This is a genomic window from Sinobacterium norvegicum (assembly GCF_923077115.1).
Classification (GTDB): domain Bacteria; phylum Pseudomonadota; class Gammaproteobacteria; order Pseudomonadales; family Sinobacteriaceae; genus Sinobacterium; species Sinobacterium norvegicum.
The window spans coordinates 115,344-346,029 of record NZ_CAKLPX010000002.1; the positions used below are offsets into that span (position 1 = coordinate 115,344).

Below are 230,686 nucleotides of genomic sequence, written 5' to 3' on the forward strand. Positions count from 1 at the left end.
CTACGGTAGCCAGATAACAGCAGGCGGTAAAGCTGCTCAATAAGAATGCCTGTTTAAACCCCAGCAGTCCTGCGCCAAATAATAGGACGGCAAACCAGCCGGCCAGCACCAATACGCGCAGTTCTGGTGCTATGTAAATATACAGGCAAATCAGTAGGCTAGAGCACATGGCGGGAAGAATCAAAAAATGTGGATCGATGCTTCGTGTGTGCTGATCCAGTCCAAAGTGGACGCTGAGCCAGAGACAGAACCAGACGAGAATGGTAATGCCGAAGGCAAAAAGCCAGGTGTTGGTCGTCATGTTAATCGCATGATAAAAGACAAAGGGTATGCTGACGAATAGTATTAATAAAAAGCCGGCGCAGGCGATCAGAATCGAACGCTTTCGTGATTTTTTTTTGGTTGCCTCATCGGTGTTGACCAAGGGCCCGAGTAAATCTTCCATGATTTCTTATTCAGCCTGCAGGGTATTCGCTACCCAAATTTTTTTGCTTTTTTAAGTTGCCGGCAAGATACCGTAAAGCTTCAACTGTAAGTAGTAGTGACAGATAGAATATTTAAAATTTTGTAAAACTGTGAGCCAGTACGCCCGTTGATACGCCTTTCGCCAATAGTTAGGCAAGCCATCTTTTTCTTGTGATCATTATTATTAGCATAATACCAATAGTGTTAGCCAGTAGATCGTATGCTGACATCACTCGGCCGGGGATGAATGATTGGGCGAACTCGATCGTGCCGCCAAATATAAAAACGGCAAAACAGAGCCAGTAAAACTGTTTTACATTGTTGGCTAAGGGGTAGCTCAGAGCAGTAAAAAAGGCATAGAGGATAATGTGGAAAACCTTGTCCCAGGATTCGACGGTATGGCTGTTCACCGGTGTAAGCGATAGCAAGATGATAAATAAGGCGAACAGTAAAGTTGCGCAGGTTGTTATCTTTTTATCCATACCGTGCCGCACCACTATTGCGGAGCCAGTAAATTGTCGCGTAGTTTCTGTCTCACCTCTGGGGTGACGCCCAGGCCTTTAACCAAGTAGTTATCCATGCTGCCGTACTGCTGATTAATGGTGTCGAATGCCGCCTGTAGATATTGCGCCTCGACACCGAGCAGCGGCCTGACCTGATCGGCAGAGGTGCGGAATAAGCTGGCAATACGGATCATCCATATACGACTGTTAATAACATCCTCGGTGTATTGGTTGGTCAGCAGGAAGTCTTTCTTGACGGTGGCCTCAGGAACACCGACGGCAATGAGCGCCATCGCCGCGGCAAAGCCTGTGCGGTCTTTGCCCGCCGTACAGTGGAAGACCATGGGGAGGTTGTCGGCATTGGTCAGGCTGTGAATAAAGCCTTTAAATTCTGGCGTGAATTTATTGACGAAGGCTTTGTTGGCGTCGACCAGCATGGCGGCAAAGTCGTTGTCGCCAAAGGTGCCATCGGTGATTTGTGCCTGCATGGCATGGATGTCGGTGCCCTCGACGGTGATTTTTCGGATTACCAATTTGGTGCCATCGGGGACGCGGTCGGGTTCAGCCTGGCGCTCAATGTCGGAGCGAAAGTCGACAATTTGCTGTAAATGTAGGCGCTGCAGATAGTGCAGATCTTCATCGGTTAACTGCCCCAGTGAATCGGAGCGATACAGTTTACCCCACTGTACCTCGCGCCCGTCTGTTGTTTGGTAGCCGCCGAGATCGCGGAAGTTACTGGCCTCTTGCAGCGGTAGCCTGCGGAAAGCCTCACGTTGACCTGCAGGCAGCTCGCTGGGAATTGCACGTTGGTTTGCCGGCTTGTCAGCCTCGGTGCCGCCACAGCCAGTCAGTATGATCAACATGGCAAGGGTGATTGCGGTGCAGAGGAGGCGTTTAGTGCGCTGGAGTGAACTCATCTTTTTAACCTGCCGTATTTATTCTTACTCACCATTGTTAATAAACGTATGGTGTACGGCAAGTGAAAATTATGTCACTCGCTGGCAGCGCTGTTAATAGATTGAATTCTAAGGATTCTTTTTGACCAACTGCGACACGTCATGTTGTATGGTTGCCAGTGACTGCTCGATATCATCGATATGGTATTGCTGACCAATGGTAATGGTCTTGGTTTGATAATTCATCGTGGCGACAAATACCGGCACATCGGCGGCCTTGGCAATATGCAAAAAGCCGGTTTTCCAGTGGCTGACTTGGCTGCGGGTGCCCTCGGGGGCGACGGCTAATATCAGTTGCTGATGACTGGCAAAGGCCTCAGTCATTTGCTCGACGATACCGTTGGTTTGGCTGCGATCTATCGGTATGCCGCCGAGGCCACGGAACAGCCAACCCCAGTAGGGCTTAAACAGGCTGGCCTTGCCGAGATAACGAATACGCAAACCCAGAGCTAGCACGATGCAGATAGCAATCGGGAAGTCCCAGTTGGAAGTATGAGGTGCGAAGGCAATAACTGCCTTGGGCTGGTCGGGCAACGTGCCTTTAAGACGCCAGCCACAGACTTTGAAAAGGCTGCGGAAGAACCAACGTGACAATCGATTGCCCTGGCTGGGGACAGAGGGGGGGAGTTGATAAGACATGGGTTCAACTTCTTATTATGTGGATAATCGCCGAGCCAGGGCTCGGCGATTATCGGGAGCAATAGCGCGTGGTTTAACGCTGCGCTAGAAAGGTTTTAGCACGGGCGACGGCTGCGCGTACCTGATTGGGTGCTGTGCCGCCTATATGGTCACGGGCGGCGACGGAGCCTTCGAGTGTTAACACATCAAAGACGTCGCTCTGAATAGTATCGGAGAACACCTGAAGCTCTTCGAGTGTCATATCAGACAAGTCTTTGCCGCTCTCGAGGCCATAGGCAACGGATTTACCGACCACTTCATGGGCGTCGCGGAACGGCATACCTTTTACCACCAGGTAATCGGCCAAGTCGGTAGCGGTAGAGAAACCGCGCTTGGCTGCCTCGTACATCGACTCTTTCTTCGAGGTAATGGCGGGGATCATATCGGCAAAAGCGCGCAGGCTGTCGCGAACGGTATCGACGGCGTCAAACAGCGGCTCCTTGTCTTCCTGGTTATCCTTGTTATAGGCCAGTGGCTGCGATTTCATCAGCGTTAGCAGGCAGATTAGATGACCGTTGACGCGGCCGGTTTTACCGCGGACCAGCTCGGGCACATCGGGGTTTTTCTTCTGGGGCATAATCGATGAGCCGGTGCAGAAGCGGTCGGGCAGGTCGATAAAGTTAAACTGAGCACTGGTCCAGAGGACGAGTTCTTCGCTGGCACGTGACAGGTGAGTCATTAACATGCTGGCAAAGGCGCAGAATTCAATGGCGAAGTCTCGGTCTGATACCGAATCCAGTGAGTTCTCGGTCGGCTTATCAAAGCCCAGCAGCTGTGCCGTCAAATCACGCTGAATAGGGTAGGTGGTACCGGCCAAGGCGGCGGCGCCGAGGGGCGATTGATTCATCCGCTTGCGGCAGTCCATCAGGCGGCTGTAGTCGCGCTGGAGCATCTCAAACCAAGCCAATAAGTGATGACCAAAGGTCACTGGTTGAGCGGTTTGTAGATGGGTAAAACCTGGCATGATGGTGTCGGCTTCGCGCTCGGCTATGAATAACAGGCCTTCCTGCAGTCGTGTGAGCTCCTTGGCGATGATATCGATTTCATCGCGCAGAAAAAGTCTGATATCGGTGGCAACCTGGTCGTTGCGTGAACGCCCGGTATGCAGTTTCTTACCGGTGATACCAATTTTGGCGGTCAGTGCCGCCTCGATATTCATGTGGACGTCTTCGAGTTCGATAGACCACTCAAAGGTGCCGGCTTCGATATCGGCTGTTACTTCTGCCAGGCCTTGATGAATGGCGTCGCGCTCTTCAACGGTTAAGACACCGGCCTGTTCAAGCATGGTGGCGTGAGCAATAGAGCCCTGGATATCCTGCTTATACATGCGCTGATCAAAGTTGACAGAGGCGGTATAGCGGGCGACGAAGGCGTCGGTTGGCTCGCTGAAGCGGCCGCCCCATTGCTGGTTGGTTTTTTGGTCAGTCATAACAGTTATTAACCTTGTTGAGTCCAATATCGTTTGGCGGCGATTATAGCAGCCGTCGGCCTCTATCGGCTACCTCGGCTAAGCTTGTCGCATAATGCTAGTCTAAGTGTTTAATAGCGCTGACAAACTTATACAGCAGAGAGTTGCTGCTGAAGATGGATACGGGCACACTTAGCGGATGAATAGTGAAAATCATAACAGCCACAACGACGATAATTTTTTTATTCCTCGTTTTGACCGTAATTCCAGTGTTGCTCTGCTGGTCATTGTCGCCGAATTACTGGCGTTGGTGCTGGCTGTGCTCAACTCAGGGCTGCAACAATTTAGCTGGGAATGGCTGGGTATCATCTCGTTTTATGTGCAGTGGGTGGTGCTGTTAAGTGCCGCTGCACTGCAGCGTTTGAGGGCTTTTTTCTGTCGTATAGCCCTGGCTAAAGCCGCGGCGTTGAGCTATGCACTGGTATTGTTTATTACCGCCTTTGTCAGTGTTGTCGGGCAAACACTGTGGCTGCATGTGGATTTTATGCAAAGTGTCGACAGCCACTGGCGACTGTTTCAGCATCTGCTGGTGGCGGCGGTGCTGTTTGGTATTACCTGGCGCTATTTCTACATCCAATTTCTCTTGCGCCGACAACAACAGGCGCGGCTAATGGCTAAAATTGATGCGCTACAGGCGAGAATACAGCCGCATTTCTTGTTTAATTCGATGAACAGTATTGCCAGTTTAATCAGTATTGACCCTGTCGCTGCGGAGCAGGCGGTGGAAGATTTGTGTGATTTGTTTCGCGCCAGCCTTAATCATTCTTCGGTGCTGGTGGCGCTGGAGGACGAGCTGGCACTGTGCCGGGGCTATTTGCGCATCGAAGGGTTGCGTATGGGCGACCGCCTGAGTGTCGATTGGCAGTTACAGCAACTGCCTATTGATGGTTTGAGAATACCGGCGCTCTGCCTACAGCCATTGATTGAAAACGCTGTTTATCACGGTATTTCGCCCTTGGCAGAGGGGGGCTGCATTACTGTCCGTGGCGAGCAGCAGGGGGATGTTTGTTGTTTTACCATTACCAACCCTATTGCCAGCAGCAGCGAGCCTTGGCAGGAAGGGCATCAGATGGCAGTCGAGAATATTCGCAGCCGCCTGCGGGCTATATACGGTGATCGTGGCCGCTTGGTGCTGCAGCAGCATTCAGATGTTTTTACCGCCGTACTGACGCTGCCAATCGCCGGGGAATCCCTGTCATCTGGAGGTCGAGATGGATAAAAATGTTGTCGTTGTCGATGATGAACCGCTGGCCAGGCTGCGCCTGCAAAAACTGCTGGCGAACTGTGACGGCTTTTACTGCGGTGGTGAGGCTGAAAATGGCGATCAGGCATTGGCATTGGTTGCTCAGCAGAGCCCTGATGTTGTGCTGCTCGATGTTCGAATGCCGGGGGACAGTGGTATTGAGGTTGCCAAACAGTTAGCGCAACTGAACTCGCCACCGGCGGTTATCTTCTGTACCGCCTACGGTGAATATGCGCTAGAGGCGTTCGATTCCAGCGCCGCCGCCTATCTGTTGAAACCGGTGAAGAAAGAAAAGTTAATCGAGGCGTTACATCGGGTTGGTCGATTAACACAGGCCCAGCAAACGGAGCTGCAGTCGCAGCGAGGGCATGGTATCCGCCGCAATATTAGTATTAAACACCAGGGTGATATTGGGCTGGTAGCCATCGAAGATATTCGTTATTTCGTCGCGGATCAGAAATACGTCAGCCTTGGCTACAGCGAAGGCGAGGTACTGATTGACGAGTCGTTAAAAGGGTTGGAGACGGAGTTCCCCGATCATTTTATTCGTGTACATCGCAATGCGTTGGCTGGGAAAAGTCATATTGAGAAGCTGGCACGTGGCGATGATGGTCAATACCAACTTTGTCTGCGGGGCGTTGAGCGGCGGTTGCAGGTGAGCCGCCGCCATGCAGCGGCGGTAAGAGAATTGATTCTGGCGTTATAAGAGGCCGATAAATGTTGCGGTATCAGCGACTTTTGGTCGTAGCTGGCTTATCATAGTCGCAATTTAATCACGGGCTGATGCCGATAATTTCTGGGTGGTGAACACATGATTGCACAAACGTTGCGGATAGCGACACGAAAAAGCCCACTGGCTATGTGGCAGGCCGAATTTATTAAGGCCGAACTCGAGGCGCTGCACCCAAACCTCCGCGTTGAGTTAGTCTCGATGACGACCAAGGGCGATATTCTACTCGACACGCCGTTGTCGAAGGTTGGCGGCAAGGGCTTGTTTGTTAAAGAGCTGGAATTAGCCATGCTGGAGAATCGAGCGGATATAGCCGTTCATTCGATGAAAGATGTGCCAATGGAGTTTCCTGAGGGCCTGGGGCTGGCGATTATTTGCCAGCGAGAAGACCCCACCGATGCTTTTGTATCCAATCACTATGCCAGCCTTGATGAGTTGCCAGAGGGCAGCCGTGTCGGCACCTCCAGCCTGCGTCGTCAGTGTCAGTTGCGCCGTCTACGGCCAGACCTCACCATTATCGATCTGCGCGGCAATGTGAATACCCGTTTGAGAAAACTAGACGACGGTGAATACGATGCGATTATTCTCGCCAGTGCCGGCTTAAAGCGTCTGGAAATGGCCGATCGTATTCGTCAGTCGCTGCCGGCAGAGGTCAGTCTTCCCGCTGGCGGTCAGGGTGCTGTCGGGGTGGAAGCCCGTCTTGCCGATGAGGAAACCATTGCGCTATTGGCGCCGTTGCAACATCGCTATACCGCCGACTGTGTCAGCGCCGAACGGGCGATGAACAAGCATTTGCACGGTGGCTGTCAGGTGCCGATTGCGTGCTATGCGATTACCGACCCGAATGACAGCAGCAAGCTGTGGATGCGGGGTTTGGTGGGCTCGCCGGATGGCAGCGAATATTTATTTGAAGAGAAATCGGGCAGTGATCCAGAGCAGCTCGGCATCGATATTGCCGAGGCATTGCTGGCCCGCGGTGCTGGAGAGATTCTAAAAGCCGTCTATGGCGACGATTAGCAGCGAGCAGCCAGTGGCCAAGGTCTTAATCACCCGGCCCGAAGGTCAGGCCGATGGCTTGGCTGACGCTGTGACGGCGGCGGGTTTTGAGGCCAAGGTCGTGCCGGTGATGGCGATCGATGCGCTCACTGAGCAGCAGCTTCGACCGGCGATCAACGGCGTGCTCGACCTCGATAATTATCAGCATATTATATTTATCAGCACCAACGCCGTCCGCTACGGCATGGGTCTGGTCGACCAGTATTGGCCACAGTGGCCAGAACGTGTGCGATGGCATGCTATTGGCAAGGCAACAGCCGAGGCGCTGCAGCGTTTTGACATCGATGCCGAGTTGAATGGCGAAAGCAATAACAGCGAAGCCTTGCTGGCCAATCCATCGCTACAGCAGCTGAGCGGTCAAAAGGTATTGATTTTCCGAGGTCAGGGCGGCCGTGAGCATCTTGCCGAGGTGTTACGCCAGCGTGGCGCAGCTGTTGATTACGCCGAGGTCTATTGCCGGCGAGCGGCGATAGAGAATCGCGAATCGTTGCAGCAAGCACTGGCTGAGTCCGTCGATGTCATCGTCGCCGCGAGTGCCGACAGTGTTAAAAATTTACTGCAATTAGCTGAAAAACAATCAATATTAGAGATACCGCTGGTTGTGCCCAGCGCCCGTGTTGCTATGATTGCAACAACGGCGGGATTTGTACGCGTTTTAATCGCGGCCAATGCCGGAAGTGCTGCGGTGATTGCACAGTTGCAATTGCATGTTAGCGGTCAAGCTAACGATTAGCAGCACAGCAGCCACCGGCGATTGTTAACATTAGGAGCCCCATGCGTGAGCGATTCCAATAACGATAAGCAAAATAAACCCGAAAACTCTGTCAGCAATGGCGAAGAATTGGTACCCACCTTAAGTGCTGAAGTTATCGAGCAACCGGCAGAAAAAGCGAGCCCAAAGCAGACGGTGCGGCGCGCAGAGAAAAAATCATCCGCTGGCTTGTTGGCTTTCGCAGCCCTGTTTATCGCCTTGGTCGCCGTTGCTGGCACCGCTTACTTTGTCGTTAATAATATGACCGAGCAGCAGTTGCTGGAACAGAAATTATCGTCGATGGATGATCGCCTACAGGCGGCTTTTAATCGCGCTGATGTGCTGACCCGACAGCTAAAACAGCAGGCTGATGATACCACGGCTACCAGTCGTGAAAGTGCACGCCGGCTCGACGGTTTTGATGACCAGCTGCAGAGTCAGGGGCGTCGCTTACGAGACTTGGCAACCACCGACCCCCGCGACTGGAAGTTGGCCGAGGTGGAATATCTGTCCCGGCTGGCCAACCAGCGCCTGCATATGGGGCGCGATACCAAGGGTTCTCTGGCCTTGTTGGAGACTGGGGACAAAATTTTATACGAGTTAAATGATGCGGGCTTATACACAGTACGCCAAGCTTTTAGGCGTGATATTACCAGCCTTAAGGCGGTGGCGCGCTTCGATTTAGAGGGCAGTTTTCAACGCTTGGCGGCTGTCTCTGATCAGATTAATGAACTTAAATTATACGATGACCCCCGCTTTAAATCGGAGGAGCTCGCCCCCGTTGAAAGTGAGGTAGTCGAGGGTTGGTGGGCGAAATTTATCAACAAGTTTGAGCGGGCTGCGGACAAGCTATTCTCACTGGTACAAATCCAATCGCGTGATATTGAAATCGAGCCGCTGCCTTCGACTTCCGATGCCTTTCTATTGCGTCAGCGACTGTTATTGTTTGCCGACATCGCACAGACCTCGCTGTTGCTTGGTCAACAGCAAATTTTCAGCCAAAGTATCGATCGACTGCAGTGGCATATTGAGCGTAATTACCTGACGGATGACCCTAAAACCCAAGTCATCCTCGATGAGCTGAGCCACTTCGATAAACTCGATATCGTGCCCGAGCTGCCCAATATCAGTGGTTCTGAGCGGGCGATCTCAGCCTTTATTGAGGCCGAGCACCAAATGACGCCGAGCCAGGAGCAGCCGCGTTTATCGTTGCCTGTTGATGTTGTGGCGCCGGCGCCAGAGGCTGAAAAGAAATCCGCTGCCGAGGCGATTGATCACGGGGGGAATCGTTAATGCGCGCGATATTAATCACCGTCTTAATTGCTCTGGTCATCGCCTTTGGCATCGCCTGGGGTATCCATAATTATCCCGGTTATGTGCTGGTGGCAGTGGGTAAGACGACTATTGAAATGACGCTGTGGGTGGCGGCTTTTATTTTCCTGCTGGCTGCGATCTCGGGGCTGCTGACTATCTGGTTGATCGCGCGTAGCCTGCGACTGCCTTTTGCCACCCGCAACTGGTTGACGGGCTTCGGTTCGCGCAATGCCAATGCGCTTTACAATCGCGGGTTGATCGCCTTCAGCGAGGGGCACTGGGAGAAGTCTCGCAAGGCGCTGGAGCGCGCAGCCAAGCGCTCTGACCATAATTTGGTTCACTACTTAGTGGCCGCCAGAGCCAGTTACCGTCTTAACGATGAGAAATCGGTCGAGAAATTTCTTCAGCTGGCCTATGTTTCTGCCCCTAATGCCCATGCCACCATTGAAATTACGCAGGCCGAGATGCAATTGGCGGCAAAGCACTATGAACAGTCGTTGGCGACTATTTTACGGCTACGTAAGAAGCTTGGTAAACAGCACCCTTTCGTCCTCGAGTTGCTGGTAAAAACCTACCGGGGCTTAAAGGATTATCGTCACCTGGAGAAGTTACTGGTCGAGGTCGAGCGAAGCTCTGGGTTCACAGCCGAGCAGTATGAGGCGTTGGCGATTGAGGTGTATCAACAGCGTTTGCAAGCCGTCGCCAAGATGCCTGATGCCGTTTCAGGCCTGCAGGAACAGTGGGCCAAACTCAACAAAAAGCAAAAGAATACGGCAGAGCTGCTGTTGAGTTACAGTGCGCTGCTCGGTGAGGTGGGTGCGGCCGAGGTGGCGGTCAACGAGTTGCAACGCTATCTGCGCAAGTACTGGGACGATGAGGCCGTTGAACTCTATGGACGGCTCAAATCGGCCGATCTGCAAAAGCAGCTATTGTTTGCCGAGGGCTGGTTGAAAGAGCGTAATAATAACCCTGTACTGCTGTTATCGCTGGCGCGTATTTGTATGAGACTAGAGCTATGGGGTAAGGCGCGGGAGTACTACGAGACCAGCCTGCGGTTTACTCGTAATAACGAGGCCTATCTAGAGCTTGCTCAACTCAGTGCCGCCCTGGGCGACGAGGATAAGAGCAAGGAGTATTATCGTTTAAGCTTTAACCTCGAGCAACAAGGCTTGGCGCTGCCTATGCCGAGCAAGCCGCTGCGCTAAGGTGACAGGCGATAAAAAAGGCGCCCCGTATTAACGGCAGGCGCCTTTTTTTGTGCCGCTGCACCGTGTTATCAAGCGCTGTTGTTGCTCGGGCGGCGGCCGCGTGAGGAGCGGTTGCCACCGTTGGGCTTGGTGCTATTACCACCACCGCCGCCACGGCGACGGTTGGCTGAGGCCGGCTTGTGGCCACGGCTGTTTTCGCCGGAGCGTTGACCATCTTGATGTTCGCCATGGGGCTGCTTTGGTTTCTTTGGCTTCTTGGGCTTTTGCAGTCGCGACTCGGCCAGAGGATGGGTTGGTTCAAACCCCTCTACGATTTCGCGGGGAATGACCTGACGGATGAGGCGCTCGATATCAGACAGATATTTCGATTCGTCGGCGCAAACCAGTGACACGGCCTGACCCTCAGCGCTGGCGCGTCCGGTACGGCCGATGCGGTGAACATAATCCTCGGGTACGTTGGGCAGGTCGAAGTTGACCACCTGCGGCAACTGGTTGATATCGATACCTCGGGCGGCGATGTCGGTGGCCACCAGGGCGCGAATCTTATTGAACTTAAAGTTAGCTAGGGCCTTGGTGCGTGCCGCCTGGCTCTTGTTGCCGTGGATGGCAGCCGCTAGGATGCCATTGGCCTCTAGGAACTTAGTCAGCTTATTGGCGCCGTGTTTGGTGCGGGAGAATACCAACACCTGCTGCCAGTCGTTGTCGATGATTAGCTTGGCCAACAGAGCAGGTTTTTGTTTCTTGTCGACGGGGTAAACCAGCTGCTCGACTTTCTCGGCGGTGGTATTCGGCGGTGCGACAGAGACTTCGACGGGATTGTTAACAATGGTCTTGGCCAGGGTGCGGATGTCGTCGGAGAAGGTCGCCGAGAATAGTAGATTTTGGCGGCGCTTAGGCAATACGGCCAAGATTTTGCGGATATCGTGAATAAACCCCATGTCTAACATGCGGTCGGCCTCATCGAGGATCAGCACTTCCAATTGGTCAAACTTCACTGCGCCTTGATTGTATAAATCGATCAGGCGACCGGGGGTGGCGACGAGAATATCGACGCCGCCGCGCAGTTTCATCATCTGCGGATTGATCTTAACGCCGCCAAAGACGACGGTAGAGGTGAGCGGGAGATTGACGCTGTATGTCTCAACACTCTGCTGTACCTGGGCTGCCAATTCGCGGGTTGGGGTTAATACCAGCGCTCGTACCTGATTGCCCTGTACTTTTTTACCGCCGCTGAGGCGTTCGAGTAAGGGCAGAGTAAAACCGGCCGTCTTACCGGTGCCGGTCTGCGCCGCCGCCATCACATCCTTACCCTCAATCACCGCAGGAATAGCCTGGGCTTGAATAGGTGAGGGGGTGTCGTAACCTTGTTTGGCTACAGCTTTTACAATGGGGTCGGATAAACCGAGGGCGGCAAAGCTCATAATGACTCACTTGTTGACAGGGATAGGACGGCGGTGAAGCTTACCTGAACCGCCGCCGTTGTGCCATCGACATCCTATTATTAGCCAAGCCTAGAGGGTTTGGAGCAAGAAAAAGCCGGCATTAATGCCGGCTTTTTGGCGTCAGGTGACGACTCAGTTGAAGTCGACTCCGATACCAATCGTCATATAGGCATTGTCGTCGCTGGCGTCTGCCTCGGTGATATAACCGGTGGCAGGAATGGTGGAGAAGTCATTGGTCTTTAACAAATCGTTGAGCAGCGCCCCTAGGTCGAGATCGATACGGGCGCTGTTGGTGAGGTCTTCAACCAATGGCGCAAACTCCTGCAGCATCATCTGTAAGCCAAAGGTGATGAGTGGCGCAGTTTGAGGCCCGCCAAGGTCGGAAATCGTAGACGGGTACAGTGTTGTGATATTCATCGCCAAGATATCGTTGAAATCCAAATCCAGCTTACCGTCGGCGTGGGCACCAATAGAGGTCGCCACGGCGACATCCATTTCGAAATCCAGTGCCGTTTCCATTTCGCCTGCTGCGTTTTCAATAATCATCTTAAAGCGTAGTTCTGGGGCAACCAATTGTAGGCCTAGTGGGTTTACTGCATCGTTAGACAGGGTGATTTCTGGCAGGCCGCCGAAGGCAATCTCGAAGTTCATTGGGGCGTCGATGGCATAACCGAATATACCGAGTGCCTCACCAAAGCTACCAAGGTCTGATACCTTGAGTGGAATGGCAATGCTCTCCTCTAAACCACTTTGGTATAGGGCAGCGACGATTTGGTTGACAAAGCTCACCGCCAGTGAGGCCTGGATATCAGTATTGTTGGCCAGATCGGCGTTGGGTAGCTCGCCTTCGATGACACGGTAGCCGAGAATCTCTCGGCCTTGGGCAGTATTCTCTTCACTGACAGAGATAGCGCCGCCGATGGCGACGATACCGGTGTTATTATTATCGGCAGAGAGCTGGTTGGCATGCATGGCGATATCGAAGACGGCATCGTTATTGCCGTCACCGTCGATGTCCAGAGGCAGGCTGAGAGGGATCTCAGGCAGCGCGACATGATTTAATATCGGGCCAACCACATTGACCAAATGTTTGTTGATGATGGTGGTGATGGAGTTTTTAAACAGTGGAATCATATTGGCTGCTATGGTATTGCTGTCGACATCGAGCTTGCCGATGTGCAGTGCGATATCGCTGGGGTCATCCAGAATCAATTTGATCGATTGATTGTCTGTCGCGGTGACGCCGATTTGGGCAAAAACATCGACATTTTTAGCGGCGATACGGGTGTTGCGATAGCCCCACCAAAACGGGCGCTTAACACGGGTGTGTAATGCAGCCTCAGGGATATGGATGGCTACATTGATCGTCAGCTCATTATTGCTGGCCGGGGTAAAAAATACAGAGACATCCGGGCGACCATTAATGCCGGCCTCGCGGAGATATAAGCCACAGCGTTGCCAGCTGTATTGGCGGTAAATACATTCGTTGCTGTCGATGTCGAGCAGGCTGGTTAGGCTGATGTCTTCCAGCAGTGTTTCAACGACGGGGCCAACCTCTGCCATAAACTGGTCGCTGATGGCCAGTTGTACGGCATTTTCTATCGCCGTATCCGCGCTGGCATAATCTGCGCTACGAGTGCCCTGCAGCATATCGTAGGAGACAATTTGATAATGATCGGCAGCCGGGATGGTGAGGCTGAAAATATGTGCCTCAGGTCCGGTGATTGAAGGGTCTGATTGCGGGATGTAATTAAGTGGTTGATAGCCATTAATTGTTAAGTCGGTAATGGCCTGCCAGGGGCCGGCCTTGCCGTTGATTGTGACCGTGTTGTCGGCATTATTGTCGACGCTGAGTATGCTAATGCCTGTGCTTGGGGTAACCGGTTGCTGAGCAAAACTCGGTGAGCCAACCAGTAACGCTGCGCTTATGCAGCTTGTCATTATGATGTTTTTTATCACTGAATCATCCTTTGCTATTTTTTGTTATTGTCAGGTGGTGAAAAATATAGCACTCAGTGTCGGGCGGAAATTAACCGATGTTTTACATTGTATTGTCACTCATTAGTGTGTGTGAGGAGGGCGGCTAAAAAATAAAATGACTGTAAAAAAAACCGAACAGCATTGCATGAAAAAGACAAAAATGTGGTGCAGAGTAACGAAGTTATTTATGCCGAAGAAACAAAAAAGCAGCGGCCTTTTTAAAGACGGCTGTCTTATTTTTTTGTTGCTATTTAGTTGATTTCAATCAGTCGGCAGACCTGCCAGTTGGCGCCGCCGGCCCCTTGATTGGCTGCATCCTGAACACTGGTATAAGCATCCCCCCAGCTATAAACAACCCCCTTGCAACGATATAGGTAATGCTCTAAGCCATGGTACATCGGCATCGTAGGATTGTTGCTGGTAACACCTAAAATGCCATCCTTATTGCCCGTACCGCCGCCAACGGTGGTGGTTATCGTGGAATCGTATTGCCAAATGCGTTTCAAGTAATCGGCGACCGCCTCAGGAGGCATGGCAATGCCAAACAGGCTGTCGGCCTTGATAGCATTCTCAGACTGATTAACTGCGGCATTGATGCGAGCAATATATGTATCGATGTTGAAGGTATCGAAAGGGGAACCAAAGGATTGCGTAAAGTCCACTATGCTATTCAACAAGGTCTGCTCCCCGTCGGCCTTAAGCATCATTAAATAGCTTTTTATTTCAGCGAGGACTCTGAAGGCAGTATTGGCATTGTTGAGCTGCTGCCTCTTTGAAGGGTTGTGCTCATACATGGCATAAAGACTGCTGGTAAAGCCGCAGACACCCCAATCCGCATTGGCATTACCCATTGATTTTCTTGCACTGGAAGGCATAGGAACTCCGTTTCTATATGACTGATGAGAAAATAAGAAGCATTCGTTGCTTCATTTTCAATGGAGTTAAATCTATAGCGAGGATTTGTTATGGTCAATGAATTACGTGGGATATAAAATAGGGTCAGAGTGGTTTTAATTTCTATGAGTGCAGGAATAATATTTTTTAAAATCGAAGAGGCAGAGCCTGCATTCGCAGGCTAATGACGGCGCCAAAGACAACAGTCGAATGGCGCGGTTTTACTATCGCTGATCGGCTGACTGCCATAATGCATTTTGATATTTAGTCATTCGCTTCGACGCCACAGGCAATAAATACAATTTTGATTTGATCTCGTCGGTGGGGTAAATGTTCGGGTCGGTCAGTATTTCGTCATCGATTAACGGCATGGCTGAAAGGTTGATATTGGGGTACCACAAATAGTTACTGACATCGGCGATAACCTCGGGTTGCATCATGAAATTTATAAAGGTGTGGGCTGCCTCTATATTTTGTGACTGTACCGGTATTGCCAGCATATCAAACCAGTATGATGCACCTTCCTGAGGCAGCGAATATAAAATTTCAACGCCGTTGTCTGCTTCGCTGGCAATGTCTGCCGCATACATCATATTTCCTGACCAGCCAACCACCGCGCAGTATTCACCTGCGGCGAGGTCATAAATATAATCGGTGTTAAATGTGACGTAGGGAGCTATTGCCTCCAGTCGTTCTCGGGCTAGATTCTCATAGACGCTGCGATGCTTGGTGTCAGCCTCGCCGCCAAGGTAATTAATGATCAGAGGCAGTATTTCATTGGGGCTGTCGATAAAGGCAACGCCGCAATCGCTTAGTTTTTTGATGTTCTCAACTTCAAAGATCAAGCTCCAAGAATCGACAGGGGGTTGGCCATTGAAGCGCTGGTTGACCATTGCGGGATTGTAGCCGATACCAATCGTGCCCCACAGATATGGCACACCGTAATAGTTGAAGGGGTCTTTACCGGCGACTTCTGCCAGCATCGCCGGGTCAAGGTTGCTCATGTTGGGCAGCAGTTGCTTTTTTAGTGGCTTAAATAATGCCCGTTGGTTCACCAGCTGCTCAGCCATAAAGTCCAGTGCAATGACAACGATATCGTAGTCGCTGCTTTTTGATAGCAGAACATCATTGGCTTCGGACTCCTCTTCATAGGTGGTGAGATTAACCACAATGCCTGTTTGTTCGGTGAACTTGGCCAGCGTATCTTCGGCGAGATAATCAGACCAGTTATAGAGATTTAGCGATTGTTGTTCTGCGCTGGCTGTCGCTGCTGCGCAGGCTGAGCTTACGATGAACGCAGCAAAAAGATTTTTTAAAGACATTTCTCGACCTTGTTATTGTTTAATATGACGCGGATCATATAAAAAAACACGGCAATAAGCTATTACCTGAACAGGTAGGCCTTATGAAAAGTGTTAGGTTTATCGTGCTGTTAATCAGTATTTTTCAGCGAGGTGGTTGTACACCCCGCTGATATTTTTTTAGTAAGGTACGCTGTAGTCGCGGTGAGTCAGTAGATCGATACCGCAGTCCAATTCGCTGATCCAGTCGAGAAATTGGTTGATCATCTCCTTGCCCACAAAGGGGCTGCCGTGTTGGGGAACCAGCATTTCAACATCCATGTCCCGCACCATGTCGGCCCATAATTTGGCGGCTTTTTTTGAACACATATAACGTTGATGAAACCCCTTCATGGTTGCAATATGCGCCTGAAAATCACTGACGGGATGTTTTGCCATTTCCTCGGACACCATAGAGGCGCCCATATCGCCAGAAAATAAGATTTTACTGACGGGGTCGAAAAACTGGAAGTTACCCACAGAATGGAGAAAATGCGCGGGGATGCAATAGATGAAACTATCACCAAAGGGAATTTTTTCACCGCCATCGGGTAGATGAATCATGCGGCTGGTCAGATCGCGGTCCAATTTTTGAGTGACAAAATTTGAGGCAAGATGCGGCAGGAACCTACTCCAAAGTTTGCTACATACGATGGTAGCATTACTGTGCATAAGCCAGCGGGGCAACGAAGCAATGATGTCAGGATCTTGGTGGGAGGCAAAAACATAGTCAAGATCTTCAATTTTCACTCTTCCGCTTAGGGCTATCGTTAGAGGGGTATAGGTAAGATCTCCTCCTGGGTCGATGAGGGCGGCGTGTTTGTCATTAATAATGAGAAACTGGTTGGCCTGAACACCATCGCCGTGGACAAGGTTGCTGAACACCACACACTGGTGGCCGTCGCGATCGTATAGTACTTGTGCTTTATCGTTATTCATTACTTATTACTCATCCAATTTTATGCGCACAAGTTATCGGATTCCAAAAGTAAGTTGTTGATTTAAATCAATGACGCATAAAGTGTATGGTTAATCCTGTAGCCTGTTTCAATGAAAAAAAAGACAAAAAAAAGACGCCAGATTAAATCTAACGCCTTTTGTGAGCGGTAGCGTGGGTTATTTTTTCTTCATGGCGGCGGTCAGTAGTGCTGCCATGGTGCCGTTGGCTTGTGCCGGTTTCTTGTCGCCAAAGCTGCGCTGATTAGTGCCGCGGCCGCTGTCTTTGTTGGCACGTCGCTCGCCACCGCCACGTTTGTTATCCGCGGCCTCACTGGCGTTGTCACTTAGTCGCATTGAAAGACCTATACGCTTACGCGGGGCATCGACTTCCATCACCTTAACCTTGACTATATCCCCTGCTTTTACCACTTCACGGGGGTCGCTGACATAGCTATTGGACAGCGCAGAGATATGCACAAGGCCGTCTTGGTGTACGCCGATATCGACAAAGGCGCCAAAGTTGGTGACGTTGGTGACGGTTCCTTCAAGAATCATATCAGGTTGCAGGTCAGCAATTTTTTCGACCCCATCTTTGAATTCGGCGGTTTTGAACTCAGGACGAGGGTCGCGGCCAGGCTTGTCGAGTTCGCTGATAATATCGGTGACGGTAGGTAGGCCGACTGTATCAGAGGTGTAGTCTGCTGGCTTTAAGTCTCGCAGAGTGCGGCTGTCCCCTAACAGCGATTCTATTTTCCGCCCGCTTTTATCGACAATGCGTTTTACTACATCATAGGACTCGGGGTGCACTGCCGAGCTGTCAAGGGGGTTGTCACCACCGGCGATGCGGAGAAAACCCGCCGCCTGTTCGAAGGTTTTGGCGCCAAATCGGGTGACCTCTTTGAGTTGTTTGCGGTTGCTAAAAGCGCCGTTGGCATCGCGAAAGGCGACAATATTACTGGCCAGCGTTTTGTTTAAGCCTGATACACGAGTGAGCAGAGCGCTGGATGCCGTATTGACATCAACCCCGACAGCATTAACACAGTCTTCTACCACGGTATCTAGTTGACGGGCCAACGAAGACTGACTGACATCGTGCTGATACTGGCCGACACCAATAGATTTAGGGTCAATTTTGACCAGCTCTGCCAATGGATCCTGTAAGCGGTGCGCAATGGATACGGCACCACGAATGGTGACGTCAAGGTCGGGGTATTCCTGTGAGGCAAACTCTGAGGCGGAATAAATAGAGGCGCCAGCCTCGTTGACAATGACGCTTTTCAAACCCAGTGCCGGTTTGGCTTTAATAATGTCTTTGACAAAACGCTCGGTCTCGCGCGAGGCGGTACCGTTACCGATGGCGATTAGCTCGACATTATATTTTTCGGCGAGGGCAACAACTGTTTTGGCTGAATTAATAATATCGTTGCGGGGAGGCGTTGGATAGATGGCACAGTGATCTAATACCTTGCCTTGCCCGTCGACAACGGCGACTTTAACCCCGGTACGCATACCGGGGTCGAGACCAATAGTGGCTTTTTGTCCGGCTGGCGCGGCGAGTAACAGATCTTTCAGGTTGGAGGCAAAGACGGCAATGGCGCCCTCTTCAGCTTTCTCGCGCAGCTGACCCATAAGGTCTGTTTCTAGGTGGGTAAGCAGCTTGATGCGCCAGGTCCACTTGATGACCTCCCTTAGCCAGCGGTCAGCAGGGCGGCCTTGGTCGACAATGTTAACGTGTTCGCTGAGCATGGCCTCGCATGGGTGGGCGGCGAGTTTGTCATCGGGATCGCCAACAACTAAGGACAAGGCGAGAAAGCCTTCGTTGCGACCGCGAAATAACGCCAGGGCCCGGTGAGACGGCGTCGACTTCAGCGCCTCGTCGTGTTCGAAGTAGTCGCTGAATTTGGCGGCTTCTTGTTCTTTACCTGCGAGTACTCTAGAGCTGATATTAGCCTCTTGCAGGAGAAAGGTGCGCAACTTGGCCAGCAAGTCTGCGTCCTCTGCAAAGCGCTCCATCAGAATGTACTTGGCGCCGTCGAGGGCTGCCTTTAAGTCGGCCACGCCCTTATCTGCATCGATAAAATCGAGCGCCAACATCTCTGGTGATTGGCTCGGGTCTTGGTACAGGCTCTCTGCCAACGGCTCAAGCCCTGCCTCAATGGCAATTTGCCCCTTGGTACGGCGTTTTTGTTTGTAGGGTAAATAGAGGTCTTCGAGGCGATTTTTGGTGTCGGCAATGGTAATTGACTGTAGTAACTCTGGCGACATCTTACCCTGTTCTTCAATGCTGCCGATAATGCTGGCGCGGCGATCTTCAAGCTCGCGCAAATAGCGCAGGCGTTCTTCGAGATTACGCATTTGGCTGTCATCTAAGCCTCCGGTAACCTCCTTACGATAGCGAGCGATAAAGGGGACTGTGGCCCCCTCATCTAACAGGGTAACGGCAGCCTCAACTTGGGCATTGTTGACGTTAAGTTCAGCGGCGATTTTGTGAGCAATATTTATCATAAGTTATCGTTATCTTGTGGTGTTTATACGCTAAAATTGTAGGGGTTGTGACGATAATCGAACCCTGGCGTTGTTGTGGTGCTCAGGCATTATGCAGTAAAGTTTAGGCCTGCGCGAGGATCGAGTGCAAGCCCAGAGAAGGCTGTGTTACTGTATAACTTAACGACCTGTTTTTTGATAATAATTTCAACTCGATAAATAATAATGTGATGGCTGGTTGGCTATTCTAAAATTGGATGTTTAGATCAATGAATAAAAGAATATTACTGCCGCTATTGGTATTGGTGATCGGTGGTTTCGCGGTTTATGGTTTGATGACGGGGCGGCCAGTGCCCGAACCTATAGACTCGCCAGCCGGCCCGGCGACTGCCGTTGACGTATTTATCGCCACGCCTGAGTCAGTGCGTTTGACTGTCAGCAGTCAGGGCACTATTAGACCTCATCGGGCTATCGATATCGTTGCTCAAGTAGGCGGTAAGGTTGACAGCGTCAGTGATGTCTATCTCAACGGTGACTTCTTTACCGAGGGCCAACAGTTATTACGGATAGAGGATGCCGACTTCCGCTTTGCGGTTATCCGAGCCGAATCAATTGTCGCCGAGGCGAAGGAGTTATTGGCGACGATTAAAGGTCAGGCTTTGCAGGCAAAACGAGAGTGGCGTGACCTGGGCAATGAAGATGCCAACGCACTGTTCTTGAAAAAACCACAGCTACGTGCTGCTGAGGCGCGCGTGGCAGCGGCTAAATCAGACCTGTCTCAGGCTAAGTTGTCGCTGCAGCGGACAGTGATTAGGGCGCCTTTTGACGGGCGCATTGAAGAAACACTGGTTAACCTCGGTCAATATGTTGCTCCCGGTGCCGCCATCGCAAAAATTTATGCCACTGATAAGGTCGAAGTTCGACTGCCGCTGACCGATAGACAGATTGCCTTGCTAGATCTGCCGCTGCGCTACCAAAACAGTGAGGCGGCACTAAGCCCGACAAAGGTAGAACTCAGTGCTGACTTTGGTGGTCAGCGCTGGCAGTGGCAGGGGTATATTAAGCGTACCAGCGCCTCGATCGATGTGCAGAACCGCGTGTTATATGCTCTGGCTGAAATAGATCTACCCTTTGCCAAAGACGAGTCAAATCGTCGCCCGCCTTTAACCGTTGGCCAATTTGTCGAAGCCAAGATTGAGGGACGAGAACTCGATAATATTCTGCTGCTGCCCCGCAAGGCGCTCCAGCCGGGTAATTTGTTGTGGCTGGTTGATGCCGATGATAAGTTACAGTCGTTGCCGATAGAGTTAATAAAATCCACGCGCCAGCAGGTGGCCGTTAGAGCTGAAGTGGCTGGTGAGGTGAGAGTGTTGGTCTCTGCGCTAGATTATTATGTGGTTGGTTTGCAGGTGGCGCCTAAGGCGATTAATCAGCCTCAGTCATTAAATTCTGCCACTGTTTTGACGGATACAAACGCCCCGGTATTAGCCGCCGATCCGCAGGCCGAAGAGGTGATTGGTGAGTAAGCTAACCGAGTGGTTTATTAAAAATACCAAGGCGGCAAATTTACTGATGCTGCTGATTATTATTGGCGGGTTGAACGCTTTGCCGGGTATGGATAAGGAGTTTTTCCCCTCGCGTAAAATCAACGATATTAATATATCAATGGTTTATCCAGGGGCCAGCCCGCGAGAGGTTGAGCAGCAAATTAGTAAGCGCATCGAAGAGGCTATTCATGATTTAGACGGAATAGATAAGCTGCGTTCGGTGTCACGGGAGGGTTTGGCAACCGTCATCGTCGAGACAGAGGCGGGCTATGATGGCCAGGTATTGCTCAATGATGTGAAGTCCAAGGTAGATGCAATCTTAACCTTTCCTGTCGAGGCGGAAAGACCGCAGGTGAATTTGATCCAGTGGAAGGTGCGGATGATCAGTCTGTCTCTCGAAGGGGATATTGGCGAGGCAAATTTAAAAGAATTAGGAATCCGTCTGCGTGATGAGTTGTCAGAGCAGCCCCATGTGTCGTTGGTCGAATTACGCAAGCCTCGCGCCTATGAGATGTCTATCGAGGTCCGGGAGCAGGATCTCCGCCGCTATGGTCTGCGCTTTGAGGATATTGCCAATGCGGTCCGCCGTTCTTCCTTGAACCTCCCCGCAGGTAAGCTGAAAACCACTGAGGGTGATATTCAGTTGCAGGCGCGGGGGCAGGCCTACACCATTGCGGACTTTGAAGATATTGTAGTGCGCAGCGACCGCAGCGGAGTGCTGTTGACACTGAACGATGTTGCCAATATTAAAGCGGTGTTTGAGGACAGCGATTCGATTACCCGCTTCGACCAAAAGCCATCGCTCTCACTCGATGTCTATTCGACCAGCAAACCGAATGTATTAAAGACCAGCGAAAGTGTGGAGGCTTTTCTTGCGCGCGTGACGCCGCAATTACCACAGGGGGTCGAGTTGACGATATGGCGAGACATGTCGATATCATATAAGGGGCGAATCAACACCTTAATCACAAATGGCCTAGGTGGCTTGCTGCTGGTGTTTATTGTATTGCTTCTGTTTTTGCGGCCGCTGCTGGCGTTTTGGGTTTCGATCGGAATTGGAGTGGCATTTTTGGGCGCATTCTGGTTGTTGCCGACGACGGGGGCAAGCTTGAACATGATTTCGCTGTTCGCCTTTTTGCTGATACTTGGTATTGTCGTCGATGATGCAATTATTGTTGGTGAGTCGATCTATTCCGCGCAGTCTTCGGGTCAGCCCGGCATGCTGGGAGCCATAGAGGGGACGCGGCGGGTTATTACCCCGGTTTGGTTTGCTGTTATCAGCACCATGATTTTCTTCGCCCCGTTTTTCTTTTTGCCGGGTGATGGCCCAGAGCCAGCGGAAATACCAAAGGTTGTGTTGCTGGCGCTGGCCTTTTCGTTAATTGAATCGATGTTTATTTTGCCCTCGCATCTGGCGCATATGCGGCCAGAAAAACCAGCAAGGTCATCGATTGGTCGTGTAGTCGATAATGTGCGTGGCTACTGTTCCAGCAAGATGGAAATTTTTTCAAAAAACCATTATCAGCGTTTCCTATCGATGTTATTACGTTGGAAGTTGCTAACGATATCAGTGTTTTTTATTGGCTTTATGTTAACCGTCGGTGTGCTGAGCGGCGGCTGGATGAAGGTTGCCTTCTTTCCCCGTGTGCCTGTTGATTTCATGAGTGCCAGCGTCGAATTGGCAGATGGAGTGGCCTTTGCCGATACCGAGTCGGTGATGTTGCAGCTTGAAGACGCGGCATACCGTATGGAGAAAAAATATAACAGTGATGAGAAAAAGTTGATCAGTCATGTCGAATCTGTGGCCTATGGCAGCACTGTGCGCGTGGTCGTTGGCTTTGAAAGTTCAGAAACACGGGACATCGATCTTGAGGATATGGTAACGGAGTGGAAGGCAGAGATTGGTCACATCAATCGAGCCAAGGATTTTAATATCAGCTTTACAATTCTCAATGTTGGCAAGCCAATAGAAATGCAAATAACGGCGCGTACCATTGATTCTTTGAAGGCTGTCAGCGAGGCCTTGCAGCAAGAGCTTGGTCAATACCCCGGCGTTTATAATGTACGGACGACACTGGATGATGCCAAGCCAGAGATTGTCTTGGGCTTGAAGCCCAAGGCGAAAACCCTGGGGCTGACATTAAGTGATGTGGCAGAACAGGTACGGCAGGGTTTTTATGGCGAAGAGGTGCAGCGTATTCCTCTGGCCAACGAAGATGTGAAGGTGATGGTGCGCTACCCCAGAGATATTCGTGATACCGAAGATTACCTGCGTGATATGTGGATTCGGACACCTCAGGGGGTTGAAATTCCCTTTGAGCAGGTGGCATCGGTGGAGTATCAACCGAGCTATACCACCATCGAACGCATTGATCGCAAACGGAGTGCCAGAGTCAGTGCCGAGTTGCAATTTGGCTATGCCAATGCCGGTGAGATTATTGCCGCTATCAAGCAATCGAAGATAGCCGAATGGAAAAGGCAATACCCCGATGTCACCTTCAGCCTTGAGGGTGAACAGGCCAATCAGGCTGATTTTGTTGGTGCCACCTTTGAGCTGATGGCGCTCTCGATGGTGATTATATTTGGACTGATGGCGGTGGTGTTTAAGTCTTACTGGCAACCACTGGTAGTGTTAACCGCCGTCCCCTTCGGCTTTATGGGTTCGATTATCGGCCATCTGATGATGGGGGTGGACATCTCAATGTTCTCGATGATGGGGATTATCGCCTGTGCCGGTGTGGTGGTAAACGATAACCTGGTGTTGATCGACCGTGTTAATACTTTGCATAAGGGTGAGAACATGCCCCTGGAACAGGCCATTGCAACGGCAGGTCCGGATCGATTTAGGGCGATAGTGCTGACTTCTGCGACAACGTTTATTGGACTGTTACCGATTATGACCGAGACGTCGCTGCAGGCGCAGTTCTTGATTCCTATGGTCATATCACTGGCTTTTGGCGTCCTGCTGGCCAGCTTTGTGACGTTGTTATTAGTCCCCTGTTTATTGCTATCAGGCGAGCATATGAATCAGTGGTTGGCGGTGAAAAAACGCCGTTTGGCGGCGCTGGTGAATCACTGAACTATTATCTGGCAGGGCCCATCTTACTGGGCCTTGTTCTTGGTCTTGCCGCAGCGTTTGCAGCGATAACAGGTGACCAGGCCACCCTGCTGGCTATCGAAGGGGGTGTCATTGATCACCTCCCACTTGTGATGGTTGCTACGACACAGGCTGTTGCCTTTGTGCTTCTCTTTTAAGCTTGGGCGTTTGAACGCGATCACATCTCCCATCTCGGCCTCTCCTCGCTGTCTATGTCTGGCAGTATATCGTTTTTGTCACAGAAAAATGATTAAGAATGTCACCTATCAAGGTCAACTTATCACCTAGCTGGAGGATAAGTCGCGCCATATAATAAACTTTTAATGAATGATTATAGACTCGGCTGGTATGTTTAGCTGACTGATAAAAATAGCTGTAAAGAAGAATAACAGGAGTACAGGAATGACCGATTTATCCACCGCTGCGGCACAATTTGAGTATGCCGGCCAAGATATCCCATGGGCGCTGAATCACTGGGCTGAGCATCGCCCAGAACACCCTTTTTTCATCTGGGAGCCACGCGACGGCAAGGATCAGAGTTGGAGTTATAAGCGCTTTAACGACGAGGTCGGCCAAATTGCGGGCGGCCTTGTCGCCAAGGGAGTGGTCAAGGGCGACAAGGTATTAATTCACTGTGGCAACAGCCCTGAAATGGTGCTGGCCTGGTATGCCTGTGCCAAAATTGGTGCCGTCGGTGTGACAACCAATACCCGCTGCGTGGGGGGTGAGATTGCCTACTTTGCCGATCATACGGGCGCTGTCGGCGCTGTGACTCAGCCTCAATATGCGCAGCAGGTGGCTGATAATGCCAAAAACCTGCAGTGGCTTGTGGTCACTGAAGATAATTCGGGTGAGCCAGCCACCGCTGAGCAGGCCCATGACTTTCCGGTCTTTGCCAGCCTCTTTGGCGATGCCAGTATTGTGCCAGAGCGTCCGGCAGAACCGATGTTACCCGCGGGCATTATGTTTACCTCGGGGACAACCAGCCTGCCGAAGGCGGTGGTGCACACCCATGCCAACGCGATGTGGTCGGGTAAGATGGGCGCCTCCTCGATGGACTTTGGTCAGGATGATAAATACCTCGCCTTCCTGCCTTATTTTCATGTTAATGCACAGAGCTGGGCTTTCTGGGGTGCCCTCGGTAATGGTGCCACCGCGGTGTTGCAGCCCAAGTTTTCTGCCAGCCGTTTTTGGGATGTAATTGAAAAACACCAAATTACCCACTGTTCGATGATACCGTTTGTGTTTAAGGCAATTGGCGCCCAGCCAGTGCCAGAAAACCATACTTTGCGTGTTATCCCTATGGGGATTATCTGGAAAGAAATTGGTGGTTGGTTGGGTTGTCAGCCGTTCGCCAGCTGGGGCATGACGGAGACCGTCACCCACGCAACACGCTCTGACTTCACCCACGATTGGCAGCAGCACTCGATTGGTAAGCCAACACCGGGCTATCAACTGGCCATCGTCAATGAGGAGACCGGCCAGCCATGTGGCATCGGTGAGATTGGTGAACTCTGGGTCAAGGGGACCCGCGGTATTCACATCTTTCTCGAATATTACAATAACGAAGAGGCTAATAAGAAAGCCTTTACCGACGACGGCTGGTTTAAGACCGGCGATATGGTGCGCATGGGTGAAGAGGGCGACTTCTTCTTCTGTGACCGTGATAAAGACGCACTAAAAGTTGGCGGTGAAAATGTCTCGGCTCGTCAGGTTGAAGAGGTTTGCATGCAGGTGCCGGGTATTGGTGAGATTGCCATTGTTGCCCGAGCTGACGAGATGCTCGATATGGTGCCAGTCGGCTTTTTGATCAAAGGCTTTGGTGCGCCAGAGAATGATGAGGAATTCTGTCAGCAAATTATCGATCACTGTAAGGCAAACTTAGCCGATTTTAAGGTGCCCCGAGCCATTCATGTGGTAGAGGAGTTCCCCCGAGCGGCACTTGAAAAAGTAGCAAAAAATAAACTGCGCGAGATGGCTGATGAATTAGGTTAAGTGATGGCTTTCTTTATCAGTAAGTAAAAAGCCAGCAGTATTGCTGGCTTTTTATCGATAGCATTAGTTTTAATATTTAGCGGTTAAGTAAAGGGATGCACCCTGATAGGCCCAGGCGAGGTCGCCACGAAAAAAGCTGATGTCTGATTGAATATCTAAATCTAACATCGAAATAGAGGCGCCAAGTCCCCAGTATTGAGTGAAATAATATTCACTACTTAGGCTGACGCTGGTCATATGGCCATAAAAGCTGTCGAGCGATAAATCAAAGTATTGAATATTTCCTTTGAGATACCAACTCGGTAAAACGCGATAACTGACAAAGCCATTGAGCGTCGGTAGAGGGACATCAACATCGCCGCTGTTTTTGTAGTTGGCATTAAAGGCCTTGCCGCCTCGCCCTTGAGACTCAGAGCTAATGAAGCCGCTGGCGCTGATGCTAAGATCGATTTGCATCCAGTAAAGGCCTACGCCCGCTCCCATTTCAAGATCTTCAGATTGGTAGATGCTATAGAGATAGCTGAGATCATAAATCGTTGTGTCGTAATTGGCTTTTGTGTCAGCGCCTGCGGAAATAGTATCGCCGTCAAAATAAATATCGTTGGACAGTTTGGCTGAGCTGGTTCGGTCAGCTGGCAGGTAGTCAAAAAGAATGCGATGGCGAGGCGCGAAGCGCCAGTAGGCAGAAAAATTAGCTAAATTTATTTCTTCATCAAATTTAAGATCATCTTCTATATCGATGGGGCGGTCGACAATGCTGTTGACGGCGTCAAGGTCCAGACTCGAGTCAAAGGTGGTGACAGAGGCGCCCAGGCTCAGCGAAAAACGTTCACTAAACGCTGTCTCGGCATGTGAATTATTGATGCTGGTTATAGTCGTTGCCAGTACCCCCCAAATAAATAAATGCATGCTTTTCATCAATAATCCTATATTGCATCGAGCGGCACAGCGGTGGCGTGCTCAGCTGTTTTAGCCAGTGATATGTCAGCAGCTGTCTAGGCGATAGCTCCACGAGTTTTTATTGTTATATATCGTCTCATCAGAAACTGTAGCGTTAAACGTTGACGCTGACAATGCTGGCAGCAACACACCAGGCGACCACTATCAAAGGCGATAGCTTGTAAACAGTGAACAGGCCAAAAGCGACAATGGCAATGGCTAGGTCAATAGGGTTGATGATTGAGTTGGTGAAAATAGGTTGGTAAAGCGCTGCTGTTAATACCCCCGCGACGGCGGCATTGACGCCGGCAAGGGCTTGACTGGCGCGGGTTTTTTCGCGATTAACTGCCAGAGTGGCAGTGCCGCTGCAATAAGCAATAAACCTGGAAGGAAAATAGCCAGTGGTGCCAGAGCCGCACCAGCGTATCCACCCTGGTCACCCGGCATTAAGCTGCAGAGGTAGGCGGCAAAAGAAAACATCGGGCCAGGCACCGCGTGAGCAACGAAAGCAAGAGCGACAATTTTCAGGCCATGAATCGCAGCCTGGCTTATATCGTTAGCAAGATAGGGCAGCAGTTGCGAGAGAACGACTAACAATACAGCAGAGGGAAGAGTAAAGGGGATAAACGCAGCAATGGCGACGGGCCAGCCTGCTCTAGCCAAACCCAGTCTGAAGCCTAGCTGGCTGCTGCCGGTCCTGGTAGAAACTGACAAATGCCATTAACTGGGCATATTGCTCCTCGCTTACCCATTGTTTCTTTTCGACAAGCGTCAATCTGAAGTAACTGAGGTGGGCTACGGGGCCGCCAAAGGATGTCAGACCAAGCAATAAAAAGTGGCAAAAACTTCAAAAACGTTACCACTGTGTTTGACCGTAATGATGTCGCTCATATTGTTTCTCGAATTTAGTTATCTCCAAATAAAGCGATCGAATCGGGGTGGTAGTGTATGAACAAAATCTGACGATTTGATGAATTATAGAAGAATAATGCGGTGGTTAAGGCTTTGCTATGATATATATTTTAACGGAAATCAATCGTCATCATCACAGTAGATATTAGAATGCGTATTGTTATCTTAATGACTATTTTCTGGCTGCCCTCTGTGTGGGGCGCACCCTCTGCCAGTGTTAAACACTCGCTCAACCGTGCAGAGACAGCGGGCAAGGCAGCGGAGACCTTGGTTTTACCCTATGCCTTTTCCACTGAATCGATGGGTTTGAATATTGGCATTGGAGGGATGGCCAGCGGTTATTATCAAGAGCAGATGACGGCGGGTTTAACAGCTTATGGTGGCGAGGTCAGCAGGGCTGTTGGTGGCGGCATATGGAATTATCGTCTGCCGGGTACAGACCGGCTATATTTTAGCATCTATGGCATGTCGGGCTACTATCCGGATCAGCGCGCCTACAGCGCTACCCGGCAGGACTATGTCCCCGCCGGACAGCCGATGCCTGGAGGTAACGATTCGTCGGTGGACGATTTTATTCAGGCCGATGGAGTCTCCAACTGGTGGTCAATGAAACTTGAGTTCTCGCTGCCGATAGGGGCTACCAGAGAGCAAGGAGTGGTGCACTATGAGACGCGCAATGGACTATTAACCTCTGAGCCCAGTGGTGGCGATCAGTGGAACCCTCTCGCCAGCGGCTCTTCCGTCTTGGTTTTAAAGCAGTTTAATCGCTACCAAAGCTTTGAACAGCAGGGGCGAACCCTCGACGGAGCTGTCCATGCCGTTGAGTTCGGTTTGCTATATGATAATACTGATTTTTCTGTCAATCCATCGAAGGGTAGCCGGCAATATATTGCTGTCACCCATGATGCGGGTTGGCTGGAGTCTGATCAGAAATGGACGGTGGTTGAGTTTGAGGCCAGCAAGTATTTCTCGTTTGGTGAATCTGGCTATGCCCATCAGCGTATTTTGGCGCTCAATTTTTGGACCGCCTATTCGCCCACATGGCAGCTGAATTATAACGAGGACGGGGGGCGAATTGTCGATGGCGGGGCGCCTTATAATGAGGGTGCAACGCTCGGCGGCTTTTATCGCATGCGAGGTTACGATCAAAACCGCTTTCACGACAAGGCATCTATTTATGGTGCTGCAGAATATCGTTACACATTAAAATATAACCCGATCAGGAATATTGAATGGCTGCGTTTTGTAAAGTTGGATTGGTTTCAGCTTGTTGGCTTTGTCGAGGCTGGTCGGGTGGCGCCACAATATACTGTTAACGCGCTGTTGAGTGATGTGAAAACAGATGCGGGTATATCTTTGCGGGCGATGACGGCCGGTATCGTGGTACGTAGCGATGTTGCATATTCTGACGAGGGCGGCAACCTTTGGTTGATGGTCGACCACCCGTTTTAACCGGCTGTCAGTCCAGTCTTTCCATGTCGTCTTCGCTGGGGTTGGCCTGATTGATTTCTTGGTCGGGCATCGCCTGGCGTTCAGATTTTTTCTTCTTTTGTTCGTCTTCTTCGGCACTGGCTGCATCGTTGCTTTCATAAATAGCCGTGGCTGGCTTACTGGGGGGAGCCTGTTCGCTGTGTTTGCCTGAGCAGCCAATAATCAATGCGCCAACCAGCGCAGCAGCAATAATATATCGAATGTTTTTCATCAAAAACCTTATTGTTTGGTGGCAAGTTTGAGTTGATTAATAGCCCAATTAAATACTGGGCTGTCTGCCAGCGCAATAGTATTGAGTGGCTGATAGTGAATATCCTCAAAAAAAGGAGAGGCCTTGATCAGCTGATGATAAAAAAACTCACTCTCATCACAGTCTCTTAAAATGGAGGCGAAGCGCAGTGCGTTACGCGCCACACTCCATTGGTACGGTTCGGCCGCGAGCAGGGCGCGGCTGCTGTTGAAAAAGTCTGCCTGCTGCAAATACGGTGTTAATAACTTTGCATCATCGCGCTGGTTCTTGTCCAAGGCATTTAGATAACAGGCTAAAATGTTTTGCCGAAGTTTAAAGAGGTTGTTGGCACCGAGTTGTTGCTCGGTCGATGGGTGGGTAATCACCATGTCGATGGCTGCTTGGTAGTGTCGAATGGCCTCGCTCTGACATTGCGCAAGCATCTTTTGCCGGCGGCTGTCGCGCAACTCGGCAATTTGATCAAAATAACTGTTGGCTAAAATCCACTGCAGCCGAACACGGTCCAGCGTCTCGGTCCAATCCTCGGCATCAATCAAGCGATGCAACAGCAATTGCATATCCTGCCGCTCAGCACGGCTTTGCTGGCGATTATAAATCCTCAGCAGAGCCTCGCTGTGGCGGCTGAAGGGGGAGGGGAAATAACGCTGATGCAGTGAGTCTATTGCCTGCTCAATCGCTTGAGTACTGGCCCGGTGTGGCTGTTTATAGTGTTTTTTCAGTGTTTTCTCGTCAACACCGGATGGGTAGACTCGATCGAGCTCGGTTAAGAACTGGTCCCATGTCCAAGGCATTGATTTTAAGCGGTTAACCTTGTTGAAAATAGAGGCCATATCACAGATTCCACGATAAAAGAAGACCAATCGATGGTTGAGGTTACCTAATCGTTACATGGCTGGCCCTGTATTGTCTATGGCATTCACTCAATAGATTCTTTCCGCGAGGTATTGCAATGACAGCGAAACAACAACATCACATCCACCCACTGACACTCAAGCTGCTGAGCATTGCTGTGGTCACCGTAGTCATTGGCGGCTGCTCATTGAATAGCGAGCAGGAGCCGCAGGCAACACCGGTTACTCTGCCTGCTATTATCCCAGAGGAGCTGCGACAGCGGCGTGTTATGCAAAAGCGCGAGCAAGCCGACAGCGCCGTAGCAGTTTCGTATCAGGCTCGGCCACAGATCGGCGTCATGCCGCCTAACTATCGGCCACCGACGGCCTCGCAAGATACGTATGCCGATGTTTCGGCGAGTCAGATATACAGTACTCTCCGTCAACCGTTGAGCACTTTTAGTATCGATGTCGACACTGCCAGTTATGCTAATACTCGACGCTATATCATGGCCAACCAACTGCCGCCAGAAGGGGCGGTAAGGGCAGAGGAGATGATCAATTATTTTAATTATCAATTTCAGTTTCAGGCGCAGCCTGATCATGATCAATCGCCTTTTACCTCTCGCTATGAAATTGGGAAGAGTCCGTGGAATAGCGATAGACAGTTACTGACCGTCACTCTTGATACAGAGACCTTACAAACAGCACACAAGCCTAGTAACTTAGTATTTTTGTTAGACGTGTCGGGCTCGATGAGCAGCCCCGATAAGTTGCCTCTGGTTAAGCGTTCGTTGAAGATGCTGAGCGAGCAGCTAAACAAGGAAGACAGCGTTGCTATTGTTGTCTATGCTGGCGCTGCAGGTGTTGTATTAGAGCCTACTGCCGCCGATGATGGTGCAGCCATTAGCCAGGCTTTAGACAAGCTCAACGCCGGCGGTTCGACCAACGGTGGCGAAGGTATAGAACAGGCCTATGCCCTGGCGCAGCAAGCTTATATTGAGGGCGGCAATAACCGGGTAATTCTGGCCACCGATGGTGATTTTAATGTTGGTATCAATGACACCGAACAGCTAAAGGAACTGATTCAGCAATCGGCTAAGAGTGGTATTCAACTGACGACTCTGGGTTTTGGTCGAGGTAATTACAACGATGAAATGATGGAGGAGATCAGTAATTGGGGTGATGGTAATGCCGCATATATTGATACCTTGCTAGAGGCTAGAAAGGTGCTGGTCGAGCAGCTGGGTAGCACGCTGCAAACTGTCGCCTCCGATGTTAAAATTCAAATGGAGTTTAATCCACAGGTAGTCAGTGAGTATCGTCTAATTGGTTATCAAAATAGGAAATTGGCCGATGAAGACTTCACTAACGATAAGGTTGATGCGGGCGAGGTTGGTGCCGGTCATCAGGTGACAGCCGTTTATGAGTTAACCATGGTGGGCAGCAACCAGCCCTGGTTGCCAGAGCTTAAATATGCCCCGGTGCCGCAGCAATTATCATACAATGTCAGTGAGTATGGTCATTTAAAAGTACGTTATAAAAAACCAGGTGAAGATCAATCTCAGCCAGTCAATTTTCCACTGTCTGTTAAGACCGATGAGGGGAATAGTAAGGATTTTATTTTCGCCTCATCAGTTGCCGGTTTTGCAGAGCTGCTGTGCTGCGATAAATACCTGATTGACTATGATTTTGCTAAGAGTGAGGCGGGCGCAAGACAGGGGCGGGGCTTGGATGTTCATGGCTATCGCGCTGACTTCATTCGTCTGGTACAGCAGGCGGGTTTGGTGAACGCAACCAAGTAGCATCGATGTTAATAATAAAAAGGCCTCGATTCAGAGGCCTTTTTTGTTATCCCTTTTTAAAAATATCCATCAAATTCTCAACCACAATACGTTTTAGACTTTCTATTTGCAGTTCTGATAAGTGCGATAGTTTGCTCACATCGATGGTGTGCAAATGCAGTGAGGGGACGCGTTTTTCGTATTCGCGCAAATCACCTTTGATAATGACCGGCAAGAAAAAATCGCCACGGTTATGGAACTGTTTAATAATATCGAGCAGGCCAGCTTTAAACGGTTTTTCTCGGCTGCTGACCAGGCCAAATCGACAGGGGATTTTCATAAACAAGCCGGTTTCACCGGTGCATTCACCAGGGTAAAGGTATATGCCGCTGTCGACGATGGCCTCCTTTGGAATGTTGTGAAAGCTGTCATGGGTGGCTAATTGGTTGGGCAGCACAGAGATTTCATAATCACTGTTGTTTGGAATCAACAGTTGATAATTACTGTATATGGTTTTAACAAAGCTGGAATACACACACAACCTGTTTTCAAAGCGGTATAAGAACTCTATCGCTTCCGTGCGATTGGTGATGGCATGCAAATCCCAAAGTAACTCACCGTCTCTTTCGATAACGTCAAGGTCATAGGCAGCAGTATCCATGGCGGGCTTCCTTTAGCAGTATATGTTGCGATTATTTAGTAATAACTGTGTGCTTTGAGGATCTATTGCAGGATACTTGCCAACTTTAGAAAACGATTTGTTGCAGAGCGGTATCGCCAACCATATCGCCACTTTGTGACATGGTTGGCAAAAAAGGTGACCTAAATTGTCACTTTGTGTGATTTTAAGCCTGATTACTGGTGGTGTATTCTTTGCGCGGGGATTTCTTCGCCTGCTCTAATAGTAGGGCGGTAATACAGAGACCGGTGGTTGTGAGTTCGAAGAAAAGTGCTGCCATATTGTAGTCGTCGACACCGTGTATTATCAGACCAAAAAGTCGGGTAAAGCCGAGACTCCCAAGGGTGATAAGAGTTACCCATAGCCCGTGATAGCGCAGCTCATCGTTGAAGGCGGCGATTAAATAAATAATGCCCAGCCCCATTTCTAGACCGCCATACATGGCGACGATTTCGACTGTGCTGCCACCGATGCCATATTGGTAGCCAATATATTCAGCGGGCAGTTGTGGTGCGACGGCGCAGAGTAAGCCATAGCTGAAAAAAATAAGTCCTGTGAACGTGAGTAAAAATTTTGAAAAAAACATACGACCTCCTGTGTATTATTATTTTTATAAACTGGCCACATAGTAAGCAGTTGGTCTGAGAAGGTAAAGCGTTGTTGGCTATTCTTGTTATGGGGCTAACAAAATGAGCAGCCATAAAAAAAACCGGCCTCGGCCGGTTTTTAAAGCACATTTCTTTTTAAGCGGAGCTTAGAAAGAGTATTGCGCCAGGAAGTTGACGGTAGAGCCCTTGCCATCTTCAAGACGCTCGCCGTTATCTAGGTCGAGTGCGTTTTTCATGTGGCTGTTTTCACCGTACAGGTATTCAGCACCGAACTTCATGTTGGTATCGGCCTGCCAGAACACGCTGGCGCCCATGTAGCTAGAGTCGGTAACAGTTGCATTGCTGTCTGTTAGTTGAGACTGGTTTAAGCCTTCGTTATCGATATCGATATACGAGTAGTAAACACTGCCGCTGATGGTTTCGGTGAGGCTCTGGTTGTAGGCAACAGTCCAACCGCTGGTGGCAATGGTTTCAGCTTTGCCGTCAACAACAGCGTAGCTGTAGCCGTCCATGCCGTTTAGCGCATAGATGTATTCGTTAGAGCCATCAGAGTACGAGTAGCTGGCGGCGATGCTGCCGTTCCAAGGCATGTTGATACTGGTGCCGATCTGCGCGGCGTAGCCGTCGATGCGTGAGCTGCTATCTAGCTCGGCAGTGTTAGTGCGTGCGCTGGTGTAGGCGCCAGACAGGGCAATGTGACCCCAGTCGCCAGACTGCTTGATGGTGGCAACAACATCTGGACGGTCGCTGTTCAGGCTCTCGATATCAGTGACATCGCCACCGAGGTCAGTGCTTGCTTGAACAAGAGAGGCGGTGTAGCTGAAGCCGCTGTCGAAGTCGGCAGAGTAGGCAATCTGAGCGCGACGGTGGCTGTAGATAGACAGTGGACCCTGGAAGTCGACCTGATCAGCAGGCCACGCCGAAGAATCACCGAAGGTGGTGTCAGTCTGACCGAAGGTGAAGCCGTTGACTTCGAAGAAGGCGTGACGTAGGCGGATGGTATCGACCGCATCAACTTCAACAAAGGTGCGAACGGTACCGAAACGACTGTCGGTTAGAATTTCCATGTTAACGCGAGATTCGCTGGCGCTGAATTCGCTCTGATCACCATTGTTGCTGGCGTTAGGGTCCATAACAACAGGGTTGAAGCCGTTGGTGTAAGCCAGGCCGTTATCGCCGCTGGTCTGGTTAGCCGTTAGGCGAACAAAACCACCAAACTTAACCTTGCTGCCGGCGATTTCCATGGTGTTGTTGTCGGAAGACTTAGCGTTAGTGTTAGATTCTGCAACTTCGGCGCGTAGAGCGTCGATCTGTGCCTGCAGGTCATCAACGCTGGCAGAGGTTGTTTCTTGAGCGAAGGCGCTGTTAGCAGCAACAACGGCTAAAGCGATAGGGGCGATTTGTCTTAACATAGTCAAGTTACCTAGTTTTGGTTACACACAATTACAGCCAAATAACAGAATCATTGGCAGGTATAATTATTCATGTCACTGACTCAGCGACATTAAGTGGAACGAACCTTAGCAGAAGTTGTCCGGTGAAAAACCCGAAGTAGATCAAGAAAAAATTGATCCTCACAAAATGTAAGGAACTTTTAATCAAAATACGAAGATACCGCAGTTTTTTTCGCCCTAAATAAGGCAGTTCACGGAGACAAGGGTAGACGATATAGGGGATTATACCTATAAAATAAAAAAGCACGTCGATGCGGTATGCATTGCGGCAGTAGTGTTATCCGCCGGTGGTGTTCATAAAGCGGACAATTTGGACCTCTTGTTCCAAGTCAAAATAATGTCGCTCAGGTTTGATATCAAGAGAGTCTATAATCGCCTGTTTCAGTACCTTAATGTCGCCGGGGTTGGCGCGTATAATATGGCGTAAGTCGACGGAGTGCTCGTTGCCGAGGCAGAGTAGTAAGCGACCTTCAACAGTGACGCGAACGCGGTTGCAGTCGCCACAGAAATTATGGCTATGGGGGGAAATAAAACCAACTCTGATGCTCTCTCCGGCGAGGGAGAAGTAACGACTGGGGCCTGCAGTGGTGGCTGTGATCTCCGTCAGTGGGTACTGTTGAGCAATGATTTCTTGGATATCATCGCTGGAGCAGAAGCTAAGAGCGCGGTCGTGTTCGCTGATGTTGCCCAGCGGCATCTCTTCGATAAACGAGATGTCGACCCCCTTGCTAATGGCAAAATTAACCAGGTCGAGGATTTCGTCGTCGTTGCGTCCCTTGAGTACCACGGCATTGAGTTTGATGCGGCTAAAGCCCGCTGCAATGGCAGCATCGATACCGGCGATGACCGTGTCGAGGTTGCCGGTACGGGTAAGCTCCTTAAACTTGTCGGCCTTGAGGGTATCGAGACTGATGTTAATACGGCTGACACCGGCTTCGACCAGCGGTTTTGCCATATTAGTGAGTTGCGAGCCATTGCTGGTGAGGTTGAGCTCTTGCAGCCCATCGAGGTCGCCCAGTTGCTGGAACAGAGTAATTACGTTTTTTCGAATCAGTGGCTCACCGCCGGTGAGGCGTATTTTTTTGACTCCGAGCTCGGTAAAGGCGCGGGCGATAAAGGCCATTTCCTCAAGGGTTAACACCTGCTCACGGGGTAAAAATGTCATCTCTTCAGCCATGCAGTAGACACAGCGAAAATCACATCGGTCGGTGACCGACATGCGGACATAGTCAACTCGGCGGTTGAATTTGTCGATCAACGATGTGGGCATAGAGCTGGTCATAATCGTGTCGGCCTCGGGCGGTAACGGGCTTGAGAAAAAGTGTGCCAGTGATGATAACGGAAAGTTAATAAAGCCAATATAGCATAGCGCAATATTTTCTGGCTTATTCTTCGGTATCGGCGTCGTCCGTTTTACTTTTTTGTGTTTTGATCATTCTACCGGCCAAAATTCCCACCTCAAAAAGAAACCAGACCGGGATGGCAAGCAGGCTTTGGCTGATGATGTCTGGCGGGGTTAACAGCATGCCAATGACAAAGCATCCGACGACGACATAGGGGCGTTTAGCCGCCAAGTTGTCGCTGGTAGTAACACCAGTCCATATCAGTAAAATAGTGGCAATGGGGATTTCAAAGGCAACACCGAAGGCAAAAAACAGCTTTAATATAAAGTTTAGATAGCTGTTGATATCGGTCATGATGCTGACGCCTTCCGGTGCAATACTGGTAAAGAAGCCAAATATAAGCGGGAAAACAACGTAATAGGCGAAGGCGATACCGGCGTAAAAAAGTAACACACTGGAAACCAGCAATGGAATAGCAATGCGCTTTTCGTGTTTGTACATACCGGGGGCAATAAACGCCCAGGCTTGAAACAGAATAAATGGCACGGCCAGAAACACTGCCAATACCCCGGTTAGCTTGAAGGGGGTAAGAAACGGTGAGGCCACATCGGTGGCAATCATCGTCGCGCCCTCGGGGAGTAGTGCCCGCAGCGGCTCCGATACATAGGTGTAGATATCATTGGCAAAGCTAAACAGGCAGGCAAACAGGATTAATACTGCGAGAATGATATAAAGCAGCCTGTTGCGGAGTTCTAATAGGTGGGCTATCAGCGGTTGTGCTTGGTCGGTGCCGTTATTACTCATGGATTATCTTTTGTTGCCGGTTTTGCGGTGAGGTTATCATCAGCCGTCGCTTGGTTATCGATTCGTTCGGCGGTTGATTTTTTAGTCACGGCTTGTTCGTCCGCCGCCGTATCGCTACTGGCCTCGGTGGAAGAGTGAAGGTCGAACTCCATGCTTTTTAAACTGGCGCGAATATCGTCAAGGCTGGCATCGGCGTCATTTTTGCCTTTATCGAGTTGCTGCATAATCGATTCGTTATGAATTTGCTGGCGAATCTCGTCGGCATCGAGCTCTTTTTCGATCTGATCTTTGACCTGGTTAAACATGCTGCGAATTTTTCCAAGCCAGCGACTGGTCGTCCGCACGGCATGTGGCAGACGCTCTGGCCCGAGGACAACCAGAGCGATCACGCCAATCATCAGCAGTTCGGTAAAGCCAATATCGAACACAGATTATTCGCCTTTTTTGCCATTGTTATCGGCTGCGGCCGCTTCTTCTTCACCGCTGACTTTTTGTTCCGGCGCCTGGGTCTTGCTCTCTTCGTCGATAGCAGCCTTAGCCTCCTCGTCGGTCATGGCCTTTTTAAAGCCTTTGATTGCTCCGCCAAGGTCGCCACCGATGTTCTTCAGTCGCTTGGTGCCGAATAACAACAAAACAATGACCAAAACAATTAATAACTGCCAAATACTGATGCCACCTAAACCCATAATACTGTCCTTTTGCGTTATTTAGTTGTGCTACGAGCTGCTTTTTCATCCAGCCCAGAAAGGTTAAAACGTCGTTGTAATTCTTTCAATACAGCGGTTGAATCGACGCCAAGATGCGATAGTGCCACCAGGGTATGAAACCATAAATCGGCGGTTTCATAGACAACATCACTGTTGTCACCGCTGGTTTCGGCATCTTTGGCGGCAAGAATAGTCTCGGTACACTCTTCGCCGACTTTTTCTAATATTTTATTTAGCCCCTTGCTATGCAGCGAGGCGACATAAGAGCTGTCGGCGTCGGCCTGTTTACGGGCAATTAATACTTGGTCTAATTGTGCTAATACATTATCCATGACTTTTGTCGCCTGTTAACTACTTGTTATAGATGCTATTTGGGTCTTTGACAACAGGGTCGACTGACTGCCACTGACCCTCTTCATAGCGCCGATAAAAACAGCTCCGCCTGCCGGTATGGCAGGCGATGTCGCCAAGTTGTTCCACTTTCAGCAGAATGACATCGGCATCGCAGTCGAGGCGCAGTTCATGGAGTCGTTGAATATGGCCAGACTCTTCACCCTTGCGCCACAGTTTTTGGCGTGATCGTGACCAGTAAATGGCGCGATTTTCATCGACGGTTAATTGCAGCGACTCCCGGTTCATCCAGGCCATCATGAGGATCTCACCGGTCTGGTAGTCCTGGGCAATGGCGGCAATCAGGCCGTCTTCTGTCCACTGTATATCTTCGAGCAAGGTATGGTTCATAATCACTATAATTCTTTAATAAATAACTTCTTTTCAAATATCATAATATACGACAATTATGACGGTAAATAGTCAATATTGTTGTTAGCGCCTCAGCAAACAGATCGCGGCAATAAGTAGCAGGGCGGCACTGGCTGTCGGCAGTTGGCTGAGTTGTTGCATCAGCGCTGGCTGACTGATGATGACGGCCCCGGCAACCGCTAGCAGGGCAATAGCGCCACGTCTGCGGGTACGGGCCTGCTGCTGTTGGAGACGCCTGAGGGTTTGCTGTTGTTCGCGCTGTGAGTCGGCCAGCTGCGCCAACTTCGGAGCCTGTTGTAGTGATTCAATCATCATATCGGGTACTTTAGGAAGCTTTTCCAGCCAGCTGGGTGCCCGCTTCATTGTCTCTTTCAACAGAGTTTTGGGGCTGTAGTTCTGCTTTAACCAGTCTTCCAAATAGGGTTTAGCGGTCTGCCAGAGGTCAAGTTCAGGGTAGAGTTGGCGGCCAAGCCCTTCAATATGCAGCAATGTTTTCTGTAGTAATACGAGTGAGGGCTGTACCTCCATTTCGAAGCGCCGGGCTGTTTGGAATAAATACAACAGTAGCTCGGCAAAGGAAATTTCACCCAGCGGCTTTTCAAAGATTGGCTCACAGGCGGCCCGAATAGCACCTTCAAAGTCTTGTACACGAGTGTGCGCCGGTACCCAGCCGCATTCAACGTGTAGCTCGGCTACCTCGCGATACTGCTGTTGGAATATGGCCAGCAGGTTGCGGGCGAGGTAGTGGCGATCAAAGTCGCTGAGGCTGCCCATAATGGCACAGTCAATGGCAATATAGGACGGGTTGTCGGCTTGGCTGCCGTCGATAAAAATATTGCCGGGATGCATGTCTGCATGGAAAAAATTGTCGCGAAAAACCTGGGTGAAAAAGATCTCTACGCCGCGTTCGGCGAGCAATTTTAGATTGAGTTTTTTCGCCTGCATAGTCGCAATATCGGACAGTGCAATTCCGTATATGCGCTCCATAACCATGACGGTGGGGCGGCAGTGTTGCCAGTACACCACGGGCACATAAAGAGAATCCGAGTCGGCGAAATTACGTCTGAGTTGCGAGGTGTTAGCGGCCTCGCGCTGGAGATCTAACTCGTCGAAAATGGTGTGCTTGTATTCTTCTACCACGTCGACGGGGCGTAGACGTTTACCGTCGGGTAGGTAGCGTGCAATGAGAGCGGCGAGTTTGAACATCAGCGCAATATCGCTGCTGATGACCTGTTCTATCTCGGGCCGGACAACCTTGACCACGACCTCCTGTCCGTCTTTTAACGTGGCGGTATGGACTTGGGCAATCGAGGCGGAGGCGAGCGCTGTTGGCTCAAAGCTGGCAAAGATGTTGTCGACCTTGTCGTCGAGTGCCGATTCAATAATAGCGATGGCTTGGTCGCTGCCAAAGGGGGGGACCTTATCTTGCAGCAGCGCCAACTCATCAACAATATCCTGCGGTAGGATGTCGCCTCGGGTCGATAGCATTTGACCAAATTTGATGAAAATAGGGCCGAGCTCAATCAGTGCTAGACGGATGCGCTCGCCGCGGCTGAGGTCGGGCTGAGGAATCAGTCGCAGGGGGGATAGGGTGAAGATGAGACGAAGCGCCACCGGCAGACGATGCTTGGGAATCAATATGTCTAAGCGGTAGCGGGCGGTTACCCAAATGATAGTCAGTAAACGTAACAGGGTTTTCACCGGTAATTTCCTATTTTTGGTGCTTATTGTTTCGCTAGCTTACTGGCGAGTCGGTCGACTCTTGCCTGCAGTCTCTCGGTGCTATTGGCGAGCTTCCCGACCTGTTGATAAAAGTCTTCGAGTTCTGCCTTGGGTGGGCTTAGTCGTCCTTCTTCGAGAATATAATCGCTGGTTTGACGCTGCAGGTTTTGCTGTAGTTTGCGGCCAAAGTTGAAGCCGCCACGCAAGATAGAGCCAACGGTATTAGCGGCCATGTCAGCGACGCTGCTGCCGCCAAGTGCCTGGCTGATCGCCGCCTCCCAATCGATGTCGAGCTCTTTCAAAATGCCCTGTAGCTGCATCAAAGGGGCGCTGTCGCCGGTGAGGGTGATGTCGCCGTTGATTAATGCAGAGGCTGCGTCGTCGGCGCTGACGAGCTGAACAAACTCACTGGCACTACCGCGCAGGTGGGTATCGACCACGCCGTCGTTAAAACCCCGAAGAGAGAGATAATCGGCTTCGGGACAGAGGAAGAAATCGAGTGAGGGCTGGGTGATTTCAATATGGAAAACCCGCTGATCGAGCTCCGCCAGTGCACCTTGGGTACCGGGGTCGAAGCGCAGGGCAACATTGATTGCCTGTTCTAGTGCGGCCAGACCGGCGGTATGGATGGTGGGGTGGATAATCAAGGTTTCACGCCCTTGTGCAGCGCAACAATACCACCGGTCATATTGTAAAATTCAGTCATTGCAAAGCCGGCGTCATCCATCATTTCTTTCAGCGTTTGCTGGTCGGGGTGCATGCGTATACTCTCGGCCAAATACTGATAGCTGTCGGCATCATCGGTAATCAGCTTGCCCATCTTCGGCAGTAGTTTAAACGAATAGTTATCGTAGGCCTTAGACAGTAATTCATTCTCAGGTTTAGAGAATTCCAGAACTAATAATCGGCCACCAGGCTTTAACACCCGCAACATCGACCGCAGTGCCTTATCTTTGTCGGTAACATTACGCAGGCCGAAGGCAATGGTAATGCAGTCGAAGTGGTTGTCTGGGAACGGCAGATATTGGGCGTCAGCTTGGACGTAATTAATGTTGCTGCAAACACCGCGGTCGATCAGTTTGTCGCGGCCGACCTTGAGCATCGAATCGTTGATGTCAGCCAGTACAACCTCACCCGTAGGGCCAACAAGACGGGAGAACTTAGCGGCTAGATCGCCGGTACCGCCGGCGATGTCGAGCACCCTATGACCGCGTCGAACGCCACTGACTTCGATGGTAAAGCGCTTCCATATCCGGTGCACGCCGCCGCTCATTAAATCGTTCATCAAGTCATACTTGGCGGCAACTGAGTGGAATACGCCGGCGACTAGGCCAGCCTTCTCTTCATTGTTGACGGTTTTATAACCAAAGTGGGTTGTTTTGTTATCGCTCATGGCAGCTACGGGGTCACTGTTGCAAAAATTATGGGGACTATTGTATCGCAATACGCCGCTATTAATAGACGTCGGTGGGCTTTATCGCCGTGGCTGAGTCAATTTTGCCACGGTTGTTGGGCCGGCGTCAGTGAATCGTGCCCTTTAGCCGGCATAATCGGTGGGGTTTAGTTACCTAAACGAATCACCTGGGTGTCAGCGTCACGGCTTTGACCGGCTTCTGCCAAACGTGCCAAATAATCCTGCCACTTCTCCGCTTGCTCGACCGAGAGTTCGTATAGGTAGGCCCAAGAATACAGGCCGGAGTTATGACCGTCGTCGAAGTGTAGCTGTACCGCATAGTTGCCAACAGGCACTATTTGTTGGATCTCGACGTCCCGCTTGCCGAATTGCAAGACCTCAGCACCGACACCGTGTCCCTGCACTTCGGCAGAGGGTGAGTGCACACGAAGATACTCCGCCGGCAGGCTATATTCCATCGGCTGGTTGCCGCCATAGCTGAGCACCAGCAGCTTCGACTTCTTTTTATAATTAATATTGCTGGGGATGTGGCTGGGGTTCATTGTTGCTCCTGTGGGTAGAATGAGACGGCATAAAAAAAGGTTATCGCCGAAGACAATAACCTTTTTTACCCTACCGCAGCACGGTTAGCAAACGCTGTTGCTGAAGGCTGCTGAGCGGATCTCGCTGACGTGTTGCTGTGATGGCTTAAATATCGTCAGCGCTGAGCAGCGGATAGTTAGCCGGGTAGCCGGTCTGCGCAACGCCGGTGTCTATGGCGGCCTGTGCAACCGCGGCGCTGACCAGGCCGAGTAAACGGCTATCCATTGGTTTTGGGATGATGTAGTCGCGCCCGTAGCTCAGGCTGTCAACGTTACAGGCCTCGAGTACCACTTGAGGGACTTCCTGCTTGGCCAAGTCTTTTATCGCGTGTACTGCGGCAATCTTCATTTCTTCGTTGATGGCGGTGGCACGAACATCGAGGGCGCCGCGGAAGATGAAGGGGAAGCCGAGGACGTTGTTTACCTGGTTGGGGAAGTCTGAACGGCCAGTCGCCATGATTAAGTCGTCGCGAGTGCTGCGGGCCAGCGCCGGTGCAATTTCCGGATCTGGGTTTGAGCAGGCAAAGACGACTGGGTTTGGTGCCATTGAAGCCAATAGTTCGGCAGACAATAGGTTTGGGCCCGATAATCCAACAAAGGCATCGGCATCTTTACAGGCGTCTGCAAGCGTGCGGTCGGTGGTGTCGCTGGCAAACTCGGCCTTGTACTGGTTGACACCGTCACGGCCCTTGTAGATAACGCCCTTGCGGTCTAGCATGCGGATGTTGTCGGTTTGCACACCGACACTGACCAGTAAGCGCATGCAGGCAATCGCTGCTGCGCCAGCACCGAGGCAGACAATCTTGGCGTCAGCAACGGTTTTACCTTGGATTTCTAGGGCGTTTAACATGCCGGCTGCGGTTACGATGGCGGTACCGTGTTGGTCGTCATGAAACACCGGGATGTCGCAGGCTTCGATTAACTGCTTTTCGATCTCGAAGCATTCGGGTGCTTTGATGTCTTCGAGGTTGATGCCGCCAAATGTAGAGGCAATGTTCTTAACTGTGCGAATGAACTCATCTTGATCTTCGGTATCCACTTCGATATCGATTGAATCAACGCCGGCAAAGCGCTTAAAGAGTAGGCTCTTGCCCTCCATTACTGGCTTGCTGGCTAAGGCGCCAAGGTTACCGAGGCCGAGAATGGCGGTGCCGTTTGAGATGACGGCAACCAGGTTGCCCTTGGCGGTATATTTGTATGCGTCTTCTGGGTTTTCAGCGATGGCGCGTACGGGCTCAGCAACACCGGGGCTGTAGGCAAGGGCTAGGTCGTCTTGGGTGGCCGACGCGGTGGTTAGCGCCAGGCCAACTTTACCAGGCTTGGGGAAGGCGTGATAATCGAGAGCGGCTTGTTTTTTATCTGACATTATTTGTACCTTAAAAATCTTGGTTTAATGTAACCGCTATAAATTGATAGGCAGTGTTTTGTGCTGCCTTGGGGCTTACGTTGAGCTGTTCTCACTCTGACGCGCCCTGCTATTGCAAATTATAGCGTGCAAATTCTTGGTCATGGCAATGGTTAACAACCAAGGCTTCGCCACGTTTTCTGTGATGGGCGGTAACCGCGATACAGAAACCCCGTAGGCGACAGATTATAAACTGTTGGCCGGTGTTGTTGGCGTTAAAATAGTGCATATCAGCGAGTCTGATATTACTGCTAATTTTAAGCCTGCCTGGTTGTGGCGCCAATGGGAGCCACGGGAATAAGAAAGAAATAGTCAGCGACGGTTCTGGTCTCCCCAGCGCTGAATATGTTGTTATCTTTCTTTGCCTATCAATGGTCGCTGGGCGAGTCACGGATGGCTAAATTTGTGCCTGCTGTCACCGGGGGTTATCGCCCGATCTGATAGCTGGTCTGTATCGTGCACTACGCCGGTGACACGATAAAGGCTCAATGTGCCTGTTCTTGATCAAAAAAGCTAGTGCCGGTTTTGATCATTATTGCACAACGGCGAACTTATTCGTCTATTTGGGGGTAAAGCCCAAAAACATTAAGCCAATTGTAGCGGCCGAACTTGAAAAGTCGTGTCACTGTCGCGGTTTGTGGCGTCAGTGAGTGCTTGCCTGCAATTGAGCCAAAAAAAAGCACTAGCGAGAATATCGGTAGTGCTTTTTTACTATGACATGGCCGTGGCCATGTCACCGTGTTCTGATCGCTATTAAGAGCGAGTAGAACGTGAGCTGAAGCGCTTCTTGAAGCGATCAACACGGCCACCGGTGCTGGCTTCTTTCTGCTTACCGGTATAGAACGGGTGACAGCTAGAGCAAACATCAACGTGTAGCTCTTTGCCTAGTGTTGACTTGGTTTCGATGACGTTGCCACAGCTGCAGGTAGCAGTGATGGCTTGGTAATTTGGGTGAATACCTTCTTTCATGGTCGCAATCCTATTTTTGGAGGAGCCGCCACTCAAGCTTTCTCGAGCACCGCACCAACAGGGCGTGAATAAATTTTAAGTGTGTCAAAAACACAGGAGGCCGGATTCTACCAAAATAATCGGCGGAGGCAAGCGTCAATTGAATTTTGTGCGCTATTAGTTTCTGTGTCGGCAGCGAGATTGTTCGGTATATTTCGCTCGTGACCATCTGTTACCGTGTTAGCATCTATAAATATCAGTGGCTTGTTGGGGAGTAATCGATAGCAATGAGTAGTAGTAACCGTGATCAGGTGCCGGCACCGGCTAATAGCCTGGGGCTCGATGCGCCGATACCCAGGGCTGCTGTCTGGCGGGTCGCGGTGCCGACACCGCTGCGTAAGCTGTATGATTATTTGCCTGCTGCCGGTCTCAGCGCTACCGAAATAGCCCGGGTGCAGCCGGGGTGCCGAGTCAAGGTATCCTTTGGCCGGCAAAACCTGATTGCTGTTGTGGTCGACCCTGACGCGGTGGCCGATATCGCCGTCAGCAAGCTTAAGCCGGTGCAGCAGCTACTGGATGATCAGCCGGTGATTGCAGACGATGTCTTTGAACTGTGCCGGTGGATCAGTCGTTATTATCACTACGGCCTTGGCGAGGTGCTCAGTGGTGCGATGCCGGTGATGTTGCGCAAGGGGCGGTCAACTGCGGTCAGCAAAAAATTGTGGCGTCTGACCACGATGGGCAAGGGTTTGCCTGAGGGCGGATTAAAGAAGGCTAAGAAGCAGGCGCAGCTGTTACAGCTGCTGCAGCGTCACCCGCAGGGGATGGATAATGCGGCGCTCAAGGCTGAGGGTGTGAGCACTGCGGTAAGCCGGGCGATGTCAGCAAAGGCGCTGATTGAGCAGGTTGAGGTCTTTGACGATCAGATGATGGGGGAGAGGCTTGATAGTCGTCTTGCCGAGACGGAGTTAGTGCTGACCGAAGAGCAGCGGCAAGCGGTTAATGGTGTTGACGATAAGGGGTTTGCCGCCACGTTGCTTGAAGGGGTGACGGGCAGCGGTAAGACTGAGGTTTATCTGCAGTTAATACACCGGCAATTGATCGCTGGGCGACAGGCGCTGGTATTGGTACCGGAGATCGGCCTGACGCCACAGACACGTCAACGCTTTGCCGACCGTTTTAGCTGCCCGGTTGCGATGGTGCATTCGGGAATGAGCGACGGTGACCGTCTCGATGTATGGCGTCGCGCCAAGGCTGGCGAGGTCGGCGTGGTCATCGGCACCCGCTCGGCGCTGTTTACCAGTTTTGCTCACCTTGGTGTGATTATTGTTGATGAGGAGCACGACACCTCGTTTAAACAACTGGAAGGGGTGCGCTATAACGCCAGAGACGCTGCCTTGGTGCGGGCCAAGCAATTGGCCATTCCAATTATACTGGGTTCAGCAACTCCCTCGTTAGAGACCTTAAATAACGCCCAGTCAGGTCGTTATAACCACGCCCGCTTGCTACAGCGTGCCGGCGCGGCCAAGCCACCAAAGATGCAGCTGGTCGACGTGCGTAATCAGAATATGCACGAGGGTATGAGTGGCGAGCTGTTAGCGGCGATGCGTGCAGAGCTTGAGCAAAGCCGACAGGTATTAGTCTTTTTGAATCGGCGGGGTTTCTCGCCCTCGCTGATGTGTCATGACTGCGGTTGGAATGCCGGCTGTCTGCAATGTGATGCCAATATGACTGTGCATTTAACACCGCGACACCTGCGCTGCCATCATTGTGATAGCCGCCGTCAGCTACCAGATTATTGCCCCGAGTGCCACAGTGCCAATCTCAGCGGTGAAGGCGTCGGCACGGAGCGGAGTCAGCGCGCTCTGGAACAGTTGTTCCCCGACTACCCGGTGCTGCGTGTCGACCGCGATACCGTGTCGCGCAAGGGCGAACTCGAGCAGTTGCTCGAGCAGGTTAATGGTGGTGCCCCCTGTATTTTAGTGGGCACTCAAATGTTGGCCAAGGGGCATCACTTCCCCAATGTGACGCTGGTGGCGATTGCCGACGCCGATGCCGGATTCTTTAGCAGCGACTTTCGTGGCGCCGAGCGAATCAGCCAGTTGTTGGTACAGGTGGCGGGTCGGGCGGGTCGAGCCGAATTGCCAGGTCGAGTGCTGATACAGACCCATCACCCCGAGCAGCCTCTGCTGCTGGAGTTGTTGCAGCGGGGTTATCACGGCGTCGCCCAGTCGCTGTTGGTCGAACGGCAAGTATTATCATTGCCGCCCAGTGGTTATTTGGTGATGCTGCGTGCCGATGCCCGTTACGAGCAGTTAGCAGAGCAGATGCTGCAACGACTGCGGGATGAGCTGCAACATCTGGCGGCCGATCGTGTCGCCTGGGTGGGGCCAATGCCGGCACTGATGCTGCGTCGCCAGGGGCGGTTCCGGGCGCAATTAATGCTCAAGTCGACCAGTCGTTCTATATTGTCGCAGTTGACTTCGGCCATTGTCGATTGGCTCGAAAAGGACAAGCAGGGGCGGCAAATGCGCTGGTCTGTCGATGTTGACCCGCAGGAAACTATTTAATATCGCCCTGGCGGCTTGGCAAACAGATAAAATAACCGGATAATTGCCGGTTCTTTTTATTATATTTCAGAGTTGTCGACCAATCATGAAAGACGTTATTGCTGAGCTGTTAGCGCAGACCATCGAACAGTTAAAATCTCAACAAATTCTTGCCGCCGAGATGCAGCCAAAAATTAACGTCGACCGAACCCGAGATAAGAGCCACGGTGATTTGGCGACAAACCTGGCGATGATGTTGGCAAAGCCTGTGGGCAAGCCACCGAGAGACGTCGCTCAACTGATTATCGATAATCTACCTGCCTCCGATGCGGTTGAAAAAGTCGAGATCGCCGGCCCAGGGTTTATTAACTTCTACCTCAACAGTGCCGCCGCCACCGCCGTGGTCAGCACGGTACTGGAGCAGGGTTTTGATTACGGCCGCTCTACCGCCGGTGCCGGTAAAAAGGTGCAGGTTGAGTTTGTATCGGCCAACCCAACAGGCCCGCTTCACGTCGGTCATGGCCGTGGTGCCGCTGTTGGTGACAGCATCTGTCGCCTGCTCGATGCCACCGGCTGGGATGTGACCGCCGAGTTTTACTATAACGATGCCGGTCAGCAGATAAACAATTTGGCGCTGTCGACGCAGGCCCGCTGTCTTGGCCTGGGTCCCGATGATGCCAGCTGGCCCGAAAATGGCTACCGTGGTGAATATATCAGCGACTGCGCCCAGTCTTATATGGCCGGCGATACCGTGGTCGCAGAGGATAAAAATGTCACCGGTGCCGGCGATGCGCAAAACCTCGAGGCGATCCGTGATTTTGCCGTTGCTTATCTGCGCCGCGAGCAGGATGCCGACTTAAAAGCCTTCGGTGTTAATTTCGATGTCTACTTCCTCGAGAGTTCGCTGTACAGCGAAGGCAAGGTAGAGGCCGCGGTACAGCGTCTTATCGACAGCGGCAACACCTATGAGAAAGACGATGCGCTGTGGCTAAAGACGACTAATTTCGGCGACGACAAAGACCGTGTGATGCGTAAAACCGACGGTGACTACACTTACTTTGTGCCCGATGTTGCCTACCATATCGATAAGTGGCAGCGTGGCTTTGAGCGCGTGGTCAACGAGCAGGGTGCCGATCACCACTCGACGATTACCCGGGTTCGTGCAGGGCTGCAGGCCGCCGATGCCGGCATTCCAGAGGGGTGGCCAGAGTATGTATTGCATCAAATGGTAATGGTCATGCGCGGCGGTGAAGAGGTTAAGCTCTCTAAGCGTGCCGGCAGCTATATCACTATCAGTGACTTGATTGAGGAGGTGGGTAAGGATGCAACCCGCTATTTCCTCGCCGCTCGCAGCGCGAACTCGCAGCTGACCTTCGATATTGATTTAGCCCGTTCGCAGAGCAATGAAAACCCTGTTTATTATATTCAATACGCCCACGCTCGCGTGTGCAGCATGATGGCCAAGTTGGCCGATCTCGGCTGGAGCTGGTCTGCAGATACCGATGCGCAAGATTTGTCGTTGCTTACCGAGGATGCTGAGAAGGCGGTGATGAAGCGTCTGTCGGCATACCCCGATGTGGTTGCCCGCGCGGCGACTTTAGCCGAGCCGCACTTGGTGGCAAACTATCTCTATGACTTGGCCGGCGATTTCCACAGCTGCTACAACGCCCATAAAACGCTGATCGAGGATGCGCCGCTGCGTAATGCGCGTCTGGCGATGAGCGAGGCGGTGCGACAGGTGCTGAATAATGGTTTGGATTTGTTGGGTGTTTCTAGCCCGGAGAAAATGTAATTCATGGGAAAAGACTTTGCGAAGAAAAAACCGGCCGCGGCGAAGAAGAAGCGACCGGTCAATAAGAAGAAACCAGCAAAGAAATCCTCCAGCGTTCCCGGTTGGGTGTGGCTGTTTACTGGCTTGGTAGCCGGTGGCTTTATCGCCTTTTTGGCATACTTGGCCAGCGGTGCTGGCGGCGGGCCGGCAGAGGCAAAGAAAACGCCGCAGGCAAGTGAGGGCAAGAAGATACCGGTGAGTAATCAATCGCAGCCGGCGGAGAAAAGCAGCCAAACCGATTATGAGTTTTATCGCATACTGCGTGACTCGGAGGTGACTGTCGAGGTCGACCCGCTGCAGCGTGAGAGCATTAAAAAATCGTCGGTGAAATACGATTACTTTATTCAGGCGGGGTCTTTCCGCAGCCAATCGGATGCCGACAGCCATCGTGCCAATCTGATTATTCAGGGTATGCAGGCCACGATTGACGGGCCTGAAAAGGGCAAGAAAGGTTGGTACCGGGTAATTGTTGGGCCGTTCGGCCAAAATGCAGGCAATCTATCGTCAACCCGAGCGAAATTGGTCGACCAGGGCTTCGATACCATGGTGATTAAGCGCAAAAAAGGCTGATCATTGGCGGTGTACGGTGATTGAAAAGACGGGCTTAATGCCCGTTTTTTTGTTTTGGTGTTACTCGCTGTTTTGATTTCGATGGTAATTATTGCAGTCTTTATCCCCCGCCCTTGAAAAACCACAGCCTTGCCCCACATTTAAGGTTTTAAATTAGCGTGAGGAAAAGGCCTTGGAACAGTACAGAGGCACGACGATTCTATCGGTTCGCCGCAACGGTAAAGTAGTTATCGGTGGTGATGGCCAAGTTTCTATGGGTAATACCGTAATGAAGGGCAACGCTCGCAAAGTTCGCCGTTTATACCACAACAAGGTATTGGCAGGTTTTGCCGGTGGTACGGCTGACGCCTTTACCTTGTTTGAGCTGTTTGAGGCTCAGCTCGAAAAATATCAGGGGCAGTTGGTTCGCGCCGCGGTTGAGTTAGCCAAGGCATGGCGGACGGAGCGCTCCATGCGCAATCTCGAAGCGTTATTAATTGTTGCCGATCATGAGACCTCGCTAATTATCACCGGTAATGGCGATGTTATTGAGCCGGAAGATAATCTGGTTGCCATTGGCTCGGGCGGCCCCTTCGCCCAGTCGGCGGCGAAGGCTTTGTTGCATAACACTGAGCTGAGCGCCAAAGATATTGTCACCAAAGGCCTGACCATTGCCGGTGATATCTGCGTCTATACCAATCACAATTTCACCATCGAAGAATTAGACACCGACGCAGCACAATAGCGTCGGCGAGGATAAAGCATATGTCGGAAATGACACCGAGAGAAATCGCCCATGAGCTCGACCGTCACATTGTCGGTCAGGCTGGAGCCAAACGCGCTGTCGCCATCGCCCTGCGTAATCGCTGGCGTCGCATGCAGCTCGACGAGAGCCTGCAGGCGGAAGTGACGCCAAAGAATATTCTAATGATTGGCCCCACCGGCGTCGGTAAGACCGAGGTGGCTCGTCGCTTAGCCAAATTGGCCAAGGCGCCGTTCATCAAGGTTGAGGCCACTAAGTTTACCGAGGTTGGCTATGTCGGTCGCGATGTCGAATCGATTATTCGTGACCTGGTTGAGCACTCGATCAAGCAACTGCGTGAGGCTGAGGTTGGCAAAAACCAAAACAAGGCACAGGATGCCGCCGAAGAGCGTATTCTCGATGTGCTGTTGCCGCCCGCCCGTAGTTTTGAAGAAAACAGCAATGAAACCAGTAAGGATTCGACCACTCGTCAAATCTTCCGCAAGAAATTGCGACAGGGTGAGCTGGACGACAAAGAGATTGAGATTGAGGTCTCTGCCACCGCAGCAAGTGTCGAAATTATGACGCCACCGGGCATGGAAGAGATGACCAGCCAGCTGCAGAACATGTTTTCGAACATGGGGCAGGATAAGAAAAAAACAGCCAAGATGACCGTCAAAGACGCGATGAAGGCGGTGATTAATGAAGAGGCTGCCAAGCTGGTTAACGAGGAGGATATTAAGTCTCGTGCCGTTAAACTGGCTGAGCAGAGTGGTATTGTCTTCATCGACGAGATTGATAAGGTGGCCAAGCGTGGCGAGAGCGGCGGCACCGATGTCTCCCGTGAGGGTGTGCAGCGTGATTTATTGCCGTTGATCGAGGGTTGTACCGTCAGCACCAAATACGGCATGGTTAAGACCGATTACATTCTGTTTATCGCCTCCGGCGCCTTCCATCTTAGCCGTCCCTCGGATTTGATTCCAGAGCTGCAGGGACGACTGCCGATCCGGGTCGAACTCGAGGCGCTGACCAGCGACGATTTCTGCCGTATTTTGACCGAGCCAAAGGCCAGCCTGACCGAGCAATACAAGGCTTTGTTAGCTACTGAGGGCTTGGATATCGACTTTACCGAAGACGGTATTCGCCGTATTGCAGACACCGCTTGGGAGGTGAATGAGCGTACTGAAAATATTGGCGCTCGCCGCCTGCACACGGTATTGGAACGACTGCTTGAAGCGGCGTCATTCGATGCTGGTGATATGGCCGCTCGAGGTGAGAAGCTAATTATCGACGCGGCCTTTGTTGATGAGCAGCTCGGAGAGTTGCGTGTCGACGAAGATTTGAGTCGCTTTATTCTGTAGCGCATCATCGATGTTCAGGCATAAAAAAACCCGCGTAATGCGGGTTTTTTTATGCCTGGTCAGGTGCTGTTAAAACAGCCCTAGCTCAGAGGTGAAGACGATGATAATTAACACCGGTGCAACGAAGCGGGTCAGCAGGCGCCAGATAATATAAGGCGCGCCGCTGAGCTCCAGCTCTTTGGTCGTGGTGTTGTAAGACATCACCCAGCCGGCAAAGATAGCAACGAACAGACCAACCAGCGGCAGCAATAGCTTGCCGGTTAGGTAATCGAGCAGATCGAAAATACCCATGCCGAATAGGCCGTATTTGTCGGTGTCACTCAGCACGTTAAAGGATAGCAGGGCAAGAATGCCGATAACCCAGGCGCTGCCAGCAACCAGCCAGGTTGATTTTGCAATGCTCATACCGGTGTCTTCCATGCGCTCAACTGGTGGTACCAGTAATGAGATCGCTGAGGACCAGGCGGCGAATAAGAGTAGGAAGAAGAAGGCAATTGAGACAATAAAGCCAGCACCCATGCTGCCAAAGGCAACGGGTAGGGTTTGGAAGATAAGACCGGGGCCCGCGCCGGGGTTTTGACCGTTAGAGAAGACGATGGCAAAGATGGCCAGGCCGGCCAATAAGGCGACGACGGTGTCGAGCAGGGCAATGGTAACCGAGGCGCGACCAATAGAGATGTGCTTGGGCAGATGCGAACCGTAGGCAATCATCACCGACATGCCCAAGCTTAAAGTAAAGAAGCTGTGGCCGAGGGCGGTTAGGAATGCGGTGGTGGTAATTTTGCTGAAGTCGAAACTGAATAGGAAGTCGACACTCTGGCCGAAGCCATCGGTGCCGAAGGCGGCGTAAAGCACAAGGCCGGCAATTAACACAAACATGGCCGGCATTAATACGACGATGGCTTTTTCGATACCCTTGCTCAAGCCGCGCATCACGACCACGGCAATCGAGATCATGAAAACAGAGTGCCAGAACAGCATTTCGCCGGGGTTCGCCAGCATTTGGCCGAAGATCGCCTCGATTGATGCGGCATCTTGACCACTGAAGACATTGCTCAGTGACTTCACTAGATAGTTGAGTGTCCAGCCGCCAATCACCGAGTAAAAGGTGAGGATCAGATAGGAGGTTAGTGAGCCTGCACCGCCGACAATACCCCATTTCTTCGATGATTTTTCTTTTTCGGCAATATCTGAAATTGAGCGGCTTGGGCTGTGTTGGCCGCGACGACCAATCATGATTTCGGCCATCAGAATGGGTACACCGATCAGCGCAATACAGAAAAGGTACATCAATACGAAGGCACCACCACCGTATTCGCCGGTGATATAGGGAAACTTCCAAATGTTACCAAGGCCAACGGCGGAGCCGGTGGCAGCCATTATAAAGGCAAAGCGGCCAGACCACTGGCTGCGATTCTGAGTACTGCTCACAATGTTTTCCTCGAGGAGTCTAAAGTAGGGTAAAATATAGCGCGTATTTAGCTGGCCACAATAAACCACGTTACGATTACTATGGCAAATAAGTAGTACTGCCTATGTTGACTTGGCTCAATATTGTGTATAATTCGGCACTTTTTTTTATTGGCTCAACTCCTTGGGCCTCCCAATCCAGGAACAAGTGTAGTGACAGATAAATTAAGAAATATCGCCATCATAGCCCACGTTGACCATGGTAAGACTACCCTTGTAGACAAGTTGCTTGAACAATCAGGCACGCTGGAGCGCAACCAGGGTGGTGAGCGCGTCATGGATAGCAACGATCAAGAAAAAGAGCGTGGCATTACCATCCTAGCGAAAAACACCGCTATCAACTGGAACGGCTATCGTATCAACATTGTTGACACACCGGGCCACGCCGATTTCGGTGGAGAGGTTGAGCGTGTTATGTCGATGGTCGACTCGGTACTGTTGTTGGTCGATGCTGTTGATGGTCCAATGCCCCAGACTCGTTTTGTGACGCAGAAAGCCTTCGAGCAGGGTCTTAACCCAATCGTTGTGGTCAACAAGGTTGACCGTCCAGGCGCACGTCCAGACTACGCGATGGATCAGGTTTTTGACCTCTTCGACAAGCTTGGTGCCACTGACGAACAGTTGGATTTCCCTGTTATCTACGCCTCAGCGTTGAACGGTATTGCCGGCCTGGAAGCCGACGAATTGGCCGACGACATGACGCCGCTGATGCAGATGATTGTTGATAACGTTCCGGCTCCTGAGGTTGATACCGATGGCCCGCTACAAATGCAGATTTCTGCATTGGATTACTCAAGCTATGTTGGTGTTATTGGTGTCGGTCGTGTAACCCGCGGCTCAATCAAACCAAACCAGCAGGTCATGATCGAAAACGCTAACAAGCCCGGCGAGCAGCGCAAGGGTAAAGTATTAGGCGTTATGGGCTATCACGGCCTGGATCGTGTCGAGGTTGAAGAGGCGAGTGCCGGCGATATTATTTGTGTTACTGGTCTGGGTGAGCTGTCTATCTCGGATACTATCTGTGACCCTGAGCATGTCGAAGCATTGCCAGCGTTAAGTGTTGATGAGCCTACGGTAACCATGACCTTCCAGGTTAACGATTCGCCGTTTGCCGGTAAAGAAGGTAAGTTTGTTACTACCCGTAATATCAAAGATCGTCTCGATCAAGAGCTTATTCACAATGTTGCTCTGCGTGTTGCCGAGGGTGATACACCGGATAAGTTTGTTGTCTCCGGCCGTGGTGAGCTTCACCTGTCAGTACTGATCGAATCGATGCGTCGTGAAGGCTTCGAAATGGGCGTTTCTCGTCCAGAAGTTATCCAGAAGACGATCGATGGCGTTCTCAGCGAACCGTTTGAGCACGTAACCATTGACGTGGAAGAGCAGCACCAGGGCTCTATCATGGAAGAAATGGGTAATCGTAAGGGTGAACTGACTAACATGGAACCCGATGGTAAGGGCCGTATTCGTCTTGAATACACTATTCCTGCTCGTGGTCTGATTGGTTTCCGTACGCTCTTTATGACGCTGACCTCGGGGTCTGGCATCATGAACAGTATCTTCGATCACTACGGCCCTGTTAAGGGTGGTGAGGCTGGCGAACGTCAGAACGGTGTTCTTGTCTCGATGGCCAAGGGTAAGGCACTGGCTTACGGTTTGTACTTCCTGCAGGAGCGTGGCCGTCTGTTGATTCCTGCAAACGTCGACGTATACGAAGGTCAAATCATCGGTATTCACACCCGCTCAAACGACTTGGCTGTGAACCCAACCAAGGCCAAGCAGTTGACCAACGTTCGTGCCTCGGGCACTGATGAAGCCTTGACTCTGGTTCCTTATATCAAGCACACGCTTGAGCAGGCGCTGGAATTCATCGAAGACGATGAGCTGGTCGAGGTAACGCCTGAGTCAATTCGTATTCGTAAGAAGCTGTTGACCGAAAACGAGCGTAAGCGTAACAAGAAGAAGTAATTCTTCGGCTGTTAAAAAAAGGCGCCTCGGCGCCTTTTTTTTGTGCCTGCCATTTAATCGAGCAAGACTGAAGCGGGATTGTCCATCATTTTTGATGCGACCACAGTGTTAATCCAAGGGTGGATATTAATAGCTTGTTAACACCGCCGACTTTGGTTGACTTGCGCACTGGCTACTCTAAGATACCGGCCACTTATTTTAGCTTTAATGGGAAGTATTAATGCGATATCTGGCTATTTTCATGTCTCTGTTTTTAGTCTTGGCGCTGCAGTCGCCTGAGGCCTTTGCCAAGAAGAAATTTGGCGGTGGCGGCTCGTTTGGCAAGCAGTTTAAGACGGCGCCTAAACAGCCGACCACGACCAATACCCAGCAACAGAAACAGCAGGGGGCTGCCAATCAACAGCGTAGTTCCAAAAAAGGCATGATGGGCGGCTTGCTCGGTGGCTTATTGGCCGGTGGTTTGTTGGCCGCATTATTTGCCGGCGGCGCCTTTGAAGGGCTGCAGATGGCAGACATATTGATCATTGGAGCCATCGCCTTCGCCATTATTTGGTTTATGCGCCGCCGCCGTCAACCACAGGCGCAGGCTGGGCCATTTAGTCAGCAGCAGGCCAGTGCTGCAGGCGGTGCACCCTTTAATGAGCAGCGTACGTCGCAGCAAGATTTTGAACCGAATCACTCGACTTCTGGTTTCTCTCAGAATACGGCGAGTGCTGCCGATGATATCCCGTTTAATCTGCCCCAGGGTTTTGATGTCGACAACTTTCTTGAGGGCGCACGTGGCCACTACAATGTGCTGCAAAAAGCGTGGAATGAAAACAACCTGTCGATTATGAAGGAATACCTCAGCGATGAGATTTTTCATGCGATGCAGGCCGAACGATTGACGCTGGACAGTGAGCCGCAGACACAGGTGTTGTTTATCAATACCGAGCTGGTACGTGCTGATCAAATGTTTGGCGAGGCCTGTTTAAGCGTTAAGTTTACCGGTCGTTATAAGGATCTAGGCGATAACACCGAAGAGAATATCAGCGAGACTTGGCACTTAGAGCGTAAACTGAATGAAGACAACGCCCCATGGTTAATCGTCGGAATCCATAACGATTAATCCGCAGCGATTTAACCACCGTGAACGTCACGCTGGTTAAATCGTTTCTATACTAGGAATCGGTGTGGATATAGTCGATACTGACAACCATTGGCAGTTGTTTATAATCCTAGATAATTCAGCGATATCGGACTTAATATGCTTGTTCATTACCCCGATTTAAAACCCTATAATCGTCACCGTGTTGAAGTCAGTAGTGTGCATGAACTCTATGTGGAGGAGTGCGGCAGTCCCGATGGCCTGCCGGTTATTGTCGTCCATGGCGGGCCCGGCGTAACCGGCGTCATCAATAGCCGGTCGCTGTTCGATCCGAGCAAATACCGCATTATCTTATTCGATCAGCGTGGTTGCGGTCGCAGCACGCCCTATGCCGAACTGAACGAAAACACCACGGTTGAACTGGTTGAGGATATCGAGCGTATTCGCGAATTTTTGCAGATTGAGCAGTGGGTCGTCGCCGGTGGTTCGTGGGGGGCAACTGTTGCTCTGCTGTATGCTCAACAGCACAAAGAACGCGTCATGGCGCTGCTGTTGCGCAGTGTTTTCCTCTGTCGACAAACTGATCTGGATTGGCTTTACCAAAGTGGTGCCAGTAGAGTGTTTCCAGACTACTGGGAGGATTTTGTTCGACCGATAGCCGCAGAGCAGCGTCAAAATTGTCTACAGGCGTATTATGATTTGATTCATAGCGATAACGATCTTACCCGCATGTCGGCGGCCAAGTCGTGGGCGTTATGGGAGGCGAGATGTGCCACGCTGAGGCCTAACGTAAAAACTGTTGAGCGATACAGTGAGCCGCATCGGGCTGTGGCATTGGCATTATTGCAAACCCATTATTTTGTTAATAATGGGTTTATTGCCGAAAACCAGATTCTTGAGAACGCCAAGCAATTAGCAGGAATACCCGGTGTTATTGTTCATGGTCGATACGATATGGTTTCACCGTTAGAGGCATCAACAAGTTTACATAACCTGTGGCCTGAGTCGCAGCTTAATATAGTGCGTGATGCGGGGCATGCTGCGAGCGAGGCGACTATCGTCGATGCATTGATTAGAGCAACGCGTGACATATCACGCCGTTTCCTCGATGAAGATGATTATTAAGCCGTGATTAAATTTACATTAATCGTAATGAAAAATGCCGCGTTATTAGCGGCTTTTTATTGGGGGGTAGGTCAGTGCGTGCGTTAGTGCAGCGAGTAACAACGGCAAAAGTCGAGATTCAGGGTGAGGTCAGTGGTGAAATTCAGCAGGGCATGCTGGTGCTGCTGGGCGTCGAAAGAAACGACAATAAAGCTGCCGCGGATAAATTACTGAAAAAACTCTTGGCCTACCGCATCTTTGCCGACGACGAGGGGAAGATGAACCTCAGTGTCAGCGATATCGAAGGCGGGGTCTTACTGGTGTCACAGTTTACGCTGGCGGCAGACACCCGCAAAGGTTTACGCCCTGGCTTTTCAACAGCGGCGGCACCGGCTGATGCGCAAGTATTATATGATTACATGGTGGGGCAGTGCCAAGATGCGCATACTGGTCATGTGGCGACGGGGCAATTTGGTGCCGATATGCAGGTGTCGTTAGTGAACGATGGGCCGGTTACCTTCTTGCTGGAGAGCTAAGCTGCGAGGCTGTTACAGACAAAAAAATACCTGCACAGTGCAGGTATTTTTTTGTCTCAAACGCAGGGTTTAGTTGAGCGTTAAGATGTCGCCGTGTAGGCGGGAGATAACTTTCTCTGAGGTGTTGCCACGCCAGCTATTGGCACGCTTAAGCGTACCCACAATGGTGACATCAGCCTGTAATTGCTTGGATATATTGGCAATAACATCTTCCGGCGCACCGTTGATCACATGAATGCGGTCGCTGTCGACACCGGTCTCATTGGCCAATGCTGAGCGGTCAGGGTAGTTTAGCGAGTCTTTATAGGCATTCACAATGTGGAGGTCGGCATCGTATTTCTCTGCCATCCATTGACCGCGATAAATAATATCATCGTTGAGGCGCTTGTATTTATCTTTACGGCCCTGGAAATTAACGGCGGCAAGAATGGTCTTGCGGTGCATTTCGGCGCCGGGCTGAACCATTAAAACAGGCAGTTCAGAGGTGCGCAAAAGCTTCCAAATAGATTCGTTGACCCATAGGCTGTCGCTGGGGCGGTGCATCAACGGCAGCATAATGAGGTTGGAGCCACTCTCTTTCGCCGATTTGATAATAGAGCCGTACCAGTCACCGCTCCAGCAGAACTCAACAGAGAATTCTAAACCGGCTTCTTCAACGGGCTTGGCCAGGTTATAGAACCACGTTGAGCTGCGAAACAGATTGCTGTTCTTGGCGGTGGTGTCAGTATGCTCGGCATCGACAGCAATCAATACATGCAGCGCGGCAGAATCGCGGAATTTGGCGGTAATAATCGCACGCTCTAAGGCAACATGTTTTTCTTGGCTGGGGTCTACTACGACAAAAATCTTGTTCTCGAACTCGGGGTTCATCGGCATCGTCCTTTTCTTCTTTCGATATGCAGACTTACGTTTTTTTAGTCTTTGTCAACATACTACCACAGCTATTTGGACATAACAGGGGGGGCTACATGGAGGGACGATTAAACTGGCAGGTTTTGGATAAATAGTTGATCTATGCTGTCAAATAATAGTGCGAAAAATCAGGCGTGCTCGTACAATAGCCGCGATGATCAAATGTTAATTAAAGGCCATGCTGTGAACTCAGACCCAAAGTACTATGTTCTAACCGCCATTCTTACTGTTATAGCGACTGTAGCTGTACTCGATTTTTACGGTTATATCCGACACTCAAGCGAGGCTGATGCAGCCGTTGTTGCGCAATATAATTCAGTGATTCTGGAGCCGGGTGAGGAGTTTCGCATGTCACCGAAGAAGTCGCAGCACCAGGCTGTCTGCATTCGCGATTACATTGTGATCCAAACAACGACTCCTGATGGTAAACAGTTGCGTAGCATACTGGTTGATGACAAGCAGCGCGGCCTTCCCTGTGGTGGTTGATAAATCATTCATTCGTCACAATATTCTATAATCACTAGATCGCCAAGTAGCGGGCTGCAAGATATTTGACAGTCGGAACTGTGCCATATAAAAGGGGAATATTTTGTCAGCTCAATTTCAGCAACGATTAGCCTTTCTTGCCTCGGCTGAGGTAGAAGCCAGCCTTAAACAGATCGGTAGAGGTATTGAGAAAGAGTGTCTTCGTGTCACCCCTCAAGGGCGATTAGCCAGTACCGAGCATCCTGCAAAGCTGGGTGCAGCGTTGACACACAGTTCAATAACTACCGATTATAGTGAGGCGCTGCTCGAATTTATCACCCCTGTTTATCATGATGTCGATAGCGCTCTGGCCGACCTGGATCAGTTGCATCGCTATACTTACCAAGTCATCGATGAAAACAGCGAGCTGCTATGGTGCGCCAGTATGCCCTGTGTTTTGAAGGGCGATGACAGCATTCCTGTTGGGCGTTACGGCAACAGCAACAACGGTAAAATGAAGACGGTATACCGCGAGGGCCTGGGCCATCGATATGGCAAGGCAATGCAGACGATCGCCGGCATTCACTATAATTTCTCAATGCCGGAAGAGTTTTGGCAATTGCTGCATGCGCGAGAACAAAGTTCGCTGTCACTGCAGGACTTCAAGACGAAAAACTATCTAGGGTTGATTCGCAACTTTCATCGCTATAGCTGGATGTTAGTTTATCTGTTTGGTGCCTCGCCGGCGCTTTGTAAAACCTTTGTTGGTGGCGTTGCCGGCAATCTTGAAGAGTTTGATCCCGGCACTTTTTACGCGCCATACGGCACGTCGTTGAGAATGGGTGACCTCGGCTATCAAAGCAGTGCGCAGGAGGATCTATCGGTTTGTTATAACAGTTTAGAAGGGTATATCCGTCCGCTACTGCAAGCCCTCACGACAGCCCATCGTGATTACAGCGCAATCGGCATCAAAAATGAGGGGGGCGACTATCTGCAGCTCAGTCCTAACCTGCTACAAATCGAGAACGAGTTTTATTCTAGTATTCGACCTAAGCGGGTAACTCAGCCTGGGGAGACGCCGATTAATGCGCTCTATGAGCGTGGTGTGGAATATATCGAAGTACGCTGTTTGGATCTCGACCCCTATGAGCCATTGGGTATGTCGGCTGCGCAATTAAAGTTTGTTGATATTTTCTTGATGGCCTGCCTTATGGCAGAAAGCGAGGACATGTCGAAGCGTGAGTTTCATACCTCAGCGGCCAACCTGAAGTTAGTGGTCAATGAGGGGCGCCGCCCTGGCTTACAGCTTAATTTCTGTGGCGAGTGCAAGGTGCTCAAAGATTGGGGGCTTGAGCTGTTGGAGGAAATGACCGTGATTGCTGAGCACTTCGATAATGTTTTTGGTAGCTCGGATTACAGCGATGCGCTCAAACGGCAGCAGCAGAAATTCCTCGACGCTAGTAAAACGCCATCGGCAAGAATCTTAGCGGATATGACGGCGCAGAAAATACCCTATTTTCGTTTTGCGATGAACCAGTCGGAGTCACTACGTCAGCAATTTTTGGCCGAACCGTTAGCGGCGCAGGAGTATGAGAAATTTTTACGGCAAGCACGGTTCTCGGTCGACAAGATGGTTGAGATAGAGGCGCAGGAACAGCAACCGTTTGATCAATTTCTCAAAGATTATTATCAGCAGTACAACCATTTGGCCGCTATCTAACGGCCGTCTAGCAGTTAATATTTATTACGGAGTCTAATCAATGCTATTCAATACAACGCGTCAGACCAACCTGATGATCTTTTTGGGTTGTTGTGGCCTGATGGCGACGGGTTACTTTATGCAGTTTCAGCTCGGCTTGGAACCCTGTCCGCTGTGTATTACCCAGCGCGTCTTTATTGTTCTAGCTGGGGCATGGGGGCTGTTAGCATTTATCCACAACCCTAAGGCATTAGGTGCACGGATATACGGCTGCTTAGTTGCGGTGTCTGCCTTAATCGGCAGTGGTTTCTCAATGCGTCAACTTTATTTGCAAAGCCTGCCAGCCGATATGGCGCCAGCCTGCGGGCCGCCGTTAGCCTATATGCTTGAAACCTTTCCGTTTATGAAGGCGCTTGAAGTGATGCTGAAGGGTGACGGTAACTGCGCCGAGGTGGTGTGGACGTTTATGGGGGTGAGTATTCCGGGTTGGACGTTGGTGGCTTTTGTAGGGCTGGTAGCCTTTGGTATATGGCAGGTGTTACGCCAGCCAAACAACGCCGCTATTTAGTCGTCGTCGATGCTTAAAGGTCTTTTTGTCATTTTTGGCTGTCTACTTATTGGTGAGGCGCTGAAAGAAACGCTCAATATTCCGGTGCCTGCTGGGGTGCTGGGAATGATTGTATTCTTTATCGGCCTGATTGTGGTTGGCGGCGTGGGCGATGATATTGCCGCTGTCAGCGATGGGTTAATCAAGCACTTAACGCTGATGTTCCTGCCCTCATCAGTGGGAATATTCTTCCTGGATAGCCGTTTTGATGATCAGTGGCCGGCGATTATAGGTGCCTGTGTTTTAGGCACTTTGTTGGCGCAGTTTTTTGTGGCTGGCCTGCTTAAGCTAATGATTAAGCCCAAGGACGATGGCTTGACCAATGATTGATTACTCATACCGTATTATAGATTCGCCGCTGTTTGCACTGGTATTAACCCTGGGTGTCTTTCAATTGAGCCAAGTGTTGTATTTACGCTGTGGCAAACGTTTGCTACTTCACCCCATGTTGATATCGGTGGCGGTTATTGCGACAACAATATGGCTGTTAGAGATAGATTATCAGCGTTATTTTGTGGCGAATGAAATACTTTACTACATGTTGGGGCCGGCCACGGTTGCCTTGGCATTGCCACTGTACTTGCAGTTTAAGCACATACGGGCGCTGTGGAAACAGTTACTGGTTGTTATTGTGCTGGGTGCCAGTGCTGCGGTGGCCTTTGCTGTTGGCATCGCTTGGCTGTTCGGCGGCACTCTAGAGACAATGATCTCGATGGCGCCGAAGTCGGTGACCACGCCGATTGCCATGGGGTTGTCGGAAGAACTGGGTGGCATGGTTCAGTTAGCTGCCGGTGCAGTTATTGTTACAGCTATTGCAGGAATACTATTCTCACCGCTGGTTTTTAAGGTGTTAAGGATTAAGGATGAGCGCATCCAGGGGCTTACCCTGGGCTTGATAGCGCATGGCTTAGGCACGGCCCGAGCGTTTGAATTATCCCAGACCGCGGGTGCATTCAGCAGTCTGGCGCTGGGTTTGACCGGTCTTTTTACTGCAATATTTTTGCCGGTAGCCGTTGCTTGGCTGGGCGGCTAACGATAGAGCCGTGTCAATTCTGCTTGCTATCAATAAGGCATCGGCCTATATTTTATTTGACGGCCTTTGGTTGTTGTTTTAATAACCAAAAGCTATTTGCTATAAAAAGCGACTTCTAATAATAATATTGTTAGCACATGGCCGTTGGAGGGATATCGCAGGAGGCGATACTCACCGTGAAGTAGCGCGAAGTACCATGCAGAACAGGGAACGGAGTACAGTTTTTATGTTAGAGCACTGTGAGAATAAGAAAGAGCGATGGGGTGGCGTTGAAGCCATCATCGGCAATTGGATTAGTGAACGCAGCCAGTTGTTGGTTAAATATTGCGATTTAAGTGCCATTATTAGTGCACTGTCTGAAGATGCCAGCGAAAGTAAAGAGGTGAAGCAGGCCGCGACTGAGTTGGACGCTTTCTGTCAGCTATTGATGGACTATATCTGCGCGGGGCACTTTGAAGTCTTTGATCAGCTGATTAATGAGGCCGAGGACTTCGATGACGGGGGGCTGGAGTACGCCGCTAAAATTTACCCGGGCATCGAAGCGAGTACAGAGCATGCTCTTTCTTTTAATGATCTCTATGACGGTTGCGGTGGGGCACGACTGTTGTCCACTGAGTTGCAAACAGATTTATCCGCGTTAGGGGAGAATCTATCTCAGCGCTTTGATCTTGAGGATCAGCTGCTGGAGAAAATGCATTATCAGCATCAGAAAACGATTGCCTGAGAGAAATTGAAGCAAAAAAAAGCCTCGTATAAACGAGGCTTTTTTTTGCTTGGCGAATATTACTCGGCAGCAGCTTGATCAGTTGCTTCTATCGCAATCAGCTCTACTTCAAAAATAAGCGCTGCATTGGGGCCAATTGGCGGACTGCCAGCTGGGCCATAGGCAAGTTCTGACGGGATGTAAAGCTCCCACTTTGAGCCTACAGGCATAAGCTGTAACGCCTCAGTCCAGCCGCCGATGACAGCATTGACTGGGAATTGAGCCGTTTGGTTGCGCGAGTACGAGCTGTCGAACTCAGTGCCATCAATCAGCGTGCCGCGGTAGTGTACTTCAACCACGGAATCGGCTGCGGGTGTTTCACCTTCGCCAGCGCTGATCACTTTATATTGCAGACCGCTGTCGGTAGTAACAACACCTTCTTTAGTGGCATTTTCAGCCAGGAAAGCGGCTGATGCAGCAAGGTTTGTCTCACCAGCTGCCTGTTGTTCGGCAACCATTTTCTGTTCCATTTCAGCGCTTAGTTGCTGCATGGCGGCAATGATTTGCTCCTGAGTAACCTGCGCCTCAGCGCCCTCAATGCCATCGTTTAGGCCAGCAACAAAGCTGTCGCTATCGAAAGGCATACTGGTTTCATTAACCTGCTGACCAACACGAAGACCCATGCCGTAAGACGCCTGGCTGGTGCTGCTTTCGAAACTCGGAGCGGCAACAACTTCTTTCGGTGCTTCTTCTTTACAACCAGCCAATACGATGCCGGCAACTGCTAGACATAAAAGTCTTTTTTTCATGTTGTAATCCTGTGGTAACAACGGTGAATGAATGCGCTTAATAGTATAATTAAGTAAATTTGGTCATAGTATTATGCATTTATTGCGCGACATGACAAATCAGGGTAATTACTAAGGTGTTATTCAGAGCACATAATCATTAATTAGTTCATTAAATACTCTGGTTCTTGGTCAATTCATTGTTGTAGCCCATGTAATATGAATACATTTCGCTATATAGCTGGGATATAATGGGGCTATATTTATTGCGGTAATAGTTGGGTTATATATGTCGGTAGGTAAACGCAGCTCAGTCGCCAAAACTGATCCGGTGCTGCAGTTAGAAAAAGATTTGGCGAAACTTTATCAGAAGCTTGCCAAAGCCAGGCATAATAAACTGAACCAGACAGAGAAAGCGTTAACCAAAATAAAGACTGAAATAGCCAAATCAGTGACCAAGGAGAGCGCGTTGCGCCGGCGACTGCAATTAGCGCGAGAGAACGCTAAAGCATCCGCCACTCAGGGTGGTGCAAACCGATTGGCCAAGGCCAAGCAGGCCTTGTCAGGCCAGCTGGAACTGAAGCGCCAACTTAAGCTTGACTTGGCAGAGCTGAAACGTTCAATTGCACTACAAAAATTACAGGCGAAAAGAGCGCTTGCCAAGGAAAAATTGATTGCCAGCTTTGACGTTGCGACTAAAGCGACTAAAGCGACTAAAGCGACTAAAGCGACTAAAGCGACTAAAGCGACTAAAGCGACTAAAGCGCAGCTGCGCGTTAGCAAGATGGACGATGTTCAGGTCGACGACGCACCGATTAACATGCAGGCAGAAGGACCCGCTATGACTGAAAAGACTCCCCCCTCGAAGGCTGAGAAACCTGTCGATGCAGCGAAAGTAACAAAGCCAGTTAAGGCGATAGAGAGTCAACCTAAACCAGTCTCACCGGGTGTGGCGACGATGCCGATGGGCAGTCAATCGACGGCAAAGCCCAGGCCCAAGAAGGCGGTGATAAAGAGTATATTTGATCCGGTCAATGATTAGACAAGTTTATCAAGCTGCTCAATCAATGTTAAAAGGTCGCCGCTGGCGGCCTTTGTTGTCTGTGCTTGCCAATAATTAATAATATTGTTGCCAGAGCCTTGGATGTCTGAGGGCTGTGCTGCGGGATTGGTGTTGTTCAGAGCACTAATAAGCAGTTTTTGCTCGACTCGCTCGGCCTGCAGTTCAGCGGCGAGGATAGATCGGCGCAACTCATCCCGCTGTTGGTCGTTACTATTCTTGGCTATGGCCTGGCGGCTGCATCGCAAATTTATTGTAACAGTCTGGTTCCAGTGACAAAAATCGTGATTGCTGGCTGTTTGTCGAAAGGTTTCAACAGTTGCTAAATAGCCCTGGGTCGACAAAAAGCTGCACAGTAGCATTAGATTAACGTTTAACCCTTCGTGGTTTTGCAATCGCAGGCAGAGGTCGGCAATCTCTTGGTTGCGGTAGATGTCGATTGAATGACACCAAAATAATTCGCTATCAAATGATGGCATAGCTGTGACTCGCGTTTTTCTGGTGAAATATTGTGAAAAGCTCTGAATGTTTTTTTGTTCGGGGGTGGTAAGTCGCCGGAGTACTGTTAAAATGCGCCGCCATGATACGACTGATAGATATTAGCTTATTGCGGGGCGGACGCCCACTGCTAAGCGATGCCAATTTAACCATCCATCCTGGACGTAGAGTCGGGCTTATCGGCGCCAATGGCACCGGTAAAACGTCGCTGTTCAAACTGCTGCAGGGTGAATTGGAACTCGACGGCGGCGATTTACAAATCAACCCCCAATGGCGAATAGCGCATATGGCGCAAGAGGTGTCGGCTTCTGACCGCCGAGCGATTGATTATGTGCTCGATGGCGACACCGAACTTCGTCAATTGCAGTGTGATATTGAACTCGCACAAGCCGCTGAAGACCACCTCAAACATGCCTCTCTGTTAGAGCAGCTCGATGCCATCGACGGCTTTAATGCCGAGGTGCGGGGCCGGCGTTTGCTGCACGGGTTGGGCTTTGCCGATGGTGAGGTTGAGCGCCTGGTCACTGACTTCTCAGGTGGTTGGCGGATACGATTAAATCTTGCCCGAGCATTGATGTGTCCCTCTGATCTGCTATTACTCGATGAGCCTACCAACCACTTGGATCTTGACGCCTGTTTTTGGCTTGAGGCTTGGTTGAAACGCTATCAGGGCACCCTGCTGCTTATCTCCCACGACCGCGACTTCCTCGATAGTGTGGTGGATGAAATTGCCTCGTTAGAGCAACAGCAGCTGCAGCTTTATAAAGGGCACTACTCAGCCTATGAGCGACAGCGTGCTGAGCGTATGGCGCTGCAGCAGGCGGCGTTCGAGAAGCAACAGCGCCGAGTGGGCGAAATACAAGATTTTGTCCGCCGGTTTCGCGCCAAGGCAACGAAGGCAAAGCAGGCTCAAAGTCGATTGAAAGAGCTGGAGCGGATGGAGCTGATAGCTCCTGCGCATGCGGATTCACCGTTTAAGTTTCATTTCCTCAACAGCGATAAAAGCTCTGACCCATTGCTGGGGCTAACCGATGCTAAATTAGGTTATGGTGAGCGTGTCGTTGTTGAAACTGAGAGTGTTCGTATTCACCCAGGCTCGCGTATCGGCCTGCTCGGCGCCAATGGTGCGGGTAAGTCGACGCTGCTGAAAAGTTTGGTGAATGACCTCGCTCTTGTTGATGGCGAGCGTATTTGTGGTGAGCATTTACAGATAGGCTATTTTGCTCAGCATCAGTTAGAAGCACTGGATATGTCGGCCAGTCCGCTGCTGCACTTACAGCGACTGACGCCGACGACCAGTGAACAAGAGATTCGTAACTTCCTCGGTGGTTTTAATTTTCACGGCGAGGACGCAACGGGCAGTATTGTTAATTTTTCCGGTGGTGAAAAGGCGCGTTTAGCCTTGGCAATTGTCGCCTGGGGTAAGCCTAATCTATTGATTCTCGATGAGCCGACCAACCATTTAGATCTTGAAATGTGTCATGCGTTAACCGTGGCTATCCAGCAATTTGAAGGCGCTGTGGTTGTGGTTTCTCACGACCGGCACCTCCTAAAGAATAGTGTTGAGCAGTTTTGGTTGCTCAGTGCTGGCACGGTCGAGGAATTTGATGGCTCCCTTGATGACTACCATCATTTACTGCAGCAGCTGAAGCAGCAACAGGCGATACAAAACAGTGCTCAGGCTGCGACTGCTGACAGTAAGGTGCTGGATAAGAAAGCCCAGCGTCAGTATGAGGCTGAGCTGCGTAAACAGTTGGCACCCTTGAAGAAACGTTGCCAAAAACTCGAGCAAGAATTAGAGAAAGTGTCATTGCAGCTGGCGACAGTTGAGCAGGCATTGGCAGATGTCGCGATCTACGAGGATGACAACAAAGCGCGATTGCAGACGCAGCTGCTAAAGCAGGCAGAGTTGACCCAGTCGACGGAAGACATCGAGTCTCAGTGGATGATTGCTCAGGAAGAGTTAGAGCAAAAAGAATTGTTATTAAGGCAGCAATAGACTGATAGATAAACAGAAAAACTATCGCCGTAAAAAGCTGTGGAAATCCCTTATTGTTTGCTAGTGGCGACTCGCTTAACCTAGCTGCATTACCCAATGAATGGTGTGAAAAAATGGCATTTGAATCTTGCCCAGAGTGCAATACAGAAAAACATCAACTCGTGAAGTGTCCACAGTGTGGCTTCCAGAGGAACCCACACAAGGGGCCTATTGTTGTTGATGTCCAGCCTCAGCGCGAGCATGTCAGCCGTCAGCGTGACAACGATAGTCAGCATCGCCAGCGTGATACGGATGGCCAGCCGCGCCAGCGTCGTAGCCAGCATGGTTTGCGTAATGATCATAGACGAGACGATCGTCAACAGCCGCACCCCAATAGCTATGAATACCAAGCACAAGAACCCAAAAGTCAGCAGCCACGTCAGCACAATGGCAATGCGATGAACAATCGTCGGCGCCAGAGCAGCCACTCCAGTGGTATGCAGCAGCCGCGACACAATCAGTTTGGTCAGCCTATTGGTGGCACTATGCAGTCTTCTGGTAGCGACCAGTTAAGAGAGCCGCGCAAACCTGCCAAAGCTGCTGTTATTACTTATAAACGTAAGCCACGAATTATTCGTACCGAAGGCGATTCGCCGCAGCCATAGCGCTGTCTTTGTGGAGCCTGCCTCTGCAGGCAGCCCATTGCTTATTCAGATCTACCGGCAGATTGTTGTTCAATGAACCGGGCAATAATGCCCTCTTTCAGCGCCGCAGAAACGTGTTCTATCGAGGCGATTTCTAGTTCTTCAAACAGCGCGATAATAATGGCCAGCCCCGACAGGTATAAGTGTCGTCGATCCTCTTTTAAGCCCTTATAATTGACATCATCGATATGCTGAAAATTGGCAGTGGCATGTTGGCGAGCCTGTTTTAGCCCGTCGAAGGTAATAATTGTGCCCCAGTGGTTGTTAGCTAGTACATTCTGTACCGCATCGATGACTCCCGAGCAGCCCACGACAGCTTGCTGCCGAGTTGTAAACAGTGGTTTTACACGTTTTATCTTGGTCCTTGCTGCGACAATTGAACGGTCAAATTTACCGACATCAATATCCGGCTGACGATAAAACTCTTGGCAGTGGCTTAGGCAGCCAATGGCAAGGCTGTATGGCTGAGGTGGTCGGCCTTGTTGGCGTTGTATCAGTTCAGTGCTGGCGCCGCCAATATCGATGACCAAGCGGTCGTCGACAGGCATTAAGTGAGTAACACCGCTGTAAATCAACTGTGCCTCATCAATGCCGCTGATAATCTTGATGCTGGAGCCGAGAATTACCTCTGCAGGGCAGATAAAATCCTCGGAATTTTTAGCATTGCGCAGGGCGGCAGTGCCGACCGCCATGACTGTGGTCACGTGGTATTTATCGAGGATGAGACGCAGTTCTTTTAAGCACTTCAAGCCTCGCTCAATTGCGGCAGCGGTAAGTCTTTCGCTGTCCAGGCTGAGGCCTAGCTGGGTGCGCCAGCCATTGCTGTAAACGGGGCGAAAGCTATTGTGCTCAATGTCGGCAATGAGCAGGTGAAAGCTGTTTGAGCCCAAGTCGAGGCTGGCAATAGTTTGCGAAGTCTGCATAAAATAGTTAGGCATTAACGAGTTTCGATAGAAAATACATGCTATCAGGAGAGCTAAATCCCCTCCACTAGTGTTTTAGTTTATTAGCATAGAGTGTGTGTTACACTGTGCTTTTTGTAAACGTGCTCAATAGCACATATTAATGTTGGGAGACATTACCAATGAGTGACAATGTTGTTCACGCTACCGACGCCAGCTTTGAAGCTGAAGTATTAAATGCAGATGTTCCAGTATTGGTCGATTTTTGGGCTGAGTGGTGTGGTCCATGTAAAATGATTGCGCCAGTACTTGATGATTTGGCTGAAGAGTATGCCGGCAAGATTAAGGTTGTTAAGGTCGATGTTGATGCTAACAATGAAACGCCGACCAAATTCGGTGTTCGTGGTATTCCGACGTTGATCATCTTCAAAGGCGGCAATGCCGACGCCACGAAGGTGGGTGCATTATCGAAGACCCAGCTTAGAGAGTTTATCGAAGGCTCGCTATAAAACTAATGGCTCACTCAAGGTGGGCCATAGTTAGCCCCGCTAGACGCAATTAACAATTTGCCTTATACTCAGGTAAATTAAACAATGTAACCCTTCCCAAACGCATCATTCCTCTTCGCTATATCTGCTTTCTTACAACGAGAGCGCTTTTTGCGATTGCTGGTTGTTGTCGTCCCCTCCTGAAAATATCAAGTTGAAATTCCCATTTCTATGAATCTAACAGAACTAAAAACCAAACCAATTCCAGAGCTTATTGAGATTGCCAAAGAGCAAGGCTGTGAGAATATTGGTCGATCTCGCAAGCAAGATATCATCTTCGCTATACTCAAGCGTCACGCCAAAAGCGGCGAAGATATATACGGTGATGGTGTACTTGAAATTCTGCAGGATGGTTTTGGCTTTTTGCGCTCAGCAGACAGCTCATATTTAGCCGGACCAGACGATATTTATGTCTCCCCCAGCCAGATTCGACGGTTCAACCTGCGTACGGGTGACTCGGTTTCAGGTAAGATCAGACCACCAAAAGACGGTGAGCGTTATTTTGCGTTGCTGAAAGTCGCTGAGATCAACTACAGCACACCAGAGCAGTCACGTAACAAGATTTTATTCGAAAACCTAACGCCGTTGTTCCCTAATCAGCGTCTCTGTTTAGAGGCTGGTAATGGTGCAACCGAAGATTTGACCGGTCGTATTATCGATTTAACAGCCCCTATCGGCAAGGGCCAGCGCGGGCTTATTGTCGCGCCGCCAAAGGCTGGTAAGACTTTGATGATGCAGCATATTGCCCAGTCAATTATTCGTAATAACCCTGAGTGTTATGTCATTGTGCTGCTGATTGATGAGCGCCCAGAGGAAGTCACAGAGATGCAGCGCTCGGTTCGAGCCGAAGTTGTAGCCTCCACCTTTGATGAGCCACCGTCACGTCACGTGCAAGTGGCAGAGATGGTAATCGAAAAGGCCAAGCGTCTTGTTGAGCACAAGAAGGACGTCATTATTCTACTCGACTCTATTACTCGTCTTGCGCGAGCTTACAACACCATCGTACCTTCTTCAGGCAAGGTGTTGACTGGTGGTGTTGATGCGCATGCACTTGAGCGACCAAAGCGTTTCTTCGGTGCGGCACGTAATATTGAAGAGGGCGGCAGCTTATCAATTATTGCGACGGCGCTGGTTGATACCGGCTCTAAAATGGATGAAGTTATCTACGAAGAGTTTAAGGGTACCGGTAACCAAGAGCTTCACCTCGATCGTCGTATTGCAGAGAAGCGAGTTTACCCGGCCATTAATATCCGACGTTCGGGCACTCGTCGTGAAGAGTTGCTTACCAGCGAAGAAGAGCTTCAGCGTATGTGGATTTTACGTAAGCTTCTACACTCGATGGAGGATTTGCCAGCACTTGAGTTCATGCTTGATAGAATGAAGACAACCAAGACCAATGAAGAATTCTTCTTGTCGATGAAGGGCGGCTAGTTGTTTGCGTCCAATGTAGTGAAAAAGCCGCTCTTTAGCGGTTTTTTTGTATTTAACGAAATGCTCTACTCATTGCTCCATAACGGTTTAACTTAGCTATGAAATATTCAGACCTACGTGAATTTATCGCTCAGCTGGAAAAAGAGGGCGAGTTGATAAGGATAAAAACCGAGGTTGATGCCAACCTTGAGATTACCGAAATATGTGATCGAACCTTGAAAAAAGGTGGCCCGGCGTTACTTTTTGAAAATGTCAAAGGCCATGATATGCCGATCTTGGCGAACCTGTTTGGTACTGAAAAACGGGTTGCGATGGGTATGGGAGAGCGGGACATCGAAGCCCTGCGCGAAGTCGGTGAGTTGTTGGCGTTTCTGCGCCAACCAGAGCCACCCAAAGGCCTAAAGGATGCATGGTCGCAAGCGCCTATCTATAAACAGGTGCTTAATATGGCGCCGAAGAAAGTGCGTAAGGCAGCCTGCCAAGAAGTGGTGCTGCGTGATGATGAGGTAGATTTAGATAGGTTGCCTATCATGACTTGTTGGCCCGGCGATGTGGGGCCGCTGATTACCTGGCCGTTGGTGATTACTCGCGGCCCCAATAAAGAGCGACAGAATCTCGGTATTTACCGAATGCAAAAGCTGGGTAAAAATAAGTTGATTATGCGCTGGTTATCGCATCGTGGTGGTGCGCTTGATTATCGTGAGTTCCAAAAGCAGTTTCCCGGTGAGCGTTACCCTGTCTCTGTTGCGCTGGGAGCTGACCCCGCTACTATTTTGGGCGCAGTGACTCCGGTGCCAGACAATCTCTCTGAATACGGCTTTGCGGGCTTGCTGAGGGGAAGTAAAACAGAATTAGTCACCAGTGTGACTAACGACCTTGATGTGCCGGCAAGTGCAGAGATTATCCTAGAGGGCTATTTGGAGCCTGGCGAGATGGCCGATGAGGGGCCGTTTGGCGATCATACGGGTTACTATAATGAGGTCGAGAGCTTTCCCGTCTTTACTGTGACAGCGATGACGCATCGTAAAGAGCCGATTTATCACAGTACCTATACTGGGCGCCCACCCGATGAACCGGCGATACTTGGCTTGGCGCTGAACGAGGTTTTTGTCCCCATCTTCCGTAAGCAATTCCCCGAGGTGGTCGACTTTTACCTGCCGCCTGAAGGGTGCTCATACCGTATGGCCGTGGTGACGATCAAGAAAGAGTATCCTGGGCACGCAAAACGGGTGATGTTGGGTGTGTGGTCGTTTTTAAGGCAGTTTATGTATACCAAGTTTGTCATTGTTACCGACGATGATGTCAACGCCCGAGACTGGAATGATGTGATTTGGGCGATGACAACGCGTATGGATCCGGCAAGGGACACTGTGATGATTGAGAATACACCGATAGATTATCTCGATTTCGCCTCGCCGGTATCGGGGCTTGGCTCGAAAGTCGGCTTTGATGCAACGAATAAATGGCCCGGTGAGACGACAAGGGAGTGGGGGGAGCCTATTGCCATGGATGATGCTATTGTTGAGCGTGTCGATGAGCTGTGGCAGCAGTTGGGTATAGATTAACGGCTTCTGTCGATGTTTAAAGGCCGCGCTAACATCTGTTAACGCGGCTTTTTTATTGCTGTTGGTTTTTCAGCCATTGCTTCGACTTCCTCATCATGACTTCAATGCTGGTGATCTCGTTGCTATGGCCAATAATATCGGCGTAGCTGGCGTTGCCGCTGATGAAGTCTGCAATGACTGTGAGTGGGACTGGATTCATTTCGGGGTTGTAATCCCAGTCTAGAATAGAAGTGATATTGCCACTGGCTTTGTTGTCTTCAACTTTTAGCCAGTAGGCGCCGCAGGCGCTGAGTTGATAATCACCTTTGCGACCAAAGCTTCGCTCTGGGTTAAAAGGATCAAAGCTATTACTGGGTATTGCCTCAATTTTCTTGATCGCGAGCAACCACTGGCTATCAGTTGCAAAATAGTCGACAGGGGGCCTGCACTCATAGCCTCTGTCGCCCCAGATACGAATTGTGTCATCTAGGCTTTCTCCTTTGTACAGGGCGATAATCTTGCCGTCCATAGAGTTATCGTTATGGCTAACGATTGTGACATGGGCGACGGCATCCACCTCGTCTATCAGCCAGCTAAAAGGGCCTTGCCACTGGCAGCCACAATTATTGGCGGTATCCATGTCGGCAAAGCTGTCGGCGCTTGTAGTAGTGCATGCAGCGAGCAGAAAAAGGGTGCCGAAGAAGTACAACGCTAATTGCAAAAGGTGTCTCTCTTATTCAAATAGATCGTTTTCTAAGTTTAAGTCTTCTTCAAGGTCTACCGGGTTGGATATGCCTGTATTTGATTCGCGCACAGGTACATTTTCACTTCGGAATGTTTCGAAGATTGCATTGCCCTGGTTGGCGCTGGCTAATTCGCCTGTTTCGGGGTCTATCCTGACAGTAACCAGGCCGTCAGGTTGCTGTCGATTTTTGCTCTCACTGCCCTTCAGTGCCTCGGACATGAAATCTATCCATATAGGGAGTGCGGCACTGCCGCCATACTCGCGTCGTCCCATATTGTCGTAGCGATCGAAACCAACCCAGGTAGTGGTGACAATATCTTGGTTGTAGCCAGAGAACCAAGCGTCTGTTGGGCCGTTAGTGGTACCTGTTTTTCCTGCTAAGTCATGTCGTTTGAGGCTCAAGGCTCTGCGCCCTGTTCCCTTTGTGATGACGTCCATCAGCATGGAGTCAATCAAGTACGCAACTCTGGCATCGATAACTTGTTCGGCGTAGTTAGGGAGCTTGGCCTCGCTATCGGTGGTCAATATTTGCTCAAGACTTTGGGCTTCATCCGATGCTTGATCATTGTTGTTGTCGGTGTCTATGTCGCAGTCGGGTAAGCGGCATACGGTGGCTGGGTTTGCTGAAAATAGGATGTTCTGTTGGTCGTCCTCAATCCTCTCTATCAAATAGGGTTCAACCCCATACCCCCCGTTAGCTAAAATTGCATAGCCTTTAACCAGTTCCATTGGGGTGAGTGCGTAGCTGCCAAGAGCGAGAGACAGATCTCTTGGCATGGCGTCGCTATCAAAGCCGAAGCGGTTCATATAGCGGATTGTCTTGTTGATGCCTGTTTCTCTGAGGATGCGTATAGAGACGAGGTTTCGTGAGCTGTATAGGGCTTTTCTTAGGCGGGTTGGGCCATAAAAGTTACCGCTAGAGTTGACTGGTCTCCAGGTATCTTCGAGTTTCGCGCTATCGAATACAACTGGGGCATCATTGATGATGGTCGCCGGTGTCAGGCCGTGCTCGAGCGCTGCGGCATAGACAAATGGTTTGAAGTTAGAGCCGGGTTGGCGCTTGGCCTGTAGGGCGCGGTTAAAATTGCTTTGCCTGAAGTCAAAGCCGCCAACAAGGGCAATAATGGCGCCGTTGTGCGGTGAGAGAGCGATCATAGCGCCTTCGATATTCGGGCGTTGCGTAATATCGTAGCCTGAGGCGGTTTTTTGTACGCGAATAATGTCACCAACAGCGATGATCTCTTCTAACGATTTTGGTTTGGCGCCGACGCTATTAACAGAAAGGTATGGCGATAGCTTGCTCATGCTGTCGCTCCAGCTCAGAACTGCTTCGCTGTTATCTCTAAAGCGTAAGGTTGCCAAGTTGTCTTCTAGAGCGATAACAGCTGCTGGAATCATATTGGCTATGACGCGGTATGAGGACAGTGCATTACTCGTACTCTCTTCGCTGATGTCTTCTAGCTGTGCTTCCGGTCCGCGATAGCCGTGGCGGTTATCATAGGCTTTTAGACCGGTAATCATTGCCTCTTGTGCTTTGATCTGCAGTTTGCCAGAGACGGTGGTGTAGACTTCATAGCCGTCGGTGTAGGCATTGTTGCCGTATAGCTCAATCATTTCTTGGCGAGCCATTTCGGCAATATAGGGGCTGTCCACGGCGACCTTGGAGCCATGGTAGCTGGCGGTGATGGCTTGGCGAGTGGCCTCTTTATACATATCGTCATCGATGTAATTGAGGTTTTTCATGCGCCCGAGTATCCAGTCTCGGCGACTTTGTGCGCGAGTGGGGTTAGCAAGAGGATTGTATGCAGAAGGGGCTTTTGGCAGTCCGGCGATCATGGCAAGCTGGGCGAGATTCAGTTCGGATATACTCTTGCCATAATAGACTTGGGCGGCGGCAGCAATGCCATAGGCTCTGTTGCCAAGAAAAATTTTGTTAATGTAGAGTTCGAGTATTTCATCCTTGTTTAGCTCTCTTTCAATTTGAATGGCTAGCAGGATTTCGCGGAATTTTCTTGAAAATGTTCGCTTATGGCTAAGAAAATAGTTCTTGGCCACTTGCATGGTGATGGTTGAGCCGCCCGATTGAATATGCCCTGTCATCAATAATTGTGATGCAGCGCGTAGTAAGCCTTTGATATCTACGCCATGATGCGTATAAAAGCCGTCGTCCTCGGCAGCGAGAATTGCTTTGACGAAAAGCGGCGGTATTTGTTGGTGGTTTATTGGGATTCGGCGCTCTTCGCCAAACTCTCCAATTAGCTCGCCTTCTTGGGTGTAGATCCTTAGCGGTGTTTTTAATTCCACCTCTCGCAGCGACTCCGGAGACGGCAGTTGTGGTGAAAGATAGATGAATGCCGCCGACAGTACTAAACCTGTTCCGCTGACAAATAAAACAAATAGCGATAAGAGTAGTTTGAGTGTTGAACGAGGTAAAGGCATAAAAATCTCTTTAAATTAAAAGGCTTGCCAAGTTAAATATGTTGGCTAAGCTGTAAAGACAGGTATTATAGAGTGTTTTAGATGACATATATATTTGCTTGATCACGAAAGCTGTTATTTAATGAAACATATTATAAAAAACGTAAGTTACGGATCGAATAGGGAAAAAATACTTTGACTGGCCTATTTGGAAGGAAAAAGACATCAGCTTTGTTGGGGCTGGATGTCAGCTCAACTTCTGTGAAGTTGTTAGAGATCAGCAATGCTGGTGGAAAGTATAAGGTTGAATCTTATGCTGTGGCCACGCTGCCTCCTGGGGCTGTGGTGGAAAAAAATATCAATGACCTTGACGGTGTTCGTGATTCTGTCATTAAGGCTCAGCAGCTCTCTAAGAGCAAGGTTAAGAATGTTGCCGTTGCTGTAGCAGGCTCTGCTGTCATCTTGAAAAATATCGAGATGGATGCGGGTTTAAATGATTACGATATGGAGCAGCAGATTGTCGCTGAGGCCGATCAATATATTCCTTATGCTCTTGATGAGGTGGCAATAGACTTCGATGTGCTGGGCACAGTAGAGGGCAATGATGATGTTGCCGATGTCTTGTTAGCTGCGTGTCGCAAGGAAAATGTTGATATGCGAGTGGATGCTATCGAGCGTGCGGGGCTGCAGCCAAAGGTTGTTGATATTGAAGCCTATGCAATGGAGCGTAGCTTTAAGTTGTTGCAGAGTAATTTGGCGTTAGATGACGACAAGGTCATTGCGTTAATTGATATCGGCGCAACGATGACAACGCTAAACGTCTTTCATGGTGGTCAGTCTGTTTATACCCGTGAGCAGTTATTTGGTGGCAAACAGCTAACCGAAGATATTCAGCGTCGTTATGGTATGAGTGTCGCCGAAGCCGGCCTGGCAAAAAAGCAGGGTGGCCTTCCTGATGATTATGACAGTGAGGTGTTGAACCCTTTCCGTGATGCGGTTGTTCAGCAGATCACTCGAGCGTTGCAGTTCTTCTTTTCAGCGACCCAATATAACGATATAGATTTTGCTATCTTGGCCGGCGGTGTCGCCTCGTTAGAGGGGTTGGCTGAAAAGGTGCAAGAAGGATTGGGTGTCGGTGTTGAGACCGCGAACCCGTTTGCGGAGATGGCGGTTGCCTCCAAGGTTGATGCCTTGGCCCTGAGTAATGATGCTCCATCGCTTATGATTGCCTGTGGCTTGGCCATGAGGAGCTTCGAATAATGGCTACTATTAATTTACTCCCTTGGCGCGAAGAGCAACGAGAAGAGCAAAAGAAAGAATTTTTAACTATCTGTGGTGTCAGCGTGCTAGCGGCAATATTAGTTGTTGTGGCCTACTACAGTGTTGTTGATAAGGCGGTAACTGACCAGCAATCCAGAAACGATTTTGTGCAGCGGCATATTACCGATTTGGATGATCAGGTCAAAGAGATCAAAGAACTCAAAGCCAAGCGTAAACTGATGCTGGATCGCATGAAGGTCGTACAGGATTTGCAGGGCACTCGTCCCTATATCGTCCATTTGTTCGACGAACTTGTTGGTGCCATCCCCGACGGCCTGTTTTTGACGCAGGTGGAGTCTACCAGCGGAGTTATTTCGTTGACTGGCACCGCCGAGTCGAGTCAGCGAGTCTCATCGCTGATGCGCGCCCTTGAAGCCTCCGATTGGTTTAAGGGGCCAAATCTAACAGAGGTCAACGCCAATCGTGCGTTTGGCGAGCAAGGTAACGATTTCAAAATGACGGTAAAACTTGAGGTCCCAGGGCAAAGCGATCCGGAGGGAGAGTCTTAATGTCATTCAAAGAATCAATGGAGTCGATGCAAGACTTCGATATCAATAGCCTTGAATTTGAAAATGTTGGTATATGGCCGGCTCCCGTTAAGGCTGTTTGCTGGGCGCTGTGTTTTGTCATCGTAGTCGCAATTGGTTATTTCTATGTGGTCAGTGATCTCGAAGACAAATTAGTCAGGGAGCAAAATAAAGAGCAAAAGCTTAAAGAAACCTTTCGCAAGCGGGCTTTTGAGGCTGCAAACCTCGAATCGTATCGAGCGCAGATGGTCGAGATAGAAGAAAACTTTGGTGCGCTATTAGGTCAGCTTCCACGTGATGCGGAAATCCCTGGCTTACTTGAGGATATTACTCGAGTCGGTAATAACAATGGTCTTGAGTTCGAGAAGATAGACCTGCAGAAGGAGGTACCGGTTGAGTTTTATGTACGCCAGCCGATTAACATTTCGGTAACCGGCAGCTATCACGACTTTGGTACCTTTGTTAGTGGTGTGTCGAATTTGCCCCGGATTGTTAAGCTCCAAAACTTTGTTATCGAGCCGCTCAATGATAGCGGTGCCTTAACAATGAATGTCTTAGCAGAAACTTACCGTTACAAGGACTAGTGAGAGAATAATAATGATCGCTAAAAAATTATTAGTCGTCGTCGCTGTCTTGGCCGTTACGGCATGTTCAAACGATGACTTTGGGGACTTAGAAAACTATATGGACGAGGTGAAGTCTCGTCCAGTGGGGACGATACAAGCAATACCTGTTTATCCGCCGCACCAATCATATGCATACTCGTCAGCAGCAAAGAGGTCGCCTTTTGTAAAGCCTATATCGGTACAAGATATTGCCCGGCTCGCGTTGCCCAGACAAAATGTTAAACCTGATTTAAACCGTCAAAAAGATCCGTTGGAGGATTATTCCATCGATGATTTGGCGATGGTTGGTACGCTGACCTTTAGTGGTGTTCTGTGGGCGTTGGTCGATGATGGTAGTGGTGCTGTACATCACGTCAAAAACGGCAGTTATATGGGAAGAAACCATGGCCAAATCATTGATATATCAGCAAATCAGATCGCTGTTATGGAGATTGTGGCCAACGGTAAAAAAGGTTGGGCTGAGCGTCCTCGAACTATTAATCTTAAAGAAGAATAACGGCGGCGAACACCATGCAAAAATTAAATCAAAAAGTTCGAAACGTTAATCAGGGGTTCTCGGTGAGACTGATAAAAAAAGCAGCATTAGGATTGACTGTAACGGCAGCAATGTTGACTAGCCTTTTGGCTAACGCCGTTACCATGGAAAATATCGAATTCAACTCACTTCCCGGTGAGCGTGTTCAGGTGATTATGAGCTTTGATGGTGCTCCACCAGAGCCGAAGGCATATACGATTGAAAAGCCAGCAAGAATATCGTTGGATTTGGCTGATGTTGAGAGTGGTATTGCCAAAAAGAAGCATACGCTAAACATTGGTGTTACCGAGTCTGTGACAGTTTTAGGCACCAGCGATCGCACGCGAGTTGTGTTCAGCCTGAGTCAGCTATCTAACTACACCGCCAAGGTGGAGGGCAATGACCTGGTGGTTGTTATCGGTTCAGAGGCATCGAAGACGTATATTAAGAAGTCTAATGACGATATTATGACGGCAGTCAATAAAGAGAGTGGCAGCTCTAAATCAATTGACAGTCTTGACTTTCAGCGCGGTGAAGATGGGGAGGGCAAGTTGTTGCTGGGGCTTTCTTCAATCGATGTCGATGTCGATATGGTCAAGGAAGGTCGGTATATCAAATTAACATTTGACGATGTTTCAATTGCAAATGAACTGGAGCGCACATTCGACGTATTAGATTTCGCTACACCGGTTAAGACTGTGATAGCGAAAGAGTCAAAGAACGGTCAATCAAGTGTTATTAGTTTAGAGCCTATGGGTGAGTATGATTACCTAGCTTATCAGGTTGAAAACACTTATGTCGTCAGTGTTCGCCCACTGAGCCCAGAGGAGGTACAGGCTAAGCGTTCTGAGTTTGAATACACTGGTGAGCGTTTGTCCTTAAACTTCCAGGATATAGAAGTGCGTGCTGTGCTTCAGTTGATTGCTGATTTTACCGGCTTAAACCTCGTTGCCAGCGACCAGGTTAGCGGTAAAATCACCTTGCGCTTGCAGAATGTACCCTGGGATCAGGCATTGGACTTGGTGTTAAAAACCAAGGCGCTTGGTAAGCGTCAAGTCGGCAATGTGTTGATGATTGCCCCGGCTGAAGAATTGGCCAACCAGGAGCGTCAGCGCATTGAGGCAAACAAGCAGATCGAGGAGTTAGCCCCGTTAAGTACTGAGCTATTTAGGATCCGCTACCACAGTGCAGAATCTATTTTCAATCTATTCAAAGATGACAGCGAAGAGGGTAGCAAGAGTATGCTGTCTCCCCGCGGTCACGCGATTTGGGATGAGCGAACAAACTCGCTGATTATTACTGAGACTGCCAATCGACTAGAAGAATTTAGAACATTATTAGCGGCCATCGATATTCCGGTTAGGCAGGTATTAATCGAGGCTCGTCTTGTCGCTGCAGATACTAACTTTAAAGAAGAGCTTGGCGTTCGCTGGGGTGCGGCTAAGCAGGGGATTGGTGACCATGTAAATGTAGCTGACAGCTTGGAATCCCTATTTTTGCAAGAGATCGGTGCCGATATTTTCCCAGCCCCCATCATGGTAGATATGGGTGCCTCTCCATCACAAACGTCAAGCATTGCAGTTGGCTACACCAATGCGGGTCTTAACCTATCGGCCGAAATCAGTGCGATGGAAAGTAATGGTCGCGGTGAACTGGTTGCTGAGCCAAAGGTTATTACTGGTGATAAGCAAAAAGCCGTGATCAAGGCCGGTCAAGAATTACCGTTCCTAGAGTCATCTTCCAGCGGTGAAACCACGGTTTCATTTAAAGAAGCTGTGTTGAAACTTGAGGTAACGCCGTATATCACACCCGACGATCGTGTCATGATGCAGTTGGAGATTAACCAAGACGAATCCACTGAGTTTATTACCGGTGAGTTTGGCTCGCAGATTCCGATTATCGATACTCGTCAGATTCAGACCCAGGTATTGGTCAAGAACGGTGAGACGGTTGTTCTCGGCGGCGTATTTAAAACAGTCGATATTGTGACCAAGCAGAAGACACCGTTCCTGGGTGATATTCCTTATCTCGGCAGGCTATTTCAAAGTACCTCTGAAGATAGTACCAAGGAAGAGTTGTTGATATTTATCACCCCGCGTATATTATCCGATGATTTGTTGGATTAATGCGGATAGATAATGCAGTTAAAGAAAGTGTTTCTTGTTGGCCCCATGGGGGCCGGCAAGACAACAATAGGGCGATTGTTGGCCCAAGAGTTAAACCTACCTTTTAAAGATTCTGACCGGGAAATCGAAGAACGTACCGGTGCAGATATCCCCTGGATATTCGATGTTGAAGGCGAAGAAGGCTTTCGCAATCGAGAAACCTCAGCGCTAGAGGCTCTTTCGCAGCAGTCTGATATGGTGCTTGCCACCGGTGGCGGCATTGTTATGCGTGCTGAGAACCGAACACTTCTGGCAGCCAGGGGTATTGTTGTATATCTTGCCACATCGGTTGAACAGCAGGTATTGCGAACATCAAAAGACCGCAAGCGCCCGTTGCTGCAAAATGAAGACCCCGCCGCAGTGTTGCAAAAACTACTTGATATCAGAGATCCCCTCTATCGAGATATTGCCGACTATGTGGTCGAGACGGATAACCGTAACCCCAAAGCTGTGGCGATAGACATTGCGGCTTTGCTGGCCAATAAATAGCCGCTATTTAGTTACTAACGATTAAGGCCAAGCTTGAGCTTGGTGGTGTGATATATGACAACATTGAATGTAGATTTGGCCGAGCGTAGCTACCCCATTTATATTGGCTCTAACATTATGTTTGAGCTTGCTAAATACCAGCCCCACATAGTAGCAAAGCAAGTGATGATTGTGACAAACGACACAATTGCACCTATATACTTGCAGGGGTTGATCGATACGTTATCGGCGGATTATCAAGTCGATAGTGTGATCTTGCCAGATGGCGAGAGCTATAAAAATCTAGACACACTCAATCTCATCTATACCGGGCTGCTGGAAGGGAAGCATAACCGAACCACGACGTTGATTGCCTTGGGTGGTGGTGTGGTTGGAGATATGACCGGTTATGCTGCAGCATCGTATCAGCGCGGAGTAGAATTCATTCAGGTGCCAACCACGGTATTATCGCAGGTTGATTCTTCCGTAGGCGGAAAAACGGGAGTTAATCATTCGCTGGGGAAAAATATGATTGGTGCCTTTCACCAGCCCCGCGCAGTGATTATTGATTCAGATTCCCTCGATACTCTGCCTGACAGAGAGTACAGCGCCGGTTTAGCCGAGGTTATTAAATATGGCCTGATTTGTGATAACCCTTTCTACCAGTGGTTGCAGGGTAATATGGCCAGGCTCATGGCACGAGATAAAGAGGCTATCCACTACGCAATTGAGGCATCTTGTCATAATAAGGCGAAGGTCGTCGCGCAGGATGAGCGTGAGGGTGGCATCAGAGCCATTCTTAATTTGGGGCATACTTTTGGCCACGCAATAGAAACCGAGCAGGGCTATGGTGTTTGGTTGCATGGGGAGGCCGTGGCAGCGGGTACGGTCATGGCGGCGACATTATCCGCAGCAATGGGGTTTATCTCCGACGACGATGTTGCGGATGTCAAGTTGATACATCGGCAGGCAAATCTGCCGATACTTGGGCCAAAGGCGATGAAACCGGAACGATACCTGGCACTTATGTCCGTGGATAAAAAGGTGCTTGATGGGCGACTACGTTTAGTGCTTCTGCAGGCAGTGGGTCGGGCATTTGTGACATCGGATGCCGGGCTGGGTGAGATTACCCAGGCAATTATTGATTGTCAGGAACAATAACTACGAGAACAAGATGGTGATCTAGGTGAGCGTTGATAGCCCGTTAGAAGAAAATGAACCGTTGAGCTTCTTTCAGGAGGGCGACCAGGGGCGTTTCTATGCCTCCGGCGGGCGTCAGCAAGTCGTCGATGAACTGCTGTATTTTTGCCGTTACAGTGGCGCCGATGCAGTTATGCTATTGCTGGCCGCGCCGGGTTCCGGCAAGACAACGGTGTTGGTGGAACTGAATCAACAGTTGGCTGACGAGTCTTTTACTCGCGCTTGGTTAACGCATGCTGAAATATCAAGCAATGGAATGCTCGATGCATTATTAGGTCATTTAGACCCAGAGGCAGCGCTGTTTGAAGATACCGATGCGGCATTAAAGCGAGAGTCGATCGTCGACTGCTGTGATGAGGCGGCGATGGCTGGTAAGCCCTTAATTGTTATTGTCGATGATGTGGAGCAATTAACAATAGAGCAGCTTGATGAACTATTGCAGTTGTCGGACTTGGCAGGATTACAGCTGATACTATCGACTATTGATGACAGCGATGAAATTGAGGTCATTTCAGCGGCACTGGGTGCATCTGTTGAGCTTAAGCTTGAGAGGCTTCCTATTTTTGATGCTCAAGCCAGTCACGGCTACCTACTGCATCGAATAGAGCTACGCCAATACCCTGATGATATTTTGGGCGATGAGGAGCGTCAGCAGCTGATTGAAGCCGCAGCAGGTAACCCACGCCAGCTAAACCGTCTGCTTGAGGATGCCTTGTATGCCGACGATATCGGTGCCGCTACTGTCGTGAAGCGTAAACTTCCTGTTTTGCATATTGCTATTATTCTTGTGGTTGCACTGGGGTTGGTTGCTTTATGGCAAACAGGGTCTGATGGTGCACGTGACGCCACTAAAGCTGAGCTGGCATTATTAAAGCAACGCATCGAAAGCCCATCTGTACTGCCTGCTGAGGAGGGGCTGCCGACTGAGTCCATCGCTGCTGACGATTCTACCCTGGTGGTTGAACGTAAGGAGTCGCAAAATTCTGGGCTTGCAGAAGTCGATGCGAATGAGAATGCTATTGAGCCAGTTGAGCCAGTTGAGCCAGTTGAGCCAGTTGAGCCAGTTGAGCCAGTTGAGCCAGTTGAGCCAGTTGAGCCAGTTGAGCCAGTTGAGCCAGTTGAGCCAGTTGAGCCAGTTGAGCTGGTGACAAAGGCGTCGAGTACAGCAGATGAGCAGAGCTTGTTGGCAATGGTGGCTGGCCATTATACATTGCAGGTGATCGCGTTATCGGATTTGGAGAAGGCAAAGCAATACCGTGATGCAATACCTGCAATCTTAGAGGCCAAGGTTTACCAAACACTGAGGCAGGGGCGGCCGTGGTATGTTGTCGTGGTCGGGAGCTTCGCAACAAGGCAACAAGCGGTCAATGCTAAAAACCAGCTGCCGCAATCATTGATCAATCAGCAGCCATGGTTGCGAAAACTTGAGGGTGTACATCGAGAAATAAGTTTAAGCGACTGAATAATAACAAAAAATAACAGTAATTTAAATTTCATTTGAGCCCGTCAAAGAGCTTTTTGTGCGCTCTATTTAGCGAATAAATTTGTGACTCACTGCCCTAATGTGTAAGATGATCACCCGCTTTTGGTAAGCGGCTGGTCTATAACTATACAAACGACCTTAAGTTATTGTTTTCACGAAGGTTTTAGCAGGTAGCTTTTATGACAGGACTATATAGCCCTGATGAGTTCAAAGACAACTGCGGATTTGGATTGATCGCCCATGTAGAGGGTGAGGTAAGCCATCGCTTGCTCACTACTGCAATTGAATCACTGACATGTATGACGCATCGCGGCGGTATTGCCGCTGATGGTCGCACCGGTGACGGCTGTGGTTTACTACTAAAAAAACCGGATGCGTTTCTACGCTCCGTTGCTGGCGTTGAACTGCCCGCAGAATATGCTGTGGGCCAAATTTTCCTCAGCCAAGATGCAGCGATAGCGGCGCAAGCCCGTAAGATTCTTCAAGAAAAGCTTGAAGAACAGGGTCTGGTCGTATTGGCATGGCGTGAAGTCCCTGTTGATACCGCCGTATGCGGTGAGATTGCGTTGGACTGCCTGCCTCGTATCGAACAGGTTTTTGTCCACGACTCGTTAAGCCGAACCTTCTATGAGTCTGAGGTTGCTTTGTTCACGGCTCGGCGTCTGGCGGAAAAAGCACTGTCTGATGATCAAGACTTCTATATTTGTAGTCTCTGTAGCACAGTTATTTCCTACAAGGGACTGGTCATGCCAGTTGATTTGCCTAAGTTCTATTTAGACTTGGCAAACGAAGAATTTGAGACCTCAATTGTGGTCTTCCACCAGCGCTTTTCAACGAATACTTTACCTCGCTGGCCATTAGCCCAGCCGTTCCGCTATCTCGCTCACAATGGTGAAATCAATACTATTGAAGGCAACCGTAACTGGGCCGAGGCGAGAACAGATTTATTTAACACCCAGCTGATCCCGAACATGGGGGATTTATCACCACTGGTAAACCGTACCGGTTCTGATTCGTCCAGCCTGGATAACATGTTGGAGTTGTTGCTTGCTGGTGGCATGGATCTGCACCGCGCAATGCGTATGTTGGTTCCGCCTGCTTGGCAGAACGATACCAATATGGACCCTAACCTGAAGGCATTCTACGAGTTTAACTCGATGCATATGGAACCCTGGGATGGTCCGGCTGGTTTGGTAATGACCAATGGTCGTCAGGCAATTTGTATGCTTGACCGCAATGGTCTTCGTCCAGCTCGCTGGGTAATGACCACCGATGGCTTTATTACCATTGCCTCGGAAACCGGTACTTATGACTACGCACCTGAAACTGTTATTGCCAAGGGGCGTGTCGGACCGGGTGAAATGCTTTCTATCGATACTGCTCTGGGCAAAATTGAATTCAGTGACGATATCGATAAACGATTAAAGACAGCCTTTCCTTATAAAGAATGGTTGGATGGCTGCGCCACACGGTTAGATGAAAATGTTGAGTCTACTGTTGCCGATGATTTAGTCACAGGTGATGACCTCGATGTCTACCAGAAGCAATTCGGTATTTCCTTCGAGGAGCGCGACCAAGTGTTGCGTCCTGTTGCAGAAGCAGCAATGGAGGCGATAGGCTCTATGGGTGATGATACGCCGATGGCGGTATTGTCCTACCAGCAGCGTTCAATGTTTGATTACTTCAGACAGAAATTTGCCCAGGTTACTAACCCTCCTATCGATCCACTTCGCGAAGCGATAGTGATGTCGTTAGAAACCTGTTTAGGCTCTGAGCGCAACGTTTTTGAAGACACCCCGCTACACGCCAAGCGCGCTATTTTGCAATCGCCAGTTTTACTGCCGTCAGTCTTTAAGGCGATGACTCAGCTTCCCGAGGCGAGTTACAAACAGCAAACGATTACTCTGTTGTTTGACCCAACGAAGCAAAACTTGCAGCAGGCGTTAGAAAGTATTGCCGATCAAGCTGAGCAAGCGTCTCGTGATGGCGCGGTTATTATAGTGCTGAGTGATCGCGGTATTCGCAAGGGCTTATTACCTGTGCCAGCTGTGGCCGCAACAGGCGCTACGCACCATCGATTGACCCGTCAGGGTTTGCGTTGTGAAACAAATATTGTGGTTGAAACTGCGACTGTTCGCGACTCGCACCATGCCGCTTGCTTGCTAGGCTTTGGTGCAACAGCCCTGTACCCATACCTTGCATACAGTGTGCTAACCGACTTGAACGCCAGCGGTGAATTGTTAGTTGATGCGGAAACCGCACATCTAAACTACCGCAAGGGTATCGATAAGGGGTTGATGAAAATCCTGTCGAAGATGGGTATTTCGACGATTGCCTCATACCGCGGTTCACAGTTATTTGAAGCTGTGGGCTTGGCAAGTGAAGTGGTTGAACTTTGTTTCCGTGGTGTTGCAAGCCGGATTCAAGGGGCTACCTTTGCTAACTTGCAGGAAGAGCTGGCTGTTTTGGCTCGTGATGCGCATATTTCTCGCAAGAACATCCAGCAGGGCGGCTTACTGAAGTATGTTCATGGCCAGGAATATCACGCCTTTAACCCCGATGTGGTTCGCACCATTCAAGAAGCTGTGCAGAGCGGTGATTACGCGACGTATAAGAAGTACGCCAGCTTAGTGAATGAGCGTCCAGCGGCAACCTTACGTGATTTACTTGAGCTTACTGATGCAACGCCAATCAGTATTGACGAGGTTGAACCTGTCAGTGCGATTGTTCGTCGTTTTGACTCCGCGGCGATGAGCTTGGGTGCGTTGAGTCCCGAAGCACACGAGGCACTTGCACAGGCGATGAACACCTTGGGTGGGCGCTCAAATTCGGGTGAGGGTGGTGAAGACCCGGCTCGATTTGGCACAAACAAGGTCTCGAAGATCAAGCAGATTGCCTCTGGACGATTTGGTGTAACGCCACATTATCTGGTCAATGCTGAAGTCTTGCAGATCAAGGTTGCTCAGGGAGCTAAGCCCGGCGAAGGTGGCCAGCTCCCCGGTGGTAAGGTCAATGATTTGATCGCAACGCTGCGTTTCTCTGTCCCTGGTGTGACACTTATTTCACCGCCACCGCATCACGATATCTATTCTATCGAAGATTTAGCCCAGCTTATCTATGATTTGAAACAAGTTAATCCGAAGGCCTTGGTCTCGGTTAAGCTCGTTTCTGAGCCAGGTGTAGGTACGATTGCTGCCGGTGTCGCCAAGGCCTATGCCGACTTGGTCACTATCTCCGGTTACGATGGCGGTACTGCTGCCAGCCCACTTGCATCGATTAAATATGCCGGTTCTCCTTGGGAACTGGGCTTAAGTGAGGCTCAGCAGGCGCTCCGTACCAATGGTTTGCGTGGTAATGTACGTGTTCAGACCGATGGTGGTTTGAAGACTGGCCTTGATGTTATTAAGGCGGCAATATTGGGTGCAGAAAGCTTTGGTTTTGGCACCACGCCAATGGTTGCGCTGGGTTGTAAATTCCTGCGCATATGCCACCTCAATAACTGCGCCACTGGTGTTGCTACGCAGAATGATCATCTGCGTGAAAAGCACTACATTGGCACGGTTGAAATGGCGATGAATTTCTTCAAGTTTGTGGCTGAAGAGACACGCGAAATCATGGCGTCGATCGGTGTTCGTACGCTAGAAGAGTTGATCGGTCATACTGAGCGCCTGACACCTGTTGCCGGTGGCAACAGCAAGACGGTCAACCTCGACCTGTCGCCGATATTGTCAAATGCCGGCGCCAGCGATGAGCTGCCTCGTACCTGTCAGGTCGCAAAAAATGATCCCTTCGATCAAGGCAAGATGGCCGAGCGTATGTTGGCCGATACTGTTGCTGCGATTGAGAGTAAGTCTGGTGGTGAGTTTAGTTACGAGATTACCAATTGTGATCGCTCTATCGGTGCCCGTCTATCAGGCGAAATCGCCCAGCGACACGGCAACTACGGCATGGCTGAGCAGGCGATCAAGATAAATCTTGAGGGTACTGCGGGTCAGAGCTGGGGTGTATGGAATGCTGCTGGCTTAAACATGTATCTCGAAGGTGATGCCAACGATTATGTGGGTAAGGGTATGGCGGGCGGTAAGCTTGTCGTATCGCCACCGAAGGGCAGCATGTTTGAAGCGCACAATACCACTATTGTGGGCAATACCTGTTTGTATGGTGCTACTGGCGGTCGTTTGTTTGCCAACGGTAATGCCGGTGAGCGTTTTGGTGTTCGTAACTCTGGTGCTCGCGCTGTTGTTACCGGTGCTGGCGACCACTGTTGCGAATACATGACCGGTGGTTGTATTACCGTTCTTGGTGAGACCGGCCACAACTTTGGTGCTGGTATGACCGGCGGTATCGCTTTTGTCTTAGACGAAGCGAACGAGTTTGCAACCAAGATCAACCCAGAGCTTATCGAGCTTGTGCGTATGAGTGATGCCGAGCATCGCCCTTATCGTGAATACCTGCGTGGCATGATTGCTGAGTTTGCAGAGGATACCGGCAGTGCATATGCCACGGATATCCTAAACAACTTCGATAACTATCTGACTAAGTTCTGGTTGGTTAAGCCTAAGGCTGCCAAATTAGAAGAGATGTTAGATACCTTGATGAAGCGTGATTTCTAAGCATGGGGGCCGGTTTCCCGGCCCTGCTTTTGAAGTAGCGATTTGGTCCGCCTAGCGGTAACCGGATACGAGACCTGAATTATGACAGAACGTAAAAACAATGATTTTCAGTTTATAGATGTCGGCCGACAAGAGCCGGGCAAAGTGGCGGCAGAAAAACGCAAAGTTGAATTTGCTGAAATCTACCACAGCTATGAAAAAACTGAAGCAGAAGACCAGTCACACCGTTGCTTAGAGTGCGGTAACCCCTATTGTGAATGGAAATGCCCAGTGCATAACTATATTCCCAACTGGCTAAAGCTTGTCAGTGAAGGGAATATTATTGAGGCGGCTGAACTCTCTCATCAAACCAACAGCCTACCTGAGGTTTGTGGTCGTGTTTGCCCACAGGATCGTCTCTGTGAAGGTGCCTGTACGCTGAACGATGGCTTCGGTGCTGTTACTATTGGTGCAACAGAAAAATATATTACAGATACCGCCTTGGCGATGGGCTGGCGCCCGGACATGTCGAAGGTGAAAGACACCGGTAAGCGCGTTGCCATTATTGGTGCCGGTCCTGCCGGTATCGGCTGCGCAGATATTCTTTCTCGCGCCGGTGTTAAGCCTGTTGTCTTTGACCGACACCCGCAGATTGGTGGTTTGCTGACTTTCGGTATTCCCGAGTTCAAACTCGAGAAAGAGGTGATGGAAACTCGTCGCGAAGTGCTTGAGGGTATGGGTGTTGAGTTTGTGCTGAATACCGAAGTGGGCAAAGATGTTCAAATGGCCGACCTTATCGCCGAGTATGACGCCGTTTTCCTCGGCATGGGAACATACAAGTACATGAAAGGTGGCTTCCCCGGTGAAGAGCTGCCAGGTGTTTATGACGCCCTGCCGTATTTGATTGCCAATGTTAATCGAAATCTAGGTTTTGAGAAGTCGGCTGACGACTTCATCGATTTATCCGGCAAGCGTGTTGTTGTCTTAGGCGGTGGTGATACCGCGATGGACTGTAATCGTACGGCCATTCGTCAAGCGGCAACATCGGTACAGTGTGCTTACCGTCGTGACGAGGCAAATATGCCGGGCTCGAAGAAAGAAGTACAAAATGCCAAGGAAGAAGGTGTTGAGTTCCTCTTTAACCGTCAGCCTATTGAAATTGTTGGTGACGACAAGGTCGAAGGTATCAAGGTTGTCTCTACCGAGTTGGGTGAGGCTGATGAGAACGGTCGACGTCGCCCAGTGGTGATCGAAGGTAGTGAAGAAATTCTTCCTGCCGATGCGGTATTGGTTGCCTTTGGTTTTCAACCCAACCCACCAGAATGGCTGGCTGAATTTGATGTTCAGATTAATAGCTGGGGTGGTGTTATTGCTGAAGAGCAGCAGCAGTGTAAGTTCCAAACGACTAACCCGAAAATATTTGCCGGTGGCGATATGGTTCGTGGCTCCGACCTTGTCGTGACTGCGATCTGGGAAGGGCGTCAGGCTGCCGAGGGCATCTTAGATTTCTTAGAAGTCTAAGGCCTGCGATATGGCATCTGACCAGTAAATAATCGCTGTCTGTTAGTGGTTGTGTTATAAAAAAAGCGAGGCATTCAATGTCTCGCTTTTTTGTTTTCTACAATAATCAAATTTTCTTTGGGTTTAGGAACAATGATTGAAGAAAATGCCGCGGTCACAGCAGCGTTTGTCGTCTATCTGGCTGTCATGCTGGCTATTGGTCTTTATGCGGCCAAATACACAGAGACATCAGAGGATTATTTTCTAGGGGGGCGACGCTTAGGTCCGTGGTCGGCGGCGTTATCTGCCGGTGCCTCTGATATGAGTGGTTGGCTGTTGCTCGGTTTGCCTGGTTTTGCCTTTGTTGCCGGGGCTGAGGCGGTGTGGGTCGCCTTAGGCTTATTGGTAGGCACTTATTTAAATTGGTTGTTGATTGCCAAGCGTTTACGCCATTACAGCGTGGCGTTAAATGATGCGGTCACTCTGCCTGAGTTTCTGGCGCGTCGTTTTGCTGACGATTCCAAGTTGATTCAAAGTCTGTCGGCTATTTTCATCCTGCTCTTTTTCCTCTTTTATACCAGCTCGGGCCTGGTCGCAGGGGGTAAGCTATTCGAGACAGTTTTTGGCTTTGATTATACCGCGGCATTGTTCATCGGCACGGGCTGTATTGTCATCTACACCTTGTTTGGTGGTTTCCTAGCAGTGGCATGGACCGACTTGGTACAGGGTCTGTTGATGATGGCTGCGCTGATTATCGTGCCGGCTGTTGCCGTCCAATACATCGGTGGTGGCAGTTATGTTTACCAAGCAATATCGCAGGAAAACATTCATCTGTTAGATATTTGGACGGACAAAAATGGCCAGCCTCTAACGCTCATATCCATAGTCTCGCTGATGGCTTGGGGGTTGGGGTATTTTGGGCAGCCACATATTTTAGCGCGCTTCGCGGCAATGAAAAACGGTCAGGTGGCCGTGCCGGCAAGAAGAATTGCCGTTGCTTGGTCAGCGATTGCAATGCTGGGTGCAATACTTACAGGCTTTGCTGGTATGGTTTTTGTCGACAGCCACCTAGGTGGTCATGTCGCCGATGTAGAACGTATTTTTATGTTATTGGTGGATACTATTTTCCATCCACTGGTTGCTGGTATTTTATTGGCGGCGATTCTTGCGGCTATAATGAGTACGGCAGATTCACAGTTGCTGGTATCAAGTTCGGCGTTGGCCGAGGATATGTACCGACAATTACTCAATCCAGGTGCAACCTCACGGGAGGTCGTGGTGGTCGCGCGGTTGTCGGTTCTGGTGCTGGCGTTGATTGCCTTGATGTTGGCGATGAACCCCAATTCGACGGTGTTAGGGTTGGTGTCTTATGCATGGGCAGGTTTTGGCGCGGTGTTTGGGCCTGTTGTTTTGCTCAGCCTGTATTGGCGTCGGATGAATCGAGCTGGGGCTGCTGCGGGGATGATCTCTGGCGGGGTGACCGTTGTGGTTTGGGCTGAACTCAGTGGGGGCATTTTTGAGCTGTATGAAATAGTGCCCGGTGTCATCGTTGCGTCTTTATCGGTAATGATCGTCAGTTTGATCAGTCGTAAGCCCAGTAATACTGTCTCCTCAGATTTCAACAAATACCAACAAGGGTTGTAATGTCTGTGGGGCAGACAAATAAAAGCCCGGCTGGTGCCGAGCTTTTTATAATAGGATGTGATGTGTTGACGGCACTGTCACTATTATTGAATGAGTTGCTTCAGCGTTTTAGACCAGCCATTTTCCAGGTAACCCTGCCAAGGGTTGTCCGTATCTGATTTGTCTAGTGACGCAGCAGGGCTGGACTTGCTTGTTTTGGTCTGTAAAACCAGCGGCCAGCAGGTACTGCAATATGGCAATTGGTCGTTGTAACCATTCTCTTTTTCGGCTTGGCAAGCCTGGCATTTAACCTTCATTGAAGTCCTCCTTTTAAACGCTGAATATAATAGTTGTTGAGTTGCTTACTGGTCGCGGACTGCGGCAAAAACACCAAGGGCGGCAGTAAACATAACAATAGCGACAATACTTAAAGACATTTTTTTCTCTTCATCTGATTAATTAATTGAAAGTTATCGAAATTATCCGCTGATGAACTCATACCAAGCCCTGATTAACAGTGCAAAATCCTCCAGCCCGCAGTCGGCATTTTGCCGATAGTCGTGCTCACACAGCCCCTCGTCGTTGAGATCGTCGTCGACGTCATCAAAACCGGGGTGAATGATTGCCTGCTCACGAGTGAGGGCAAGGTGGAGAGTTTGTCCGTTCAGATCAAAGTCCCAGCACTGCTTCTGCTGTAGCTTTTGTACCGAATCAATCACCTGCTTGCAGCGGTTTTGATTGCGGCCAATTTCATTGGTAAGCCAGTGGCTAAAAGCTTCCTGTTCGGGCGAGATTTCAACCTGATAGTGACCAAAGAAATCTTTGCTAAAGCGGTAGTCCATGGGAGTCAGTCCTTTCGATGACCAGTATTTTAATGATGGCCGGAAAAAAAGTAATTGTGGATAGCCACAGGTCGCGGCGATATGATTTAGGTAAAGTTGCGTAGCAAGGGGGGTAAATATCACCATCATTGGCAAAAAAGCGGGGCAATATAGCAAGTTGGCGACTGTGTCGCTATAGAGGTGCAAAAACTGAACAGTTTGGGGTATTATCATCTGCAGAATTTTAGTGTGACTGTTGCTTAGGCTTGCCTCGGTAGCAAGCCTTCCCATATTAAGTAGAGAAATTATGACAGAGCTAAAGAACGATCGTTTTCTTCGTGCGCTAGAGCGCAAACCCGTCGATGTCACCCCAGTATGGATGATGCGTCAAGCCGGTCGTTATTTACCTGAGTACCGTGCTACCCGTGCTCAGGCCGGTGATTTCATGGCGGTGTGTACCAACCCAGAGCTTGCCTGCGAGGTTACTCTGCAGCCTCTGCGTCGCTATCCGCTGGATGCTGCCATTCTGTTCTCAGATATTTTGACTATTCCCGATGCGATGGGACTGGGTCTCTATTTCGAAACCGGCGAAGGTCCTCGTTTCCGTAAGCCCGTGCAAGACGCCGCTGCTGTCGAAGCGTTAGAGGTAATCAAGCCCGAGGCGGACCTGCCCTATGTGATGGACGCGGTGAAAACCATCCGTCGTGAGCTCAATGGTTCTGTGCCGCTGATTGGTTTTTCCGGCAGCCCGTGGACGCTGGCAACCTATATGGTTGAGGGCGGTTCATCGAAGGACTTCCGCCGCGCCAAGACCATGGCGTTCAATGAGCCAGAAGTGATGCACATGCTATTGAGCAAGCTGGCTGACTCGGTTACCGCCTATTTGAATGCGCAAATCGAAGCCGGTGCCCAAGCGGTGCAGATTTTTGATACCTGGGGCGGTGCGCTGAGCGATCGTGCCTATCAAGAGTTTTCATTAAACTATATGCGGCAGATTGTTAACGGTTTGATCCGCGAGCGTGAAGGCCGCAAAGTCCCGGTGATTCTGTTTACCAAGAACGGTGGTCAGTGGTTGGAGTCGATGGCAGATACCGGTTGTGACGCCTTGGGTCTCGATTGGACGACGAACATCGGCGACGCCCGTTCACGCGTGGGCGGACAGGTTGCACTACAGGGCAATATGGACCCAACCATGCTGTATGCCTCGCCCAAGCGTATTCGTCAGGAAATCGAAACCATTCTAAGCAGCTACGGTCATGGCGATGGCCATATCTTCAATCTAGGCCACGGTATTACGCCGGAGGTTGATCCGGTTAATGCCGGTGTCTTTATTGAATCGGTACACGAGCTGTCTGAAAAATACCACAGCGCTAAATAAGCGTTGTTGTTACAAAAAAGCCGGTTACGCAAATGCGAACCGGCTTTTTTATTGGCGTGAACCAAGGGTTATTAAGGTTTGATCGAGTGATCCATCGACAGGGCCGGTTCGGCGCAGCAGGGTTTGCCAATTTCTTTTGCCGGTACGCCGGCGACAATGGTATGTGCCGCAACATCTTTTAATACCACGCTGCCGGCGGCAACCTGAGCTCCCTCGCCGATATGGATGTTGCCGAGTATCTTGGCGCCGGCGGAGATCAGCACGCCGTCAGCGACCTTGGGGTGGCGGTCACCGGCCTCTTTACCGGTACCGCCGAGGGTAACCGAGTGCATAATCGACACATTGTTGCCGATGCTGGCGGTTTCGCCAACGACAATGCCGGTGCCGTGATCGAACATAATGCCACTGCCAACCTTCGCCGCCGGGTGGATGTCGATGCCAAAGGCGATCGAGATGCGGTTCTGGAAGAATAACGCCATTGGCACTCGGCCCTGATGCCACAGCCAGTGAGCAATGCGATGGGCCTGCAGCGCGTGGAAGCCCTTGTAGTAGAGTAGCGGTGTGGCGCAGGCATGGCAGGCGGAGTCGCGCTGACGAAAAGCCTTAATGTCATCGCGGGCAGCCGACAAAATACTGTCGTCTTCGGCGATGGCCTGCTCAATGACCTCACGAAGCAAAATGGCCGGGGCAGCCGGGCTGCCTAGCTTGCTGGCGAGGTGGAAACTGAGCGATGAGGCCAGCGAGGTGTGATTAAGAATGGTCGCGTGTAGAAAACTGGCCAGTATCGGCTCGCGCTGAGCCTCGACAGTGGTTTCTTCTACAATATGTTGCCAAATAGTATCGGGTTGGCTGCTCACATTGGTCTCTCTTGTTGAGTCGACGGCGGTCGGTAACAAACCGCGGAGAAAGTCATTATTCTGGCTCACTTTACCCTAATAATGACGAATAATCATCGAGTAATGCGGCCTTGAGCTGCCAAATCTGCTGGCCGCTCTGACTGTATTTGCGCTCGAATGGGGTCAGCGGTGCAGCAGCGTCGAGGGCCCGAATCGTCGCCGGGGTGTCGACCAACGCCAGACTGCGCTCAAATTCCTGTAAATACAGCAGCCAATTGCTGCGGCACTCGAGTTGACCGCCGAGTGCCAGCAGTGCTGGGAAGACCGCATGCGCATACCAGCGCCGTTGAAGATGGTGCGCCTTAGGCCAGGGGTTGGGGTAGAGCAGATAGTGATGCGAGGGCCGCCAGCCGGCGCTTAAGGCCAGACGCCAAAAGTCGACACAGTCGGCGCGGAGTAAAATGGCATTGTCGCGGCTGTCGAAATGCAGGCTGTGTTTGTCGAGGCGATGGGCAGATTGGTCAACACCGATGACCAGTGCGTCACCGTGGCGCTCGGCCAGTTTGGCCGTCGATTCACCAATGCCACAGCAGGAGTCGAAGACCAGCGGCCCCCGGTGGTCATCGACCCGTTTGGCGATAGAGTCGAAGGCCTGTTGGCTGTGCTCGGCAATCGGTTTTTTAAAGGTGTGCCGCAGGTGTTTAAGCACCACCTTGTCGAGGTTTTCATGCAGCCCCTGACGGTTGCTGGTGACGATCTTAGAATTGGCCAGGGCTGGGGTATGATCAACCATTAAACTGCTCGCAGCAAGCAAAAACGCTATTGTAACCCCTTGCGTTGAGGTTTGCTTGTAGGGCGCTATTTGATAAGGGAAAAGAATGAGTGCTTCAGGTGAAGCTAGGCTGATTAATTTGGTGATTTTTAGGCGGGATATGGCGAGAGCCTTTTAATGGATTGTTTTTCCATGTATTTTACTCGTCGGCTCATGTTTTTCGTTAGGAACTATCGGAGCTGCTAAGAAAATTTATATAAGAAAAATACTAAAGGATGAAAAATGAATAGAAAATCTTTGCTGCTGGTCACCTCTTTCATAATGGTTCTGTTACAGGGTTGTTCAACGATAAAAACAAACGAGCTGACAATTGACGAGTCTAGTGTTTTACAAGATAAGAGCGTTACTATCACCAGATATAGTGAAAAGCCTAGCTTTATGGCTCAAACTCCTGTGAATGTACAGTTTGGTATGCTGGGAGTTGCCACCGCAATTTCTAATGGCAATGCAATGATAGAAAAAAATGAGATTGCTGATCCTGCAGTTGATATTGCAGAGAAACTGGCGCAAGGCCTGCAGGACAATCATAATATGAAATTTTCATATAACGATTCAGTCTATACCGACACAAATGAAATTCCCGCTTTGCTTGAAAAACATAGTGAGTATGACTTTATCTTGGATGTTAGAACAGTTAACTGGAATAGTATTTATTTTCCTTCAGACTGGGATAGCTATCGTGTCTTTTATACCGCCCATGCGCGCTTGATTGACACACATTCTGGAGCGGTTGTCGCGGAAGAACTTTGTCAGCACATACCAGAATATGAGGATACTAATTTAGCGCCTAGCTATAAGGACCTAGAAAACGGAGACGGGCTTAGAGAAGAGCTTGGTAAGTCGGTGACTTATTGCGTAGATAGAATTCAAGCCATGGCCAAGCTTAAATCTGTAGTGACTACTGAGCAAAAAGTAACGGCTAACTGATTCGCAATTGAATAGAGGCAAGGATTTAACTCCTTGCTTTCTTAAGATCAATTTATATGAAAGTTATATCCCTTTCTGCCCCCCTTAGAGGGCGAGGAAAATCGAGTGAAAGTTAGCCCGAGCTATTTACAGTCACCGCCTGAGCGACGATGATAACCGGACTATCCATCGTTGTTAGGTTTACCGCCATGCGCCAAGATCGTCGCCCCTACTGGGTGAAGAAAACATACTTAAAGTTTCGTTACTGGTATGCCGAGCACTTTCTGCGTCCGGCCTGTGATGAACTGGGCGCTCATCATACGATCATGAAACCCTGGTATGTCGATATTAATGGCCCCAATATCACCATTGGTAAGTGCGTCACCATCGTCGCCGAGAAATACAGCCCAGTAAAAATCGGTGTCTGGGGGCGACAGCCCGACAGCGGCAAGATTAGTATTGGTGATTATGTACTGCTTAGCCCCGGTGTTAGGTTGTCGGCCAGCGATGAAATTATCATTGGCAATAATGTCATGATGGCCAACGGGGTGTATCTTTCCGACAGCGACTGGCACGGTGTTTACGATAGAACTGAGCGCGATGAAAAAGTCACACCGATCATCTTGCATGACAATGTTTGGCTAGGCGATAGCAGTATTGTCTTGAAGGGAGTAACCATCGGCGAGAACAGTATTGTCGGCGCCAATGCGGTGGTGAGCAAGGATGTGCCGGCCAATGTAGTGGTGGCAGGTAACCCCGCCAAGGTGGTTAAGCATTTGGACAGTTCGATCGAGCGGGTGACTCGCCGAGAGTACTTCGCCAACCCGGCAGAGCAGGCCAAATACTTCGACGGCTTAGACCGAATGGTGCTGGAGGGCAACGGCTTTTTTAACTGGCTGCGCACCCTGATTAAACCAAACAACAAGGACTAGCTAATCCCTTTCTTGCGGGTCATTAAAACAGCGTCAACGGCTCTTCCTGCAGGGCGCAGAGTTGTTCTTTTAGTTCGAGAATATGTTGCGCCCAATAGCGTTCGGTATTAAACCAGGGGAAGTGCATCGGAAAGGCTGGGTCGCGCCAGCGTCTCGCCAACCAGGCGCAGTGGTAGAGAATACGAAAACTACGCAGTACTTCGATCAGCCTGATCTGGCGCGGGTCGAACTCAAAGAATTCGTTATAGCCATCGATGATCTCGGATAATTGCGCGGTGCGATTATTGCGGTCGCCGTTGAGCATCATCCACAAATCTTGAATCGCCGGGCCGGTAAGGCAGTCATCGAAATCGACAAAATGTGGACAGTCGTCACGCCATAGAATGTTGCCGGGGTGGCAGTCACCGTGCAGGCGGATCTGAGTCAGCTTTTGATTGAGTTGCCACTGTTGCTTTAACTCTGCCAGCAGCTCATCGGTAATGCCTTCATAGGCTGGCAGTAACTCCTTGGGGATAAATCGGCTCTTGATCAGCGCCACACTGTCGGCGGCATAGAAATCGAAGTTGATGGCGATGCGGTGGTCGAAGTTTTTCTGGCTGCCGACGGCATGGATGCGGCCGATGGTTTGGCCGAGCTGATAGAGGTGGTCTAGGTTGTCGAGCTCCGGCGCATAGCCGCCGCGACGCTCGAACAGGCTGAAGCGAAAATCACCATGGTGCAGCAGGCTGGTCTGTTGCTGCTTGTCGATGACTGCTGGCACCACCGGCAGCTCAGCATCGAACAGTTCTTGGGTGAAGCTGTGTTCTTCTAAAATTTGTTCGTCGCGCCAGCGGCCGGGGCGATAAAACTTGGCAATAACCGGCTGCTGATCTTCGATACCAACCTGATACACACGGTTTTCATAACTGTTCAGAGGGATGATGCGAAAGTCGCTAAAAACGCCAGTTGACTCCACCGCATCGATGACGGTATCGGGGGTCAGAGAATAGAAGGGATGATCAGCGTTGATGGCGGCATCGTTAACCTCATCATCATAGCTTTCGCCGCTGTCTTCAGGCTCGGCGACATTGCCGTTGATATCGCTGTCATCAACAAAGTCGTCTTCGTCATCAAAAGGTGGCTGGCTGTTGGTCATCGCTAATATCTTTCCCGCTGTGAAATCGTAAACTGTTTATAGCGTACTGGCATCGCTGATGTTTCGGGCCTGATCGCTGAGCATGGCCACCCCTTTGATTTGGGCGACCACCTGTTGCTGTGGTGTTAACTGCAGTTGGTGGACCGACTTGCGAGTCAGTTTAGCCAGCAGTGGCTGACCCTGCACATCAAGACGAACCAGGGCACTGCCGCGGTCGTCTTCATCGATGCTGATAATACGGGCATCGAGGTAGTTAATAATACTGCTGCTATTATCGCCGCCGGCCAGGGTGATGCTGACATTGCTGGCGGGAATACGCAGGCGTAGGCGATGGCCGATGGTGGTCGGGTGGCTGCTCAGTTGCAGTGTTTGATTGTCGCCAATATTCACCGTGGTTAACTGCCACTGACTATCGTAGTGGCACACCTCGGCTTCGAGCAGGGTATGCTGCCTGCCATGCAGCGGCGAGTCTAACAGATTGGCGAGTTCGAGTACCGGTCCCTGCTGCACTATTTTGCCCTGCTGCAGAATGATCACGTCATCGGCGAGGCGATGGATTTCTTCGATGTTATGGCTGACATAGACAATGGCAATCGACAGTCGACGGTGCAGTTGTTCTAAATAATTCAGAATCTCTTCGCGGCTGTCGGCATCGAGGGCGGATACCGGCTCGTCCATCAGAATCAGCGCTGGGTTAGAGGCCAGCGTGCGGGCAATAGCAACACGCTGCTGCTGGCCGCCGGATAGGCTGCCAGGGTATTGCGACAGCAGATCGTCGAGTGCCAACCACCGGCAAAGCTCTTCAATTGACGGGCCGTCATCATGGAACCGACGACGATAGGCATAGCGCAGATTGTCCAGTACCGTCAGGTGGGGCAGCAGCTGTGGTTGCTGAAAAACATAGCCAATGTGACGTCGATGACAGGGGACAAAGTGTTGTTGGTCCTGCCATGGCTGGCCCTTAAACCGCACGTTATTGCCCGGAGTCTTATCGAAGCCGGCCAGCACTTTTAACAGGCTGGTCTTACCGCTGCCAGAGTGGCCAAATAAGGCGGTAATACTGTTGTCACGTAGGGTGAATTCGGCAGCCAGCGCGAAGTTGGCCAGCGGCAGGGTAATGTCGGCGGATAACAGTGGTGTTACTTCCATATCGAGCCCCCCCGTTTGTTGCTGTTAAGGCTATAAAGTAAGACCAGGGTGACCACCGAGAAAATCATTAAACCAGCGGCGAGGATATGCGCCTGTTGGTACTGCAGGTTTTCGACGCGGTCGAACAGGGCGATGGAAATCAGCTGTGTCTCGCCGGGGATATTGCCGCCAATCATTAACACCACACCAAACTCTCCTATTGTGTGGGCGAAGCCGAGACTGGCGGCGGTGATAATACTGGTCTTAGACAGTGGTAAGACCACGGTGACAAAGCGGTCCAGCGGCGAGGCCCCCATGGTTGCGGCGGCGTTTAATAAGTCTTTGGGAATACGCTCAAAATTATTTTGCAGTGGCTGCATGACAAAGGGCAGCGAGTATATTACCGAGCCGATTAGCAAGCCGGTAAAGCTGAACGGCAGAGTGCTATCAAATAGACCGCCCCACAGTTGGCCAATCACCCCCTGCGGCGCCATCATAACCAGCAGATAAAAGCCGATGACCGTCGGTGGCAGTACCAGCGGCAGGGCAATAATGGCTTCCAGCAGAGGCTTGATGCGCCAGCGGCTATTGGCCAGCCACCAGCCGCAGGGAATACAAATCAACAGCAACACCACCGTCGTCGTCGCTGCTAATTGCAGGGTGAGATAAATAGCAAGATAGTCGTCGGTTGACAGCAAGTTGATACCTTTGACGGTGATGGTTGACTGATGTGGCTGAAAAATACAGTGCTATCAGCGACTTCTCAGTATATCACCGAGTTTGACTCTGTGCTTGCAGATAGCCTTGGCCGGCGATTACCTGCTGGCTTTCGGCGCTGAGCAGGAACGCCACCAGACGCTTGGCGGCGGCGGTATTGCGGCTGCTTTGTAGAATAACCAATTGCTGCTCCAGTGGCTGATAGCAGTCACTGGGTACCGGGTATAAATACCATGGCTGCTGTACAACACGGTTGAACCCTGGCCATAGCGATTGGGCGATAACAGCGATATCGACGGTGTCGGTGGCGGCATAATGCATTACTTGGGCGATATTATTGCCTCTGACGGCGCGGGCGAAAACAGCCTGCTGCTGCCAGCAGCTCAACAATTGTTGCGCGGCAACACCATAGGGGGCGGTTTGTGGGTTGGCGATAGCGAGACGACCGACGGCACTGTTGGAGATATCAGTGATGAGTTCATCCTGTGTTCTATCAGCCTGCTTGCTAATGAGGGCAATGGTGCCGAAGGCATAGGTTTGACGGCTGCCGGCAACGACCAAGCCCAGCGTTTCCAGTGCCTCAGCACGATCAACATCGGCGGAGAGGAAAACATCAAAGGGGGCACCGTGACTGATTTGGGCAAACAGCACCCCCGAGGAGGCGGCCGATAGGCGCAGCTTGATGCCGGTTTGTCGTTCGAATTCGGGCTGCAATAGCTCGAGGGCCGGCTTAAAGTTTGCCGCCACGGCAACGCGTAACGATTGGCCATGGCTGTGCATGGCGACACTGAGTAGCAGAGTTAGGGCGATGAGGCGGCAGGCGATGTTGGGCAAAATTGACTCTTATAATGTCGCAATAATAGGGCTGATAGCCGGGTTGCTGACTATAGACGTTTAAGTATCGCACAAATAGCATTACAGTAACGGCAGACTAATAATAGGAAAATATCATGTCCATTTGGAAAACGCCGCTGGTGTTAGCAGACATCAATAAATTTAACGAGAACACTATCTGCTCGCTGTTGGGTATTGAGATCACCGAGATTGGCAGTGATTATCTGGTCGCCACCATGCCGGTTGATCAGCGTCACCACCAGCCAATGGGTATTCTGCACGGTGGCGCCTCGGTGGTGTTGGCCGAGACGGTTGGCAGTGTGGCTGCCACCATGGCCAATGCGCCAGGTTATTACGCTGTCGGCTTAGATATTAATGCCAACCATATTCGTGGTGTCAGCAGTGGTGTTGTGACTGCCCGAGCGACGGCGGTGCACATTGGGCGTTCTACCCAGGTGTGGAACATCGCGATTACCAATGAGCAGGGCAAGGCGGTGTGTGAATCCCGCTTGACGATGTCGGTATTAAAAAGCCCCAATGCCTAGCTGATTGGCGGGCTGGGCGTTCTCGCCAGCGACCAGCAGTCGACCCGCTTAACGCCCTGCTTTTTCAGCAGCGCGGCGATGGTATTGGCAGTGGTGCCGGTGGTAATCACATCGTCGATGATGACAATGTGAGACTGCCCCGCTAGTTGGTAGCGGCAGTCAAAGGCGTTGTTAAGATTTTTTAGCCGCTGCTTTTTGTTGAGCCCGTGTTGGTCGGCGGTGATTTTTATTTTGCGTAATACGTTGCTGCTCATTTTTAGCTTTAATTCACGACTGGCTACGTCGGCAATCTGCTGAGCGGGGTTAAAGCCTCGGCTAAATAACTTATACCGATGCAGCGGCACCGGCAGTAGCAGCGAGGGTAAAACATCGTGCCGGTACTGTTCGAGCACAGACTCCGCCAGCAATTGGCTGAGTAATTTGGTGATCGGTTTTCGCTGTTGGTATTTGATGGCATGGATCAGCGCGGCGACAAGGGGGCAATAATCGCAGAGGCTGATGCAGCGGTCGATACTGAGTGGCTGGCTGAGGCATTGGCCGCAGTGGTCGAGGTGTGTCGCGGTGAGCGGCAGGGCACAGCTGCGACAATAGTGGCCATGGCGTATCACCTGTTCTCGGCAGCGGCGGCAGATATTAACCGTCTTATCGGCGGCCTCTAAGCACAGCTCGCAGTGGTGTGGTATATAGCGGCGCAGAGCCGCGGTCAAACTGTTCATCAGGGCCATCCTTGGCATGCTGGTGTTGTTTGTTTGGCGTTTTGTTAACGATAGCGCTTATTTGAAAATTTTCTGTGCCCAGACCGTCAGACCGGCGGCGACGCTGCCGAAGTGGTCGCCATCGACGATGTCAATCTGGCCCAGACGTTGTTCAATCGCCTGTCGTATCATCGGTGACTTAGCCGAGCCTCCGGTGATGAAGATTAGTTCGGGCTGAACGCCAGCCTGACTAATTGCCTCATCCATCAGTGCCACCATCTTGGCCATCGGCCGCTGAATGGCCTCGGTAAAATCTTGGTCATTAACGGTATGACTCATCGCCGATTCAATATAGCTCAAGTCGACGTTGGTCTGGTGGTGGTCAGAGAGCGCAATCTTGGCCTGTTCGGCGCTGCGAACCAGGTGATGATTTTGTTTCTCGTCGCGCAGGTCGATAAATCGTGCCAGCAAATGCGGCTCGATGGTGTCGCGCATCAGCTGCTGTAATTGCTGGCTGGTCTGCTGGCTATTGAAGGCGGATTGGGCACCAACATCGTTGGTGCTGACCGCATTCCAAAAAGTTTGGGTCGGCATCGGCAGGCCGTTTTTCAGCATCGATTGCATGCCAAACAAGGGCATTAAATGTTTGCCGGCCAGCTGGATATCTAAGTCGTTACCGCCGATACGCTCGCCGCTGTGTCCGAGAAAGTCGGCCTTACGATCTTGCTTGTGGCGATAATCCGGCCCCATTCTGACCATGGCGCAGTCGGTGGTGCCACCGCCGATGTCGACTACCAGCACGGTCTTGTTTTTTTCGAGTTTGGTCTCGTAGGAGAGGCCGGCGGCGATGGGCTCATAGAGAAACTCCACCGATTGAAAGCCGGCTCGCTGCGCTGCAGCGGTTAAGATTTGCTGAGCCTGTTGGTTACTCTTATCGGCATTGAGGCCTTGAAAGTTGACCGGCCGACCAATAACGGTATGGGTAATCGCCTGCTGACTGATCGCCTCGGCACGCTGCTTGACCGATAGCATCATGGCGCAGACGATGTCCTCGAAGAAGTCGACGAACTCAGGCCGTAAGCCACTGGCACCGAGAAAGGATTTTGGCGACTTAATAAAGTAGCCCTCCTCCGGTTCGGCAATATACTGCTCGAAGCCGTCGCGGCCGACAAACAGCGTCTGCTCGGTGGCGCCGATGCCCTCACGTTGACGCAGTTGTTGAGCCATTGCCAGGGTGGCACCGCGGCGCTGAATAAAGGCCTGCTGAGTTTCTTTATTGGCAATTTGTTGGCCGACAAACTCGCTGATGAATTCACGCTCTAAGGCATAAAGTGCCGACGGCATAAAGGGTTGGCCCTGTTCGATGGCCAGCAGCTCAACCTGCTGTTGTGGAGTGATAACACCAATGGCGCAGTTGGACGTGCCGTAGTCAAAGCCAGAAATCATGAAACACCTAAAGCGCAAAGACAGAAAAGCCGGCGAAAATAGCACAGTGCTCTGCCGTAGGCCAGTGCGGCTTGAGGTGGATTGTTGTTTTGATTGCGATGCTCGGTGCCGCCAGCAAATCGATGACGGCACCATGACTAAGCTAGCGCTTAGGGGTTGCCGGCTGGCTGTTGCGCTCGCGGCTGATATCGAGGCCAGCCAACAGCTTATTGCGCAGTTGCCGTGGGTCGATCACCTCATCGTAACCGAGCGTATCGGCAACCTTCAGCCAGCCCTCGCGCTCTACCTGTTCAAAAAAAGCCTGCTCTTCGGTGCTCATCTTGGCGGCGGCGCCACCACCAGAGGCGGGGATGCCGCCGAGGGCGATGCCGGGAAAAGCAAAGCTGATGGTCTGATTGTCGAAGGGGTTCATAGCCATTAACGAGCTGCCGAAACCGTAGGCCTTGCGCAGGGTAACGTGTAGTTTGGGCGTGCTGAGCTTGCACTGGGCGGCATACATGGCGGCGGCGGAGCGCAGCGTGCCGGCTTTCTCGGCGCCACTGCCCGACATCACCCCGGGGTTATCGGCGAGGAAGATTACCGGCAGGTGGTAGCTGTCGGCGAGGTCGATAAAGTAGGCGGCTTTCTCGGCAGCCTCGTGGGTGATCGAGCCGGCCATCACTGACGGTTGGTTGGCGACGATGGCGACGGGGCGACCGCCGAGGTGAGCAAAGCCGGTGACGATAGAGCGGCCGAAGTCGGGGTTGAAGTCGCGGAATAGGCCATTGTCGACCAGTTGTTCGATGATTTTGTAGACGTTATAAGCTTGTTTACCGTCGCGGGGTAGGGTGTGAAGAATCTGATCGAGACGACGCTGGCCGCTATCGTCGGTGTCGGCCTGCGGTGGATATTGCCAGCCGTTGCTGGGCAGAAAAGACAGGTATTGGTGGACTAAGTCGAAGGCCTGTTGTTCGGATTCGACCACGTTGTGCACCACACCGCTGCGAGAGTGTACTGCTGGGCCGCCGAGGTCTTCCTTGTTGATGATCTCCCCCATGGCGGCCGCCACCAGCGGCGGGCCGGCGGAGAAAATGGCGCCCTCGGTGGTCATGATGACAATATCCGATAGCAGTGCGGTAATCGCCCCGTGGCCAGCTGAGGCGCCCATGACGACGGCGATGGTGGGCACTTTGCGTGACAGTGCCGCCATCTCCTGCATATCGTTGGGGGCATAGGGATGGCGTAGCAGCGCGTTACTGGCACGCTCACCGGCGCCATCTAACAGCATCACCATGGGGACTTTTTCGCGATGGGCGATATTGGCCAGGCGCAGTCTTTTCGAGTGGGTACCGTGTCCGATCGAGCCGCCCTGGACGGTGGCATCTTCGGCGCCGACGACCACGGGTCGACCGTCTATGGTGGCGAGGCCGCCGACTAAGGCATCGGCTGGGGCAGCGGGCAAACCACCGTGTTCGATGCTACCGACCAGGGCGCCAATCTCGTTGAAGCTGCCGTCATCGACCAGGGCGGTAATACGCTGGCGGGCGTTGAGTAGGTTGTTATCGCGGCGCTGTTGTACTTTCTCTGGCCGACCCATGGCCTTGGCTTGCGCGTTTTGTTGCTCGAAAAACTTAATCAGTTCTGCCCACTCTGCTGGCAGACTGTTGTCGGTGGCTGTACTCATGGTTACCCCGTAGAGCGGGCGTGGCACCCGCAGATTGCGTTGGTTAAGTTTGCCCGCTATCGAGCTATGGCTGTCAGTATATAACCCCCCCCAGCGGTTGGCATTCACCATTTGGTAACTGTCATGAGCAGAGCATGACCACATGCTTTGTCGGGTTTTATTGATCCAGAACCAAGCTTGTATTTTTGTTAATGATTATCATTTGTTTTATTGTTAGTTGTATTCAAAGATTACTCGTCGTGAAAGGTGTAATAGCATGGATGGAATGATTAAGCTCTCTCAGCTCGCCGTCGGTAGTCACGGGCGCATTGTGGGTTATCAACAGCAGGCCGCCAGCTATCGGCGTAAATTAATGTGTCTTGGGCTTACCCCAGGCTGTGAGTTTCGCCTGGTGCGCGTGGCGCCGCTGGGTGACCCGATTGAGATCAGGTTGCGAGGGTTCAGTCTCAGCCTGCGCCGCGATGAGGCGGCGGTAATCCAAGTCGCGTTGATTAATGCTGTGGGGGCAGAGTGATGAGAAAAGCCACTGTTGCCCTCGTCGGCAACCCTAACAGCGGCAAGACCACCCTGTTTAATGCCCTGACCGGCGCCCGCCAACGTGTGGGTAATTGGCCGGGGGTGACGGTTGAAAAAAAACAGGGCCGTTTTCAGCATGCGGCGACGGACTTTACTCTGGTCGATTTACCCGGCACCTACTCTCTGTTTGCCGGCGCCGATGCCGACTCGCTCGATGAGCAGGTCGCTCAGCAGTATGTTGCCAGCGCCGAGGCCGATGTCCTGTTAAACATTATCGATGCCTCTTCAATTGAGCGAGGACTCTATCTAACCACTCAACTGTTGAGCAGCGGCATACCGGTGGTTGTGGCATTGAATATGATGGATGTGGCTGACAAGCATGGCGTCCATATCGACCCGCTCAGCTTAAGCCAGCAACTTAGCTGCCCGGTGGTGGCCATTGTTGCCAGTCGTAAAGAGGGGCTGACGGGTTTGATTGATGTGATACAGCATCAGTTCGAGCGCCCCAGCGGTAACAGCTTTGTCTTTGGCGGCGGTGTCGACCAGCACATTGAAACATTGAGTCATGCCCTGCCTGCTGAGGCGACCAGTAGTCGATTATTGGTGACTGCTTTGCTGGAGGGGGATGACTTGGCAAGGGCGCAGTATATATCGCTGGCCGATGCCTCCGCCGGTGAGCGACTAGAAAACTGCCAGTTGGCCCTCGGTGGCGATACGGCGATGGCAATGGCCAGCGCTCGTTACCAGGTAATCAGTGCGCTGGTCAAGCAGTCTGTGGTGGTCGATCCGCCGGCCAAGACCTTTTCTGAGCGGGTCGACGACGTGGTACTCAATCGCTGGTTGGCGTTTCCGCTGTTCCTGGCGGTGATGTATTTGATGTTTACCCTGACCATTAATATCGGCAGTGCCTTTATCGACTTTTTCGATATCAGTGCCAATATTTTGTTTGTTGAATACCCGCGTTTGGCAATGCATGCTATTGGTCTACCCAATTGGTTTATCGCGCTGGTAGCCGATGGCTTTGGGGGTGGTTTGCAGCTGGTGGCCTCGTTTATCCCAGTGATTGCGATGTTGTTTTTCTGCCTGTCGTTCTTAGAGGGCTTTGGCTATATGGCGAGGGCGGCCTTTATTGTCGACCGCCTGATGCAGCGACTCGGCCTGCCGGGTAAATCCTTTGTGCCGCTGATTGTCGGCTTTGGTTGCAATGTACCCTCGGTAATGGCGGCGCGCACCCTCGATAGCAGCAACGACCGATTGCTGACGACGCTGATGGCACCCTTTATGTCCTGCGGTGCTCGGCTGACGGTCTACGCCTTATTTGCCGCCGCCTTCTTCCCCCGCAACGGCCAGAACATCGCCTTTGCCCTCTATCTTATCGGTATGGCGCTGGCCGTGGTGTGCGGCTTGTTATTGCGCCGCTACCTGTTCGCCGGCGATCGATCGCCATTTATCATGGAGCTGCCCAACTACCACATGCCGACGCTGAAGGGCTTGTTTATTCTGACTTGGCAGCGTTTAAAAGGTTTTATTGTGCGTGCGGGCAAGGCCATTGTCATCGTGGTGGTGTGCTTGAATTTCATCAACTCGATCGGTGTCGATGGCAGCTTTGGTAATCAGGATACCGAGCAATCGGCACTGTCGGCCATCGGCAAGGCGATCGTGCCGGTATTTGAACCGATGGGGATGAAGGAGGATAACTGGCCGGCGGCGGTTGGTGTGTTCACTGGCATCTTCGCCAAAGAGGTGGTGGTTGGCACGTTGGATACGCTGTATGGCGAGGTGGCGAAGCAGCATAATGGTGGTGTCGCGGAGGAGGCGGTGTTCAATGCCGGCGAGCAATTCAAACAGGCCCTGGCTTCCATCGGTGACAACCTCGCCGATGTCAGTGGCAGCCTGGCAGACCCGTTAGGATTGGATGTCGGCGATGTGGGTGATGAGTCGGCGGCGGCATTGGAGCAGGATATCGAGGTGTCGACATTGATGCTGATGCGGCAGATGTTCGACGGTCAGGCGGCGGCCTTTGCCTATTGCCTGTTTGTGCTGCTGTATATGCCCTGTGTCGCCACACTCGGCGCCATTTATAAGGAATCAGGTGGTTATTGGGCGGCCTACAGTGCCGCCTGGAACACCCTGTCGGCCTATACCATTGCGGTCATGTTTTATCAGTTTGCTCGCATTACGCAACATCCGTTGTCGGCCTCGCTGTGGATAGTGGCAATGATGACGCTGTTGGTTGGTGGCTATTACGCACTGCTGCGTCACGCGCGGGTCAGTAATAAACACAACAACCTGATACCGGTGGTGCAGTTGTCATAACACAGCCGCGCCGTGTTATCCGGGCCGCCATGCTCTATTTACGGTAGGAAGTCTTTCGTTGTTAACCGGGCGCCCTGTTTTTGGTTGACAGCGTCGCTGTGGGCGCTAACATAGCGGCTATTATTTTGACTAATTTTGCCGCCTCGCCCCCTGATCTAGAGCGCTGTGAGGCCCACGAAAGCAATCACTATTGTAGAGAATAACGATGACTGAACTTCGCCACGACTGGAATATCGCTGAGATCCAAGCGCTTTTTGACCTGCCTTTCAATGACTTAATGTTTCAGGCCCAGGTGGTTCACCGTCAGCATTTCAACCCCAATGAAGTGCAGATCAGCCAGTTGTTGTCGATTAAGACCGGTGCCTGTCCAGAGGATTGTAAATACTGTCCGCAGAGTAACCGCTACGACACCGGCCTCGAGAAAGAGAAGCTGATGGAGATCGATTTAGTCGTCAACGAGGCACGCAAGGCGAAGGAATCCGGCGCCACCCGCTTCTGTATGGGTGCTGCCTGGCGTTCACCGAAGAAGAAAGACATGCCTTATGTCACCGCCATGGTGCGCGGTGTTAAGGAGCTGGGCTTGGAGACCTGTATGACGCTGGGGATGTTGTCCGGCGAGCAGGCGGAAGAACTCAATGAGGCGGGCTTGGATTACTACAATCACAACCTCGACACCTCGGAAGAATACTACGAAGATATTATTACTACCCGCACCTATGGCGATCGCTTGAACACGCTGTCTAATGTTCGCAGCGCTGGCATGAAGGTTTGCTCTGGCGGCATCGTCGGCATGGGTGAAGAGGCCAAAGACCGCTGCGGTCTGTTAAAGTCGCTGGCCAATTTGGCCCAGCATCCGGACAGCGTGCCGATCAATATGCTGGTTCAGGTAGAGGGCACACCGCTGGCCGATCTGGGCACCATCGATCAAATCGACCCGTTCGAATTTATCCGTACCATTGCCGTGGCGCGTATTATGATGCCCAAGAGCATGGTGCGTCTGTCGGCTGGCCGTGAAGACATGAACGATGAGATGCAGTCCCTGGCCTTTATGGCCGGTGCAAACTCTATTTTCTACGGTGAGAAGCTTCTAACCTGTAAGAACCCGACCGAAAACCACGATCATCAACTGTTTGATCGTCTGGGTATTAACAGCGAGAAACTACCGACCCAACAGCGTGAAGAAGATTTGGCTGCCTCGTTAGAGCAGACGGTCAACGATGTCGCGATGGATAAGGTTTTCTACGACGCCGCCAGCGCTTAGGAGGTGTCGTGTCTGCATCCCTAGAGCAAACTCTCGCCAAAGGACTCGCAGAGCGTCAACAACAACAGCTATACCGTCAACGCCGCACTGTCGCCTCTGCCCAGGGGGCGGAGATTGTGGTCGACGGTCAGCGCTGTTTGAATTTCTGCAGTAACGATTATCTTGGCCTGGCCAATCACCCTAAATTGATCGAAGCGGCGCGACTGGCCGCCGACAGCTATGGCGTTGGCAGCGGTGCCTCGCACTTAGTCTGTGGCCATTCGACCGAGCATCATGCACTGGAAGAAGAGCTGGCCGAACTCACCGGTCGCTCGCGGGCGCTGTTGTTTTCCACCGGTTATATGGCCAACCTCGGCGCGATAACGGCGCTGGTCGGCAAGGGCGACTTTGTCTTCGAAGACAAGCTTAACCATGCCTCGTTAATCGATGGCGGCCTGTTGAGCGGTGCCCGTTTTCAGCGCTTTCTCCACAATGATGTCGATGCGCTCGACAAGCGGCTAAGCCGCTGCGCCGATGAGGGCCGAAAGTTGGTCGTCGTCGATGGCGTATTCAGTATGGATGGCGATATCGCGCCATTGCCAGAGCTGGCGGCAACCTGCGCCAAACACGATGCCTGGTTAATGGTCGACGATGCCCACGGTCTCGGCGTGCTGGGCGGCAGCGGTGCCGGTTGTGCCGACCAATACCATCTCGATCAACAGCAGTTGCCGATATTGATGGCGACGTTGGGTAAGGGGCTGGGCAGCAGCGGTGCCTTTATTGCCGGCAGCGACGAATTGATCGAGACGCTGATTCAGTTCTCACGCAGCTATATCTATACCACGGCAATGCCACCCATGGTCGCCGCGGCGACGCGCGCCAGTATCAAATTGTTGTCGACGGAGAGTTGGCGACGTGGCTACTTAGCCGATTTAATCGCTTTTTTTCGCCGCGGTGCCGAACAGTTAGGCCTCGATATCATGCCGTCCTCGACGGCGATTCAGCCGCTGTTAATCGGTGATGCGGGTAAGGCGATGGCCTATAGTCGAGCCCTGCAGCAGCGCGGTTTTTGGGTTGGCGCTATTCGCCCACCCACTGTCGCCGCTGGCAGTGCCCGGCTGCGTATAACGCTGACTGCGGCGCACAGTGAGGAGCAGGTCGAACAGCTGCTATTGGCACTGGCCGAGGTGGCCGCCGCCGACGGCCGTGGGGAACTCGATCATGCATGAGACGGTGAAGACAGCGGCCATCATCGAGCCGGTCATCGATGTTTTTGGCGCCGAGCACCGGCCCAAATTAGTGTTGATTCCCGGTTGGGCAAGCCTAAAGCAATCATTGCAGGGCTTGGCCGAGCAGCTGTCGCAGCATTACTGCGTTTACCTTTTCGATCTGCCGGGCTACGGCAGCAACCGACACTGGCATAACGATTATCAGGACCAACAGCAGTTGGCGGAGCAGCTATTGGCACAGCTGCCCGATCAGGCGGTGTATATCGGTTGGTCGCTGGGGGGCAATATCGCCCTGTCACTGGCCGAACACAGCCCCGAGCGTGTGTTGGCGGTGGCCACTGTTGCCACCAATCTGCGCTTTGTTGCCAGCGACGACTACCCGGCGGCGATGGCGGCAGACACCTATCAACAATTCAGCCAGTCGTTGCAGGCTAACCCTGCGTCCACGCTGACGTTGTTTCAGTCGCTGCAGCTAAAGGGATCGCCGAACGAGCGGCAGTGGCGCAGGGCTGACCGCGGGCATACTCAGCCGCCGGCGGATCAACAGACGCTGCAAAACAGCCTGGCCATGCTGGGTCGAGTCGATCAGCGCCACTGTTATCAGCAATTATTAATGCCGAAGCTGTCGATATTTGCCGATGCCGATAACCTGGTGCCGGCGGCGGCTGCCGAGCGACTTACAGACAGTGTGGTGCTGCCAGGCTGTCATCAACTATTCCGCGACAGTGACGAGGTGCTGTGTCAGCAGTTGGAGCGTTTTATCCAATCGCTGGCCTGTTGCCGCAGCAAGCAATTAATGGCGCAATCGTTTAGTCGCGCCGCCGATAGCTATGATGCCTCGGCGCAGTTACAGCGAGATATCGCCGATCATTTATTTTCCGCCATCGATGGAGGCTTGAGTCTGGGTGCAGAGGCTGTCGTCGTCGACCTAGGCTGCGGCACGGGCTATATCAGCCAGCGGCTATCGACTACTTATCCACAGGCGCGATTTATCGGTGTCGACATCGCCGAGGGGATGCTCGATTATGCCCGTCAGCACAGCGGTGTTGGCGAGGCGGGGCAATGGTTGGCCGCCGATGCCGAGGCGCTGCCCTTTGCCGATAACAGTGTCGATGTGATGTATTCCAGTCTGGCGATTCAGTGGTGCCAGCATTTGCCGAGGCTGTTCAGCGAGATTCGTCGGGTGTTAAAGCCCGGTGGTCGCTGTTATTTTTCGACGCTGCTCGACGGCACGCTGACGGAATTAAAACAGGCCTGGGCGGCGGTGGATGATTATGTTCACGTCAATCAATTCGATAGTAACCAGCACTGGCTCGACTGTGTCGAGCAGGCGGAGCTGTCTGCGACACACTGGCAGCAGCAGACGATTACGCTGCAGTACCAGCAGCTGAAACAGCTCACCGGCGAGCTGAAGGCGATTGGCGCCCACAATGTAAACAGCGGCAGGCCTGATGGCTTGACGGGGCGTCAACGGGTCAAAGCGCTGCGAGCCCGCTACGAGTGTTTCCGCAATCAGCAAGGCTTGCTGCCGGCGACTTATCGGGTGTTATACGCCGAGTTATTAAACCGTCATTAACAGAGAAACAGTGATGAGTAAGTATTTTGTAACCGGCACCGATACCGATGCCGGTAAAACAGTGGTCAGTGCCGGCTTGTTGGCCGCCGCTAATAAGGCGGGTAAGCGCAGCATTGGTTTGAAGCCGATAGCGGCGGGTTGCCAACAGACAGACGAAGGTTTACGCAATGATGACGCGCAGATCTTGCAGGCGGCGGCCAGTGTCGAACTCGACTACGACGTGGTCAACCCGATTGCGTTAGAGCCTGCCATTGCGCCCCATATTGTGCTGATGCAGCAGAATCGTCGGGTGACCAACAGTCAGTTAGCCGGTTATATCCGCGGTGCTTTTTTTACCCCCAATGACTTTGCCATCGTCGAGGGTGCTGGCGGCTGGCGGGTGCCGCTCAATCGGACAGAAACCCTGGCAGGACTGGCGAAAGAGCTGGATGTTGAGGTGATTCTGGTGGTCGGCGTTAAATTAGGCTGTATTAACCACGCACTGTTGACCGCCGAGGCGATTGCCAGTGACGGCATTAAGATTGCTGGCTGGGTGGCCAATATCATCGAGCCCAGTACCGCTAATATCGACGAAAACCTGATGACGTTGCGGGCATTGATAGCTGCCCCTTGTCTTGGTGTGGTGCCGTTTTTAGAGGATTGCAGCCCGACCGCCGTGGCGGAATACTTGACCCTGCCACCGGCTTAATCGTGTGGTATTGGCATGACGTAAAGGGTGTCGCTTTGCTATGGTTTAATAAACGAAATAACGACAAGAGTGGATTGAATGTCTAGCCAGACCAAGGTGTTAATGATTTATACCGGTGGCACCATCGGAATGAAAAAGACCGATAAGGGCTATGCTCCGGCCTCGGGGTATCTGCAGCAGCTGATGGCAGGGCAGCCGGCGCTGCAGGGCGAGGGGCTGCCGGCCGTCGATATCATTGAGCTGGCGCCGCTGCTCGACAGCTCCAATATGACCCCCAGTGACTGGCTAAAAATTGCCGACAGTGTGTTTCAGCACCGTGATCAATACGATGGCTTTGTCATTGTTCATGGCACCGATACCATGACGTATAGCAGTTCGGCGCTCTCCTTTATGCTGCGCGGCTTAAACAAACCGGTGATATTTACAGGCTCGCAGATTCCGATGCAAGAGCAGCGTAACGATGCCGTCGACAATGTCCTCACGACGTTGATGCTCATCGAGCAATACCGGGCTGAACTCAGCGGCGTATCGCTGTGTTTTGGCGGCGTGTTGCTGCAGGGTAACCGTGCCACTAAAGTCAGCGCCACCACCTATCAGGGGTTTGCCAGCCCCGCTGTGGCGCCATTGGCCATTGCCGGTATTGAGCTGCGGTTAAAAAGCCATCAGGCTGTTAGTACAGCGGCGCTGGCCGAATTGCCAGCAAAGGCTGCGGATGTGGGCGTGTTCAAACTCTATCCGGGGCTGAAACCGGCAGTATTGCGGGCGATATTGGCGCCGCCGCTGCAGGGTTTGGTCTTGGAGTGCTACGGTGCCGGCAATGGCCCCGACGGCAATGCGGCATTAATGGCAGAATTAAAAGCAGCCAGCGACCGAGGCGTGGTGATCGTGGCGGTGACGCAGCCGCCAGAGGGCAGCGTTAATCTGTCGCTATACGCGGCGGGGGTGGCGCTGGCCGATGTTGGTGTTGTCTCGGGTTTCGATATGACTACCGAGGCGGCATTCACCAAGCTATTTTACCTGCTGTCGAGCGAGACTTGTCGCGACGATGTGCTGGAAAAATTGGTCATCGACCTCGCCGGTGAGTTAAGCTAATAAAAAATAATAGTAAGGATTGTCACTGTGATTGTTGGAAAATTACTACTCTTGGCCCTGTGGGCGACACTGGGCTTGAACTGGATTGCGCTACAGCTATCTCCTGAATTTGCATACATCACTCTGCACTATATTGGCTTGGTGCTGATAGCGGCACATATTTTCGAGTTTTTCTATTTCTTCCCCAAGATATGGGCAACAGATAAGCCATTGAAAAACGGCGTAATGGTGCTCATATTCGGCGTGTTACAGGTAATGGGTCTAAAGCAGAAGTCGTCTGCGGGGCAGTAATTCAGCGCTCAAACTGTTGGTTTTATCAGGCAGGGATGCCGTAAGGTGTTGTAAGTCACTGTATTAAATTAATATTTATCCTATTTCGAACGACCTTACCTAAAAGGTAATTGCGGCTTCTTTCCTTTTTACCTAATGTTAGCACCAACAACACTACATCAAACAGCGCTGCTATTTGTTTAAATTGCAGCAGCGAAAAAGATTGTCAGCTACATTCTGCCGACAACAAAATCTGAGGATGACCAACAATGCCAGACTATAAAGCTCCCTTAAAAGAGATCAACTTCGTACTGAATGAAGTACTCGACGTTAATGCGCATTATGAATCACTGGAAGGTGCAGAAGACTTAACACCTGATCTGTTAAGCGCCATCATCGAAGGTGGTGCACAGTTTGCGGAAGGTGTTGCTGCTCCTTGTAACCGTGACGGCGATGAGATTGGCTGTACTTGGTCTCCCGAGGGTGTGACCACACCGCCTGGCTACAAAGAAGCTTATCAGCAGTTTGTTGAGGGCGGCTGGCCATCATTGTCAGGTGATCCAGAGTTCGGTGGCCAGGGTCTTCCTAGCTCGATTGCTGTTTTCATCAACGAAATGACCGGTTCTGCTAACTGGGCCTGGTCAATGTATCCTGGCCTAAGCCACGGCGCTGTTGCCACCGTCGATGAGCATGGTAGCCCAGCACAGAAAGCGGCTTACCTGCCAAAACTACTTGAAGGTACCTGGACTGGTACCATGTGTCTGACTGAACCACACTGCGGTTCTGACCTAGGCATGCTACGTACCAAGGCTGTTAAAAACGCCGATGGCACCTATGCCATCACCGGTACTAAGATCTTTATCTCCAGTGGTGAGCACGATATGGCCGAGAACATCGTCCATATGGTTATCGCCCGTGTAGAAGGCGCTCCAGAGGGTACCAAGGGTATCTCTCTCTTCATCGTGCCAAAGGTTAATGTCGATGCCGAAGGCAACTTGCTCGATCGTAACGGCGTCAGCTGTGGCTCTATCGAACACAAGATGGGTATTCACGGTAACTCTACCTGCGTGATGAACTTCGACAGCGCCAAGGGCGTGTTGGTTGGCGAAGGCGCGGAAAACATCGGTCTGCGTCAGATGTTCACCTTTATGAACGCTGCTCGTTTGGGTACTGCAACTCAGGGCTTGTCACACGGTGAAGCGGCTTTCCAGGGTGGCTTGGCTTACGCCAAAGAACGTCTACAGATGCGTTCATTAACCGGCCCTAAAAATCCGGACGGCCCAGCCGATCCAATCATTGTTCATCCCGATGTTCGTCGCATGCTGTTGACCCAGAAGTCTTTGGTTGAAGCCTCTCGCGTATTGGTTTACTGGTGTGCCACGTTGGTTGATAAGACCGAGCTTGGCAAGACAGAAGAAGAGCGCAAAGAAGCCGATGGTATGTTGGCCTTCCTAACGCCTATCGCCAAGGCATTTATCACGGAGACCGGCTTCGAAAACGCCAACATCGGTGTTCAGCTACTCGGTGGCCACGGCTTTATCCGTGAGCACGGCATGGAGCAAATCGTTCGTGATGCACGCATCTCGATGTTGTATGAAGGTACTACCGGCATTCAGGCCCTCGACCTCATCGGTCGTAAGGTCTTGGGTACAGGCGGCACAGCACTGATGAACTTCACCAAGGTTGTTCATGAGTTCGCCAAGGCCAACGATACCGAAGCAATGGCTCCTTACCTGACACCGTTGAAGGCAATCAATAAGCAGTGGGGCGAGTTGACCATGCAGATTGGTGCTGCTGCCGGTGAAAACCCAGATGAAGCAGGTTCTGCCTCTGTCGACTATCTGATGTACTCAGGCTATGCCGTATTTGCCTATATTTGGGCCAAGATGGCTAAGGTTGCTCAGGATAAGCTAGAAGCCGGTGAAGGCGATGCCGCATATTATGAGGCTAAGCTAAAGACAGCCAACTTCTACTTTAGCCGCATTCTGCCACGTACCGAATCATTGGCAACCACCATGGTTTCAGGTGCAGATGTATTAATGGCAATGGACGAGGAAGAATTTTACTTCTAAACCCCAGGTCATAATCCCGCTGCCTAGCAGCGGGTTTGCTTGCTAAGCGGCAGTTCCTCACTCTTTCGGACTGTCGCTTTTTTATTGCCGTAAAAAAGTAATCAGGCTAGGATGAATAAAAACAACAAAGCGTGAGTTCGATGGAAGAGAATAAGTTAAACGAGGAAGATCAACAGCGGGTCGATGAGTATTGTCGCTCGGGTTTTAATAAAACAGAAAGGCCACCCTTTAAACCGATGCGTTTACTGCTGGGCTTATTGGCGATTGTTGGTTTATTAAGTGTTTGCAGTATTTTTTTGGCACGAATGAACGGTATTTATTAGGCGATTAAAACTGCCATTTCATTTCTATTTCGAGGCCTTCTTCATGGGCTTCAATCTCGACATCATCGGGCGTACTAGAACGCCACTTCTCACCGTTATAGGGTAGATTCTTCAGCTTATAAAACAGCGGCATCAAGTCGATGGCGGCCGGCTCTTGTTGCTCAATACGTTGGTCGCGATGCTGATCGAATAGTAGGTAATTGAAGGTGTCGGCAATGTTAAAACGGGATTTGCTCGACTCAACCTGCGGCGCTGGAAAGGCCTGTTCGGCAAAACTGCCACCACTGAAAATCAGCGTCACAATAGCGCAACACATAGCGTAGTGCCGTGCCTTATATCGCCAATAACGTTGAGCTGGAACAGTGATGAACATGGGAAGACATCTGCCTGATTATTATTCTAACGACTTTATGATGGCTGATTGTAAGGGAAAATATCGTCGAGTAAATATACGCTTTCGGAATCTGTGCATTGTTTAACATATAATCAACTTTTTCGGCGCGCAGTGAATTAGGCAGGGCGCAATCTACTGAGATTTAATAATGATTAATGAGCCAATTTTCTACTTGTATGCAATCCCTGCTGTGCTGATTTTTGGCATGGCCAAGGGTGGCTTTGGCGGCGGTATTTCAGTGATATCTGTACCGCTATTGGCCATGGTGTCGGACCCCGTTACGGCTGCAGCTATTATGTTGCCTTTGTTGGTGGCAATGGACCTGGTGGCGCTGTGGAGCTTTCGCGGGCAATACAGCAAACAGCAGCTGGCGATACTCCTGCCGGGAGCGGTGTTGGGGGTGATTATTGGCAGCTTTGGTTTTCGCTATTTATCAGAGGATGCCATTCGGCTGTTGATCGGCGTTATATCGTTGGCATTCTGCGCCAATTATTACCTGGCCAGGCCCCGTGTAGAGGCTGGTTCAACCAGCAGGGCTAAGGGTGGCTTTTGGGGCTTGGTCGCCGGTTTTACCAGCTTTGGTATTCATGCCGGTGCGCCCCCGGTGAATATATATTTACTGCCGCTCAAGCTGGATAAAAAAGTGTTAATGGGGACGATGGCTGTATTTTTTGCCGTTATCAATATCGTCAAACTGATCCCCTATGCCTGGCTGGGTCAGCTCAATAGCGCCAATCTTTGGACCTCACTGATATTGCTGCCACTGGCGCCGATAGGTGTCCGCCTCGGCTACTATCTACTGCACCGGGTTGATGAGGTCTGGGTATACCGGCTGTGTTATTTCTTTTTGATGGTGGCCGGTGGCCGTCTACTGTATCAGGGAGTCGTTGGCCTGATAGGCTGAAGAAAAAGCAAAAGTGTAAATTTTTTCTACTTAAGTTGAGCTGTGGCGCAAATTTTATAACAATCGACTCAGACAGTAAAAATAACAACAAAAAATAGGGTGTTTATCGTGACTAGCCAAGCAAATATTGACGGACCAAAACAGTTGGGTACAGTACTGGTGACCGGCGGTGCGGGTTTTGTTGGTCAGAATCTTGCCAATACGTTGTTGAATTTAGGGTGTCAGGTGAGAGTGCTTGATTTAGCTTGCTGCCCGATTGAACATGCTAACCTTGAGAAGATTCAGGGTAATATCTGTGACCGTGACTTAGTGATCGAGGCCTGTAAAGGTATCGATACGGTGTTTCATACCGCTGCTATTATTGAAATTCGTGCATCGAATAGTGTCTCAGAAAGTGTCCGGAAATTGTCCTACGATATCAATTTAGGTGGTACTCAAAATATTGTTGCCGGCTGCCTTAAGCACGGTGTTAAACGCTTGGTGTATACCAGCTCAAACAGTGTTGTAATCGACGGTCAGCCGATTAGCAGCGGCAACGAAACATTGAGTTATGTGGAACGCTATCGCGACTTATACACCGAGACAAAAACCAAGGCTGAGCGCTATGTGCTGGCAAATAACGGTAAGGATGGTCTGTATACCTGTGCTATTCGTCCCAGCGGTATCTGGGGGCCCGGTGATCAAACCATGTTTAAACGGTTGATAGAGCAGCTGATTAAAGGGGTGTTAAAGTTCAGGGTCGGCGATGGCAGTGCCAGGTTAGATAACTCCTATGTACACAATCTTATTCACGGAAAACTGTTGGCGGCGTCGCAGTTGAATCACGCGGGTAACTCCCCCGGCGAGGCTTATTTTATTAACGACAATGAGCCGGTCAATATGATGGAGTTTTCTCGCCCCGTCATCGAGGCGCTGGGCTATCCATACCCTAAGCGCTCAATATCCTACGGCATGGTCAAAGGAGTGCTGACGGTGTGGCAGAAAGCCCATGAATGGCTGCGGTTGCCTGAGCCTCCACAGCCGCCATTGGCTGTTGAGCGTATCTGTATCGACAACTATTTTAGTATTGAAAAAGCACAACAGCACCTGGGTTATCAGCCGATATATACAACCGCCGAGGGGATGCAACAGTGTCTGCCTTATTATAAAGCATTGTATCAGGATATGCTGAAGGCAATGGGAAAATAAAAAAAGGGAAACCCCTTTTTTTATTTCTTAAATGTTCATGCTGCGAAGCTGGTTTGTGCTTTTGTCGCGGGGAAGATGTGGCGCTCTAGCTGACATATTAGCAGTTGTGTTTCGTTTGACATGGTAGCGGTTTGCTTGCCAATAACGCCGTAGGCAAGTAATTGCTCGTCAATATTGCCATGAATGCTCTCGATGTCTTTTAGCGATTTTACCCGGTAAAAATCCTGCCCTAAAATATTTTTTATTCTCATGATGATAATCATCGAATCGGATAAGGCGTGATTGGTTTTCATTAGTTCAATATCGTCAAATTTTGACTTTAACTGTTGTAGTTGTAAATACAGCGCCAAGGTGTCGGCTTGCAGGCGGCGGTTGGCGGCGATCAATAGCTTGTCAACAAGCTTGATTTTCATGGCGCTGTTGGCATTTTTTAGTATATTTTGTGTTGTTTTCATCGTTGCCTACCTTGTTCGAAGAATGAATATATTTGCTGTGAATCTCTTGTCTATAAAGATAGTTTGTTAGCAAAATGCCGCTATAGGGACATACCCTTAACAATGACAGTTTTATTCACAGTTTTATTTCGCTTTTTTTTCATCCATACTGTCGCACCGAAACAAACCATCGATTTGAGTGAAAAATGCAGTCAACTTTATTTTATGTTCACGACCCTATGTGCTCTTGGTGTTGGGGCTATAACCCCGTTTGGCAACAGCTTAAGCAGCAGCTGCCTGAAGGTGTCGCAATAGAATACATCGTCGGTGGCTTGGCACCTGATACTGATGAACCTATGCCAGCGGAGCAGCGTCAGCAGATCGAAGGGTATTGGCGTGAAATTCAAGATCAGTTAGGTTCTGAATTCAACTTTGACTTTTGGCAAGAAAACACGCCGCGTCGCGCTACCTACGAGTCTTGCCGCGCTGTTATTGCCGCCGATAAGCAGGGTGAACAGGAAACCATGATCGAAGCCATTCAGCAGGCTTATTATCTGCGGGCGAAAAACCCTTCCGATCGGAGTGTGCTGGTTGAATTAGCGACAGAGATCGGTTTGGATACGGCGACATTTTTGGCCGATCTAGATGAGGCTGATACTGAAATCAGGTTGTTAGATGATATCGCCATGGCCAGACGCTGGAAGGTGCCAGGCTTTCCAGCGTTGGTGTTGCTGGCCGGTGATCAGCTGAAGCATATTGAGGTGGATTATAAAAATCCTGAGACCTCGCTGCAGCAAATCAAGCAGTGCATAAAGCAGGCGACTCAGTAGCCGCTGCGGCCTATCGGCGCCTAAGCGGCGTCGAAGGTAATGTTCATCTGTTTCATCGCATTGACGAAGTATGAACGCACAAACAAAGGCTTATCCTTGAATTTTGGCCTGTGAAGACGAGTAATAACCTCCTCGAACATCACCCGTAACTCGAGTCTCGCCAAGTGTGAACCAATGCAGAAGTGCTGGCCAATGCCAAAGGCCCGGTGCTGATTATAGAGATCGGGCATTCGCTCTGGTCGGGTGACATCAAACACACTGGCATCTTCACCGAAGATGCTCTCGTCGTGATTGGCGCAGTGGTAGTGCAGCACCACCTTGTCGCCCTTGGCAATATCTTGGTTACCTATTTTAGTGTCCTCCATGGCGGTGCGTCGCATGGTGGTAAAGGCGGTGTTGTAGCGCAGAATTTCCTCGGTAGCAGAGGCAATTTTATCGGGATTATCGACCAAGTACTGCAGCTGATCTGGGTGCTCCATCAGTAGTCGCATGCCCTGTGCAGTGACGGTGCGGGTTGATTCATTGCCGCCGACCAATAGCAGTACAAAGAACCAGCAGAATTCCTCCTGGGTCAGGGCCTCACCAGCCACGGCGCCGTCGAGCAGGGCGCCGACCAAATCATTCTGTGGGTTTGCCTTATGCTGTTCGGCGAGGTTGTTGGCGTATTGAATCACCTCAAAGGCAGCCATCTGACCCTCTTCTTCCGAGGTCGACATATCCGGGTCATCGGCGAAGATCATGGTATTGGTCCAGTTGAAGAACTGCTTGCGATCGTCGGCCGGTACACCGAGCAGATCGAGAATAGCAATCAACGGTAGTTCGGCGGCAATGTCTTCGACAAATTCGCACTCGCCCTTATCGATGACGGCATCGACAATGCGCTTGGCGTGCGCGCGAAAGGCTGGCTCATAAGATTCTACTGAGGCCGGTGTAAAAGCGCGCCGGATAATCTTGCGGTATTTTTGGTGAATCGGAGGGTCCATATTAATGATTTGCTGTTGCAGGATCGGCCGCATCTCATCAGGAATCTCCATCGGGAAAGCAAGCCTTTCGTGCGAGGAGAAAATTTTAGGATTCTTAGACACATAATCGAGTTCTTCGCGCTGAGTGACCAACCAATAGGGGATGTTGGTAATGGGGTCTGCCATGCGTATAACCGGACCGGCGTTACGCAGCTCTTTGAGTTCCTGATAGGGCATACCCTCAGCGTAGGTTTCTGGGTCGAGCATATTTGAAAAAGGGCATTTACCCATGGTGGCACTCCTGATTTGCAGTCTTAAAATTAGCGTTATCAATACGAATAACTAAAGGCTAATAGTCGTTAGTTGGAAATACCAGATAAAAAGTGTGGTTATAGATTACCGCTTGTTCATTTAAGTGGTGACATATTGCGCGCTGGTGGCGAAAACCTTGGCATTATTGTGTGCCAGAGCTCGGTTCGGCTTTGGTAGTTATCACCGGCTTTGATACTATAGCCTGCTACCAATAATAATTTCAGGCCTATTTATGTTTGAGTTTTCGCTGGCAATAACAGCCGTGGTCGCCGCACTGGTACTGGATTACCTCTTCGGTGAGCCGCGTCGCTATCATCCGCTGGTTGGCCTGGGCAAAATTATTGGCAAGATAGAGCGGCTCTGTTATCCCCAACAGGTGCAGCAGTCGACGGAGGACAGCGACTGCTTCGAGGCACCCTCACCCCGGCGCCAGCGTTGGAGAGGCGTATCGGCGGTGTTATTGGTGTTATCCGCGCCCTTATTATTGGCGCTTCTATTGCAGTTGCTGTTGCCGCCAGGGCACTTTATGAGCTTTTTACTCAGTGCGGTGGTGGTCTATTTCTGTATTGGCTGTCGTTCGCTGGGTGAGCATGCCGAGGCCATTGCCAAACCGCTGTTGGCCGGTGATATCGATGGCGCACGCGCCGGCTTGTCGATGATCGTCAGTCGAGATACCTCCGAGTGCCAAGAGCAGGAAATTGCAGCGGGCACTATTGAGTCGGTGCTCGAAAACGGCAGTGATGCGGTGATTGCGCCACTGTTTTGGTTTTTAGTCTTAGGCTTACCCGGCATCGTAGCCTATCGGGTTATTAACACCCTCGATGCGATGTGGGGTTATAAAAATGACCAGTACTTATATTTCGGCTGGGCGGCGGCGAAGCTGGATGATGTGGTGAATTACCTACCGGCGAGATTTTGCGCTTTAGGTTACGCGGTCTGCGGTCAGACGCGTGTTGCTCTACGCTGCTGGCGCCAGCAGGCGAAGGCTTATAAAAGCCCGAATGGCGGGCCGGTTATGGCCGCCGGCGCTGGCGCGATTGGCGTGGTTGTCGGTGGCGATGCTGTCTACTTTGGTCAGTCGTTGGCCCGTACCGAACTCGGTGAGGGGCGCCCGCCGATCGCCGCCGATATCGATGCCAGCTTCCAATTATTACTGCGCACTATCGGCGTTAGTTTATTACTATTGCTGCCCTTTACTCTTTGATAAACATGCTAATGAAGAAGTTAAATCACGGCGGTAACATCCGTTATTGGGCCGAAAAAACCAAGACAGCGACGGCGCAGTGGTTGGATTTATCCACCGGAGTCAGCCCCGATGGTTACCCTGTCGAAGGCATTCCCGCGGCAGCCTTTCAGTATTTACCTGATCGTAGCGAGTCGTTGATGAGGGCCGCGAGGGAATATTATCAGAGCCACAATATTGTTGCGGTTAATGGTTCGCAGCAGGCTATCGAGATGCTACCCAGATTGATTGCGCCGCTGAGGGTGGCGCTGCCCGATGTGGGATACCAAGAGCATGCGCATTGCTGGCAGCGCGCCGGCCATACTGCAATATGGTATGACGGATTTAACCCCGAGCAGTTGCAGGCCTTGATTGACATGGAAAAGATTGATGCGGCGGTATTGATCAACCCCAACAACCCGACTGGCGCCAGAGTTGGGATAGAGCTTATTGCGTCGTGGGCAGCGGCGTTTGCGCGGCGCGGTGGTGTCTTGATTGTCGATGAGGCGTTTATAGATCTAACGCCCGAGCAGAGTGTCTCTGGCTTAACCGGTCGTCCGGGGCTTGTGGTATTACGCTCGGTGGGTAAGTTTTTTGGTTTGGCGGGTCTGAGGGTTGGCTTTGTCATGGCGGAGTCATCACTGTTAAGCCGTATTGAGGCAGAGCTGTCTCCGTGGCAAATAAATGGCCCCGCAGAGTTTTTGCTGATCAAGGCATTGGCTGATAGTTCATGGCAGCATCAGCAGCGAAACAGAACTCAGGCCTCATCGATGGCAATGGCCGGCATACTGCAGTTACATCTGCCGCATGTTTTTTGCAATAATGGCTTGTTTCTTACCGCAGTAATAGCTAACGCCGAGGCGGAGGCGTTATTCGCCCACCTTCTCAATAGACAGATTCTGATCCGTATTGGAGCGGTTGATAAACAGCGAAGCTTTGTTCGATTTGGCCTGATTGAAAACGCTGCCGTAGAGACGTTTGCCGCCCTTGAGCAGGCGCTATCAGATTTTATGACGCCCCGCTCTTGTTCTGAAGCCGTTTGTGAAATAGCGAACTAAAAGCGAAAAAAATAAATTTTTTTTTTGGTTATATCATCGCATCAGAAAAAAACACACTCTAAGTTTGTGAGTACTTGCATACGTTAAATGTAAGCAATAGTAGTAATTAATAAGGTAGGCGACATATAAAAATAGCTTCCCCCCCGCCGTGAATGATGACATTTGTATAAAAGTACGACAGTTGTCACGGCGGCTCTGTTCAAGGAATATAAAATCATTATCGCTATGATGGCGTTTGGGCGAGCAGTATTTATGCCCCAATAATAATGAGGTCGATATAGCCGGCCAACTGACCAGAGAATAATAATATGAAGTCAATAAAGAATATTGCTGCGGCCCTGAGTGTGGCAGCGAGTTGCGTCTTCAGCGTGGCAGCCTTTGCCGGTGGTGGTGGACCGCCAGCCCCGACTGTTGATGCCGAGCGTGTCCGTATCACTTTCACAGCAGACACTGACCCTGCTAAGTTGATGCCTATCCGTCTGTTGGAAGGTATTGAGATATGGCCTGCCGCCGATGAAACCAATGTGACTCACTACAATGTATATTGGGGTGACAGCGAGAAGAACAAATTGGGTATAGCCTTAGCCCCCAAGCTTGCTCATATACCAGCGACCGGTGATGGCCAGGTTATTCGCTATGATTTCCCGCCAAATCTTAAGATGGAAGCAGGTGCGATCTGGGTATTGGTTTGTACCGAGAATGACGGCTCCGAGCACTGTGGCAAAAACGGTAATATGGAAAAGGTTACCGACGATTTGATCGGTACACTGAACACCTTAAACGCGATTAAGGACTTGATTAAATCGAACGATGAGCAGTCCTGTTCCGGTTTAAAAGTGATGGAAACCTGTGGCGACCTAGTCTGTAACGGCATTGAGACCGAAACCAGCTGCCCATCTGATTGCAGTAACTATGGCCTGGCATCGTTTAATTACCAGACCCTGTGTGATGAAGTACAAAATGTTTATCACCCAACCTCTATTGCAGAGCTGCAGAGCATTATTGCTAACGCCTCCGCCAATGGCCAGCGCGTGAAGGTTAATGGTGGTGCTGGATATAAGGGGACTACCGGCTCGGCCAGTAATATTGTTTGCTCCGATGGCATCGTTATCAGTATGGATCAAATTGACGACAATAACCCTAACTTCTCTATGGCGTTAGAGACCTTTGAGGGCCAGGAAGTTGTGAACATCCCTGCGGGTACCAACCTGCACGAGGTGGGTGAATGGCTTTATGAACGCGGCCGCTCTATTGGCTTTACTCACCTGGGTTGGAGACACCCATCGATTGCGGGTGCCGTTGGCACCTCTGCGCATGGTAGCTCTCCTAAGCACAACGGTGTTGTTGCCCACCGCGTGGTGGCGATGGACATTATCAATCCAGCGGGTGAGCTTGCCACCTACTCGGCAGCAACCACCGGTGTGAGCAATCCTGATCTGTGGAAGGCGATGAAAACGCACATGGGTTATTTCGGTGTGGTTACCGGTGTCCGGGTTGCGGTAGAAGACGCTCAGAATATACAGGTAAAGGTTACGTTCCATAAGCAGAGCGAATTATTCTCAAATAATAAGACCGGCAGTGTCTTTAATGATATTAAAGACTGTGATTATGGTACTTATAACTGGTTCCCAAGTATTAATCGATACATGAAAACCTGTGGTCGTATCACCGATCAGCCTGCTGAAGAGGGGGCTAACAATCGCCTGTTATTTCCCTATATCGACTTGAGCCAATTGTCGGCGCAACAAACTATGCAGATTTATCAGCTAGGTGCTTGTCAGCCAGAAAGCGGTGCTCATCAGCTGATGACCCAGATGCGCTATAACGGCTGGCATTTAACGCCACCGTTAGTTAAGACGATTAATGGCAAGACGCGTTATACCACCGATGCTATCGGTCCAGTTCACCGAATGATTTCGAGCAAATTGATTGATATTGTGCCGCGTGAAGTGTTCCAGATGGACTGGGAAGTTTCTGTTCCTGCGCAAAATCTTCAGGCAGCAATGGAATATTTAAAAGATGCAACCAACGGTGCCAACGCATCTGGTCGGGAGCTGCCGGTTTCTCTTATCGGTATGTTTATTCGCTTTTCTAAGAGTGAAGACACAACACTGATGGCGTACACAGGTACTGGTGGGCCATTCGAGGACGGTACAACGACAGCGCATATTGAAACGCCGATTTTTGTTCCGGTAAATTTGTCTGAGGCTGAATTTGATAACTACATGGCGCCTTATGAAGAGATTATGGATACCCTGGTTAGTCAGTACGGTGCTCGTGGTCACTGGGGTAAGAATATGCATTCGATGGATCCTTGGTTGTTCGAACTGCAAAAAACTGTTGGTTCATATGATTACGATTCACGCTTCCAGCGCTTTAACGAGCAGGTTGGTCAGTTTGACCCCAATGGTATGTTTGCCAACCGAGCGGCAAAAACTCTGGGTATTGAATATCCCAATTTTAGCTACCCAGCCAGTTGGTAATACTTAGCCAAGACAGGAGATAGAATAAAAGAGCCAGCTTTAAGCTGGCCTTTTATTTTCTAAAATAAATAAGGGTCTGATTTTTATGATGTCGTTTAATCGTTTTGTCACTGTTCTTATGTTGTTAACAGCCAGTCTATTTTGTCAGGCTGGGGTAGTTGATGTAGAAAAAAAAGATATCGACAATGTCGTCACAGATAATGGCTCTGCTCAATTAGAAAGTTTCATCAAGGCAGTAAAAATGATGGACTCAGCCTTAGTAACGCAATATATCGCTGCCGGCATCGATGTGAACAGTAAAGGTAGCAGCCCCTATCCTGCTGTGTTCTACGCCAGCGCAAAAAATTACGATGACATTTTACAGCAGTTATTAGATGCCGGATCGGATGTCAATCAGTCAGGTCGGGGCGGCTGGACACCGTTGATGGTGGCCTCATTGCACGGTCATCAAGATATTGTCGCAGCACTGCTGGAAGCGAAAGCCGAGCAGGAATTGAAAAGTGCCGATGGTATGACGGCGTTGATGTATGCAGTGGCAGAAAAAAACCAAACAGCGGCAGCCTTGTTAATCGAAGCTGGGGCCAACCCCAATGCCATTATTGGTGATGAAAAAAGTGCCAACAAATCTGTTTTGAGTTTGGCCGTTGAAGGGGGAGACACTGCCATTATCGACACCTTGATTAACATGGGTGCAAAGGTTGATGGTGGAAAAGATCGTTATCAGCCGCTGTATTATGCGTTGCAAAAGAATAATATTTTAATGACCGACAGATTGGTCGAGGCCGGAGCCAGCCTGCAGTGGCAGGACCGAGAGGGTAATAACTACTTGCATTTAAACGCGGCAAAAGCTGACCGTCAAACAGTACAATATTTAATAGAGCACCGTGTTAATTATGGTGCTGTTAATAGAGCGGGAAAGTTGCCGCTGGATATTGCCGCAGAGCGAGGGAATGTTGAAAATATGTCGGTGCTGATAAAAGTAAGCGATAAGTTGGACAGGGTAGGTGCTTACTTTAATTCGGTGACAGCTGGTGTACAAAGTTCAACAGCCATATTGTTAGAGAGCGGTATTAAGATTAATAGTCGGGATAGACAGGGAAGAACAGGGTTGATGATTGCCGCTGAATACCGTCATCATCACCTGGTGGATTTTTTGCTGGCACAGGGCGTCGATGTCAAATATCGAGATAAACAGGGGCGTACGGCTCTGATGTACGGTGTTACCGCCAACCCCTCGAAGATTCGAATCGTCAATTCATTATTGGCGGCGGGCAGTGACAGTGAACAGGAGGATAACAAGGGGCACTCGGCGCTGATGATGGCGGTGATGGCGGCGGATTCAGTTGACCCTGCTGTGGTTGAATTATTGATTGCTAATGGTGCCAGCAGCACGATGGCAGCGGAAAGAATTAGTCAGCAAATTACTGTGGCGGAGCAGGAAAATAATTCGACGCGGTTACAAAAGCTAGCGTTGCTGGCCGAGATTATTGATCAGCCTGTTGTCGCCACCGCGCAATAGTGAGGGCGGCGATTAAAACGAGGGCCATAAAGGCGGTAAGATAGCGTCCTATGCCGCTGTAAGGGCTGGTGGCATGATGACTGTGAAGCGTCACAACAGCACTGTCTTGCACGCCGGTGGCCAGTTGAGATGATGGGATTATTTTGCCGCTGGCCTTGGTGGCGACGCTGATGCCGCTGTTGGAAACACGCAGCCAGGGCCGGCGGTATTCTACTGAGCGAAACAACCCCAGCGCTAAATGACTGACCGAGCCGCGACTGTCGTGGGCAAACCAACCGTCGTTGCTTTGGTTGATAATACTATCAAAATCATTTTTTTGAAAAAAATAATCAAACAGTATCTCGTAACAAATAGGCGTTGCCAGCGAGAAGTTGTCGTTCAGTATCACCGAGCTATTTTCTGGCCCGGGCCGGTAATCCAGCGCCTGTGGAAACCATCTGCGCAAAGGTTTTAACTGTTGCTCAAACGGCAGGTATTCAAAAAAGGGCACCAATATCTGCTTGTGATAATTGGCCAGTAATTTGCCATCACGGCCAATCAATTGATTGCTGTTGTAATAGCCCCGTTTGCCATCGTCATTGCGGGGGGCATAAACATAACCAGAGTTTAACAGCAGCGGCGTTTTCACCGTTGTCATCAGCCTGGTAACCATGGCGCGGTCGGCGATGTTTTCCTGCCATGAGAAGGCTGCAGGAAACTCTGGCCAAACTAACAGCTCAATTGTGGGGTGCTGTTGATAAAGTGCACCACTGAGCTCGGCCAAGCGATGGGTATCGCTGCTGCGCTGTAAGTTAGGTTGTATATAACCCACGGTGAGCGATTGATCAGCCTTGCTGTCATCAAACTGATGTAGTCGAAAGTAGCCGTAGCCGACAATAATCAAAATGCTGAGGGCGAGATTGGTTATCGCCTGTTGGCGCTGTTGCCCTTGCCAATTTGGCTTGATCAGAGCCGGCCACTGCAGGTTGATGAAGACGACAAAGAATGCCATTAGCGCGGGGCCAGCAATATCGGCTAACTGAATTACTAATGGGTATAAATACTGGCTATGGGCCACGGTACCCGGTATTAACGGCGTCAGTAGATCAACACTGACGGCGAATAGCGCTGCCGCCGCCAATTGATTGAGACGGGGAGAATGAAAGCATTGTGCTGCGTGCCAGAAATACCCAATCAGCGCATAGGGCAGTGCCTGTATGAATGAAAGCGACAGCCACAGAGTGATGGCGACAAACAGCGAACTGCCGGTAAAGGCCATAATGGAGGGGATTAACCAGTGGATGGACCAGGACCACCAGAGTCCGCCAAACAGAAAAAAGCTGATTGCCGTCCGCCCGCGGTTCATCGATTGGCAGGCAACAAACAGCGGTGCCAGGGCAAACCACGACAGCCAGGGCAGCGGCATGCCGGGATTACTCAGGCACAGCATGAAAACTGAGGCGGCAATCAGCGCCAGCTTAGCCTTTGTGGAGAGAGCAAACACCTGTTTTACCAGGCTGAGCCGGCGGTAATATAGTAGGCGGTTTCCTCGGGGCCTCGGGCGATATCGACGCCGGCTCTAAAGCCATAGCGCCGTGCAATCAAATAGCGAAAACCCAGCCCTTTGGCGACTTGTGAGCTGCTGTCGCCGATGTCGCTATAGCTTGACGCTGTTCTGCCGGCGCCAATAAAGCCGGTCAGTGTCCAGCGGAAATTGAGCAGATAACGGCCTTCTATTTCTGCCATGGTGGCGACATCGCCCTGATAGCGCATGGCCGGTATACCGCGCATATCTATATAGGGGTAGGAGTTGAGCGGGACGTTTTCTCCGTCGACGCTGTTGCTTTCGAGCCGCGCTCCCAGCCCCCATTTTTTACTCAGCGGCCAATAGTTGAGGCCTTTGAATTCGACGCTGGTAAAGTCGGCGTCACTGCCAAAGAGTTCATCGTAGCGGGTGACGCGAACCTCATAGTTATAGCCCTTCTGTGGTGAGAAGACGTTGTCGCGGTTGTCGTAGAGAGCCAGCACACCGACCCCCGATAACGTAGTCTCTACGGATACGTCGTTAACTCGATTCAAAATCTGGTCGCAGGCAGGTTGGGCGAGACCGCAGTCGGCGGCCAGTTTTTTGTTGAGGCCAATCTCGGTAGTGGTGAACTGCTGTCGTACGCCGAGGAATACCTTGCTATCGGGCAGGCGAAATTTCAAATTTTGAATTACCCCGTAGCCGCTGGTCTTAAAATTGAATTCGCGCTCGCCGATGCTATCGCCAAGAATGCTGCCGTCACTAAAATCGTTGTAGTAGTCAAGGTTGAAGTCGCCGTAGCCAAAAAAGCCCTCGTAGCGCACTGTGTCTTGCTTCCAAAAGCCGAAGTGGCCACCGCCGATAAACCATGAATCGTTGGCGGTATAGGCGCCGGCAATGGCGCTGACGCTGGGTGGCAATAAATAGCGTTGGGCGTTTTCGGCGCCCTTGGCGGCTTCTACCCGTTGCTCTCGCTCCTCATCGGTCTCATGGAAGAACAGGCCAATCATGCCGAGGCCACCGCCACCGAGTGCGGGGTCGGTGATAATAATCGGCACCGGAAGAAAGCCATAGGCGTTTTCTGACAGATAGTTACTGGCGTCAAACTTGCCGTCGTAGGCGTCGGTAAACATGTCTGTCATCATATCAGCGACGGCACCAGAGCTGAGTAGAACACTGCTGGCAGCAAGGGTGGCTGATGTGAGTAAGCGACGATGATTGAGGCGCATAGGTCGATCCATGGATTATTCTTAATTTTTAATCAGTATGCCATGAAACAACGGGAAATCGAGTAAAAACGGCGGTTGCGCTCCGGTTGCTGATTAAACAACACAATGTTCACTATTTTGTGTGTTGTGCTGGGCTAAAATCGCCCTATGATGGATGGCTATTGAATCTTTCATGCCAGCACAATAACAACGAGACCGCCATGCAAAACAATATCGGATCACTGCTCAGCAAAAGAGCGCAGATCAGCGCCACGGTAGAAGCCTTTGTAGAGGTTGAGCGCAATCAACGTGTTACTTTTAGCGAGCTTAATGCACGTAGCAATCAAATTGCCAATGTACTCCTTCAGCGCGGAGTCAAACCGGGTGACAGAGTGGCAACACTGCTAAAAAATGGTGTTGAATTTATTGAAAATTATTTCGCTGTGGCCAAAATAGGGGCGGTACTGGTACCGATTAACTGGCGGTTGGTGGCCCCCGAAATTGGCTATATTCTCAGCGACAGTGGTGCTGAAACCGTGCTTTACGATGCCGAGTTTGACACTGTCGTCGGTCAGTTAGCGGGTGATAGCAGCGACTCATCGAACATCACGAGCTGGTTGCGGGTTAACGTGCCGGGTGTTGAGTCGCCATTAGCTGTTGCCCTCGATTATGCGGCGCTGACCGCCGAGGCACCCGACACAGAGCCGGCAATTGGCGCCGGTGATGACGACTTACTGTTTATTATGTATACCTCAGGTACCACCGGGCATCCTAAAGGCGTGATGCACAGCCATAACAACATGCTGTGGGCGCAATTGACCAGTCTGACCACTGCCGATATGCGCGGCGGTGACCGCTTCCTGCTGCCGCTGCCGATGTTTCACGTCGGTTGCTTGGTGCCGGTCTCACAACTGGTACATCGCGCCGGCACCGGTATCATTATGCGCGACGTCGATATGGCCGTGATGTTCAAGGCTATTGAGCAGGAAAAGGTGACCATCTTTATGTCGGTGCCGGCACTGCTGCAGTTTATGTTGGTGACGCCAGAGCGTGAGCAATACAGCATGGAGACGGTGCGCTGGATTGCCACCGGCGCGGCGCCGGTGCCGGTATCGATGATAGAACAATGGAAAGCGTTAGGTATTGTGATCTATCAGGCCTATGGTCTGACGGAGTCCTGCGGCCCCGGTACTTTATTAAGCCCGGAAGATGCGGTGGAAAAAGTCGGCTCCTGTGGTCAACCGCAGATGCATACTGAGCTGAAGGTGATCGATGATCAGGGTAATACTATTGAGCATGGTAGCGACCAGGTTGGTGAATTGTGTTTGGCTGGCGATCACATGATGTTGGGCTATTGGAATAAACCCGAGGCCACGGCAGAGGCCTTAATCGACGGCTGGCTGCATACCGGCGACCTGTGCACCATCGATAAAGACGGCTGCGTCTTCATCTGTGACCGTAAGAAAGACATGGTGATTTCCGGCGGTGAAAACGTCTATCCGGCGGAGTTGGAAAACGTGTTAACCGGACACCCCGATGTTCAAGAGGTTGCCGTTATCGGTATCCCATCGAAAAAATGGGGGGAGACGCCATTGGCAATAGTGGTGGCCGTCGCGGGGAAAAACCCTTCAATTGATGATTTAAAAGCCTACTGCAAGGAAAATCTTGCCGCCTATAAGGTGCCGCAGTGTTATGAGTTTGTCGCCGCACTGCCGCGCAACGCCTCGGGCAAGTTATTAAAACAGGAGCTGCGCAAACAGTTTAATCAGCCCGCGCCGTTTTAGATTTTAAAAAAATAGTAAAGAAAAAAGGCCGCTTATCAGCGGCCTTTTTTATGAGGGTATTGATCGGGGAAATCCGGCGATGGATCTGGCGCCTTAGTCAATACACGGAGTGGTTTTATTAAAAATTGTGAGGCCGTGTTTGAGCGCAGCGAGTTGCCGATCAATATTTTAATGAAAGCCGCGCAGTGTGTCGAGGCTGCCGCCCCGACCTTTAACTGGCTGACACTAGCCCTCTGTTCTGCTCTCCTGCATCCGCTTCATACGCAGATAAGTATCGCGATTGATACTGATAAAAATCCCCTCGCAGCTGGCAGTTAACTCGCCATTGGCCCAGATCTCGGCGCCGAGGGTATTCTTGCGGCCATCGACCTTGATCACCTTGCCGGTAAATGTCAGCTCGGTGTTGAGTGGTGTTGGCTTGTGGTATTTCACCGTCAGCGTGCCTGTCATGCCGGGTTGCCCGGTTATTTTTTGGCCTACACCAAGGAATTGATCGAACAGCGCGGCGACAAAACCACCGTGAACGCTGTTTGGTGGCCCCTCATACTGCCAGCCCATGGTGACGCTGCCATAAACACCGTTATCATCCATCCACACCATAATAGGGGCGGCGAGGGGGTTGGATTTGCCATCCAGCGGGTTGAGTTCATAGGCAATCGCGCCCATGTCACCATGGCCGCCGGCGGCTTCAAAGCTGGTGCGGCTATAGAGCCGTGGCAGTGCTGCCAGTTGTGCGGCCTGGCCTTCAATAGCCTCAGCAATAGCGTTGAGCTCAGCGGTGCCGCCAGTACAGGTGACGGAGGCATTGATCAGCTGGCGAGTGGCGTCGGCCAGTCGGCGTTTCGCTGCCCAGTGGTCATCGATCGGGGGGCGGAGATCTTCGTGGTCAAAGGGATAGTACTTCTCATTCATAGGTCAGAGGCCAAATTAAGTGTTGGGCGATGAGTTTTAGTATTGGTTAACAGCGACAGAAAGTAACCATCTCTTAGGGTGGTGGCAAGGTTATATCAGTTTCGCTTATGGCATTATCAATAAGTTGAATTAGTCAAAATTAGTTGAGCGCAGTACCTTAGATAACAAGTCAGCCGAAACGCAGCCTGGCAAGCTCACTACAGAGCACTATTCGATAAAGCGATACGCTTGGGAGTACATAATGAAACTAATTATCAACAAGACTGCCAATGGCACTGTTAATTCTGCAACCAGCCAATGTGGCCGTTACGCCTGGCACTGTAAGCAGCCTGTTGCCAAGAAAAGCACCATTAAATCGAATATGAATCACGCGGCAGTCGTCAATAAATAAGCCCGAGTAACACAACACAACACGAAGGCAGTACTGTGAATAGCAGTGCTGCCTTTTTTCGTTTATTACTGTGGTTTTTAGGTTTGTAAGATGGCGTTATCTTGATGGGTAAAGGTAATGGCCGGGGAAATAAATAAACGCGATACCGAGCAGGTAAATTATTCAGTCGATGAGTACCTCTCCGTTTTTGATGCCATGGTTTTCAAGGGTGATAGGCTTGTCGAATTGAGAGCTTAGGCCGAGCTTCAGCCATTTGATAGCAGCGATTGAACTCGATCGCTTTACTTAATTTTACCTTTTTTGATTCGCTCCGAGTGGTGTCTGGTGGCAGTCTAACGCTGCGTAATCAGAGCGGCCGCCGGCAAGACGAACGAGGAGAATTGAGTGATGAAAGAGCGTCTAAAGATGCAGGAAATGGAGCAATTCCCCGCAGCAGCGATTCCCTACAGCAATGATGTTATCATTGTTACAGCAAATATTATTACCGTGAACCCACAGCAGCCACGAGTGGAGGCGATGGCTTATTGCAGTGGCAGAATCCTGGCCCTTGGCAGCTTGACGGAGGTCACTGCACAACTCGCAGGGCGTGACTACAGTGTCGATAACCGTTTCATCGGCAAGACTATTGTACCGGGGTTTATAGAGGCCCATATGCACCCGATATTGGCATCGGTGCTGACTTCGAAATTTCACTATGCCGGGCCGTTCGACCGGGTCGGTAATGGCGGTAAAATCCTGCAGGGTAGCCCGACGCTGGCAACATTGACGGCACGGCTCACCGGGGTTCGTGATCAGCATAATGCCGCAGGAAAAAAGGGACAATGGATTAATATATGGGGGCTGGAGCCATTATTAATCGGCGCTGAAGCGATGATTAACCGTGATTTTATCGATGCTATTATCGATGATTCGCCAGTCTGTATTCTGCACTCCAGTTGCCATTTGTTGTCGATGAATAGCCTGGCCTTGGCGAAGACCGGCTTTTGCTCAGACGGCAATGCCGACGTGGTCTTCCGACAGCAGCAACGCCTGACTGGTGTGGCGGCTGAACTAGCAAATATTTATCAGGTGATAGAGGCCGGCGGCCTTGACTACGGTAAGAGCTCACAGGAGATTGCGCTCTGCTTGATCGACTACAGTCAGGTGCTGCATCGATTTGGCGTCACCACCGCCGCCGACTGCGGTATGGGCATGCCATTCGACCCCTATCCGCTGTATCAGGTGCTGGCCAAGAATCGGGCATTTAAGCTACGGCTCGCCGCCTATCCACTGGCCGAGTATTTTACTGTCGACGATGTTGAAGCGATGGCGGCTAACAATCATGACCGCTTGGCAGTGAATAAAATTAAGTTTGCCAGAACCGACGGCTCTATCCAGGTGGCGACTGCCTGCCTGCTCGACGAACACTACTATAACGGTCGTCCTAACAAGGCAATGGTTAACTCTGGGGAACAGATTTTTCAACAGTGCATCGTGTTTCACCGGGCCGGTTACAACCTTTCTTTTCACTGTAACGGTAGCGGCGCGACGGAGCAGTTACTTGATGTCATCGCACGCATGCAGCGGCATTATCCTCGCTCAGGGGCCAGGCACTGCCTCGAACACAATCAGATGGTGACGCCGGAGCAGTTAGTAAGAATGAAGCAACTGGGGGTGGTGCACAACCTCTGTGCCAATCAGTTGGCGGTGTGGGGTGATTTTCATGCCAGCACGTCGCTGGGGCCGGAACGGGTGGCGACACTCAACCCCTTTCAGAGCTCAGTTGAGCACGGTGTCAGATTCGCCATCCACAGCGATGATGTGGCCACCCAGGCACAGCCACTGCTGATGATGTCAAATGCGATGAGTCGCCAGAGTAATATCAGCGGCAATGTGTACGGCAAAAACCAGTGTTTAACCGCCTCTCAGGCGCTACATGCCGTGACATTAGGGCCGGCATTCTTGCTTGGGCAGGAGCACTGCAAGGGGTCAATTGAAATAGGTAAATTAGCCGATTTTGTGGTGCTTGAGCAAAACCCGCTGGTAGTCGACGAGCAACGTGTGAAAGATATTGTCGTCTATGCCACTAGCTTGGGCGGCGAGATCAGCGTGCATCGATAGCCGGTCGCCGCGACGGCTAATGTATGCGGCGTATTATTAATACTATCGGGATCTGCTCTTCAGTGTGAGCCGCTGACAGCAGTAAGGTGTTGTCATCGATCGCCCAAAGCTGAAAACTAATCAGTGAGTTGAGTGAATGAAAGTGCCCGCCTACCGCTCGATCGATACCTTGCTTGCCATGTATTTCGCGGTTGCTTAACCTCAGGTCGAAGCGATTCTGAGTTAGTTTTAATATCTCGGCATCACTGTCAAGGGTGAGGTTGCCAGCCTCGGGATAGTCTGGGAGGCTATTGTTGAGGCTGAATTTAATATTGTCCTTGCTTACATGAAGGCTGAGAACACTGATAACTTCTTGTTGGCTGAATCGGTTGATCGTGGTCCCCTGCCAATAGCCTAAGTGTCGATCGGGTGAGAGGTATTTTTGCTGGCCATACAGATAACCGCAGAGGCTCCCGAGTGACAAGCTGAGCGTCAGGCAGAGAATCATTATTCGACGTGACATGTCATACCCCGGCTGTCTTCTTGGCAGATGGTGAGCGGCGCATCATCGACAAAATAGCGGACGATACCGTCTTCTTCAATGGGGAGTAATGCTTGCTCTGCGGCGTTGGTAGGGAAAACAAGCCAGTCATCGCCGACCTGATAGATGGTTTTTTCTGGGTAGAATAGCGGTGACAAGCTGTGGCTGACAAAAAAACCGACGACAAATAATACGACAGCGGCCAATACAATCTTAGCCGTGACAGCCCGCTTGTGGTTGAACGCTTTTTGCTCGCTGGCAGGGGGTGGCGTTGCTGCTGGTATGTCGTTGTCCTTAGTCGCAGCCGGTTCGCTTTGAAATACTGCCGCAGGGGGAATGTCGATGGGTGGTACTGGTTCGATATCGAAGATCAGCGGTTCTATCGATAGCCGATAACCCTGTTTGGGGATGGTGCGGATAATCGTGCGATTATCATCGAGGAGCGAGCGGCGCAGGCCTTTTATCGTCTGGTTGATGGTGGCATTGGTCACATAGGACTCTTTCCACACGGATTCATCGAGCTGGTCACGGCTGACAATCTCCGGGTAGGACTCTATTAGCAGCTGTAGCAAGGCAGCTTCGCGAGCCCGTAATTGACTGTATTTACCGTCAACTCTCAAAACCCCGGAAGCGGTCGAGTAGAAGAAATTTTCAATTTGGTAGCAGGGTGGCTGAAGCCTGAGTTCGCTCATGGTTTTGTTGGTCATCATAGAGTTAGCTTACATTATATCTGTAATTTCACCGGCGAGGGAGTGTAATTAAACGCTTAATTGATTGAGCTGTGTAATTCTGGAACGCCACGCGCTGCAATTCTCACCCTCGTCGCGGGAAATCTGCAGAATTAAACTGAGAAAAAGTAATATCTCATTTTATTTTTTTCATAAATATCTGATTTATATTGTATTTTCTGTTTTCTTAAATGTTGTTTTTCTTAACTCTCTTCTCATGGCTAGGGCGGGTAAAGTGGCGCCCATCGAGTCCTGCTAACAGTACGGCGGACCACAGATTTTATTTAGTTACTATGAAAAGGGTATGACCATGAAAAAAACGATTATAGCTTTATGTGTTGCCGCTACCATGCCGTTGGCCTACGCCGAGACAGTGAGCGTGGATCTTGATCTTGAGGAAGTCTCAGAGCTTAATGATGCCCCCGATCCAGGTGATCACACCAAGGTATCTACCATGGTAGGGGCCACTTATGGTGTGCAGGGTGCCGGTGAAGGAAACAACCAGATGGTTGAATTTGTCGGCCAGATGTCCGGCGCCAAGGACAGCGGCAATCTCTTTCTTGCACTGGGTCAGGTCACCGGCCGGGAAGGCGCCTCGGGTGAGGACAGCAGTTTTGAGCTATCTAAACTGCGCGGTCGTTATTTCGAGGTGACCCAAACTGGCTCTGAGTTATTCCCGATGGCTGGTATCTCTTTGGATTATATCGAAACAGGGATGACCGATGGCTTGACTGAGCGCCTGGTCGCCGTTGGTGGTGTGGTACGAGCGACGACGCCAGCTGATAACTGGTTAGCCTTCCCAATCGTTGCCGCTGTCTACGCCCAAAACGATGACAGTCTCAGTGGCTTACCCAAGGGTTATGTCGACTCGAATGCCTGGGGGATGCAGGTCAATTTAATGAATAGCATCTATCTGCACGAGAACGGTACGCATATTCAAATCAACCCCCAGTACACCTCTCTCGATATGGGCGGCCAGCTAGGTACAGTGAATACCCTGCAACTTGATATGGCGTTGCAGGCTCCGTTGAGCAAGGACCGTAAACATTGGGGCAAGATTACCTATACCGAATTTTTCGATGATGCGGCGAGAAACAGCATCCACCACAACGACCAGGTTCGTGAGATCAAATTTACTTATAACTACTTCATGTAAAGAACATTTCTGATCAATTGGGCGGTAGGCTGGCACAAGGCTGCACCGCCAAAGGAGGTTTCAATGAGCACTCAAACGCTTAACACAGCACAGCAAAACAGCACCGGTAAGTGGATTCCACTACTGATCTTACTGGCGGCACAGTTCGCCACGATGGCCGATAACTCCGGCTTGATGGTTTCTACCGATGCCCTGATCGCGCTGCATGGCGCATCAATGCCCGACATTCAAATGGCCAATGCCATGTACCCGCTGATTGCCGGTGCCGGTATGGTTGCAGGTGGTTTGATTGGTTTAATTATTGGTTGGCGGATACAGATGGTTCTCGGTGCCGGTCTATTAGCCGTGGCATCTTTTACCAGTGCCTTCGCGCCGAATATGGATGTACTTAACTACGGTGGACGAGTGTTGGCTGGCTTGGGTGCCTGTTTATTGGTACCGGCGGTATTAGCTAATGTAGCCGGTATTTATAAAGGCAAAGATCAGGCTATTGCCTTTGCTGCTATTGCCGCCTTGGTCGGCTTAGCCAGTGCGGTAACGCCGATATTGTTTGGTTTTATCCTCGATAATGCCAGCTTTTCCTCTGCCTTTGCCGGCCTGGGTGTCTACTGTATGCTGGTCTCTGTTGCCAGCTTTAAGTTGCCGACGTTAGACTTGGCTGCCTTCAAGGGTAAGTTCGACTTCGTCGGTGTTGCCTTGGCGGGTGGTGGCCTGCTGCTGCTGGTAACCGGCTTATTGAAAATTTCTGAGTGGGGCTTGATTGCACCCTTAACCGACACGGCTGTGATGGGCCTTTCTCCCGCACTGCCAATGGTTGCCCTCGGTTTGATCGTATTGAAGCTGTTAATGTCTTGGGAAGGTAAGTTCGAGCAGGGTGGCAATACTCCGCTGCTGCCAAAGAGCTATGCACAAAATCCGCAAGTGGTTCTCGGTCTGATTCTGTGTGGCGCTGTCTTCTTAATGTTTGGCGCAACCGGTTTTATCAATGTTTCGTATATGCAGCTGGTTGCCGGCATGAGTGCTCTATCTTCTGGCCTGGCTCTCTGTGCCTTCGCCTTTGGTATGCTACTCGGCTCACTGGGTGCCCCGGCTAAGTTGTCTCACCTCAGCTGTCGCATGATTTGCCAGCTAGGTTTCGGTATTGCGATTGCCGGTACAGCGATGATGTTCCTAGGGTTTACCGCTGAAGGTATTACCGTTTGGCAGTATGTGTCACTACTAACCTTTGGTATTGGTGCAGGCTTGGTGGCCTCTCAGGCCTCAATTGTTGTGACCTCGGCACTCTCTGATCGTGAGGCTCAGCAGTCCGGTGGTATCCAGGCGACATCACGTAACGTTGGTCAGGCTATCGGTGTGGCTATACTCGGATCGATTATGTTGTTCTCGCTAACCGGCAACATTCACAGTGCTGTCGAAGAGCACAAAGACCTGAGTGCTGAGAGTAAGCAGTTGATTCTATCGATTCCTTCGCTACCATTTGTCTCCAATGCCATGGCGCTGGATATGATGACCGATGTGATTGTTGAGGAAGAGCAACAGATGGTTGTTCAAATCATGGCGGAGTCTCGCTTGTCTGCAGCGCAGAATGCATTGATTGGACTCATCGTCCTCATGGGAGCGTTCTTGCTAGCTTGTAGCAAACTCCCCGCTGTGTCGCTGATGGGCAACAAGGATGAGTCGCCAGCCGCGGAGGCTGACAAGGCGCTTAAGTCAAGTTGATTGGCCGTAGGGTAACCTCGGCTCTGTAAGCAAACGTCTGGCAGCGATGCCAGGCGTTTTTTTTGTCCTGCCGCCGGGGTAAGAATCACCGTTGAACAAGGCGGTTTATGTACTGCCAAGGCAATGAATAAACATTGTTTTGTCGGGTTGTTTGGCCTCCAACGCAGAGTTGTTATGTTTCATAAATTCACTTCATTTCATTTCACTTTATTTGGTTCGATAAAACCGTGCCGCGGGGATACTTTAGTGCGCAGAAACAAAGACGACAGAATTTATGCACATTGAAACTTAAGCTAAGGAGTCAACTATGAGACGTTCACAATATGCAAAACCAGGTCTGCCCTATAGCGATGACACTGTTTTATTTATCGGTGATTTTATCACCGTTAACCAAGAGCTGCCTCGCGCGGAAGCCGTTGCCGTTAAAGCAGGCGTATTCATTGCTGTAGGTACTCGTGCTGAGGTAGAGCTGCAGCTGCAGGGCAAGGCCATAACTTATACCGTCAACGAAGACTTTGCCGGTAAGACTATTACACCGGGTTTTATCGAAGCCCATATGCACTTTCCTGTAGCGGCTATCTTCACTCTCAGTTTTAACTACGGCGGCCAGTTCGACCGGGTTGGTCTCGGTGGCGAAGTGATCAAAGGTCACAGTACTAAAGAGTCGCTGCAGGCGCATATTCGTCAATTAGTGGCAGAGCACAATGCCGCTGGCAAACAGGGGGAGTGGATCAACCTGTGGGGCTTGGACCCGCTATTAATGACTGACGACACGATTATTGATCGCGACTTCCTCGACGCATTGTGTGACGACTCGCCATTCTTCTACCTTCATGCCTCATGTCACCTGAGCACAATGAACAGCCGTGCACTGGCGATGGTTGGCTATAGTCTGGATGACAACCCTGAGTTTATCATTCGTAAGAATGGCCGTTTGACTGGCGATATTGCTGAATTGGTCGATATGTATCGTGCCTTTGGCAAGGGTGCACTGGCGATGCCGTCACCGGCAGACAGCGTTAAATGCATGGCGCAATATTCTGATGTGGCCAGCCGCCTGGGTCTGACCACGGTTTCCGACTGCGGCATGGGCGTGCCTTCAGATACCTACCCAGCCTTCCAAGCGGTATCTCAGATGGAATCCTGTAAGGTACGTTTCGCTTGCTACCCAGCCATTGGTCACTATGACTTCGATGCCATCGAGTCGATGGCGGCGGCGACTAATGATCGGCTGATGATTAACAAGGTGAAATACCTCAACACCGACGGTTCTATCCAGGGCTTTACCGCATTATTAGAGGAGGGTGATAACTACTACAACGGCAATAAAAATGGTGCCACAGAGCGTCCCTTTGAGCAAATGTATGAAGAGATGCTGCCTTATCACAAGGCTGGATACAGCATCTCAGTTCACTGCAACGGCCAAGGGATGACGACGGCACTGTTGGATATCTTCGAGCGTATGCAGTGTGAGTTCCCTCGCCCAGAGCTTCGCCACTGCCTGGAGCACAACCAGATGGTGACTCCGGCGCAGATGGACCGTATGGTCGACCTCGGTGTTATTCACAACCTGTTCGGCACCCACATTGCGGTCTGGGGGGATGTACACGCTAAGCAGACGGTTGGGCCGGATCGTGTTAAGACGCTGAACCCGTTCCAGACTTCGGTACAGAAGGGTATCCCCTTCGCTATCCACTGTGATGATGCAGTAACGCAGATCAACCCGTTGTTTATGATGTGGGCATCGATGACACGACAAAATATCTTCTCTGGCGAGGTGCTGGGTGAGGAGGAATGTCTGACGGCAGAGCAAGCGTTGCATGCGGTGACTATGGGGCCAGCCTACTTGATGGAGAAGGATCAGCAGATCGGCTCTATTGAGGTGGGTAAGCTGGCCGACTTCGCGGTACTGGGTAGCAACCCGTTGACTGTCGACAAGCAGCAGGTGAAAGACATCAAGGTCTTTGCCACAGTGACCGGCGGCAAGGTATGCATCCACTCCTAGTCAGCAAGCCTGGCGATATCTAAGCTCCGATATAAAACCACTACCGGCTGACGCCGCTGGTGGTTTTTTCGTTAAGTCGGCGGCATCAACAGCGGTGGCCATGTTCCCTAGGTTATATCAGTTTGGCTTATGGCATTATCAATAAGTTGAATTAGTCAAAAATAGTTGAGAGTAGTAATTTAGTTAGCAAGCCAACCGGTGAACGGTTACACGGCTAACCCAATTGACTCATTACCCACCATGTTCGGGAGTACATTATGAAACTAATTATCAACAAGACTGCTAACGGCACGGTGAATACTGCAACCAGTCAATGTGGTCGCTACGCTTGGCACTGTAAAGCGCCAGTAGCTAAAAAGAACAATATTAAATCGAATATGAATCACGCCACCGCGGTGACTAAATAGTCACAGCGCTGCGGCCAAGGTGATAACACCTCGGCGATAGTCCACGCAGAAGACAACAAAAAAGGCCGCACTATTGCTAGTGCGGCCTTTTTTATTCACCGCCAACCGAGGTTGGCGGTTACTGTTTAGGGCGATTAATCGAGCTTGCCCAAAATCGCGCCACCGGTTGGAATACCGACACCAGAGGTCACAAGCACGTTGTTGACGACCTTCTTTGGTTGGTTGACCGAGGTACCGCGTACCAGGCGAGTCGCTTCAACAATACCGTTAACACCGTGGATGTAGGCTTCGGAAAGCTGACCGCCGTGGGTGTTGGTCGGCAGGCGACCGTCTAGACGCAGGGCGCCGCTGTTAACGAAGTCGGCTGCGCCGCCCTTCGGTGCAAAGCCCCAGCTCTCGAGTTGCCACAGTACGATCGGGCTGAAGGCATCGTAGATAACCGCCGCGTCGATGTCATCGGCGGTTAAACCAGACTGCTTATAAGCTTCCTGCGCAGCGATGTCCATTGATGGAATAGCGGCGATCTCATCGCGATAGAACGAGGTCATCGATTCCATGTTGGCGGCAGCTGCCTGACCAACACCACGGATTGCCACGCCGCCCTGCTTGCAGTCTTTGGCCTTGTCAGCGCGGGTAATAATGACCGCTGAGGCGCCGTCAGATTCCAAACAGCAATCATACAGCTTCAGCTCGCCTACAATCTTCTTCTGAGCCTCATACTCTTCGCGATCGAAGGGGGTATCATGGAACATGGCAGCCGGGTTGGTTGCCGCGTGCTGACGGGTGGTATAGGCCACTTCAAACAACGCATCCTTAACCTTTTGCTCGCCCACCTGATCCATGTAACGACAGTTGAACATCGATACCCAAGAGGCGGGAGTCATCAGACCTGAAGGCATATACCAGCCCCAGTGCATGGCATCGGGGGTGATAATGTCGCCAGAAACACCCTGCGAGAAACGGTGGCCTGAGCGACCGTTAAGGCCGCGGTAGCAGACCACGGTCTCACACATGCCAGAGGCAATCGCCATGACGGCCTGGTGGATCAGACCGGTGCCGGCGCCACCGCCGTGAGGGACGCGGCTGTAGAAAGTAATGTCGCCGATGCCGACGGCACGGGCGAGTTCAATCTCGTCGGTGCTGTCCATGGTAAAGGTAGTCATACCATCGACGTCAGCCGGTGTTAGGCCAGCATCCTCGAGGGCTAACTTAACCGCTTCACAGGTCAGTTGTAGCTCAGAGCGACCGGAGTTCTTGGAGAATTCAGTATTGCCGATACCGACAATCGCAGCTTTATCTTTAATCATCTTCAGCGATCCTATTGCGGTAGTTGAATTTTGACGGTGCCTGCCATGTGCATGCCCCATACGTTATTTTCGCCGGTGACTTCGATATCAACCGTTCCGCTGGCGTCGTCTTTGGCCTTGATCTCGCCAACCAGTGTCATGATGAAGCCCGGTAGATTGGGTGCGCCCAACTTAAGATCAATTTTCTTGACGGTGGCGTCTGGGCCGGCCCAGTTCGTCACGTAAGAACCCATCAAACCGTTAGAGGTCAGAATGTTCATAAAAATGTCTGGCAGGCCGGCAGCCTGAGCGACTTTCTTGTCGTGGTGAACCGCGGTGAAATCGCGGGATGCCACAGCACCACCGACGATCAGGCCCGAGGTGATCGGCACTTCTTGGCTGGCCAGCTTGTCGCCAACCTGTACGTCTGCAAATTTAGTCATTGTCGCTTCCCCTTAAACTACGCGGAACACAGGCAGCATGGTCTTCTCGTCGACCTGCTCAACCGTGCCTTTCACTTTCATGCCAATCTTGACCTTCTCGTAGTCGATATCGACGATATTGGCCACCAGGCGAGTGCCCTCAGACAGGCTGATAACGCCTACGGTATTGGGGTAGTCGTAGCCTGGAATTTTGGGATAGTGCAGCGTGGTAAAGCTGAATATCTCGCCGTCGAGCGTCGATTCGATCGAATCCCATTCAATCGACTGACACTCGCCACACATAGGGCGAGGTGGGTGGCGTAGGGTGTCGCAAGACTGGCAGCGTTGAATCAGTACCTTGCCCTCGTCACAAGCCTTCCACCACCAGCCGTTATCGTGGCCGCGAGGGGAGGGGATGCGAGTAGGTGCTGCTGGCGTATTGTCGGCGGCATCAGCGCCGGCTGAGTCATTGGCGCCATCGGCGGGGATGAACTTCAATACGCGGAACACCTGACGACCAACGTCTTCACCGTTTTGGTCGGTAAAGCTGGTCACTGTTTCGATGAAATACCCGATACCACGAGCAGTGGCTTTCTGCTCACTGATGGTGTCGATAATGGTGTGTGCGGTTACCTGATCGCCCGGACGTAAATCGCGGAAGAATTCAGTAGATGTGTTGGTGCCTAACACGCCGGTATAGCCGTGGGCGTCAAAGACATTGTGCAGCTGACGCTGGATGTCCTGTGCCGGGTTGGCGGCCATGGGGTAGCCTTCCATGCTCCATGCCTGCAGCATAGCCGGTGGCGCAATAATGCCTTCCTTGCTGGTTGCTGCTGCCGCTTCTGCATTAGTATAGGTGGTTAATTCATCACCCATCACTTCTGCCCAGTGGCGAATCATCGATTCATTAACGTCGTCGTTACCGCGCTTTGGTGGGCCGTTTTCTAGGCCGACATAGGCGCGTATTTTTTCTTCAAACGCTTTTGTTTCTTCAGGAGTCATGACTCACTTCCTACGTTTATTATAAAACTAACAGCCTAGGTAGGCTGCATTTAAAAAGACTTGCCCGGCCAAACCAGGCGAGATGAAATTAACGGTGGCGAGGCATACCCAGACCGAAGTTGGCAACCAGACCGCGTTGGATCTCGTTAACACCACCGCCGTAGGTGTTGATCTGACAGCGACGATATTCGTGCTCGAGATCACCCAGCAGTTGCGTGGTCGAGGAGCCTGCGCGAACCAGCGAGTTGGCACCGATGATGTCCATCAGCGAGCGACAGACCTCAATCACATACTCGGTCGAGTAAACCTTAACCGCTGAGGCGAGTGCCGGGTGTAGGCGGTTTTCGCTCAAATCCCACGACATACGAGAGTTCAGCAGACGCATTGCCTCAAGGCGGCTATACACCTCGGCCAGGCTGTTCTGTACCGCCACATCGTCGATAACACGTTGACCGTTGTGCTCTTCGCGGGCCCAGTCGAGGGTGCGCTGATAGAGCTTCCAGCCGTTGATGCCCCAGGCAGCCAAGCCGATACGCTCGTGGTTTAGCTGCGCGGTAATTAGCTTCCAGCCCTGGTTAAGCTCACCGACCACCATTGACTCGTGAACGCGAACGTTCTCGTAATAGGTCATATTAGTGCGGAAACCGCCAACGGTATGAATAGGGGCATAGCTAAAGCCTTCACTCTTGGTATCAAGAATGAACATGGTGATGCCTTTGTGCTTGGGTGCATCGTGATCGGTACGCGCAGCCAGCCACACGTAGTCCGCACCTTCGGCGCCAGAAGTAAATACCTTGGTGCCGTTGATTACCCAGTACTCGCCATCTTTAACGGCGCTGGTGCCCAGTGTCGCCAAATCGGTACCGGCACTTGGCTCGGTATAACCGATGGCGAAGTGAGCAGTACCGTTGGCAATACCCGGTAGGAATTTCTCTTTGTGGGCATCGCTGCCGTAATCCATTAACGCTGGGCCAACGGTGTTGAGGGTGACAAACGGGATCGGTGCACCGGCCAGAATCGCCTCTTCGAAGAAGGTCAGTTGATCGGCGGCAGAGCGGCCTTGGCCGCCGTACTGTTTGGGCCAACCGATGGCTAACCAACCATCCTTACCCATGGTTGAGATCAGGCGGTCATAAAGCTCGCCGCTCTCTTTGCCGCGGATCTCATTGCGCACTTCCGGGGTGATTAGCTTGGCAAAGTATTCGCGTAGCTCTTTGCGTAATGCTTTTTGGTCTTCGCTGTAATCGACAAACATAGCGTTATCCGTTTTTTAAATCGTCATGATGATATGGCTTACCGCACACTACTTCTTCATAAGCGGGGGTGGCCTCGTATCGTAAGAGAGTGGAAGCGAGTTACCCCAAGCTATGGTTACTAATATTATTGAATTTGGTTTCAATTTCAAGTTTTTCTGTGTATATTTATTGTCATTGAATCAAAATATATGAGAAATTAGCGCCAAAACTCAGCTATAGCAGGCCTTATGACTAAAATCACCAACTCCATACCCGCAGCCAAAGCGGTCAAGGCGAAGACCGCCAAGGGCGCAAAAGCGATAGAAAAGCTGAAGCTGGCTGCCATGGTCGTGCTTGAGCGAGACGGTTTTCATAAGATGCGGATCGGCGATGTGACCAAGGAGGCCGGTGTAGCCGCTGGACTGTTTTATCACTATTTCAGCGATTTGAAGACGCTGACCTTGGAAGTGCTGAACGATTTCCTGGTTCGCTTCCAAGATTTAGAGACCATTGAAAAAGATGTGCCCAAGGGTGATTGGTATGCCCGCATGTATGCCCATCACCTGTTATCGGTGAGAAGCCATGCCGAGCATCCGGGTATTATGCGCTGTATGGAGCAGATGGCCGATGAAGACGAGGCCTTTGCGGGGCGATGGCGGTCATCGAAGCGTCAGCAATTACAATGGCTGGCGGCCTTAATGCCCAAGTTGTTTCCCGAGGCCGGCTTCAGTGAGCACCAGGCGCTGATGGTGGTCTACACCCTGGGGGGGACCGGTGAAGGCATATTGCGCGATTATTATATCAACGATGATGTCGAGCTGAAAAAACAGCAGCTGAGCATCGAAGAGATGGCAGAATTATTAACAGTGACGTTTTATCGTGGCCTGTTTCTAGAGAACCCACCGGCTGACAAGCTCGCTTATACCGCGAACTTACAGGCGATGGTTAGAAAAGAGTATTGAGCAAGGCGGTACTGGGTAATACCAGCGGTACAAGATTGTCAGTGTGAAGGTAAGAGAGCGCACTTTAAATTGAAGCGAGTTTAAGCAAGCAAGCAATGGCCGGTTATTCAGTTAGCGGCCAAAACCATAACAATGCTGCGGGCACTATCGCCCAACAGCTAATTAGCTTGAACACAGCAAGCCATGAGGACGAAACAATGGAATTCTCATTCAGTGAAGACCAGAAAGCGATTCAAGATTTAGCGCATCAGATTTTTACCGACCAGGTGACCGATGAGTACCTGCTTGAGTATGACCGTGCTAATAATGACTACGATAAAAACCTTTGGGCACTACTTGCCGAACAGGGGTTGTTGGGTTTGGCCGTGCCGGAAAGCTGCGGCGGTTCCGGGCTAGGATTTATGGAGCTGGCGTTGGTATTGCAAGAAGCCGGTCGTCGTGTGGCACCGGTCCCGATGTTGAGCAATCTCGTATTGGCCGGTCTGCCGATTGTTGAATTTGGCACTGATGCGCAGCAAGAAAAGTACTTGGCGCCCTTGGCCAGTGGTGAGACACAGCTTTCTGCCGCACTTGCCGAACTGGGTATGAACCAAGCCGTTGCCGGTGTTGTCACCGCCACCAAGAGCGGCGATAACTTTAGTCTGAGCGGAAGCAAACAAGCCGTTCCGTTCGGCGCTCAGGCTAATAGCGTGCTGGTGCCTGCTGTCGATGGCAACGGTGTTGCCAGTGTCTTTATTGTTGACACCGCCGCCACCGGCGTGACCCTTAATGGCCAGCAGACCTCATTTGGTAACACCTTGGCCGAGCTGGTCTTGGATGGCGCGAATGCAGAATTGTTAGGCGCCGAAGGTCAGGGCGAAGCCATTGTCGAATGGATAGAGCAGCACGCCAATACCTGTATTGCCGCGCTTCAGCTCGGTATCTGTGATGAGGCGTTGCGTCGTACCGCCGAGTTCACCGGCGAACGTAAGCAGTTTGGCGCGCCGATTGGTAGTTTCCAAGCCGTGGCGATGCGTGCCGCCGATGCCTATATTGACATCGAAGCGATGCGCTCAACCTTTTGGCAAGCCGCATGGCGTCTGTCTGAAAAACTCGATGGTGCTGCTGAGGTTCGCGCGGCGAAGTACTGGGCTTGTAGCGGTGCTCACCGCGTCGTTCACGCCTGTCAGCACCTGCACGGTGGCATGGGTTCGGATGTTGAATTCCCGATCCACCGTTATTTCCTCCACGCCAAGAATAATGAATTTATTCTCGGTGGTGCGCAGGCGCAGCTGTCGGCGTTGGGTAAACACCTGGCCAATAACGATGATGCTGGCGCAGTCTGGTTAGCCGTTTAACACGCACGGTTAATTACATTGTCGAAAGAACCGCTGTCTGGGCTATGTCTGCAGCGGTTTTTTTCTGTTATTTTTTAACCTCATGGCTAATAATTCGGCCTAACGATAATTTATGTTAGTAATTCACTAGGCGACTAAGGGGAAGATTATGAGAAGGCCAGCGGTTGTTTTGAGATCCGTTGCGGCGACTGCGGCACTGGTGTTGCTGTCAGCATGCAGCCAAAACCCAGCGCAAGAAAATAACTACCCGGTTGAGGGGGAGGAGCCGGCGCTGACCTTTGTTTATCAGTGCGGTGATCAGATCAGCTTTACTGCCCATGGTAATGACGAGTCAAAATGGCTTTTTCTTCCGGGTAAAACCGTGGAGCTGCCGAAGGTCGCCGCCGCCTCTGGTGAGAAATACAGCGATGGCGAAACCACCTATTGGAGCCACGGCGAAGAAACCATGTTAGAAACTGCTGGTCAACGTTACAGTGACTGCCTGATCGACCGACGCGCCTCGATTTGGGAGAGTGCCAAACTGCAAGGAGTTGATTTTAGAGCGGTCGGCAACGAGCCGGGCTGGGTGTTGGAGCTGGGCCCCGATGAGCAGATGACATTGGTCACCAATTACGGCGAAGAGCATATCGTCTTCGACCTGCCGCAGCCAGAGGTTAACAAAGCTAACAAAACCAGTTACTACAGCGCCGAAAACGACAACTATACCATCGACGTGACGATTACCGGCAGTGCCTGTAATGATGATATGAGCGGCGATGCGTTTGAGGCCACGGTTGAGGTTAATCTCAATTATCAAAACCTGCGTGGTTGCGGCAAGGCGTTACACTAAATCTCAGTAATAAAGTGGTATGAAAATGAATAACAGATTGATGGCGCAGGTTTTAAATACTCTGCCGGTATCCGGCCAGGAGTCGGCGATAGCGCGACCCAGCGACCCGCTGTACTATCGCGCCGATCACAGTCAGTATTTCTAATCTACATTTTGCGAAAAGCCAGTGTCAAATTGATAAGAAAGCCGGCGTCAGCCGGTTTTTTTTGTGGTGATCGATGTTGGGAGCTTCGGTTTCAGCCTGGCGGCATACTGGCAAATAACAGTGTTATTCAGCGGAGCTGCCCAGCAGCAGTGTTAGATAGTTCGATGCAGGACTTTTTTTTGCTTAAACGATTGCCTTGGGTCAAGAAATGAACATTTATTACAATGATGTCATATATGGTTTTGTTAATAAACAATAGCTTACGGTATTGTTCGACCAGTTAAGGATTCTCCACCAGGTGACAAATATTGTCAGTTTGTTAGAATAATGGGTACTAATACCTACTAACAGTAATGCCGATTGGCGATAATTATTGCGACGTTGGTATTTTTTTACCCTGAAATACGCAGTGTGAACCAGTTCACAAAAAAGCTGGCATTAACATTGCAGGCATACACAGTGTGACCGATTTAAAGACCACCGATCTAACAAAAACGATAGTTTGGTGAGTTGTTAAGCAAAATAAAACACTAAGTTGTGGAGTTGGATATGAAAAACAAAATGAATGTATTGCGTGCCGCTGTTGTTGCGGGTTCTGTATTGGTGGCGGGTTCGGCCATAGCCGCCGATGGTAGTATTGGTACCAGCAGCGAGGGAGATGTACTTCTAACTGCAGTTATACCAACACTATTTAAGGTAAATATTGAAAACGATGATCTTAATTTTGGCACTCTTGCTGATACCACTGTCGGTTCACGGACTATGGAAACCGGCTTTTGTGTGCAGTCAACCGGTGGTGCGGATTTTAAATTATCATTGAGTGCGGTGACTGGAGCGGCTACCGATATCACTGCCTTCACTTTACTTGGTCAGGGCCTAACTCCGGACTCAATCGGCTTCAGTGCTGAGTATTTGGCGACATCTGGCGCAGCAGCAGGATCAGGCAGCGATTTGGCTCCTGGCCAGACAATTAATTTGTCGACCGCTGAAAACTTCCTCGGTTGTGCCAATAACAACGAGTCAGGTTATATCTCTTACGTGATTAATGAAACCTCGCTGTTGGCTGCCAAAGCAGACACCTATGTTGCCACCTCTTACGTGACAGTGACGGCACAGTAAGCTTGACGCTGAATGTGACTGAGGGATTTAGTGGTGGAGCTTCGAGTCAGGTATGCGGCAGCGATTATAGCGCTGCTGTTCACCTCGCTATTGGCGGAGGAGTTTTTTTGGAACAATTCCGTCGAAGCCAGTCGCGCTTATCCGCCCTCATCCAAGGAAAGCTCACCGGGATTAGTCGCTAATGCCGGTGTTGTCCTGCCCGCTCAAAAAGAATTTTCAAATACCGCCCCTATCAATACCGAATTCACGGCCTCTGCTGATACTGCTTTATCGCAGCCGCTAACCAGCACAGATTCCTCGTTAGCTCCCAAGCCGCCGCAACAACAGCAACCCAAACGCCTGTTAGAGTTGACCGAAAATGGCTGGGTGTTTAATCGTTCGGCCAAAACAAAAAACAAGAAAGCAAAATCTACTGTCCCCGCTGGCTTCGAGCACCTCACCGGTGAACAGCTGGTGCTGGCTGATGTGTATTACGGCGGTCGCTATCTGACCCAGACCCTGGTTACCCACACGCCGACCCATGTCCGTATCGAAGACCCGGCTGCCGTGGTCGGGCTCTTACCTGAGGTGAAGAACCCCGGCGAGATCGAGACGGCGCTGTCGGCGCTGATGAGCAACAATACCGACAGCCGCTGCTTTAATCAGCAGCAGCGGGACTGTGGCATACTCGAACCTGCCGTTGCGGATGTTATTTTTAACCCAGACAGTTTCAAGCTCGAGTTATTTGTTAACCCTAACTACCTGGCTGTGCAGCCGATCGATGAACTCAAGTATTTACCGCCGTCGAGTTCGGATAACGCCACCTTTGTGCAGCAGTTAGCCCTGGGCTATTCAGGCAGCGATGATGGTGACGACCGCTACAATTTAAGCGGCAGTAGCGTGTTGGGCTATCGCGAGCAATCGATCCGCAGTAATTGGAATATCACCGACACCGAAGACTTTACCGTCGATACCCTCTATTGGGAGCGGGATAAGAACGGCAAGGTGGGGCGGGCGGGCTTCCTGCGCGGTGCTAACAACGGCCTGACGTTCAGCGCCAGCCCGCAACTGCTGGGTGGACACTTTGGCAGCTCAAGGCAGACCCGCATCGACTACGAGACCCAGGGCAGTAACGATATACAGATCTATATGCCGATCCGCGGCCGGGTAGAGGTTTACCGCGATGCCAAGCTGATCGCCACCGAGATCTTAGAGATCGGCAACCATATGCTCGATACCCGCAATTATCCCAGCGGTGGCTACAATATTGATATTGTGATCAAAGACGGCGGCAATGTGATTAACCGCGAGCGAAGGTATTTCGTTAAGGATAATCGCCTGCCCAACAAGGACGCGCCGGAATACTATGTTGAATTCGGTCAGGTGGTCGATAACCGGGAAGAGGGCAGCACGCTGCCGACCTCCTCCGGCGATACCTGGCAGTTGCGCAGCGGCTATAACTACCGCGTCGCCGATTCGTTAGGCATGGGCATGGGCGTGGCCGCCGATAACAATAATGCCTTAATCGAACCGAATATGATTTGGATTGCCCGCGGCCTGCGTTTGACCGGCTCGCTGCTGGCCAGCACCGAGAATGACTACGGCTATGCCGCCGATGCTCAGTGGACCTATTATGGTTTCAATGCCAGCGGTAATATGCGCCGCCTCTATGCCGATGAGGAGCGAGTCGATGAGCAGATCAATACGAACGACCCGTTTTCAGCACAGCCGTTATTAGGTACCTCGTATAATCAATACGGCCTCAACCTCAATTACCAGATTCCGTTTGGCAGTGTGTCCTATAACGGTAGCTACTCCGACCGGCAGGGCTTTACCAGCAAAATCAACAGCGTCGCCCTTAATGCCACTCTGTTTAACTATGGCCGCACCAGTCTCAGCAGCACCTTCAGTGTCACCAAAGAAAACGAAAATTACTCGGCGCTGTTGAGTTTTACCTATCAGTTCAATACCGACCACTGGTCGAACAGCGCTCGCCCCAGTATCGAACATCGCGAATACGATACCTCTGATGGCGGCCGCAGCACTGACTACCAAGAGCGTTTAGCCCTACAGGCCAACTGGTATGACCGCGATCTATTGCCCGGTGATTTGAATATCAATAACCAATTAGAGGTTGGCACGGGCAGCGACAGCCTGCTCAACAGCGTGCAGTACCAGCAGCGCCTGATCGACATCGACGCCCAACTGCTTAACGACAAGCCCAGCGATGGCGAACTGCGCACCAGCTACAGCGCCACCCTGCGCAGCGGTTTTGTTATCGGCGGCGATTATCAGCCCAGCCTCGGCGGCACCGACAGCCGCGAGGCGGCCATTGTCATCGATGTCGAGGGTGATGACAGCGGCGACAGCTATTTCGATATATTGATCAACGGTCAGCAGCGCGGCTACGCCAAGGTCGGCCAGCGCTCGGTGATTACCGTGACGCCTTACGATACCTATAATGTACGCTTGGTTGCCCGCGGCGCCAACCCGCTGAACTACCGGGACCGAGTCGATACTGTCACCGTCTACCCTGGTAATGTGGTCAAGCTTGAGTGGCAGGCGGAGTCGGTTAATATTGTCTTTGGCCGGGTAGTCGATGCCAACGGTGAGGCCGTGGCTAACGCGGTGATTAAGGGGGCCGCCAGCATGGCGGTCAGTGATAGTTTTGGTTTATTTCAGGCCGAGCTGGCCAGTGGTGAGCAGCGGCTAATATTAAAATCGGCGACAGGGGTGTGTATGGTAACGGTGCCCGGTGACTATGAAACCAATAATGGCGTCGGTTTCGTTGGCGATTTAACGTGTTTGCAACAGGGTGGCGCCCTATGATGAAAATAATTATGATTCACTTATGCTCATTGCTAAGCGCTATTTTATTATGCTTTAGCGTCCCCGCAAATGCAGCTGGCACACTCACTGTCGGTAGCCTGCCAAGTGTTCTCGAATTTGATTTTTCAGCTGGTGACGAAAGTTCAACGACGGTTTTTTCTACCATTGATTTTTGTATCAGATCGACATCTATTGGTGGCTTCTTTTCTGGTAATGGTGACTATGCTGTGAAGGCAGCATCTGTCGCATCAGTTTTTGAATTAACTAAAGACGGTACAACTATCCCCTATACTGTCGATTTTACTAAAGGTAATGCTGCATTTACGAGCCTGGTTTACGATACGTATAGCAGTCGTTATTCTCCGCTGGTTGAGGCTGATTGTGAGCCGGTTTCATTGAGGGTGTCGATATTATTAAGTGATATAAAAATTGCACCGTCGGGTACTTATATTGATACCCTAACCTTTGATGCTGTTAACTACAGCTCTTTTTTTGGCTCTGGATTTTTTGAAACAATACGAGATCAAGAAATATTAACGATTGCCTTCACCATCCCAAAACAAGTAAAAATCAGTGGCCTCGAAGACCTGACCCTAACCGGTGATGACACGCTGCTGTCTGCCGAAGACTCCGATGGCTTTTGTGTTTTTGCCACCTGGGGTAGTTTATATTCGATCACGGCGACCAGCCTCGAAGGCAGCTTTGAGCTGCGCGATGGCGCTAAAACGCCGACACTACCCTACGATGTGTTGATAAAAAATAGCGCTAGCTCAGCCTGGTCGAGCGCGCTTGATTATGGTGTTCAAGCCCCTGGGGACCGATACGGCGACGCCGATCAAGGCTGTAGTGCGGGTAACAATATGGATTTACGAATAGAGGCTGATCCCTCAGGCGTTAATGCTGGTACCTATATCGGCACATTATACCTTACTGTTAGGCCAATATAAGTCATGGCCAGAGGCTATGATGGCGCTAAAAAAACGGCATATATATTATTTCTTTTTTCATTGACAGTTCCTCGTTACTGTCCCAGTGGCGTCAGCGCAGGCGCTTATACCGGCACGCTGTTGCTAACGGTTAGGCTCAATTAAACGCTTAAATCGCCTTTTTATTTTTATTCTTATTCTTGTCATCAAATGGCAAGAATAAAATAATCTCCCCCCTATTTCCTGCTAATTGAAATCTTGTCACCAAATGGCAAGGCTCACTTCTGTTGGCGTCATATTATCCCTCTCAGAATCACTGCGACTGACTCGCGGATTGAGAGAGGATAAATGAGTAAACAATCGAAACTAGCCCTGTGTATAGCGGCAACCATGCTACCGGTTACTGCGACTTTCGCCGACATGGGCGCGCTCAATGATAAGAGTGAGGCGCGGGTTGAAATTACTGCCGAGGTCGGCGCGATGATCCGTTTAGAGCTATCGTCAGAGACAATCAACTTCGGTGTCTTTACCGGTGAGGATGCCGTCCAGCAGTTGACCTACTGTGTCGCCTATAACGGTGGCACCGAGTATGAGATGGCGCTGGAAGGCGAACACGGTGGGTTTAAACTTAAGAAGGATAAAAAAGCGAATAAGGCAGCCCCCCCAGGCGACGACGAGATGGCTTATACGGTCACCAAGATTGCCAAAAACGGCGAGCTTACCGAACTAGAGCACAAGAAAAAGAAAAGGTTTTCAGATGCCGCAACGCTTAACGATTGCGAATCTCAAACCCATACCCTGGAATACAAAATCCTTGCGTCGGAGTATGAAGGGGTCAAAGACGGCACCTACTCCGGCCATACCGACATCACCATTACTGCTAAATAACAACATACTTTAACTCTAAGAGAGGTTTACTATGAACGCGAAACTAACACTTGCAGCATTGGCTGCGACCAGTCTTATTGCCCTGCCTGCCCTGGCTAACGACAACTCTACGGCTAAGGGTCAGGTGGATATCAACGCCACTATTTCACCGATGATCAGTATTACAATAGATCAGGATACGATTGATTTATCGCCCAGCGGTATCGATGGTGACGTTGTTCAGTCGACATCTTTTTGTGTGGCGACCAACAATGCCGGACAATATAAGATGGCGATCAGCGATGACACGAATGGGGCCACCGATTTTGCATTGTTCAATAGTGAGAAAGGCGAAAACTTGAGCTACAGCGTTGGAGTTATAGACGGTGCTGCTGCCACTGATCCCACCGATGTGACAAAAGGTGTCGACACCGTGATGACTGGCGGTAATACTCTGGGTAATTGTGACGGTGGTGAGACAACCGGTACAATTAGCTATACTCTGGCTTCTGACGCTTATAACAGTGCGTCAATTGGCGAGTATACTGCAACGTCAATTGTGACAGTAACTGCAGAGTAAGAAGATGGCCGGGGCAAGGGACACCGCCCCGGTTTTTAATTTTAAAAAAAGGGTTTTATTGTTGAATACCGGGTGGGTGAAACGCAATCTAGCAGGGTTGATTATGCTTATGATGGCATTCAAACCTACGCTGTCGCCAGAGATTACTCGCCAACCGGAGCCGCAGAAGAAGGCGGCGAAAACAACGGTTGTTGCCGCTCCTGTGGTTGTTGAGACACCACCGCCTGCGGCCAAACCTGTTGAAAAGAAAAAACCTATGATTGCGCGGCAATTGCCAGCCCCATTACCCGCGGTTAAAACCTCGCCCGCTCGCAGCGGTGTGCCCGCCGGCTTTGAGCACTTGATGGCCGAGCAGACCATACTGACAGACGTTTACTATGGCGGCCGTTATATTACCCAGACCCTGATTACTTATACCCCGACCCATATGCGCTTTGAAGATCCCGAGGGGGTGGCGGTGGTGTTGCCTGCGTTGCGGCAAAAACAGGCGGTGGTGACGGCATTATCGGGCCAGCTCAGTAACAACCTCAGTCTAATCTGTCGCGAGCCTGGTCAGCAGGATTGTGGGGTGTTGCGTCCTGAGGTTGCTGGGGTGATATTTAATCCCGATAGCTTCCGTCTAGAGGTCTTTGTCAATCAGCAGTATTTGACGGTTGCCCCGGTAGATCAACTCAAATACCTGCCCTCTTCGACGTCTAACGAATTGACTTTTATTCAGCAGTTGGGGGTGGAATACTCCGGCAGTGATGAGGGTGACGATGTGTATAATATTCGCGGCAGCAGCTTGTTGGCGCTGCGTGAACACGCCTTGCGTAGCGAGTGGAACGTTACCGACGACAGAGGCTTCGAAGTCGACACGCTGTACTGGCAGTATGACAAAAATGGTCAGACCTCCAGCGCCGGCTATCTGCGGGGTAGCAATAATAATCTAACATTCAGTTCCAGCAGTCAGCTGTTGGGTGGCCATTGGGGGTCGTCGAATCTGACTCGGATCGACAACGACGTACAGTCGAGCAATGACATTTTGATTTTTATGCCAGTGCGTGGCCGGGTAGAGGTTTATCGAGAGGGGCGGCTGATTTCATCGCAGATTCTCGATGTGGGTAATCATATGCTGGATACAGGTAACTTCCCCTCTGGTGGTTACAATATTGATATTGTTATTAAAGATGGCAGTAATGAGGTGAGTCGTGAGACCCGTTATTTCGTCAAGGATAACCGGCTGCCTCCCAAAGACTCCCCCGAGTACTATATTGAGGTAGGGCAGTTGGTCAGCCACGATTATCAATACGAAGAGTCCTCAGCAAACGCGTCGATTAACACCAATGGCGAGGTCGATGGGCAGAACTCTGACGCGTTGCCGACCACTACTGATGGCGGCTGGCAGCTGCGCAGCGGTTATAATTACCGCCTCGCCGACCAGCTCGGTGTCGGTGTCGGCTTTGCCGCCGATGAGAGTAATATGCTGGTCGAACCGAGTTTTTTGTGGGTCGGACCCAATACCCGAGTATCAGCCTCTGTCATGGCCAGCCAGGAACAGGACTATGGCTACGCCGTCGATGTGCAATGGAGTTATGATAAGTTCACTCTTAGCGCCAATAGCCGCGAACTCGATGCCAACCAGCAGCGGGTTGACGACGAACTGAATAACACCGACCCCAATGCGGCGCAGCCGCTGCTGGGTAATTCTTATGTTCAACACGGTATGAATATAAACTATTTATTGCCGTTGGGCAGTGTCTCCTATAATTCCAGTTACTCTAAGCGCGAAGGCGATGTCAGTCGGATCAAGAGTCTGTCTTGGGGGGGAACATTGATAAATTCTGGCCGTAATAATCTTAGCGGTAGCGTTAGTCTCAGCCGTGAGAACGACGACTATGCGCTGCTGTTTAGCCTTACCTACCAAATGAACAGCGAGCATTGGTCCAACAGTATACGCCCCAATGTGGAGGCGACGCGCACGGAGCAGCCCGACGGTAGTATCGAGGAGGATCGTACTGAGCGGGTGACGTTGCAGTCACAGTGGTATGACCGGGATATACTACCCGGCGATCTCGATGTCGATAATCAGCTCGATATCGGCAGTGGCGGTGACAGTATTCAGTCGGCGGTTAACTACCAGCATCGCTTAGTGGACATGCGGGGCCAGGTATTACACAGCCGGGAATCTTCAGGTCGCAACGTTACCAGCTATTCGGCCGGTGTCGATACTGGCTTTGTACTGGGGGGGGATGCCAAGCCCAGTGTCGGTGGTAACAGCGGCAGAGAGGCGGCTATTGTGGTTGAGATCGACGGTAAAGCAAGCAGTAAAAGTTATTTCGATGTTGAAGTTAATGGTCAGCAGCGCGGCTATGTCGGTGTTGGCGAACGTACGGTCATCTCGGTCATGCCCTATGAAACCTACGATGTTCGCATCGTGCCGCGCGGTGAAAACCAGCTGGGCTACCGCGATAAAATAGAGACGGTGACGGTTTACCCCGGTAATGTGGTCGGCTTGGAGTGGCAGGCGGAGTCGCTGACCATTGTCTTTGGTCGGTTGATAGATGCCGACGGCGAGCCCTTGGCCAATGCCATTTTGCGTGAGGGAATGACAACGGCAAACAGCGATGCCTTTGGTTTGTTTCAACTGGAGGTGGCAGGTGATCAGCGGCAGTTATTGTTCGAGCATAAGCAGGGGTACTGTCAGGTGATCTTAAACAGCAATTACAGTGTGCAAAACGGCGTTGGTTTTTTAGGTGATGTCGCCTGTATGCCAATTGCGAAACAAGTCGGTGAGGCGATGGAGTCGGCAAATGAGTAAGGTGAAAAACGCAGTGTGGGCAGCCATTATGTTACTTAGCGTGCCAGCAATGGCGGAGGTTGCCATTGTAAATCCTCCGTCCACAATGGTGTTAAAGGGTTGGTCTGGCATTAGCGCCAGCAGCGATATTATCGCCGATGCTGATTTTTGTATTATTTCTACCGGCGAAGAATCGGGTGCTTTTAACGGTGATTATAGGGTCAAAGCCTTTCTTGCCAGCGAGCCAGGTGCGAGAGATTTCTATTTGCGTGCCGAGGGCGCCAACATCTTTAAGTTACCCTTTAGTGTCTACTTTAAGCAGGGTGGTGGCTACGATGAGCTTTCCTACGATGATCGCTGGTCTGATCTTTATAATGAGGCCGATGGCTGTGGTAATGGCGGCGTCAGTCTGCGTTTGGCGGTGAGCCAGTCGGCTATCAAAGATGCACTGCCGGGTAACTATCGAGGCAACCTGATACTGGAGGCGAGGAACTTCAAATTTTTAGTGTTACCTGGCGAAAAAGAGTCGATTAATATTGCGCTGAATATCCCGCGACTGGTGCAGATCAGCGATGTCAAAGACATGCGGTTAACCCCCGTGAACAATTCGATGACATTGCGTGACAGGCAAAACTTCTGTGTTTACAGCACCGGCGGCCATGACTTTTCAATCACAGCTTCCAGTTTACAGAACGGTTTTCAATTACAGCAACAAGGCAGCAGTAGTTGCAGCGGTAATCAGTGCATGGATTATCAGGTACAGGTCGATTATGTTGGTGATCAACAGGCCGACCCTGGTGAGCAGCTGCAGAATAATGTTGTCTCCAGCCACCGTTGGCCTGGGGCTAAGACAAAATATTGCCGTGACAAGGGTAATAATATGGCACTGACAATCAGTGCGGATCAAGCCAACGCGGCGCCGGGGGTTTACCGCGATACTTTAACCTTAACCGTCAGGCCGGATTAACCACCGGGGGTGACTAGCGTAAACTTTTGCCTTGCCGCTTTTGGGGATCGACCTGCTGGTAAAAAATTTCGCCGCCGACCGGGCTGACAACCTGCCATTGGTTGCCAACGTATAAGCGCTGGGCACCGAGCTTGGTGCAGTCTTCGGCCTTAATGCTCTGGCCATCGGCGCAGTGCTGCACATCTTCTATTTTAACCGCGCTATTGCCGGTGTTGCTAAAGCTGACTGTATCGCCTTGGCGGCTGACCTCTATCTGATAGTTTGGCTTGCTGGGACGCCTTAGAATCAAGGTCTCGTAAGCCACCATAATCTTCACTCCGGTGCTCTGCGACTCGCTCTCACCGGCCACAGGCTTGAAGGTGGCACGGTAGATACGATCGCTGTCGCCGGGACCTTTGATGTCGACGATGCGTACCTGTTTGCGGCTGCCGGGGGGGATAACAAACTTATTGGGGCTGATCAGCAGGCTGACGTCCTTGGGGTTTTCGACATAATTGCGCTGCTCGTCGGGCATGCCGGCACGGATGACTTCGTACAAGTCGACAGCGACATAGGCGTTTTCCGCCTTGTCATCATTGAGTACGATAATATCAGTATACGGCTTTGCAGTAGGGTCTAAGTCAATGATAATACTGCTAAGGGCGATGCCGGCCATGGTGGTATGACTGATCAGGGCCGCAGCTGTTGCGATCAGGCAGGTGTGAATAAATGTGCGCATAGAATAACAACCTTGATTCATTTTTTATTATTGTACCTTCTTTTTTATCGGCGCGACTACCGCTAAGATATCTGACAGATGGCATCAAGAGTGGTGCCGCAACCAGAAAAATAATAGCAGCCCAGCGGCAGAGAAGGGATCCTATTGGATAGCGACGAGTTAGAAAAAAAAATAGTACCATTGGCCCGGGCCGATATTGCGCTGGATATTATTACCATACTGCGGCAAATGGGTGAGGATGTTTATGGCATGGTCGAAGAGGCGGAATTTCCCCTCAGCGTCCTGGAAAGACAGCACACGGTTATTTCAGAGGAGGCCTGGCATCTGCTGCTGGCAGTGATCGGCCGCCGCATTGGCATATCTGGCTTCTCTACCTTGAGTAAAATATTCTGCAATGAAGTCTATATCCCGCGCTTTATCGATGGCGGCCAGGGCTGTTTGACTCAGGTGCTGGAAGAGGTGCTAGACATATCAAATTCACTCTCCGTCTATCAACGCGTAAAGCTGCGGCAGCTGGCGGGACATGTTTGGTTAGTGCAGGAAAAAAAGTACGTCAATAGCGAGACGCAGGTGTATGCGGAGCAGTTGGTGGTGACGTTCTTGATCGAGCTTATCCGTATCTTGTCGGATAATAACCGCTGGAATCCCGGTGCTATATCGATGCAATGCAGTGACGTATCCGACAGTTTTTCTTCCTTTTTTTCCGGCAGTAAAATTTTCTGCAGTCGTTCTGTGACAGCGATACAGATACCAACAGACCTTGTCATGGCCAATGTCACGCTGCTGGGAAGCCGAGAATGGTTGATCGATCGCGCCCGCATTCGCACCGAAGGCTTTGTTGCTAATTTTCGTTTGGCGCTGAAGCCCTTTGTTGGCGCCGGACGGTTCTCGATTAAGCAGGCGGCACCATTGGTCGGCCTCAGTGTGCGCTCACTGCAGCGTAAGCTTGATGCTGAGGGCGTCAGTTACAGCACTATTGTCGAAGAGCTCTTGAGGGAGCAAATGAAAATGCAGGTCGGAGAAACCGAGAGAACCTTTACCGAAATATCGATGTTGATGGGTTATTCCGATGGCGCCCACTTCAGCCGAGCCTTTAAAAAACTGATGGGTTTAACGCCTAAGCAATACCGAGCACAACAGCACTAAATCCTAGCGATTGGCAGAAAGTGGCAAGGATAGTCAGTGAGTTAGGTTGGGGCAGGCCACCGTCGATAATTGCAAGCTATTGAACGTTAATGTTTTTGTTCGGTGTGTTAGCGCAGGTTTTTGGTCGTAGTAATGTCCGCCGGCGGTTTTAAACACGGCAAGAAGGCTTTGCCGGATAAGCTTTAATCGACTAATATCTTTACTGAAATCAAATGAATAGCCTGCGTGCATGCAGTATATTGAATGGTGAGTTTAAACGGAATAGGTAGAGCATCATGAAAAAAATAATATCCGCGCTGTCAATCGCTACAGCCGCTTTCAGCATCAATGCACAGGCACAAGATGCTGCGGGTGCTCAGTTCTCATTTTTGAACGGCTATAACGCCCCCAATACCACGACGGTCAAAGGTATTCGTCTTTCTATCTTTCACGGCAAATCCGGTGATGTCAGTGGCGCCGATTTCTCATTACTGGGTATGTCTGAGGTCGATAATCTGAACGGGGTTCATATCCCGTTATTTATTGGTGCTAACCGAGTACACAATAGTATGACCGGTGCGGCCTTCGGACTTTTTAACTGGCACGAAGGCCAGGACGTCGGTGCTAATATTGCCTTCGTTAACATGACGAATAATGTCAAGGGCGCCAACCTCGGTGCGGTTAACATTGCCAAAGGTAATACCATGGCTGATATCAGTGTGGTTAACCTGTCGGCCTCGTCTAACTTCCAACTCGGTATCTTCAATAAGACCGATGCCATTAAGGGTGTGCAGATCGGTTTGATCAACTGCGCCGATAACGGCTTCCTGCCGTGTTTCCCCTTTGTAAACTTCGCTAAGTAATTCTTCTGCCCGCCACCGACCTACATTTATGTAGGTCGAGTGTCTAAACTTGACCCATTACCACGCCATAATAATCGGTTGATTGAAAGGACTCCATATGCAAAAAATACTAACCCTGCTGTCGTTGTTTGTCTGGTTGGCAGCACTGCCAATGGTAAGCCAAGCCAACGAGCCGTTAACCTCTGAACAGCTGATTCAAAAAATTGAAAAAACCCAGCGAAAAATTGACCGCTATAAGGCCGCCTATAAAACGGCCAGTGAGGAAGATAAGCAGTTATTAATTTTGCAGTTTCTAAAGCGCGAACAACAGTTGCGGGAAAATCTCGGCCTGTTGGTTGGCAAGGTCATCGCCGGAGACAGTGATTATAAGAAGCAGGCACTGGCCATTGTCACGGAGCAGTCAGAGGTTATCGCAGAAGAAATCCTGGTGATTGACTCAGCAGTGGGTAAGGCGACAGAGAAGCAGGCGGCAGCCGAAACGGTAATCGATATCATGGCGGTGAATCAGAAAATCGACCAAACCAACGTATTACTCGATGACTATCTCAACGCTTTCTATGTCAATACACAACAGCTGGAACAGCTGGGTGCGACGGCAGAATCGCAAATCCAGTCAAAGAAACTCGATAAATTATTAAACCATTATGCACACAAGGCTGAGGGGCAGTTAGAGCTGGCGAAGATGTCGCTGGATAATGTCTCAGATTTATTACTCTATGCGCCGGATGATACTAAGGCTGAACTGGTGTCGAAGAAAAATATTCTGGCCCATAAAACGAAAAATATAGCGGCCTCAATGTCACGGCGCATTGCCTTAATGGATGTTCGAGGCTTGGACACCGCCAGTTTCCACGTTATTTTACTCGGTGTCACCGGCCAGGTCTCGGGTGATATTTTTAACGGTGAGGTGTTTATGGATATTGCCTCTAGAGCGACTGAGGCTTTGAATAATTGGTTTATGCACAATGGCATTGATCTAACCTGGAAACTGCTGTTATTTGTCGCCATTATCGCGGCTTTTAAGGCGCTGTCGAAGGTTGCCGTCAGAGTGGTTGAAACGGCATTGATGAAGTCGAAGTTGAATATATCGGCGCTGCTGCGTGATTTCTTTGTCTCGATGACCTCCAAGGTGGTGATGGTGATCGGTGTGTTAATCGCCTTCTCGCAGCTTGGCATTCAGATCACACCGCTGTTGGCGGGTTTGGGTATGGCCGGTGTCGTCATCGGCTTTGCCCTGCAGGACACGCTGTCGAATTTTGCCTCTGGCATGATGATATTGCTCTATCGCCCATTCGATGTTGGTGATTTGATCGAGGCCGCGGGGGTAACGGGTTTGGTATCTAACCTGACCCTGGTGTCGACGACTGTTCTTACCCTCGACAACCAGAGTTTGGTGGTGCCGAACTCAAAAATATGGGGCGATGTTATTCGCAATGTTACGGATCAAAAGCAACGCCGGGTCGATATGGTCTTCGGTATTGGTTACAGCGACGATATTCCCAAGGCTGAACAGGTGTTGATGGAAATACTAACCTCCCACAAAATGGTCTTACCTGAGCCTGAGCCTAACGTGAAGCTCCACACCTTGAACGAGTCATCGGTCGATTTTATTGTTCGCCCCTGGGTGAAGACTGAGGATTACTGGGATGTGTACTGGGATGTTACCCGCGAGGTGAAGCAACGCTTCGATGCCGAGAATATTTCGATTCCGTTCCCGCAGCGCGATGTGCATTTTTATAAAACCGAATAATCCACTGGCTTACACACAAAAAAGGCGGATATTATATCCGCCTTTTTTATTGCCTGAGATTCAGTGTCTGAACTGTTCTATCAATGTTATCGGTTGATAAGCTCGCCGGCGTAGCTCAGTTCAACGTTTATCGATTGATAAACTCCCCGGCGTACCACTGCAGCATGGCGATTTTTTCCTCGAGGGATTTGTCGGCCTCCATTTCGTAGACGTTGCGAAAACCGATGACCACATCGGTGACGCCAATCGACTCTAATTTGGCAATGCCCTCTTTGGTAAAGGCGTCTTTGCCGGTAGTCCATATCTGGAAGGGCTTGTTATCGGTGCCGTATTCCTTGCGCAGCTCGTTGATCTTGGCAATATGGTCGGCTAATTCTTCGAGGTCGGCACCGGCGCACATCCAGCCGTCGCCAATGCGGGCGGCACGCTTGAGGGCGGGTACCGAATGGCCGCCAATAAGAATAGGCGTTGGCTTGGCCGGGACGGGTGACATCTTGTTCGCCGGCATGGTGTGGCAGTCGCCATCGAAGCCAAAGTATTCGCCGGTTTCTAAGCCACGCAATATGGCTACCTGTTCATCCAGGCGCTTGCCGCGTTTCTCCCAGGGCACGCCAGTCACGGCGAAATCTTCTTCCCAGGGGCTGATGCCGACGCCAAAATGAAAACGGTTGCCATTGAGCGCCTGTAAACTTTGCACCTGTTTAGCAACGATAGGCGCCTGTCGCACAGCGAGTTTATAGACAAAGGTGGCAAACTCGATGGTCTGGGTAACGGCTGCCATATGGGTGACCGCGACGAGCGACTCGATAAACGGCACCGACTCTAAAAACTCGCGGCTACCATCGCCGTTATAAGGATATTTTGAACTGGCCTCTTCGGGGTAGCAAATACTGTCGGGTACGGTGATGCTGTCAAAACCTGCCGCCTCTGCGGCTTGCGCCATCGGGGTGTAGTGGCTGGGTTCGCACATACTGATTTGTAAGCTGAATCGCATGATAACCTCTATTATTATTGATGTTGGTTGTTTAAATCACTGCCGATTTTTGTCGAGCTTGGCTGTGGTCGTCATCTAGTGGCGCTGTAGGATTTCGACTAAGTAGCCGTCTGGGTCTTTAACAAAGCCCATGGTGACCTTCCACTCGTCGAGCACAATCGGCGTTTGCACCGACTCACAGCCGTAGTCGACGGCTTTCTGGTACAGCGCCGCACAATCATCGGTAAACATATACAGCTTCCAAAAGGCATTGCTGTGCTCGATAGGGCCAGTCTGTTCGAGTTGTTTAGAGATCTGGATCTTGGCGATACCGTCGTCGCCGACTAATACCGCCTCGTCGACGCCGGGAATTTGAATACGGTGCTCGACCGTTAGGCCGAGGATGTCCGAGTAGAACTCAATTGATTTCTCCAGATCGCTGACATTTATACAAAATTGACCGACACTTACCATGATTGTTACCTTATTATTGTTATTCAATGACGCTATAAATTATCGTCTACCAAATTATTTGCAGGGTCAACAAACCGTTTTGTCATGTAGTGTGCACCTGCGCGGCAGGCTAATTGGTTTGTTCGATAAAAAATGGAAACCGATGAAGATATTGAACCATTCGTTCGCGCTCATACTGTTGAGCTTTAGCCTGTTAAGCAGCGGTTGTGCCAGCCTGCCCAGTAATATTCAGCCGCCATCGCGAGTGGTTGATTATCACGTAGACGGTGGCGTTGAACAGCGCATCGAGGAACAGCGCTTGCAGGACGGCGGTGGCGTGAGCGAGTCGGGTGTACACCTATTAGACAGCGGTATGGACGCCTTTGTGGCGCGCATAGTCCTAGCCAAAATGGCAGAGCAGAGCTTGGATGTTCAGTACTATCTTTATCATAGCGATCTGAGCGGTGGGCTGCTAACTGTCGCTCTTTGGCAGGCCGCCGAGCGCGGTGTTCGCGTGCGGATACTGCTCGATGATATGGATATGAGCGGTAAGGATCGCAACCTGGCAATATTGACCTTACACCCCAATATCGAAATACGATTATTTAACCCTTTCATGCGAGGGAAGTCGCGTACCGGTCAACTAGTCACCGGCTTCGGCAGCGTCACTCGAAGAATGCACAACAAGGCGATGATTGCCGATAATAAATTGGCGATCATCGGTGGTCGCAATGTTGGCGATGAGTATTTTCAAGCCGACCCCAACCTTGAATTTGGTGATTTAGATATCGCCATTACCGAGCCTGCGGCACTGTCGGTGGCGGAATCGTTTCAGCTTTACTGGCAGAGTGATTTATCCTACCCAGCAGAATTGCTGGCCAATGTCAGTGTCGATGATAGCGATTTAAAGCGGGCAGAGCTTGAAATAGAGGCCTTTGCCGCGAAGAATATCGACTCGGCATATGTGCAGGCATCGATGAATAGTGACATTTTAGTCCAGGCTAAATTGGGTAAGATGCGGTGGTATTGGTCGCAGGTTGATATTCTCTATGATGCACCGGAGAAGATTCAGCTCAGCCGCGATAAGACCGAGTTTCATCTATCGACACAATTGGCTCCGGTTATCGAAGCCGTCGACGATGAGATGGTGGTGATCTCGCCGTATTTTGTGCCGGGAAAAAGCGGTGTGGCATTTTTTCAGCAGTTACGCGACAGAGGCGTGACGGTGAAAATTTTAACTAACTCGCTGGCTTCCAATGATGTCTCTATCGTCCACTCTGGCTATTCGCGCTACCGTAAAGACCTATTGAAAATGGGCGTCGAACTCTACGAGATAGAGGTCAACGCGATAGCCAATGTTGAAAAGAAAAAAAAGAAAGAAAAAAAAGAAAAGAAAAGCAGGATGTTCTCTGGTTCGAAAAGCAGCTTGCATGCCAAGTTTTTTATTATTGATCGCGAGACCAGCTTTATCGGTTCACTGAATTTAGACCCACGCTCGGTGGTTGAAAACACCGAAATCGGCGCGGTGATCGAATCCAAACCGATGGCCGAAGAGCTGGTATCTGAATTCAATAGAAACATTAATACCATCGCCTATAAACTGGTTTTAGTGGATGGCGATATACAGTGGCAGCAACATAATGACGGTGATGTCGTCACCTTTGATCAGGAACCCGACACCAGCTGGTGGCAGCGTTTCTCGGTGGGTTTTATGCGCGTGTTGCCGGTTGAATCACAGCTTTAACCGCAGCGATGTGAACTTGTCACCGGCCGTCTGTTAACGATAGTTTAGCCTACCTAATAGAGCCTCTTTGTTGTGATACATTGTCTGCTGCATGATGCTGAGCATGAATAATAATAGGAATAAAAATGACCAAAGCACCGAATAGTGATCAGACGAACGAATCGATAAAACCGTGGAGCGCCGGGCAAGAGCGTTTTGGTAAGTGGTTTATTAAGCGTATCGGCAAGTGGCAGACTTTTGTGTACGAGTTAACCGGTGGCAGACTATGGAGTCGTTTCCTCGGTGTAGAATGCGCTATTTTAACCACAACCGGACGAAAATCTGGTGCTGCCAGGAAGACGCCGCTGTTGTATCTGGCCCAGGGTGATGAGGTGGTGATGGTGGCCTCCCAGGGTGGCATGAGCTCGATGCCGCTGTGGTATCGCAACCTGCAGGCCACGCCGGAGGCGGTGGTACAGGTTGGTCGTGATCAGCGTCAGATGACAGCCCGCGATGCAAATGAGCAGGAGCGAGCAGCGCTTTGGCCGCAGTTGGATGCGCTGTACCCGGGTTACCAGGAGTATCGCGCGCGTACCGACGGGGTGCGAGAAATCCCCATTGTAATATTCACCCCAAGAGTATAACCACAGTCGATTACCCGTATAGAGGCGGTACCATGACAGCTGAAAACAGCGCCGAACAGATTGAATATTTCCACGCGATTGCACTCGACCGGGTACACCGTACCCGTGACTTCACCCTGACCGAAGACGATATTATCAGTTACGCCAGTGAGTGGAACCCCGAGCCCTATCACATCGATGTCGAGGCGGCGAAACAGTCGCGGATAGGACGTGTCTTTGCTGCCGGACCGCATTTGATTGCCATCAGCGTTAAGCTCACCAATGAGCGTCGGCCTCGCCCGGCCAGTGTTGCCGGCCTCGGTTGGGACGAGTTACGTTTTAAAGTCCCCGCCTTTCCCGATGACCAATTATACGTTGAAACCTTTGCCGCCGAAAAACGGCTGTCCCAGTCAAAACCGGATACCGGTATTGTTCGCTATGTGGTTAATCTGAAAAATCAACGGGATGAAGTTGTTCTCAGCTACAGTGTTTCTACCCTGGTAGAAGTTGGGCCGGCTTAGAATGTGCGGGCTAATTGATAACGATTATTAGTTAGCCATCGAATCGCTATAACCCTACTCTTTGGCGGGATATGTGACGATTGAGCACGGCGCTATAAATTGTTAATATTCGTGCTCGAGAAAAATCATATAACTATTTACCTGTTTTAGTAAGGATAAAGAGCGATGCCTAAGATCAATCGTTACGTTGATATCAACGAAGTAGAACGCGAAGCTAAAAAAGACTATATCGACCGTCACTCAGCCTTCGTACACTGCGAATCAACTGCCACTGCTGGCGAGACTTTCGCTGTCACCGTTAAGGTGGGTGAAGAATACGCACACCCAGACGACACCGACCACTACATCTCAACTGTTAGCCTATACAACAAAGATTCTAAGCTTGCTGAAGCTACTTTCTTTGCGGGTAGTCTTGGTGGTCAAGACAAGAAGGGTAACACCACTGTTACTTTCAACGTTGTTCTTGATAAAGATGCTGAGTTTGTTGCTCACGCTTTCTGCACCAAGCACGGCCTATGGGAAAGCGACGCTGTTGCCGTTAAAGTAGCTTAAGTCTACTTTCGCTACGATCAGCCCTGATCGTAGCGCCCTTTTCTCTCCCCCCCCTCTCTTCTTTGATTAATTGACTGCTATCTAATCCCTTTAGATAACATCCTCTCGACCTTGTTAATCTTTCACTTAACCTGTTGGCCACTTTTGGTTAGTGTTAGGTGCCAAGTTTTATTGACCTATTTGCGACAAAAAATATCAGCACAATAATAATTCGATCGAGGGAATAATAATGACCACGGTGACTCGCGAGCAGACGCAGCAAAAACTCAATAAACTATCGGCGGCGACCATGGCGCATACGCCATTGCAACGCTATACCGTGGCCGATCGATTAGAGCAGCAGGCCGTCACCTTTGCCGATAGACCCTTTCTTATCGAGGGTAATGTTTGCCTCACATATGCTGAGGTCAATGCTCGGGTTAACCAGCTGGCGAATGCGGCACAGCAGTGTGGTTTGATCGCCGGCGATGTTGCCGCAGTGATGATGGATAACCGAATTGAGTTCTTTTTGGTCTGGCTGGGCTTGGCCAAGCTAGGTGTTACCGCCGCATTGCTGAACACCAATGTCACAGGCAAGGCGTTAGCCCATGCCTTTGAGGCCACGGATGCAAAAGCACTGTTTATCGGTGATGAATGTCTGGCAGCGTTATCCAGTGTTGAGCTGCAACCAGGGCAGCTCAGTCTCCACCGCATAGCGGCAAAGCCTGTGCAGACGCTGGCGAAAGACCACGAATTGACAGACTTTTTAGCGCTTGCCGACAGCGCCTGCCGTGATAATCTACCGGCCTTGCTGCGCCAGTCGATCGTGGGTGAGACCAGTGTTTTTTATGTTTTTACCTCCGGCACCACCGGTTTGCCGAAGGCGGCCAAGGTCAGCCATATGAAATGGCTGGGTGTCGGTGATGGTATGCGGGATATGCTGGAATACGATAGCAACGATGTTTTCTACTGTGTGTTGCCGCTGTACCACGGCGCTGCCGGCATGTCTCTGACCTCAACAGCGCTGGCCAGTGGTTCGTCGATTGTGGTGCGTCGTCGTTTCAGTGTTAGTCAGTTCTGGCCAGAGGTAAGAAAGTACAATGTTACGGTCTGCCAGTATATCGGTGAGATCTGTCGTTATCTGATCAACCAAGCGCCGAGTGAGGATGACAAACATCACAACCTGCGAAAGATGATGGGGGCCGGGCTCGGCGCCGACATGTGGCAGGCTTTTACCGAGCGCTTTGGCATCGAGCATATTTATGAGGGCTGGAGTGCCACCGAGGCCAATACCTCGCTGATTAATGTCGATAATAAAATTGGCTCCTGTGGTCGTCTGCCCTTTGCCGATAAAACCAATGCGCAGCTGGTGAAGTACGATGTCGAGGCAGATGATTACTGTCGTGACAGCAACGGTTTTATGATTCCCTGTCAGCCCGGTGAGACCGGTGAGATGATTGGCATGATTCTCGATATCCCCAATGTCGGTGCCGGCCGTTTTGAGGGCTATACCAGTGCCGAGGCAACCAACAAGAAAATCCTGCGTGGCGTTTTTTCCGAGGGTGACAGCTGGTGGTCCAGCGGTGATTTATTGCGTCGTGATGCCGATGGTTATTACTATTTTATTGACCGTATTGGCGACACCTATCGCTGGAAAAGCGAGAACGTTTCAACCCAGGAGGTGTCGCAGGCGCTGGCTGATTTTAGCGGCTTAGAAATGCTGAACATCTACGGTGTAAGGGTTCCCGGGCAAGAAGGGCGGGCCGGTATGGCGGCGGTGGTGATGCAGCCGGGTGTTGACTTTGAACCACGGCGTTTCTATCAGTTAACCGAACAACGCCTGCCGCGTTATGCCGCGCCCCTGTTTGTCAGGCTCAGCCAGCAGGCCGATATGACAGCCACCTTTAAACTACGTAAGGTCGATTTACAAAGGCAGGGCTACAGCGCCGAGTCGATCGACGAGCCACTATTTGTGCGCGATGATCACAGTGCCACCTACCAGCCATTAACCACTGCGGTGTTGGAACAGCTGCAGATAGCAGTGTTCGAGGCATAAGAAAACGCCAAGTTACACTGTGATTTTCGGTGTCATCAAATGGCAAGAACGCCTTTGTCGATTCTTTATCCTTGTCCGCATCACGTGATACACATCGCGTTGCGGACAGCCTGTTGGGCTGACCTCGACAGAACCGACTATAGTTGTATGCAGCAGCGTAACGCGCTAACGTATTAAAACTATAAAGGATTATAAGGGACGCTATTGATGAAACGATCAAATTCGATATTTAAAACCAGCCTGCGTCAGTTGGCGGTTGCAGTGACCATGTCAGCCTCGCTGTTGTCGACGGCCTGTAGTGCCGACAATGCAAACACCACCGCTAAGGCGGCGACGCCAGCCGACGCGCCAGTGGTAGAAGCCAATGGCGGCACCCTGTTTAATAATGTGAATATCTTTAACGGTGTCGATAACAAGCTGTATAACGGCAGTAATGTGTTGGTACAAAACGGCCTTATCGTCAAAATTTCTACTTCACCGATAGCGGCCCCTGTTGATGCTCAGGTTATCGACGGTAACGGCAAGACGCTGATGCCGGGTATGATTGATGGCCATGTTCATCTGATGATCAGCAATAACTATTCCGATATTATCCCCAACGAAGATCCTTACGACCTGGGTATTCGTTCGGTGCTGGTGGCCGAGCACTTTCTGATGGATGGCTTTACCTCGGTCCGCGACATGGGTGGTCCGGCCTTCGCCCTGGCGCGTCAAATCAATAAGGGGGTTATTCCTGGACCGCGGGTTTATCCCTCGGGTACGTTTATTTCGCAAACCTCAGGTCACGGTGATTTTCGCGGCCGGTTTGATTTAGGTTGGTCGCCTCGCGGCGGTTCTGATGTCGGGGTGTGGGAAAAATTAGGCTTTGGTGCTGTTGCCGATGGCGTACCTGAGGTCTTAAAGGCGACCCGTATCAACCTGCGACACGGCGCTACTCAGATTAAAATCATGGCCGGTGGTGGTGGCTCATCGAAGTATGACCCGATTGACACCACCCAGTATTCAAAGGAAGAAACCTGCGCCATAGTGCAGGCCGCCGCCGATTGGGGTACCTATGTCGGCGCCCATATCTTCACCGATCGGGCGATGAATCGTGGCCTCGACTGCGGTGTGAAGACTTTTGAACACGCTTTCTTTGCCACCGAGGAAACCTATGCGCGTATCGGCCGTGAAGGCGGCTATGTGGTGCCACAGATGTGGGGCTTGTCGCCTGAACTGCTGAACAACCCCAATATGCCCAAGGCTAAGCTGCCGATGGTCGCGGGCTTGATCGAGCAGTATAAGGACACCGGCCGTACCATGCTTGATTCCGGTGTACCGATCGTCTTTATGTCGGACTGGGTGGGCACCATGGAAGATGCTCACAAGGCGCGTCGCTTCGAAATTTGGTGGCGTACACAGATGTTCTCTGGTGGTAAGAAAAACTATGACGGCAACTATGAAGTCCTCAAGCAGCTGACTTCTATCGCCGGTGAAATGTTGGCAATGTCTGGGCCGCGTAACCCCGCGCCAGCGAAGCTGGGGGTGGTTGAGGTTGGCGCCACAGCCGACTTGTTGCTGATCGACGGTAACCCGCTGAAGGATATTGGCGTATTAAACGGCGGTTATACCGAGTGGTATAGCCAGCCCAACCCTCTGACCACACCGATCGACACTATCGAAGTGGTTATGAAGGAAGGGGTTATCTACAAGGACTTGCTCAATTAGCCTTGCCAGCTTGCGCTGTTGTAAAGGGGCCGGTTAAGCCGGCCTTTTTTTCGCCTAATGATTTGCGAGAGTAGTAATGAACGTGTCTATCTATCGTTGTTTTATGGTTTTTTGTTTGTTGGTTACGCCGCTGCAGGCGGCGGAATTGAAGCCGCTCAATTGGTCGCAGTTGCTACCCACACTGGCTCCGGTTGACGACCCCTTTGAGCGACTGAGTCAGTCACAGTTGGATGATCTGGGTTATTACGCCGGCCTCAAAAATGATATACAGATAACCCGTGCTGCAGAGTCTGACCATCACAGTCTTGCCGAACGCGAGGCTGAGCTGCAGGGGCTGGCGGCGGCACTGGCGCAACAGGGTGTCGATGTGGAGGCGATACTTCGTCAGCGCCAGCCTATTATCGAATATCGAATGGCCAAGGCTATCCAGCCATCCCAACAACACCTGGGTGAGCCTGTGCAGTTGAGCGGTTATATTGTGCCGCTGAAATATTCCTCAGAGCAGCAGGGGGTGACACGATTGTTTTTGCTGCCGGTCAACCCCCTGGCCAGTATCGGCCACGACCACTCGGTGCCGCAGCCAAACCAGGTGGTGATGATCGAACTGGAGCAGGGAGCCTCTGCGATAGACTTCCAGCGTCGATATAGCGTCAGCGGCGTCTTGCAGGCACAGTTTTATCGTCAGCAGGTGACGATGCCCGACGGTCATAAGCAGCTGATAGAAAGTAGTTATCGGTTGCAACCGGCAGCCTCGCAGCAACTGGTGATAACACGGCTCGACTGACTCTGCTCCCTCGGGATAGGTAGTGTCACCGAGGTGAAATTCCACTGGCGATATCGTATGATCGGCTTATTTTTGTTGAGAGGTGACCCATGAGGTCTATTTTCGTGCTGGCCGTTTTATTGTCAGGCTGTACTACCAACACCGAGTTGGCTGCCATCGAGGCTAAAAAGCAGGAAATCGGCCAGATGTCGAACGCCGCTCTCTGTGTCAGTTATAACGCCTCGGTGGTCTCCGATGATAAGCAGTGGTTGGATTTTTACGAGGTGGCGATGACGGAGCGTTTTCGTGGCGAGCGCGAGGCCAAGGCATACTGTCTGGCTAATGCTGAAACCAATTACGCCCGCGAACAGCGTGACGATCGGGTGCGCTGGAGTACCGAGGGCGAAGAGGTTATCCGCAACCAGAACTCGGGCTATGTTGAGCCGGGGAAATACTAGTCAGTTAGCCGTTTACTTAGCCGCCGTCTGCGGCTCGTCGTCCATCACATCATCCCAGACCCTGGCAGTGCCCTTGCTGACGGCCTTGGCGGCATCGCGGCTGGCGTGACCAATCTCTCTGGCGGCATCGCGGGTGCCATGGCCGATATCATGTCCTGCCTGTTTAAACTCGGCGCAGCCGCCTACCAATAGCAGCAGCAAGGCTGCTGTTAACGTCTTACTTGTCATGGGGATAACCTAAAATCGTCTCAGTGGCCTGAGGTTACTTTTAGGCTATGTTAACGCGGCCTATAGTCGATTGCGAATAGCGGCGCGTGCACTGTGATGCAGTCGTGGTTTATCGCAGATCGACGCTGTTGAGATCCAGTGGCGATTTTTAACCGTATAGAACAGCGAGGTTGACTTAATAAGGGAGTATTTTTATGAAAGTTTTAACGCTTAAACTATATGATTATTATAAATATATCTTCGATTCAAAGAAAAACCCACTCAGGCATATACCTGACCCAGTCAGTAGATTTTACGTGATGACGATATTGGCCGGCATGTGGAGTTTTGCTTTTTCTATTTATCTAGGCAGCATCATCTACTTCGGCATCAGCCTAGCAGCCCACGCCATACTTTTACTGATGTTCTTTTTTACCATGGCGGTCTTTTATGATGCCGAAAAGAATGCATCTTCATGGTTGCTTAAGCTACGCAAGGATAACGGTTAATGCTCCGGATTGGCGGCATAGACCATACAGGTATCATCCGTCGGCGCCCAGGAGCGAGCACTGCTGCCCCAAAAGCTGGAGGTCAGGGTCAGCCAATCTGAGTCATCCAGGCTGCCAGCCTTTATCAGCACCAGTCCATCCAGCAGCGAAGATTGGCTGTACAGCGGTGAACCGCAGTCGCCACAGAAGCTGCGCGTGATCGTCGCACCGCTGGTGCCGGGGCTCTGATATTGTTTGGGTGTGCCGCCGGTAAGGATAAAGTCATGACTTGTCAGCAGGGCAATAGTAGCAAAACCACTGCCCGAGGCACGCTGGCAATCACGGCAATGGCAGTGATGCACCGACAGAACGGCAGCGGGGTTTATTTGGTAGTGCACCTGGCCACACAAGCAGCGGCCCTTTTCAATCTGTGACGACATTATGATTACCCCAGTTTTTATTATTTTATCAAAGCCTTAAGAGGCAGGGCTCATCGTAATATTTCTTGTCGGTAAAATACAGGGCTTAGTCTGGTTGGTTTGCTGCGTAGTGGTGATAATAGAGCGGGTCGGCTTGCTTCGGTGATGGGAATGAGGGCGCGGGAGTGTCTGCCGACACCCGCGCAGATGACGCCGCTCAGCGTCAGCATTCCTGCTGAGCTGATATCCCCAGCCGTTAGGCAACGCTATTGGAGGCTTATAAGATAGTGGGGTTAGTTTTTACTCTGACCCTAAATATCTGCCGCGTTGTTGCGAAGCAACGCTTTTAGCGGTCGCATTGCCACACTTGTTATGCATTATTAAGCCGCTACTTCCCCAGCTTGTCCAATCCAGTAGTATCTGCACCTTTGATGCCGTCTTGTGCGGCTTTATCAATATCAGTAGCCTTTTTGGATTCTTTATAAATTTGTGAACTAGAGTAGGCTCCTGCCGCTGCATTGCCAATTGAGGAAGCTTGATCCTGCAAAGTTTTACCTTCTCTTTCTCCAGCTAACCATCCTTTTTTATACTCAGCATCATTTCCAAATCTAACTTCATCCTTAATATAATGCTCATAATGATTCCCTTCTTCTTTCATGCCGCTATGTCTGCCATCATGGAAGCCAAGAATATATGATTCACTTTTGCCTTGTTCTCTGAGTGCTCCATCGGTAGTGCCGCAAGCGGATAAAATCAGAGAGGTGATTACAATAAATAGGCTTACCAAATATTTCATGATTTAGACTCCTACCAGAAAGTGAGAAGGTGCATAACGCCGCGAACATGGGTGACCAATGTGGAGCACGAAGTGCGGAGCATTGGGCATCCTATGCTTTGCCTTGTTAAAAGACATTATTTGGCAAACTTTAGCATGTTTGATGCTAGAGTTTTTGCTTTTAAAATTAGTCCTATCGAGATCACTAGCTCAAGCGCTGTAGCTACCATATTGGCTTTATTATCCTCGGTTAAAGATAGAGGCGCCATTGAGTATTGACTGTGCGATTCCATATTCCATAACACTGCCCAATATACCAAATCAACAAATGCGTAATAGAATACATATAACCCTATAGCAAGAACAAAAACTGTGAGAATTGTTGTTGAATTAATGGGTTCTATTGGTAGGTCAATTTCTGGTTTTAGAATTGATTTAGAAACACTTAATGGAAAAAACCACAGCAACAACGAAACAATAAGTGGTATTAATACTGTTCCAGCAATAAATAGAGTTGATACTGGCATTCCATTGATAGAGTCGCTTAAAAAAACTTCAACTAATGACGTTGACTGCCGTAATGAAAATATAAATAACACTATTGCAAACAACTTAACAGCAATAGCTAAATAGTGACTAGATTTCATTCATATTACCTTTTAACGCTTATTCTACTGACTAGTCGGTAATAACGAAAAACCTAGGAAGCGTCGGTATAACACCCTCATTCCCCCATAAAGCGGAACGTTCCGCCTATCACCCTTTTCAGTATTGCCGAATCACGCCAGTAAGTAGTTAATATTTATTGTTTATTAGCGAAGCAACTTATTCGACCAAAAATGAGCGGAATCAACTATTATTAATACCCTCCGCTGCAGTCGGTATAATCTGCCATTTTTATACATTCGTTTATGCCCTTATCTCACTGTAATTACAAGGTATTCTGAAATAACTTATAGTATTCTCGGCGTTATGCGGAAAAGAGGGGCAATATTACTCTTCTTTACTGTAATTATATACAGTGTTTCTCGATCCGACGAAACCGCCAAATCATACGATATGCCGCCTTACCCCGGCCGCGCAGTCAGTCATTCCCCGCGACTTCAAAAAGCGCAGCGACAGGAGCGGGGTGTGACTGACGGAGTGGCGTTCGGAGTGATGGCCTAGCTGCCGGGGTGGAGGGTTTTGCAAAGCTGCTGAATAGCGCAGCCCGATCATGATGGCGGGGTGTGACTGACGGAGCGGCGTGCGAAGTGCCAACCCCGCCCCCAAACACCCGCCCACAAAAAAGGCCGCGCTGTTACCAGTGCGGCCTTCAATCAGTCACTGCTCGACGTTAAGGGGGTAGCCGAGCAGCCACCACTAACAGTCTATCTGTGTTGCATTACTGCGGTGGTACAGAGAAACCGTCAAGAACCGGGGTGTGGTCGGCGGTGAAGTAATCGCCTAGGCTGTTGTGCAAGCCTTCGACGGTCCACTTCTGCTGGCCTTCTGGGTTGTCGTAGAACACGTCCAGGCTTGGGCGCTGAACGATGTTGACGCGAGTCCCCCAAACAACAAAGACTTCACCCATGACCATCTGCGACTCAGGCGAGGCGAGGTAGCCGACCAGTGGTGCAACGTTGGCGGGGTCGAAAACGTCGAAACCGTCTTCTGGCTTTTTGAAGATCTCGGCGGTAATGCCCTGATCGGTCATCGCGGTACGGCCACGTGGCATGATGACGTTACAGCAGATGCCGTACTTGGCCATTAACTGAGCGGCGCCCATGGTCATCGCAGTGATACCGGCTTTAGCAGCGGCATAGTTAGGCTGGCCGGCAGAACCGAATAGCATAGCCTCAGAAGAGGTGCTGATCAGACGACCGTAAACACCACCGTCGGCCTTGGCCTTGCCACGCCAGTAGGCGGTGGCGTTGCGGATGTTAACGAAGTGGCCGCGTAGGTGAACACGAACCACCGAGTCGAACTCGTCATCGCTCATCGAGAAGATGGTCTTGTCACGGCAGAAACCGGCGTTGTTAACCATGATGTTCATGTCGCCGTAAGTCTCGATGGTCTTGGCCATCAAGTTTTCAGCGTCTTTGCTGTCGGCGCAATCGCCCAGTACCACGGTGGCTTCGCCGCCGAAGGCTTTGATGTCTTCAACGGTTTGGTAGGCCGCTTCTTTGGCATCGGGTAAATCGATGTCGCTGATGATAACGCGAGCGCCTTGACGGGCCAGCTGCATCGCTTCTTCGCGACCTAAACCACGGCCTGCGCCGGTGACGATGGCAACTTTGCCTTCAATATTCTTGGTAGTCATATTCAAACCCTTACATAAAGTTGTCGCTGCCGCGCCGCAAGCGGCACAGCCTGTGAATCGTTTGGAGCTTAGATGCGCTCGATCATAGGTGGACCGGTCATCCGGTACACCATGGGATCATGATTAGATACGCTCGATGATGGTACCGGTACCGATCGAAGAACCACAACACATGGAGATCAGAGCAGTGCTCTTATCCTGGCGCTCCAGCTCGTGCAGCGCGGTGGTGATCAAACGGGCGCCGGTTGAACCAACGGGGTGGCCCAGTGCGATGGCACCGCCGTTGACGTTCACCTTGCTCATGTCGGCGTTGTAAACCTGTGCCCATGATAGAACAACAGCGGCGAAGGCTTCGTTGATTTCGAACAAGTCGATATCGCCCATGTTCATGCCGCTCTTCTTGAACAACTGCTCGGTGGCGTTGACGGGGCCGTCTAACAGATACTTGGGGTCGGCACCGGCAACAACGCCAGAGATGATACGGGCGCGTGGCTTAAGGCCGCGAGCCTTGGCTTCTTCTGCGCTCATCATCAACACGGCGGCGGCGCCGTCGGAGATTTGTGAGGCGTTACCGGCGGTGTGTACACCGCCTTCTTTAATCGCGCGTAAACCGCTGAGTGATTCGATGGTGGTATCACGCAGGCCTTGATCGCGGGTAACAATGCGGGTCTCGCCGTTTGGCTGACCGTCTTCACCCAGTACAGGCGCGGTTACTGGAATGATTTGGCTGTCGAAACGGCCCTCTTGCCAGGCGACCTTGGCGCGACGCTGTGATTCACAGGCGAAGGCATCGACGTCGGCGCGGGTGAGGCCGCGGTTTTTTACAATACGTTCAATCATCTCGAACTGATCGGGAATACTATCCCAAGGCCAGTCGGCGGTCTGGAAGAAACCGGGGCCATTATAAGCGTTGGCGCCGAGGCCAACACGGCTCATCGCCTCAACACCCGAGCCGATACCGATATCGATCTGGCCGGCTTTGATCAGCGCGTCGATGATGTGGGTAGAGGTCTGTGCTGAGCCACACTGAGTGTCGACAGTCGAACAGGCGGTGGTCCAGTTTTTACCGATCGATAACCAGGCGTTACGGGCCAGGTTATTGGACTGTTCACCGGCCTGGGTAACGCAGCCGGCGTAAACCTGGCCAACGTCTTCCAGTGCCACGCCAGCACTCTCCAATACGCCCTGATAGGCGGTGGCTAGGAGGGCGGCGGGGTGCATGCCGCTTAGCTCACCAACAATAGGCTTGCCCCGAGAGATAGGGGTACGTAGTGCTTCGACAATGACTGCTTCTGCCATGGCTGAGTTCCTCAGATTAAATTTTTATCGTGGTTCAGTAGATAGGCGCTACTGTAATGGGGCTAGAGGATACCGTAAAGCGCGATAAGAACAATGTTCAATCTGTTCATGTTAACGGGTGAAATCCGCTCACCCCCAGCACGATTGAGCTGAGGCGTAAGGCAGAGCTTTGGAAACGCTGTGTTGAGTAAAAACAGCGACGCGGTTAATGACAAAAACCTCACCATAATGGGTTGGAGAAGCCGTTTCAATTTGGCTAGAATGGCTCCAACTTTAAGGTTATAGCCTTGGGATGATTGAGTAGAGGCTGTGTTTCAGCGGCCGTATTTGGAGAGAGATAATGAAACAATATCAATATAACGATATCGACACGCTACAGGAAATCGTATCGGAAGAGTTTGGCGAGTGGAGCCAAGAACTTGAAATTACCCAGGGCATGATCGATCAATTTGCCGAGCTAACCGGCGATGATTACTGGCTACATACCGACCCCGATCGTTGTAAAGGGCAGAGCCCCTTCGGCTGCACCATCGCCCATGGCTTTCTAACACTGGTATTGTTGCCCAAGCTGACTGTGGCGCAAACCCACGAAGTGGTTGGTTTTAACAACATGTTGAACTACGGCTCAAACAAGCTGCGTTTCACTGGTACTGTGATGGTCAACAACAAGATTCACGCCCGTAGCCGTGTCAAAGAAGTAATTCAGACCCCCAAAGGCCAGACTATTGTCACCATGGAACAGCACGTTAATGTCGTCGGTCAAGACCGCCCTGCGGTGATCTACGAGTTAATGTTTATGTACATGTAATACTGTTTTTACAGTATAAAAAAGGCGCCTAGCTCATTGCTGAAATGAGTTCGGCGCCTTTTTTTTTACTTTTTCTAGGCTGGCTTAGGCCCAATCGGGACCGCCGATCCAGGCGACCAAACTGTAGCGGCGGCCCTTAGTGACCGGGGTGACGCGATGCTGCTCGTAGCTGGGAAAGCAAACAGCATGGCCTTTGATTTGGTTGACCGTCATCGGCTCGCCACCGTTACCCAGCATAAACTGCAAGTCGCCACCTTCAAACTCCAGCGTGCTACTCAGGGGTACCGAGATGCTGATTTTGCGGCTCATCCAGGCAACAGAGGTGTCCTTGTGCCAGCAATAAAATCCTTGCTCGTCCTCGTCGTAGCGCGCCAGCTGTATGGTTTCCTTAATGCCGGTGAGGTTGAATTTATACAGTTTATTGAGTTCCTTGGCGGCGCTCCATAATCTGTCGTAAACCCATTTGTATTCCTGCTCGGGGACAAAGCGTACCTTGGAGCGACGAATCTCACTGTTGAGTTCCTTGCCAGTGGTGATTTGGCCTATTTGAGCCTGCTGATATTCGCTGTCGAGTAGGTCGCGCAGTTGTTGTATTTCTTCGTCGCTGAAGATGCGCTTGAAGGACAGCACATGGTGTTTGCCAATGGCGGTAAGGCGTTGCTTTTCTAATTCTGAATTAACGATATTGCTGCGTTTGTTTTTTTTATTTTTCATCGAAAAAGCCTAAGAGCCGTAAAGAGTGTTAGTTATACCATGGTAAAAACAAGTCTTTTAATGGTGACATCTGTGCTAAGGCGATGGCTTTTTTGCGGGCAAAAAAATACCGCTAATCAGCGGCATTTTTTATTATTTACATAACAGGGCTGTTTTTATTCGAACAGCTCGGCACCAAAGGCGATGGCCTCAGCCGGAGGCTCTGGCATATCTTTCACATGGGCCTTGCCGTTGATTTTTTGCTGCTGCGATGGCACGTTGTCGATCTCTAGGTGGAACTGGCGATACCAGTCTCGGCCGCGGTTAAACGGACCATCGGTTGGCAGTTGAATAATGCGGGTGGCTGAACGCTTGTTGGCCCAGACGCTGAAGTCGGCGGCGAAGGCGGCGAGGGCGCCGACCTGAACTTCCTTGGCAATGGCGCGGTCTTCATCGGTGGCCACCGGGTTGGCTGACTTGTGCAGCGCGCCGTGCCATACCTTGATTTTGCCGTCGTCAACCGGGGTGTTGGCAATCAACTCATAGATCTCTTGGCCGCCGAACTCCTGCTTCGACAACAGAATACCGGGGCCGGTATACCAGGTAGTGCTCTGTAGCATGCAGCCATAAGAGGCGAGCACGCCACCCTGACGCTGGATGATGATGTGATCCTTGTACTCGTTCTCGAAGTACTCACACGGGGCACCGTGTGTGGGACCTAGGTGTCGGGCATCGGCCATATTGTCGATCACTTCGATCGGGTGCATATCGATTTCACCGAGGTGGTCGAGATCCCAATTTACCCAGGCCTCGTCGTTCCATTCCGCCAGCATGGGCGGCTCGAACTGTGGCTCCAGACCATCGGGGTCGAACCACATCATAATACAGCCCATGATTTCGCGGGTGGGGTAGGCGGTAATGGCGGAGCTGCGTGGGCAGGGACCGTCGTAGTATGGGATGTCGTTCACCTTACCGTCTGGGCCGTAACGCCAGCCGTGATAGGGGCAGCGAATATTGTCCCCTTCGATGTGGCTGTTGTCGGTGGCAATGGCGGCACTGGTGCTGGCGGTGAGGTGAGTACCCATGTGGCCACAATAGGCGTCAAGCAATACAGGCTGGCCGCTGTCTTTGCCGCGATAGAGTGCTAAGTCGCGTTCGAAGAAACGCAGTGCCAGCGGGTCTTCGCCTAGCTCGCTGCTTTCGGCAATCACAAACCATCCGCGGGGGAAGGTATTGGGGCCTAATTTGTATTCTGTTGCTTTAGCCATGGGTGTCTACCTGTGAGAGATATTATCGTTAGAGCTTGTGCTGTTCTGTTAGCGCTTATTGGTTGCGCCTGCAGAGATAGCTGCCCTTTATAATTTAAAATCAGCTTGAGAGCATATTAAATTTTGGTAGCACTAGACTCGTCCGTTCGGACGACCCCGGGTGAAAGAAATGCCTAAAATGGTACAAAAGAGACGGTATTGCTGCTTAACCGCCGCCGGCCAGCATTATTGTCAGCCCCTTGGTGATGTCGTTAACCCCGGCCTGGGGCAGTGTCGTGCCGCCGTCGATGGCCAGCGTTTGCCCCGTCATATAGCTGGATTGCTCGCTGGCTAAAAAGGCAGCGGCCTGAGCCAGCTCTATCATGGTACCGACGCGGGCTGACGGCGCGGATTGCAGCAACGGTTTGATCAGGTCTGAGTTAACAATGCCCTCGGTCATCGGTGAGTTGATGAAGCCGGGTGAAATTGCGTTGCAGCGGATGGCGGGGCCGTACTCCAGCGCCGTCGACTTAGTCAGCGCCGTGACGCCGGCTTTGGCGGCGCAGTAGGGGGCTTCGCCGAAGGTGGGTCGCTCACCGGCCTGGGAGGTGATGTTGATAATACTGCTGCAGAGGGTTTCTGTGGCGCTGCTTTGCAGCAGCTTGATTGCCGCCTTGGTGGCAAAGAAGGTGCCGTGTAGATTGACCCGGATAATATGATCAAACTGCTCGCCGCTGTATTGGTCCAGTGGTGCGAGCGCACCGGTGCCGGCATTGTTAATCAGGCAGTCCAGGCCGCCAAGGTCGGCGGCTGCCTGCTCAATCGCTAGGCTGATCTGCTCTTCGTCGGCGACGTCAGCAACATAGCCGGCGCACTTTAGTGCGCTCTTACTCTCAGCCAGCAGCGTCTCGTCAACATCAATAATAGCGACCTTGGCGCCGAGCTCGATAAAGTGCTGGGCAATGGTATAGCCGATACCGCGACCGGCACCGGTAATGATAACGCGTTTATTCTTCAACATTGGATGGCCATCTGATCAGTTTTTATTGTCGCTTCATTAAACACCAAGGCAGTATCTTTCAGCAATGACCCAGCTGGGTGACCGGCGGCAATATTAGCCTGCCACAATTGATCATTATTGCCCGTTGATTGGCCATCTTTGTCGCCTATTGCTGCCCCAATTCGCTGTTGTAATAGCCCCAAGCCTAAGCAATCAGGCATTAATTTCTTCTCTAACATTTTATAATAGGGCGCTATGATGAAAAACAAAAAAACAATCGGTGTAATCCTTCTCGCTTCTTCTTTATTGGTTGGTCAGGCACAGGCGGCATCCAATACCACGGCGCTGAAGCAGGGCAGTGTGTTCTTCGGCGCTGCCGCTGTCGGTGCGGTTGCCGGTGGTCCTGTTGGTTTTATTATCGGCGCCATTGCTGGCGGCTATTTAGGTGAGCAGATTAAAACCGCCGACGAGTTGCCGGCTGTCAACAATGCCCTGGCTGAAACACAGCATGAGCTGATGTGGACAGAACAGGCCTTGGTGGACTCACAGCAACAATTATCAAGCGAGGTGGCGCGTAATAATGAGTTGGCAGAAACCGCCCTCGATCAATTACAGCTCGCCTTATTGTTTACCACCGGCGGCAGTTTGCTCAGCGAACAGGATATCGACAGGTTGGAGCAGCTGTCGGTGTTTTTGACCGAGCATCCACAGCTGTCTGTTCGTCTCGATGGCTATGCCGACCCGCGTGGTTCGGCCGAGTTTAATCAGCAGCTATCCGAGCAGCGGGTCGCATCGGTGCAGGCTTTGTTGACGGCTTTCAAAATAGAGTCCAACCGTATCGAGACCGTTAGCCATGGGGATTCGCAGGCCGAGTTAAGCGATAATAGCGATAACTACGCCATGGATCGTTTGGTCACCGTGAGATTGCACCGGGTGCCGATGGCGGATGTGGTGGCACAGATCAACCCGTAAATCTCTTCTCCGTTTGCGCCGTCAGCCTCTGCTCGACGGTTTTTTTGTGTCTAAAGAGATGGTCACTATTTTGTCTTGTTGCAACTAATCAGTGACTTGTTAAGCTGTGTCCTCTTAAAAATAACAACGATAGGTCGCGTCATGACACGAAAAATATTCAACGTAGACAATATACATCCCGCCATTGCACAGCAAATAGGCGGTGGCTTCGAGCAGACGATTGCAGAGGTTGAGGCCGCTGTTGAGCAGCATAAGATTGTGGTTGTTGGCATGGCCGGCAACCCTTATTGCAAGGGGGCAAAAAAACTATTGGATCAAGCCGGTTTAAGCTATCACTATCTAGAATATGGCAGTTATTTTAAGCAGTGGAGAAAACGCAGTGCGTTAAAAATGTGGCTGGGCTGGCAGAGCCTGCCGATGGTGTTTGTTGACCAGCAGTTTGTTGGCGGCAAAGAGGACTTAGAAGCATTGTTAGCCTCGGGGGCTGTCAAGGCATAGCGCCACATCAGAGCGTAAGACCGACAAGGAATCTGGTCGCTCTTGGGTCTGGATATTCAGCGAAGAATATATCATCTAAAAAGCTTCCCTTGTCGGCGGTGATGAACATTCAGAGACAAAAAAACCCGCCGCAGCGGGTTTTTTATTGAGCCGTAAATTTATATTTCGACTGGAGTAACACCGGCCTCAATCAAATCGATGATCTGGTCGGCGGCTTGCTTGTTGAACAGCGTCTCGCCCTCACTGATATCGGTGCCGGCCATACCCATATTACCCTTGCGTACCACGCCATCAAGCTCAGTATAGATTAGTACTGCCTCATCGGCGTCTAGATCTGCCTCATCCATGACGGCTTCGGGAATAGACAGCACAAGAATATCCGCTGGCGCGCCAGCAGGTTTTTCAGTGCCCCAGGTTGCCGAGGCAATCTTGGCGCTAAACTGATTCGCCTGCCAATCGAAGTAGTAGTAGTGGACGTCCTTGGCCTCATTATCGATCAACTCGGCAATATAAATACCATTGTCGACGTTGCTGACCACCAAACCGCTGATATTGGGGATATCGGCAGCACTCTCGCTGAACAGGTTGTCGAGGCTGTCGGTGCCTTGAACGTATTGTCCGGCATCAAACAGATCGGCCACTTCACAGTTGTCGCCGGCCAGTGGTGAGGCTTCGCCGCCCCAGCAATAACCGTCTTCTGCATACTCATACCACAGGGCATAGTTATCGTTGAGAACCACCTGCTTCAGTGCATAGCTCTTGGCGCCAGCAGAGAAGACGGCATCGTTATCGATAAGATCTTTGATGGGGGCATGGTTTTCAAAGCCGAGTTGGTCGGCAATGTTTAAGCCCTCTAAATCAACAATCTGAGTGGACGTTAGGCTGGTTTGCATGGTGTCGACAAGTTTGTCGGTGAGTGTGACGCTGCCATCAGCATTGCCGCTGGTGTTGTTCCAATCAGCACTTTGCACCCAGCCTTCTGAGGTTAAGAAAATTCCGCCATCGGCATTGTCGGTGTCAAAAGTTATCGCAGTACTCCATTCGCCGTCTTGCCAAATCTGCAGCTCGTCTTGTTCTGGGGCGTTTAATACACCGCGTTCCAGCTCAGCTTCACCGTCATATTCTTCCGACCAGAACCAATGGATACCGCCAGCGCCATCGGCGACCAGCTCGGCCAGGTTACCCTCGGTAGCGTTCTGTGCCTTGACCACTTCGACGGCGATGATCTCTTCGACTTCTTCATCCACGGCTTCTAATAGTTCGTCGATAGAATCGTAATCTTCAGGGTCCAAACCATCGTCTAGCAATGATTGATAGACATCTTGAATCTTCGTCACCATGTTCTCGACGGCGGCGACATCGGCGGCATCGTTAACATCGAAGCCGAGGGCTTCGAAGGTCGAGGCATCGTCCAAGCTTTCAATAAAGTTGCTGTAGGCTGAGGTGGAGGCGATGTCGACCTTGATATTTTCGGAGGTGGTCGGCGCGAAAATGGTATCGTCGGGGAGTGGCGAGCCAACGGTGAGTTCGAGGGGGCCGTTGATATCGGCGACAATAATACAATCTAAACGAGGATTGCCGGGTACGCTGATTTCCCAGGTGCCATCAGGGTTCTGGCTGATGTTGTCTTCAGTCAACTCGACAATCTCGACCACATTACCGGCGGTGTCGACCACGGTGACGGCGAAGTTGCCGGCGTCTAAATCACTGCCATCGACGGCGTAGGCGGGGGCGATGAAGAAGTTTTTAAGCTGTTGCGGTAGTGTTAGGGCGGCAACTGTCTGCAGTGAGTCAGGCGCTTGTACATCGACGGTAAAAGCGGTTGTGGCAGGTGCATCGCCGGGAGTGCCGCCATCGTCGCCGCTGGCAAGGGACGGAGAAGATGAGCCGCTATCGCTACAACCAGCAGCGAAGACGGCGGCGCTGAGTACAGCTACCGACAATATTTTTTTATTAAACATAGTGTTATAGAATTCCGTTTATAGTTATATGGACGAGCAGGGGGCTAAACATTCCAATAGCCCAAATAAAATATAATAATATGACCTTCGTCACACTCCCGCGATTAAGGGGTTTTGTCGTCAGCAGGCGTTTTTTTTACGATATGGGTGTTTTTTGATCAATAATAAGCTGTGGTTTGTGCTGGGTCTGCTATTTCCTCCCCTGTTTTTTCTGCGCGCTGCCCAGGCCTCGCTGGCGTGGTTTTATTGTGCGCTGTGGATGTCTGTCCCGCTATTGCAGTGGCTGTTGTATCGCCAATCGCTGCCGCTGATCAGCTATTTTTATTATTACCCTGCCCTGATGGCTGTGGCTCTAACGCATCGGTTATTGAGCAAGAGTCAGGTTGGTAGAGCGGCGGCATTTGGCCTGCCACTGGTGTTGATGGTGGTCGCCTTGGTGGTGAGCAACGCCTTGGTGCATCGTTATGTAGGCCAACTCTACCAGGTGCAGTCGCTGTCGATGGCGCCGGGCATTGGTCGAAACGATGTGGTCAGAGTCGAAAATTTGTCGCCACTGTGGCGTTTTATTCGCGCTCAGCCCAGTCGAGGGCAACTCCCTGTCGCCAGCAAGGTGCTGTTCTATTCGCCGCCGCATCACCGTTTTATAATCAAAAGAGTTGTTGCCGTTGCCGGTGATAAAGTGGCGTTTTCAGAAAATGAACTATGGGTGAATAATGTCAAAGTCGAGGCGGTGTTCAGCCAGAAAAATAAAGCCAGTACGGTTTATCGGCAGCGATTGTTTGATGTAACCTTCTCTATTATTGAGAAAGACAGCGGCAGTGGATTACGAGGCGGCGAAGTGGTGCCCGCGGGGCATTATTTTGTTATCGGCGACAACCGCGATAACTCTGTCGATAGCCGCGAATTTGGCAGTATCGACCAACAATATATCGTGGGAATTATTCGCTGAAATGAAAATTTATCCCGGTGATGTCAATGTGTTATACAAACAAGGGTGAGTCTATAAGGCATTGTTTAATAAAATTTATAATAACTAATAGTTTAATATCAAGGTCGATAGAATACGTCGATTTGTCGATAAAAACGGTGTGTGCCCCTGTGGCATGAAACCGGGAAAATAAAATCTAAGGGTGTGTTATGTCAGCGAAGAAAAAGTTTGGTGTTGTTGTCTACGGTGCCACCGGTTATACCGGCCGCTTGGTTTGTGAGTATTTAAATAAGCAGTACGGTGTGAATGGTGAAGTAACGTGGGCGATGGCGGGTCGCAGCCAAGAAAAGCTGGTGCAAGTCCGTGATGCAATGGGTATTCCGAATGATGTGCCCTTGGTCATCGCCGATGCTGATCAGCCTGCGACGGTTCAGGCCATGATAGAAAGCACGCAGGTGGTGCTTACCACCGTTGGCCCCTATCAAAAATATGGCTCCGATTTGGTGCGACTATGCAGTGAACTGGGGACAGATTATGTCGACTTATGCGGTGAACCTGCCTGGATGCATGACATGATAGCGGCCCATGCAGAGACAGCAAAAGCCAGTGGTGCACGGATTGTTTTTTCATGTGGTTTCGATTCTATACCCTTTGACTTAGGGGTTCATTTTTTACAGCAGGCCGCGGTCGAAAAATACTCCCAGCCATTCTCACGGGTTAAAGGGCGTGTGCGTTCGATGAACGGTACTTTTTCGGGCGGCACATTGGAGAGCTTTCGTTTGACGATAAAGGCGGCGGCGAAAAATCCAGAACTCATTAAAGTATTGACCAACCCCTTTGCATTAACCGGTTCATTTTCTGGTCCGGTACAGCCCTCGGGTATGGCCCCGGTCTTTGATCAAGAGCTTAATAGCTGGTCAGCTCCGTTTGTGATGGCGACAATCAATACTAAAAACATACACCGCAGCAACGTACTGTTAGCGCATCAATACGGTGAGGATTTTGTCTATGACGAGATGCTGTTGACTGGCCCCGGCGAGAAAGGTGAGGCAATGGCCAATATGGTTGCGCAAGATAAATCCATGGCAAATGACCCGATGAAACCAGGTGAAGGCCCTTCAAAAGAGTCACGCGAAGCTGGGTTTTATGATGTTTTATTTGTCGGCTCAAACGACAACGGTGATACATTGATGGCCAGTGTCAAAGGCGACAAAGACCCCGGCTATGGCTCAACCTGTAAGATGATCAGCGAAAGTGCAATTTGTTTACTAAAGCGCTTAGATATCGCCGGCGGCGGTATCTGGACACCCGCTTCGGCGATGGGTTCGTTACTGATTGATCGCCTGCAAGATAACGCCGGTTTGACCTTTCAGCTAGAGCGCTAAGCTTTAAACATTGCCTTGATTGCTTGTAGGGTATGCTGCCAACCCGTACAGCATATACCAAACGTTAGTGCTCATCATCGACGGGCAGACGAATATCAAAGCATACGCCGGTTTGATCATCTAGGTTGTAGCCCTTGATCGAACCGCGATGAAACTCGACGATTAATTTAACGATATGGAGCCCGAGGCCAAGGTGGCCATCGTCGCCCTTGTTTTCCCGCATCGATACCATATTGTCAAATAACTGGTGCTGCAGTTTTTGTGGTAACAGCGGCCCCTCGTTAGTCACGGTGATAATGCGAGCGTGGGAAGAGAGGGTGTAATCGATGCTGATAACGCCGCCGTCTGGGCAGAAATCAGCGGCGTTATCGACCAGCTTGTCGAGCATTTGCACGATCAACTCTGGCACCATTACTGCGCTGTCATCGGCGGTTTTTCTTTCGCTTGTTGTTGAAGAACTAATGCGCTGCTGTGGGTAAATGTCTTGATAGCTGAGGACGACATGCTCGATGAGTTTGGCGAGGTTAACAGTTTCAAATTCAGCCTGTTTAATGCTGTCTTCGACACGGCTGGCCTCGCTCATGGCAGTGATGATTTTGCTCAGTCGCAGGGCGCCATCCTTTGCCCGCTGTCGGTAAACATCACCTTGTTCTGAAGTCTCGAGGTTATCGAGAGAGGAGTGAATAATCGCCAGCGGTGTGCGCAGCTCGTGTGAGAGCTTGCTCGACAGTGTGCGTAAGTAGTCGGTGTATTCCTGCAGCCGATTAAACAGGGTTTGATAGCTGCGAGCCAAATCGCCAATTTCATCACGGCTATGACTGTTGGGCAGCTGCCGCTGTTCAATACCCTGTTGAAAACTACCGTCTTCATCGAGCAAGCGTTCGGCGCTGATGCTGAGTGTGCGGATACGCCAGCTGAGCCAGCCGGAAAAACCGATCAGGGCGAAGAGCAATACGGCGATGGCCAGTGTGCTGTAACCAAGCAGCTTGCTGAAGGCGCCATCGGTAAGCGATAGAAAGCGCTCGCTGCTTTGCTGGCCAATCAGCGAGCCGATGACATCGCCATTGTGGATAATCGGTACCGCCGTACTGAGCAGCTTTTGATTGCCGGTGGCCAGATTATACCAGCGCGAACTTGGTTGGCCGATGAGGGCGCTGATGTTTTCCGGGCTGCTGATCTTGCCGGTATGAAGATTATCTTCATTGTGCTGTTTAAGCTGACTTAGAATCGAACGATAGAGTTTTCTAATTAACCAGTAGGCGTCACTGTCGCCGCTATTGTCGGTATCATAATCGCCATCATGACCGACAATCCACTGTTGTTTATTGGTGACGATTAAGCGAACACCGTGACTGTTAAACACAGCCAGCCTGTTATTCAGTGATTGCCGCGGATAGTAAATTGTATCAGCTGTTTTATTACCAAGGCTTAAATGACTGCTGCCATCGACAATGAGAAAGCTGAGTTTGTCGCCAGCAAGCGCCAAGGGCAGAGTGAACTCTATGTTGTAGCCCTGATCGCTGTCGAGCCATTGGCCGTAAATATTGTGTTGTTCTCTGACTTTTCCTCGGTAGAGATAGCGGGCATACACATTGCCAGGTGTTGAGCTGTTGATAACATAACGACGGCCGCTTTCGGTAATCAGTACAATACGATCGCCATTATTGAGTGGTGAGACTGAGGGGTTATAGAATTGGTGCTGGTTGCTTTTTACGCTGATATAAAAAAATAAATTTTTATTGTAAATGGCTGTGCGATAACTGGCGGAGAACTCCGCTTGCTGTGGATGCGAAAGGGAATGGTTTAAGGGGTGTTGCCAGTCATCGTCATAGCCGTCGAGAATAATATTATTGTCGCTGCGGTCAAAATAAAGCGTCTCTTGGCTGGCCACATCATGGCTGTTTAGCAGTAACAGTTCATCGTCGCTGATAGCGGCGGCAATAGTACGCAGAGAGGCGTTCAGGCTTTGTTGCTGGCCCTGTTGCAGGGCCAGCTCAAGCTCGCGAATAAACTGAGTTGCCGCCAGCGGTAATAGCAGAACCAATAGGCTGGTCAACAATAATTGCTGTCTAAGTTTCATGGCAAGGCTCTGATCTGTTGATCGTAGTCTTCAGCATTATGGACGCCAACGGTAGCCCATGCCATAGGCGGATTCGATGGAGCAAAAATCGGCATCGGTGGCTTGGAATTTTTTTCGAATTCGCTTTACGTGGCTGGTTATGGTGTTGTCATCGAGCACCACATTGGCGGCGTCCATCAATTGGCTGCGGCTTTTAACATGGCCTGGGTGTTGCGCCAGAGCATGACAAATCCAAAACTCGGTGACGGTTAAATCGATGCTGGCTGACTGCCAGCTCACCGTCATCCGCTGCTTGTTAATAGTCAACGGGCCCTGTTGAATAATATCCTCGATCACCGCCGGTTGTTTCAAGGCCTCGATACGGCGAAGCAGGGCGACAATGCGTGCCAGCATCTGCGCCAGGCTGATGTCCTTGCTCAAATACTCATCGGCGCCGAGGCGCAGGCCAGAGATCACATCGATCTCGCTGTCGCGGGCGGTAAGAAAAATAATCGGCAGGGTGGCCGATTGGTTTCTTAGCTCTCGGCATAGTTCAAAGCCGCCCTCGATATCATCGCCGAGGCCGACATCAATCACCGCTAAATCGGGCAGTTGCTGCTCAAACGAGGCCATGGCGCTGCTGCGATCGGCGAATAGGCTGACCCGATAGCCCTGTTTCTCGAAGGCGTCTCGGTAGTTTTGGGCGATAACAATTTCGTCTTCAACAATGGCAATGTGCTTGGGCATGGTGTCTTCGTCGTCGTGGCTAACGGAGTTGCTGTGTATGAATAGGCTTACAGTGTGTTTCAGAGTAGCCAAGTTAAGCAGCATTGTAACGCAAAAAGCATCGCCAACAGCGCCCTGCCATTATTCGCCACAATTGATCACTGCTTTGTCATAACCCGGTCCTGTTGCAGCCATATTGAACGGCTTTAATCACTGCATCAACCGTGAGGAATATGACGATGAAGCAGAACACTCAGCCACTATATTTCAGTCCCAAACTGGGAGGGCGACCCCGTGTCAAAAGGCGGTGGCGGGGTTGGCGTGGGGCAAATAAGTCAATGATTATTGTCGATGACTATGACGCTATCCGGCCGCGACGCAGCAACCGCTTCTTATTCTGGTTAAGCTTGGCGGTATTAACCTTGATCGGTATTAGCCTGGCTTTGCCGGCAACGGCCTCAGAGCCCTATGAAAAAAAGCCAGCGCTGGAGCATGATATATCTGCCGGTCACTTATTGTTGCGCACCGAGGTCGATCAGGTCTATAGGCAAAGCCCGCAGCTGAGCAGCCGAGTTCACTTTGATATTAATGGCATGGTTGCAGCGGTTGAACTAACACAGCAGTTTAGTAACCCCGGCAATGAGTGGGCGGAGGCTGTATACAGGTTTCCGTTACCCGCTGAGGCGGCGGTGAACTATCTGAAAGTGACGGTTGGTCAGCGGGTGATTATTGGCAAGATTGATGAGACTCAAAAGGCCGAGGCCAGCTATCAACAGGCAAAGAAGCAGGGGCAGGTGGCGGCCTTAACCCGTCAGCACCGAAGTAATCTGTTCAGTACCAGCGTCGCCAATATCGCCCCCGGGGAAAAAATCTCAGTGACTATTCGCTATCTTCAACCCGTCGATTACCGCTTTGGCCGATTCTCGTTAAACTTCCCGATGACATTGATGCCGCGCTATATACCGCAACAAACAGCGGTGCTGGCAGGGAGAGATGATAAGGCTGACTTATCCTCCGGTTGGTTGTTGGCAGCCAATAAGGTGGATGATGCAGCTGCTGTCAGCCCATCAATGACCACCGGCGGCTCGACGTTAATCAACCCTATTACCATTACCGCAACCATCAACAGCGGCCTGCCGCTGAGCAAGGTCGATAGTGCCTATCACAGCATCGTCTTGTCACGACAACAGCAGGTTTACTCTCTGAGCTTGGCGGCAGCCGAAGTAGAAATGGATCGAGATTTCGAACTCAGCTGGCAGCCAACAATGGCGGCAGCGCCGAAGGCGGCGATCTTCCACCAAGAGGTGGAGCAGCAGCTTTATTATTCGCTGATGGTGTTGCCGCCATTATTATCAGGGCAGCAGTTACCTGCTCAGGCCAAGGAAACAATTTTTGTGATTGATACCTCGGGGTCGATGGGGGGTAGCTCTATCCGCCAAGCCAAGCGGAGTTTATTGCTGGCAGTCGATCGCTTAAAGAGCAACGATGTATTCAATATTGTTGAGTTTAATTCGGTTACCAAGCCTCTGTTTAACCGCTCTGTCAGCGCCGATCAAGCGGCTATCACGCGGGCCAAGGCCTGGATTGAAAAATTACAGGCAGGTGGGGGGACAGAAATGGCCCCGGCACTGCAGTATGCGTTGCAGCAGCCAGACAGGGATGATTATTTGCAGCGAGTGGTGTTTATCACCGATGGCGCGGTGGCCAATGAAGAGGGGTTATTTAAGCTGATCAACCGTGAACTGGGCGATAAACGGTTGTTTACTGTGGCCATCGGCAGCGCGCCTAACCACTATTTTATGCGGCGCAGTGCCGAATACGGTCGTGGCAGTTTTACCCATATTGGAGATGTCGAGCAGTTGGATAAGAAAATGGATGACTTATTTCATCAGCTTGAATCACCACTACTAACCGATATATCGATCACTTGGCCGGCGGGCTTTGAGGCTGAAAGTTATCCTGCAAAAATACCCGATCTCTATGTCGGTCAACCCCTGTTAATTAAAACCAAGCTTGTTGAAAGTAATGCTGAGCGGCAGTCGGGGGAGAGCCCCGGCGAAGTGGAGGTGCGGGGCACGTTGGCTGGTCAGCCCTGGCGCCAGCGGTTAGTGCTGGGAGGACCGAGTTCTAGCGCCATTGCCAGCCTATGGGCCGAGGATAAGATTCAGCATCTCATGGGCCAGAAATACCGGGGCGTCGACCCTCAGTGGGTCAGAGAGCAGGTGTTAGCGGTTGCCTTGGGTCACCAGTTGGTCAGCGATTACACCAGTTTGATAGCGGTTGAGCAAAAAATAAGCCGCCCCAGCGACCAACTCTTGGCGACCAGCGATATTGCCAACCTGCTGCCGCAGGGCAGTACGCTATCGGTGAGTTACCCAAAAACGGCGACCAAAGCACAGCTTAAAATGCTATTTGGCGGCCTGCTGATTGCCGTCACATTGTTTCTTTATTGTGTGCTATTTGGTCGTCAGCGTCGTGCCAAGGCCATGCCTAATGTTACCGAATAGATCGACTAACAGGCCCGTCATCGTTGCGGGTCTAACGCTATTGTTTGTTATTGGAGTATTACAAATGGGACAAGGGGTTTGGATCTACACCAAGGCTGAACTGGCGCAACATTTAATCGCTGGCAGTTGGCAGCAGAGTCTACATAAACAACCCGCGGGCGGTGGCGTCAAGCAAGGTATTAAACCTTGGCCGTGGGCGGATACTTGGCCAGTGGCAAGATTACAACTTAGCAACTACGGTATAGATATGTTTGTGTTGGCTGGTGGCACAGGTAATACTCTCGCCTTCGGCCCTGGACACCTGACAGCGAGTAGTGATTTTGATCAACAAGGTGCGAAAATTATTGCCGGACATCGCGATACGCATTTTAATTTTTTGAAGAATATCGTAGTTGGTGATAAGTTGGTGATTACCGATTTAACTGCGCGTAGGGTTGAATATAAAGTAGAGTCGTTAGAAGTGGTCGATAGTCGTCAATCGAGACTGAATGTCCTGCAAGATGTCGACCAGTTAGTATTGGTGACTTGTTTTCCGTTTGACGCTATCGAGCCGACAACGTTAAGGTATAAGGTGATTGCTAAGCCGGTAGTTAATCAGACTTTTTTTGAGGGTAGGAAATTATGAACGTCAATACCAGAATGCTCAGCCACAGCCCTCGTGTAAAACTGTTTAAACCTGTTACTCCTATCCAATTAGAAAAAATATTGGCCAATAATTGTGAAGGCTTCGGCTGCAGCTTCGAAGGTGAGCGTTATTTTTACCCCAAACTACACCATAACTATGCTGAGCAAATAGCTCGAAATAGTTATGGCTCTCGTTTTGGTGCGGGCTATGTTGTTGAATTTGAAGTCGATGCCGATTACATCTCTCGCTTCCCGATCCAGTCTATTGGCTACGATGAGCAGCGGGAGTACTGTGTCGACATCAATCGCCTGCCTGAGTTAAATCAGCATATCTGCGGTAAAATAGAAATTACTACCTGCAATACGCCGCAGAGCCCTGCCATCACAATGGTCAGCTAAACGCGCCGATCCATTGTGCTGTTTCAATCAATATTTATTCTCTAACGCTTGGAATCAACCTGTTGGCGTAGGCCGGTAATAACTGAAGTCACCGGCTGTATTGCTGTCATTATGCCAGGGCAGCCCTCGTCTCAACAAAGCGGGGCGGCTCGGCCAAGGTGGTAGAGCCGAAACCAGCGCTTAGGTGTTGATGACCACACGCATCGCTTGCATTTCGATGGTGGCCATATCGATGAGCTCGCAGCCTACATCGAGCTGATGACGGAGGAAGTCGATCTCGCCATTGCGGATACCGCTGTTAAGCTGCTGCAGCGCAACTAGGCGATCGATCTCGCTGGTCAGCTGTGCCCGCAGCTGTTGCTTACCCTTGCTCAATAACTCAGGCAGCTGTGCCCTGGCATTTTGGCTGCTGATTTTAATCATGCCTTCAACGCTTGGCTGCACCTGTTTAATCACCGCATGGGCTGTAGTCTTGGGGATTTTCTTGCACAGTTTGTTGAGGCCGTCGAGGGTGATCACCTGACTGAGCTCTTTGCCGCTGACATCGACTAACACTCGAATAGGTGTTTGCGGCAGAAAACGCTCCAGTTGCAGTGATTTTGGTGCCACTGTGTTAACGGTAAAAATTGTCTCTAACAGAATAGTGGCTGGTGGTAAGCCATTAACGCTCATCGTGGCAATGGTGGCATTACCAAACTCAGAGCTGATAATCATGTCCATGACTTCGACGACCATTGGGTGCTCCCAGGTCAGGAAGTCAAATTCTTCACGGCTGAGGGCGACATCGCGGTCAAAGGTAATGGTATTACCGTCCTCATTTAAGCCGGGGAACTGGGCGGTATACATATGTTCGCCGGCGTGGATTACCTGTACCTCTGGGCTGTGATAATCATACTCAACACCATATTGATCGAACACATCCTGCATATAATTTTGCAGGGAAAAACTGTCGTCAAACTCGAAAATTTCATCGATGATAGCGGCGGCTTTCTGGTGATTGCAGGAGTTTATTTCGAGTAATCTATCCCGACCTTGCTGAAGTTTTTGCTTGGTTTGTTCCGTGGCTGCTCGGGTCTCACTGAGTAACTGTGAGAAGTTTTCACAAGGGCTGTTGAGCTGGGCCTGCAGCTCTGTCTCGAACTGCTCGAACAGGGCAAAGCCAGCCGAGAAGCTTTGTTGGAACAAATTCAAACCATCGTGATACCAGTTAAATAGGACTTCTTGGGCACTGTCTTGTAAGTAGGGCGTATGGATTTGAATCGTATGCTGCTGGCCAATACGGTCGAGACGACCGATACGCTGTTCCAGTAGATCAGGGTTGAGGGGGAGGTCGAACAGCACCAGGTGTCTGGCAAACTGAAAGTTACGTCCCTCGCTACCAATTTCAGAGCAGACCAGAGTCTGGGCACCACTCTCGGCTTCGGCAAAATAGGCTGCGGCGCGATCTCGCTCAATAATCGATAGGCCTTCGAAGAAGGCGGCGCTTCGGATGCCGGCACGTAATTGCAGATGGTGCTCTAGGTCGAGGGCGGTTTGCGCATGGGCGCATATCACCAAGACTTTCTCTTGTTTGTTCTGTTTGTAGAAATCGATCAGCCACTGTACTCGTGGGTCGAATTCGATCCATTCATCGGCGTCGTGCTGGGTTTCGGGGTAGAGCCCGCTTTCCCCCCACTGGCTTTGCTCGGCGATGTACAGGTCTGGGCAGGGCAGTGGATAACTATTGAGTTGGCGCTCTGGGAAACCTTTGATGGCGGAACGGGTGTTGCGAAACTGAACGCGTCCGGTGCCGTGACGATCGAGTAGTTTGGCGATCAGAAGGTCAACCAAAGCCTTATCATCGAGTGCTTGGTGGCTGGTTAATAGCTGAGTCAGTTCACCGTCACCAAAGTAGTCGGCAATAGTTGCCTGTTGTTCAGCCTGATGTATTGTCTCTGGTTGATCGAGCAGCGGTTGTACTAACTGGTTGAGCTGGAGATAACCCGCCTCCTGCTGTTCAAATTCGGCAAGGTCATGAAACTTGGCGGGGTCGAGCAGACGTAAGCGAGCAAAATGGCTCTCGATACCGACTTGCTCGGGGGTGGCGGTAAGCAGTAACAGACCGTGACTGACCTCGGCCAGCTGTTCAACAGTGGCATAGTCCTCGCCAGCTTGGCCGTCGTGCCAGTGAAGGTGATGTGCCTCATCGACTACCAGCATATCCCAGCCGGCATCGATGGCGTGTTGCTGTGCGCGGTCGTTGTCGATGAGAAAGTCGAGGCTGCAGAGAATCAACTGCTCGGTCTCGAACGGGTTGTCTTCGCCAGCTTCTAGCAGTGCATTGTAGCGCTCACCATTAAAAATAGAGAAGCGCAGATTGAAGCGGCGTAGCATTTCTACCAACCACTGATGGACCAGTGTATCTGGAACCGTAATCAATACTCGCGACGACAGCCCGGTGTGCAGTTGATGATGGATAATCATACCGGCTTCGATAGTTTTGCCGAGGCCTACCTCGTCGGCCAGTAATACCCTGGGGGCATAGCGGCTGGCAACTTCGCTGGCAATATAGAGCTGGTGAGGCAGCGAGTTGGTTCGGCTGCCAAGCAAGCCCTGCACCGGCGACTGCTGTAATTTGGCGTTATGCTGTAGGGTTTCTGCCCGTAGCTTAAAGGCACCCAGTCGATCAAATTGGCCGCTGAAAAGACGCTGTTGCGGTGAGGTAAAGGCGATGAAGCAGCTCAGTTCTAACTCGTCAATGGTATGAACCTCGCCGAGGTCATCGACGGCTTGATAGCTGATCAGCCCGCGGTTTTCTTCGACCTCTAAAACGGTGAACTGCTCTTCGTCGAGGTTGCAAATGGTGTCGTTGATCTTGTAGCAAATCCGGCTGAGTGGTGCGCTGTTGGCGGCGTAGATGCGCTCCTCTCCGGCGGCAGGGAAGCTGACAATAAGCTGGCGATTTTCGATTTCTTTGATTAAACCGAGACCAAGCTTGGCTTCAGAATGGCTGATCCAGCGTTGACCAATAACAAATTCCATCATTAACACTCTCTTTGGTAGCGCGGGGCGCTATTACTACAATTCGACCAGTGACTAAAATACCGTCAGCCGGTTTAGCAATGCCAATAATGGCAGTGCGAAGTGGCTTGTCCAGCACCAGCAGTAAAGACAGATGGGCTGTTGCATGGCGGCGCGATATTTTACATGAATCTAAAGGATAGTGTGGGGTTGGACTGAGGTTTGTGGCAAATAGCTTAGCAGAATTCGTGATAGAGGCGATGTATTGCGCGGCGTTAGCCCGCCGCGCTGATATTATTGGGCTGATTGTTGTTCTTCTGATGCTGCTCAAACAAGCTGGCTCGCAGTGTTGGTAACTGGCGATAGAGCACTTCTAACAGGTAGCCTTGGCTCTGCTTGTCGTTTTCGAGGTCTTTTATCACGCGGCCAAGCAACTCGTCGAGGTCGATGGTCATGCCGCCTTCGAAATGAATCACACCGTCGTTAGTAATTGTTGTAGCTTTCATAGTTATTATCTGCTGAGTCGATATCACACAGTGATTATAGACAGAGTCAAACCAAGGGTTACACCTAGTTTTAGGGGGGGGTGCCGTTAATGTGATACCCCTCACAAAAAAGTGGCTGCCGTTGTCTCAATTTGGCAATAAGCTGATGAAAAACCGAACTTTAAGAGATAAAAACCGCATTGTTTAGAACGACTGTTCTTGAATTTATTGGCTGTCAGGCAGAGCCTGGCGCAGTAAATCTGGCAGAATGTTTTCGGTGACTTTGTGGTCGTCGTTATAGTCGCCAACATAAAGGCCAAAGCGATTACTTTTTAAGTCGCGATAGTAGTCGCGTACGTAGGGCTCGACAACGCCAAAGGCCAAGTCTTGCCAAGGGACTTCGTCCTCGCTGAACAGCGCTACTTCCTGTGATTCGGCACCGGCGCAAAACTCGGGGCTGGCCATTTCTGCCCGAAAAGCGACATAGACTTCACTGGTGTATGTGATCGAACCGATGGCATACAGGGTGAGCTTGTCAGGGGCAATATCGACACCGGTCTCTTCGCGCAGCTCGCGCACAGCGGCTTCGGCAAGGCTTTCACCGCACTCCATAAAGCCAGCAGGCATGCCCCAGTAGCCTCGACGAGGCTCGCAGTCTCGGCGCATCCAGAGCAGTTTGTCGCCATGGTTCATCATGACCGAAACCAGCACATTGGGGTTTTGATAAGCCACATAGCCACAGTCGGGGCAGAGTTGGCGCTCGACATCATCCCCTTCGGGGATGGCGCGAATAAGTTCACTGGCGCACTGACAGCAGTATTTCACAGAGTTCAGCCTTGTCGCGGGTTAATCTAAAAGAAAGAGTGCTGGGCTTACCAGAAGAAACTGCTGACACCGCCTTCGGCAATGGCGGCACGTCCTTCTTCGAGAGCTGCCTCTTTGCTATCGAAGCTGTCTTCGTAATTGGTAATATTCCCTTTGTCGCTGACGATCTCCAGCGTCCAGCCTTGGTCATTCTGTTCAACGTTCAGCGTGACTTGCTGGCTGCCTTCGGTAATGGTTTCGGCGTGGATAGTGCTCATGAGTAAATCGCTCTTGTGTATCGAATGGGACAATCAAGGGTTGCAGGCTATGACGTAGTATAGCGTGTAGGGGGGATATTCTACGTGCCTCGAAAGTAAATACCTACTAAAAGCTGACCCCAGTTGGGTTATTTATTGTTAAATAATACCGACTAAGTCACTGCCGGGGGACACTCTTTGTTGCAATATCAAAGGGGTGCTGGGCGATGTCGAAAATCTTTACTGGATAGATTGTGGCCTCGGTCAGTATTCCCTTGGATTCGGTCTGTTAAGGCCTTATAGTGGATTGTCGATAACGGGATATTAATAAGGGTTATCGGTATAAAAAGCAGCCGGCTGGTGTGTAGTGCTTGTAACCTGGGCCGAGCATTAAATAGTTTTACCGACTTGAGTAGATTAAACGCCGTAATGAATCACCACGAAGAGCTTATAAAGCAGCGGTTGATTCAAGGAAGAGAAACAATATCTGCAACGGAAAGCAGTGAATCAGCGATACAATTTGATGGGCTGCGCTACTTTTCTCGGTTGAGGGATTTAACGGTATCCAGTCGATACCAGCCTATAGTGAGTATTCCTCATCGTCGTGTCGTTGGTTATGAGGCGCTACTCAGTGCGCATATCATGAGCGAATTAGTCTCGCCGGTAACCGCTTTTAATTACATTGCCTCGATTGATCATAGCTTGTTGAGTGTCGATCGACTAAGTCGTTACATCCACTTGTTAAATTATCCTTTCAAGACAGCCGATGAGTGGCTGTTCCTCAATATTGGTAACGAATCGATCAATAACTTTAAAGAGTCGAACAATGTTATCGATGACGTGATCAACACTGATATTGTGCCAGCTGATAATCTGGTGTTTGAAATTCTTGAAGATCAAAACCAGGACATGGGCTGTCTGCAGGAGTTTGTTCAGACCTGTAAGCGTAAGAATATTTTAGTTGCCGTCGATGATTTTGGTGCAGGCCATTCTAACTTTGATCGTATCTGGTCGTTGGCACCGGATATCGTCAAGTTGGACAGCAGTAATATCTGGTCGGCGCAAAAAGATCCAAAGGTAAGGCGGTTGCTGCCGCGTATGATTTCACTGCTGCGAGAGGCGGGCGCCGTGGTGCTGATCGAGGGGGTTGAGACCTATGAACAGGCTCAGATTGCCCTCGATACCGAGGCCGACTTGCTACAGGGCTTTTATTTTGCCAAACCCCAAATCGATATATCGACGGTGGATCAACAGGGCAGTATTGGCGAGTTGATTGCAGCCGCCGATAATGGGGTGTTAAGTACGTCTCAGGCCGATACGGATAAACAATTGAGTCATCAGTTTGCCAGGGCTGCGGCTCAGGTGATCGGGGGGCAAACGCTGCCTCAGGCCTTTGCCGGTTTGGTTGATGAACAGTATTATCGGGCCTATGTGTTGAATCAGGAGGGGAAGCAGGTTGACAGTTACACCTTGCTCGATGATCAGCGTATCCGTTTCAAATCGATGCGCCGCTGCGAGGGCGTCAATTGGCTGAAACGACCATACTTTGCCAATGCGATGGATAGCCCCGGCCATATTCAAATATGCAGCCCCTATATGTCCTTGCCCGAGGGGCGGTTAACCAAGACGGTATCGATGGCGATTCATCTTCGAGGGCAGCGCTTTGTTCTTTGCTTGGATGTCGCCGACCAATAACGCCCTAATACAGCCAGTTAATCATGATGATGGCGGTGCTGATGTATATCAGCGACAAACCGGCCCCGACTTTGATAAACACCTTCGATGCGTATCCCCCCGGCCCTTGAATAATGGCCGACACCTGATTGGTGGGCAGCAAGAAAGCATTCGATACGCAAACACCGACCAATAAAATCAGTGGCCGAGGATCAAAGCCGGCATCCATTGCCAGGCTGGTGATCAGCGGTATCAGAACGATACAGGCGCCAATATTGGAGATAATAAGGCTTAGGGCCGTCGCCAGTAAGGCGCAGAGTATTTGCAACACGATCAGGCTGGTCTCGCCACCCAGTAAGACCAGCACATGCTCTGCCAGCCAACGAGATGTCCCCGAGTTGGCCATTGCCGTTCCCAGGGGGATTAAGCCCGCTAGCAGCATGACTGTTTTCCAGCTGACCGCCTGATAGGCTTCATCCATGGTTAATACGCCACCGAATAGAATAATGCAGGCACCGGCGAGCAGTGAGATCGACAGTGGCAGCGGGCTAAAAATGGTGAGTAATAAGGCAATGGCAAAGCCGGCGCTCGCCAGCAACAGTTTGTCTGGCGAGCTGGGGTTAGGGGCCTTGTGCTGGTCTACAAGGGTGAAGTCTTTGTTGTTGGCGATTTCGCTGAGGTCGTTCCAGCTGATATAACTGAGCAGGCTGTCACCGGCCTGTAGTTCGACATCTCTGAGATGAAGTTGTTGGCTGTTGTTTTCTCTGTAGATCGCCAATGGCGTGATGCCGTAGCTGCGTCGGATGCGAATATCACGAATCTTCTGTTGGCACAGAGCGGAACCCGGTGGAATAATGATTTCAGTCACACCGGCATTGCCGGTGGAGGCGGCATCGATTAATTGGTTGCAGGTGTGGTTTTCGCTAACATCCGCCAGTGCGGCCAGAGCCTCCAGTGGGGCTTTTTGAGCAATAATGCCAATGTCGCTGTTGCCGGGGATGACAATGCCACGATGCGGAGACAGCTGTAGCTGTTGATGGCCAACTGCGACGATGTTGAGGTTATATTGCGATTCAATATCGCCGGCCTTCATTCCCGCTAATACGGCGTCTTGGCCAATGTGAAAGAAGTGAACCTGACAGTTGATGCCATACAGTTGCTCATAGTGTTGGCGTTGCTCCAACTGTTGTGGGTTCTCGGCTTTGGGCAAGTAGAAGTGGCCCCAAAAATGAAAATACAGGCAGCCGCTGAGTAGAATCGCGATGCCGATGGGGGTGACTTCAAACAATTCGAAGGGCGATACCCCCGCCGGTAATAAATCATTGAGTACAATTAATGGGCCGTTACCAAGCATGGTAATGCAGCCGCCAAGAATGACGGCAAAGCCCATCGGCATCATCAGAAATCCCGTATTAATATTGGTGCGCAGGGCGACATAGCGAACAACCGGAATAAACAGTGCGCAGGCACCGATATTTTGCATAAAGCCAGACAGTGTTCCGACGGTAAGCATTAATATATTGCGCAGTCGCGAGGCTTTGGCGGCGCTCGATTTTATCAGCCAGCTGGCGATAATTCGGCTGCCACCAGCGCGTTCAATGCCGGCGGAAATAATCATCACTGCAATAATTGACACCACGGCATTACTGGAAAAGCCTGCCAGCAATTGTTGATGACTGATAAAAGGGGTAATGAAGGGGAGTGATTGACTTAGGGCAATGACGACCAGTGTGGCTATTGCCACCAAATCGATACGATAACGATTGCTTGTCAGTAGGGCTAATACCAGGGCGAGGATGAAAAGTGTCGTCGTTATCTCGGCAGAAATAGGCATTAGTATTTTGCTATCAAGTAGTTAGTAAGATGGTTGCAGTATAGTTGACCGTAGGCAGTGGTGGTAGTGTTAGGCGCGCAGTTGGTTGTTAATTAACGGTGATAGCTTTTGACTGCTAGCATTGAATCTATGTTATTATCATGCCGCCAAAATCTTAGGTATTCTTCTTAGTACATGCCGTCAACTACGGTGTTGTATTGAGGCCTTATTTAGCTGCGTTTCGCAGCACTGTTGTGTGATTATCGAACCAATGAAAAAAATTGTAGCAATACGCCTGCGCCGTCGCGAAGATGGCGTGATCGCGTTTAAAGAAACCCAGCATGCCGAGATCATTTTTAGTTCTTATGATAAGCGTGATAATGCGGTTAAAAATCTGCAGGAAGAACTTTGCTATCGTCGCGGTATGGCGTTCAGTGTCGATGGTTGTGACTTGTTTTGGTTTGTTATCGACGACCAACGTAGTGTCGAATATTATTTAGCGTTTAACGAGGTGGAGTGTGTCTTGTCTGGCGAGTGGTTGGAGTCGGCCAAGGCGAAGATTGCCGGCTATAGTGGTTTCCGCTATTACGACGCCTGCGCAGCATGGGCGGATGATATTACGCTGAAGGATCAGCAGCGAAAAATTGATTATAACCTTTCAAAATATACGAGAATCTAAGGCTGGCACTGCAGTTCAGTCAATAAAATAGGCGGTGTTAGTGGGTAAGATTTCAAACCAAATTTTTGTAGCGGTTGCCTTTTTGACGCGTCTGCCTGTGCCTGAAAATATTGATTATTCTGACGATATTCAGCGACGATCTCAGCGCTTTTATCCCCTGGTTGGTTTGATTCTGGCGTTGATCAGTTTGCTGTTCTATTTTTTATTCGCGACTTTTTTACCGGTTAAATCTGCTGTTTTGTTGTTGTTGGTCACCACGATGTTGGCTACTGGCGGCCTTCATGAGGATGGCTTCGCCGATTGCTGTGATGGTTTTGGTGGCGGTTACGGCGATAAAGAAAAAATACTGAATATTATGAAAGACTCCCGGTTAGGGACTTTTGGTGTTGCGGGTTTGGTGTTTCTTGTTTTATTAAAATGGCAGCTGTTGGTTATTATTGCACTGCACTCGCCACTGTTTTTATGTTTAGCCGTCGTGTTCTGTTACAGCGCCAGTCGTTGGCAGCCACTGTTGGTGATGTCAAAAATGCAGTATGTCCAGCACCGTGGTAGTAAGACTGAGCAGCTTGAAAATAAATTGAGCGGCAAGGAGCTTTCTTTGTCTGCGGTGGTGAGCCTGCTGACAGCGGTGTTAATGATTCTATGCGGTGCTGCGGGTTTATTGCCGGCGATGGTGGTAATGCTCATTGTTGTTTTAACGGTATTCTTATTCAGCCAATACTTTTGCCGTTTTTTACAGCGTCGCCTCGAAGGCTACACCGGCGATTGCCTGGGTGCTGGCCAACAAATAACTGAGATTATTATCTACCTCTGTTTGGCGGCGGCGGTCAGTCAGCACTGGCTATAGTTACTGCTTCTTATTATTTGTTATTTTATCGTTGATAAAATGCAAAAAGCCAATCTCTCTCTGTCCCAGGGTGGCTACCTTTTCTTTTGCCCACACAAAAACCTTGTCATTAGAGCTGATACCGATGTCTTCGGCCTGTACTGCTAGTTTGCGCTGCAGGCTTTTTAACTGACCGTCGGTGGTGGTGGGGCTGTACTGATTGTTATCCACCGCTGGCAAGGGCATGGTGGATAGCTCATAGGCGTATAGCATAACGGCTTGGCTGAGGTTGAGAGAGGGGTAGCTGGTGGCCAGAGGGATGGATGTTAAGATATCGCAGCACTCAAGCTCACTGTTGCTGAGCCCGTGTTTCTCGCTGCCAAAGACGATGGCCACACGCTGCAACTGCTGGCTCTGGATCAACTCTTTCAGCTGTGTCGGGGGGTAGAGAGTCTCACGGTGATGACGGGGCTTGGCGCTGGTGCCGATGACCAGGTCACAGTCGGCGGTTGCGGAGCCAAGATCATCGAACAATAGCGCGTTGCGCAATAGCTCGGTCGAGCCATGGGCGAGAATCCGCGCCTGCTTGTCGGTATGCGCGGTGGTGTTAATCAGTCGCAGCTGCGAAAAGCCCATGGTCTTGAGCGCACGGGCGCTGGCGCCAATGTTTTCTGGCACCGCGGGCTGACTGAGGATAAAAACAATCTCCATGATTCGATATTCAGCCGTCTTTAGTGTTGGTGGCCACCGATGCCATGGGCGTGACCGTGGGCAATTTCTTCTTCGCTGGCGTCGCGAATACCCTCAACTTTCACCGAGAAGCGCAGCGTGAGACCAGCCAGAGGATGGTTGCCGTCGACGGTGGCTTGAAACTTACCCGCCTTTACCACGGTGGCGAGGCGGTCACCGTCCTTGGTGGTGACATAGACTTGAGAGCCTGCTTTTAAGCGTTTGCCTTTACCACCGCGAATTGACTTCACCGGGATGCGGCTGATCATAGCTTCGTCTCGGACGCCGTAGCCATCGATGGGGTCGAGTTCTATGGTCAGCTCGTCGCCAACCTTGTGGCCCGCCAAGGCGGCTTCCAGCTTGGGGAGTATGTTGCCGCAGCCATGCAGGTAGGCCATCGGTTCCTTGTCGCTGGCATCGAGCTGTTGATCATCGATGTCGGTCAATTGATAGTGAAAGCTGATAACTTTGTTGTTCTCGATAATCATGGGGATTCCTAACGAAATAGACGGCGGCAAAAAACGCAATCATAGCTCGATAGTGAATGGGGGAGAAGTAAAATATCTGCCCAGTAGTAGCCGTCAGCCTCTAAGCATGGCAACGACGTGACGGTGACTAATAGTTCTGGGCTATGTGCTGGCTTTGATTGTTATAGCTGACACTGCCCATGTTATCTTCAGCGGGCTCGGGGCGGGTCATTTTATTGTGATCGTATTGCAATACTTCGGTTGAATGTAGTTTCTTGATCAGCTTTTGCGGTGTTGAGCCGGTCAGGGCCTTGCACTCGCGAGTCAGGTGAGCCTGGTCGCTGTATTGGGCCTTGGCTGTTAACTCCAGCAAATTAGGCTTCGGCGAGTTGCGCAAATCCATACACAGCTGTCGAATGCGTGTAATGCGGCCAAATTGTTTGGGCGTTAAACCTATTTGGGCGCGGAACTTACGTTCGAGTTGGCGCCGGCTGATGCTGACCCGGTCGGCGACATCTTGAATGCGGACAGTACCGGCGGATTCTCTGATTATATTGATGGCCTGTTGCAAGACATCGGCCTGCTTGAAACGGGGTTGAAAATGCCTGAGGAAGAACGACTCGATGGCATAAAGCTGCTGTTCATGACCGCTGATTGCCAGCAACGGTTCGAGTAAGTTGACGGCAATATTAGGCCAGATCAGCGCGGCGGGAATGACGTTATCGAGCAGTTGCGTGCCATTAAGCTGCTGTTGAAAAACATTAATAGCGCCAGGCCAGAAGCGAACACCGATGAAGTAGCGTTGATTAGACTGTCGTTTTGCCGCCATCGGCTGGCTGCGCGGGCCAAATAATACGGCTTGATAGTCTAGATTACCGTGCAGACTGGTAATCGCTATCGAGAGGTCACAGCCGGCATCGGCGGCAAGGTTTTCAGGCAGGTGATGAAATTGATTGTCATAGTACCAAAAGCACTGGATATACTCTGCCAGTTTGTCGCAGGGTTGGAATTCAATGACCTGTTTTGTCAAGGGCGTCGACATCGTATTCATAGTACTGTCTCTGTTTCTTAGTCGGCTGAATCTTTTGCTGCGAACAGCGTCCACTATAGGAATAGCAAGAGTAGCGACGGCTAGTTTTTTATTATTTTTAGTGATGTTGCGATTTATCAGAAATACTAAATTCACCCTAACATAAAAAAATTGACATAATGACCGGTGACATGGTCGATTTGCGAAAAATAGTGAATTTTTTTAATCAATGAGCCAGCAGGGGGTAATACTGCAGGTGTTTGGCTTACAGTCTTGTCGTTGTCTCGTCAGCACCAAAGATACGGCTGATATGTTGCTCGAGGATGTCGTAGGTAAACGGCTTTTGCACAAACCCGAGTAAGCCTAGCTCAAACACATCCTGTAACTCTTGCTCGGCACTGTAGCCAGTAGAGAGCAGTGCTTTTATATTTGGATTGATTATTCTTAAATGGTTAAACAGTTGTTTGCCATCCATTTCTGGCATCACCATGTCCAGAATAACCAAGTCGAAGCTGTTGAAGCTGCTGCGGTAAAGCTCAATGGCTGTGGTCGGGTTGGCGACTGTTTCTACTCGATGCCCATAATGCTCAAAGAGTGTTTTTGAGTAATCGCGTACCACTTCTTCATCGTCAATCAGAAGGATGCGAATAGTGGGGGCGGTGGCTGCGATTGTGTGCTGAGGGTTGATGATGTTTTTTTCGAGCACAGGCAGAAGGATTTCGAAGGCTGTTCCTATATTGGCTTGGCTGGTGCAAAAGATGACGCCACTGTGTAGATGGACAGTGCCATACACCGATGCTAACCCCATTCCCGATCCCTTACCAAATTTTTTGGTGGTGAAGAAAGGCTCAAAAATATGCTGCTGAACCTCGTTTGTCATGCCGCTGCCGGTATCACTGACAGTGATTGATAAATAGTTTCCACCTTTGAGATTAAAGTCATTGACCGTTGAGGCCTCCAGTTGTTTGTTGCAGCTAGCGATCGTGATTTGCCCGCCCGAGGGCATTGCGTCCTTGGCATTGAGGCAGATGTTCAACAGAGCACTCTTTATCAGCGAGTCATCACCGTGAACGCAGTAGTGTGGGGCCTCCAATTGGTGTTGAAGACTGATATTCCGGTCGATGGTGCAGCCCAGGATGGATAGCACGTCGTCAATAATCGCATGTACGGAGAAGTCTTTTTGTTGGTACTTACCTTTGCGGGCAAAGGTCAGTAATTCCGCTGTTAAGGTGGCGGCAGTCTGTGCTGTTTGCTCAATATGCCTGGCGTATTGGCCGATATCGTCTTGTGTCGTTTTTTGCTGAATGATTTCAGAAAAACCGAGTATACCCTGTATCAAATTATTAAAGTCATGGGCGATTCCCCCAGCTAACTGCCCAATTGCCTGCATTTTATGCGCGTGGCGCAAGGCCTCTTCTAGCTCTCGCTGCTTGGTAATGTCGCTGCCGATACTAAAGGCGCCGACCGGGTTTCCGGCTTTGTCGACAATGACTTTGTTTGTCCACGAAACCCAAACACGATCGCCGTTTTTCTTGATGTTCTCATTGATATTGAGTTCATATTTTGTCGGATTTTGGCAGATATCATTCATCAGCGGCCGCAGATCGCGACCAGTGGACTCATTGCTGGGCACAATGGTATCCATTACATGCTGACCGATTATTTCCGCCTCACTATAACCGAAAAAGCGCTGAGCAAACTCGTTGAAATATGTGATTAACCCGGCGGTATTCCACCGCAAAATAATCGAGTTGGCATGCTCAACGACTTCCTTGAAGCGGTCTTGATTATTACTGAAGTCGGTGAGAATACTGTCTTCAGAGATCTCTTTATGTTGGCTGGTATCGGAGGCGTTTGTCATGATCGGCTAGTGGCTACCGCTGTTATTTTAATGTGTAATTAGCAGAGTAGTTTTTTCTTGCCGCTATTACCATTATAAAAATAGGTCAAATAGTTCTAAGCTGGCTGCGTTATTTGCATTGTTGAGGTTGCTGGGCTGGGTTAAGCTGAATGATTGTCGTTATTAATAGGGCGCTGCCGTGACCTCGGTCAGGGCTTGTACCTCAGCATGAATATAGTTATAAGTGAGAGGCAGGGATAAGAACCTGAACAATGCAGGACTTGTTGTAATGATTTATCTGTAACGATTAAGGAATACGACGATGGATGCTTTAACAGTGCAAGAATATATGGAATTTCAGCCGGTTGCTATCAGCAGTCAGGCAGTGTTGACGGATGTCATTCAGCTCTTATCGAAAAAAAGAGTATCGGGTGCGCCGGTAGTCGATGAGACCGGTGCGGTGATTGGTTTCGTGTCAGAGCAAGATTGTCTGCGCAGCCTGTTGATGAGCGGTTATCACTGCGATAATGCCGAGACCGTCGACAACGTGATGAGTAAGGAGGTGCTGATGGTGGCGCCGGAGGACAGTGTGGTCGAATTAGCCCGTAAGATGACCGACAGTAAGCCCAAACTTTACCCGGTGGTTGAAAATAACAAGTTGGTGGGCTGTATAGACCGCCGCCAGGTCTTGTTGGCTATTGCGGAGAGTCAGATAGAAGGCTGCAAGGTCTGGTAAGCCATCGCTTGCAGCGGTGTTAAAAGAATATCCCCAGTGTTGGTGCGGTAATGACATTCCAGTCGATTATGACGTCCCTTGCCGCAATCTTTAATTCCCCATCGACTCTTCTTAGTGTATCTCTGCGCTGGGCGCTAAACAGATAATTATCCTGTTGATGTCTGCTGTAATTAATCATTATATTGCTGTAGCACCGAAGGCAATCAACCTGTTCCGTGGCCAGCACCTCAACATTGCTAACAAATCGACGGGTACGGGCTGGTGGATTGTCGGTCCAAGAGTTCTGTTTGAAGGCGCGCATAACTCGTACCGATAAAATGAAGTAATTCTCATCGCGCAGTGGTGGCTCGGTGCCATGACTGAGTTCTCGCTCGACACTGAGGTATTCCTCATTGCCGCGTTGTTTAGGGTCGACCTGGGGAATGTGTCTATTGGGCATACGGTAGATGACATCCTCGGTTACTAGAGCCAGCCATTGGCGATATTGGCGCTCGTCGAGCATTCGTGCCTCTCGATAGTAAAACTGTTCTACCTCGCTGATTAAGCTGCGGTCGGTCTTAGTCATTGTCTTGCTCCCCTTGCAGGCCTTTAATCAGTTGTTGTTGCCAGTGGCGATAGAAATCGCGGGCGTAATGTTCATCGAAGCAGCTACCAACCATGCCGGGCAGCTCTGGGTGTTCTTCGGCCTCGCCCATACCGAGGCCATAGTAAAAACGCTTGTTATCGGCATAATCGATATTGCTGCCACTGTATTGCTGTGACCACGCTTCGGAGTCCTCGCCTTCGAGCAGGCCGCCGGGACCAAACATCATGGTGTAGTTGACCCGTAGCTTTTGCTTGATGTGCTCCGGGGCGTTTTTTTCAACCACAAACCAAGACCAATATTCGACCTGGCCGGGTCCCTTGGGATGGCTGGTTCGCAGTGTCATATTTGGCCATAGGAAGGACAGGTTAGGATAGACGCTATAGCACAGTGGTTTCAGTCGAGAGCGCACTTCCCCTAAACGTTCAGCGACCTTTTGATGGCACTGTTTAAGGTAATCTGCCACCTCCGGATCGAAGGCGGCAATACCATCCATGCCGAACAGACGCTGCTCCTCGTGGCTGTCCTCAGGCATTAACCGGACCGCAACCCCATGACCGGGTTTGGGGACAACATTATGGCCGTATTCTTCCAGCTCCGTGACGGCCGGGCTGCCCTGTTCCAGCAGTGAACCGTGTAAATAGGGGCCGTGGCCAACATCGCCAAGTTGATTTTCTACTGGCAGCTTCCAGTTGGCGTTGATCAGCCATTTATGAGGTGGCCCAATGACTTCGATACCGCCGTCGAAGCGGTCAAACATGCAATCGAGATACCAGGCCATATCGCCAAGGTGCTCCAGCAGTGGCTCAACACCGGCATCCATACAGGCAAAAATTAAGCCGCGGTAGCTGTCGACACGGGGTACTTTTTGTAGACCAAGCTCCTCCTTGTTTGGTTTGTTGCAGACCTTGCGCTCTTGGGGAATGGCTGCTAATTCACCTTCGACGGTAAATGACCAGTTGTGATAAGGGCATACAAAGCGCTTGGTATTGCCCTGGTCGGCACGGCAGACGGGTACGCCACGGTGACTGCAACTGTTGATATTGACGTGAACCTCGCCATCGTTACCGCGGGCGACAATGACCGGGGTTTCACCGATAAAGCTGGTGATGAAGTCGCCGTGCTTCTCCAGCTGTGATTCGTGGCCCATATACACCCAGTTGCGGCCAAAAATATGTTTTTTTTCCAGCTCATAGACGGCGGGGTCGGTAAACGTCCTGCGGTGTACGAAGTCGCCTTCTTCGCTGACCAACTCTGATAGCTCGGGTCCATCATACAGTTGTTTGGCCGCTATTCGGTTGCACGCTGCCATGGTTTTATCCTTATTGTTGATGCTTATTTAGATAAAAGTTATCACTTAATAACTTTATTGCAAGGTCGTTGTCTAAAAAAGTTAATAACTGATAACATAGCCCCATGAAAACGAATCAACAGATCACCTCATTGAATGAAGAGGCAAGGCTGACCAAGGGTGAGCGAACTGCGCAACGTATTTTAGACAGCGCCGAAAAATGCTTTGCCCAGTATGGCTATACCGGTACCAGTCTGCGTCAAGTAGCGGCAGAGGTCGGTATCAAAGAGCCTGGGCTTTATCGACACTTCGCCAATAAGGAAGCGCTTTATCGCCAGATGCTGGAGCGAGCTTTGCGCCCTATTGCCGACACCATGGAGGTGTTGTTAGATGAACAGGTTGGAATAGATGGCCTGCAGTTTTTACCCGAAAAAATGTTTATATTGCTCGGACAGTCGCCCCAAGTTGCTGTCTTGCTGCAGCAGGCTGTTGCCCACAGCCGTTCAATGCAGCAGCAGGATTCATTCATCGCCGCCTGGTTGGCTGAGTTAATTAGTCAGGGGCGACGGTTATTTATCCACAGCAGTGGTAAGGAAGTCGATGACGCCGATGTGGTATTAAAGATTATCAACCTGTTTAATCTTTGTACGGGTTTCTATGCTTCTGCGGCATTGATGATGGAATTGTTGCCTGAGGATGTTTCGACTGATGACCTGATGCAGCGTCAACGGCAAATACTGGGCCGCATGGCTGCGGCTCTATAATGTGGCTACATCATGTAGCGAGTTACCCCCAGATTCTGTGGGTAAGCCCGTGTATAACATGGTTTGATTAACAGCACTGGCGCGCCAGCGCTGGATTTAGGCATGACGGCTACTTTATAGTCAGTGCATCTTGCTGCTGTTATGCTGGTATACAGTTTTTGGCTAACATTGGCGTAAAGGGGTTGCCCATGATGAATAATGAATTAATTTTGATGCCGGTAATTGGCATGATGCTGCTGACAGCGGTCGTTTGGCTTTATATGTTGGCTTTGAGATTAAGCTATATTGCCCGCCACCACATTGATGGTAGTCAGGTGGCTAGCCCTGAACAGTTGAGAGAACAGTTGCCGGAGGTTGTTAATCAGCCTGCCAATAATTTTAAAAACCTGTGTGAATTGCCGATCATCTTTTACGCCATCAGTATTATGATCTACGCCAGCTATAGCGTGGATACATTTTACGTTAAAGCAGGGCTGATGTTTTTAGTGTTGAGAATCGGTCACAGCTTTGTTCATTGCACGTTTAACCATGTCGGTTTGCGTTTCGCTTTTTATCTCGGCTCATCGGTTGTGTTATGGGCGATGATTGCTCGTTTTTCGTTGCTACAGTTGTTTTAGCCCATCTGTGAACAGGGTTTGAAACTGTGGAATTGTGACAAGGAATAAACCATTGCGGGCGAATAGTTATTGCGGGCAGTTAATCACGCAGTTATTATCGCCACAAATGATACCCACCGTATGAATACGGCTTCGCTTGATGTTACTGAGAAAATATTATGATGCACTTGTTAGATGAGTTGGAAAAAGAGATTGTCTCGGCGAAAGAGACGATTGAGCTGTTGCAGATGGAAGCCGGAGAGCTGCGAGCCGAAAGTGCTCAGGTTAATGACTTGCAGCAAAAAAATAGCCAGTTGGCAGCGGAGAATCAACAGCTAAAAGAAAATCAGGCGAAATGGGAGCAACGTTTAGCCAGTTTGATGCGCCATTTCAAAGACGCCGAGCAGGTTGGCGCTTAACATATGCTTACTTGTCGCCAGTCTTTTTAGGCCTTTTTCTGCCCCCCGTGCCATAATTTACTAGGCAATGACTCTGTAACATCGTCCGGTGGATACAGTAACGCTATTGAGTGGATTGAAATTAGGTTAACTATGGCACGAAAATCAGCCGCTGAGGCAGCACGAACCAAGCAGAAAATCACCGACGCCATTATCCAGTTAACAATACACGAGGGATTTGAAGTTCTTTCGTATACACGGTTATCAAAAGAGACTGGGGTAAGCCGTTCGGGTATTGCCAATCACTTCCCCGATAAGCGCTCGATGGTCGAGGTTTTTCAAGGGCAAATCTTCACTATTTTTACCCGCTATTTGGATATGACAACAGTCGAAAGCTTTCAGCACAGCTGGATGAACTCACTGGCGAGCGATGAATTTAGAAACATAATTTTGTTGGTTTTTGTCCATATGGGGACATCGGCCAACCCGGCGATGAATGTTAAGGCGGTGATGGGAGTCAACCGTTTGACAGGCTTTGTTGAGGGCAGCTTGGGGCAACCGGGTGTTGCTGAGTTGGAATCGTTGTTAGGAAGAACCCTGTTAAGCGTCATCATGCGTAACAAGAGCAACGAGCTTGCCTGATCCGCTGCCCTTGTCGCAACAGCATGATTAAGCCGCGCTGTGAGCGTACTGTCGCTGGGGTGCTCTGAGCTTGTTTAGCATGCCGTCAACCAGCTGCTTTGCGCGTTCGATAGGAAAGCTCGACTGCTCCAAAATTGAAGCATTGCTGAGGCCATCTACCATGGAGACCAAGGTGTCTGCCTCGTTGTCTATATCGATGGTCTCGGCTAAATCGCCAAGCTGGATCGCTTCGCTGATATTATTCCTAACGATATGGCGCCAGCGCTGATAATTGAGTCGTTGCTGGTCTCGAAGGTTGATATTGCTATTCGCCTGCCCCCAAAAACTTAAGGCGCCAGCGCCCTCTAATTCCGCCTCTTGATCAGCCAGCAAGCCAACGAGTGAGTATCTCAGCCTGGCCAGCCCTGGCGATTTTTCGGCGATTTGCAGCTCGATTTGATCGAGCGTTTTGTTGGCCACCCATTCGAAGACAAAGCGAATGAGTTGCTCCTTGTCTTTAAAATAGTGCGGTACGACACCCCGGCTAAACCCCCCCTCCTCAGCGATGGAGCGGAAGGTTGCACCGTCGACACCAGAGCGCTGGATTACACGCAGAGTCACCTCTGCAATTTCATTTCTTCGTTGATCGTGATCGACTATTTTAGGCATGGCTTGTTGCTCGGTTAGCTATTATTTTTCAGCGTATAACAATGTTGGCTGGATATCTCCTAGTCCTTAGGAGGGATAAAACTATTTCTGCTTGTTTGAATATATTATATTTGGAAATTTAAGAGTGCTATACTGTCAGATAGTTCAGGTCTCTATCTTGTTGATAAATATCATTTTAAATCGTACGAGCGTACCACTATGAAAAACTGTGAGCCAGTTCCGTCGATTTTTATTTTCAGGCGTCCGACTTAATTATTTTTTAATCGGTACAATACAGTGATTGGCAGTAGGCTATTATTTCAAGGAGGGGTAATGAAAATATATAAAGTCTTGATGGTTGTATTGGTGTTGGCGATTGGGCCGTTATTCTATGTAAAATTACCCAACGGTCAGCCTCTGTTGTCATCGGCAAAGATTGGCAGTGACATAACGTTTTTTTTGAGTGAGGCGTTCGACAGCGCAGAGACATGGGCAGAACGCGTTATATCGCTATTGCCGGATAAAGAAGGGGGCGCACAACAAGGCGATGCTATCGAACAATGGTTGGTGGCTGGCGATCAACCATTGCCGAACCAAGCTGAAAGTGATCAGATCTTTTACCGCTGGACAGACGGCAGCGGTGTTGAGCACCTGTCCTCTGAACCGAGTTCACAATATCCCTACCGCGAGGTGGGCATTGCAGCGAATACAAATGTGCTCAGCTTTGGCCCAGCAATACCTGAAAGGAAGGAGCCGGCGCCGAAATCTGGCCCAGGTTTGACCTCATTGACTGAGAAAGGCGGAGAAGAAGCAGAGCAGGCCAGCTTGGCTGACCTGCTCGACAATGTTGACGAGCTGAAAGAACAGTTAGAAAACCGCAATGATTTGCTCGACGAGTTATAGCTTATGGGCGGTGAGGTAGTCGTCCATGCGTCGGTTGAAGTCTGCCTTGATGTCATCGCTAACAAAACTGGCGGCAAAGCTGTTGCGGGCTAACTGCACAGCCTGTTCGCTGGTCATATCGAGGCTGTCGACCAGGGCGGTATAGTTTTTGTTCAGGTAGCCACCAAAATATGCCGGGTCATCAGAGTTGGTGGTCACCAGTACGCCTCTGTCCATTAGCTGCAGTATATTGTGTTGTGACATAGCATCGACCACGCAGAGTTTAAGGTTGGATTGCGGGCAGACTGTCAGGGGAATTTGCTCGTCGATTAACCGTTGCACCAGGGTTTCGTCTTCGATACAGCGGACGCCATGATCGATTCGGCTGACTTTTAGTAGGTCGAGGGCCTGCCAGATATAGTCGGCGGGGCCTTCCTCGCCAGCGTGGGCAACAGTTAGCAAACCCTCTGCCAGCGCGCGCTCAAATACCGCGGTAAATTTCTCGGGCGGGTGACCCAGCTCAGAGCTATCGAGCCCGACCCCGATGAGCTTATCTTTATAGGGCAGGGCCTGCTCCAGTGTATCCATAGCAGCGTCGGCCGATAAATGGCGTAGGAAGCACAGAATCAGCCCGCTGCTCATACCCCATTGTGTCTTTGCGTCTTGCAAAGCACGATCGATGCCACTGATAACCGTGCCGATCTCTATGCCGCGGTCGGTATGGGTTTGGGGGTCGAAAAACAGCTCGCTGTGGATAACGCTTTCTTCTTTGCAGCGTAACAGATACGCCATGGTCATGTCGTAGAAGTCCTGCTCGTGTTGCAGGACGTTGGCGCCCTGATAATAGATGTCGAGAAATGTTTGGAGGTTACTGAAATTATAAGCAGAACGAATTTCTTCGACAGAGTTAAAGGGGAGCTCTATTTGGTTACGTTGAGCCAGCTGAAACATCAGTTCAGGCTCCAGCGAGCCCTCAATATGGATATGTAGCTCTGCCTTGGGCAGGTTATTGATGAATGAATGCATGGGTGTGCCGCCTCTAAACAAAATGTAATGTCGTAATTATAATAGATAACATCTGAAAATGATTGATGTGGGGCACTTTTACCTGTTAGTGGATATAAATGGATGTCGCCACTAGGTACATTATGTCGTTTTTGCTATGCTGCAAGGCCATTTTCGCGCTGAAGACAGAATAATTAGGAGCAGTGGATTGGTCATGAATGTTAAAAAAGCGATCTTCCCTGTGGCTGGTATGGGCACGCGTTTTCTCCCCGCCACCAAGGCCTGTCCCAAGGAAATGTTGCCGGTAGTCGATAAGCCACTGATACAGTATGCCGTTGAAGAGGCTGTTGCAGCCGGCATTACAGACTTAGTATTTGTCACCTCATCGACAAAGCGGGCAATTGAAGACCACTTCGACAAGAATTTCGAGCTTGAGCATAAGTTGGGCGAGGCCGGTAAGGATGAGCTGTTAGAAACAGTTAGGTCGATTATCCCCCCTCACGTAAACTGCTATTATGTGCGCCAACCAGAAGCTCTAGGCTTGGGGCATGCCGTACTCTGCGCCAAAGATATTATCGGCGCTGAGCCCGTTGCCATCTTGTTGGCCGATGACATGATCTACAGCCCGAATGTCCCTGCATTAAATACCATGGTTGCCAAGGCTGAACAGGGTTGTTCTGTCGTCGCCATCGAAGAGGTACCGCGGGAGCAAGTGTATAAATACGGTGTCATCGCCCCGGCGGAACAGCACGGTGACATGTATAAGTTAGGCGGCATCGTTGAGAAACCGTCGGTAGAAGAGGCGCCTTCGAATTTAAGTGTGGTCGGCCGCTATGTATTACAGCCCCGTATATTTGAATTGTTAGCGACGACAGAGCGCGGTGCTGGCGGTGAAATACAATTAACTGATGCTATCGCAGAGCTGTTAAAAGAGGAACAAGTCTACGGCTTTAAGTTCGATGGTATTCGGTATGACTGTGGCAGTAAACTTGGCCATATGAAAGCCAATGTGGAGTATGGCTTAAGGCATGAAGAACTAGAGAGTAAGTTTAAAGAGTATCTTGTTGATTTATTGGCTGACAGCTGAGGTATGAAAGCCTACTTGGCTAGGTAGGCTTGGAATGACTGTTCTCGTTAATTATCGTTTGGTAAAGCTGGTAATAACTACCCCCAACAACTTTGCCCGTGAATTTTTCGAGATAGCGCTGGCGCGCCATCTGCCCCATTTTTTTTGTTTCTTCAGGGTTGTTATATAGTCTATCCATGGCGCGACGAAGCAAACTTGGATTGTTTGGCGCGACCACCAGCCCCGTCGTTTCATTTAAGTTCACAAAGCTGGTGCCTGTGCCAACTTCTGTTGAAATCATAGGCTTGCCCATCATTGCGGCTTCCAGCAATGTGATACCAAAGGCTTCTGATCGAAGGTGAGAGGGAAATACAACAGCTTTAGATAGGGTTAAAAGGGCAACTTTTTTTTCATCGGAAACAAAGCCGGGGAAGTGAACATTATTCAGCCCTAGTACTTTTGCTTGCTCCTTTAACGCTTCCTCTTCATGTCCGGCTCCAGCGATTACAACCTGGTAAGCGGCGTCCTTGATGGCATTAAGTAGTATGTGAAGGCCCTTATAGTAGCGAAATACGCCCACAAAAAAATAAAAGTCGGAGCCATATTCTTGACGAGTAGTTTCAAGGAGTGAGGTGCTGGCATCAGGGTATGAAGCCTGGTCAATACCAAGAGGGATGACCGCAACTGTTTTTGCATAATTTGCAAGAATGCTACTCGACTGACAATAGTTATCGGAAGTAGCAATAATTCTCGCGGCTCCCTTCAAAAAATTATTCATCAAGGGACTGTAAATTAGACCCAGTTTTTTCTGCCTAACAATGTCTGAGTGATAGGTGATGATGTAGGGTTTGTTGCCACCTACCGCCGCTTCGAGTAAGTCGGCAAATGGCCAAGGAAAGTGGTAGTGAACAACATCACACCATCGATAGAGCTCTTTAAAGAGGGGCGCGGCCTTGAAACCAATATCACATGACTTGATGCTTAAATGGCGATGAGAGCGATAAACGGTAGCCTCTGGGTAATCAATTACCGCATCGCCTGGTTTTCTTTGTAGAGAAAATATTCGATTATCAGCTCCCAGTGCGGATGTGCCTCTTGCGATTTGACGAATCGCTTCTTCAAGGCCGCCTTGGCTATCGGGGTAATAAGTTCTATAAACCTGTAGTACTTTCATTAATTAATTGCTTTATAAAGTCGCGAGTAGGGTCGAAGAGGACGCGGTATATATTAACGGCGCGAGCGCCAGTCATTAAGTAGCGACATGAGAGTATTGTCTATTGTGTGGAGCGGCTTCCAGCCGGTAACCCTTTCAATCTCTCGGCAATCTCCTGCGGCAATTGGGATGTCAGAGGGGCGGAGTCGGCTGGGGTCTTGCTCAATAGTGATTTTGGCAGAGCTATGGCTTAGCAGAGTTGATAAAACATCGGCAATTTTGACTGGTTTCCCCGATGCAATATTAAAAACTTTTTGATGCTCGATCTTTTTACAGTGCTTTAGTAAGGCGATATAGGCATGGCAAACATCTCTAACATCCAAGAAGTCACGGTAAGCATCAAGGTTACCAACCTTAATGGTAGTCTCTTGAGTATTGTGTTCAATATTGGCTATTTGCTTGGCAAATGAACCGGTGACAAAATCTGCCGATTGGCCTGGGCCAATATGGTTAAACGGACGTGCAATGGCGCCACAGTGGCCTTGCTTGAAAAACTGATGCATCAGCAGTTCAGCGGCTAGTTTACTTGCGGCGTATGGATTCATCGGTTGGCAGCGAGCATTTTCCTGCAGCGGGTCTCCAGATTTGAAGCTCGCGCCGTAGACTTCAGATGAACTGACGAACAACACAAAGGCATTGGGGGCGCTGGATTTAACCGCCTCCAGAAGGTTCAGCGTACCCATAACATTGGTTTGCCAGGTACGCTGAGGGTCATCGAAGCTGGTTGGAACATGAGTGACAGCAGCTAAATGGACAACATGAGTCGGCTTGCATTGTTGAACAGCGGCAGATACATCATGGCTGTTACGGATATCGAGCTGTATCAAGTCAGTCTCATGCTCTGATGGAGGTAGATGGGTCGTTCCGGTGACCTTAAACCCAGCCTCAATGAGGTAACGCTTTAATACCTTACCAACAAAGCCGCCGGCGCCGGTTAATAATACATGTTTCACCTTATCTACCTCCTACAGCATCAGATTTAGAACGAAAAGCCTTCTGTATTACGACGGAGGTCTGCTTCAACCATCATGCTACAAAGCTGTTCCAACGTAGTTTTTGGCTCCCAGCCTAAGTCATCTTTTGCCTTCTGGGGATTACCAATCAATAGATCTACTTCTGCTGGGCGGTAGAATTTAGGGTTGACCTTGACCATCACTTTGCCACTGTCGGTATCAATGCCAACCTCAGCCTCGGCGCTGCCTTCGAAGCGAAGCGTAATGCCGGCGGCCTTAAAGGCCATCGTGACAAAGTCACGAACTGTTTCGGTGCGATTGGTTGCGAGGACATAGGTGTCAGGTTTATCGGCTTGTAGCATTAGATACATGCCTTCAATGTAGTCTTTGGCAAAGCCCCAGTCGCGCTTGGCATCCATGTTGCCAAGCTCTAATACATCAAGTAAACCAAGCTTGATTTTTGCGGCGGAGTCAGTGATCTTGCGGGTAACAAACTCTTGCCCTCTAAGCGGTGACTCATGATTGAATAAAATACCGCTGGCACCAAAAATACCATAGCTTTCACGGTAGTTGATCGTCATCCAGTGGGCATACAACTTGGCTACGCCGTAGGGGCTGCGTGGGTAAAAAGGCGTTGTTTCAAGCTGAGGAACAGCCTGAACCTCACCAAACATTTCCGACGTCGATGCTTGGTAGAACTTAATATTAGTATCGACTATGCGAATAGCCTCTAATAGATTAAGCGGACCTAAACCGGTGATTTGAGCGGTTGTATGAGGTTGTTCGAAAGAAACGCCAACAAAACTTTGAGCAGCTAGGTTATAAACCTCATCTGGCTTGGCCATTTCCATCAAGCGTATGCTGGCACCTAGATCGGTTAAATCATACTCAACTAAGTGTAAATTGGGATTATCTTGAATTCCTAGCTCTTCGATGCGCCAAAAGTTAACCGAGCTGGTGCGTCGATAGGTGCCATAAACAACGTAGTTCTTATCTAAAAGAAGTTCGGCTAAATAGGCTGCATCTTGGCCGGTGATACCGGTGATAATGGCTGTTTTCATAGTTTCTCTTTGTAACCTCCTAAATAAAAATTTTGTTTAATGCCGCTTGTTTCAGGCGGTCATGCATGAAGTGGAAAGTAGTACCTTCCTCTTCGTCTTGTTTGATGCAGCTTAATTCGTCAAGACCAACGCTTGCATTTATCAATACATCTCTTAGTACGTATGAGCGAACCCAAGGATCGATGAACGAATAAATCGCACGGTAACCATCGAGCATCTCTGTATCTCTCGGGACCGCTGAGAGGTCAATTTTTGGCAGCCAACAAGGCGTAATGATATCACCTGTATCTATTCCGGGCGCCATGTAAAAGCAGCTAGCCGAGAAGTAGCCTGCACTGAGTGTTGACCACAGGGCGCAATCTGCGCCACGTATATCAGGCAAAAATCCAGGGTGAATATGCAAGAATTTGAGATGTGATAATGAAAGTAATGTACTTGGCATAATACCACCGCCGGTGAATAATATAGCACCTTTAGCTTCGTTGGTTAAATGCTGGTGGAGTGCTTGATCAGCCAAATTCTCAATCAGAATGGGCTCTATATTATCGCTGTAGTGACTGAGTGGCAATAAGGCGTTGGCTGACTCGATAGCGGAAGCTGAAAAAGAGAGCTTGCGCTCAATTTCTGTCGTCATCGGATGAGTGAGTGCAGAATAGGATTTTTTAAGTTTCTTAGGCCAAAAGTGGATTTTACTGCTCTGAATATTGGCAGAATAAGCGATTCTTAAGCTTTTTGGCAGCCACCGTCCAATCGGTTTCTTAGTTGCGATGTCATTACGAGGAACTAGCTGGATGATTTTTTCAGGCTTAAGATTTAAGCTGGCGAGAGTTTCTAGATAGGCTCTGGCGATAGGCCCCTCATAGAATAGCACGGTAAGCGGGAGGCAGGTTTTGCTCGTTGTTGGATTATGATGATCGTAATAAGTAATATTAACTTGGCTAAATTCGCTTTTTAATTCAGCCTGTAGTGCTGACCAACTTTGCTCAATAGCGTCAGAAACAGGCTCAGTGAGCCAAGGGCTTGGTTGTAGGTCCATTGCCTTAAACAGCGTATTAAACTGTTTAAGGTGTAGCGCGGGTAGCGAGCATTCTTTGACTTTCAATACGGCTTTAACAAAGATTGCCTGAGCCAAGCTGAGCCAATCACGATCGGTCAGAAGTAAATCGGTACTTTTGCGTCCGTTCGAGCGATAACTGAGGAAAAATTTACCGCTGATATCGAGTCGTTTAGAGAGAAAGGCTAATATGTTGGTCTCATCGACGCCCCAGACTTTGTGGCTGGCAAGCTGATAAAGCATCTGGCAGCTGGACAGGCCATCGCTGGCGTTACTAGGCTCGCTCAGAGTGAGGCTTAACTGATCAATAATGTCATCGACAACGTTTAAAATATCCATTTTATATCTTAATAATCTGCTGTTGAATAGTTTGAAGTATGTTTGCCATGACCCAGTATAAAACCATCGCTGCTGGGAATGGATAAAACAGAATAAAGAACGCTGCGGCCATTAGATAGAGGTTGCGTTTTTGCTTTGCCATTTCACCGCTGGAGGCGTGTGTATTCTGGAATATGACGGTAGAAAACAAAGTCACGACCGTCATGATAACAGGAAGTATGCTGATAGTTGAGCCGAAAAGCGGTAGTGTAAATGGCAACTCACCAATAGTATCAGGCAGAGATAGATCCGTAATCCAAAAAAACGACTGGCTAGCAAACTGAGGCATCTCGCCGAGTGCGTTGAAAGTAGCGATGAGTATAGGGATTTGTATAAACATCCCAATCATTGGTTTTAGAGTATAGAAGGGGCTTACACCTAGCTGCTTGTGAGCGGCCATTATGCGGTTGTGAGCCTCTTCGCCATCGTACTGACTTTTTATCTCATTAAGCTTGGGCTCTAGCGCTGACTGCACCTGACTAACTCGACGTTGAAATCGGGTGGTCATGATACCGACAGGGATGAGTAACACTTTTAGCAGCAGAGCGAAGAGGATAATAGCCAGCCCCCAATTGCCAACCAGCGATTGAATAATGACCAGAGAAAACTCGACAGCTCTCGATATTTGGGCAAGACCAATCCATAAGTGGTTATAGCGAATCTGGTCAAGCTCAGGGGCAACCGACGACAGTTTGTCTTTGTTGGCAACCTGTACAATAGCATGAGGGGAGTCAAGAGAGGTGACACTGGTCAGCAAAAGCTCATCGTCGCTCAAGCTGAAGTTGAGGCCGTCAGCTTGGATGACTAAGGTGTCTAAGCGTTTAACTGCAGCAAGCCACCGATTGCTATTGAGGGTGTAGTTCTCACCGGGTATTAAGCGCTCAATTTGGTCGGCGCTAACGAGAAAATAATTAATATTGTTATAGTAGCTCGCCAAACCATAAAAGGTTGGCTCTGCATCATTTTGGAGAAAAGAATGCACGGTAGAGGTGGCGGTTGGCTGTTCGGCTGTCACCGTGCTTTTATCAACGGAGGCGAATAGTGGGCTAATTAACAAAAACTGTAGCAATATCGAGAGAGTAATATAACGCATAATTATTAATTATCCAGCTTCTTAAATTCTAAAGATATGACGGAAAAATCTCCCTGACCTAAGTAGTACATTCTAGCCTCTATATTGGTGCGGGCGTTTTTACCCATAGCTCCAGGCGGAATAATAAACTCACCTTCTGTACTGGCGGTCTCATTATTGCTGCCGTATATGACGAGTTCCTTTAAAGCATTGTCTTGCGTATTGGTTGTGCGAACATCAAACTTCGCGGCACTTTCTGTCTGTGGTAGAGATGAGGAAAACATCATGGAGTATGAATACCTTCCTGGTTTGAGTTGTATGTAAGGGCCATAAGTAATGTAACTAGGTGGTGATTTCTTATTGTATATAACTCGTGAAGAGCCAACAACTTCACCGGACTGAGAGGGAAGGTCAGAACCTTTATAGGAGTATTTAACGTCAATATCACGTTGAGTTGTTTTATCAAGGTCGAAGCTAGGTTTACCATTAATGAATATCAAGGGTATTTTTTCAATGCTTTGTTTCTCATTCTTCCCAGGAGGGAAGTAAAAGAAGTTTTGATTGGAGCCGGGGGCTGGTGCGCATGATGCCTTTAAACAAAGTGTTAAATCATAGCCTTCTGCGTTTGGCGGAGCGCTAAGGTTCAACATTGACGCAATGGTAGGATATATGTCCAGCAACGTTGTTTTTCGTTGATTTAGAAAAAAAGGAGACGTTGATTTTTTGTTCGCCTTGATCATCAATAGGGTAAATGCTCTAGACTCGAGTTGTTTTTGAGACCATGGGTGGATTTCACTGCGATAAGACTTTTGCGGTTCTTTGGACCTATTTTTTTCTGTAAAACCTGCCCAGCCGGACCCGTGATCACCATGAATAATAAAAATTGAATTCTCATATCTACCTAGTCGCTTGAGTTCATCAATGAATTCAGCAACTAATTTGTTCGCACACGAAACTTGTAAAGAATAACGCTGAGGAAATGTCCCCTTGGTGATACCATAATTGCAATTATCGTCTACGAAGTATGGCCCATGAGGCAAAACGGGTTGAATCAAAAGGTATTCCCCCGAGTTTTTCCGTTGGTGTTCTGTTGCTATTGCATGCTTTAAAATCAATGTTCCGGTATAAGGTTCAATGCCATCTGCGATTGTCTTGGGTTGAGGTAGGTCAGAGCGTTGAGGGTAAAGGTTGCCGATTTTTTTTCCATAGGAAAGTGCTCTGTTAGTGATTGCGTTTGGTAAAATTCTACCGGCCAACAAAGAAGAAAATTGACTTAGCATCGGGTGTTTAATGTTTGTAGCGGCTTTGTATATATCTTGCCCGCTCTCAAAGTTATCAATCAATGGGGAGTAAAGTAAGGGTCTTTTTCCGAATACATTAAGGTTGTAGCCGGCTGTCGAAAGCATTGTGTAAAGGCCTTGGTCGGCATTGTTGATCCAGTCAATATAATGCTCGCCGCTAAACGTTGTACTGGTTAGATAGCTAGCGATTGATGGCAGGGAGTAAGGGTAGTTTGCAATGTTTTTTTCAAATAATGTAAAGCCATCAAATGCCTCGGTGTTTGACTGTTCGATGTCCTCAAGAAAGAAATCGGTCTGCATTGCGTCGAGATGAAAGTGATAGATGTTGGGCAGGTGGTCGTTGTTAGTGCTAACCGAAGTTTTATTGTCGGTTTGAACATTTAGTGCGGTAGATAAATAAATATTGGCTGATAAGTATAAGAAAGAGAAGGCGATAAAAAATAATGACACCATGCCGCATGTTTCAAAATATTTTTTTCCCTTGAAGTAGAATGCGAAAACAGAGGCGATTATGCACAGCTCTATCAAAGTGATAGACAATGGCTGGCTACTTCTTATATTGCTGCCATCGAGTTGGCTAAGCTGTATTGGTGCAAGAGTATCACAAAATAGTGCAATAATACCTAAATTAAATAATAGCCACGCGGGCTTTACTAAGTCAGCCAATGCCGGTTTAATTTTCTTTATAGTTAAGTATATTGCAATAATTGTTGCCAACAGAAATATTGAAATAATGGCAGGCAAGCCGATTAAAAATATGTCTCCTCCCCATTCCTCCATATTGTAATAAAAAAGCTCAGAGGGAATGAATACGAGGCAGACAGCTAGTGGGAAATATATCATCCCTAGGATGTATGTTTGCTTGTAAGACGGCATTGGTTTAATCCAGTGGGGCATTAGTTGGCGATATATAAGGTGGTTTAGAATGCTTTACAGAGAGCGATTTAATAGATATCTCACCAGTGGCATTGTCATAAACTCTGAATTCGACATTGTAGTGAACCTTTTTAATTACAATCTCCTTGGTAAGTGCTTTGGTAAGGTTGTTTGTCGTAGCTATATCACCCTTGGCAAGGGTTGTCTTTCCTCCATCGGAGGTGATATCCCAGCTGCCTGTGTGTAATTCTTTCGATGCAGAGCTGTATTTAAGCTGAAATGTGTAATGGCCTGGCGGTACTGTCAAATAAGGGCCATAGCTCAAAAAACCACTTTTTCTGGAGCCAGGTTTATTGTTTAAATATTGCCCCGTTACGACGCCTACTTGAGTCGCTAGTTGCTTACCATGAAGGAATACTTCAATAAAGTCGATGTTTTCAAGGTGCCATGAAGATGGAACCTTTGAATTGTTGGTTATGCTGTAAGATATAAGGGGAGGTAGAGTGCTCCTTTTAATATCGCCTGCTGACCATTTATAGTGGTGGTAAACACGGTCTCTATCCTGTTCTCGATGCTCAGATAGCAGGTCGACACCTGTGCCAATGAAGGTAGCACCTGTGGCATGAGTAATAACCGCTGGTATATCTATTAACGAACTTGGGTAATGGTCAAACTCTAGTGGTTGATTGCCACTGCTGAAAGGTTTAATTAAAAGTGTCGAGGATGCTTGAGGGTATGGTATTTTTCTACTCTTGAATTTTTTTCCCGATGATGGTGGGAGATAGTTCGAACCGTGATCAGATGAAATGATAATCATCGATTGATCATAAATGCCAAGTGTTTTGATCTTAGTTAATAGTTTCTCGACAGATTGAAAGGCGCATTTTGCTTCTTCGACTTTGTTCTCTAGTGTGTTTTTTGCGGGTTTGGCTAACTCATTGCAGTCGGCGTCAAGCCAGATAGGTGAGTGAGTGATCGTGGAGTGGAAAACCTTGTAGCTTGGCTTGCTGTCAATCTCAACATATAATCTTTTGGTGAAATCATTCATCAATAAGTGAGCCAAACCTACAAAGGATGATTTTGTGTATACCTCGTTGCTAAATAACCGTTGTATTAACCAGCTTTCGTCATTGTATATATAGGGTTTTAGCAGGTCGGGCGAAGCCTTGAATAAGCTAATATCTAATAGTTGTAAGTAATCGAGTGGTATTGCTCGGGTGTTTAGTAGTGCATATTCAGAGTTAACGGAGCAAGAGGTAAATATATTATCATTCTGGCAGCCGCCGTGCATTGCTACTCTGAACCCTACGTTTTCAAGCGCAAGAGGCAAGGTTTTACCTTTAGCGATGAGTGCGTTAATAAAATCTTCTTTAGATGTCTCGTTACGATACACCTCGCCGGTGAACATCGATGGTAGAGACATGATGGTAGTTGGGTATATTGACGTTGTGTCGGGGTAAAATGTAAAGCCTTTCAGTGGTGCGCTGAACTTTTTTGACTTCAGAACTTCCTCTGTGACGTCGGATTGTAATTCGTCTAGTATAATGTGGATGACATTTTTCTCTTGCGAAAACGCAAGGATTTCTTTGCCGAATCCCTGTGTTCTCTGAGATGATAGACTGCCGCCATCCTTAATAAAAAAACCAATGTTGGTCAGTGCTGTAATGGTTGAGATAGAGAAAAACACCAGTGCAAATATCTTTGCTTGATCTAAATTCCTTGCCCGAAAAAAGTAAGTGAGGATGATTGCCGCCACTATTATTTGCAGTATGCTGACCATGCTTAGCGATTCTATTTCTAACCCTCTGCCGTCGATGACTCCGTAATAGCCGCTTAGAAAAGTTGAGTTCAGAAAAAAAATAAAATAGAGTGCGCCAATAATTGGGGTGATAAATTTTAATCTTTTCGTTTTTATGAGGCGCGGAATTAATAACAAAACAATAGTGGTCGGAGCGATAAATAGTATGGCGGAATAGAATAGGGTGGCTATGTCAATAGAGCTGGATTTGTTGGTGATGTAAATGTCTATGGGTGAAAAAATAAAAAGCTGGAGTAATAGAAGTATAGAAAATAGTATTGATGGCTTGATTCTTTTAAGCATTTTTCATTCCAATATAACTCTCTATCCATAATGCGCCTACTTGGGCGGATTTTTTTCGATTAAAGACATAGTTGTCAGCGTTGAACTCCGTTGGTATGTTTTGGCTGTTGATCGAAGAAAAATCATCGTCGATTGTAGCGATACGTCCAATAATATTTCTTATGCTCGATTCGAAAGGCTCGATGTCTAAATCGATATAGTCAGGGTTGTTAATTTTTTTGGGAACATCGACGAAGATTACTGGCTTTGCGAGCCCAAAGGCGTAATCAAGCGCGGCGCCAGACCAATCGCTGATCATATAGTCAGAGTCATGTAGAGACTGCTGGCCTGCAACGTTGTCCTCGAATGAAAATAACGGGTTTAAGCTGTGTTTACGGGTGATTGCTTCGACCTGTTTTTGTGCAAATTTAATCGTTTGCGGATGTGGGCGAAGTGTTACGCGCACGCCATTGTTTAGTAGTTTATCAACAACTTTAGCTGCTACGCCTGACTCAATAGTACAGGCTTCACCCCAGGTTGGCGCGATTAGGGCATGTTGGGTACTGCCTTTGCTTATCGTTGGCTTTTGTTCTTTTTGCATCAGGATTGCGTCTAGTCTCGCATAGCCGTGCTCGACTAAATTCTTTCGGGTTAGGCTGTACTTTTTTTCCATCGCTCTAATTTCTTTTACATGGTGGGGGCCTGCACAGAAGATGGTGTCGAAGTGATCAAAGGCTCCCGGTCTATAAACCATATGTAGACTAACCAGAGAGTGCTGTACATACACGTAATGAGCATTGTGCTTGGATCGCTTGATCTGATATTGGTGCAGATCCGGCATGGTCATAATCATGAGCTCGGTGTCGATGTTTTCAAATACCCAATTACGGATATATCCCTCATCGATGAAGAAGGTATTTAATCTATCGTGAACGACATTCAGCCCTGGGTCATCAATACCCGAAGATATATAGTTTACTGTGAGTTCAGAGTTACTAAGAAGCTCTGTTATTAGCCCCTCTAGATGCGGATAATAATTTTTCCCTTCAGAGTAAAAGGTAACACGGCGTTGTTCTTTCGGTAGACTGAAAAAACGCATAGTGTCACGAATTTGGCGGATTAATTTCATTATTATGCCCTGTAGAACAATGCCAGCGTTCCGTCACTGGCCATATTTTCATATTGGGCTAAATCATCGGTAGAGTCTATTTCTAGCCAGCCATTGTTAACGATGGCAGCTTTCACCTGCCAACTGTTGTCAATAAGGCCCTGTATGAAGCTGGTCATATACATATTGTCAAAGTCATTACCATCATACTGGCCAGCACGATCGAGCTTGTTATAGTGTTCGATGAAGGCTGGAATCTTGTCGCTTCTAAGCTTGATTAAGCCAGTGTATTGACCATGAATACGATCGTAGTTTTCAGGTTTTTTACCCAATTCTATAACATTGCTATGTTCATCCAGTACTAGAGTTTCAGCGTCTTCAAGTGGGTTTTCCAGCCTTAAAGACCAAAGGTCACGCCACCTCTTATCAATCATCAATGCTACTTCAGCATCGGAGGCCAGCAGTGCTTGTAGATTTTCAGGGTTGTAGACGATATCACCATACGCGATGATGAGGTCGCCTTCTTGCTGGATAAAATCTTTGGCGCAAAATAGAGTCTCGACCATATTGGTCTCAGCAAAGCGTGGGTTTTTAGTCGTATTAAAACCAAGCGCCTCAATTTGGTCGCAGCGATAGCCGGTGGCGATATGAATATTATCGATACCCGCTTGCCTAAGTGTATCTACTTGCCTGGCCAGTAATGTCTTACCGAGTAGAGGCACGAGGCATTTTGGTTTGTCATTGGTCAAAGGTCGTAAACGGGTGCCTTGCCCGGCAGCTAAGATGAGTGCTCTGGTCATAGTAATATACTTTTAATGAGTTGGATATCGATGTCGCAGAATGGAACTTCCCTTTCAGGATGCCACATAAGGCCTAATATTTTATGTTTTTGATGTCGGTAGGCTTCGATATTGCCTGCTTTATCGGTGCCAAGGGGGCTCAATGATGTGGCGAGTCCGTTGCTGGGAATGCACCAATTGTGATAGCTATTTACTGTTGTTGGCAGTGTGACTGTGTGATCAACAGGGATGATTGTATGTGGGGTGCCAACGTGTTTTTCTATGGCTGTTAAGTTGCCACCGAGCAGTAGATTGATATGCTGCATTCCACGACAAACGGCCAGTGTAGGTATGTTTTTTTCGAGGCAAGCAGAGAACAGGCTTTCTTCAAAAGCATCTCGTTGTATTGAGGCGTCGCTGTCATCCGGTGCCACAGTCGTTAAAGAATTGCCACCACTGAAAATAACTGCATCCAACTCCAGTTCATCTATCAGGCCTATTGAGTGAGGTGAGGAAATATTTGGCAGTGGAATAGGCAGAAAGCCGAGTGTCAAAGCCAGATCGCTCCAGCGCTGATCCAAGCAATCTCTGCTCTCCCCGTAGCTTGGGATAATTTCAACGCGCTGTGTGATGCCAATACGCCTCATATCACCTTCCGGATTGTTTGGCCGCTACAATCAATTTCTATACGCTGCATCGTTGAAATTTTATCAAAGAGCTTGTCGCCAACACCAATAGCTGCGGGTAGGCCAATTTCTGCTGCGCGAATTGCCATGTGTGAATTGGCGCCACCATACTGCGTAATAAGACCGGCAATACCGTGACCAAATAGCCAGTCATATCCCGGATCGGCCTGGGTAATCATGACAATTTTGCCGTTTAGATCTTG

The 230,686-nt window shown here is 50.3% G+C and carries 214 protein-coding genes (2 of these 214 only partly in view); 111 read left to right on the top strand and 103 right to left on the bottom strand.

The genetic code is table 11. From position 1 onward, the window contains the following. The 5 genes from L9P87_RS09530 to argH all read right to left on the bottom strand — a co-directional run. Positions 1 to 445, bottom strand: the beginning of a protein-coding gene (locus L9P87_RS09530) for a GGDEF domain-containing protein (RefSeq protein WP_237444504.1). It extends 650 nt beyond the left edge of the window; 445 of the gene's 1,095 nt are visible here — the first part of the coding sequence; its start codon is at positions 443 to 445; its stop codon lies beyond the left edge, outside the window. Between the two features lie 169 nt (positions 446 to 614). Then, the gene (locus L9P87_RS09535) at positions 615 to 947 is read right to left on the bottom strand and encodes a VanZ family protein (RefSeq protein WP_237444505.1); all 333 of its coding nucleotides are present in this window, start codon (positions 945 to 947) and stop codon (positions 615 to 617) included. A gap of 14 nt (positions 948 to 961) precedes the next feature. Continuing rightward, complete coding sequence (locus L9P87_RS09540) at positions 962 to 1,885, bottom strand: tyrosine-protein phosphatase (RefSeq protein WP_237444506.1); 924 nt, start codon at positions 1,883 to 1,885, stop codon at positions 962 to 964. Positions 1,886 to 1,993: 108 nt separating this feature from the next. Further along, entirely contained in the window at positions 1,994 to 2,563 is a 570-nt protein-coding gene (locus L9P87_RS09545) for a lysophospholipid acyltransferase family protein (protein ID WP_237444507.1), read from the bottom strand. Between the two features lie 73 nt (positions 2,564 to 2,636). Next, positions 2,637 to 4,031 (bottom strand): argininosuccinate lyase, encoded by a 1,395-nt coding sequence (gene argH, locus L9P87_RS09550; RefSeq protein ID WP_237444508.1) that lies wholly within the window; start codon positions 4,029 to 4,031, stop codon positions 2,637 to 2,639. Positions 4,032 to 4,209: 178 nt separating this feature from the next. Between argH and L9P87_RS09555 the strand changes: the two genes are divergently transcribed. The 6 genes from L9P87_RS09555 to L9P87_RS09580 all read left to right on the top strand — a co-directional run bounded on the left by L9P87_RS09555 (position 4,210) and on the right by L9P87_RS09580 (position 10,369). Continuing rightward, positions 4,210 to 5,289, top strand: coding sequence for a sensor histidine kinase (locus L9P87_RS09555; RefSeq protein WP_237444509.1), 1,080 nt, complete (start codon positions 4,210 to 4,212; stop codon positions 5,287 to 5,289). Continuing rightward, a complete protein-coding gene (locus L9P87_RS09560) occupies positions 5,282 to 6,019 on the top strand; it encodes a LytR/AlgR family response regulator transcription factor (protein ID WP_237444510.1) in 738 nt (245 codons plus the stop codon). Before L9P87_RS09555 ends, L9P87_RS09560 begins: the two co-directional genes overlap by 8 nt. Positions 6,020 to 6,124: 105 nt before the next feature. Beyond that, positions 6,125 to 7,060, top strand: coding sequence for a hydroxymethylbilane synthase (gene hemC, locus L9P87_RS09565; RefSeq protein WP_237444511.1), 936 nt, complete (start codon positions 6,125 to 6,127; stop codon positions 7,058 to 7,060). After that, a complete protein-coding gene (locus L9P87_RS09570) occupies positions 7,047 to 7,832 on the top strand; it encodes a uroporphyrinogen-III synthase (RefSeq protein WP_237444512.1) in 786 nt (261 codons plus the stop codon). Before hemC ends, L9P87_RS09570 begins: the two co-directional genes overlap by 14 nt. Before the next feature lie 45 nt (positions 7,833 to 7,877). Further along, the gene (locus L9P87_RS09575; protein ID WP_237444513.1) at positions 7,878 to 9,143 is read left to right on the top strand and encodes a uroporphyrinogen-III C-methyltransferase; all 1,266 of its coding nucleotides are present in this window, start codon (positions 7,878 to 7,880) and stop codon (positions 9,141 to 9,143) included. Continuing rightward, a complete protein-coding gene (locus L9P87_RS09580) occupies positions 9,143 to 10,369 on the top strand; it encodes a heme biosynthesis HemY N-terminal domain-containing protein (RefSeq protein ID WP_237444514.1) in 1,227 nt (408 codons plus the stop codon). Before L9P87_RS09575 ends, L9P87_RS09580 begins: the two co-directional genes overlap by 1 nt. Before the next feature lie 71 nt (positions 10,370 to 10,440). Here the strand turns inward: L9P87_RS09580 and L9P87_RS09585 are convergent, their stop codons facing one another. The 6 genes from L9P87_RS09585 to L9P87_RS09610 all read right to left on the bottom strand — a co-directional run bounded on the left by L9P87_RS09585 (position 10,441) and on the right by L9P87_RS09610 (position 19,472). Next, positions 10,441 to 11,793, bottom strand: coding sequence for a DEAD/DEAH box helicase (locus tag L9P87_RS09585; RefSeq protein WP_237444515.1), 1,353 nt, complete (start codon positions 11,791 to 11,793; stop codon positions 10,441 to 10,443). 153 nt (positions 11,794 to 11,946) lie between these two features. Beyond that, complete coding sequence (locus L9P87_RS09590; protein WP_237444516.1) at positions 11,947 to 13,755, bottom strand: hypothetical protein; 1,809 nt, start codon at positions 13,753 to 13,755, stop codon at positions 11,947 to 11,949. A gap of 290 nt (positions 13,756 to 14,045) precedes the next feature. Next, a complete protein-coding gene (locus tag L9P87_RS09595; RefSeq protein ID WP_237444517.1) occupies positions 14,046 to 14,669 on the bottom strand; it encodes a hypothetical protein in 624 nt (207 codons plus the stop codon). A gap of 243 nt (positions 14,670 to 14,912) precedes the next feature. Then, positions 14,913 to 16,010 carry an extracellular solute-binding protein gene (locus tag L9P87_RS09600; protein ID WP_237444518.1) on the bottom strand — a complete coding sequence of 366 codons (1,098 nt, stop codon included), beginning with the start codon at positions 16,008 to 16,010 and terminating at the stop codon, positions 14,913 to 14,915. A gap of 159 nt (positions 16,011 to 16,169) precedes the next feature. After that, the gene (locus L9P87_RS09605; protein WP_237444519.1) at positions 16,170 to 16,967 is read right to left on the bottom strand and encodes an oxygen-binding di-iron domain-containing protein; all 798 of its coding nucleotides are present in this window, start codon (positions 16,965 to 16,967) and stop codon (positions 16,170 to 16,172) included. Between the two features lie 177 nt (positions 16,968 to 17,144). Beyond that, positions 17,145 to 19,472 carry a Tex family protein gene (locus L9P87_RS09610; RefSeq protein WP_237444520.1) on the bottom strand — a complete coding sequence of 776 codons (2,328 nt, stop codon included), beginning with the start codon at positions 19,470 to 19,472 and terminating at the stop codon, positions 17,145 to 17,147. 248 nt (positions 19,473 to 19,720) lie between these two features. Here L9P87_RS09610 and L9P87_RS09615 point away from each other — a divergent pair, with 248 nt between their 5' ends. Both L9P87_RS09615 and L9P87_RS09620 read left to right on the top strand, forming a co-directional pair. Further along, positions 19,721 to 20,977: an efflux RND transporter periplasmic adaptor subunit gene (locus L9P87_RS09615; RefSeq protein ID WP_237444521.1), complete on the top strand. Its 1,257-nt coding sequence runs from the start codon at positions 19,721 to 19,723 to the stop codon at positions 20,975 to 20,977. Beyond that, positions 20,970 to 24,077 carry an efflux RND transporter permease subunit gene (locus L9P87_RS09620; protein ID WP_237444522.1) on the top strand — a complete coding sequence of 1,036 codons (3,108 nt, stop codon included), beginning with the start codon at positions 20,970 to 20,972 and terminating at the stop codon, positions 24,075 to 24,077. The genes L9P87_RS09615 and L9P87_RS09620 overlap by 8 nt, the downstream gene beginning before the upstream one ends. A gap of 23 nt (positions 24,078 to 24,100) precedes the next feature. On the opposite strand, the gene L9P87_RS09625 is transcribed toward L9P87_RS09620, so the two are convergent. Then, positions 24,101 to 24,286 carry a hypothetical protein gene (locus L9P87_RS09625; RefSeq protein ID WP_237444523.1) on the bottom strand — a complete coding sequence of 62 codons (186 nt, stop codon included), beginning with the start codon at positions 24,284 to 24,286 and terminating at the stop codon, positions 24,101 to 24,103. Between the two features lie 211 nt (positions 24,287 to 24,497). Here L9P87_RS09625 and L9P87_RS09630 point away from each other — a divergent pair, with 211 nt between their 5' ends. Next, positions 24,498 to 26,090, top strand: coding sequence for a class I adenylate-forming enzyme family protein (locus L9P87_RS09630; protein WP_237444524.1), 1,593 nt, complete (start codon positions 24,498 to 24,500; stop codon positions 26,088 to 26,090). A gap of 69 nt (positions 26,091 to 26,159) precedes the next feature. Here the strand turns inward: L9P87_RS09630 and L9P87_RS09635 are convergent, their stop codons facing one another. The 4 genes from L9P87_RS09635 to L9P87_RS09650 all read right to left on the bottom strand — a co-directional run bounded on the left by L9P87_RS09635 (position 26,160) and on the right by L9P87_RS09650 (position 27,858). Next, complete coding sequence (locus L9P87_RS09635; RefSeq protein WP_237444525.1) at positions 26,160 to 27,008, bottom strand: hypothetical protein; 849 nt, start codon at positions 27,006 to 27,008, stop codon at positions 26,160 to 26,162. A gap of 136 nt (positions 27,009 to 27,144) precedes the next feature. Beyond that, positions 27,145 to 27,408, bottom strand: coding sequence for a chromate transporter (locus L9P87_RS09640; RefSeq protein ID WP_354001897.1), 264 nt, complete (start codon positions 27,406 to 27,408; stop codon positions 27,145 to 27,147). After that, positions 27,306 to 27,743 carry a chromate transporter gene (locus L9P87_RS09645; protein ID WP_237444526.1) on the bottom strand — a complete coding sequence of 146 codons (438 nt, stop codon included), beginning with the start codon at positions 27,741 to 27,743 and terminating at the stop codon, positions 27,306 to 27,308. Before L9P87_RS09645 ends, L9P87_RS09640 begins: the two co-directional genes overlap by 103 nt. Further along, on the bottom strand, positions 27,685 to 27,858 hold the full coding sequence (locus L9P87_RS09650) for a chromate transporter (protein ID WP_237444527.1): 174 nt from the start codon (positions 27,856 to 27,858) through the stop codon (positions 27,685 to 27,687). The genes L9P87_RS09645 and L9P87_RS09650 overlap by 59 nt, the downstream gene beginning before the upstream one ends. A gap of 233 nt (positions 27,859 to 28,091) precedes the next feature. Here L9P87_RS09650 and L9P87_RS09655 point away from each other — a divergent pair, with 233 nt between their 5' ends. Then, entirely contained in the window at positions 28,092 to 29,393 is a 1,302-nt protein-coding gene (locus L9P87_RS09655; protein ID WP_237444528.1) for a BamA/TamA family outer membrane protein, read from the top strand. Between the two features lie 7 nt (positions 29,394 to 29,400). Here the strand turns inward: L9P87_RS09655 and L9P87_RS09660 are convergent, their stop codons facing one another. After that, the gene (locus L9P87_RS09660; RefSeq protein WP_237444529.1) at positions 29,401 to 29,643 is read right to left on the bottom strand and encodes a hypothetical protein; all 243 of its coding nucleotides are present in this window, start codon (positions 29,641 to 29,643) and stop codon (positions 29,401 to 29,403) included. A gap of 8 nt (positions 29,644 to 29,651) precedes the next feature. Next, on the bottom strand, positions 29,652 to 30,512 hold the full coding sequence (locus tag L9P87_RS09665) for a hypothetical protein (RefSeq protein ID WP_237444530.1): 861 nt from the start codon (positions 30,510 to 30,512) through the stop codon (positions 29,652 to 29,654). Between the two features lie 119 nt (positions 30,513 to 30,631). Between L9P87_RS09665 and L9P87_RS09670 the strand changes: the two genes are divergently transcribed. Continuing rightward, positions 30,632 to 32,317, top strand: a complete 1,686-nt coding sequence (locus tag L9P87_RS09670) for a vWA domain-containing protein (RefSeq protein ID WP_237444531.1) — start codon at positions 30,632 to 30,634, stop codon at positions 32,315 to 32,317. 46 nt (positions 32,318 to 32,363) lie between these two features. Here L9P87_RS09670 and L9P87_RS09675 read toward each other — a convergent pair whose 3' ends face one another. The 15 genes from L9P87_RS09675 to rpmE form a co-directional block, all read right to left on the bottom strand. Then, positions 32,364 to 32,957, bottom strand: a complete 594-nt coding sequence (locus L9P87_RS09675; protein ID WP_237444532.1) for a hypothetical protein — start codon at positions 32,955 to 32,957, stop codon at positions 32,364 to 32,366. Between the two features lie 184 nt (positions 32,958 to 33,141). Continuing rightward, complete coding sequence (locus L9P87_RS09680; protein WP_237444533.1) at positions 33,142 to 33,561, bottom strand: DUF4345 family protein; 420 nt, start codon at positions 33,559 to 33,561, stop codon at positions 33,142 to 33,144. Positions 33,562 to 33,729: 168 nt separating this feature from the next. Beyond that, positions 33,730 to 34,995, bottom strand: coding sequence for a porin (locus L9P87_RS09685; protein WP_237444534.1), 1,266 nt, complete (start codon positions 34,993 to 34,995; stop codon positions 33,730 to 33,732). Between the two features lie 319 nt (positions 34,996 to 35,314). Then, the gene (gene moaA, locus L9P87_RS09690) at positions 35,315 to 36,319 is read right to left on the bottom strand and encodes a GTP 3',8-cyclase MoaA (protein WP_237444535.1); all 1,005 of its coding nucleotides are present in this window, start codon (positions 36,317 to 36,319) and stop codon (positions 35,315 to 35,317) included. A 103-nt stretch (positions 36,320 to 36,422) separates the two neighbouring features. After that, the gene (tatC, locus tag L9P87_RS09695) at positions 36,423 to 37,184 is read right to left on the bottom strand and encodes a twin-arginine translocase subunit TatC (RefSeq protein ID WP_237444536.1); all 762 of its coding nucleotides are present in this window, start codon (positions 37,182 to 37,184) and stop codon (positions 36,423 to 36,425) included. Further along, entirely contained in the window at positions 37,181 to 37,612 is a 432-nt protein-coding gene (tatB, locus tag L9P87_RS09700) for a Sec-independent protein translocase protein TatB (protein ID WP_237444537.1), read from the bottom strand. The genes tatC and tatB overlap by 4 nt, the downstream gene beginning before the upstream one ends. Before the next feature lie 3 nt (positions 37,613 to 37,615). Further along, positions 37,616 to 37,870, bottom strand: coding sequence for a Sec-independent protein translocase subunit TatA (tatA, locus tag L9P87_RS09705; RefSeq protein WP_237444538.1), 255 nt, complete (start codon positions 37,868 to 37,870; stop codon positions 37,616 to 37,618). 17 nt (positions 37,871 to 37,887) lie between these two features. Continuing rightward, positions 37,888 to 38,223, bottom strand: coding sequence for a phosphoribosyl-ATP diphosphatase (locus L9P87_RS09710; RefSeq protein ID WP_237444539.1), 336 nt, complete (start codon positions 38,221 to 38,223; stop codon positions 37,888 to 37,890). Between the two features lie 19 nt (positions 38,224 to 38,242). After that, positions 38,243 to 38,632 carry a phosphoribosyl-AMP cyclohydrolase gene (hisI, locus tag L9P87_RS09715; RefSeq protein WP_237444540.1) on the bottom strand — a complete coding sequence of 130 codons (390 nt, stop codon included), beginning with the start codon at positions 38,630 to 38,632 and terminating at the stop codon, positions 38,243 to 38,245. Between the two features lie 84 nt (positions 38,633 to 38,716). Then, the gene (gene ubiB / locus L9P87_RS09720) at positions 38,717 to 40,354 is read right to left on the bottom strand and encodes a ubiquinone biosynthesis regulatory protein kinase UbiB (protein WP_237444541.1); all 1,638 of its coding nucleotides are present in this window, start codon (positions 40,352 to 40,354) and stop codon (positions 38,717 to 38,719) included. A gap of 23 nt (positions 40,355 to 40,377) precedes the next feature. Then, entirely contained in the window at positions 40,378 to 41,022 is a 645-nt protein-coding gene (locus L9P87_RS09725; RefSeq protein WP_237444542.1) for a ubiquinone biosynthesis accessory factor UbiJ, read from the bottom strand. After that, positions 41,019 to 41,768, bottom strand: a complete 750-nt coding sequence (ubiE, locus tag L9P87_RS09730) for a bifunctional demethylmenaquinone methyltransferase/2-methoxy-6-polyprenyl-1,4-benzoquinol methylase UbiE (protein WP_237444543.1) — start codon at positions 41,766 to 41,768, stop codon at positions 41,019 to 41,021. Before ubiE ends, L9P87_RS09725 begins: the two co-directional genes overlap by 4 nt. A gap of 167 nt (positions 41,769 to 41,935) precedes the next feature. Next, positions 41,936 to 42,331: a gamma-butyrobetaine hydroxylase family protein gene (locus L9P87_RS09735; protein ID WP_237444544.1), complete on the bottom strand. Its 396-nt coding sequence runs from the start codon at positions 42,329 to 42,331 to the stop codon at positions 41,936 to 41,938. Between the two features lie 145 nt (positions 42,332 to 42,476). Continuing rightward, positions 42,477 to 43,739 (bottom strand): malic enzyme-like NAD(P)-binding protein, encoded by a 1,263-nt coding sequence (locus tag L9P87_RS09740; RefSeq protein WP_435531797.1) that lies wholly within the window; start codon positions 43,737 to 43,739, stop codon positions 42,477 to 42,479. Positions 43,740 to 44,528: 789 nt separating this feature from the next. Next, positions 44,529 to 44,744 (bottom strand): 50S ribosomal protein L31, encoded by a 216-nt coding sequence (gene rpmE / locus L9P87_RS09745; protein ID WP_237444546.1) that lies wholly within the window; start codon positions 44,742 to 44,744, stop codon positions 44,529 to 44,531. 266 nt (positions 44,745 to 45,010) lie between these two features. Between rpmE and L9P87_RS09750 the strand changes: the two genes are divergently transcribed. From L9P87_RS09750 to hslU, 5 genes are all read left to right on the top strand, one after another. Further along, entirely contained in the window at positions 45,011 to 47,293 is a 2,283-nt protein-coding gene (locus tag L9P87_RS09750) for a primosomal protein N' (protein WP_237444547.1), read from the top strand. Positions 47,294 to 47,378: 85 nt separating this feature from the next. Further along, on the top strand, positions 47,379 to 49,064 hold the full coding sequence (argS, locus tag L9P87_RS09755) for an arginine--tRNA ligase (protein WP_237444548.1): 1,686 nt from the start codon (positions 47,379 to 47,381) through the stop codon (positions 49,062 to 49,064). A gap of 3 nt (positions 49,065 to 49,067) precedes the next feature. Next, on the top strand, positions 49,068 to 49,673 hold the full coding sequence (locus tag L9P87_RS09760) for an SPOR domain-containing protein (protein WP_237444549.1): 606 nt from the start codon (positions 49,068 to 49,070) through the stop codon (positions 49,671 to 49,673). Positions 49,674 to 49,845: 172 nt separating this feature from the next. Next, on the top strand, positions 49,846 to 50,397 hold the full coding sequence (hslV, locus tag L9P87_RS09765; RefSeq protein WP_237444550.1) for an ATP-dependent protease subunit HslV: 552 nt from the start codon (positions 49,846 to 49,848) through the stop codon (positions 50,395 to 50,397). A 20-nt stretch (positions 50,398 to 50,417) separates the two neighbouring features. Further along, positions 50,418 to 51,755, top strand: coding sequence for an ATP-dependent protease ATPase subunit HslU (hslU, locus tag L9P87_RS09770; protein ID WP_237444551.1), 1,338 nt, complete (start codon positions 50,418 to 50,420; stop codon positions 51,753 to 51,755). 69 nt (positions 51,756 to 51,824) lie between these two features. Here the strand turns inward: hslU and L9P87_RS09775 are convergent, their stop codons facing one another. Continuing rightward, positions 51,825 to 53,186: a sodium-dependent transporter gene (locus tag L9P87_RS09775; RefSeq protein ID WP_237444552.1), complete on the bottom strand. Its 1,362-nt coding sequence runs from the start codon at positions 53,184 to 53,186 to the stop codon at positions 51,825 to 51,827. Between the two features lie 192 nt (positions 53,187 to 53,378). Here L9P87_RS09775 and typA point away from each other — a divergent pair, with 192 nt between their 5' ends. From typA to dtd, 4 genes are all read left to right on the top strand, one after another. Then, complete coding sequence (gene typA / locus L9P87_RS09780) at positions 53,379 to 55,193, top strand: translational GTPase TypA (protein ID WP_237444553.1); 1,815 nt, start codon at positions 53,379 to 53,381, stop codon at positions 55,191 to 55,193. Positions 55,194 to 55,434: 241 nt separating this feature from the next. After that, positions 55,435 to 56,301: a Tim44 domain-containing protein gene (locus tag L9P87_RS09785; protein ID WP_237444554.1), complete on the top strand. Its 867-nt coding sequence runs from the start codon at positions 55,435 to 55,437 to the stop codon at positions 56,299 to 56,301. A gap of 138 nt (positions 56,302 to 56,439) precedes the next feature. Further along, a complete protein-coding gene (pip, locus tag L9P87_RS09790) occupies positions 56,440 to 57,405 on the top strand; it encodes a prolyl aminopeptidase (protein WP_237444555.1) in 966 nt (321 codons plus the stop codon). A gap of 74 nt (positions 57,406 to 57,479) precedes the next feature. Beyond that, positions 57,480 to 57,920 (top strand): D-aminoacyl-tRNA deacylase, encoded by a 441-nt coding sequence (gene dtd, locus L9P87_RS09795; protein ID WP_237444556.1) that lies wholly within the window; start codon positions 57,480 to 57,482, stop codon positions 57,918 to 57,920. 69 nt (positions 57,921 to 57,989) lie between these two features. On the opposite strand, the gene L9P87_RS09800 is transcribed toward dtd, so the two are convergent. Then, positions 57,990 to 58,796, bottom strand: coding sequence for a universal stress protein (locus L9P87_RS09800; RefSeq protein ID WP_237444557.1), 807 nt, complete (start codon positions 58,794 to 58,796; stop codon positions 57,990 to 57,992). Between the two features lie 219 nt (positions 58,797 to 59,015). On the opposite strand from L9P87_RS09800, the gene L9P87_RS09805 reads away from it, so the two are divergent. From L9P87_RS09805 to rsd, 6 genes are all read left to right on the top strand, one after another. After that, positions 59,016 to 59,318 (top strand): PA3694 family proteiin, encoded by a 303-nt coding sequence (locus L9P87_RS09805; protein WP_237444558.1) that lies wholly within the window; start codon positions 59,016 to 59,018, stop codon positions 59,316 to 59,318. Positions 59,319 to 59,421: 103 nt separating this feature from the next. Continuing rightward, entirely contained in the window at positions 59,422 to 61,017 is a 1,596-nt protein-coding gene (gshA, locus tag L9P87_RS09810; protein ID WP_237444559.1) for a glutamate--cysteine ligase, read from the top strand. Positions 61,018 to 61,057: 40 nt separating this feature from the next. Continuing rightward, on the top strand, positions 61,058 to 61,564 hold the full coding sequence (locus L9P87_RS09815) for a disulfide bond formation protein B (protein ID WP_237444560.1): 507 nt from the start codon (positions 61,058 to 61,060) through the stop codon (positions 61,562 to 61,564). 9 nt (positions 61,565 to 61,573) lie between these two features. Continuing rightward, the gene (locus tag L9P87_RS09820) at positions 61,574 to 61,933 is read left to right on the top strand and encodes a CidA/LrgA family protein (RefSeq protein ID WP_237444561.1); all 360 of its coding nucleotides are present in this window, start codon (positions 61,574 to 61,576) and stop codon (positions 61,931 to 61,933) included. After that, a complete protein-coding gene (locus L9P87_RS09825; RefSeq protein WP_237444562.1) occupies positions 61,926 to 62,636 on the top strand; it encodes an LrgB family protein in 711 nt (236 codons plus the stop codon). Before L9P87_RS09820 ends, L9P87_RS09825 begins: the two co-directional genes overlap by 8 nt. Before the next feature lie 226 nt (positions 62,637 to 62,862). Beyond that, on the top strand, positions 62,863 to 63,360 hold the full coding sequence (gene rsd, locus L9P87_RS09830; protein WP_237444563.1) for a sigma D regulator: 498 nt from the start codon (positions 62,863 to 62,865) through the stop codon (positions 63,358 to 63,360). A gap of 59 nt (positions 63,361 to 63,419) precedes the next feature. On the opposite strand, the gene bamJ is transcribed toward rsd, so the two are convergent. Then, on the bottom strand, positions 63,420 to 64,148 hold the full coding sequence (gene bamJ, locus L9P87_RS09835; protein WP_237444564.1) for a BamJ family beta-barrel-assembly machinery protein: 729 nt from the start codon (positions 64,146 to 64,148) through the stop codon (positions 63,420 to 63,422). Between the two features lie 268 nt (positions 64,149 to 64,416). Here bamJ and L9P87_RS09840 point away from each other — a divergent pair, with 268 nt between their 5' ends. Further along, a complete protein-coding gene (locus tag L9P87_RS09840) occupies positions 64,417 to 65,169 on the top strand; it encodes a hypothetical protein (protein ID WP_237444565.1) in 753 nt (250 codons plus the stop codon). Here L9P87_RS09840 and L9P87_RS09845 read toward each other — a convergent pair. Further along, complete coding sequence (locus L9P87_RS09845) at positions 65,166 to 65,666, bottom strand: TIGR02444 family protein (protein WP_237444566.1); 501 nt, start codon at positions 65,664 to 65,666, stop codon at positions 65,166 to 65,168. The genes L9P87_RS09840 and L9P87_RS09845 overlap by 4 nt on opposite strands. Positions 65,667 to 65,767: 101 nt before the next feature. Here L9P87_RS09845 and L9P87_RS09850 point away from each other — a divergent pair, with 101 nt between their 5' ends. Then, entirely contained in the window at positions 65,768 to 67,684 is a 1,917-nt protein-coding gene (locus L9P87_RS09850) for an ABC-F family ATP-binding cassette domain-containing protein (RefSeq protein WP_237444567.1), read from the top strand. A 113-nt stretch (positions 67,685 to 67,797) separates the two neighbouring features. Continuing rightward, positions 67,798 to 68,328, top strand: a complete 531-nt coding sequence (locus L9P87_RS09855; RefSeq protein ID WP_237444568.1) for a hypothetical protein — start codon at positions 67,798 to 67,800, stop codon at positions 68,326 to 68,328. 41 nt (positions 68,329 to 68,369) lie between these two features. On the opposite strand, the gene L9P87_RS09860 is transcribed toward L9P87_RS09855, so the two are convergent. Next, positions 68,370 to 69,305 carry a Ppx/GppA phosphatase family protein gene (locus L9P87_RS09860; RefSeq protein WP_237444569.1) on the bottom strand — a complete coding sequence of 312 codons (936 nt, stop codon included), beginning with the start codon at positions 69,303 to 69,305 and terminating at the stop codon, positions 68,370 to 68,372. 146 nt (positions 69,306 to 69,451) lie between these two features. Between L9P87_RS09860 and trxA the strand changes: the two genes are divergently transcribed. From trxA to ubiD, 3 genes are all read left to right on the top strand, one after another. Next, positions 69,452 to 69,778 carry a thioredoxin TrxA gene (gene trxA, locus L9P87_RS09865; RefSeq protein ID WP_237444570.1) on the top strand — a complete coding sequence of 109 codons (327 nt, stop codon included), beginning with the start codon at positions 69,452 to 69,454 and terminating at the stop codon, positions 69,776 to 69,778. A gap of 210 nt (positions 69,779 to 69,988) precedes the next feature. Continuing rightward, positions 69,989 to 71,248, top strand: a complete 1,260-nt coding sequence (gene rho, locus L9P87_RS09870; protein ID WP_237444571.1) for a transcription termination factor Rho — start codon at positions 69,989 to 69,991, stop codon at positions 71,246 to 71,248. A gap of 98 nt (positions 71,249 to 71,346) precedes the next feature. After that, the gene (gene ubiD, locus L9P87_RS09875; RefSeq protein ID WP_237444572.1) at positions 71,347 to 72,813 is read left to right on the top strand and encodes a 4-hydroxy-3-polyprenylbenzoate decarboxylase; all 1,467 of its coding nucleotides are present in this window, start codon (positions 71,347 to 71,349) and stop codon (positions 72,811 to 72,813) included. Positions 72,814 to 72,865: 52 nt separating this feature from the next. On the opposite strand, the gene L9P87_RS09880 is transcribed toward ubiD, so the two are convergent. Next, on the bottom strand, positions 72,866 to 73,513 hold the full coding sequence (locus tag L9P87_RS09880) for a hypothetical protein (protein ID WP_237444573.1): 648 nt from the start codon (positions 73,511 to 73,513) through the stop codon (positions 72,866 to 72,868). 12 nt (positions 73,514 to 73,525) lie between these two features. Beyond that, a complete protein-coding gene (locus tag L9P87_RS09885; protein WP_237444574.1) occupies positions 73,526 to 75,976 on the bottom strand; it encodes a penicillin-binding protein 1A in 2,451 nt (816 codons plus the stop codon). Positions 75,977 to 76,150: 174 nt separating this feature from the next. Between L9P87_RS09885 and L9P87_RS09890 the strand changes: the two genes are divergently transcribed. From L9P87_RS09890 to putP, 11 genes are all read left to right on the top strand, one after another. Continuing rightward, on the top strand, positions 76,151 to 77,215 hold the full coding sequence (locus L9P87_RS09890; RefSeq protein WP_237444575.1) for a pilus assembly protein PilM: 1,065 nt from the start codon (positions 76,151 to 76,153) through the stop codon (positions 77,213 to 77,215). Beyond that, positions 77,215 to 77,784 (top strand): PilN domain-containing protein, encoded by a 570-nt coding sequence (locus tag L9P87_RS09895; RefSeq protein WP_237444576.1) that lies wholly within the window; start codon positions 77,215 to 77,217, stop codon positions 77,782 to 77,784. Before L9P87_RS09890 ends, L9P87_RS09895 begins: the two co-directional genes overlap by 1 nt. Continuing rightward, a complete protein-coding gene (locus L9P87_RS09900) occupies positions 77,784 to 78,386 on the top strand; it encodes a type IV pilus inner membrane component PilO (protein WP_237444577.1) in 603 nt (200 codons plus the stop codon). Before L9P87_RS09895 ends, L9P87_RS09900 begins: the two co-directional genes overlap by 1 nt. A 13-nt stretch (positions 78,387 to 78,399) precedes the next feature. Beyond that, positions 78,400 to 78,924: a pilus assembly protein PilP gene (locus L9P87_RS09905; protein WP_237444578.1), complete on the top strand. Its 525-nt coding sequence runs from the start codon at positions 78,400 to 78,402 to the stop codon at positions 78,922 to 78,924. A 62-nt stretch (positions 78,925 to 78,986) separates the two neighbouring features. Further along, positions 78,987 to 81,068 carry a type IV pilus secretin PilQ gene (locus L9P87_RS09910; RefSeq protein WP_237444579.1) on the top strand — a complete coding sequence of 694 codons (2,082 nt, stop codon included), beginning with the start codon at positions 78,987 to 78,989 and terminating at the stop codon, positions 81,066 to 81,068. 12 nt (positions 81,069 to 81,080) lie between these two features. After that, a complete protein-coding gene (aroK, locus tag L9P87_RS09915) occupies positions 81,081 to 81,596 on the top strand; it encodes a shikimate kinase AroK (protein WP_237444580.1) in 516 nt (171 codons plus the stop codon). Positions 81,597 to 81,650: 54 nt separating this feature from the next. Next, positions 81,651 to 82,736: a 3-dehydroquinate synthase gene (aroB, locus tag L9P87_RS09920; protein ID WP_237444581.1), complete on the top strand. Its 1,086-nt coding sequence runs from the start codon at positions 81,651 to 81,653 to the stop codon at positions 82,734 to 82,736. A 25-nt stretch (positions 82,737 to 82,761) separates the two neighbouring features. Beyond that, positions 82,762 to 84,237: an SPOR domain-containing protein gene (locus L9P87_RS09925; RefSeq protein ID WP_237444582.1), complete on the top strand. Its 1,476-nt coding sequence runs from the start codon at positions 82,762 to 82,764 to the stop codon at positions 84,235 to 84,237. 200 nt (positions 84,238 to 84,437) lie between these two features. After that, positions 84,438 to 88,871, top strand: coding sequence for a glutamate synthase large subunit (gltB, locus tag L9P87_RS09930; protein ID WP_237444583.1), 4,434 nt, complete (start codon positions 84,438 to 84,440; stop codon positions 88,869 to 88,871). A gap of 81 nt (positions 88,872 to 88,952) precedes the next feature. Then, positions 88,953 to 90,371, top strand: coding sequence for an FAD-dependent oxidoreductase (locus L9P87_RS09935; RefSeq protein ID WP_237444584.1), 1,419 nt, complete (start codon positions 88,953 to 88,955; stop codon positions 90,369 to 90,371). 132 nt (positions 90,372 to 90,503) lie between these two features. After that, positions 90,504 to 91,994, top strand: a complete 1,491-nt coding sequence (gene putP / locus L9P87_RS09940; protein WP_237444585.1) for a sodium/proline symporter PutP — start codon at positions 90,504 to 90,506, stop codon at positions 91,992 to 91,994. Between the two features lie 83 nt (positions 91,995 to 92,077). Here putP and L9P87_RS09945 read toward each other — a convergent pair whose 3' ends face one another. Both L9P87_RS09945 and L9P87_RS09950 read right to left on the bottom strand, forming a co-directional pair. Continuing rightward, positions 92,078 to 92,290 (bottom strand): hypothetical protein, encoded by a 213-nt coding sequence (locus L9P87_RS09945; protein ID WP_237444586.1) that lies wholly within the window; start codon positions 92,288 to 92,290, stop codon positions 92,078 to 92,080. A gap of 162 nt (positions 92,291 to 92,452) precedes the next feature. Next, a complete protein-coding gene (locus L9P87_RS09950) occupies positions 92,453 to 92,815 on the bottom strand; it encodes a YacL family protein (protein WP_237444587.1) in 363 nt (120 codons plus the stop codon). A 286-nt stretch (positions 92,816 to 93,101) separates the two neighbouring features. Between L9P87_RS09950 and hemE the strand changes: the two genes are divergently transcribed. Beyond that, positions 93,102 to 94,172, top strand: coding sequence for a uroporphyrinogen decarboxylase (hemE, locus tag L9P87_RS09955; protein ID WP_237444588.1), 1,071 nt, complete (start codon positions 93,102 to 93,104; stop codon positions 94,170 to 94,172). 71 nt (positions 94,173 to 94,243) lie between these two features. Here hemE and cysE read toward each other — a convergent pair whose 3' ends face one another. Both cysE and trmB read right to left on the bottom strand, forming a co-directional pair. Next, positions 94,244 to 95,029: a serine O-acetyltransferase gene (gene cysE / locus L9P87_RS09960; protein WP_237444963.1), complete on the bottom strand. Its 786-nt coding sequence runs from the start codon at positions 95,027 to 95,029 to the stop codon at positions 94,244 to 94,246. A 70-nt stretch (positions 95,030 to 95,099) separates the two neighbouring features. Further along, on the bottom strand, positions 95,100 to 95,801 hold the full coding sequence (trmB, locus tag L9P87_RS09965; RefSeq protein ID WP_237444589.1) for a tRNA (guanine(46)-N(7))-methyltransferase TrmB: 702 nt from the start codon (positions 95,799 to 95,801) through the stop codon (positions 95,100 to 95,102). Between the two features lie 261 nt (positions 95,802 to 96,062). Here trmB and L9P87_RS09970 point away from each other — a divergent pair, with 261 nt between their 5' ends. Both L9P87_RS09970 and L9P87_RS09975 read left to right on the top strand, forming a co-directional pair. Continuing rightward, positions 96,063 to 96,767 (top strand): hypothetical protein, encoded by a 705-nt coding sequence (locus L9P87_RS09970; RefSeq protein ID WP_237444590.1) that lies wholly within the window; start codon positions 96,063 to 96,065, stop codon positions 96,765 to 96,767. 188 nt (positions 96,768 to 96,955) lie between these two features. After that, entirely contained in the window at positions 96,956 to 97,678 is a 723-nt protein-coding gene (locus L9P87_RS09975; protein WP_237444591.1) for an acyltransferase, read from the top strand. A gap of 22 nt (positions 97,679 to 97,700) precedes the next feature. On the opposite strand, the gene L9P87_RS09980 is transcribed toward L9P87_RS09975, so the two are convergent. From L9P87_RS09980 to modA, 4 genes are all read right to left on the bottom strand, one after another. Next, positions 97,701 to 98,813 carry a serine/threonine protein kinase gene (locus tag L9P87_RS09980; RefSeq protein WP_354001895.1) on the bottom strand — a complete coding sequence of 371 codons (1,113 nt, stop codon included), beginning with the start codon at positions 98,811 to 98,813 and terminating at the stop codon, positions 97,701 to 97,703. 36 nt (positions 98,814 to 98,849) lie between these two features. Beyond that, positions 98,850 to 99,962, bottom strand: coding sequence for a molybdenum ABC transporter ATP-binding protein (gene modC / locus L9P87_RS09985; RefSeq protein WP_237444592.1), 1,113 nt, complete (start codon positions 99,960 to 99,962; stop codon positions 98,850 to 98,852). Beyond that, on the bottom strand, positions 99,953 to 100,639 hold the full coding sequence (gene modB / locus L9P87_RS09990) for a molybdate ABC transporter permease subunit (protein WP_237444593.1): 687 nt from the start codon (positions 100,637 to 100,639) through the stop codon (positions 99,953 to 99,955). The genes modC and modB overlap by 10 nt, the downstream gene beginning before the upstream one ends. A 73-nt stretch (positions 100,640 to 100,712) precedes the next feature. Beyond that, the gene (gene modA, locus L9P87_RS09995) at positions 100,713 to 101,492 is read right to left on the bottom strand and encodes a molybdate ABC transporter substrate-binding protein (protein ID WP_237444594.1); all 780 of its coding nucleotides are present in this window, start codon (positions 101,490 to 101,492) and stop codon (positions 100,713 to 100,715) included. 116 nt (positions 101,493 to 101,608) lie between these two features. Here modA and L9P87_RS10000 point away from each other — a divergent pair, with 116 nt between their 5' ends. Continuing rightward, on the top strand, positions 101,609 to 102,037 hold the full coding sequence (locus tag L9P87_RS10000; RefSeq protein WP_237444595.1) for a hotdog fold thioesterase: 429 nt from the start codon (positions 101,609 to 101,611) through the stop codon (positions 102,035 to 102,037). On the opposite strand, the gene L9P87_RS10005 is transcribed toward L9P87_RS10000, so the two are convergent. The 3 genes from L9P87_RS10005 to L9P87_RS10015 all read right to left on the bottom strand — a co-directional run bounded on the left by L9P87_RS10005 (position 102,034) and on the right by L9P87_RS10015 (position 105,841). Next, positions 102,034 to 102,753 carry a phosphoribosyltransferase family protein gene (locus tag L9P87_RS10005; protein ID WP_237444596.1) on the bottom strand — a complete coding sequence of 240 codons (720 nt, stop codon included), beginning with the start codon at positions 102,751 to 102,753 and terminating at the stop codon, positions 102,034 to 102,036. The genes L9P87_RS10000 and L9P87_RS10005 overlap by 4 nt on opposite strands. 57 nt (positions 102,754 to 102,810) lie before the next feature. After that, positions 102,811 to 104,178 (bottom strand): molecular chaperone, encoded by a 1,368-nt coding sequence (gene yegD / locus L9P87_RS10010; RefSeq protein WP_237444597.1) that lies wholly within the window; start codon positions 104,176 to 104,178, stop codon positions 102,811 to 102,813. Between the two features lie 142 nt (positions 104,179 to 104,320). After that, positions 104,321 to 105,841 (bottom strand): acyl-CoA carboxylase subunit beta, encoded by a 1,521-nt coding sequence (locus L9P87_RS10015; RefSeq protein ID WP_237444598.1) that lies wholly within the window; start codon positions 105,839 to 105,841, stop codon positions 104,321 to 104,323. Between the two features lie 256 nt (positions 105,842 to 106,097). Between L9P87_RS10015 and L9P87_RS10020 the strand changes: the two genes are divergently transcribed. From L9P87_RS10020 to L9P87_RS10065, 10 genes are all read left to right on the top strand, one after another. Then, positions 106,098 to 106,355, top strand: a complete 258-nt coding sequence (locus tag L9P87_RS10020) for a FeoA family protein (RefSeq protein ID WP_237444599.1) — start codon at positions 106,098 to 106,100, stop codon at positions 106,353 to 106,355. After that, on the top strand, positions 106,355 to 108,673 hold the full coding sequence (gene feoB, locus L9P87_RS10025; protein WP_237444600.1) for a Fe(2+) transporter permease subunit FeoB: 2,319 nt from the start codon (positions 106,355 to 106,357) through the stop codon (positions 108,671 to 108,673). The genes L9P87_RS10020 and feoB overlap by 1 nt, the downstream gene beginning before the upstream one ends. Before the next feature lie 205 nt (positions 108,674 to 108,878). Next, positions 108,879 to 109,934: a biotin synthase BioB gene (gene bioB / locus L9P87_RS10030; protein ID WP_237444601.1), complete on the top strand. Its 1,056-nt coding sequence runs from the start codon at positions 108,879 to 108,881 to the stop codon at positions 109,932 to 109,934. Between the two features lie 8 nt (positions 109,935 to 109,942). Further along, a complete protein-coding gene (gene bioF, locus L9P87_RS10035; protein WP_237444602.1) occupies positions 109,943 to 111,142 on the top strand; it encodes an 8-amino-7-oxononanoate synthase in 1,200 nt (399 codons plus the stop codon). Beyond that, the gene (bioC, locus tag L9P87_RS10040; RefSeq protein WP_237444603.1) at positions 111,135 to 112,718 is read left to right on the top strand and encodes a malonyl-ACP O-methyltransferase BioC; all 1,584 of its coding nucleotides are present in this window, start codon (positions 111,135 to 111,137) and stop codon (positions 112,716 to 112,718) included. Before bioF ends, bioC begins: the two co-directional genes overlap by 8 nt. 13 nt (positions 112,719 to 112,731) lie before the next feature. Beyond that, the gene (bioD, locus tag L9P87_RS10045; RefSeq protein ID WP_237444604.1) at positions 112,732 to 113,406 is read left to right on the top strand and encodes a dethiobiotin synthase; all 675 of its coding nucleotides are present in this window, start codon (positions 112,732 to 112,734) and stop codon (positions 113,404 to 113,406) included. A gap of 78 nt (positions 113,407 to 113,484) precedes the next feature. Next, positions 113,485 to 114,498: a type I asparaginase gene (locus tag L9P87_RS10050; RefSeq protein ID WP_237444605.1), complete on the top strand. Its 1,014-nt coding sequence runs from the start codon at positions 113,485 to 113,487 to the stop codon at positions 114,496 to 114,498. A gap of 27 nt (positions 114,499 to 114,525) precedes the next feature. Then, positions 114,526 to 114,789 carry a hypothetical protein gene (locus L9P87_RS10055; protein ID WP_237444606.1) on the top strand — a complete coding sequence of 88 codons (264 nt, stop codon included), beginning with the start codon at positions 114,526 to 114,528 and terminating at the stop codon, positions 114,787 to 114,789. A 248-nt stretch (positions 114,790 to 115,037) separates the two neighbouring features. Continuing rightward, on the top strand, positions 115,038 to 116,840 hold the full coding sequence (locus tag L9P87_RS10060) for an acyl-CoA dehydrogenase C-terminal domain-containing protein (protein ID WP_237444607.1): 1,803 nt from the start codon (positions 115,038 to 115,040) through the stop codon (positions 116,838 to 116,840). Positions 116,841 to 116,980: 140 nt separating this feature from the next. Then, a complete protein-coding gene (locus L9P87_RS10065) occupies positions 116,981 to 117,163 on the top strand; it encodes a DUF3094 family protein (RefSeq protein ID WP_237444608.1) in 183 nt (60 codons plus the stop codon). A gap of 4 nt (positions 117,164 to 117,167) precedes the next feature. On the opposite strand, the gene L9P87_RS10070 is transcribed toward L9P87_RS10065, so the two are convergent. After that, positions 117,168 to 117,536: a hypothetical protein gene (locus L9P87_RS10070; protein WP_237444609.1), complete on the bottom strand. Its 369-nt coding sequence runs from the start codon at positions 117,534 to 117,536 to the stop codon at positions 117,168 to 117,170. Between the two features lie 169 nt (positions 117,537 to 117,705). Here L9P87_RS10070 and L9P87_RS10075 point away from each other — a divergent pair, with 169 nt between their 5' ends. Next, on the top strand, positions 117,706 to 118,461 hold the full coding sequence (locus L9P87_RS10075; RefSeq protein WP_237444610.1) for a sulfite exporter TauE/SafE family protein: 756 nt from the start codon (positions 117,706 to 117,708) through the stop codon (positions 118,459 to 118,461). 108 nt (positions 118,462 to 118,569) lie between these two features. Beyond that, entirely contained in the window at positions 118,570 to 119,649 is a 1,080-nt protein-coding gene (locus tag L9P87_RS10080) for an NAD-dependent epimerase/dehydratase family protein (RefSeq protein ID WP_237444611.1), read from the top strand. Positions 119,650 to 119,684: 35 nt separating this feature from the next. Here the strand turns inward: L9P87_RS10080 and L9P87_RS10085 are convergent, their stop codons facing one another. Then, on the bottom strand, positions 119,685 to 120,104 hold the full coding sequence (locus L9P87_RS10085; protein ID WP_237444612.1) for a hypothetical protein: 420 nt from the start codon (positions 120,102 to 120,104) through the stop codon (positions 119,685 to 119,687). 185 nt (positions 120,105 to 120,289) lie between these two features. Between L9P87_RS10085 and L9P87_RS10090 the strand changes: the two genes are divergently transcribed. Continuing rightward, positions 120,290 to 120,913, top strand: coding sequence for a DsbA family protein (locus tag L9P87_RS10090; RefSeq protein WP_237444613.1), 624 nt, complete (start codon positions 120,290 to 120,292; stop codon positions 120,911 to 120,913). A 20-nt stretch (positions 120,914 to 120,933) separates the two neighbouring features. Here the strand turns inward: L9P87_RS10090 and L9P87_RS10095 are convergent, their stop codons facing one another. Beyond that, on the bottom strand, positions 120,934 to 122,166 hold the full coding sequence (locus L9P87_RS10095) for a cytochrome P450 (RefSeq protein ID WP_237444614.1): 1,233 nt from the start codon (positions 122,164 to 122,166) through the stop codon (positions 120,934 to 120,936). Positions 122,167 to 122,419: 253 nt separating this feature from the next. Between L9P87_RS10095 and cbiB the strand changes: the two genes are divergently transcribed. The 4 genes from cbiB (at position 122,420) to L9P87_RS10115 (ending at position 128,469) form a co-directional block, all read left to right on the top strand. Then, positions 122,420 to 123,391 carry an adenosylcobinamide-phosphate synthase CbiB gene (gene cbiB / locus L9P87_RS10100; RefSeq protein WP_237444615.1) on the top strand — a complete coding sequence of 324 codons (972 nt, stop codon included), beginning with the start codon at positions 122,420 to 122,422 and terminating at the stop codon, positions 123,389 to 123,391. Between the two features lie 11 nt (positions 123,392 to 123,402). Then, positions 123,403 to 124,467, top strand: a complete 1,065-nt coding sequence (cobD, locus tag L9P87_RS10105; protein WP_237444616.1) for a threonine-phosphate decarboxylase CobD — start codon at positions 123,403 to 123,405, stop codon at positions 124,465 to 124,467. A 308-nt stretch (positions 124,468 to 124,775) separates the two neighbouring features. Further along, positions 124,776 to 126,950 (top strand): FAD-binding protein, encoded by a 2,175-nt coding sequence (locus tag L9P87_RS10110; RefSeq protein WP_237444617.1) that lies wholly within the window; start codon positions 124,776 to 124,778, stop codon positions 126,948 to 126,950. Between the two features lie 85 nt (positions 126,951 to 127,035). After that, positions 127,036 to 128,469 carry an ankyrin repeat domain-containing protein gene (locus L9P87_RS10115; protein WP_237444618.1) on the top strand — a complete coding sequence of 478 codons (1,434 nt, stop codon included), beginning with the start codon at positions 127,036 to 127,038 and terminating at the stop codon, positions 128,467 to 128,469. On the opposite strand, the gene lnt is transcribed toward L9P87_RS10115, so the two are convergent. Further along, on the bottom strand, positions 128,435 to 129,952 hold the full coding sequence (lnt, locus tag L9P87_RS10120; RefSeq protein ID WP_237444619.1) for an apolipoprotein N-acyltransferase: 1,518 nt from the start codon (positions 129,950 to 129,952) through the stop codon (positions 128,435 to 128,437). The genes L9P87_RS10115 and lnt overlap by 35 nt on opposite strands. Before the next feature lie 5 nt (positions 129,953 to 129,957). Continuing rightward, positions 129,958 to 131,214 (bottom strand): BamA/TamA family outer membrane protein, encoded by a 1,257-nt coding sequence (locus L9P87_RS10125; protein WP_237444620.1) that lies wholly within the window; start codon positions 131,212 to 131,214, stop codon positions 129,958 to 129,960. A 149-nt stretch (positions 131,215 to 131,363) separates the two neighbouring features. Between L9P87_RS10125 and L9P87_RS10130 the strand changes: the two genes are divergently transcribed. Then, complete coding sequence (locus L9P87_RS10130; RefSeq protein ID WP_237444621.1) at positions 131,364 to 132,965, top strand: acyl-CoA synthetase; 1,602 nt, start codon at positions 131,364 to 131,366, stop codon at positions 132,963 to 132,965. A gap of 225 nt (positions 132,966 to 133,190) precedes the next feature. Here L9P87_RS10130 and L9P87_RS10135 read toward each other — a convergent pair whose 3' ends face one another. After that, a complete protein-coding gene (locus L9P87_RS10135) occupies positions 133,191 to 133,877 on the bottom strand; it encodes a PaaI family thioesterase (protein ID WP_237444622.1) in 687 nt (228 codons plus the stop codon). A gap of 241 nt (positions 133,878 to 134,118) precedes the next feature. Between L9P87_RS10135 and L9P87_RS10140 the strand changes: the two genes are divergently transcribed. Further along, positions 134,119 to 134,268 carry a hypothetical protein gene (locus L9P87_RS10140; protein ID WP_237444623.1) on the top strand — a complete coding sequence of 50 codons (150 nt, stop codon included), beginning with the start codon at positions 134,119 to 134,121 and terminating at the stop codon, positions 134,266 to 134,268. A gap of 387 nt (positions 134,269 to 134,655) precedes the next feature. Next, entirely contained in the window at positions 134,656 to 136,368 is a 1,713-nt protein-coding gene (locus L9P87_RS10145) for an amidohydrolase (protein WP_237444624.1), read from the top strand. A gap of 16 nt (positions 136,369 to 136,384) precedes the next feature. Here the strand turns inward: L9P87_RS10145 and L9P87_RS10150 are convergent, their stop codons facing one another. Together L9P87_RS10150 and L9P87_RS10155 are read right to left on the bottom strand one after the other, a co-directional pair. Next, positions 136,385 to 136,870, bottom strand: a complete 486-nt coding sequence (locus tag L9P87_RS10150; protein ID WP_237444625.1) for a hypothetical protein — start codon at positions 136,868 to 136,870, stop codon at positions 136,385 to 136,387. After that, entirely contained in the window at positions 136,855 to 137,598 is a 744-nt protein-coding gene (locus tag L9P87_RS10155) for a winged helix-turn-helix domain-containing protein (RefSeq protein ID WP_237444626.1), read from the bottom strand. Before L9P87_RS10155 ends, L9P87_RS10150 begins: the two co-directional genes overlap by 16 nt. A gap of 328 nt (positions 137,599 to 137,926) precedes the next feature. On the opposite strand from L9P87_RS10155, the gene L9P87_RS10160 reads away from it, so the two are divergent. The 4 genes from L9P87_RS10160 (at position 137,927) to L9P87_RS10175 (ending at position 142,903) form a co-directional block, all read left to right on the top strand. Further along, positions 137,927 to 138,772: a hypothetical protein gene (locus L9P87_RS10160; protein ID WP_237444627.1), complete on the top strand. Its 846-nt coding sequence runs from the start codon at positions 137,927 to 137,929 to the stop codon at positions 138,770 to 138,772. Between the two features lie 63 nt (positions 138,773 to 138,835). Next, on the top strand, positions 138,836 to 140,491 hold the full coding sequence (locus tag L9P87_RS10165) for an MFS transporter (protein ID WP_237444628.1): 1,656 nt from the start codon (positions 138,836 to 138,838) through the stop codon (positions 140,489 to 140,491). 307 nt (positions 140,492 to 140,798) lie between these two features. Then, positions 140,799 to 142,496, top strand: a complete 1,698-nt coding sequence (locus L9P87_RS10170) for an amidohydrolase (protein WP_237444629.1) — start codon at positions 140,799 to 140,801, stop codon at positions 142,494 to 142,496. A gap of 257 nt (positions 142,497 to 142,753) precedes the next feature. Further along, on the top strand, positions 142,754 to 142,903 hold the full coding sequence (locus L9P87_RS10175) for a hypothetical protein (RefSeq protein WP_237444630.1): 150 nt from the start codon (positions 142,754 to 142,756) through the stop codon (positions 142,901 to 142,903). Positions 142,904 to 143,037: 134 nt separating this feature from the next. Here L9P87_RS10175 and L9P87_RS10180 read toward each other — a convergent pair whose 3' ends face one another. From L9P87_RS10180 to L9P87_RS10195, 4 genes are all read right to left on the bottom strand, one after another. Continuing rightward, positions 143,038 to 144,210 (bottom strand): lipid-transfer protein, encoded by a 1,173-nt coding sequence (locus L9P87_RS10180; protein WP_237444631.1) that lies wholly within the window; start codon positions 144,208 to 144,210, stop codon positions 143,038 to 143,040. Positions 144,211 to 144,221: 11 nt separating this feature from the next. After that, positions 144,222 to 144,632, bottom strand: coding sequence for a hotdog family protein (locus L9P87_RS10185; RefSeq protein ID WP_237444632.1), 411 nt, complete (start codon positions 144,630 to 144,632; stop codon positions 144,222 to 144,224). Between the two features lie 12 nt (positions 144,633 to 144,644). Continuing rightward, entirely contained in the window at positions 144,645 to 145,613 is a 969-nt protein-coding gene (locus tag L9P87_RS10190) for a bifunctional MaoC family dehydratase N-terminal/OB-fold nucleic acid binding domain-containing protein (protein WP_237444633.1), read from the bottom strand. Between the two features lie 88 nt (positions 145,614 to 145,701). Then, the gene (locus L9P87_RS10195) at positions 145,702 to 146,868 is read right to left on the bottom strand and encodes an acyl-CoA dehydrogenase family protein (protein ID WP_237444634.1); all 1,167 of its coding nucleotides are present in this window, start codon (positions 146,866 to 146,868) and stop codon (positions 145,702 to 145,704) included. Between the two features lie 228 nt (positions 146,869 to 147,096). Between L9P87_RS10195 and L9P87_RS10200 the strand changes: the two genes are divergently transcribed. From L9P87_RS10200 to L9P87_RS10245, 10 genes are all read left to right on the top strand, one after another. Beyond that, positions 147,097 to 147,810 carry a TetR/AcrR family transcriptional regulator gene (locus tag L9P87_RS10200; protein ID WP_237444635.1) on the top strand — a complete coding sequence of 238 codons (714 nt, stop codon included), beginning with the start codon at positions 147,097 to 147,099 and terminating at the stop codon, positions 147,808 to 147,810. 197 nt (positions 147,811 to 148,007) lie between these two features. After that, positions 148,008 to 149,147 carry an acyl-CoA dehydrogenase family protein gene (locus L9P87_RS10205; RefSeq protein WP_237444636.1) on the top strand — a complete coding sequence of 380 codons (1,140 nt, stop codon included), beginning with the start codon at positions 148,008 to 148,010 and terminating at the stop codon, positions 149,145 to 149,147. 148 nt (positions 149,148 to 149,295) lie between these two features. Beyond that, positions 149,296 to 149,976, top strand: coding sequence for an MliC family protein (locus L9P87_RS10210; protein ID WP_237444637.1), 681 nt, complete (start codon positions 149,296 to 149,298; stop codon positions 149,974 to 149,976). Between the two features lie 694 nt (positions 149,977 to 150,670). Next, positions 150,671 to 151,240, top strand: a complete 570-nt coding sequence (locus tag L9P87_RS10215; RefSeq protein ID WP_237444638.1) for a hypothetical protein — start codon at positions 150,671 to 150,673, stop codon at positions 151,238 to 151,240. A 33-nt stretch (positions 151,241 to 151,273) separates the two neighbouring features. Then, entirely contained in the window at positions 151,274 to 154,048 is a 2,775-nt protein-coding gene (locus tag L9P87_RS10220) for a CS1-pili formation C-terminal domain-containing protein (RefSeq protein WP_237444639.1), read from the top strand. Then, positions 154,045 to 154,995, top strand: coding sequence for a hypothetical protein (locus L9P87_RS10225; protein ID WP_237444640.1), 951 nt, complete (start codon positions 154,045 to 154,047; stop codon positions 154,993 to 154,995). Before L9P87_RS10220 ends, L9P87_RS10225 begins: the two co-directional genes overlap by 4 nt. A 327-nt stretch (positions 154,996 to 155,322) precedes the next feature. Then, positions 155,323 to 155,862, top strand: a complete 540-nt coding sequence (locus L9P87_RS10230) for a hypothetical protein (protein ID WP_237444641.1) — start codon at positions 155,323 to 155,325, stop codon at positions 155,860 to 155,862. 31 nt (positions 155,863 to 155,893) lie between these two features. Continuing rightward, entirely contained in the window at positions 155,894 to 156,421 is a 528-nt protein-coding gene (locus L9P87_RS10235) for a hypothetical protein (protein ID WP_237444642.1), read from the top strand. Positions 156,422 to 156,524: 103 nt separating this feature from the next. Next, positions 156,525 to 159,221 (top strand): TcfC E-set like domain-containing protein, encoded by a 2,697-nt coding sequence (locus L9P87_RS10240; RefSeq protein ID WP_237444643.1) that lies wholly within the window; start codon positions 156,525 to 156,527, stop codon positions 159,219 to 159,221. Next, a complete protein-coding gene (locus L9P87_RS10245) occupies positions 159,214 to 160,167 on the top strand; it encodes a hypothetical protein (RefSeq protein ID WP_237444644.1) in 954 nt (317 codons plus the stop codon). Before L9P87_RS10240 ends, L9P87_RS10245 begins: the two co-directional genes overlap by 8 nt. 13 nt (positions 160,168 to 160,180) lie before the next feature. Here L9P87_RS10245 and L9P87_RS10250 read toward each other — a convergent pair whose 3' ends face one another. Beyond that, positions 160,181 to 160,885 (bottom strand): fimbrial biogenesis chaperone, encoded by a 705-nt coding sequence (locus tag L9P87_RS10250; RefSeq protein WP_237444645.1) that lies wholly within the window; start codon positions 160,883 to 160,885, stop codon positions 160,181 to 160,183. A gap of 144 nt (positions 160,886 to 161,029) precedes the next feature. Between L9P87_RS10250 and L9P87_RS10255 the strand changes: the two genes are divergently transcribed. The 3 genes from L9P87_RS10255 (at position 161,030) to L9P87_RS10265 (ending at position 164,623) form a co-directional block, all read left to right on the top strand. Further along, positions 161,030 to 162,031, top strand: a complete 1,002-nt coding sequence (locus L9P87_RS10255; RefSeq protein ID WP_237444646.1) for a helix-turn-helix domain-containing protein — start codon at positions 161,030 to 161,032, stop codon at positions 162,029 to 162,031. 275 nt (positions 162,032 to 162,306) lie between these two features. Further along, entirely contained in the window at positions 162,307 to 162,873 is a 567-nt protein-coding gene (locus L9P87_RS10260) for a VC2662 family protein (protein ID WP_237444647.1), read from the top strand. A gap of 97 nt (positions 162,874 to 162,970) precedes the next feature. Continuing rightward, on the top strand, positions 162,971 to 164,623 hold the full coding sequence (locus L9P87_RS10265; RefSeq protein ID WP_237444648.1) for a mechanosensitive ion channel family protein: 1,653 nt from the start codon (positions 162,971 to 162,973) through the stop codon (positions 164,621 to 164,623). Between the two features lie 127 nt (positions 164,624 to 164,750). Here L9P87_RS10265 and L9P87_RS10270 read toward each other — a convergent pair whose 3' ends face one another. Continuing rightward, entirely contained in the window at positions 164,751 to 165,617 is an 867-nt protein-coding gene (locus L9P87_RS10270) for a TIGR03619 family F420-dependent LLM class oxidoreductase (RefSeq protein ID WP_237444649.1), read from the bottom strand. 75 nt (positions 165,618 to 165,692) lie between these two features. After that, positions 165,693 to 166,070, bottom strand: a complete 378-nt coding sequence (locus tag L9P87_RS10275) for a VOC family protein (RefSeq protein WP_237444650.1) — start codon at positions 166,068 to 166,070, stop codon at positions 165,693 to 165,695. A gap of 142 nt (positions 166,071 to 166,212) precedes the next feature. Here L9P87_RS10275 and L9P87_RS10280 point away from each other — a divergent pair, with 142 nt between their 5' ends. From L9P87_RS10280 to L9P87_RS10315, 8 genes are all read left to right on the top strand, one after another. Next, positions 166,213 to 167,793 (top strand): phospholipase D family protein, encoded by a 1,581-nt coding sequence (locus L9P87_RS10280; protein ID WP_237444651.1) that lies wholly within the window; start codon positions 166,213 to 166,215, stop codon positions 167,791 to 167,793. 125 nt (positions 167,794 to 167,918) lie between these two features. Next, positions 167,919 to 168,416 (top strand): nitroreductase family deazaflavin-dependent oxidoreductase, encoded by a 498-nt coding sequence (locus L9P87_RS10285; protein WP_237444652.1) that lies wholly within the window; start codon positions 167,919 to 167,921, stop codon positions 168,414 to 168,416. 32 nt (positions 168,417 to 168,448) lie between these two features. Continuing rightward, complete coding sequence (locus tag L9P87_RS10290) at positions 168,449 to 168,916, top strand: MaoC/PaaZ C-terminal domain-containing protein (RefSeq protein ID WP_237444653.1); 468 nt, start codon at positions 168,449 to 168,451, stop codon at positions 168,914 to 168,916. Between the two features lie 165 nt (positions 168,917 to 169,081). Further along, positions 169,082 to 169,468, top strand: a complete 387-nt coding sequence (locus L9P87_RS10295) for a desulfoferrodoxin family protein (RefSeq protein ID WP_237444654.1) — start codon at positions 169,082 to 169,084, stop codon at positions 169,466 to 169,468. A 214-nt stretch (positions 169,469 to 169,682) separates the two neighbouring features. Next, on the top strand, positions 169,683 to 171,503 hold the full coding sequence (locus L9P87_RS10300) for a long-chain-acyl-CoA synthetase (RefSeq protein WP_290368505.1): 1,821 nt from the start codon (positions 169,683 to 169,685) through the stop codon (positions 171,501 to 171,503). A 207-nt stretch (positions 171,504 to 171,710) separates the two neighbouring features. Continuing rightward, complete coding sequence (locus L9P87_RS10305; protein ID WP_237444656.1) at positions 171,711 to 173,210, top strand: metal-dependent hydrolase family protein; 1,500 nt, start codon at positions 171,711 to 171,713, stop codon at positions 173,208 to 173,210. Between the two features lie 76 nt (positions 173,211 to 173,286). Beyond that, complete coding sequence (locus tag L9P87_RS10310; protein WP_237444657.1) at positions 173,287 to 173,994, top strand: DUF3299 domain-containing protein; 708 nt, start codon at positions 173,287 to 173,289, stop codon at positions 173,992 to 173,994. Positions 173,995 to 174,083: 89 nt separating this feature from the next. After that, positions 174,084 to 174,431 carry a hypothetical protein gene (locus tag L9P87_RS10315; RefSeq protein ID WP_237444658.1) on the top strand — a complete coding sequence of 116 codons (348 nt, stop codon included), beginning with the start codon at positions 174,084 to 174,086 and terminating at the stop codon, positions 174,429 to 174,431. Positions 174,432 to 174,443: 12 nt separating this feature from the next. On the opposite strand, the gene L9P87_RS10320 is transcribed toward L9P87_RS10315, so the two are convergent. After that, positions 174,444 to 174,659 (bottom strand): hypothetical protein, encoded by a 216-nt coding sequence (locus L9P87_RS10320; RefSeq protein WP_237444659.1) that lies wholly within the window; start codon positions 174,657 to 174,659, stop codon positions 174,444 to 174,446. 299 nt (positions 174,660 to 174,958) lie between these two features. Between L9P87_RS10320 and L9P87_RS10325 the strand changes: the two genes are divergently transcribed. Continuing rightward, positions 174,959 to 175,147: a hypothetical protein gene (locus L9P87_RS10325; RefSeq protein WP_237444660.1), complete on the top strand. Its 189-nt coding sequence runs from the start codon at positions 174,959 to 174,961 to the stop codon at positions 175,145 to 175,147. Here L9P87_RS10325 and L9P87_RS10330 read toward each other — a convergent pair. The 5 genes from L9P87_RS10330 to L9P87_RS10350 form a co-directional block, all read right to left on the bottom strand. Continuing rightward, the gene (locus L9P87_RS10330; RefSeq protein ID WP_237444661.1) at positions 175,144 to 175,566 is read right to left on the bottom strand and encodes a GFA family protein; all 423 of its coding nucleotides are present in this window, start codon (positions 175,564 to 175,566) and stop codon (positions 175,144 to 175,146) included. The genes L9P87_RS10325 and L9P87_RS10330 overlap by 4 nt on opposite strands. 367 nt (positions 175,567 to 175,933) lie before the next feature. Further along, complete coding sequence (locus L9P87_RS10335; protein WP_237444662.1) at positions 175,934 to 176,341, bottom strand: hypothetical protein; 408 nt, start codon at positions 176,339 to 176,341, stop codon at positions 175,934 to 175,936. Positions 176,342 to 176,457: 116 nt separating this feature from the next. Beyond that, the gene (locus L9P87_RS10340) at positions 176,458 to 176,967 is read right to left on the bottom strand and encodes a hypothetical protein (protein WP_237444663.1); all 510 of its coding nucleotides are present in this window, start codon (positions 176,965 to 176,967) and stop codon (positions 176,458 to 176,460) included. A gap of 737 nt (positions 176,968 to 177,704) precedes the next feature. Further along, the gene (locus tag L9P87_RS10345; protein ID WP_237444664.1) at positions 177,705 to 178,622 is read right to left on the bottom strand and encodes an SDR family NAD(P)-dependent oxidoreductase; all 918 of its coding nucleotides are present in this window, start codon (positions 178,620 to 178,622) and stop codon (positions 177,705 to 177,707) included. A gap of 123 nt (positions 178,623 to 178,745) precedes the next feature. After that, positions 178,746 to 179,921 (bottom strand): steroid 3-ketoacyl-CoA thiolase, encoded by a 1,176-nt coding sequence (locus L9P87_RS10350; RefSeq protein ID WP_237444665.1) that lies wholly within the window; start codon positions 179,919 to 179,921, stop codon positions 178,746 to 178,748. 340 nt (positions 179,922 to 180,261) lie between these two features. Here L9P87_RS10350 and L9P87_RS10355 point away from each other — a divergent pair, with 340 nt between their 5' ends. Next, positions 180,262 to 180,729 carry a MaoC family dehydratase gene (locus L9P87_RS10355; protein ID WP_237444666.1) on the top strand — a complete coding sequence of 156 codons (468 nt, stop codon included), beginning with the start codon at positions 180,262 to 180,264 and terminating at the stop codon, positions 180,727 to 180,729. Positions 180,730 to 180,813: 84 nt separating this feature from the next. Here L9P87_RS10355 and L9P87_RS10360 read toward each other — a convergent pair whose 3' ends face one another. The 4 genes from L9P87_RS10360 to L9P87_RS10375 form a co-directional block, all read right to left on the bottom strand. After that, positions 180,814 to 181,443, bottom strand: a complete 630-nt coding sequence (locus L9P87_RS10360; RefSeq protein WP_237444667.1) for a prolyl hydroxylase family protein — start codon at positions 181,441 to 181,443, stop codon at positions 180,814 to 180,816. A gap of 155 nt (positions 181,444 to 181,598) precedes the next feature. Further along, entirely contained in the window at positions 181,599 to 182,690 is a 1,092-nt protein-coding gene (locus L9P87_RS10365; RefSeq protein ID WP_237444668.1) for a Rieske 2Fe-2S domain-containing protein, read from the bottom strand. Positions 182,691 to 182,895: 205 nt separating this feature from the next. After that, positions 182,896 to 183,690: an SDR family NAD(P)-dependent oxidoreductase gene (locus L9P87_RS10370; protein ID WP_237444669.1), complete on the bottom strand. Its 795-nt coding sequence runs from the start codon at positions 183,688 to 183,690 to the stop codon at positions 182,896 to 182,898. Further along, positions 183,684 to 183,890 (bottom strand): hypothetical protein, encoded by a 207-nt coding sequence (locus L9P87_RS10375; protein ID WP_237444670.1) that lies wholly within the window; start codon positions 183,888 to 183,890, stop codon positions 183,684 to 183,686. The genes L9P87_RS10370 and L9P87_RS10375 overlap by 7 nt, the downstream gene beginning before the upstream one ends. Positions 183,891 to 183,927: 37 nt before the next feature. Between L9P87_RS10375 and L9P87_RS10380 the strand changes: the two genes are divergently transcribed. Beyond that, a complete protein-coding gene (locus L9P87_RS10380; protein WP_237444671.1) occupies positions 183,928 to 184,641 on the top strand; it encodes an OmpA family protein in 714 nt (237 codons plus the stop codon). A 141-nt stretch (positions 184,642 to 184,782) separates the two neighbouring features. Continuing rightward, positions 184,783 to 185,139 (top strand): glutaredoxin, encoded by a 357-nt coding sequence (locus L9P87_RS10385; protein WP_237444672.1) that lies wholly within the window; start codon positions 184,783 to 184,785, stop codon positions 185,137 to 185,139. A gap of 158 nt (positions 185,140 to 185,297) precedes the next feature. Here the strand turns inward: L9P87_RS10385 and L9P87_RS10390 are convergent, their stop codons facing one another. Beyond that, the gene (locus L9P87_RS10390) at positions 185,298 to 187,100 is read right to left on the bottom strand and encodes a hypothetical protein (RefSeq protein ID WP_237444673.1); all 1,803 of its coding nucleotides are present in this window, start codon (positions 187,098 to 187,100) and stop codon (positions 185,298 to 185,300) included. A 154-nt stretch (positions 187,101 to 187,254) separates the two neighbouring features. On the opposite strand from L9P87_RS10390, the gene lepB reads away from it, so the two are divergent. Both lepB and L9P87_RS10400 read left to right on the top strand, forming a co-directional pair. Then, entirely contained in the window at positions 187,255 to 188,049 is a 795-nt protein-coding gene (gene lepB / locus L9P87_RS10395; protein ID WP_237444674.1) for a signal peptidase I, read from the top strand. A 188-nt stretch (positions 188,050 to 188,237) separates the two neighbouring features. Next, positions 188,238 to 189,413 (top strand): saccharopine dehydrogenase family protein, encoded by a 1,176-nt coding sequence (locus L9P87_RS10400; RefSeq protein WP_237444675.1) that lies wholly within the window; start codon positions 188,238 to 188,240, stop codon positions 189,411 to 189,413. A 64-nt stretch (positions 189,414 to 189,477) separates the two neighbouring features. Here L9P87_RS10400 and L9P87_RS10405 read toward each other — a convergent pair whose 3' ends face one another. Continuing rightward, entirely contained in the window at positions 189,478 to 191,493 is a 2,016-nt protein-coding gene (locus L9P87_RS10405; protein ID WP_237444676.1) for an ATP-binding protein, read from the bottom strand. Between the two features lie 36 nt (positions 191,494 to 191,529). After that, positions 191,530 to 192,219: a proteobacterial dedicated sortase system response regulator gene (gene pdsR / locus L9P87_RS10410; RefSeq protein WP_237444677.1), complete on the bottom strand. Its 690-nt coding sequence runs from the start codon at positions 192,217 to 192,219 to the stop codon at positions 191,530 to 191,532. Between the two features lie 317 nt (positions 192,220 to 192,536). On the opposite strand from pdsR, the gene L9P87_RS10415 reads away from it, so the two are divergent. From L9P87_RS10415 to L9P87_RS10425, 3 genes are read left to right on the top strand one after another with little or no spacing between them, the layout of a single operon-like run. Further along, positions 192,537 to 194,705 carry a marine proteobacterial sortase target protein gene (locus L9P87_RS10415; protein ID WP_237444678.1) on the top strand — a complete coding sequence of 723 codons (2,169 nt, stop codon included), beginning with the start codon at positions 192,537 to 192,539 and terminating at the stop codon, positions 194,703 to 194,705. Further along, a complete protein-coding gene (locus L9P87_RS10420; RefSeq protein ID WP_290368500.1) occupies positions 194,692 to 195,330 on the top strand; it encodes a class GN sortase in 639 nt (212 codons plus the stop codon). Before L9P87_RS10415 ends, L9P87_RS10420 begins: the two co-directional genes overlap by 14 nt. Beyond that, positions 195,327 to 195,728 (top strand): hypothetical protein, encoded by a 402-nt coding sequence (locus tag L9P87_RS10425; RefSeq protein WP_237444680.1) that lies wholly within the window; start codon positions 195,327 to 195,329, stop codon positions 195,726 to 195,728. The genes L9P87_RS10420 and L9P87_RS10425 overlap by 4 nt, the downstream gene beginning before the upstream one ends. Before the next feature lie 180 nt (positions 195,729 to 195,908). Here L9P87_RS10425 and rapA read toward each other — a convergent pair whose 3' ends face one another. From rapA to L9P87_RS10445, 4 genes are all read right to left on the bottom strand, one after another. Further along, complete coding sequence (rapA, locus tag L9P87_RS10430) at positions 195,909 to 198,752, bottom strand: RNA polymerase-associated protein RapA (protein WP_237444681.1); 2,844 nt, start codon at positions 198,750 to 198,752, stop codon at positions 195,909 to 195,911. A gap of 251 nt (positions 198,753 to 199,003) precedes the next feature. Continuing rightward, complete coding sequence (locus L9P87_RS10435; protein WP_237444682.1) at positions 199,004 to 199,234, bottom strand: hypothetical protein; 231 nt, start codon at positions 199,232 to 199,234, stop codon at positions 199,004 to 199,006. A 204-nt stretch (positions 199,235 to 199,438) separates the two neighbouring features. Next, complete coding sequence (locus L9P87_RS10440; protein ID WP_237444683.1) at positions 199,439 to 200,038, bottom strand: NUDIX hydrolase; 600 nt, start codon at positions 200,036 to 200,038, stop codon at positions 199,439 to 199,441. A 47-nt stretch (positions 200,039 to 200,085) separates the two neighbouring features. Then, on the bottom strand, positions 200,086 to 200,295 hold the full coding sequence (locus L9P87_RS10445; protein ID WP_237444684.1) for a hypothetical protein: 210 nt from the start codon (positions 200,293 to 200,295) through the stop codon (positions 200,086 to 200,088). 408 nt (positions 200,296 to 200,703) lie between these two features. Here L9P87_RS10445 and L9P87_RS10450 point away from each other — a divergent pair, with 408 nt between their 5' ends. After that, positions 200,704 to 201,969: an EAL domain-containing protein gene (locus tag L9P87_RS10450; RefSeq protein ID WP_237444685.1), complete on the top strand. Its 1,266-nt coding sequence runs from the start codon at positions 200,704 to 200,706 to the stop codon at positions 201,967 to 201,969. 4 nt (positions 201,970 to 201,973) lie between these two features. Here the strand turns inward: L9P87_RS10450 and L9P87_RS10455 are convergent, their stop codons facing one another. Next, the gene (locus L9P87_RS10455; protein WP_237444686.1) at positions 201,974 to 203,782 is read right to left on the bottom strand and encodes an SLC13 family permease; all 1,809 of its coding nucleotides are present in this window, start codon (positions 203,780 to 203,782) and stop codon (positions 201,974 to 201,976) included. 250 nt (positions 203,783 to 204,032) lie between these two features. Here L9P87_RS10455 and L9P87_RS10460 point away from each other — a divergent pair, with 250 nt between their 5' ends. Next, a complete protein-coding gene (locus L9P87_RS10460) occupies positions 204,033 to 204,440 on the top strand; it encodes a hypothetical protein (protein ID WP_237444687.1) in 408 nt (135 codons plus the stop codon). A gap of 40 nt (positions 204,441 to 204,480) precedes the next feature. Then, entirely contained in the window at positions 204,481 to 205,287 is an 807-nt protein-coding gene (cobS, locus tag L9P87_RS10465; protein ID WP_237444688.1) for an adenosylcobinamide-GDP ribazoletransferase, read from the top strand. Here cobS and L9P87_RS10470 read toward each other — a convergent pair whose 3' ends face one another. The 4 genes from L9P87_RS10470 to L9P87_RS10485 form a co-directional block, all read right to left on the bottom strand. Next, the gene (locus L9P87_RS10470; RefSeq protein ID WP_237444689.1) at positions 205,288 to 205,977 is read right to left on the bottom strand and encodes a tRNA/rRNA methyltransferase; all 690 of its coding nucleotides are present in this window, start codon (positions 205,975 to 205,977) and stop codon (positions 205,288 to 205,290) included. It lies immediately after the preceding gene. A 20-nt stretch (positions 205,978 to 205,997) separates the two neighbouring features. Then, complete coding sequence (locus L9P87_RS10475; RefSeq protein ID WP_237444690.1) at positions 205,998 to 206,483, bottom strand: FKBP-type peptidyl-prolyl cis-trans isomerase; 486 nt, start codon at positions 206,481 to 206,483, stop codon at positions 205,998 to 206,000. Between the two features lie 127 nt (positions 206,484 to 206,610). Further along, positions 206,611 to 207,513, bottom strand: a complete 903-nt coding sequence (locus L9P87_RS10480) for a helix-turn-helix domain-containing protein (RefSeq protein WP_237444691.1) — start codon at positions 207,511 to 207,513, stop codon at positions 206,611 to 206,613. Positions 207,514 to 207,757: 244 nt separating this feature from the next. Then, entirely contained in the window at positions 207,758 to 209,353 is a 1,596-nt protein-coding gene (locus L9P87_RS10485; RefSeq protein WP_237444692.1) for a hybrid sensor histidine kinase/response regulator, read from the bottom strand. A gap of 301 nt (positions 209,354 to 209,654) precedes the next feature. Between L9P87_RS10485 and L9P87_RS10490 the strand changes: the two genes are divergently transcribed. Then, entirely contained in the window at positions 209,655 to 210,068 is a 414-nt protein-coding gene (locus L9P87_RS10490; protein ID WP_237444693.1) for a CBS domain-containing protein, read from the top strand. A 19-nt stretch (positions 210,069 to 210,087) separates the two neighbouring features. On the opposite strand, the gene L9P87_RS10495 is transcribed toward L9P87_RS10490, so the two are convergent. Both L9P87_RS10495 and L9P87_RS10500 read right to left on the bottom strand, forming a co-directional pair. Next, a complete protein-coding gene (locus tag L9P87_RS10495; RefSeq protein WP_237444694.1) occupies positions 210,088 to 210,633 on the bottom strand; it encodes an aromatic-ring-hydroxylating dioxygenase subunit beta in 546 nt (181 codons plus the stop codon). Then, the gene (locus L9P87_RS10500; protein WP_237444695.1) at positions 210,626 to 211,963 is read right to left on the bottom strand and encodes an aromatic ring-hydroxylating oxygenase subunit alpha; all 1,338 of its coding nucleotides are present in this window, start codon (positions 211,961 to 211,963) and stop codon (positions 210,626 to 210,628) included. Before L9P87_RS10500 ends, L9P87_RS10495 begins: the two co-directional genes overlap by 8 nt. A gap of 104 nt (positions 211,964 to 212,067) precedes the next feature. On the opposite strand from L9P87_RS10500, the gene L9P87_RS17865 reads away from it, so the two are divergent. The 4 genes from L9P87_RS17865 (at position 212,068) to L9P87_RS10520 (ending at position 214,342) form a co-directional block, all read left to right on the top strand. After that, positions 212,068 to 212,706 (top strand): TetR/AcrR family transcriptional regulator, encoded by a 639-nt coding sequence (locus L9P87_RS17865; protein ID WP_290368501.1) that lies wholly within the window; start codon positions 212,068 to 212,070, stop codon positions 212,704 to 212,706. A gap of 188 nt (positions 212,707 to 212,894) precedes the next feature. After that, entirely contained in the window at positions 212,895 to 213,323 is a 429-nt protein-coding gene (locus L9P87_RS10510) for an MAPEG family protein (RefSeq protein WP_237444696.1), read from the top strand. A gap of 158 nt (positions 213,324 to 213,481) precedes the next feature. Then, entirely contained in the window at positions 213,482 to 213,721 is a 240-nt protein-coding gene (zapB, locus tag L9P87_RS10515; RefSeq protein WP_237444697.1) for a cell division protein ZapB, read from the top strand. 132 nt (positions 213,722 to 213,853) lie between these two features. After that, positions 213,854 to 214,342 (top strand): TetR family transcriptional regulator, encoded by a 489-nt coding sequence (locus L9P87_RS10520; protein WP_237444698.1) that lies wholly within the window; start codon positions 213,854 to 213,856, stop codon positions 214,340 to 214,342. 27 nt (positions 214,343 to 214,369) lie between these two features. On the opposite strand, the gene L9P87_RS10525 is transcribed toward L9P87_RS10520, so the two are convergent. Then, positions 214,370 to 214,990 carry a TetR/AcrR family transcriptional regulator gene (locus L9P87_RS10525; protein ID WP_237444699.1) on the bottom strand — a complete coding sequence of 207 codons (621 nt, stop codon included), beginning with the start codon at positions 214,988 to 214,990 and terminating at the stop codon, positions 214,370 to 214,372. 312 nt (positions 214,991 to 215,302) lie between these two features. Here L9P87_RS10525 and L9P87_RS10530 point away from each other — a divergent pair, with 312 nt between their 5' ends. After that, positions 215,303 to 215,872, top strand: coding sequence for a hypothetical protein (locus L9P87_RS10530; protein ID WP_237444700.1), 570 nt, complete (start codon positions 215,303 to 215,305; stop codon positions 215,870 to 215,872). Here the strand turns inward: L9P87_RS10530 and L9P87_RS10535 are convergent. Beyond that, positions 215,867 to 216,877, bottom strand: coding sequence for an adenosine deaminase (locus tag L9P87_RS10535; RefSeq protein ID WP_237444701.1), 1,011 nt, complete (start codon positions 216,875 to 216,877; stop codon positions 215,867 to 215,869). The two genes, L9P87_RS10530 and L9P87_RS10535, sit on opposite strands and share 6 nt — an antisense overlap. 193 nt (positions 216,878 to 217,070) lie before the next feature. Between L9P87_RS10535 and galU the strand changes: the two genes are divergently transcribed. Further along, positions 217,071 to 217,943 carry a UTP--glucose-1-phosphate uridylyltransferase GalU gene (galU, locus tag L9P87_RS10540; RefSeq protein ID WP_237444702.1) on the top strand — a complete coding sequence of 291 codons (873 nt, stop codon included), beginning with the start codon at positions 217,071 to 217,073 and terminating at the stop codon, positions 217,941 to 217,943. Positions 217,944 to 217,962: 19 nt separating this feature from the next. Here the strand turns inward: galU and L9P87_RS10545 are convergent, their stop codons facing one another. The 11 genes in view from L9P87_RS10545 to L9P87_RS10595 are tightly spaced (at most 53 nt apart) and all read right to left on the bottom strand, a layout consistent with a single transcriptional unit that may run on beyond the window. Then, positions 217,963 to 219,096, bottom strand: coding sequence for a glycosyltransferase (locus L9P87_RS10545; RefSeq protein WP_237444703.1), 1,134 nt, complete (start codon positions 219,094 to 219,096; stop codon positions 217,963 to 217,965). Positions 219,097 to 219,149: 53 nt separating this feature from the next. Beyond that, positions 219,150 to 220,088, bottom strand: a complete 939-nt coding sequence (locus L9P87_RS10550) for a GDP-mannose 4,6-dehydratase (protein WP_237444704.1) — start codon at positions 220,086 to 220,088, stop codon at positions 219,150 to 219,152. Between the two features lie 26 nt (positions 220,089 to 220,114). Beyond that, positions 220,115 to 221,149 (bottom strand): GDP-mannose 4,6-dehydratase, encoded by a 1,035-nt coding sequence (gene gmd, locus L9P87_RS10555; RefSeq protein ID WP_237444705.1) that lies wholly within the window; start codon positions 221,147 to 221,149, stop codon positions 220,115 to 220,117. 19 nt (positions 221,150 to 221,168) lie between these two features. Beyond that, on the bottom strand, positions 221,169 to 222,542 hold the full coding sequence (locus L9P87_RS10560; RefSeq protein WP_237444706.1) for a formyl transferase: 1,374 nt from the start codon (positions 222,540 to 222,542) through the stop codon (positions 221,169 to 221,171). Between the two features lies 1 nt (position 222,543). Beyond that, entirely contained in the window at positions 222,544 to 223,638 is a 1,095-nt protein-coding gene (locus tag L9P87_RS10565; protein WP_237444707.1) for a YidC/Oxa1 family membrane protein insertase, read from the bottom strand. 41 nt (positions 223,639 to 223,679) lie between these two features. Next, positions 223,680 to 225,830, bottom strand: a complete 2,151-nt coding sequence (locus tag L9P87_RS10570; protein ID WP_237444708.1) for a sulfatase-like hydrolase/transferase — start codon at positions 225,828 to 225,830, stop codon at positions 223,680 to 223,682. Between the two features lie 4 nt (positions 225,831 to 225,834). Continuing rightward, the gene (locus L9P87_RS10575; protein ID WP_237444709.1) at positions 225,835 to 227,931 is read right to left on the bottom strand and encodes a sulfatase-like hydrolase/transferase; all 2,097 of its coding nucleotides are present in this window, start codon (positions 227,929 to 227,931) and stop codon (positions 225,835 to 225,837) included. Beyond that, entirely contained in the window at positions 227,924 to 229,039 is a 1,116-nt protein-coding gene (locus L9P87_RS10580) for a CDP-glycerol glycerophosphotransferase family protein (RefSeq protein ID WP_237444710.1), read from the bottom strand. The genes L9P87_RS10575 and L9P87_RS10580 overlap by 8 nt, the downstream gene beginning before the upstream one ends. 2 nt (positions 229,040 to 229,041) lie before the next feature. Then, positions 229,042 to 229,818 carry a phosphocholine cytidylyltransferase family protein gene (locus L9P87_RS10585; protein WP_237444711.1) on the bottom strand — a complete coding sequence of 259 codons (777 nt, stop codon included), beginning with the start codon at positions 229,816 to 229,818 and terminating at the stop codon, positions 229,042 to 229,044. Further along, positions 229,815 to 230,444, bottom strand: a complete 630-nt coding sequence (locus L9P87_RS10590; protein WP_237444712.1) for a gamma-glutamyl-gamma-aminobutyrate hydrolase family protein — start codon at positions 230,442 to 230,444, stop codon at positions 229,815 to 229,817. Before L9P87_RS10590 ends, L9P87_RS10585 begins: the two co-directional genes overlap by 4 nt. Next, positions 230,441 to 230,686 carry the end of a PEP-utilizing enzyme gene (locus L9P87_RS10595; RefSeq protein WP_237444713.1) on the bottom strand. Its footprint extends 2,745 nt past the window's final position, so only the last 246 of its 2,991 coding nucleotides appear in the window; its start codon lies off the right edge, out of view; its stop codon occupies positions 230,441 to 230,443. Before L9P87_RS10595 ends, L9P87_RS10590 begins: the two co-directional genes overlap by 4 nt.

Coding starts and splice junctions, on each gene's coding strand:
- L9P87_RS09535 (WP_237444505.1), bottom strand. CDS start 947: ATGGATAAAAAGATAACAACCTGCGCAACTTTACTGTTCGCCTTATTT.
- L9P87_RS09540 (WP_237444506.1), bottom strand. CDS start 1,885: ATGAGTTCACTCCAGCGCACTAAACGCCTCCTCTGCACCGCAATCACC.
- L9P87_RS09545 (WP_237444507.1), bottom strand. CDS start 2,563: ATGTCTTATCAACTCCCCCCCTCTGTCCCCAGCCAGGGCAATCGATTG.
- argH (WP_237444508.1), bottom strand. CDS start 4,031: ATGACTGACCAAAAAACCAACCAGCAATGGGGCGGCCGCTTCAGCGAG.
- L9P87_RS09555 (WP_237444509.1), top strand. CDS start 4,210: ATGAATAGTGAAAATCATAACAGCCACAACGACGATAATTTTTTTATT.
- L9P87_RS09560 (WP_237444510.1), top strand. CDS start 5,282: ATGGATAAAAATGTTGTCGTTGTCGATGATGAACCGCTGGCCAGGCTG.
- hemC (WP_237444511.1), top strand. CDS start 6,125: ATGATTGCACAAACGTTGCGGATAGCGACACGAAAAAGCCCACTGGCT.
- L9P87_RS09570 (WP_237444512.1), top strand. CDS start 7,047: ATGGCGACGATTAGCAGCGAGCAGCCAGTGGCCAAGGTCTTAATCACC.
- L9P87_RS09580 (WP_237444514.1), top strand. CDS start 9,143: ATGCGCGCGATATTAATCACCGTCTTAATTGCTCTGGTCATCGCCTTT.
- L9P87_RS09585 (WP_237444515.1), bottom strand. CDS start 11,793: ATGAGCTTTGCCGCCCTCGGTTTATCCGACCCCATTGTAAAAGCTGTA.
- L9P87_RS09590 (WP_237444516.1), bottom strand. CDS start 13,755: ATGACAAGCTGCATAAGCGCAGCGTTACTGGTTGGCTCACCGAGTTTT.
- L9P87_RS09595 (WP_237444517.1), bottom strand. CDS start 14,669: ATGCCTTCCAGTGCAAGAAAATCAATGGGTAATGCCAATGCGGATTGG.
- L9P87_RS09600 (WP_237444518.1), bottom strand. CDS start 16,010: ATGTCTTTAAAAAATCTTTTTGCTGCGTTCATCGTAAGCTCAGCCTGC.
- L9P87_RS09605 (WP_237444519.1), bottom strand. CDS start 16,967: ATGAATAACGATAAAGCACAAGTACTATACGATCGCGACGGCCACCAG.
- L9P87_RS09610 (WP_237444520.1), bottom strand. CDS start 19,472: ATGATAAATATTGCTCACAAAATCGCCGCTGAACTTAACGTCAACAAT.
- L9P87_RS09615 (WP_237444521.1), top strand. CDS start 19,721: ATGAATAAAAGAATATTACTGCCGCTATTGGTATTGGTGATCGGTGGT.
- L9P87_RS09625 (WP_237444523.1), bottom strand. CDS start 24,286: ATGGGAGATGTGATCGCGTTCAAACGCCCAAGCTTAAAAGAGAAGCAC.
- L9P87_RS09630 (WP_237444524.1), top strand. CDS start 24,498: ATGACCGATTTATCCACCGCTGCGGCACAATTTGAGTATGCCGGCCAA.
- L9P87_RS09635 (WP_237444525.1), bottom strand. CDS start 27,008: ATGAAAAGCATGCATTTATTTATTTGGGGGGTACTGGCAACGACTATA.
- L9P87_RS09655 (WP_237444528.1), top strand. CDS start 28,092: ATGCGTATTGTTATCTTAATGACTATTTTCTGGCTGCCCTCTGTGTGG.
- L9P87_RS09660 (WP_237444529.1), bottom strand. CDS start 29,643: ATGAAAAACATTCGATATATTATTGCTGCTGCGCTGGTTGGCGCATTG.
- L9P87_RS09665 (WP_237444530.1), bottom strand. CDS start 30,512: ATGGCCTCTATTTTCAACAAGGTTAACCGCTTAAAATCAATGCCTTGG.
- L9P87_RS09670 (WP_237444531.1), top strand. CDS start 30,632: ATGACAGCGAAACAACAACATCACATCCACCCACTGACACTCAAGCTG.
- L9P87_RS09675 (WP_237444532.1), bottom strand. CDS start 32,957: ATGGATACTGCTGCCTATGACCTTGACGTTATCGAAAGAGACGGTGAG.
- L9P87_RS09680 (WP_237444533.1), bottom strand. CDS start 33,561: ATGTTTTTTTCAAAATTTTTACTCACGTTCACAGGACTTATTTTTTTC.
- L9P87_RS09685 (WP_237444534.1), bottom strand. CDS start 34,995: ATGTTAAGACAAATCGCCCCTATCGCTTTAGCCGTTGTTGCTGCTAAC.
- moaA (WP_237444535.1), bottom strand. CDS start 36,319: ATGACCAGCTCTATGCCCACATCGTTGATCGACAAATTCAACCGCCGA.
- tatC (WP_237444536.1), bottom strand. CDS start 37,184: ATGAGTAATAACGGCACCGACCAAGCACAACCGCTGATAGCCCACCTA.
- tatA (WP_237444538.1), bottom strand. CDS start 37,870: ATGGGTTTAGGTGGCATCAGTATTTGGCAGTTATTAATTGTTTTGGTC.
- L9P87_RS09710 (WP_237444539.1), bottom strand. CDS start 38,223: ATGGATAATGTATTAGCACAATTAGACCAAGTATTAATTGCCCGTAAA.
- hisI (WP_237444540.1), bottom strand. CDS start 38,632: ATGAACCATACCTTGCTCGAAGATATACAGTGGACAGAAGACGGCCTG.
- ubiE (WP_237444543.1), bottom strand. CDS start 41,768: ATGAGCGATAACAAAACAACCCACTTTGGTTATAAAACCGTCAACAAT.
- L9P87_RS09735 (WP_237444544.1), bottom strand. CDS start 42,331: ATGAACCCCAGCCACATCCCCAGCAATATTAATTATAAAAAGAAGTCG.
- rpmE (WP_237444546.1), bottom strand. CDS start 44,744: ATGAAAGAAGGTATTCACCCAAATTACCAAGCCATCACTGCTACCTGC.
- L9P87_RS09750 (WP_237444547.1), top strand. CDS start 45,011: ATGAGTAGTAGTAACCGTGATCAGGTGCCGGCACCGGCTAATAGCCTG.
- argS (WP_237444548.1), top strand. CDS start 47,379: ATGAAAGACGTTATTGCTGAGCTGTTAGCGCAGACCATCGAACAGTTA.
- L9P87_RS09760 (WP_237444549.1), top strand. CDS start 49,068: ATGGGAAAAGACTTTGCGAAGAAAAAACCGGCCGCGGCGAAGAAGAAG.
- hslU (WP_237444551.1), top strand. CDS start 50,418: ATGTCGGAAATGACACCGAGAGAAATCGCCCATGAGCTCGACCGTCAC.
- L9P87_RS09785 (WP_237444554.1), top strand. CDS start 55,435: ATGTCTCTGTTTTTAGTCTTGGCGCTGCAGTCGCCTGAGGCCTTTGCC.
- pip (WP_237444555.1), top strand. CDS start 56,440: ATGCTTGTTCATTACCCCGATTTAAAACCCTATAATCGTCACCGTGTT.
- L9P87_RS09800 (WP_237444557.1), bottom strand. CDS start 58,796: ATGCCGATGAACCCCGAGTTCGAGAACAAGATTTTTGTCGTAGTAGAC.
- L9P87_RS09815 (WP_237444560.1), top strand. CDS start 61,058: ATGCTATTCAATACAACGCGTCAGACCAACCTGATGATCTTTTTGGGT.
- L9P87_RS09820 (WP_237444561.1), top strand. CDS start 61,574: ATGCTTAAAGGTCTTTTTGTCATTTTTGGCTGTCTACTTATTGGTGAG.
- L9P87_RS09825 (WP_237444562.1), top strand. CDS start 61,926: ATGATTGATTACTCATACCGTATTATAGATTCGCCGCTGTTTGCACTG.
- rsd (WP_237444563.1), top strand. CDS start 62,863: ATGTTAGAGCACTGTGAGAATAAGAAAGAGCGATGGGGTGGCGTTGAA.
- bamJ (WP_237444564.1), bottom strand. CDS start 64,148: ATGAAAAAAAGACTTTTATGTCTAGCAGTTGCCGGCATCGTATTGGCT.
- L9P87_RS09840 (WP_237444565.1), top strand. CDS start 64,417: ATGTCGGTAGGTAAACGCAGCTCAGTCGCCAAAACTGATCCGGTGCTG.
- L9P87_RS09845 (WP_237444566.1), bottom strand. CDS start 65,666: ATGCCATCATTTGATAGCGAATTATTTTGGTGTCATTCAATCGACATC.
- L9P87_RS09850 (WP_237444567.1), top strand. CDS start 65,768: ATGATACGACTGATAGATATTAGCTTATTGCGGGGCGGACGCCCACTG.
- L9P87_RS09855 (WP_237444568.1), top strand. CDS start 67,798: ATGGCATTTGAATCTTGCCCAGAGTGCAATACAGAAAAACATCAACTC.
- L9P87_RS09860 (WP_237444569.1), bottom strand. CDS start 69,305: ATGCCTAACTATTTTATGCAGACTTCGCAAACTATTGCCAGCCTCGAC.
- trxA (WP_237444570.1), top strand. CDS start 69,452: ATGAGTGACAATGTTGTTCACGCTACCGACGCCAGCTTTGAAGCTGAA.
- rho (WP_237444571.1), top strand. CDS start 69,989: ATGAATCTAACAGAACTAAAAACCAAACCAATTCCAGAGCTTATTGAG.
- ubiD (WP_237444572.1), top strand. CDS start 71,347: ATGAAATATTCAGACCTACGTGAATTTATCGCTCAGCTGGAAAAAGAG.
- L9P87_RS09885 (WP_237444574.1), bottom strand. CDS start 75,976: ATGCCTTTACCTCGTTCAACACTCAAACTACTCTTATCGCTATTTGTT.
- L9P87_RS09895 (WP_237444576.1), top strand. CDS start 77,215: ATGGCTACTATTAATTTACTCCCTTGGCGCGAAGAGCAACGAGAAGAG.
- L9P87_RS09900 (WP_237444577.1), top strand. CDS start 77,784: ATGTCATTCAAAGAATCAATGGAGTCGATGCAAGACTTCGATATCAAT.
- L9P87_RS09905 (WP_237444578.1), top strand. CDS start 78,400: ATGATCGCTAAAAAATTATTAGTCGTCGTCGCTGTCTTGGCCGTTACG.
- aroK (WP_237444580.1), top strand. CDS start 81,081: ATGCAGTTAAAGAAAGTGTTTCTTGTTGGCCCCATGGGGGCCGGCAAG.
- aroB (WP_237444581.1), top strand. CDS start 81,651: ATGACAACATTGAATGTAGATTTGGCCGAGCGTAGCTACCCCATTTAT.
- gltB (WP_237444583.1), top strand. CDS start 84,438: ATGACAGGACTATATAGCCCTGATGAGTTCAAAGACAACTGCGGATTT.
- L9P87_RS09935 (WP_237444584.1), top strand. CDS start 88,953: ATGACAGAACGTAAAAACAATGATTTTCAGTTTATAGATGTCGGCCGA.
- putP (WP_237444585.1), top strand. CDS start 90,504: ATGATTGAAGAAAATGCCGCGGTCACAGCAGCGTTTGTCGTCTATCTG.
- L9P87_RS09945 (WP_237444586.1), bottom strand. CDS start 92,290: ATGAAGGTTAAATGCCAGGCTTGCCAAGCCGAAAAAGAGAATGGTTAC.
- L9P87_RS09950 (WP_237444587.1), bottom strand. CDS start 92,815: ATGGACTACCGCTTTAGCAAAGATTTCTTTGGTCACTATCAGGTTGAA.
- hemE (WP_237444588.1), top strand. CDS start 93,102: ATGACAGAGCTAAAGAACGATCGTTTTCTTCGTGCGCTAGAGCGCAAA.
- trmB (WP_237444589.1), bottom strand. CDS start 95,801: ATGGTTGATCATACCCCAGCCCTGGCCAATTCTAAGATCGTCACCAGC.
- L9P87_RS09970 (WP_237444590.1), top strand. CDS start 96,063: ATGAATAGAAAATCTTTGCTGCTGGTCACCTCTTTCATAATGGTTCTG.
- L9P87_RS09975 (WP_237444591.1), top strand. CDS start 96,956: ATGCGCCAAGATCGTCGCCCCTACTGGGTGAAGAAAACATACTTAAAG.
- L9P87_RS09980 (WP_354001895.1), bottom strand. CDS start 98,813: ATGACCAACAGCCAGCCACCTTTTGATGACGAAGACGACTTTGTTGAT.
- modC (WP_237444592.1), bottom strand. CDS start 99,962: ATGGAAGTAACACCACTGTTATCCGCCGACATTACCCTGCCGCTGGCC.
- L9P87_RS10000 (WP_237444595.1), top strand. CDS start 101,609: ATGTCCATTTGGAAAACGCCGCTGGTGTTAGCAGACATCAATAAATTT.
- L9P87_RS10005 (WP_237444596.1), bottom strand. CDS start 102,753: ATGAACAGTTTGACCGCGGCTCTGCGCCGCTATATACCACACCACTGC.
- yegD (WP_237444597.1), bottom strand. CDS start 104,178: ATGATTTCTGGCTTTGACTACGGCACGTCCAACTGCGCCATTGGTGTT.
- L9P87_RS10015 (WP_237444598.1), bottom strand. CDS start 105,841: ATGAGTACAGCCACCGACAACAGTCTGCCAGCAGAGTGGGCAGAACTG.
- L9P87_RS10020 (WP_237444599.1), top strand. CDS start 106,098: ATGGATGGAATGATTAAGCTCTCTCAGCTCGCCGTCGGTAGTCACGGG.
- feoB (WP_237444600.1), top strand. CDS start 106,355: ATGAGAAAAGCCACTGTTGCCCTCGTCGGCAACCCTAACAGCGGCAAG.
- bioB (WP_237444601.1), top strand. CDS start 108,879: ATGACTGAACTTCGCCACGACTGGAATATCGCTGAGATCCAAGCGCTT.
- bioC (WP_237444603.1), top strand. CDS start 111,135: ATGCATGAGACGGTGAAGACAGCGGCCATCATCGAGCCGGTCATCGAT.
- bioD (WP_237444604.1), top strand. CDS start 112,732: ATGAGTAAGTATTTTGTAACCGGCACCGATACCGATGCCGGTAAAACA.
- L9P87_RS10050 (WP_237444605.1), top strand. CDS start 113,485: ATGTCTAGCCAGACCAAGGTGTTAATGATTTATACCGGTGGCACCATC.
- L9P87_RS10060 (WP_237444607.1), top strand. CDS start 115,038: ATGCCAGACTATAAAGCTCCCTTAAAAGAGATCAACTTCGTACTGAAT.
- L9P87_RS10065 (WP_237444608.1), top strand. CDS start 116,981: ATGGAAGAGAATAAGTTAAACGAGGAAGATCAACAGCGGGTCGATGAG.
- L9P87_RS10070 (WP_237444609.1), bottom strand. CDS start 117,536: ATGTTCATCACTGTTCCAGCTCAACGTTATTGGCGATATAAGGCACGG.
- L9P87_RS10075 (WP_237444610.1), top strand. CDS start 117,706: ATGATTAATGAGCCAATTTTCTACTTGTATGCAATCCCTGCTGTGCTG.
- L9P87_RS10085 (WP_237444612.1), bottom strand. CDS start 120,104: ATGAAAACAACACAAAATATACTAAAAAATGCCAACAGCGCCATGAAA.
- L9P87_RS10090 (WP_237444613.1), top strand. CDS start 120,290: ATGCAGTCAACTTTATTTTATGTTCACGACCCTATGTGCTCTTGGTGT.
- L9P87_RS10095 (WP_237444614.1), bottom strand. CDS start 122,166: ATGGGTAAATGCCCTTTTTCAAATATGCTCGACCCAGAAACCTACGCT.
- cbiB (WP_237444615.1), top strand. CDS start 122,420: ATGTTTGAGTTTTCGCTGGCAATAACAGCCGTGGTCGCCGCACTGGTA.
- cobD (WP_237444616.1), top strand. CDS start 123,403: ATGAAGAAGTTAAATCACGGCGGTAACATCCGTTATTGGGCCGAAAAA.
- L9P87_RS10110 (WP_237444617.1), top strand. CDS start 124,776: ATGAAGTCAATAAAGAATATTGCTGCGGCCCTGAGTGTGGCAGCGAGT.
- L9P87_RS10115 (WP_237444618.1), top strand. CDS start 127,036: ATGATGTCGTTTAATCGTTTTGTCACTGTTCTTATGTTGTTAACAGCC.
- L9P87_RS10125 (WP_237444620.1), bottom strand. CDS start 131,214: ATGGATCGACCTATGCGCCTCAATCATCGTCGCTTACTCACATCAGCC.
- L9P87_RS10135 (WP_237444622.1), bottom strand. CDS start 133,877: ATGAATGAGAAGTACTATCCCTTTGACCACGAAGATCTCCGCCCCCCG.
- L9P87_RS10140 (WP_237444623.1), top strand. CDS start 134,119: ATGAAACTAATTATCAACAAGACTGCCAATGGCACTGTTAATTCTGCA.
- L9P87_RS10145 (WP_237444624.1), top strand. CDS start 134,656: ATGAAAGAGCGTCTAAAGATGCAGGAAATGGAGCAATTCCCCGCAGCA.
- L9P87_RS10150 (WP_237444625.1), bottom strand. CDS start 136,870: ATGTCACGTCGAATAATGATTCTCTGCCTGACGCTCAGCTTGTCACTC.
- L9P87_RS10155 (WP_237444626.1), bottom strand. CDS start 137,598: ATGATGACCAACAAAACCATGAGCGAACTCAGGCTTCAGCCACCCTGC.
- L9P87_RS10160 (WP_237444627.1), top strand. CDS start 137,927: ATGAAAAAAACGATTATAGCTTTATGTGTTGCCGCTACCATGCCGTTG.
- L9P87_RS10165 (WP_237444628.1), top strand. CDS start 138,836: ATGAGCACTCAAACGCTTAACACAGCACAGCAAAACAGCACCGGTAAG.
- L9P87_RS10170 (WP_237444629.1), top strand. CDS start 140,799: ATGAGACGTTCACAATATGCAAAACCAGGTCTGCCCTATAGCGATGAC.
- L9P87_RS10175 (WP_237444630.1), top strand. CDS start 142,754: ATGAAACTAATTATCAACAAGACTGCTAACGGCACGGTGAATACTGCA.
- L9P87_RS10180 (WP_237444631.1), bottom strand. CDS start 144,210: ATGATTAAAGATAAAGCTGCGATTGTCGGTATCGGCAATACTGAATTC.
- L9P87_RS10185 (WP_237444632.1), bottom strand. CDS start 144,632: ATGACTAAATTTGCAGACGTACAGGTTGGCGACAAGCTGGCCAGCCAA.
- L9P87_RS10190 (WP_237444633.1), bottom strand. CDS start 145,613: ATGACTCCTGAAGAAACAAAAGCGTTTGAAGAAAAAATACGCGCCTAT.
- L9P87_RS10195 (WP_237444634.1), bottom strand. CDS start 146,868: ATGTTTGTCGATTACAGCGAAGACCAAAAAGCATTACGCAAAGAGCTA.
- L9P87_RS10200 (WP_237444635.1), top strand. CDS start 147,097: ATGACTAAAATCACCAACTCCATACCCGCAGCCAAAGCGGTCAAGGCG.
- L9P87_RS10205 (WP_237444636.1), top strand. CDS start 148,008: ATGGAATTCTCATTCAGTGAAGACCAGAAAGCGATTCAAGATTTAGCG.
- L9P87_RS10210 (WP_237444637.1), top strand. CDS start 149,296: ATGAGAAGGCCAGCGGTTGTTTTGAGATCCGTTGCGGCGACTGCGGCA.
- L9P87_RS10215 (WP_237444638.1), top strand. CDS start 150,671: ATGAAAAACAAAATGAATGTATTGCGTGCCGCTGTTGTTGCGGGTTCT.
- L9P87_RS10225 (WP_237444640.1), top strand. CDS start 154,045: ATGATGAAAATAATTATGATTCACTTATGCTCATTGCTAAGCGCTATT.
- L9P87_RS10230 (WP_237444641.1), top strand. CDS start 155,323: ATGAGTAAACAATCGAAACTAGCCCTGTGTATAGCGGCAACCATGCTA.
- L9P87_RS10235 (WP_237444642.1), top strand. CDS start 155,894: ATGAACGCGAAACTAACACTTGCAGCATTGGCTGCGACCAGTCTTATT.
- L9P87_RS10240 (WP_237444643.1), top strand. CDS start 156,525: ATGCTTATGATGGCATTCAAACCTACGCTGTCGCCAGAGATTACTCGC.
- L9P87_RS10245 (WP_237444644.1), top strand. CDS start 159,214: ATGAGTAAGGTGAAAAACGCAGTGTGGGCAGCCATTATGTTACTTAGC.
- L9P87_RS10250 (WP_237444645.1), bottom strand. CDS start 160,885: ATGCGCACATTTATTCACACCTGCCTGATCGCAACAGCTGCGGCCCTG.
- L9P87_RS10260 (WP_237444647.1), top strand. CDS start 162,307: ATGAAAAAAATAATATCCGCGCTGTCAATCGCTACAGCCGCTTTCAGC.
- L9P87_RS10265 (WP_237444648.1), top strand. CDS start 162,971: ATGCAAAAAATACTAACCCTGCTGTCGTTGTTTGTCTGGTTGGCAGCA.
- L9P87_RS10270 (WP_237444649.1), bottom strand. CDS start 165,617: ATGCGATTCAGCTTACAAATCAGTATGTGCGAACCCAGCCACTACACC.
- L9P87_RS10275 (WP_237444650.1), bottom strand. CDS start 166,070: ATGGTAAGTGTCGGTCAATTTTGTATAAATGTCAGCGATCTGGAGAAA.
- L9P87_RS10280 (WP_237444651.1), top strand. CDS start 166,213: ATGAAGATATTGAACCATTCGTTCGCGCTCATACTGTTGAGCTTTAGC.
- L9P87_RS10285 (WP_237444652.1), top strand. CDS start 167,919: ATGACCAAAGCACCGAATAGTGATCAGACGAACGAATCGATAAAACCG.
- L9P87_RS10290 (WP_237444653.1), top strand. CDS start 168,449: ATGACAGCTGAAAACAGCGCCGAACAGATTGAATATTTCCACGCGATT.
- L9P87_RS10295 (WP_237444654.1), top strand. CDS start 169,082: ATGCCTAAGATCAATCGTTACGTTGATATCAACGAAGTAGAACGCGAA.
- L9P87_RS10305 (WP_237444656.1), top strand. CDS start 171,711: ATGAAACGATCAAATTCGATATTTAAAACCAGCCTGCGTCAGTTGGCG.
- L9P87_RS10310 (WP_237444657.1), top strand. CDS start 173,287: ATGAACGTGTCTATCTATCGTTGTTTTATGGTTTTTTGTTTGTTGGTT.
- L9P87_RS10315 (WP_237444658.1), top strand. CDS start 174,084: ATGAGGTCTATTTTCGTGCTGGCCGTTTTATTGTCAGGCTGTACTACC.
- L9P87_RS10320 (WP_237444659.1), bottom strand. CDS start 174,659: ATGACAAGTAAGACGTTAACAGCAGCCTTGCTGCTGCTATTGGTAGGC.
- L9P87_RS10325 (WP_237444660.1), top strand. CDS start 174,959: ATGACGATATTGGCCGGCATGTGGAGTTTTGCTTTTTCTATTTATCTA.
- L9P87_RS10330 (WP_237444661.1), bottom strand. CDS start 175,566: ATGTCGTCACAGATTGAAAAGGGCCGCTGCTTGTGTGGCCAGGTGCAC.
- L9P87_RS10335 (WP_237444662.1), bottom strand. CDS start 176,341: ATGAAATATTTGGTAAGCCTATTTATTGTAATCACCTCTCTGATTTTA.
- L9P87_RS10340 (WP_237444663.1), bottom strand. CDS start 176,967: ATGAAATCTAGTCACTATTTAGCTATTGCTGTTAAGTTGTTTGCAATA.
- L9P87_RS10345 (WP_237444664.1), bottom strand. CDS start 178,622: ATGACTACCAAGAATATTGAAGGCAAAGTTGCCATCGTCACCGGCGCA.
- L9P87_RS10350 (WP_237444665.1), bottom strand. CDS start 179,921: ATGGCAGAAGCAGTCATTGTCGAAGCACTACGTACCCCTATCTCTCGG.
- L9P87_RS10355 (WP_237444666.1), top strand. CDS start 180,262: ATGAAACAATATCAATATAACGATATCGACACGCTACAGGAAATCGTA.
- L9P87_RS10360 (WP_237444667.1), bottom strand. CDS start 181,443: ATGAAAAATAAAAAAAACAAACGCAGCAATATCGTTAATTCAGAATTA.
- L9P87_RS10365 (WP_237444668.1), bottom strand. CDS start 182,690: ATGGCTAAAGCAACAGAATACAAATTAGGCCCCAATACCTTCCCCCGC.
- L9P87_RS10370 (WP_237444669.1), bottom strand. CDS start 183,690: ATGTTGAAGAATAAACGCGTTATCATTACCGGTGCCGGTCGCGGTATC.
- L9P87_RS10375 (WP_237444670.1), bottom strand. CDS start 183,890: ATGCCTGATTGCTTAGGCTTGGGGCTATTACAACAGCGAATTGGGGCA.
- L9P87_RS10380 (WP_237444671.1), top strand. CDS start 183,928: ATGAAAAACAAAAAAACAATCGGTGTAATCCTTCTCGCTTCTTCTTTA.
- L9P87_RS10385 (WP_237444672.1), top strand. CDS start 184,783: ATGACACGAAAAATATTCAACGTAGACAATATACATCCCGCCATTGCA.
- L9P87_RS10390 (WP_237444673.1), bottom strand. CDS start 187,100: ATGTTTAATAAAAAAATATTGTCGGTAGCTGTACTCAGCGCCGCCGTC.
- L9P87_RS10400 (WP_237444675.1), top strand. CDS start 188,238: ATGTCAGCGAAGAAAAAGTTTGGTGTTGTTGTCTACGGTGCCACCGGT.
- L9P87_RS10405 (WP_237444676.1), bottom strand. CDS start 191,493: ATGAAACTTAGACAGCAATTATTGTTGACCAGCCTATTGGTTCTGCTA.
- pdsR (WP_237444677.1), bottom strand. CDS start 192,219: ATGCCCAAGCACATTGCCATTGTTGAAGACGAAATTGTTATCGCCCAA.
- L9P87_RS10415 (WP_237444678.1), top strand. CDS start 192,537: ATGATTATTGTCGATGACTATGACGCTATCCGGCCGCGACGCAGCAAC.
- L9P87_RS10420 (WP_290368500.1), top strand. CDS start 194,692: ATGTTACCGAATAGATCGACTAACAGGCCCGTCATCGTTGCGGGTCTA.
- L9P87_RS10425 (WP_237444680.1), top strand. CDS start 195,327: ATGAACGTCAATACCAGAATGCTCAGCCACAGCCCTCGTGTAAAACTG.
- rapA (WP_237444681.1), bottom strand. CDS start 198,752: ATGATGGAATTTGTTATTGGTCAACGCTGGATCAGCCATTCTGAAGCC.
- L9P87_RS10435 (WP_237444682.1), bottom strand. CDS start 199,234: ATGAAAGCTACAACAATTACTAACGACGGTGTGATTCATTTCGAAGGC.
- L9P87_RS10445 (WP_237444684.1), bottom strand. CDS start 200,295: ATGAGCACTATCCACGCCGAAACCATTACCGAAGGCAGCCAGCAAGTC.
- L9P87_RS10450 (WP_237444685.1), top strand. CDS start 200,704: ATGAATCACCACGAAGAGCTTATAAAGCAGCGGTTGATTCAAGGAAGA.
- L9P87_RS10455 (WP_237444686.1), bottom strand. CDS start 203,782: ATGCCTATTTCTGCCGAGATAACGACGACACTTTTCATCCTCGCCCTG.
- L9P87_RS10460 (WP_237444687.1), top strand. CDS start 204,033: ATGAAAAAAATTGTAGCAATACGCCTGCGCCGTCGCGAAGATGGCGTG.
- L9P87_RS10470 (WP_237444689.1), bottom strand. CDS start 205,977: ATGGAGATTGTTTTTATCCTCAGTCAGCCCGCGGTGCCAGAAAACATT.
- L9P87_RS10475 (WP_237444690.1), bottom strand. CDS start 206,483: ATGATTATCGAGAACAACAAAGTTATCAGCTTTCACTATCAATTGACC.
- L9P87_RS10480 (WP_237444691.1), bottom strand. CDS start 207,513: ATGAATACGATGTCGACGCCCTTGACAAAACAGGTCATTGAATTCCAA.
- L9P87_RS10485 (WP_237444692.1), bottom strand. CDS start 209,353: ATGACAAACGCCTCCGATACCAGCCAACATAAAGAGATCTCTGAAGAC.
- L9P87_RS10490 (WP_237444693.1), top strand. CDS start 209,655: ATGGATGCTTTAACAGTGCAAGAATATATGGAATTTCAGCCGGTTGCT.
- L9P87_RS10495 (WP_237444694.1), bottom strand. CDS start 210,633: ATGACTAAGACCGACCGCAGCTTAATCAGCGAGGTAGAACAGTTTTAC.
- L9P87_RS10500 (WP_237444695.1), bottom strand. CDS start 211,963: ATGGCAGCGTGCAACCGAATAGCGGCCAAACAACTGTATGATGGACCC.
- L9P87_RS17865 (WP_290368501.1), top strand. CDS start 212,068: ATGAAAACGAATCAACAGATCACCTCATTGAATGAAGAGGCAAGGCTG.
- L9P87_RS10510 (WP_237444696.1), top strand. CDS start 212,895: ATGATGAATAATGAATTAATTTTGATGCCGGTAATTGGCATGATGCTG.
- zapB (WP_237444697.1), top strand. CDS start 213,482: ATGATGCACTTGTTAGATGAGTTGGAAAAAGAGATTGTCTCGGCGAAA.
- L9P87_RS10520 (WP_237444698.1), top strand. CDS start 213,854: ATGGCACGAAAATCAGCCGCTGAGGCAGCACGAACCAAGCAGAAAATC.
- L9P87_RS10525 (WP_237444699.1), bottom strand. CDS start 214,990: ATGCCTAAAATAGTCGATCACGATCAACGAAGAAATGAAATTGCAGAG.
- L9P87_RS10530 (WP_237444700.1), top strand. CDS start 215,303: ATGAAAATATATAAAGTCTTGATGGTTGTATTGGTGTTGGCGATTGGG.
- L9P87_RS10535 (WP_237444701.1), bottom strand. CDS start 216,877: ATGCATTCATTCATCAATAACCTGCCCAAGGCAGAGCTACATATCCAT.
- galU (WP_237444702.1), top strand. CDS start 217,071: ATGAATGTTAAAAAAGCGATCTTCCCTGTGGCTGGTATGGGCACGCGT.
- L9P87_RS10545 (WP_237444703.1), bottom strand. CDS start 219,096: ATGAAAGTACTACAGGTTTATAGAACTTATTACCCCGATAGCCAAGGC.
- gmd (WP_237444705.1), bottom strand. CDS start 221,149: ATGAAAACAGCCATTATCACCGGTATCACCGGCCAAGATGCAGCCTAT.
- L9P87_RS10560 (WP_237444706.1), bottom strand. CDS start 222,542: ATGGATATTTTAAACGTTGTCGATGACATTATTGATCAGTTAAGCCTC.
- L9P87_RS10570 (WP_237444708.1), bottom strand. CDS start 225,830: ATGCCGTCTTACAAGCAAACATACATCCTAGGGATGATATATTTCCCA.
- L9P87_RS10575 (WP_237444709.1), bottom strand. CDS start 227,931: ATGCTTAAAAGAATCAAGCCATCAATACTATTTTCTATACTTCTATTA.
- L9P87_RS10580 (WP_237444710.1), bottom strand. CDS start 229,039: ATGAAATTAATCCGCCAAATTCGTGACACTATGCGTTTTTTCAGTCTA.
- L9P87_RS10585 (WP_237444711.1), bottom strand. CDS start 229,818: ATGACCAGAGCACTCATCTTAGCTGCCGGGCAAGGCACCCGTTTACGA.
- L9P87_RS10590 (WP_237444712.1), bottom strand. CDS start 230,444: ATGAGGCGTATTGGCATCACACAGCGCGTTGAAATTATCCCAAGCTAC.